General features: G+C 64.7%; 223 protein-coding genes, 3 tRNA genes, 4 pseudogenes and 2 riboswitches (2 of these 232 running past the window's edge). Of the genes and pseudogenes, 124 read left to right on the top strand and 106 right to left on the bottom strand.

The window, feature by feature from the left end:
- The 5 genes from E4P29_RS13735 to E4P29_RS13715 all read left to right on the top strand — a co-directional run.
- Positions 1-353, top strand: partial view of an FAD-binding oxidoreductase gene (locus E4P29_RS13735; RefSeq protein ID WP_135045415.1) — the 3' end only. 1,099 nt of this gene lie to the left of the window's left edge; only the last 353 of its 1,452 coding nucleotides appear in the window; the start codon falls outside the window, past its left edge; it ends in the stop codon at positions 351-353.
- Positions 350-1,114 (top strand): decaprenylphospho-beta-D-erythro-pentofuranosid-2-ulose 2-reductase, encoded by a 765-nt coding sequence (locus E4P29_RS13730; RefSeq protein ID WP_032381093.1) that lies wholly within the window; start codon positions 350-352, stop codon positions 1,112-1,114. Before E4P29_RS13735 ends, E4P29_RS13730 begins: the two co-directional genes overlap by 4 nt.
- Positions 1,115-1,119: 5 nt before the next feature.
- On the top strand, positions 1,120-3,117 hold the full coding sequence (locus E4P29_RS13725; protein WP_135045413.1) for a galactan 5-O-arabinofuranosyltransferase: 1,998 nt from the start codon (positions 1,120-1,122) through the stop codon (positions 3,115-3,117).
- A gap of 175 nt (positions 3,118-3,292) precedes the next feature.
- Positions 3,293-4,321, top strand: a complete 1,029-nt coding sequence (locus E4P29_RS13720; protein WP_135045411.1) for an Rv1355c family protein — start codon at positions 3,293-3,295, stop codon at positions 4,319-4,321.
- Positions 4,322-4,400: 79 nt separating this feature from the next.
- On the top strand, positions 4,401-5,606 hold the full coding sequence (locus tag E4P29_RS13715; protein ID WP_135045409.1) for a GGDEF domain-containing protein: 1,206 nt from the start codon (positions 4,401-4,403) through the stop codon (positions 5,604-5,606).
- Here the strand turns inward: E4P29_RS13715 and E4P29_RS13710 are convergent.
- Positions 5,582-6,361, bottom strand: a complete 780-nt coding sequence (locus tag E4P29_RS13710; RefSeq protein ID WP_245154312.1) for a hypothetical protein — start codon at positions 6,359-6,361, stop codon at positions 5,582-5,584. The two genes, E4P29_RS13715 and E4P29_RS13710, sit on opposite strands and share 25 nt — an antisense overlap.
- Before the next feature lie 406 nt (positions 6,362-6,767).
- On the opposite strand from E4P29_RS13710, the gene E4P29_RS13705 reads away from it, so the two are divergent.
- From E4P29_RS13705 to E4P29_RS13690, 4 genes are all read left to right on the top strand, one after another.
- Positions 6,768-8,537 (top strand): glycosyl transferase, encoded by a 1,770-nt coding sequence (locus tag E4P29_RS13705; RefSeq protein ID WP_135045407.1) that lies wholly within the window; start codon positions 6,768-6,770, stop codon positions 8,535-8,537.
- A gap of 10 nt (positions 8,538-8,547) precedes the next feature.
- The gene (locus E4P29_RS13700) at positions 8,548-11,724 is read left to right on the top strand and encodes an arabinosyltransferase domain-containing protein (protein WP_245154311.1); all 3,177 of its coding nucleotides are present in this window, start codon (positions 8,548-8,550) and stop codon (positions 11,722-11,724) included.
- A gap of 180 nt (positions 11,725-11,904) precedes the next feature.
- Positions 11,905-15,117, top strand: a complete 3,213-nt coding sequence (locus E4P29_RS13695; protein WP_245154317.1) for an arabinosyltransferase domain-containing protein — start codon at positions 11,905-11,907, stop codon at positions 15,115-15,117.
- A 314-nt stretch (positions 15,118-15,431) separates the two neighbouring features.
- Positions 15,432-16,403 carry a hypothetical protein gene (locus E4P29_RS13690; RefSeq protein ID WP_135045401.1) on the top strand — a complete coding sequence of 324 codons (972 nt, stop codon included), beginning with the start codon at positions 15,432-15,434 and terminating at the stop codon, positions 16,401-16,403.
- 164 nt (positions 16,404-16,567) lie between these two features.
- Here E4P29_RS13690 and E4P29_RS13685 read toward each other — a convergent pair whose 3' ends face one another.
- The 16 genes from E4P29_RS13685 to cobM form a co-directional block, all read right to left on the bottom strand.
- A complete protein-coding gene (locus E4P29_RS13685) occupies positions 16,568-18,112 on the bottom strand; it encodes an acyl-CoA carboxylase subunit beta (RefSeq protein WP_135045399.1) in 1,545 nt (514 codons plus the stop codon).
- 3 nt (positions 18,113-18,115) lie between these two features.
- Positions 18,116-23,155, bottom strand: a complete 5,040-nt coding sequence (gene pks13 / locus E4P29_RS13680) for a polyketide synthase Pks13 (protein ID WP_135045397.1) — start codon at positions 23,153-23,155, stop codon at positions 18,116-18,118.
- Between the two features lie 42 nt (positions 23,156-23,197).
- On the bottom strand, positions 23,198-25,096 hold the full coding sequence (fadD32, locus tag E4P29_RS13675; RefSeq protein ID WP_027494806.1) for a long-chain-fatty-acid--AMP ligase FadD32: 1,899 nt from the start codon (positions 25,094-25,096) through the stop codon (positions 23,198-23,200).
- 178 nt (positions 25,097-25,274) lie between these two features.
- Positions 25,275-26,273, bottom strand: a complete 999-nt coding sequence (locus tag E4P29_RS13670) for an LLM class F420-dependent oxidoreductase (RefSeq protein WP_135045395.1) — start codon at positions 26,271-26,273, stop codon at positions 25,275-25,277.
- Positions 26,274-26,555: 282 nt separating this feature from the next.
- A complete protein-coding gene (locus E4P29_RS13665; protein ID WP_135045393.1) occupies positions 26,556-27,509 on the bottom strand; it encodes a cutinase family protein in 954 nt (317 codons plus the stop codon).
- 9 nt (positions 27,510-27,518) lie between these two features.
- Positions 27,519-28,070 carry a DUF732 domain-containing protein gene (locus E4P29_RS13660; protein ID WP_135045390.1) on the bottom strand — a complete coding sequence of 184 codons (552 nt, stop codon included), beginning with the start codon at positions 28,068-28,070 and terminating at the stop codon, positions 27,519-27,521.
- Positions 28,071-28,153: 83 nt separating this feature from the next.
- Complete coding sequence (locus E4P29_RS13655; protein WP_135045389.1) at positions 28,154-30,055, bottom strand: alpha/beta hydrolase-fold protein; 1,902 nt, start codon at positions 30,053-30,055, stop codon at positions 28,154-28,156.
- Positions 30,056-30,274: 219 nt separating this feature from the next.
- The gene (locus E4P29_RS13650; RefSeq protein ID WP_057473080.1) at positions 30,275-31,288 is read right to left on the bottom strand and encodes an alpha/beta hydrolase family protein; all 1,014 of its coding nucleotides are present in this window, start codon (positions 31,286-31,288) and stop codon (positions 30,275-30,277) included.
- Between the two features lie 332 nt (positions 31,289-31,620).
- The gene (locus E4P29_RS13645; RefSeq protein WP_209205399.1) at positions 31,621-32,631 is read right to left on the bottom strand and encodes an alpha/beta hydrolase family protein; all 1,011 of its coding nucleotides are present in this window, start codon (positions 32,629-32,631) and stop codon (positions 31,621-31,623) included.
- Positions 32,632-32,844: 213 nt separating this feature from the next.
- On the bottom strand, positions 32,845-34,701 hold the full coding sequence (gene zomB, locus E4P29_RS13640) for a flagellar motor control protein ZomB (protein WP_167735479.1): 1,857 nt from the start codon (positions 34,699-34,701) through the stop codon (positions 32,845-32,847).
- Complete coding sequence (locus tag E4P29_RS13635) at positions 34,679-35,584, bottom strand: decaprenyl-phosphate phosphoribosyltransferase (RefSeq protein ID WP_135045385.1); 906 nt, start codon at positions 35,582-35,584, stop codon at positions 34,679-34,681. Before E4P29_RS13635 ends, zomB begins: the two co-directional genes overlap by 23 nt.
- The gene (locus E4P29_RS13630) at positions 35,581-36,117 is read right to left on the bottom strand and encodes a phosphatase PAP2 family protein (RefSeq protein WP_174557191.1); all 537 of its coding nucleotides are present in this window, start codon (positions 36,115-36,117) and stop codon (positions 35,581-35,583) included. The genes E4P29_RS13635 and E4P29_RS13630 overlap by 4 nt, the downstream gene beginning before the upstream one ends.
- A complete protein-coding gene (locus E4P29_RS13625) occupies positions 36,095-38,002 on the bottom strand; it encodes a glycosyltransferase (protein ID WP_135045383.1) in 1,908 nt (635 codons plus the stop codon). The genes E4P29_RS13630 and E4P29_RS13625 overlap by 23 nt, the downstream gene beginning before the upstream one ends.
- On the bottom strand, positions 37,999-39,228 hold the full coding sequence (glf, locus tag E4P29_RS13620) for a UDP-galactopyranose mutase (protein WP_135045381.1): 1,230 nt from the start codon (positions 39,226-39,228) through the stop codon (positions 37,999-38,001). The genes E4P29_RS13625 and glf overlap by 4 nt, the downstream gene beginning before the upstream one ends.
- Positions 39,229-39,295: 67 nt before the next feature.
- Entirely contained in the window at positions 39,296-40,045 is a 750-nt protein-coding gene (gene cobF / locus E4P29_RS13615; RefSeq protein WP_167735478.1) for a precorrin-6A synthase (deacetylating), read from the bottom strand.
- Entirely contained in the window at positions 40,042-40,785 is a 744-nt protein-coding gene (gene cobM, locus E4P29_RS13610) for a precorrin-4 C(11)-methyltransferase (RefSeq protein ID WP_135045377.1), read from the bottom strand. Before cobM ends, cobF begins: the two co-directional genes overlap by 4 nt.
- Before the next feature lie 182 nt (positions 40,786-40,967).
- Here cobM and E4P29_RS13605 point away from each other — a divergent pair, with 182 nt between their 5' ends.
- Entirely contained in the window at positions 40,968-43,145 is a 2,178-nt protein-coding gene (locus tag E4P29_RS13605) for an N-acetylmuramoyl-L-alanine amidase (protein ID WP_135045375.1), read from the top strand.
- 74 nt (positions 43,146-43,219) lie between these two features.
- Positions 43,220-44,113: a M23 family metallopeptidase gene (locus E4P29_RS13600; protein ID WP_135045373.1), complete on the top strand. Its 894-nt coding sequence runs from the start codon at positions 43,220-43,222 to the stop codon at positions 44,111-44,113.
- A gap of 15 nt (positions 44,114-44,128) precedes the next feature.
- Here E4P29_RS13600 and E4P29_RS13595 read toward each other — a convergent pair whose 3' ends face one another.
- Positions 44,129-44,965 carry a Cof-type HAD-IIB family hydrolase gene (locus E4P29_RS13595; protein WP_027494821.1) on the bottom strand — a complete coding sequence of 279 codons (837 nt, stop codon included), beginning with the start codon at positions 44,963-44,965 and terminating at the stop codon, positions 44,129-44,131.
- Between the two features lie 75 nt (positions 44,966-45,040).
- On the opposite strand from E4P29_RS13595, the gene E4P29_RS13590 reads away from it, so the two are divergent.
- The 6 genes and pseudogenes from E4P29_RS13590 to E4P29_RS26355 all read left to right on the top strand — a co-directional run bounded on the left by E4P29_RS13590 (position 45,041) and on the right by E4P29_RS26355 (position 50,480).
- Complete coding sequence (locus E4P29_RS13590; protein WP_135045371.1) at positions 45,041-46,072, top strand: NADP-dependent oxidoreductase; 1,032 nt, start codon at positions 45,041-45,043, stop codon at positions 46,070-46,072.
- A gap of 55 nt (positions 46,073-46,127) precedes the next feature.
- On the top strand, positions 46,128-46,640 hold the full coding sequence (gene msrA / locus E4P29_RS13585; protein WP_032392964.1) for a peptide-methionine (S)-S-oxide reductase MsrA: 513 nt from the start codon (positions 46,128-46,130) through the stop codon (positions 46,638-46,640).
- 475 nt (positions 46,641-47,115) lie between these two features.
- Complete coding sequence (locus E4P29_RS13570) at positions 47,116-48,387, top strand: DUF3533 domain-containing protein (RefSeq protein WP_135045490.1); 1,272 nt, start codon at positions 47,116-47,118, stop codon at positions 48,385-48,387.
- Positions 48,388-48,406: 19 nt separating this feature from the next.
- On the top strand, positions 48,407-49,150 hold the full coding sequence (locus E4P29_RS13565; protein ID WP_135045369.1) for a CPBP family intramembrane glutamic endopeptidase: 744 nt from the start codon (positions 48,407-48,409) through the stop codon (positions 49,148-49,150).
- Between the two features lie 5 nt (positions 49,151-49,155).
- Positions 49,156-49,759 (top strand): annotated as a pseudogene (locus E4P29_RS13560) (DinB family protein).
- A gap of 139 nt (positions 49,760-49,898) precedes the next feature.
- Positions 49,899-50,480, top strand: a complete 582-nt coding sequence (locus E4P29_RS26355) for a DUF222 domain-containing protein (protein ID WP_245154310.1) — start codon at positions 49,899-49,901, stop codon at positions 50,478-50,480.
- 29 nt (positions 50,481-50,509) lie between these two features.
- On the opposite strand, the gene E4P29_RS26350 is transcribed toward E4P29_RS26355, so the two are convergent.
- Positions 50,510-50,773, bottom strand: a complete 264-nt coding sequence (locus tag E4P29_RS26350) for a hypothetical protein (protein ID WP_245154319.1) — start codon at positions 50,771-50,773, stop codon at positions 50,510-50,512.
- An 87-nt stretch (positions 50,774-50,860) separates the two neighbouring features.
- On the opposite strand from E4P29_RS26350, the pseudogene E4P29_RS26345 reads away from it, so the two are divergent.
- A pseudogene (locus E4P29_RS26345) lies at positions 50,861-51,317 on the top strand (HNH endonuclease); the annotation flags it as partial.
- Positions 51,318-51,401: 84 nt separating this feature from the next.
- Here the strand turns inward: E4P29_RS26345 and E4P29_RS13550 are convergent.
- Positions 51,402-52,112, bottom strand: a complete 711-nt coding sequence (locus E4P29_RS13550; protein WP_135045367.1) for a collagen-like protein — start codon at positions 52,110-52,112, stop codon at positions 51,402-51,404.
- Positions 52,113-52,239: 127 nt separating this feature from the next.
- Between E4P29_RS13550 and E4P29_RS13545 the strand changes: the two genes are divergently transcribed.
- Together E4P29_RS13545 and E4P29_RS13540 are read left to right on the top strand one after the other, a co-directional pair.
- A complete protein-coding gene (locus tag E4P29_RS13545) occupies positions 52,240-52,923 on the top strand; it encodes a response regulator transcription factor (protein WP_135045365.1) in 684 nt (227 codons plus the stop codon).
- Positions 52,920-54,335 carry a HAMP domain-containing sensor histidine kinase gene (locus E4P29_RS13540; RefSeq protein WP_245154309.1) on the top strand — a complete coding sequence of 472 codons (1,416 nt, stop codon included), beginning with the start codon at positions 52,920-52,922 and terminating at the stop codon, positions 54,333-54,335. Before E4P29_RS13545 ends, E4P29_RS13540 begins: the two co-directional genes overlap by 4 nt.
- A gap of 9 nt (positions 54,336-54,344) precedes the next feature.
- Here the strand turns inward: E4P29_RS13540 and E4P29_RS26340 are convergent, their stop codons facing one another.
- From E4P29_RS26340 to E4P29_RS13530, 3 genes are read right to left on the bottom strand one after another with little or no spacing between them, the layout of a single operon-like run.
- Positions 54,345-54,611, bottom strand: a complete 267-nt coding sequence (locus E4P29_RS26340; protein ID WP_245154308.1) for a GNAT family protein — start codon at positions 54,609-54,611, stop codon at positions 54,345-54,347.
- Between the two features lie 26 nt (positions 54,612-54,637).
- The gene (locus tag E4P29_RS26335; RefSeq protein ID WP_245154307.1) at positions 54,638-54,829 is read right to left on the bottom strand and encodes a hypothetical protein; all 192 of its coding nucleotides are present in this window, start codon (positions 54,827-54,829) and stop codon (positions 54,638-54,640) included.
- A 9-nt stretch (positions 54,830-54,838) separates the two neighbouring features.
- On the bottom strand, positions 54,839-55,579 hold the full coding sequence (locus E4P29_RS13530; RefSeq protein WP_048319140.1) for a lysophospholipid acyltransferase family protein: 741 nt from the start codon (positions 55,577-55,579) through the stop codon (positions 54,839-54,841).
- A 100-nt stretch (positions 55,580-55,679) separates the two neighbouring features.
- Between E4P29_RS13530 and E4P29_RS13525 the strand changes: the two genes are divergently transcribed.
- Positions 55,680-56,567, top strand: coding sequence for a hypothetical protein (locus E4P29_RS13525; protein ID WP_135045363.1), 888 nt, complete (start codon positions 55,680-55,682; stop codon positions 56,565-56,567).
- A gap of 7 nt (positions 56,568-56,574) precedes the next feature.
- On the opposite strand, the gene serS is transcribed toward E4P29_RS13525, so the two are convergent.
- Positions 56,575-57,828 (bottom strand): serine--tRNA ligase, encoded by a 1,254-nt coding sequence (serS, locus tag E4P29_RS13520; protein ID WP_135045362.1) that lies wholly within the window; start codon positions 57,826-57,828, stop codon positions 56,575-56,577.
- 11 nt (positions 57,829-57,839) lie between these two features.
- The gene (locus tag E4P29_RS13515) at positions 57,840-58,232 is read right to left on the bottom strand and encodes an ankyrin repeat domain-containing protein (RefSeq protein ID WP_032366735.1); all 393 of its coding nucleotides are present in this window, start codon (positions 58,230-58,232) and stop codon (positions 57,840-57,842) included.
- A gap of 34 nt (positions 58,233-58,266) precedes the next feature.
- Between E4P29_RS13515 and E4P29_RS13510 the strand changes: the two genes are divergently transcribed.
- Together E4P29_RS13510 and E4P29_RS13505 are read left to right on the top strand one after the other, a co-directional pair.
- On the top strand, positions 58,267-59,349 hold the full coding sequence (locus E4P29_RS13510; RefSeq protein ID WP_135045360.1) for a septum formation family protein: 1,083 nt from the start codon (positions 58,267-58,269) through the stop codon (positions 59,347-59,349).
- Between the two features lie 13 nt (positions 59,350-59,362).
- Positions 59,363-59,695 (top strand): metallopeptidase family protein, encoded by a 333-nt coding sequence (locus E4P29_RS13505; RefSeq protein WP_027494838.1) that lies wholly within the window; start codon positions 59,363-59,365, stop codon positions 59,693-59,695.
- A 131-nt stretch (positions 59,696-59,826) separates the two neighbouring features.
- Here E4P29_RS13505 and E4P29_RS13500 read toward each other — a convergent pair whose 3' ends face one another.
- Together E4P29_RS13500 and E4P29_RS13495 are read right to left on the bottom strand one after the other, a co-directional pair.
- Positions 59,827-60,597 (bottom strand): CbtA family protein, encoded by a 771-nt coding sequence (locus E4P29_RS13500; RefSeq protein WP_135045358.1) that lies wholly within the window; start codon positions 60,595-60,597, stop codon positions 59,827-59,829.
- Complete coding sequence (locus tag E4P29_RS13495; RefSeq protein ID WP_027494840.1) at positions 60,588-60,782, bottom strand: CbtB domain-containing protein; 195 nt, start codon at positions 60,780-60,782, stop codon at positions 60,588-60,590. Before E4P29_RS13495 ends, E4P29_RS13500 begins: the two co-directional genes overlap by 10 nt.
- 50 nt (positions 60,783-60,832) lie before the next feature.
- A riboswitch (cobalamin riboswitch) is annotated at positions 60,833-60,967 on the bottom strand.
- 64 nt (positions 60,968-61,031) lie between these two features.
- Here E4P29_RS13495 and E4P29_RS13490 point away from each other — a divergent pair.
- The 4 genes from E4P29_RS13490 (at position 61,032) to E4P29_RS13475 (ending at position 64,187) form a co-directional block, all read left to right on the top strand.
- The gene (locus E4P29_RS13490) at positions 61,032-61,598 is read left to right on the top strand and encodes a histidine phosphatase family protein (protein ID WP_245154306.1); all 567 of its coding nucleotides are present in this window, start codon (positions 61,032-61,034) and stop codon (positions 61,596-61,598) included.
- A gap of 88 nt (positions 61,599-61,686) precedes the next feature.
- On the top strand, positions 61,687-61,998 hold the full coding sequence (locus E4P29_RS13485) for a PE family protein (protein ID WP_135045356.1): 312 nt from the start codon (positions 61,687-61,689) through the stop codon (positions 61,996-61,998).
- A gap of 66 nt (positions 61,999-62,064) precedes the next feature.
- Positions 62,065-63,327 (top strand): PPE domain-containing protein, encoded by a 1,263-nt coding sequence (locus tag E4P29_RS13480; RefSeq protein ID WP_135045354.1) that lies wholly within the window; start codon positions 62,065-62,067, stop codon positions 63,325-63,327.
- Positions 63,324-64,187 carry an ESX secretion-associated protein EspG gene (locus E4P29_RS13475; protein ID WP_135045352.1) on the top strand — a complete coding sequence of 288 codons (864 nt, stop codon included), beginning with the start codon at positions 63,324-63,326 and terminating at the stop codon, positions 64,185-64,187. Before E4P29_RS13480 ends, E4P29_RS13475 begins: the two co-directional genes overlap by 4 nt.
- Here E4P29_RS13475 and E4P29_RS13470 read toward each other — a convergent pair.
- Genes E4P29_RS13470 through E4P29_RS13460 form a run of 3 tightly spaced genes read right to left on the bottom strand, consistent with a single transcriptional unit; the run spans position 64,180 to position 66,506 of the window.
- Entirely contained in the window at positions 64,180-64,845 is a 666-nt protein-coding gene (locus E4P29_RS13470; RefSeq protein ID WP_135045350.1) for a histidine phosphatase family protein, read from the bottom strand. The genes E4P29_RS13475 and E4P29_RS13470 overlap by 8 nt on opposite strands.
- Positions 64,842-65,774: a prephenate dehydratase gene (gene pheA, locus E4P29_RS13465; RefSeq protein ID WP_135045348.1), complete on the bottom strand. Its 933-nt coding sequence runs from the start codon at positions 65,772-65,774 to the stop codon at positions 64,842-64,844. The genes E4P29_RS13470 and pheA overlap by 4 nt, the downstream gene beginning before the upstream one ends.
- 9 nt (positions 65,775-65,783) lie before the next feature.
- Positions 65,784-66,506, bottom strand: coding sequence for a hypothetical protein (locus tag E4P29_RS13460; RefSeq protein ID WP_135045346.1), 723 nt, complete (start codon positions 66,504-66,506; stop codon positions 65,784-65,786).
- Between the two features lie 124 nt (positions 66,507-66,630).
- Between E4P29_RS13460 and E4P29_RS13455 the strand changes: the two genes are divergently transcribed.
- The 5 genes from E4P29_RS13455 to E4P29_RS13435 all read left to right on the top strand — a co-directional run bounded on the left by E4P29_RS13455 (position 66,631) and on the right by E4P29_RS13435 (position 71,047).
- Positions 66,631-67,401 carry a DUF2470 domain-containing protein gene (locus E4P29_RS13455; protein WP_135045344.1) on the top strand — a complete coding sequence of 257 codons (771 nt, stop codon included), beginning with the start codon at positions 66,631-66,633 and terminating at the stop codon, positions 67,399-67,401.
- Positions 67,402-67,436: 35 nt separating this feature from the next.
- Complete coding sequence (locus E4P29_RS13450) at positions 67,437-68,246, top strand: CPBP family intramembrane glutamic endopeptidase (RefSeq protein WP_135045342.1); 810 nt, start codon at positions 67,437-67,439, stop codon at positions 68,244-68,246.
- Positions 68,247-68,535: 289 nt separating this feature from the next.
- Positions 68,536-69,801: an LCP family protein gene (locus E4P29_RS13445; RefSeq protein ID WP_245154316.1), complete on the top strand. Its 1,266-nt coding sequence runs from the start codon at positions 68,536-68,538 to the stop codon at positions 69,799-69,801.
- A gap of 30 nt (positions 69,802-69,831) precedes the next feature.
- The gene (locus E4P29_RS13440) at positions 69,832-70,380 is read left to right on the top strand and encodes a ferritin (protein ID WP_135045340.1); all 549 of its coding nucleotides are present in this window, start codon (positions 69,832-69,834) and stop codon (positions 70,378-70,380) included.
- A 112-nt stretch (positions 70,381-70,492) separates the two neighbouring features.
- Positions 70,493-71,047, top strand: coding sequence for a ferritin (locus E4P29_RS13435; protein ID WP_027494851.1), 555 nt, complete (start codon positions 70,493-70,495; stop codon positions 71,045-71,047).
- Between the two features lie 164 nt (positions 71,048-71,211).
- Here E4P29_RS13435 and E4P29_RS13430 read toward each other — a convergent pair whose 3' ends face one another.
- The 4 genes from E4P29_RS13430 to E4P29_RS13415 are packed head-to-tail and all read right to left on the bottom strand — an operon-like array spanning position 71,212 to position 74,430.
- A complete protein-coding gene (locus tag E4P29_RS13430) occupies positions 71,212-72,123 on the bottom strand; it encodes a DUF5926 family protein (RefSeq protein ID WP_167735477.1) in 912 nt (303 codons plus the stop codon).
- A 10-nt stretch (positions 72,124-72,133) separates the two neighbouring features.
- Positions 72,134-72,907, bottom strand: coding sequence for a glycerophosphodiester phosphodiesterase (locus E4P29_RS13425; RefSeq protein WP_135045338.1), 774 nt, complete (start codon positions 72,905-72,907; stop codon positions 72,134-72,136).
- On the bottom strand, positions 72,904-74,079 hold the full coding sequence (locus E4P29_RS13420) for a DUF4328 domain-containing protein (RefSeq protein ID WP_135045336.1): 1,176 nt from the start codon (positions 74,077-74,079) through the stop codon (positions 72,904-72,906). Before E4P29_RS13420 ends, E4P29_RS13425 begins: the two co-directional genes overlap by 4 nt.
- On the bottom strand, positions 74,080-74,430 hold the full coding sequence (locus tag E4P29_RS13415; protein ID WP_135045334.1) for a rhodanese-like domain-containing protein: 351 nt from the start codon (positions 74,428-74,430) through the stop codon (positions 74,080-74,082).
- A gap of 278 nt (positions 74,431-74,708) precedes the next feature.
- Between E4P29_RS13415 and E4P29_RS13410 the strand changes: the two genes are divergently transcribed.
- On the top strand, positions 74,709-75,653 hold the full coding sequence (locus E4P29_RS13410) for an LLM class F420-dependent oxidoreductase (RefSeq protein ID WP_135045332.1): 945 nt from the start codon (positions 74,709-74,711) through the stop codon (positions 75,651-75,653).
- A 333-nt stretch (positions 75,654-75,986) separates the two neighbouring features.
- Here the strand turns inward: E4P29_RS13410 and E4P29_RS13405 are convergent, their stop codons facing one another.
- Entirely contained in the window at positions 75,987-77,126 is a 1,140-nt protein-coding gene (locus E4P29_RS13405) for an acyltransferase (RefSeq protein WP_245154304.1), read from the bottom strand.
- Between the two features lie 259 nt (positions 77,127-77,385).
- Here E4P29_RS13405 and E4P29_RS13400 point away from each other — a divergent pair, with 259 nt between their 5' ends.
- The gene (locus E4P29_RS13400) at positions 77,386-78,009 is read left to right on the top strand and encodes a superoxide dismutase (protein ID WP_019667073.1); all 624 of its coding nucleotides are present in this window, start codon (positions 77,386-77,388) and stop codon (positions 78,007-78,009) included.
- A gap of 79 nt (positions 78,010-78,088) precedes the next feature.
- On the opposite strand, the gene E4P29_RS13395 is transcribed toward E4P29_RS13400, so the two are convergent.
- Together E4P29_RS13395 and E4P29_RS13390 are read right to left on the bottom strand one after the other, a co-directional pair.
- Positions 78,089-79,009 (bottom strand): sucrase ferredoxin, encoded by a 921-nt coding sequence (locus E4P29_RS13395; protein ID WP_135045331.1) that lies wholly within the window; start codon positions 79,007-79,009, stop codon positions 78,089-78,091.
- 1 nt (position 79,010) lies between these two features.
- Positions 79,011-79,958 carry an ABC transporter substrate-binding protein gene (locus tag E4P29_RS13390; RefSeq protein WP_167735476.1) on the bottom strand — a complete coding sequence of 316 codons (948 nt, stop codon included), beginning with the start codon at positions 79,956-79,958 and terminating at the stop codon, positions 79,011-79,013.
- A gap of 157 nt (positions 79,959-80,115) precedes the next feature.
- On the opposite strand from E4P29_RS13390, the gene E4P29_RS13385 reads away from it, so the two are divergent.
- The 5 genes from E4P29_RS13385 (at position 80,116) to E4P29_RS13365 (ending at position 84,664) form a co-directional block, all read left to right on the top strand.
- On the top strand, positions 80,116-80,643 hold the full coding sequence (locus tag E4P29_RS13385) for a peptidase (protein ID WP_135045327.1): 528 nt from the start codon (positions 80,116-80,118) through the stop codon (positions 80,641-80,643).
- Between the two features lie 205 nt (positions 80,644-80,848).
- Positions 80,849-81,556: a TMEM165/GDT1 family protein gene (locus E4P29_RS13380; RefSeq protein WP_135045325.1), complete on the top strand. Its 708-nt coding sequence runs from the start codon at positions 80,849-80,851 to the stop codon at positions 81,554-81,556.
- A gap of 30 nt (positions 81,557-81,586) precedes the next feature.
- On the top strand, positions 81,587-82,771 hold the full coding sequence (locus tag E4P29_RS13375; RefSeq protein WP_245154303.1) for an ATP-binding protein: 1,185 nt from the start codon (positions 81,587-81,589) through the stop codon (positions 82,769-82,771).
- Positions 82,768-83,784: a hypothetical protein gene (locus E4P29_RS13370; protein ID WP_135045323.1), complete on the top strand. Its 1,017-nt coding sequence runs from the start codon at positions 82,768-82,770 to the stop codon at positions 83,782-83,784. The genes E4P29_RS13375 and E4P29_RS13370 overlap by 4 nt, the downstream gene beginning before the upstream one ends.
- Positions 83,785-83,896: 112 nt before the next feature.
- The gene (locus E4P29_RS13365) at positions 83,897-84,664 is read left to right on the top strand and encodes an SDR family NAD(P)-dependent oxidoreductase (protein WP_027494862.1); all 768 of its coding nucleotides are present in this window, start codon (positions 83,897-83,899) and stop codon (positions 84,662-84,664) included.
- Positions 84,665-84,704: 40 nt separating this feature from the next.
- Here E4P29_RS13365 and E4P29_RS13360 read toward each other — a convergent pair whose 3' ends face one another.
- A complete protein-coding gene (locus tag E4P29_RS13360; protein WP_245154315.1) occupies positions 84,705-86,273 on the bottom strand; it encodes a TM0106 family RecB-like putative nuclease in 1,569 nt (522 codons plus the stop codon).
- A 183-nt stretch (positions 86,274-86,456) separates the two neighbouring features.
- On the opposite strand from E4P29_RS13360, the gene E4P29_RS13355 reads away from it, so the two are divergent.
- From E4P29_RS13355 to E4P29_RS13315, 9 genes are all read left to right on the top strand, one after another.
- Positions 86,457-87,107 carry a DUF6474 family protein gene (locus tag E4P29_RS13355; protein ID WP_027494864.1) on the top strand — a complete coding sequence of 217 codons (651 nt, stop codon included), beginning with the start codon at positions 86,457-86,459 and terminating at the stop codon, positions 87,105-87,107.
- Positions 87,108-87,123: 16 nt separating this feature from the next.
- Positions 87,124-87,657: a hypothetical protein gene (locus E4P29_RS13350; protein WP_135045319.1), complete on the top strand. Its 534-nt coding sequence runs from the start codon at positions 87,124-87,126 to the stop codon at positions 87,655-87,657.
- 51 nt (positions 87,658-87,708) lie between these two features.
- Positions 87,709-88,371 (top strand): YcnI family protein, encoded by a 663-nt coding sequence (locus tag E4P29_RS13345; protein WP_135045317.1) that lies wholly within the window; start codon positions 87,709-87,711, stop codon positions 88,369-88,371.
- Between the two features lie 74 nt (positions 88,372-88,445).
- Entirely contained in the window at positions 88,446-88,967 is a 522-nt protein-coding gene (locus E4P29_RS13340) for a copper resistance CopC family protein (RefSeq protein ID WP_135045479.1), read from the top strand.
- Between the two features lie 16 nt (positions 88,968-88,983).
- Positions 88,984-89,928 carry a CopD family protein gene (locus tag E4P29_RS13335; protein ID WP_135045315.1) on the top strand — a complete coding sequence of 315 codons (945 nt, stop codon included), beginning with the start codon at positions 88,984-88,986 and terminating at the stop codon, positions 89,926-89,928.
- Positions 89,929-90,028: 100 nt separating this feature from the next.
- A complete protein-coding gene (locus E4P29_RS13330) occupies positions 90,029-91,219 on the top strand; it encodes a DNA cytosine methyltransferase (RefSeq protein ID WP_245154302.1) in 1,191 nt (396 codons plus the stop codon).
- Entirely contained in the window at positions 91,203-92,063 is an 861-nt protein-coding gene (locus tag E4P29_RS13325; RefSeq protein ID WP_135045313.1) for a GIY-YIG nuclease family protein, read from the top strand. The genes E4P29_RS13330 and E4P29_RS13325 overlap by 17 nt, the downstream gene beginning before the upstream one ends.
- Positions 92,064-92,087: 24 nt before the next feature.
- The gene (locus E4P29_RS13320; protein WP_135045311.1) at positions 92,088-92,996 is read left to right on the top strand and encodes a LysR family transcriptional regulator; all 909 of its coding nucleotides are present in this window, start codon (positions 92,088-92,090) and stop codon (positions 92,994-92,996) included.
- Positions 92,997-93,064: 68 nt separating this feature from the next.
- Positions 93,065-94,180, top strand: coding sequence for a TDT family transporter (locus tag E4P29_RS13315; RefSeq protein ID WP_135045309.1), 1,116 nt, complete (start codon positions 93,065-93,067; stop codon positions 94,178-94,180).
- Between the two features lie 2 nt (positions 94,181-94,182).
- Here the strand turns inward: E4P29_RS13315 and E4P29_RS13310 are convergent, their stop codons facing one another.
- Positions 94,183-94,533, bottom strand: coding sequence for a VOC family protein (locus tag E4P29_RS13310; protein ID WP_135045307.1), 351 nt, complete (start codon positions 94,531-94,533; stop codon positions 94,183-94,185).
- Here E4P29_RS13310 and E4P29_RS26540 point away from each other — a divergent pair.
- Positions 94,451-95,893: pseudogene (locus E4P29_RS26540) on the top strand (plasmid pRiA4b ORF-3 family protein). The gene E4P29_RS13310 and the pseudogene E4P29_RS26540 overlap by 83 nt on opposite strands.
- A 30-nt stretch (positions 95,894-95,923) precedes the next feature.
- Here E4P29_RS26540 and E4P29_RS13295 read toward each other — a convergent pair.
- Entirely contained in the window at positions 95,924-96,928 is a 1,005-nt protein-coding gene (locus E4P29_RS13295; RefSeq protein ID WP_135045302.1) for a hypothetical protein, read from the bottom strand.
- A 158-nt stretch (positions 96,929-97,086) separates the two neighbouring features.
- On the opposite strand from E4P29_RS13295, the gene E4P29_RS13290 reads away from it, so the two are divergent.
- The 3 genes from E4P29_RS13290 to E4P29_RS13280 all read left to right on the top strand — a co-directional run bounded on the left by E4P29_RS13290 (position 97,087) and on the right by E4P29_RS13280 (position 100,168).
- Complete coding sequence (locus tag E4P29_RS13290) at positions 97,087-97,500, top strand: hypothetical protein (protein ID WP_135045300.1); 414 nt, start codon at positions 97,087-97,089, stop codon at positions 97,498-97,500.
- 142 nt (positions 97,501-97,642) lie between these two features.
- Positions 97,643-98,128 carry a MarR family transcriptional regulator gene (locus E4P29_RS13285; RefSeq protein WP_032385330.1) on the top strand — a complete coding sequence of 162 codons (486 nt, stop codon included), beginning with the start codon at positions 97,643-97,645 and terminating at the stop codon, positions 98,126-98,128.
- 3 nt (positions 98,129-98,131) lie between these two features.
- Positions 98,132-100,168 (top strand): MDR family MFS transporter, encoded by a 2,037-nt coding sequence (locus tag E4P29_RS13280; protein ID WP_135045298.1) that lies wholly within the window; start codon positions 98,132-98,134, stop codon positions 100,166-100,168.
- Positions 100,169-100,253: 85 nt separating this feature from the next.
- On the opposite strand, the gene E4P29_RS13275 is transcribed toward E4P29_RS13280, so the two are convergent.
- Positions 100,254-101,807 carry a succinic semialdehyde dehydrogenase gene (locus tag E4P29_RS13275; protein ID WP_135045296.1) on the bottom strand — a complete coding sequence of 518 codons (1,554 nt, stop codon included), beginning with the start codon at positions 101,805-101,807 and terminating at the stop codon, positions 100,254-100,256.
- Between the two features lie 156 nt (positions 101,808-101,963).
- Between E4P29_RS13275 and E4P29_RS13270 the strand changes: the two genes are divergently transcribed.
- Positions 101,964-103,169: a lipase family protein gene (locus tag E4P29_RS13270; RefSeq protein WP_245154301.1), complete on the top strand. Its 1,206-nt coding sequence runs from the start codon at positions 101,964-101,966 to the stop codon at positions 103,167-103,169.
- 110 nt (positions 103,170-103,279) lie between these two features.
- On the top strand, positions 103,280-104,032 hold the full coding sequence (locus E4P29_RS13265; RefSeq protein WP_135045477.1) for a MerR family transcriptional regulator: 753 nt from the start codon (positions 103,280-103,282) through the stop codon (positions 104,030-104,032).
- Here the strand turns inward: E4P29_RS13265 and E4P29_RS13260 are convergent.
- Positions 104,001-104,246: a WhiB family transcriptional regulator gene (locus tag E4P29_RS13260; RefSeq protein WP_280634542.1), complete on the bottom strand. Its 246-nt coding sequence runs from the start codon at positions 104,244-104,246 to the stop codon at positions 104,001-104,003. The two genes, E4P29_RS13265 and E4P29_RS13260, sit on opposite strands and share 32 nt — an antisense overlap.
- A 71-nt stretch (positions 104,247-104,317) precedes the next feature.
- Entirely contained in the window at positions 104,318-105,349 is a 1,032-nt protein-coding gene (locus E4P29_RS13255) for an amidohydrolase family protein (RefSeq protein ID WP_245154300.1), read from the bottom strand.
- A gap of 115 nt (positions 105,350-105,464) precedes the next feature.
- Between E4P29_RS13255 and E4P29_RS13250 the strand changes: the two genes are divergently transcribed.
- The gene (locus E4P29_RS13250) at positions 105,465-105,848 is read left to right on the top strand and encodes a DUF5313 family protein (protein ID WP_032366711.1); all 384 of its coding nucleotides are present in this window, start codon (positions 105,465-105,467) and stop codon (positions 105,846-105,848) included.
- Positions 105,849-105,872: 24 nt separating this feature from the next.
- Positions 105,873-106,352 carry a ribonuclease E activity regulator RraA gene (gene rraA, locus E4P29_RS13245; protein WP_135045290.1) on the top strand — a complete coding sequence of 160 codons (480 nt, stop codon included), beginning with the start codon at positions 105,873-105,875 and terminating at the stop codon, positions 106,350-106,352.
- Positions 106,353-106,397: 45 nt separating this feature from the next.
- Here rraA and E4P29_RS13240 read toward each other — a convergent pair whose 3' ends face one another.
- A complete protein-coding gene (locus E4P29_RS13240) occupies positions 106,398-107,237 on the bottom strand; it encodes an alpha/beta hydrolase (protein ID WP_135045475.1) in 840 nt (279 codons plus the stop codon).
- Between the two features lie 103 nt (positions 107,238-107,340).
- Here E4P29_RS13240 and E4P29_RS13235 point away from each other — a divergent pair, with 103 nt between their 5' ends.
- From E4P29_RS13235 to E4P29_RS13225, 3 genes are all read left to right on the top strand, one after another.
- Positions 107,341-107,901 carry a TetR/AcrR family transcriptional regulator gene (locus tag E4P29_RS13235; protein WP_135045288.1) on the top strand — a complete coding sequence of 187 codons (561 nt, stop codon included), beginning with the start codon at positions 107,341-107,343 and terminating at the stop codon, positions 107,899-107,901.
- A 45-nt stretch (positions 107,902-107,946) separates the two neighbouring features.
- The gene (locus tag E4P29_RS13230) at positions 107,947-108,315 is read left to right on the top strand and encodes a glyoxalase superfamily protein (RefSeq protein WP_135045286.1); all 369 of its coding nucleotides are present in this window, start codon (positions 107,947-107,949) and stop codon (positions 108,313-108,315) included.
- A 64-nt stretch (positions 108,316-108,379) separates the two neighbouring features.
- Positions 108,380-109,528 carry a serine hydrolase domain-containing protein gene (locus E4P29_RS13225; RefSeq protein ID WP_135045284.1) on the top strand — a complete coding sequence of 383 codons (1,149 nt, stop codon included), beginning with the start codon at positions 108,380-108,382 and terminating at the stop codon, positions 109,526-109,528.
- Positions 109,529-109,531: 3 nt separating this feature from the next.
- On the opposite strand, the gene E4P29_RS13220 is transcribed toward E4P29_RS13225, so the two are convergent.
- A complete protein-coding gene (locus tag E4P29_RS13220) occupies positions 109,532-110,443 on the bottom strand; it encodes an aminotransferase class IV (protein ID WP_167735474.1) in 912 nt (303 codons plus the stop codon).
- 64 nt (positions 110,444-110,507) lie between these two features.
- Between E4P29_RS13220 and E4P29_RS13215 the strand changes: the two genes are divergently transcribed.
- From E4P29_RS13215 to E4P29_RS13195, 5 genes are all read left to right on the top strand, one after another.
- On the top strand, positions 110,508-111,482 hold the full coding sequence (locus tag E4P29_RS13215) for an aldo/keto reductase (protein ID WP_135045282.1): 975 nt from the start codon (positions 110,508-110,510) through the stop codon (positions 111,480-111,482).
- Positions 111,469-111,921, top strand: coding sequence for a GNAT family N-acetyltransferase (locus E4P29_RS13210; RefSeq protein ID WP_167735473.1), 453 nt, complete (start codon positions 111,469-111,471; stop codon positions 111,919-111,921). Before E4P29_RS13215 ends, E4P29_RS13210 begins: the two co-directional genes overlap by 14 nt.
- Before the next feature lie 132 nt (positions 111,922-112,053).
- A complete protein-coding gene (locus tag E4P29_RS13205; protein WP_135045278.1) occupies positions 112,054-113,058 on the top strand; it encodes a hypothetical protein in 1,005 nt (334 codons plus the stop codon).
- A 75-nt stretch (positions 113,059-113,133) separates the two neighbouring features.
- Entirely contained in the window at positions 113,134-114,090 is a 957-nt protein-coding gene (locus E4P29_RS13200; protein ID WP_135045276.1) for an ABC transporter substrate-binding protein, read from the top strand.
- A 15-nt stretch (positions 114,091-114,105) separates the two neighbouring features.
- Positions 114,106-114,303 (top strand): PLD nuclease N-terminal domain-containing protein, encoded by a 198-nt coding sequence (locus E4P29_RS13195; protein WP_135045274.1) that lies wholly within the window; start codon positions 114,106-114,108, stop codon positions 114,301-114,303.
- 4 nt (positions 114,304-114,307) lie between these two features.
- Here the strand turns inward: E4P29_RS13195 and E4P29_RS13190 are convergent, their stop codons facing one another.
- A complete protein-coding gene (locus E4P29_RS13190; protein ID WP_135045272.1) occupies positions 114,308-114,664 on the bottom strand; it encodes a hypothetical protein in 357 nt (118 codons plus the stop codon).
- Positions 114,665-114,782: 118 nt separating this feature from the next.
- The gene (locus tag E4P29_RS13185) at positions 114,783-116,699 is read right to left on the bottom strand and encodes an HNH endonuclease signature motif containing protein (RefSeq protein ID WP_135045269.1); all 1,917 of its coding nucleotides are present in this window, start codon (positions 116,697-116,699) and stop codon (positions 114,783-114,785) included.
- 177 nt (positions 116,700-116,876) lie between these two features.
- On the opposite strand from E4P29_RS13185, the gene E4P29_RS13180 reads away from it, so the two are divergent.
- Both E4P29_RS13180 and E4P29_RS13175 read left to right on the top strand, forming a co-directional pair.
- Positions 116,877-117,461 carry a hypothetical protein gene (locus E4P29_RS13180; RefSeq protein WP_135045267.1) on the top strand — a complete coding sequence of 195 codons (585 nt, stop codon included), beginning with the start codon at positions 116,877-116,879 and terminating at the stop codon, positions 117,459-117,461.
- Between the two features lie 119 nt (positions 117,462-117,580).
- Complete coding sequence (locus E4P29_RS13175; RefSeq protein ID WP_135045265.1) at positions 117,581-118,045, top strand: hypothetical protein; 465 nt, start codon at positions 117,581-117,583, stop codon at positions 118,043-118,045.
- A 6-nt stretch (positions 118,046-118,051) separates the two neighbouring features.
- On the opposite strand, the gene E4P29_RS13170 is transcribed toward E4P29_RS13175, so the two are convergent.
- Positions 118,052-118,522, bottom strand: a complete 471-nt coding sequence (locus E4P29_RS13170) for a hypothetical protein (protein ID WP_245154299.1) — start codon at positions 118,520-118,522, stop codon at positions 118,052-118,054.
- 42 nt (positions 118,523-118,564) lie between these two features.
- Positions 118,565-119,818, bottom strand: a complete 1,254-nt coding sequence (gene fmdA / locus E4P29_RS13165) for a formamidase (RefSeq protein WP_135045262.1) — start codon at positions 119,816-119,818, stop codon at positions 118,565-118,567.
- A 68-nt stretch (positions 119,819-119,886) separates the two neighbouring features.
- Here fmdA and E4P29_RS26595 point away from each other — a divergent pair, with 68 nt between their 5' ends.
- Both E4P29_RS26595 and E4P29_RS13155 read left to right on the top strand, forming a co-directional pair.
- Positions 119,887-120,246, top strand: coding sequence for an FmdB family zinc ribbon protein (locus E4P29_RS26595; RefSeq protein WP_348539766.1), 360 nt, complete (start codon positions 119,887-119,889; stop codon positions 120,244-120,246).
- A 42-nt stretch (positions 120,247-120,288) separates the two neighbouring features.
- Entirely contained in the window at positions 120,289-121,509 is a 1,221-nt protein-coding gene (locus tag E4P29_RS13155) for an FAD-binding domain-containing protein (RefSeq protein ID WP_135045258.1), read from the top strand.
- Here E4P29_RS13155 and E4P29_RS13150 read toward each other — a convergent pair.
- From E4P29_RS13150 to E4P29_RS13140, 3 genes are read right to left on the bottom strand one after another with little or no spacing between them, the layout of a single operon-like run.
- Complete coding sequence (locus E4P29_RS13150) at positions 121,503-122,282, bottom strand: DUF4097 family beta strand repeat-containing protein (RefSeq protein WP_135045256.1); 780 nt, start codon at positions 122,280-122,282, stop codon at positions 121,503-121,505. The genes E4P29_RS13155 and E4P29_RS13150 overlap by 7 nt on opposite strands.
- On the bottom strand, positions 122,279-122,935 hold the full coding sequence (locus E4P29_RS13145; RefSeq protein ID WP_135045254.1) for a response regulator transcription factor: 657 nt from the start codon (positions 122,933-122,935) through the stop codon (positions 122,279-122,281). The genes E4P29_RS13150 and E4P29_RS13145 overlap by 4 nt, the downstream gene beginning before the upstream one ends.
- On the bottom strand, positions 122,926-124,200 hold the full coding sequence (locus E4P29_RS13140; protein WP_209205398.1) for a histidine kinase: 1,275 nt from the start codon (positions 124,198-124,200) through the stop codon (positions 122,926-122,928). The genes E4P29_RS13145 and E4P29_RS13140 overlap by 10 nt, the downstream gene beginning before the upstream one ends.
- 194 nt (positions 124,201-124,394) lie before the next feature.
- Here E4P29_RS13140 and E4P29_RS26330 point away from each other — a divergent pair, with 194 nt between their 5' ends.
- Entirely contained in the window at positions 124,395-124,577 is a 183-nt protein-coding gene (locus E4P29_RS26330) for a hypothetical protein (protein ID WP_135045252.1), read from the top strand.
- Here the strand turns inward: E4P29_RS26330 and E4P29_RS13130 are convergent.
- A complete protein-coding gene (locus tag E4P29_RS13130; protein WP_167735472.1) occupies positions 124,565-125,053 on the bottom strand; it encodes a GyrI-like domain-containing protein in 489 nt (162 codons plus the stop codon). The two genes, E4P29_RS26330 and E4P29_RS13130, sit on opposite strands and share 13 nt — an antisense overlap.
- A gap of 596 nt (positions 125,054-125,649) precedes the next feature.
- Between E4P29_RS13130 and E4P29_RS13125 the strand changes: the two genes are divergently transcribed.
- Positions 125,650-126,300 (top strand): cutinase family protein, encoded by a 651-nt coding sequence (locus E4P29_RS13125; protein ID WP_135045248.1) that lies wholly within the window; start codon positions 125,650-125,652, stop codon positions 126,298-126,300.
- 6 nt (positions 126,301-126,306) lie between these two features.
- On the opposite strand, the gene galK is transcribed toward E4P29_RS13125, so the two are convergent.
- Genes galK through E4P29_RS13100 form a run of 5 tightly spaced genes read right to left on the bottom strand, consistent with a single transcriptional unit; the run spans position 126,307 to position 131,097 of the window.
- Positions 126,307-127,473, bottom strand: coding sequence for a galactokinase (gene galK / locus E4P29_RS13120; protein WP_245154297.1), 1,167 nt, complete (start codon positions 127,471-127,473; stop codon positions 126,307-126,309).
- On the bottom strand, positions 127,470-128,585 hold the full coding sequence (gene galT, locus E4P29_RS13115) for a galactose-1-phosphate uridylyltransferase (protein WP_135045472.1): 1,116 nt from the start codon (positions 128,583-128,585) through the stop codon (positions 127,470-127,472). Before galT ends, galK begins: the two co-directional genes overlap by 4 nt.
- Before the next feature lie 23 nt (positions 128,586-128,608).
- A complete protein-coding gene (locus E4P29_RS13110) occupies positions 128,609-129,424 on the bottom strand; it encodes a DeoR/GlpR family DNA-binding transcription regulator (RefSeq protein WP_135045471.1) in 816 nt (271 codons plus the stop codon).
- Positions 129,425-129,481: 57 nt separating this feature from the next.
- A complete protein-coding gene (locus tag E4P29_RS13105; protein ID WP_135045245.1) occupies positions 129,482-129,790 on the bottom strand; it encodes a YrhK family protein in 309 nt (102 codons plus the stop codon).
- Positions 129,791-129,828: 38 nt separating this feature from the next.
- Positions 129,829-131,097, bottom strand: coding sequence for a reverse transcriptase family protein (locus tag E4P29_RS13100; protein WP_245154296.1), 1,269 nt, complete (start codon positions 131,095-131,097; stop codon positions 129,829-129,831).
- 391 nt (positions 131,098-131,488) lie between these two features.
- On the opposite strand from E4P29_RS13100, the gene E4P29_RS13095 reads away from it, so the two are divergent.
- The gene (locus E4P29_RS13095; RefSeq protein WP_135045243.1) at positions 131,489-132,043 is read left to right on the top strand and encodes a DUF3558 domain-containing protein; all 555 of its coding nucleotides are present in this window, start codon (positions 131,489-131,491) and stop codon (positions 132,041-132,043) included.
- A gap of 25 nt (positions 132,044-132,068) precedes the next feature.
- Positions 132,069-132,455, top strand: coding sequence for a hypothetical protein (locus E4P29_RS13090; protein WP_135045241.1), 387 nt, complete (start codon positions 132,069-132,071; stop codon positions 132,453-132,455).
- On the opposite strand, the gene E4P29_RS13085 is transcribed toward E4P29_RS13090, so the two are convergent.
- Positions 132,439-132,969, bottom strand: a complete 531-nt coding sequence (locus tag E4P29_RS13085) for a hypothetical protein (protein WP_032385308.1) — start codon at positions 132,967-132,969, stop codon at positions 132,439-132,441. The two genes, E4P29_RS13090 and E4P29_RS13085, sit on opposite strands and share 17 nt — an antisense overlap.
- 273 nt (positions 132,970-133,242) lie before the next feature.
- Here E4P29_RS13085 and E4P29_RS13080 point away from each other — a divergent pair, with 273 nt between their 5' ends.
- From E4P29_RS13080 to E4P29_RS13065, 4 genes are all read left to right on the top strand, one after another.
- Positions 133,243-134,190 (top strand): ABC transporter ATP-binding protein, encoded by a 948-nt coding sequence (locus tag E4P29_RS13080; RefSeq protein WP_135045239.1) that lies wholly within the window; start codon positions 133,243-133,245, stop codon positions 134,188-134,190.
- A 9-nt stretch (positions 134,191-134,199) separates the two neighbouring features.
- A complete protein-coding gene (locus tag E4P29_RS13075) occupies positions 134,200-134,982 on the top strand; it encodes an ABC transporter permease (protein ID WP_135045237.1) in 783 nt (260 codons plus the stop codon).
- Positions 134,983-135,057: 75 nt separating this feature from the next.
- Positions 135,058-136,203 carry a histidine kinase gene (locus E4P29_RS13070; RefSeq protein ID WP_135045235.1) on the top strand — a complete coding sequence of 382 codons (1,146 nt, stop codon included), beginning with the start codon at positions 135,058-135,060 and terminating at the stop codon, positions 136,201-136,203.
- On the top strand, positions 136,200-136,808 hold the full coding sequence (locus E4P29_RS13065) for a response regulator transcription factor (protein ID WP_032385305.1): 609 nt from the start codon (positions 136,200-136,202) through the stop codon (positions 136,806-136,808). Before E4P29_RS13070 ends, E4P29_RS13065 begins: the two co-directional genes overlap by 4 nt.
- 1 nt (position 136,809) lies before the next feature.
- On the opposite strand, the gene E4P29_RS13060 is transcribed toward E4P29_RS13065, so the two are convergent.
- Both E4P29_RS13060 and E4P29_RS13055 read right to left on the bottom strand, forming a co-directional pair.
- A complete protein-coding gene (locus tag E4P29_RS13060) occupies positions 136,810-137,637 on the bottom strand; it encodes an SDR family oxidoreductase (RefSeq protein WP_135045233.1) in 828 nt (275 codons plus the stop codon).
- 167 nt (positions 137,638-137,804) lie between these two features.
- Positions 137,805-138,362 carry an XRE family transcriptional regulator gene (locus E4P29_RS13055; RefSeq protein WP_094692969.1) on the bottom strand — a complete coding sequence of 186 codons (558 nt, stop codon included), beginning with the start codon at positions 138,360-138,362 and terminating at the stop codon, positions 137,805-137,807.
- A gap of 66 nt (positions 138,363-138,428) precedes the next feature.
- Here E4P29_RS13055 and E4P29_RS13050 point away from each other — a divergent pair, with 66 nt between their 5' ends.
- The 3 genes from E4P29_RS13050 (at position 138,429) to E4P29_RS13040 (ending at position 140,887) form a co-directional block, all read left to right on the top strand.
- The gene (locus tag E4P29_RS13050; RefSeq protein ID WP_135045231.1) at positions 138,429-139,127 is read left to right on the top strand and encodes an AzlC family ABC transporter permease; all 699 of its coding nucleotides are present in this window, start codon (positions 138,429-138,431) and stop codon (positions 139,125-139,127) included.
- Positions 139,124-139,435, top strand: coding sequence for an AzlD domain-containing protein (locus tag E4P29_RS13045; RefSeq protein WP_135045229.1), 312 nt, complete (start codon positions 139,124-139,126; stop codon positions 139,433-139,435). Before E4P29_RS13050 ends, E4P29_RS13045 begins: the two co-directional genes overlap by 4 nt.
- 432 nt (positions 139,436-139,867) lie before the next feature.
- Complete coding sequence (locus E4P29_RS13040) at positions 139,868-140,887, top strand: DUF5914 domain-containing protein (RefSeq protein WP_167735471.1); 1,020 nt, start codon at positions 139,868-139,870, stop codon at positions 140,885-140,887.
- 1 nt (position 140,888) lies between these two features.
- Here the strand turns inward: E4P29_RS13040 and E4P29_RS13035 are convergent, their stop codons facing one another.
- Positions 140,889-141,356 (bottom strand): SRPBCC family protein, encoded by a 468-nt coding sequence (locus E4P29_RS13035; protein WP_135045227.1) that lies wholly within the window; start codon positions 141,354-141,356, stop codon positions 140,889-140,891.
- Positions 141,353-141,697, bottom strand: coding sequence for a metalloregulator ArsR/SmtB family transcription factor (locus E4P29_RS13030; RefSeq protein WP_094714681.1), 345 nt, complete (start codon positions 141,695-141,697; stop codon positions 141,353-141,355). Before E4P29_RS13030 ends, E4P29_RS13035 begins: the two co-directional genes overlap by 4 nt.
- Before the next feature lie 206 nt (positions 141,698-141,903).
- Here E4P29_RS13030 and E4P29_RS13025 point away from each other — a divergent pair, with 206 nt between their 5' ends.
- On the top strand, positions 141,904-142,353 hold the full coding sequence (locus E4P29_RS13025) for an Hsp20/alpha crystallin family protein (RefSeq protein ID WP_027494920.1): 450 nt from the start codon (positions 141,904-141,906) through the stop codon (positions 142,351-142,353).
- A gap of 58 nt (positions 142,354-142,411) precedes the next feature.
- A complete protein-coding gene (locus E4P29_RS13020; protein WP_027494921.1) occupies positions 142,412-142,594 on the top strand; it encodes a hypothetical protein in 183 nt (60 codons plus the stop codon).
- A gap of 84 nt (positions 142,595-142,678) precedes the next feature.
- On the opposite strand, the gene E4P29_RS13015 is transcribed toward E4P29_RS13020, so the two are convergent.
- From E4P29_RS13015 to E4P29_RS12985, 7 genes are read right to left on the bottom strand one after another with little or no spacing between them, the layout of a single operon-like run.
- Positions 142,679-143,134 carry a GNAT family N-acetyltransferase gene (locus E4P29_RS13015; RefSeq protein ID WP_135045225.1) on the bottom strand — a complete coding sequence of 152 codons (456 nt, stop codon included), beginning with the start codon at positions 143,132-143,134 and terminating at the stop codon, positions 142,679-142,681.
- Positions 143,135-143,183: 49 nt separating this feature from the next.
- A complete protein-coding gene (locus E4P29_RS13010; protein WP_135045223.1) occupies positions 143,184-144,701 on the bottom strand; it encodes an NAD(P)/FAD-dependent oxidoreductase in 1,518 nt (505 codons plus the stop codon).
- Positions 144,698-145,435 (bottom strand): class I SAM-dependent methyltransferase, encoded by a 738-nt coding sequence (locus tag E4P29_RS13005; protein ID WP_135045221.1) that lies wholly within the window; start codon positions 145,433-145,435, stop codon positions 144,698-144,700. The genes E4P29_RS13010 and E4P29_RS13005 overlap by 4 nt, the downstream gene beginning before the upstream one ends.
- On the bottom strand, positions 145,432-145,665 hold the full coding sequence (locus tag E4P29_RS13000; protein WP_135045219.1) for an RNA-binding S4 domain-containing protein: 234 nt from the start codon (positions 145,663-145,665) through the stop codon (positions 145,432-145,434). Before E4P29_RS13000 ends, E4P29_RS13005 begins: the two co-directional genes overlap by 4 nt.
- Positions 145,666-145,708: 43 nt before the next feature.
- A complete protein-coding gene (locus E4P29_RS12995) occupies positions 145,709-147,898 on the bottom strand; it encodes a heavy metal translocating P-type ATPase (RefSeq protein WP_135045217.1) in 2,190 nt (729 codons plus the stop codon).
- On the bottom strand, positions 147,895-148,143 hold the full coding sequence (locus tag E4P29_RS12990) for a hypothetical protein (RefSeq protein ID WP_032385296.1): 249 nt from the start codon (positions 148,141-148,143) through the stop codon (positions 147,895-147,897). Before E4P29_RS12990 ends, E4P29_RS12995 begins: the two co-directional genes overlap by 4 nt.
- A gap of 26 nt (positions 148,144-148,169) precedes the next feature.
- The gene (locus tag E4P29_RS12985) at positions 148,170-148,682 is read right to left on the bottom strand and encodes a GNAT family N-acetyltransferase (protein WP_245154295.1); all 513 of its coding nucleotides are present in this window, start codon (positions 148,680-148,682) and stop codon (positions 148,170-148,172) included.
- Between the two features lie 118 nt (positions 148,683-148,800).
- Here E4P29_RS12985 and E4P29_RS12980 point away from each other — a divergent pair, with 118 nt between their 5' ends.
- Complete coding sequence (locus tag E4P29_RS12980) at positions 148,801-150,498, top strand: cutinase family protein (RefSeq protein ID WP_135045215.1); 1,698 nt, start codon at positions 148,801-148,803, stop codon at positions 150,496-150,498.
- A gap of 22 nt (positions 150,499-150,520) precedes the next feature.
- On the opposite strand, the gene E4P29_RS12975 is transcribed toward E4P29_RS12980, so the two are convergent.
- Positions 150,521-151,753, bottom strand: coding sequence for a hypothetical protein (locus E4P29_RS12975; RefSeq protein ID WP_135045213.1), 1,233 nt, complete (start codon positions 151,751-151,753; stop codon positions 150,521-150,523).
- A gap of 16 nt (positions 151,754-151,769) precedes the next feature.
- A complete protein-coding gene (locus E4P29_RS12970; RefSeq protein ID WP_135045211.1) occupies positions 151,770-153,305 on the bottom strand; it encodes an aldehyde dehydrogenase family protein in 1,536 nt (511 codons plus the stop codon).
- Positions 153,306-153,429: 124 nt separating this feature from the next.
- On the opposite strand from E4P29_RS12970, the gene lat reads away from it, so the two are divergent.
- Positions 153,430-154,758 carry an L-lysine 6-transaminase gene (lat, locus tag E4P29_RS12965; protein WP_135045209.1) on the top strand — a complete coding sequence of 443 codons (1,329 nt, stop codon included), beginning with the start codon at positions 153,430-153,432 and terminating at the stop codon, positions 154,756-154,758.
- A 73-nt stretch (positions 154,759-154,831) separates the two neighbouring features.
- Positions 154,832-155,236, top strand: a complete 405-nt coding sequence (locus E4P29_RS12960; RefSeq protein WP_135045207.1) for a hypothetical protein — start codon at positions 154,832-154,834, stop codon at positions 155,234-155,236.
- Position 155,237: 1 nt separating this feature from the next.
- Here the strand turns inward: E4P29_RS12960 and E4P29_RS12955 are convergent, their stop codons facing one another.
- On the bottom strand, positions 155,238-156,092 hold the full coding sequence (locus E4P29_RS12955; RefSeq protein WP_348539765.1) for a LysR family transcriptional regulator ArgP: 855 nt from the start codon (positions 156,090-156,092) through the stop codon (positions 155,238-155,240).
- A gap of 75 nt (positions 156,093-156,167) precedes the next feature.
- Here E4P29_RS12955 and E4P29_RS12950 point away from each other — a divergent pair, with 75 nt between their 5' ends.
- From E4P29_RS12950 to E4P29_RS12940, 3 genes are all read left to right on the top strand, one after another.
- Positions 156,168-156,785, top strand: a complete 618-nt coding sequence (locus E4P29_RS12950) for a LysE/ArgO family amino acid transporter (protein WP_135045203.1) — start codon at positions 156,168-156,170, stop codon at positions 156,783-156,785.
- Positions 156,786-156,871: 86 nt separating this feature from the next.
- Positions 156,872-157,429 (top strand): DUF664 domain-containing protein, encoded by a 558-nt coding sequence (locus tag E4P29_RS12945; protein ID WP_245154294.1) that lies wholly within the window; start codon positions 156,872-156,874, stop codon positions 157,427-157,429.
- Entirely contained in the window at positions 157,426-157,818 is a 393-nt protein-coding gene (locus E4P29_RS12940; RefSeq protein WP_135045201.1) for a VOC family protein, read from the top strand. The genes E4P29_RS12945 and E4P29_RS12940 overlap by 4 nt, the downstream gene beginning before the upstream one ends.
- Positions 157,819-157,822: 4 nt before the next feature.
- On the opposite strand, the gene E4P29_RS12935 is transcribed toward E4P29_RS12940, so the two are convergent.
- Together E4P29_RS12935 and E4P29_RS12930 are read right to left on the bottom strand one after the other, a co-directional pair.
- Positions 157,823-158,248: a VOC family protein gene (locus E4P29_RS12935; protein ID WP_135045199.1), complete on the bottom strand. Its 426-nt coding sequence runs from the start codon at positions 158,246-158,248 to the stop codon at positions 157,823-157,825.
- Positions 158,229-158,591 carry a VOC family protein gene (locus E4P29_RS12930; RefSeq protein WP_245154293.1) on the bottom strand — a complete coding sequence of 121 codons (363 nt, stop codon included), beginning with the start codon at positions 158,589-158,591 and terminating at the stop codon, positions 158,229-158,231. Before E4P29_RS12930 ends, E4P29_RS12935 begins: the two co-directional genes overlap by 20 nt.
- A gap of 80 nt (positions 158,592-158,671) precedes the next feature.
- Here E4P29_RS12930 and E4P29_RS12925 point away from each other — a divergent pair, with 80 nt between their 5' ends.
- The 3 genes from E4P29_RS12925 to E4P29_RS12915 all read left to right on the top strand — a co-directional run bounded on the left by E4P29_RS12925 (position 158,672) and on the right by E4P29_RS12915 (position 160,911).
- Positions 158,672-159,496, top strand: coding sequence for a helix-turn-helix transcriptional regulator (locus tag E4P29_RS12925; protein WP_245154292.1), 825 nt, complete (start codon positions 158,672-158,674; stop codon positions 159,494-159,496).
- A 115-nt stretch (positions 159,497-159,611) separates the two neighbouring features.
- Positions 159,612-160,682, top strand: coding sequence for a phospho-N-acetylmuramoyl-pentapeptide-transferase (mraY, locus tag E4P29_RS12920; protein WP_027494939.1), 1,071 nt, complete (start codon positions 159,612-159,614; stop codon positions 160,680-160,682).
- 16 nt (positions 160,683-160,698) lie between these two features.
- Complete coding sequence (locus E4P29_RS12915) at positions 160,699-160,911, top strand: oxidoreductase (protein ID WP_135045195.1); 213 nt, start codon at positions 160,699-160,701, stop codon at positions 160,909-160,911.
- A 10-nt stretch (positions 160,912-160,921) separates the two neighbouring features.
- On the opposite strand, the gene E4P29_RS12910 is transcribed toward E4P29_RS12915, so the two are convergent.
- Positions 160,922-161,614, bottom strand: coding sequence for a hypothetical protein (locus E4P29_RS12910; RefSeq protein ID WP_135045193.1), 693 nt, complete (start codon positions 161,612-161,614; stop codon positions 160,922-160,924).
- 67 nt (positions 161,615-161,681) lie between these two features.
- Here E4P29_RS12910 and E4P29_RS12905 point away from each other — a divergent pair, with 67 nt between their 5' ends.
- A complete protein-coding gene (locus E4P29_RS12905) occupies positions 161,682-162,131 on the top strand; it encodes a MarR family winged helix-turn-helix transcriptional regulator (RefSeq protein ID WP_135045191.1) in 450 nt (149 codons plus the stop codon).
- Between the two features lie 24 nt (positions 162,132-162,155).
- Here the strand turns inward: E4P29_RS12905 and E4P29_RS12900 are convergent, their stop codons facing one another.
- Both E4P29_RS12900 and E4P29_RS12895 read right to left on the bottom strand, forming a co-directional pair.
- Positions 162,156-162,392, bottom strand: coding sequence for a hypothetical protein (locus tag E4P29_RS12900; RefSeq protein WP_135045189.1), 237 nt, complete (start codon positions 162,390-162,392; stop codon positions 162,156-162,158).
- Positions 162,385-163,110 carry a haloacid dehalogenase type II gene (locus E4P29_RS12895; RefSeq protein WP_135045187.1) on the bottom strand — a complete coding sequence of 242 codons (726 nt, stop codon included), beginning with the start codon at positions 163,108-163,110 and terminating at the stop codon, positions 162,385-162,387. Before E4P29_RS12895 ends, E4P29_RS12900 begins: the two co-directional genes overlap by 8 nt.
- Positions 163,111-163,220: 110 nt before the next feature.
- Between E4P29_RS12895 and E4P29_RS12890 the strand changes: the two genes are divergently transcribed.
- Positions 163,221-163,682 carry a GNAT family N-acetyltransferase gene (locus E4P29_RS12890; RefSeq protein ID WP_167735470.1) on the top strand — a complete coding sequence of 154 codons (462 nt, stop codon included), beginning with the start codon at positions 163,221-163,223 and terminating at the stop codon, positions 163,680-163,682.
- A gap of 22 nt (positions 163,683-163,704) precedes the next feature.
- On the opposite strand, the gene E4P29_RS12885 is transcribed toward E4P29_RS12890, so the two are convergent.
- Positions 163,705-164,778, bottom strand: coding sequence for an aldo/keto reductase (locus tag E4P29_RS12885; protein ID WP_135045183.1), 1,074 nt, complete (start codon positions 164,776-164,778; stop codon positions 163,705-163,707).
- 129 nt (positions 164,779-164,907) lie between these two features.
- On the opposite strand from E4P29_RS12885, the gene E4P29_RS12880 reads away from it, so the two are divergent.
- The 3 genes from E4P29_RS12880 to E4P29_RS12870 all read left to right on the top strand — a co-directional run bounded on the left by E4P29_RS12880 (position 164,908) and on the right by E4P29_RS12870 (position 167,347).
- Positions 164,908-165,777, top strand: coding sequence for a helix-turn-helix transcriptional regulator (locus E4P29_RS12880; RefSeq protein ID WP_135045181.1), 870 nt, complete (start codon positions 164,908-164,910; stop codon positions 165,775-165,777).
- Positions 165,778-165,866: 89 nt separating this feature from the next.
- Positions 165,867-166,736 (top strand): AraC family transcriptional regulator, encoded by an 870-nt coding sequence (locus E4P29_RS12875; protein WP_135045179.1) that lies wholly within the window; start codon positions 165,867-165,869, stop codon positions 166,734-166,736.
- A 116-nt stretch (positions 166,737-166,852) separates the two neighbouring features.
- Positions 166,853-167,347, top strand: coding sequence for a hypothetical protein (locus tag E4P29_RS12870; RefSeq protein ID WP_135045177.1), 495 nt, complete (start codon positions 166,853-166,855; stop codon positions 167,345-167,347).
- A 110-nt stretch (positions 167,348-167,457) separates the two neighbouring features.
- On the opposite strand, the gene E4P29_RS12865 is transcribed toward E4P29_RS12870, so the two are convergent.
- Positions 167,458-167,901 (bottom strand): MarR family transcriptional regulator, encoded by a 444-nt coding sequence (locus E4P29_RS12865; protein WP_135045175.1) that lies wholly within the window; start codon positions 167,899-167,901, stop codon positions 167,458-167,460.
- Between the two features lie 60 nt (positions 167,902-167,961).
- On the opposite strand from E4P29_RS12865, the gene E4P29_RS12860 reads away from it, so the two are divergent.
- The 3 genes and pseudogenes from E4P29_RS12860 to E4P29_RS26320 all read left to right on the top strand — a co-directional run.
- On the top strand, positions 167,962-168,480 hold the full coding sequence (locus tag E4P29_RS12860; RefSeq protein ID WP_209205397.1) for a phenolic acid decarboxylase: 519 nt from the start codon (positions 167,962-167,964) through the stop codon (positions 168,478-168,480).
- A complete protein-coding gene (locus E4P29_RS26325) occupies positions 168,362-168,778 on the top strand; it encodes a DUF3237 family protein (protein ID WP_245154291.1) in 417 nt (138 codons plus the stop codon). The genes E4P29_RS12860 and E4P29_RS26325 overlap by 119 nt, the downstream gene beginning before the upstream one ends.
- Positions 168,700-168,939: pseudogene (locus tag E4P29_RS26320) on the top strand (DUF3237 family protein); the annotation flags it as partial. The gene E4P29_RS26325 and the pseudogene E4P29_RS26320, both read left to right, overlap by 79 nt.
- A gap of 94 nt (positions 168,940-169,033) precedes the next feature.
- On the opposite strand, the gene E4P29_RS12850 reads toward E4P29_RS26320, so the two are convergent.
- Positions 169,034-169,465 (bottom strand): PPOX class F420-dependent oxidoreductase, encoded by a 432-nt coding sequence (locus E4P29_RS12850; protein WP_135045170.1) that lies wholly within the window; start codon positions 169,463-169,465, stop codon positions 169,034-169,036.
- Positions 169,462-170,007 carry a tetratricopeptide repeat protein gene (locus E4P29_RS12845; protein ID WP_135045462.1) on the bottom strand — a complete coding sequence of 182 codons (546 nt, stop codon included), beginning with the start codon at positions 170,005-170,007 and terminating at the stop codon, positions 169,462-169,464. The genes E4P29_RS12850 and E4P29_RS12845 overlap by 4 nt, the downstream gene beginning before the upstream one ends.
- Before the next feature lie 89 nt (positions 170,008-170,096).
- Between E4P29_RS12845 and E4P29_RS12840 the strand changes: the two genes are divergently transcribed.
- The 3 genes from E4P29_RS12840 (at position 170,097) to E4P29_RS12830 (ending at position 172,903) form a co-directional block, all read left to right on the top strand.
- Positions 170,097-170,999: a LysR substrate-binding domain-containing protein gene (locus E4P29_RS12840; RefSeq protein WP_135045168.1), complete on the top strand. Its 903-nt coding sequence runs from the start codon at positions 170,097-170,099 to the stop codon at positions 170,997-170,999.
- Positions 171,000-171,113: 114 nt separating this feature from the next.
- On the top strand, positions 171,114-172,223 hold the full coding sequence (locus E4P29_RS12835) for an isocitrate/isopropylmalate dehydrogenase family protein (RefSeq protein ID WP_135045166.1): 1,110 nt from the start codon (positions 171,114-171,116) through the stop codon (positions 172,221-172,223).
- 209 nt (positions 172,224-172,432) lie between these two features.
- Entirely contained in the window at positions 172,433-172,903 is a 471-nt protein-coding gene (locus E4P29_RS12830; protein ID WP_135045164.1) for a nuclear transport factor 2 family protein, read from the top strand.
- A gap of 81 nt (positions 172,904-172,984) precedes the next feature.
- On the opposite strand, the gene E4P29_RS12825 is transcribed toward E4P29_RS12830, so the two are convergent.
- The 4 genes from E4P29_RS12825 to E4P29_RS12810 all read right to left on the bottom strand — a co-directional run bounded on the left by E4P29_RS12825 (position 172,985) and on the right by E4P29_RS12810 (position 177,191).
- On the bottom strand, positions 172,985-173,773 hold the full coding sequence (locus tag E4P29_RS12825; RefSeq protein WP_135045162.1) for an ABC transporter ATP-binding protein: 789 nt from the start codon (positions 173,771-173,773) through the stop codon (positions 172,985-172,987).
- A complete protein-coding gene (locus E4P29_RS12820; RefSeq protein WP_032389648.1) occupies positions 173,770-174,795 on the bottom strand; it encodes an iron chelate uptake ABC transporter family permease subunit in 1,026 nt (341 codons plus the stop codon). The genes E4P29_RS12825 and E4P29_RS12820 overlap by 4 nt, the downstream gene beginning before the upstream one ends.
- Positions 174,792-175,817 (bottom strand): ABC transporter substrate-binding protein, encoded by a 1,026-nt coding sequence (locus E4P29_RS12815; protein WP_135045161.1) that lies wholly within the window; start codon positions 175,815-175,817, stop codon positions 174,792-174,794. The genes E4P29_RS12820 and E4P29_RS12815 overlap by 4 nt, the downstream gene beginning before the upstream one ends.
- Before the next feature lie 64 nt (positions 175,818-175,881).
- Positions 175,882-175,946, bottom strand: a riboswitch (cobalamin riboswitch).
- A gap of 45 nt (positions 175,947-175,991) precedes the next feature.
- Entirely contained in the window at positions 175,992-177,191 is a 1,200-nt protein-coding gene (locus tag E4P29_RS12810; RefSeq protein WP_135045159.1) for an MFS transporter, read from the bottom strand.
- Between the two features lie 46 nt (positions 177,192-177,237).
- Here E4P29_RS12810 and E4P29_RS12805 point away from each other — a divergent pair, with 46 nt between their 5' ends.
- From E4P29_RS12805 to E4P29_RS12790, 4 genes are all read left to right on the top strand, one after another.
- The gene (locus tag E4P29_RS12805) at positions 177,238-178,284 is read left to right on the top strand and encodes a LacI family DNA-binding transcriptional regulator (RefSeq protein WP_245154290.1); all 1,047 of its coding nucleotides are present in this window, start codon (positions 177,238-177,240) and stop codon (positions 178,282-178,284) included.
- Between the two features lie 83 nt (positions 178,285-178,367).
- On the top strand, positions 178,368-179,723 hold the full coding sequence (locus tag E4P29_RS12800; RefSeq protein WP_245154289.1) for a bifunctional diguanylate cyclase/phosphodiesterase: 1,356 nt from the start codon (positions 178,368-178,370) through the stop codon (positions 179,721-179,723).
- 10 nt (positions 179,724-179,733) lie between these two features.
- A complete protein-coding gene (locus tag E4P29_RS12795) occupies positions 179,734-180,153 on the top strand; it encodes a TIGR03668 family PPOX class F420-dependent oxidoreductase (RefSeq protein ID WP_135045155.1) in 420 nt (139 codons plus the stop codon).
- Between the two features lie 182 nt (positions 180,154-180,335).
- On the top strand, positions 180,336-180,890 hold the full coding sequence (locus E4P29_RS12790; protein WP_135045153.1) for a GNAT family protein: 555 nt from the start codon (positions 180,336-180,338) through the stop codon (positions 180,888-180,890).
- Here E4P29_RS12790 and E4P29_RS12785 read toward each other — a convergent pair.
- Positions 180,872-181,843, bottom strand: coding sequence for a hypothetical protein (locus tag E4P29_RS12785; RefSeq protein WP_135045151.1), 972 nt, complete (start codon positions 181,841-181,843; stop codon positions 180,872-180,874). The genes E4P29_RS12790 and E4P29_RS12785 overlap by 19 nt on opposite strands.
- Before the next feature lie 382 nt (positions 181,844-182,225).
- Here E4P29_RS12785 and lysX point away from each other — a divergent pair, with 382 nt between their 5' ends.
- The 5 genes from lysX (at position 182,226) to E4P29_RS12760 (ending at position 188,693) form a co-directional block, all read left to right on the top strand.
- The gene (lysX, locus tag E4P29_RS12780; protein WP_348539767.1) at positions 182,226-185,459 is read left to right on the top strand and encodes a bifunctional lysylphosphatidylglycerol synthetase/lysine--tRNA ligase LysX; all 3,234 of its coding nucleotides are present in this window, start codon (positions 182,226-182,228) and stop codon (positions 185,457-185,459) included.
- A 109-nt stretch (positions 185,460-185,568) separates the two neighbouring features.
- Entirely contained in the window at positions 185,569-186,465 is an 897-nt protein-coding gene (locus E4P29_RS12775; protein ID WP_209205396.1) for an alpha/beta hydrolase, read from the top strand.
- A 100-nt stretch (positions 186,466-186,565) separates the two neighbouring features.
- Positions 186,566-187,570 (top strand): beta-ketoacyl-ACP synthase III, encoded by a 1,005-nt coding sequence (locus tag E4P29_RS12770; RefSeq protein WP_135045147.1) that lies wholly within the window; start codon positions 186,566-186,568, stop codon positions 187,568-187,570.
- A 200-nt stretch (positions 187,571-187,770) separates the two neighbouring features.
- Positions 187,771-188,172: a PPOX class F420-dependent oxidoreductase gene (locus E4P29_RS12765; protein ID WP_135045145.1), complete on the top strand. Its 402-nt coding sequence runs from the start codon at positions 187,771-187,773 to the stop codon at positions 188,170-188,172.
- A gap of 50 nt (positions 188,173-188,222) precedes the next feature.
- The gene (locus E4P29_RS12760; protein WP_135045143.1) at positions 188,223-188,693 is read left to right on the top strand and encodes a DUF4190 domain-containing protein; all 471 of its coding nucleotides are present in this window, start codon (positions 188,223-188,225) and stop codon (positions 188,691-188,693) included.
- On the opposite strand, the gene E4P29_RS12755 is transcribed toward E4P29_RS12760, so the two are convergent.
- Positions 188,679-189,911 (bottom strand): MFS transporter, encoded by a 1,233-nt coding sequence (locus E4P29_RS12755; protein ID WP_135045141.1) that lies wholly within the window; start codon positions 189,909-189,911, stop codon positions 188,679-188,681. The genes E4P29_RS12760 and E4P29_RS12755 overlap by 15 nt on opposite strands.
- 82 nt (positions 189,912-189,993) lie before the next feature.
- Between E4P29_RS12755 and E4P29_RS12750 the strand changes: the two genes are divergently transcribed.
- From E4P29_RS12750 to E4P29_RS12740, 3 genes are all read left to right on the top strand, one after another.
- Positions 189,994-190,905 (top strand): LysR family transcriptional regulator, encoded by a 912-nt coding sequence (locus E4P29_RS12750; RefSeq protein WP_135045139.1) that lies wholly within the window; start codon positions 189,994-189,996, stop codon positions 190,903-190,905.
- Positions 190,906-190,909: 4 nt separating this feature from the next.
- A complete protein-coding gene (locus E4P29_RS12745) occupies positions 190,910-191,524 on the top strand; it encodes a histidine phosphatase family protein (RefSeq protein WP_135045137.1) in 615 nt (204 codons plus the stop codon).
- A 96-nt stretch (positions 191,525-191,620) separates the two neighbouring features.
- Entirely contained in the window at positions 191,621-193,117 is a 1,497-nt protein-coding gene (locus tag E4P29_RS12740; protein WP_245154288.1) for a phage infection protein, read from the top strand.
- Here the strand turns inward: E4P29_RS12740 and E4P29_RS12735 are convergent.
- Positions 193,052-193,345 (bottom strand): putative quinol monooxygenase, encoded by a 294-nt coding sequence (locus E4P29_RS12735; RefSeq protein ID WP_032367959.1) that lies wholly within the window; start codon positions 193,343-193,345, stop codon positions 193,052-193,054. The two genes, E4P29_RS12740 and E4P29_RS12735, sit on opposite strands and share 66 nt — an antisense overlap.
- Before the next feature lie 102 nt (positions 193,346-193,447).
- Between E4P29_RS12735 and E4P29_RS12730 the strand changes: the two genes are divergently transcribed.
- Positions 193,448-194,974 carry an MFS transporter gene (locus E4P29_RS12730; protein ID WP_135045136.1) on the top strand — a complete coding sequence of 509 codons (1,527 nt, stop codon included), beginning with the start codon at positions 193,448-193,450 and terminating at the stop codon, positions 194,972-194,974.
- On the opposite strand, the gene E4P29_RS12725 is transcribed toward E4P29_RS12730, so the two are convergent.
- The 4 genes from E4P29_RS12725 to E4P29_RS12710 all read right to left on the bottom strand — a co-directional run bounded on the left by E4P29_RS12725 (position 194,975) and on the right by E4P29_RS12710 (position 202,647).
- Complete coding sequence (locus tag E4P29_RS12725; RefSeq protein WP_135045134.1) at positions 194,975-195,877, bottom strand: cutinase family protein; 903 nt, start codon at positions 195,875-195,877, stop codon at positions 194,975-194,977.
- Between the two features lie 227 nt (positions 195,878-196,104).
- A complete protein-coding gene (locus E4P29_RS12720) occupies positions 196,105-197,556 on the bottom strand; it encodes a glutamate synthase subunit beta (RefSeq protein ID WP_135045132.1) in 1,452 nt (483 codons plus the stop codon).
- Positions 197,549-202,138: a glutamate synthase large subunit gene (gene gltB / locus E4P29_RS12715; protein ID WP_135045130.1), complete on the bottom strand. Its 4,590-nt coding sequence runs from the start codon at positions 202,136-202,138 to the stop codon at positions 197,549-197,551. The genes E4P29_RS12720 and gltB overlap by 8 nt, the downstream gene beginning before the upstream one ends.
- Positions 202,139-202,561: 423 nt before the next feature.
- A tRNA-Leu gene (locus tag E4P29_RS12710) sits at positions 202,562-202,647 on the bottom strand.
- 207 nt (positions 202,648-202,854) lie between these two features.
- Between E4P29_RS12710 and E4P29_RS12705 the strand changes: the two genes are divergently transcribed.
- The 7 genes from E4P29_RS12705 (at position 202,855) to pknB (ending at position 212,660) form a co-directional block, all read left to right on the top strand.
- A complete protein-coding gene (locus E4P29_RS12705; RefSeq protein ID WP_135045128.1) occupies positions 202,855-204,327 on the top strand; it encodes a DUF3662 and FHA domain-containing protein in 1,473 nt (490 codons plus the stop codon).
- 180 nt (positions 204,328-204,507) lie between these two features.
- Positions 204,508-204,972, top strand: coding sequence for an FHA domain-containing protein (locus E4P29_RS12700; protein ID WP_027494977.1), 465 nt, complete (start codon positions 204,508-204,510; stop codon positions 204,970-204,972).
- Positions 204,969-206,411, top strand: a complete 1,443-nt coding sequence (locus E4P29_RS12695) for a PP2C family serine/threonine-protein phosphatase (RefSeq protein WP_135045126.1) — start codon at positions 204,969-204,971, stop codon at positions 206,409-206,411. The genes E4P29_RS12700 and E4P29_RS12695 overlap by 4 nt, the downstream gene beginning before the upstream one ends.
- Entirely contained in the window at positions 206,408-207,865 is a 1,458-nt protein-coding gene (locus E4P29_RS12690; protein WP_027494979.1) for an FtsW/RodA/SpoVE family cell cycle protein, read from the top strand. Before E4P29_RS12695 ends, E4P29_RS12690 begins: the two co-directional genes overlap by 4 nt.
- Positions 207,862-209,346 (top strand): penicillin-binding protein 2, encoded by a 1,485-nt coding sequence (locus tag E4P29_RS12685; RefSeq protein ID WP_135045125.1) that lies wholly within the window; start codon positions 207,862-207,864, stop codon positions 209,344-209,346. The genes E4P29_RS12690 and E4P29_RS12685 overlap by 4 nt, the downstream gene beginning before the upstream one ends.
- A gap of 6 nt (positions 209,347-209,352) precedes the next feature.
- Entirely contained in the window at positions 209,353-210,729 is a 1,377-nt protein-coding gene (locus tag E4P29_RS12680; RefSeq protein WP_135045123.1) for a serine/threonine-protein kinase, read from the top strand.
- Positions 210,726-212,660 (top strand): Stk1 family PASTA domain-containing Ser/Thr kinase, encoded by a 1,935-nt coding sequence (gene pknB / locus E4P29_RS12675; protein ID WP_135045121.1) that lies wholly within the window; start codon positions 210,726-210,728, stop codon positions 212,658-212,660. Before E4P29_RS12680 ends, pknB begins: the two co-directional genes overlap by 4 nt.
- A gap of 10 nt (positions 212,661-212,670) precedes the next feature.
- Here the strand turns inward: pknB and E4P29_RS12670 are convergent, their stop codons facing one another.
- Positions 212,671-213,312 carry an aminodeoxychorismate/anthranilate synthase component II gene (locus E4P29_RS12670; protein ID WP_135045119.1) on the bottom strand — a complete coding sequence of 214 codons (642 nt, stop codon included), beginning with the start codon at positions 213,310-213,312 and terminating at the stop codon, positions 212,671-212,673.
- A gap of 13 nt (positions 213,313-213,325) precedes the next feature.
- Positions 213,326-214,072, bottom strand: a complete 747-nt coding sequence (locus E4P29_RS12665) for a DUF881 domain-containing protein (protein ID WP_135045117.1) — start codon at positions 214,070-214,072, stop codon at positions 213,326-213,328.
- Between the two features lie 203 nt (positions 214,073-214,275).
- Here E4P29_RS12665 and crgA point away from each other — a divergent pair, with 203 nt between their 5' ends.
- Together crgA and E4P29_RS12655 are read left to right on the top strand one after the other, a co-directional pair.
- Positions 214,276-214,539, top strand: a complete 264-nt coding sequence (gene crgA, locus E4P29_RS12660) for a cell division protein CrgA (protein WP_048319273.1) — start codon at positions 214,276-214,278, stop codon at positions 214,537-214,539.
- Positions 214,540-214,575: 36 nt separating this feature from the next.
- A complete protein-coding gene (locus tag E4P29_RS12655) occupies positions 214,576-215,061 on the top strand; it encodes a PH domain-containing protein (RefSeq protein WP_135045115.1) in 486 nt (161 codons plus the stop codon).
- A gap of 83 nt (positions 215,062-215,144) precedes the next feature.
- On the opposite strand, the gene E4P29_RS12650 is transcribed toward E4P29_RS12655, so the two are convergent.
- Both E4P29_RS12650 and E4P29_RS12645 read right to left on the bottom strand, forming a co-directional pair.
- Positions 215,145-216,062, bottom strand: coding sequence for a rhomboid family intramembrane serine protease (locus tag E4P29_RS12650; RefSeq protein ID WP_135045113.1), 918 nt, complete (start codon positions 216,060-216,062; stop codon positions 215,145-215,147).
- A 24-nt stretch (positions 216,063-216,086) separates the two neighbouring features.
- Positions 216,087-216,623: a peptidylprolyl isomerase gene (locus tag E4P29_RS12645; RefSeq protein WP_094621787.1), complete on the bottom strand. Its 537-nt coding sequence runs from the start codon at positions 216,621-216,623 to the stop codon at positions 216,087-216,089.
- A gap of 82 nt (positions 216,624-216,705) precedes the next feature.
- Between E4P29_RS12645 and E4P29_RS12640 the strand changes: the two genes are divergently transcribed.
- Positions 216,706-217,095: a hypothetical protein gene (locus tag E4P29_RS12640; RefSeq protein WP_135045111.1), complete on the top strand. Its 390-nt coding sequence runs from the start codon at positions 216,706-216,708 to the stop codon at positions 217,093-217,095.
- Here E4P29_RS12640 and E4P29_RS12635 read toward each other — a convergent pair.
- The 9 genes from E4P29_RS12635 to E4P29_RS12595 form a co-directional block, all read right to left on the bottom strand.
- On the bottom strand, positions 217,084-218,715 hold the full coding sequence (locus E4P29_RS12635; protein WP_135045107.1) for an alpha/beta hydrolase: 1,632 nt from the start codon (positions 218,713-218,715) through the stop codon (positions 217,084-217,086). The genes E4P29_RS12640 and E4P29_RS12635 overlap by 12 nt on opposite strands.
- Positions 218,716-218,837: 122 nt before the next feature.
- Entirely contained in the window at positions 218,838-219,833 is a 996-nt protein-coding gene (locus tag E4P29_RS12630) for a GGDEF domain-containing protein (protein ID WP_245154287.1), read from the bottom strand.
- Positions 219,834-220,038: 205 nt separating this feature from the next.
- Entirely contained in the window at positions 220,039-220,989 is a 951-nt protein-coding gene (locus E4P29_RS12625; RefSeq protein ID WP_135045105.1) for an acyl-ACP desaturase, read from the bottom strand.
- Between the two features lie 395 nt (positions 220,990-221,384).
- A tRNA-Ala gene (locus E4P29_RS12620) sits at positions 221,385-221,457 on the bottom strand.
- 190 nt (positions 221,458-221,647) lie between these two features.
- Positions 221,648-221,721 (bottom strand) — tRNA-Ile (locus E4P29_RS12615).
- 109 nt (positions 221,722-221,830) lie between these two features.
- Positions 221,831-223,159 (bottom strand): DUF3566 domain-containing protein, encoded by a 1,329-nt coding sequence (locus E4P29_RS25940; RefSeq protein ID WP_167735469.1) that lies wholly within the window; start codon positions 223,157-223,159, stop codon positions 221,831-221,833.
- Positions 223,160-225,703: a DNA gyrase subunit A gene (gene gyrA / locus E4P29_RS12605; protein ID WP_135045103.1), complete on the bottom strand. Its 2,544-nt coding sequence runs from the start codon at positions 225,701-225,703 to the stop codon at positions 223,160-223,162. It abuts the gene before it with no gap.
- A gap of 65 nt (positions 225,704-225,768) precedes the next feature.
- Positions 225,769-227,811 carry a DNA topoisomerase (ATP-hydrolyzing) subunit B gene (gene gyrB / locus E4P29_RS12600; protein ID WP_027494993.1) on the bottom strand — a complete coding sequence of 681 codons (2,043 nt, stop codon included), beginning with the start codon at positions 227,809-227,811 and terminating at the stop codon, positions 225,769-225,771.
- Positions 227,812-228,066: 255 nt separating this feature from the next.
- On the bottom strand, positions 228,067-228,821 hold the 3' portion of the coding sequence (locus E4P29_RS12595; protein WP_135045101.1) for a PDR/VanB family oxidoreductase. It continues 379 nt past the right edge of the window; the window shows 755 of its 1,134 coding nt (coding positions 380-1,134); its start codon lies off the right edge, out of view; the stop codon is at positions 228,067-228,069.

Raw genomic sequence — 228,821 nt, 5'->3', positions numbered from 1 at the left:
ACGAGTTCAAGAAGATCATCGTCGACATCCAGAAGTCCGGCCACTACTCGTTCCTCAACGTGTTCAAGCTGTTCGGGCCCGGAAACAAAGCGCCACTCAGCTTTCCGATTCCAGGCTGGAACATCTGCGTCGACTTCCCGATCAAGCCAGGCCTCAACGAGTTCGTCCGCGAACTCGACAAGCGTGTGCTCGAGTTCGGCGGTCGTCTGTACACCGCGAAGGATTCGCGCACCGACGCCGAGACGTTCCACTCGATGTACCCGCGGATCGACGAATGGATCAAGGTTCGTCGATCTGTAGACCCCACAGGCGTTTTCGCCTCCGATATGGCTAGAAGGCTGGAACTGCTGTGACGATAGACGCCGTAGGTAACCCCCAGACGATTCTCGTTCTGGGTGGCACCAGCGAGATCGGTCTCGCGATCACCGAGGAGTACCTGTCGAAGTCTCCGGCACGTGTCATCCTCGCTGCGCTGCCGAACGACCCACTGCGCGAGAGCGCCGTCGCCCAGCTGACCGCCAAGGGCGCGAAGTCCGTCGACGTCATCGACTTCGACGCACTCGACACCGCGTCGCACCCGAAGGTCATCGACGCCGCTTGGGCCAAGGGTGACGTCGACGTCGCCATCGTCGCCTTCGCCGTCGATTTCGATGCCGAGCAGCTCTGGCAGGACCAGCGCAAGGCCGTCCTCGCCGCGAACATCAACTACACCGCCTCCGTTTCGGTCGGCGTGCTGCTGGGCGAGAAGATGAAGGCGCAGGCGTACGGCCGCATCATCGTCATGTCCTCGGTGGCAGGCGAGCGGGTTCGCCGCTCCAACTTCGTCTACGGCTCCACCAAGGCCGGCCTCGACGGTTTTTACCTCGGACTCGGAGAAGCGTTGCGCGAGTTCGGCCCTCGGGTCACCGTCGTTCGTCCGGGCATGGTGCGCACCAAGTTCAGCGCCCACGTCAAGGAAGCGCCGATGACCGTCGACAAGGAGGTCATCGCGAAGCTCGCGGTCAATGCATCGCGTAAGGGCACTCCGCTCATCTGGACTCCCGCACCGTGGCGTCTGGTGATGATGGTGCTGCGGCACGTACCGCGGCCGATCTTCCGCAAGCTGCCCATCTGATCTCGATGACTGACGGGGTTGCACCGGCTCGCAGAACCGCCTCTGCCGTCGGGGAGATCGTTCTCGGTGCGCTCGTCGCAGTCGTGGTGGCGACGGTCGGGCTGTACGCCTTCTCACTGGTTCAGTGGCCGGCGTTCAACTCGTCCAACGTCACTCGCGCTCTGACAACTCTGGGCCAGGTGGTAGCCGCGGCCCTGTTCGCGTCGTCGATCTACCTGTACCGAAACCGCGAGTGGCCGTGGATCGCCCGACTCACAGCGTGGGTCGGGCTCTCCGGCTTCGTCACCGTCACCCTCGGAATGCCCTTGGCGGCAACCAAGCTGTACCTGTTCGGTATCTCCGTCGACCAGGAGTTTCGCACCGAATACCTGACGCGTCTGACGGATTCGGCGTCGTTGCGCGACATGACGTACGCCGACATCCCACCGTTCTACCCCGCCGGTTGGTTCTGGCTCGGTGGACGCGTCGGCAACCTGCTGGGTATGGACGGCTGGGAAGTGTTCAAGCCGTACGCAATCGGACTGCTTGCCGTCACGTCGGTGGTCGCGTTCGTGTTGTGGAAGGCCTTGATCCGCAGCGACTGGGCGGTCGCCGTCAGTGCTGTCACGACCGCACTCGTCGTCGCCTACGCCTCCCCCGAGGCCTACAGCGCCGTCATCGTGCTGCTGTTCGCCCCGGCATTGCTCTTGGCCTGGGGCGCGTTGCATCGGCCCGTCACTTCTGTCACCGACGGGGCTGGAGCGGCCACCCCCGTCGGGATGAATGTGGCATCCAGTCGGTCAGACGGCAAGAATGGGACATTCATCCCCACGGGGGGACGCGCAGCAGGCGGCTGGGGAGCGGTAATCGGCACCGGGCTCTTCCTCGGCCTGGCCGCGACGTTCTACACGCTGTACCTGGGTCTGGCCGCGTTCACCGTCGTGCTGATGGCCCTGTTCGCCGCCGTTCTCGCCTATCGCGAGCGCAGGACCTGGCGGGCCCTGATTCCCATCGCAATCAAAGTGGCTGCGATCGCCGTCATCTCGGGCCTCATAGCGGCGACGGTGTGGCTGCCGTATCTCGTCGACTTCCTCCGCGGCGCACCGTCGACATCGGGCACGGCACTGCACTACCTGCCCGAGGCCGGTGCAACGCTTCCCTTCCCTATGTTCGAGTTCTCGATGATGGGCATTCTGTGCCTCATCGGCACGGTATGGGTCGCAGTACGGTTCTCCTCGTCGCGTCGAGCACAGGCACTCGGGGTCGGCGTCGTCGCGGTCTACCTGTGGACGCTGCTGTCCATGGCGGCTACGGCTGCGGGCACCACGTTGCTCTCGTTCCGACTCGAAGCGGTTCTCATCGTATTGCTCGGCAGCGCAGGCGTTTTCGGCTTCCTCGAAGGCAGCCACGCGATCTACCAGGCCATCAACGAGCCACCCAAGTTTCGGATCGCTGCCGTCGTCGTCGCGATCATCGGCGCAATGGCCTTCGCGCAGAACATCCCTCAGGTACTGCAGAGCGAGATCACCGTCGCGTACTCCGACACCGACGGTGACGGCAACCGCGCGGACATGCGACCGCCGAGCGCTGTGTCGTACTACCGCGAGGTCGACGACGCACTGACCCAACAGACCGGTCGACCGCGCGACGAGACGGTCCTGCTCACCGCGGACACCTCGTTCCTGAGCTACTACCCGTACTTCGGCTTCCAGGGACTGACGTCGCACTACGCCAATCCACTGGCGCAGTTCGATCAGCGAGCAGACGCCATCGAGCGGTGGACCGAGCTCGACAGTCCCGACCAGATGATCGAGGCGCTCGACACCAGCCAGTGGCGCGCCCCCGATGCCTTCCTCTTCCGCCGCGGTGCCGACGGCTACACCCTGCGACTGGCCGAGGACGTCTACCCCAACGACCCCAACGTGCGCCGCTACACCGTCACCTTCCCCGAGTCGCTGTTCGAGGATCCACGCTTCACTGTGACCGACATCGGGCCCTTCGCGCTGGTAGTGCGCACCGCTTGACGCTTGGGATTCACAACGCATCCGGCTCGGGTAGTCAAGAAAGGCGAGCGAGTGCGGCCCACCTGCCCAGCAAGTCTTTAGTAACGTGAAGCAGTCTGATATGCCTCCAGGCCCGTCGGACAAGATCGACGTCATTGTCGTCGACAGTCGTCCCACAAGATGCGGAGCCTCAGCAATGTCGGAGCACAGTGTGTTCGACCCATCCGAGCGTGACCAGGACTCGGTTGTCCGTGCTCTGCTCGATGATCCCACCGTCGGTGTCGTCGACACGACATTCGATCAGCTCGCCTCACTACGTGAGTTGCTTCCCGCCACGGCCGTCGACTCCGAGGAATTGCCGCGGTGGGTCCATTACCCGTGGCGGCGCACCCTGGTGCGGGTCCTCGGGCCGCGCGGCTTCGATCGGCTACGACTGGACCGCAACAGAAACAAGATCACTTCCGAAGAACAAGCTCGGTTCAGAGGCCTGCGAGTGGGGGTTGTCGGGTTGAGCGTCGGCCATTCGGTCGCCCACACCCTCGCGCTGGAAGGACTGTGCGGCGAGTTGCGTCTGGCCGACTTCGACGAACTCGATCTCTCGAATCTGAACCGTGTCCCGTCCTCGGTGTTCGACTTGGGCGTCAACAAGGCAATCGTCGCGGCCCGACGGATCGCCGAACTCGACCCCTACCTGAAGGTGCAGGTCTTCACGAACGGTGTGACGGTAGAAACGCTCGACGACTTTCTGGACGGGCTCGATCTCGTTGTGGAGGAATGCGACTCGATCGACACCAAACTGCTGGTCCGCCAACACGCCCGCGCCCGCGGTATTCCCGTGGTGATGGAGACCAGCGACGGTGGCGTACTCGATGTCGAACGTTTCGATCTCGAACCCGACCGCCCGGTGTTCCACGGACTGCTCGGAGACATCACGACCGTGGATGTGGCCGACATGACCATCGAGCAGAAGAGCACAATCGCAGCAACCCTGCTCGACCCGAGCAAACTGACCGCGAGAATGATTGCGTCGGTACCGGAAATCGGGAGCACGCTCTCGACCTGGCCACAGCTCGGCGGGGACGTCGCGCTCGGTGGTGCCGCGGTGACCGCTGCTGTGAGAACATTCGGCCGCGGTGAACCCCTCCCGTCCGGTCGGCGGCGAATCGACCTGGATGCGTTGGTGCGCACCGGGCTCGACCCGGCAGCCGACACTGCGAATGGATGAACGGGCAGACCAGCGGCCGGAGGCGTCGACAGATACTCTTCATGGCGTTCGCCCGACATTGATCCGAGGAACCCATCCGATGAACGTGATCGACAAGTCGTCTCGTCGGCGCGCGAACTCCTGGCGGACACGGCTCGATACCCGCACTACCGCAGTCATTGCCAGCGCCACCGGTGCGGTACCGCTGCTGGCTATTGCTCTGTTGTCTCCGACGTTCTTGCGGCCGAACGCGCTTCCGGTTCTCATCGGGGTGCTGACGTTCACCGCTGTCACCGTGCTCTTTGCTGCCAAAGTGGGACGGCTGAGTGAACGCCAATTTGCCGTCCTGGGTTTCGGCGGTATGGCCGGAGTCGCTATCAGCGCCTATCTGATCGCCGATCCGGCCGGAACGCGAGCGGTGACCTCGATGCTGGCCATCGTCCCGACCATCGCCGCATCGAGCTCACCGCCGCGCGTGACCGCCGGCCTGTCGGCGGTCTCGGTCAGCATGGCCACGGTGCTGTCGGTGGTCAGTGTGGGATCCTCCGGGTGGGCGGTAGCCGCCGTTGCGATCGGTGCTGCCGCGACCACGGTCCTCGTGCCGGTCGCGCTCATCGGCGGCCTGCGCCGAACCCTGTCCGCTGTCAACGAGAAACTGCAACGGCTGGCCGATACGGACCCGTTGACCGGTCTGGTCAATCGCCGTGGACTGCTCTCGAATGCCCAGTTCCTCGTGCACGAGGCCTGCGAGCGGGGTGAACCGCTGTCTGCTCTCGTCGTCGATGTCGACTACTTCAAGACCGTCAACGACACCGCCGGTCACACAGCCGGGGATCGGACGCTCGCAGCAGTCGCCGACACCCTGGCCCTCGCTGTACACACGGAGGTCGGCGACAACGCCTCGGTCGTCGCTCGGACCGGTGGCGAAGAGTTCCTGATCCTTGCCCCGCATCGAGACGGTCACGAACTCACACAGCAGATACTCGATCGAGTTCGGTCCGACTGCACGGTCACAGTCAGCATCGGAACAGTGACACTCGACGTACGGCCCGTCGCACCCGGTGACCCGGCGCTGCCCACCGCAGACATTGCGTCGAGCGAATCGGGTGGTCTCGATCAGGTGCTCGATGCCGTCGTCCGTGCCGCCGACGCCGCGCTCTACCGCGCCAAAGCCGACGGTCGAGATCGGGCATGCCACGCAGGCACACTCACGATCGCCTGGATGGGCGGCCCCAAGTCCGGCCACACGCGGACGAGCCGGCCCAGAGACTCCACCAGCGGTCAGGCCACCGACCGGACGCGCTGAACGTCTCCACACAACGAGCGAGCCTCGCGGACCATCGACTGCCACACCTCAGGCCTCGCGGTGTCGGCCAGAGTGTGCCTGTCCCACCACATCATGACGGTCCGGTAGTGCTCGCTCGGGTACGCCGCCGCCGGGATGGCGTGATCGATCCGCCCTCCGGAGCTCTCCCACAGACGCAGGACGTGATCGGCCGCGCTGGCGAACAGGTATCGGCTACCGGTCGATTCGAGCGTTGGCAATGCTGTTCGAGCCAGGACATTCGACACCGTCCGCCCAGCGGCCCCCGCATCGACCCACGCGCTTTTCATTTCCACGATCCCGCGGGAGAGCCGGGCGTGCAACAGTTCGGTAACCAGCGGCAATCCAGGCGAGTCCTCCCATTCGGTCAACACGTGGGATTGCTCGACCATCGTGTACGGGCCCTGGGCTCTGACGCCGCCGAGCATCCGGCCTGCTCTGTCGAGTACCACGTAGAACAAGGTCGTCGTTGCGCCGGAGGCGACTTCGTCCATATCGAGCGCGGCGGTGACACCATGGCGTGAGTACGACTCCCACGCTCCTTCGACATAGCGGGTCCACAGTTCCGGGGAGCCCGACGGCGTCGCGGCCGTCAATGTCATGGTTCCACCGGCGCAACGCGTCGACCGAGGACCGACATCGAGCCCTACTCGAACAGGGCGGAGCACGGTGGGTTCGTCTGCCTGTGAGCTCGGCGCGTTTGCCGAGCCGGGGGTCGGGAGTACGGGGGTCGTCATCGGTGAACTCCTGGGTGATACTCGACAACCCTTCTGGGGCACGTCGAGTGTCTTGTTTGATTTATGAACAATCGTCGGACTCATTGTGCAACAAACAAGCGACCAGCCCAGGGTTTGGTGTTGGAACATACTTGCAGTTCTTTTTGCGCACCATCGTTGTGCTTCGTCACTGAGTCTCTCTGCTAAATAGACAATGCAATTTATGACAAGTAACAAGCAGCAGCTGACCGACTGTCGAGAGCGCTGACGGTCGAACAGCTCTCACCGGCTCCGAGAACGATCCGGCCGGATCCGCGACCTGACGTACTGCGCTGTCGCGTGACCAGCGGCCAGGCCCTGTACCCAATCGTGTGACTCATGCAATTCGAGTTTTCGCCCACCGTGATCTTTCTGTAACCTCGACGCGATGACCACCCACGACCAGAGCGTTCTCGAACGGCAGCCGACCACGGCACCGGCTCGACACTCTGGCGTCGGGCGTGGCGACCTCGTGGCGGCCGTCGGATTTCTGATCGCCGCCGTGTACGTCCTGCAGGGCCAGTGGCGCAATCTGAACGGCGGCTACCTCTACAACAGCGGCCAGGACCAGACGATGTGGGAGTGGTTCTTCTCCGTCGCCGCCCATGCCGTCGCGCACCTGGACAATCCACTGTCCAGTGACCTGCAGAATTACCCGCTCGGGGTGAATCTGATGGCGAACACGGCGATGTTCGGTATCTCCATCCCGCTCGCTCCGATCACGCTGTTGTTCGGACCTACTGTCACCTGGGCGATCGCCCTCACCGCCGGCCTCGCCGGCACCTCGTTCGCCTGGTACTGGCTGTTCTCGCGTCAGCTGAACGCGTCCAAGGGTGCCGCCGCAATGGGCGGCGCGCTGTGCGGCTTCGCGCCGGGTGCCATCTCCCATGCCAACGGCCACCCCAACTTCGTGGTGCTGTTCCTGCTCCCCGTTATCGCGATGCTGGTCACCCGCATCGCACACGGCGGCGGAACCACCAAGAACACCGTCGGGCTCGGCCTGATCGTCGCGCTGCAAATCCTGCTCGGTGAAGAACCGCTACTGATCTTCGCGATGTCGTTCGGCATCTTCGCCGTCGTCTACTACCTGTCCCGGCCGCGATCGCTGTGGCCGGCCGTCCGCAATGCCGCACCCCGACTCGCGGTATCGGCAAGCATCGCGCTGGCCCTCGTCGCGTTGCCGCTGTGGTGGCAGTTCTTCGGACCGCAGTCGTATTCCTTCCTCGAACACGGCCCGATGGGCAACGACGCCAAAGCGCTGTTCCAGTTCCCGACGCAATCCATCGGCGGCGTCGCGACTCCGGGTCAGAACGTACGAATCAACGCCACCGAGGAGAACGCGTACTTCGGCTGGCCGTTGCTGGTGCTGTGCCTGGTCGCAGCGGTGTGGATGTGGCGGGTCGCCTGCGCCAGGGCCGCGGCCGCCACGGCCGTCGTCATGAGCGTGCTCTCGCTCGGCGCAACGCTGATGATCGGCAAGAACGACACCGGCATCACCCTGCCGTGGACGAAACTCGCCGAATACCCACTCGTCGAATCCGTCCTCGAGACCCGCTTCGCCCTCGGTGCGGTCCCCGCACTGGCATTGCTGCTCGTCCTGGCCACCGACCGGACGTTCCGCAACGGACTACGACCACTGCCTGCCTTCTGGATCGCCGGGCTCGCCCTCGCGCTCGTTCCGCTGATCCCGACGCCGCTGGTCACCGTAGACAAATCCCCCACACCCCGATTCTTCGCCGACGGCGACTGGCAGAACTACGTCGACGACGGTTCCGTCGTCACCGTCCCACTGCCACGACCCGAGGACGCCCGGCCGCTGCGTTGGCAGATGGACGCGGACATGGGCTTCACGCTGGCCGCCGGATACTTCGTCGGACCGAGCGATCAGGAAGAGAAGGTCGCCAAGTACGGTGCCGTGGATCGCCCGACGGCGCTGCTGCTCGGCTCGGTCTACGACTCCGGCACCGTCCCCGAGATCACCGCTGATCAGCGCAGCCAGGCGGCGCAGGACATGCGCTTCTGGGAAGCCGACGTCGTGGTACTTCCGCCGAGCAAGAACACCGTCGCCCTGCGCAGCACGGTCACCGAGCTGCTCGACGTCCAGCCGCAATACACCGGCGGCGTATGGGTGTGGGATGTGCGCTCGCTCGTCCAATAGCATCGCCGGTGTGCCTGCGACCGCTCCGAACCTGACGACCGCCCGGCTGATAGCGATCGTCACCGGCATCATCGGTGCCGTTCTGGCCATCGCCACTCCCCTGCTGCCGGTGCAGCAGGACGTCTCCACGCTGTCGTGGCCGCAGAGCTCGTTCGGCAGCGTCAACGCTCCGCTGGTGAGCTACTCCCCGCTCGAACTCGACGCGACGATCCCGTGCAGTACAGCCGCTCGGCTCGACGGCGGTGGCACGGTGATGTCGACCGCTCCGATCGCGGCGGCGAAAACCGCGCAGCGAGCACTGACCGTCCGGGTCGACGACGGTCGGCTGCAGGTACTGCTGCGCGATCGCGTTCTCGCCGAGGCTCCCGTGTCCGACTTGGCCTCGGACTGCGCGCTGACCATCTCTTCGAACGCCACTCGCACGGTGGTCGACCTCGGCGGCGCGGCGACCACTGTCGACGGCGACGTGCGGCCACAGGTCGTCGGAATCTTCACCGATCTCACCGCGCCGGTCGACGGTCTGAACGTGCGCGTGGACATCGACTCCCGCTACTCCTCGACCCCGACGACGTTCAAACTCCTGGCGATGATCGTCGGCGCGCTGGCCGTCGTCGCCTCCCTGTTCGCATTGCATCGCCTCGACAGCGTGGACGGTCGACGTCACCGCCGCTTCCTGCCGTCGCGCTGGAAGACGGTGACCGGCGTCGACGCCGTCGTCGTCGGAGTGCTGGTGTTGTGGCACTTCATCGGTGCCAACACCTCGGACGACGGCTACCTGCTCAACATGGCCCGCGTCTCCGAGCACGCCGGATACATGGCCAACTACTTCCGCTGGTTCGGCGTTCCCGAAGCACCGTTCGGCATGCCTTACTACGACATGCTGGCCGCTCTCGCCAAAGTCAGCACCGCCAGCATCTGGATGCGTCTGCCCGCCACCATCGCCGCACTGCTGTGCTGGCTCGTCATCAGCCGCGAGGTCATCCCCCGCCTCGGGCGGGCGGTACTGACCAACCGAGTAGCGCTGTGGACCGCAGGCCTGGTGTTCCTGGCCTTCTGGCTGCCCTACGACAACGGACTGCGCCCGGAACCCGTCATCGCCCTGGGCGCGCTGCTGACGTGGTGCTCGATAGAACGGGCCATCGCCACCGGACGACTGCTGCCTGCCGCGGTGGGCACGCTGATCGCCGCCTTCTCCCTCGCCGCCGGACCCACCGGACTGATCGCCGTCGCCGCGCTGCTCGCCGGACTGCGCCCGATCGTGATGATCGTCGTCAAAAGAGCTCGGCAGGTGGGCGCGCTCGCGGTGCTCGCGCCCCTGATCGCGTCGGGACTTGCCGTGGTGATCGCGATCTTCGCCGACCAGACTCTGAGCACCGTGCTCGAAGCGACCCGGGTGCGCTCGGCTCTCGGACCCAACGTGCCCTGGTTCGAAGAGCGAGTGCGCTGGGACGCGTTGATGACCATCTCCCCCGACGGCTCGCTCGCCCGACGATTCGGCATGTTCGCGATGCTGCTGTGCATCGTCGTCTGCATCGCGGTGATGCTCCGTAAGAACGGACGCATCCCCGGAACCGCCACCGGGCCATCGCGTCGGATACTCGGAATCGTTTTGGGCGCACTGGCTTTGATGATGTTCACCCCCACCAAGTGGACCCACCACTTCGGTGTGTACGCCGGTCTCGCCGCGTCTCTCGGCGCACTGGCAGCGGTGGCCGTCACCGCGGCTACCGTCCGATCCCCGCGTAACAGAACGCTGTTCACCGCCGCAGTGCTGTTCCTGACGGCTGTGGCGTTCACCAGCTCGAACGGTTGGTGGTACGTCTCGAGCTACGGCATTCCGTGGTTCGACAAGCCGCCGTCCATTGCCGGCAAGGGCTTCTCGACCATCCTGCTCGGCCTGACAGTGCTGACCCTGCTGTACGCGGCGTACCAACACGTCCGATTGCCTTATCGCACAGCAGAAACCACCACGCGTCGACGCTTCGCACCCTCCGCGTTGACCATCGTCGCCGGCGGCGTCGTCGCATTCGAAGTGCTCTCGTTCGCCAAAGGCGCTGTGGCGCAATACCCTGCGTACTCCATCGCACGTTCGAACTTCTCCGCACTCGCCGGCAATTCGTGCGGACTCGCCGGTGACGTGCAGGTGGAGACCGACGTCAACGGATCGGTCCTGCAGCCGATCGACCCCGCCGCGGACGCGCTGGGAGCAGGTGGCAGCACCGGATTCACCCCGGACGGCGTCGCCGAGGACCTCACAGCCGACTCCGAGGACACCGCCCAGGGCAGTGCCAACTCCATCCGCCCCGAGGACTCCGAAGAGAGCGCGTCGGCCACCTCGTCGAACTCCGCAGGCACCTCGGGCGGAACCAACGAGAACGTCGGAATCAACGGCAGCACAGTCGCTCTGCCGTTCGGACTGAACCCCGAAACGACCCCGGTCCTCGGCAGCTTCGGAGCCACCGAACCCGCGTCACTGACCTCCGGTTGGTACCAGCTCTTCGACACCGACCGCGGCGACCTGATCGCCATTGCCGCCGCAGGCCGAATTCGTTCGGTGGACAAGGACGGTATCGTCACCCCGGGCCAACGCGTCGAACTGGAATACGGACGTCGCGACGGCCGCGACATCCAGGCACTCGGCCGTGTCACGCCTCTCGACATCGGCCCGGCACCGTCGTGGCGCAACCTGCGGGTGCCGATGAGCGACCTACCCGCCGACGCGGACGTCGTTCGCATCGTCGCCGAGGACAACGACCTGGCCGCAGATCAGTGGCTCGCCGTCACACCCCCACGTGTCCCGAAAACTCAGACGCTGAATTCTCTGGTCGGGTCCACCGACCCCGTTCTGCTCGACTGGGCGGTCGGACTGGCGTTCCCGTGCCAGCGTCCGTTCGATCATCTCGACGGCGTCGCCGAGGTGCCGAAGTACCGAATCCTGCCCGACCGAACCGGAGCCGAATCCACCAACGCCTGGCAGGATTCTTTCGGTGGCGGCCCGCTGGGGTGGACCGAACTGCTTCTCGGTGCCCAGACGCTACCGTCGTATCTCGCCGACGACTACGCCCGCGATTGGGGGTCGATCGAGAGATACACGCCACTCGATCCGGCTGCCGCGACCGCCCGGATCACCGTCGAGCAACAGTCTCGGTCGGGACTGTCCAGCGACGGACCGATGAAGACCGGCTGATTCCCTGTTTCTCCATCGGATCCGGGGACGGCGCCTGTGTGACCTCGAAGTCACGCTCGCATAACATCGACAATCGTGCCCGACGTCGTGACAGATTCATCAGCTGGTCCCCCCGTCCCCGCTCCGCTCGGAGCCTCGGACGAACTTCGTGCTCAGGTACGAATTCCCCGGCTGATCGCGATGGTGGCCGGCATACTCGGCGTGCTGTTCGCACTGATCACTCCGTTCGCACCCGTCACGCAGACCACCGCGAGCATCGAATGGCCCCAGAACGGCCTCCTACAGGACGTGGACGCCCCACTGGTGTCCCAGGCACCCTTGCGACTGTCCGCAACCCTCCCGTGCTCTGCTGTGGCCGCACTACCCGCGTCGGGCGGGCTGTTGCTGGCGACCGCACCCCCGCAAGGTGAGGGTGCAGCCCTCAACAGCCTGTTCGTTCGCGTCGGTGAGTCGAATGTCGACGTGCTCGACCGCAACGTCGTCGTCGCGACGGCACCGCGCGCCGACGTCCAGAGCACACGCTGCGCCGCCATCGAGATCACCTCGAACGACCAGTACACCTCCGCAGCCTTCACCGGGCTGACCGACGAGAGCGGCCAACCCGTCCAGGGTCGGCTGGACGGCGACCTCCGTCCGCAGGTCGTCGGCATCTTCAGTGATCTCAGTGGCGCGGCCCCGGCCGACATGTCGGTCACCGTCGACGTCGACTCCCGCTTCTCGTCGACTCCGACCATCCTGAAGTCGTTGATCATGGTGCTGGCGATCGCCTGCACGTTGCTGGCCATGGGCGCACTCGCACGGCTCGACGGCACCGACCGCCGCGCACACCGCCGCTTCTTCCCGTCCCACTGGTGGAAGTTCACCGGCGTCGACGTCACGGTTCTCGGAGTCCTCGTCGGCTGGCACTTCGTCGGAGCCAACACCTCCGACGACGGCTATCTGCTCACCATGGCCCGCGCGGCCGAACATTCCGGCTACATGGCCAACTACTTCCGTTGGTTCGGCGTCCCCGAGGCTCCGTTCGGCTGGTACTACGACGTCCTGGCCGTGTTCGCCAAGATCTCCACTGCAAGCCCGTGGATGCGCCTGCCCGCCCTGATCGCCGGAGTCCTGTGCTGGATGGTGATCAGCCGTGAGGTGGTGCCGCGACTCGGGCGCGCGGTACGCAAGTCGAACGTGGCGCTGTGGACCGGCGGATTGGTGTTCCTCGCCTTCTGGCTCCCGTACAACAACGGACTGCGTCCCGAGCCCATCGTCGCCCTCGGTGCACTGTTGACCTGGTGCTCGATCGAACGCTCCATCGCCACCGGCAGACTGCTTCCCGCCGCAGCGGCCTGCCTCATCGGCGCCTTCACCCTGGCTGCCGCGCCCACCGGATTGATGTGTGTGGCAGCGCTTCTCGCCGGAGCCCGGCCCATCGCTCGCATCGTGGTCCGACGTCACCGTCAGGTCGGCACCCTCGCCATGCTGGCACCGTTGGCCGCTGCCGGAGTACTCGTCCTCGTCGTCGTGTTCGCCGACCAGACCTTCGCGACGGTCATCGAATCCACCCGAGTGCGCACCATCATCGGCCCCAACGAGGCCTGGTACCAAGACTTCCTGCGGTACTACTACCTCTTCGTCCAGACCGTCGACGGTTCCGTGGCCCGCCGCTTCGCGTTCCTCGCAATGCTCCTGTGCCTGTTCACCACACTGTTCGTGCTCCTGCGCCGCCGGCGCATTCCCGGCATCGCGAACGGGCCTGCGTGGCGACTGCTCGGTGTCGTTCTCGGAACCATCTTCTTCATGATGTTCAACCCCACCAAGTGGACTCACCACTTCGGTTCCTACGCCGGAATCGCCGGTGGCCTCGCCGCCCTGACCGCAGTGGCCGTCTCGGCCAGTGCACTGCGCTCACGCCGGAACCGTTCACTGTTCACAGCGGGCCTGATGTTCGTTCTGGCACTGTCGTTCTCGGGCATCAACGGATACTGGTACGTCTCGAGCTACGGCGTACCGTGGTTCGACAAGACGGTCTCGCTCGGTGGCAACGAATCCGGCTCGCTCTTCCTCGTCCTCTTCGGACTGGTCCTCGCCGTCGCAGCATTCCAGTACCTACGTGAGGGATACGCACCGCCACAACCGAAGCCGACGTCTGCGCGCGGTAAACGCATCCGCACGTTCGCCGCCGCGCCGCTGACCGTCATCGCCGGACTGATGGTGCTGTTCGAGGTCCTTTCCCTCGTCAAGGGTGCCGTCTCTCAATACCCCGCCTACTCTCTCGCACGCTCCAATGTACAATCGGTACTGGGTAATTCGTGCGGCCTCGCCAACGACGTGCTCGTCGAAGCCGACCCCAACGCTGATGTACTGAACCCACTGCCGGGTGAATTCGATCCCGTTGCCGGCCCCCTCGGCGGAGCCAGCGACACCCTGCGCAACTTCACCGCCAACGGCATCCCCAGCGACCTCAGCGCCGACGCCGTGGAAGTCAAACCAGGACAAGGCAACACCGACCAACAAGCCGTCGGACCCGCCTTCGAGGAAGGCCAGAGCTCGGGCACAGCAGGAGGCACCGGCGCACTGGGCGTCAACGGCTCCACCGCCGCCCTACCCTTCGGACTCGACCCCGCCACCACACCCGTCCTCGGCTCCTACCAAGAAGGAATCCAGGAACCGGCCAAGGCCACCTCGAGCTGGTACCAACTACCCGCCCGCAGCGACGACGCACCACTCGTCGTGTTCTCTGCAGCCGGACGTATCTGGTCCTACGACGACACCGGTGCCCTCACCTACGGCCAATCGCTCCTGCTCGAATACGGCAAGCGTCAGCCCGACGGAAGCGTCCAGGCACAGGGCACCTACCTGCCTCGCGACATCGGACCCGCACCGTCGTGGCGCAACCTGCGAGTTCCGTTGGCAGACATCGCACCCGACGCCGACGCCGTCCGTATCGTCGCCAACGACCCCAACCTCACCGGCGACCAGTGGCTCGCATTCACCCCGCCGCGAGTGCCGGTGATGGAAAATCTGAACACCATGATCGGCAGCGAACAACCCGTTCTGCTCGACTGGGCCGTCGGACTCCAATTTCCGTGCCAACGGCCGTTCGACCACCGCTACGGCGTCGCCGAGGTACCCGGCTACCGCATCCTCCCCGACCGCCCACTGGCCGTCAGCTCCACCGACACCTGGCAATCCGGCGAGAACGGCGGACCGCTCGGATGGTCCGAACTACTCGCCAAGCCGGTCGCCGTCCCCACCTACCTCAAAAACGACTGGGCCAGGGACTGGGGCTCACTCGAGCGCTACGAGCAGTACTACCCCAACGCCGTGCCCGCCGACCTGCAAACCGGGGAAACCACGCGATCGGGATTCTACGAAGACGGAAAGCTACGAGTGTTCGAGAAATAGCTGTCCACCCCCTCCGTAGATTGGCCCGCCCCCTCCGTGTGGTGTCGCCCGCTCCCTGTGGGATCAATGTCCCTTTGTTGCACTCAGACTGACTGAATCCCGCATTCATCCGGACGGGGGTTGGCGCAAGGCCGATGGAGCGGGGGTCGGCGCACGATCGATGGATCGGGGGCTTACCACCGACCCCCGACAAGTTTCCGGTGGACAAGACAGCCCTCGAGACATTTGCGCACAACCTCGTCGACCATCCACAGGGAACCCTGAACGGCCGTTTTCGGCGTCGAAGTGTCAGTGTCGCGTTCGACAGTCGAGGCATGAAACGGGGAGTTTGGGCCACAGACCTATCGATGCTCGAGGACGTCGCCGATCACGGCGTCGTGACAAGGGCACAGCTTCGCGCGGCCGGTGTCGCGGACGGGACGGTAGCCGGCCGATGCGCAGCCGGCGGACCCTGGCAGCACTTGCTGCCAGGGGTGGTGCTGCTACACAACGGCTTCCCATCTCACCGACAGCGAATGGCTGCTGCCCTGGCGTACGGCGGTCCACACAGCATCCTCACTGGGAACGCGGCATTGAGTGTGCACGGCCTGGGACCGAATCCACCGTCGAACGAAGTTCACATTCTCGTCCCGAACGAGATGCAGCGAGCATCCGTCAAATTCGTCCGATCCGAACGCACCTGGCGCATGCCCGAAGCCGTCTTCGACCACGGTCCGCGCTGTGCTCCGATATCCCGGAGTGTTGTCGACGCGACCCGCGCACTACGCGGACGATCTCAGTGCACGGCAGTGATTGCGGAGATCATCAGACGGGGTGCGGCATCACTCGAAGAGCTGGCAATCGAATTGGCGGAAGGACCGAGACGCTACAGCGCATCGACACGGTTGGCGATCAGGGATCTGGAAGGAAACGCCCACTCCGTCGCCGAGGCGGACGCTCAACGGCTCTACCGATCGAGCGGACTCCCACCAATGATTCACAATGCCCGGCTGTTCACCTCGGGCGGGACATTTCTCGGTAGCCCCGACGGCTTCCTCGACACAGTCTGCTTCGTATGGGAGATCGACTCCCTCGCTCATCACCTCTCGCCGATCGATCATGCGAAGACGATGGCGCGCCGAGCTCTCCTGCAACGCCACGGTGCGATCGTGGTGTCACATCTGCCGCAGGACATCCGGGACGACCCCCAGCGCGTGCTCGCGGATCTTCGGACCGGCTATCAACAGGCTCTGGCGCGGCCCCGTCCGAACCTCGTTCTTCGCCAGGGCGCGACGTCGACCGGATGAATGTCTCTTGCAAGCACTCCAACTGCAACAAAACCGCATTCATTCGCTACTGGCTCGAGGAGACAGACGAATGAATGCGGCTTTGTTGCAGTCAGAGCGACTGAAACCCACATTGATCCCAAAAGGGAGCGAAGCGACCCCGCCGTGGGGACGGGCGCGCTTGGCTAGATCGGGAGCAAAGAGTGCTTACGCGGACTCTTGTGTACTTCCTTGTCCTTGAGTATGTGCAGGGCCTTGCGAATTTCGAGGCGCGTTTGGGAAGGCTCGATGACCGCGTCGATGTAGCCACGCTCGGCGGCGATCCACGGCGTCGCGACATGCTCGTTGTAGAAGTTGATCAGTTGCTTGCGCAGCGCCGGAGCGTTCTCGCCTGCCTCGGCGAGTTGCTTGCGACTCATGATGTTGATGGCACCTTCGGCACCCATGACGGCGATGCGGGCGGTCGGCCAGGCGAGGTTGATGTCGGATCCCAGTTGCTTCGAGCCCATCACCGCGTATCCGCCGCCGTACGACTTACGAATGACGACAGTCAGTTTCGGCACCGTCGCCTCGACGAACGAGAAGATGAAGCGGCCACCGCGATGGATGACGCCGAGAGTTTCCTGGTCGACGCCGGGCAGGAAGCCGGGTGTGTCGACGAGGAAGATGATCGGAATGTTGTAGGCATCGCTGAGGCGGATGAACCGAGCACATTTGTCCGCGGCCTTGGCGTCGAGGGCCCCGGACAGGTGCATCGGCTGATTGGCGACGATGCCCACCGGACGACCGTCGACGCGGGCGAAGCCGGTGATGACGTTCGGTGCCGTCTGGCCCGAGAGTTCGTGAAATTCACCGTCGTCGAAGATGCGCAGGATGATGTCGTGCATGTCGTAGCCGGCGTTGTCGGCGTCGGGCATGAACGAGTCGAGCTTGCGGTCGGATTCGGTGATTTCCGGCTCGAGTCCCGGGTTGATCACCGGCGACTCCTCCTGGCAGCTCGACGGCATGTAGCTCAGGTAGTTCCGAATCCAGTCGAATGCGGCCTTCTCGTCGGCAGCGACGTGGTGCACGTTGCCGTTGATGGCCTGGACGCGGGCACTGCCGAGTTCGTCGAGGCTGACGTCCTCGCCGGTGACGGACTTGATGACGTCCGGTCCGGTGACGAACATGTACGCCTCTTCGGTGGCGACGACGATGTCGGTGTTGATCGGTGCGTACACCGCGCCACCGGCGCATTTGCCGAGGATCAGCGAGATCTGGGGGCACAGGCCGGAGAGCGCCTCGTGGCGTCGACCCAGTTCGGCGTACCACGCGAGGGAGGTGACGGCGTCCTGCACACGAGCTCCACCGGAGTCGTTGATGCCGACGACGGGGCAGCCCATCTTGATCGCGAAGTCCATGATGCCGGCGACCTTGCGGCCGAACATCTCGCCGACGGTTCCGCCGAACACCGTCTGATCGTGCGAGAACACTGCGATCGGACGGCCGTCGACGGTTCCGTGCCCGGTGACGACGCCGTCGCTGTAGAGGGCACCCGGATCGTTCGGGGCCTTCACCAGCGCGCCGATCTCGACGAAACTGCCGGGGTCGAGCAGCGAGTTCACGCGATCTCGGGCGCTGGGTATGCCCTTCTTGGCGCGCTTGGCGATACCGATCTCGCCGGCCGGTTCCTTGGCCAGTTCCAGCCTTGCCCGTAGCTCGGCCAGCTTCTCCGCAGTGGTGCCACTCAAAATCTACGCTCCGGTTCTTGCAGACTCGATGTTCTCGAGCGTCTTCGACAGATGGGCCGCAATTTTTCCAATGTACGGCTCGTCGACGACCGCGAGGTGGTCGCCTCCGACGTAGACGATCTCGAGGTCCTTCACCACCGGTCCCCAGCCACCGTGCTCTTCGCGGGTGGCGTATGCGGGCTCGAGAGCGATCGCGTCGTCGTGGTACTTGTCGGCGAGGTACAGCGTGACGTGCCCGCCGTACTCCTTGAGCTCGGCTGTCTGGATAGCCCGATTGTCGAGCCACGACGTCCGCTGATGCTCGATGATGCCGCCGGGAATCTTTGCCCCACTGAGCTTGACCAGATCGGTGATGATCCGAATCTGGCCCTCGTCGTCGGAATCGACCAACTTGTCGTACGGGATCGGGTAGTCGACGTTGTACGTCTTCTTCGCGAACGCCGCGTACCGCTCCCAGCGCTTGCGGACTTCGTCCTTGGTGTCGGGGATCTTGGTCCCGGGCATAACGGTATCGAGCAGCCCCACGTAGGCGACCTCGATGCCTTCCTCTTCCATCTGCCGCGCCACCTCGTAGGCGAGGATGCCGCCGAGCGACCATCCGACGAACACGTACGGTCCTTCGGGCTGGATCGCCTTGATCAACGGCACGTACTCCGCGGCGCGCTTCGCGATGGGTCCTTCGACGCGCTCGAGGCCGTACATGGGCGTGCCTGCCGGCAACTTCCGCAGCAACGGCTCGTAGGCGACGGTGGAGCTACCGGCCGAGTGGAACGCGAATACCGGTGTGGCCGTGGAGCCCTCGGGACGGGCCCGAAGATTGCGCACGACACCGTCGATCTCGCCGTCTTCGAGGTGCGGGCGCACCTTGTCGGCGAGCTGTTCGATGGTCTCCGAGTCCAGTACGTCGTCGAAGGTGATCTCGCCGCCGGCCCGCTCGGTCAGACGAGCCGCCAACTTCTCGGCCGTCTCGTCGTCGAGGATCGGGAGGGTGTTGAAGATGCCCTTGGCCGATTCCTTCGTCACCACTGCCCACGTCGCGAACGTCATCCGCTCGGCGTTGTCACGTGGGGGCACATCGGATCCGGCAGCCTCGGCGAACGCTTCCTTGCCGCCCAGGTCGGTCTGCGCTGCGGCCACCGGTGCGGGTTGGTATTCCGCACTCGGCACCGCGGTCTCCGGTGCGGCCACGGCCGTCTCCAGGGCTGCGTCGCGTGCAGTCGCGCCACTCTCGGCAGCCTGCTCGGCAGCCTTTTCAGCGGCCTGCTTGTCTGCCAGCGCCTGCACCTCGTCGCGGTTCTCGATCGCGTAGCGCAGGTACTTCTCCACCTCACGCAGGTTCGCATCACGCACGGCCTGCAATTGCACTGTGGGAATGTCGAATTCGTACTCGACGCGGTTCTTGATCCGAACGGCGCTCAGCGAATCCAGCCCCAGTTCGATCAGCGGAACCTCGGGAGGCAAGTCCTCGGGCGCGTAGCCCATCGACTCGGCGACGATGATCGCCAGTCGATCTTCGAGCTTCTGATTGCCGTTGGGATCCCAGCGGTCACCGAACGTCTCGACGACCTCGGGCAACTCTTCCATCGGAGACGAGGATCGCTCCTCCACTGCAACAACAGGTTCCGGACGAGCGTCGCCCGAGGTGACGACGGCCTCGTGCAGCAACGTGAAAGCCGAACCTTCGTGTGCATGGACCTGGACCGACGCCCCACCGAGGTGGGACGTCAACGTGGTGACCACCGTGCCCGCCTTGGGGACCGAAGCATGCGAGACCGAAGCACCCAGCGCCACGTCGGAGAACACCTGCGAGGCAGCGGCGGTGACCAACGCATCGAATCCCGAGACGGCCGAGGCCTGGACTTCCCAGACGTGGCGGCCGTCGGGCAGTGCCACCCGGGCACCGGGAACGCGGGAGTTACCGCTGGAGCTGACCTGCGAGTTGAGCCAGAACTCCTTGCGCAAGTACGCAGTTCGCGGAATTGCGGCGTACGGACCCGACTCGAACAGTGTCGCCAGTTCCAGCGCGTGACCGTGCACGTACAGCTGCGCCAGCGCGGCGAGGAACGTGTCCGCCTCGTCTTCCTTGCGCTTGAGCGTCGGAATCAACGTGGCGTCGGCCAGGCCTGCAGCCCAGGCGGTAGCGGCAACCGACATCAGCGCGACGGGGTTGGGGGCGAGCTCGACGAACGTCGTGTGCCCGTCTCCCACAGCAACATTGACAGCCTGGGTGAACCAAACCGGGTGACGCATTCCCTTGGTCCAGTAGTCGACGCCGTGGATCGCCGCATGTCCGACGCGGTAGTGCGCCTCACGATCGACCGAGGAGTAGACCCCGGCGGTGAGCTTGCTCGGTTCGATTCCGGCGAGCTCGGCGGCGAGCTCACCGAGCAGCACGTCGACCGCTGCGGTGTGGCCTGCTCCCTTGACGTCGAGTAGTCGGGCCATCTTGCCTGCGGCCTCGGCCATCTCGACGAGGGCTTCGACTTCGGCGCGGGGTCCGCCGACCGTGGTGTGCGTGGGCGCGGCGTAGACGCACGGCTCGACATTGGGGAACTGGTCGGTGAGGGTCTTGACCTCGTCCGGGGTGTACTCGACGAGTGCCATGGCACCCTGCGAGGCGGCACCCAGGCCGTCCTGGCCCTCGGCCAGCAGCCTCGAGCGGGCGTAGATGATGCGGACGGCGTCTTCGAGGTTGAGGCCACCGGCAACGTACGCCGCGGCAACCTCACCCATCGAGTGGCCGATGACGGCCGACGGCTCTGCACCGTGTGCGCGAAGCGTTGCGGCCAAGGCGATCTGAATGACGAAGATTGCGACCTGGGAGTTCTCGAACTCATAGGTCTGCGAGTCGTCGAGGATGATCTCGCGGATCGAGTAGCCGGCTTCGTCGACGAGCAGCTCGTCCACCTTGTCCACCTCGGCGGCGAACACGGCGTTGGTTCGGTACAGCCGCGATGCCATCTTGCGGTGCTGCGAGCCGAATCCGGAGAACACCCACACTGCGCCGTTGGATGCGGGCGAGTCCGCGGAGAACACGCCCGGTCCGGGCTTGCCCGCCGCGATGGCGCGCAATCCGGCGATGGCCTCGGCTGTGGTGGACGCGAGAACCACTGCGCGCGAACGCCCGTGGTTACGGCGGGCCAACGTGCGGCCGACATCGACGAGGGGCGTCGTGCTGCCCTCTTCGGTCTCGAGCCAATCGGCCAGTTCCGACGCCGCGCGCTTACGACGGGACGGCAACGCCGCAGACACTGCGAGAATCACTGTCTCCGGACCACTTTCGGACTCCGCCAGGATGGTCTCGGCCTCGGCGACCGGGCTGGTCGTCTCCGCATCGAGCTGCTCCTCGTAGACGCCCTCCACCACCGCAGCCTCGGGATCCACTGCAGCGGGATCGAATTCGGCCGAGGTCTCACCCGGTACGTACTCGCACACGACGACGTGCGCGTTGGTGCCGCCGAAGCCGAACCCGGAGATGCCGGCGACGGCCTTGCCGGTGTACCGCGGCCAGTCGGTGGCCTCCGGGATGACCTTCAGGTGTGCTTTGTCGAAGTCGATGTACGGGTTGGGGCCCACGTAGTTCAGCGACGCCGGGAGTTTGTTCTCCTGCATCGCCAGCACGACCTTGATCAAACCTGCTGCGCCTGCAGCAGATTCGAGGTGCCCGAAGTTGGTCTTCGCCGAGCCGAGCAATGCCGGCTTGTCCGCATCGCGACCACGGCCGACCACTCGGCCGAGCGCGTCGGCCTCGATGGGATCACCGAGGATGGTTCCGGTGCCGTGCGCTTCGATGTAGTCCACGCCCGACGGGTTGATGCCGGCGTCGCGGTACGCGAATCGCAGTGCGTCGGCCTGCGCGTCGGGGTTCGGCGCGAGCAATCCGTTGGAGCGGCCGTCCTGGTTGATCGCGGATCCGGCGATGACGGCGAGCACTTGATCGCCGTCGCGCTCGGCGTCCTCGAGGCGCTTGAGCACGACGAGTCCGCCACCCTCGGAACGGATCATGCCGTTGGCGTCGGACGAGAATGCCTTGATCTTGCCGTCGGGCGCGAGCACACCGGTCTGGCCGAAGCCGACGGTGATCGGCGGCGCGAGCAGCATGTTGACGCCGCCCGCCACGGCGAGATCGGATTCGCCGGTACGCAGGCTGCGCACCGCTTGGTGCACGGCAACGAGCGAGGAAGAGCAGGCGGTGTCGACGGCGATCGACGGCCCACGGAAGTCGTAGAAGTACGACACGCGATTGGCGACGATGGCGGTGGAGGTGCCGGTCAGCGCGTAGGGATGCACGGCCGGATCACTGACGGCGATGAGCTGGTAGTCGTTGGACGAGCTGCCGATGAAGACGCCGACCTGGCTGCCCTTGACCGAGCTGGCCGGGATGTGCGCGTGCTCGAGCGCCTCCCAGGTCAGTTCCAGCGCGAGACGCTGCTGAGGGTCGACGTTGACGACCTCGTTGGGCGACATCGCGAAGAACTCGGCATCGAAGGTCTTGACGTCGTCGAGGTAGCCACCCTTGGTGACCGTCGCGTCGACGGCTGCGGCGATGACCGGATCGGAAGTGAATTCCTTCCACCGGCCCTCGGGCAGGTCGGTGATGCCGTCGCGGCCCTCGATCAGCAGCGACCACATCTCCTCAGGGGTGTGACCGGTGCCGGGGAAGCGCGACGACAGTCCGACGATCGCGATGTCGTGGGCGTCTCCCGACTGCACGCCGCTGGTGTAGAACGCATCGTCGACGGTACCCACCGGCTCGTCGGGTTCGCCCTCGATGATGATCTTGGCCAGAGACGCAATGGTGGGGTGCTGGTAGACGACGGTCGCGGTCAGCGTGACCCCCACCAGCTCCTCGATCTCACCGCTCAGTGCGACGGCATCGCGAGAGGACAGGCCGAATTCCTCCATCGGACGGTCGTCGGAGATGGCCGACGCGGGTTGACCCGTCGCGTCCGCAACCCAGTTGCGTAGCCAATCCCTCAGTTGGGCGACCGTGAGGTCCGTCCCGTCGGCACTCTGAATCTTGTCTGTCTCTTGTTCAGCCATTACTCACCAAGCTATGTATCGAAGGAACGGGAGGCCCAGAGATCAGTCGGGTAGTTCGGCGTCCGGGAATGCCGTCTGCTGATAGCCGCCGCGCAGGGTGCCTTCGATGTAGGCGGCCTTGCAGGCGCGCCGGGCGATCTTGCCGCTCGACGTGCGCGGGATGGATCCGGCCGGGACGAGCAGGACGTCGCGGACCGTGACGCCGTGCCGAGCCGAGACTGCGGTGCGCACCTCGTCGGCGATCGGAGCCGGGTCTGCTTTGCCCGAGCCGGGAGCGCGCTCGGCAACGATGACGAGCTGCTCGGAGCTGTCGTCCGAATCCTTGGTCAACGCGGCACCGCTGAACTCGAACACGACGTCGGGCAGCTGGTTGAGCGGTACCGCGAACGCTGCCACGAAGCCCGGCCGCAGAGCCTTGCTTGCTTCCTGCGCCGAGAACTCGATGTCCTGGGGGTAGTGGTTGCGGCCGTCGACGATGACGAGGTCCTTCACGCGGCCGGTGATGTAGAGCTCGCCGTCGTGATAGACGCCGAAGTCTCCGGTGCGCATCCAGTTGGCACCCTCGGGGGCACCCGTGGCGTGCGAACCGTCGGCGACGCGGTGGACGAGCTTGTTGTGGAAGGTTTCGCTGGTCTCGGTCTCGCGACCCCAGTAGCCCTTGCCGATGTTCTCGCCGTGCAGCCAGATCTCGCCGACGTGTTCGTCGGGCACCTCGGTGGCGGTTTCGGAATCGACGATCGCGGCCCACTGACTCCGGGCGACGGTTCCGGTCGATACCTGCGGGATGGCTCCGGGAGCGTCGGGTGCGACGACGACGAAGTTGCCTGCGTTCAGCTCGACACGGTCGACGTAGACGACCTTGGCCTCGTCGGCGTGCTTGCTCGTCGAGACGAACAGTGTTGCCTCGGCCATGCCGTACGACGGCTTGATCGCGGACTTCGGCAGACCGTACGGGCCGAAGGCCTCGTTGAACTTCTTCATCGACGACGTGGTGACGGGCTCGCTGCCGTTGATCAGGCCGATGACGTTCGACAGGTCGAGACTTTCACCGTTCTTGGGCAGTCCGCGCTGGGCGGCGTGCTCGAACGCGAAGTTCGGTGCCGCGGCGAACGTGCCTGCTCCGTCGGAGACAGCGGCGAGTTCCTTGATCCAGCGCCACGGCCGCTGCACGAACGCGCGCGGGCTCATGATCGTGATGTATTTGCCACCGAGGGCCGGGAGGATGACGGTGAGCAGACCCATGTCGTGGAACATCGGCAGCCAGGTGACGCCGCGCGAGTCGTAGTTGATCTCCATGCTGTCGACCATCTGCAGCGCGTTGACGCCGACCGCGCGGTGCGTGATCTCGACACCGGCCGGGGTCCGCGTCGAACCCGACGTGTACTGCAGGTAGGCGATGTCGTCCAACCCTGCCTTGGGCTCGACCCACGTCTCGCCGACGCTGTCGGGAACGGCGTCGACGGCGATGATGCGGGGCCGCTCGGCAGCGGGGAGCGCGCGGAAGAACGCGCGGACGCCCGCCGCGGAGTTGCTGGCGGTGAGGATCGCGCTGGGCTTGCAGTCACCGAGGACGGCATGCAGGCGGTCGGTGTGGCCGGGCTCGTCGGGATCGAACAGCGGCACCGCGATGGTGCCCGCGTAGATCGCACCGAAGAACGCGATGACGTACTCGAGGCCCTGGGGGGCGAGGATCGCCACGCGGTCACCGGGCTCGGTGACCTGCTGCAGACGAGCGGCGACCGCGCGCAGCCGCTTGCCGAACTGTGACCAGGTCAACTCGTGCGCTTCACCGTCCCGTTCCCGGGAGTAGTCCATGAACCGGTACGCGAGCGTGTCGGCATTCTCTTCGACGTTCGCCTCGACGTGGCGGACGAGTGTCTGCCCTTCACCGATGGTGATGTGGCCGTTCTCATCGATGAAATCATCGAACGTGTGGCTCATTGCTTCAATCTCCTCCGACACGAATCGCTGCCACACATCGTGCGTGACCTGGCCTTGCATTGACGACGTTCATCGATGCAGACACCGAACAGCGTTTTATGTTACTAAGTGGTAACTCCAGCGGTGTCGGTTTCGGTCGACCTCGAGGCCGACTTCATGTTACCGACACGCGCCTGTGTCACTCGCCTTTCAGCAAGTCGACAACCGGAGCGAATGCTTCCATTTGTGTGGGGAAAACCCCGACATAGGACATCGTCGTCCGCGCGCGAACGTTACGGATCTGATCGGCTATTTCCTCGTACGTTCCGAATGCGAGGTACGGCGACGAGAGAATGTCCTCGACAGTGAGCTTGACGTCCACGTCGACGTTGGGTGGATAACCGTTGTCCAGCGCGGCCAGTGCCATCTCGGCCATCTGCTCGCGATCATCGGTGACCACGATGGTGGTGATCGCCCAGTTCAGCTCGATGTCGTCGAACCGATCCCCTGCGGCAGCCCGAATGAGCTCGACCCGCTCGAGAGTCTTCTCGATGGTCATGCCCGACAGCAGCAACTTGCCTTCCTTCGAGGTGCTCGGCACCACGGAGATGATGTCGGCGTGCTTGGCCGCCAGCGCGAGCATCTTGGGGCCGCCACCGCCGATGCAGATCGGCGGACGCGGTCCCTGACGCGGACGAGGGCTGCCTTTCAGACCGGTGATCGTGTAGTGCTTGCCCTCGTAGTTGCATTCCTGACCGCGCAGCAACACGTCGAGAATGTCGAGGGTCTCCGCGAGCTTCTCGATGCGGACGCCGGGACGGTCGTAGGTGATACCGGCCTTGTCGTACTCCTCGCGCATCCAGCCCGCGCCGAGTCCGAGTTCGAGCCGTCCGCCGGAAAGCACGTCGATGGTCGCCGCATCCTTGGCGAGAACCGCGGGATGGCGGAAGCCGTTGGCGAGCACCGCCGTGCCGAGCCGAATCTTGTCGGTGGCGACGGAGAGAGCTCCGAGTGCGGCAATCGGCCCGACCTGATTACCGAGATGATCGGGAATCATGAAGCTGTCGTAGCCCAGCTCCTCGGCCTGCTGAGCCAGCTTGATGAACTTCCGAGCCCCGCCCTCCTCCGCGTTTCCCTCTCCGCCTGCAGCGAAGCGGAATTTGCGCGGCCCGGGGGTCGCGGCCTCGGCGGAACTCATCTATTGCTCTCCTCTGGGGTCTGGAGCGGCCGGCACCTGGGTCTGAAGTGGTCGGCACCGGGGTCTGGGCACACCGTGCGGGGCAGTCGGCCGGGGCCGATCCGCGCAGGTCCAAGGCGTCACTCTAGCCGCTCGCAGGAGCGGATCCCACCGACTGGGGGTCGCAGACCACAGGTTTGTGCCCTGCACCAGTCGGCGACACGCCGCGTTGTGACCTGTCCGTTACCCATGACCCCGGTCACTGCGCTCCACGACACCGGTCACCGCGCTCCCCGACACCGATCACGAGTGAGCAGGCGTCGGCGCATTCTCGATCAGATCGGCAGCCCATGACGCCGTCCACTGGGTGGCGGTGGTACCGGAACCGTCGACGACGAAACTGTTGTACGACGCGTGCACCGGATTGCCTGCCGCCCCGATCAGAATCTGGATGCTCTGCGGAATGTTGCGCAGCGACAGTCCATCCGACGGGGACGCACAGATGAGGTCACCGGGCGCACAGATCTGATTGGTCCGGTCGTCGAGCGCGCCGAATCCGCCGTCCCGACGCCCCGTCATGGTGATGCCGGGGAGGTCAAGTCCCCCGAGGGCGACCTCGGCTCCGACGCCGTCGAGCGGTCCCGGCACGTCGGTACCCGACACTCCGTCGCGGCGGCCATCGGCGATGAGGGTGACACCGAGGACACGATCGGCGGAGATGGGTCCGTTACCCGCGCCGATGTCGGCCGCGATGTCGCCGGAGATGACTGCGCCCTGAGAGAAGCCCGCCATGACGAAGTTGGTCAGTGGGCATCGCGCCGCGACGTCCGACATCTTCTGTACCGCAACGTTTTTACCCTCGGTGCGGCTGTTGTTGTACGACTGTTGGCCGTCCGGCGGCAGCGCGATGGGGTTCGAGAACTGTGCGACGTACGGCACGGTGTAGACGTCCGCGCGAGATCCGGGGAACTGCTCCTGCAGTGGCCGAGTGACGTTGAGCATCAACGACACCGGATTGGCGGTCGGGTTGTACGGGTCATCGGTCGACGAGGACTCCCACGTACCCGGAATCGCGATGACCTGGACGTCCGGGCAATCCGCCGGTTGCGCCGTCGGCTGTTCGGGCCCCGGCGGCGGTACCGGCCCCGGTCCGGGCCCGAGACGCCCGGCGAGTAGGTACCACAGGGCCACGATGACGAGGCCGACGATCACCGCGAAGGCGATCACCGGAAGGACTCTGCGCTTACGTTTGGCCATCAGCGTGAACTACGGCTTGCAGTACGTCGCCTGCGCGGCGGCGATGTAGGTCTGGGCAGCCTGCTGGGCCTGGGTCTCGTCCATCTGCGTTCCGGCGGCACTTGCCTCGACGCCGACGTTAGCGGTGACGTAGGTCGTGATCTCGTCGGCTGCGACGCCCTGCGCCTGCGCGGCACAGATGTAGTTGGCCGTCGACACCGCGATGTCTCCGTTGCCCGCCGGAGTGACGCCCTTGCTCTTCAGCTCGGCGAGGAACCTCTGGCCACGGTCGTCGATCTGGCTCTCCGTCGGCCCCGGGAAGTCGTCCGGCACGGCCTGGGGTTGCTCCGGCGGTGCCGTCGCCGCCTCGCCCGGGCTGGTGGTCGGAGCGACGGTCGTGGTGGTGCTCTCGGCCGCCGACGTCGACGAACTCGCCTCGGTCGTCGTCGCAGCTGCCGTGGTGGTGCTGGTCGGGGCGCCGGTGGCCGTCGAGTCGTCACTTCCACACGCCACCAGCATCGAGCTCGCCGCCACGGCGAGCACGCCGAGTGACAGAGTTCTGGCCAGAGAGTTACGCGTCATCGATCGAAATCCTTCGGTCGTCGGGTCGCAGGCGAGCGTACAGCCACGCTCTGAGAGAACTCTGAAGCCGTGACCGGCTCCGGTCACGGAGCGATCGTGGCCACGCCGTCCTTGACGGTGATGATGCCGAACTGGAAGTTCTGCTGCTTCCCGCCACCGTCGATGTCGAACTGATCGCTGGTGGGGTAGCCGAGCCGGCCACCCTCGTAGCCCACCGATCCCCAGGCGTCGAAGATCGGACCATACGGCGTGGACCATGCTCCGCTGACAGGGCTCCAGTAGATGTTGCCGGTCTCGAACTGGTTGAACCGTCCGCCGTCCCTGATGGGGCCGATCTCGTTGGACTTGGGGAACCCGAGAGGTCCACTCTCCCAACCCAATTCACCGTATTTACCGAGAATCATGCCCTGCACCGAGTGCACACCCGCGTCGGGCGAGGTGTAGATCGCGCCGATCTCGAAGCCCTGCACCGAGCCGGGCTTGTTGGGCGTTGCCACCTCGTCGAGCACCGGGTATCCCAGTGGACCGCCCTCGTAGCCCTGGGCCGCCCATTCGTCGAGCACGGCACCCTTGACCACATGAGCTCCGGTCTGCGGCGTGAAGTAGACCATGCCGTTCTGGAAGGCGTTGAAGCGTCCGCGGCCGTCGGGAGTGCCGATCTCACCGGTCTTCGGGAAGCCGAGCGCTCCCTCGGGGCCCTTGTTGCCCTGGTAGATACCGCCGATAGCGCCGGCGACCACCTGTGCCCCGGTGTCGGGAGTGAAGAAGACCCGACCGAAGGTGAAGTCCTGAGCTCGTCCGCCGGCGACGTTGTACTCCGCGGTGAGGCACGGACCCAACCACGAGTTCGCGCCGCTCGCATTGCCGATCATGCCCGCGACACTGCAGGCGGGCTTGTCGACCTCGACGCCGAGTGCCGTAGCGAGCTGCGGCCACAGCTGGTGCAGCTCGAACTGCCAGTACGGCCACGAGTGCGTACCCGACGGGCGGTAGTTGACCTGAGCGGGGATTCCGAGCTGGTTGAGCTTGGTGGCGAAGGTCTGCGAGGTGAGTCGCGAGAGGATCTCGAGCCCCATACCCGCGTAGTTGGTGCTGACGCCCGGAATCGGCGACGGCTGGTCGTAGGGGCCGGTCGAGCCGTTACCGCTCGAGATGTAGAGGCTGACGCCCTTGAGCTTGTCGGCGAGCAGGTACGGATCGTGCTGAGCCCACAGCGAGTTGGACGGTGCGCCCCACATGGCCTTGGAGTTGTAGCCGCCGGCGTCGGTCATCGCGTACTGGATGGCCTGCGGCATGCCGAGCGAGGTGGTGGTCAGGATGCCGGACAGCGAACCGGCGAACTTGAAGAAGCCGGGGTTGCGTGCCGCGAGGAACATTGCCGACGTGCCACCCATCGACAACCCGACCACGCCGCGGTTGTCGGTGCTGCGCCAGTCCTTGGCCAGGATGGGCGGCAGCTCCTTGGTCAGGAACGTCTCCCACTGGTAGTTCTTGCCGTTGTCCTGATCGACCCAGTCGGAGTAGAAGCTGGACTGTCCGCCGATCGGCAGCACGACGTTGACGTTCTTGTCGGCGAAGTAGGCCTCGGCGTCGGTCTCGGCCGTCCAGCCGTTCTCCTGGTCGGTAGCCCGGAGCCCGTCCAGCATGTACACCTGCGGGAACGTGGCCTGCGGGTTGATGTTCCAGTCACGGGCGAGTAGCAGCTGCACCTGGATGGGCGTTCCCATCGAGGGCGACTGGATCCACAGCGCGACGCGGCGATCGGAGAGCCAGTCCACCGAGGTGACGGTTGCCCCACCGGTCTGGGTGTAAGCGGGACCGGTCTGCGCCGTCGGGGCAGCATGAGCGATCGGGGCTGCGGCGGCCACAGTTGTCGTCGCGAAGGGAATCATCAGCGCGGAGGCGACAGTCACTGCTGCTGCCGCTCGCCGAGCCCGTGTGCCGGCCGATGAGGTACGACCGAACCGAACAAGCCCAGTGCGCATGATGGTGACTCTCTTTCCTGTGACGATCGAAGGTCTCGTCTCGAGACATGCTTCGTATGTCTTTCTACACGTGCCCGATGGCGACGAACAGCAGACTCGCTGTGACTGGTGGTGCGAATGTGAAGTGGAGGGGCTCGGAGAACCTGCGCACGAACCGACGATGCCGCCCGACGCGAGAGCGTGGGGCGGCATCGAGGGAGAGCACGTTATGGAACTGACTCAGGCGTTCAGCGCGTCCAGGATCTGGGTGCGTGCCTTCCACAGCTCGGCACCCCAGTACGGCCAGGCGTGGATACCGTTGGCCGGGAAGCTGTAGGTCGCCGGGATGCCGAGGGTGCCCATGCGGATCTGGAATGCACGGGTGTTGGCCAGCGAAAGTGCCTCGAGGGCCATGCCGTTGGCGGTGTTGTAGAAATCGATCGGCGCGGCCGGGTGGTCGAACTGACCGGGCAGGCCGCTGGCTGCGGAGATGTACAGCGACAGACCCTGCAACCTGGGCGCGAAGACGAACGGGTCGTTGCGCAGCCACGCCGGGTTCCAGGGCGGTCCCCACATGGAGTCGACGTTGAAGCGGCCGGCATCGAGCATCGCGATGCGAATGGCCTCACGCATACCCGGGGCCGAGATGTTGAGGTAGCCCGAGAGCGAGCCGGCGAACTTGAACTGGTCGCGGTGGTACGCGGCGAGCGTCAGAGCAGCCGAACCACCCATCGACAGTCCGAGGACACCGTTGTTGTTGCGCGAGACGCCGTAGTTCTCCAGGAACGCCGGGAGCTCCTGCGTCAGGAACGTCTCCCACTTGTAGGTGACTTCCTGGCCGTTGAAGTTCGACGAGGTGTACCAGTCGCTGTAGAAGCTGGACTGTCCGCCGACGGGCATGACCAGCGTCACGTCGTCGTTGGCGAACTGATCCTGCGCGTTGGTCTCGAAGGTCCAAGCGTTGCGGTCGTCGCGAGCGCGCAGACCGTCGAGCAGGTAGAGAGCGGCATTTCCGCCGCGCGCTGCCCACTGGACCTGAACCTTGATCGGACCCATCTCGGACGGGACGATCAGATCCTCGCGGCCACCGGCCGGGGTCTGATGGACGACGGCGGTGGGGGCAGCGACTGCGACTGCGCCGCCGACGACACCGGCTGCGATCGGCAGAACGAGTGCGGCAGCTCCCACGCCGAGCAGGCGCTGACGCCAGCGTGAGGACGCCTTCGGGTTACTGCTGAGGCCGGCAAATCGCATGAATCGTGCTCTCTCTCATCTACGCGGTCTCCGCTGTCGTAGCGGCCCCCGGCAATCGAACAGGGCTGACTGACGGCCCATGAGGCCGGGGTGAAGCTGTGTGGTGTGTCGAAAGGCTGTGGTTCTGCTGCAGAACAGGCGAACCGCTCGATGGAGGTTATTCCATCGAGCGGTTCCAAGGCAAAACTGTGATCAGCGTCCCAGTTTCGCCTCGAAGAGTTTCCGAAACAGGAGACTATCCTGCGCAGTCCCCGCTGAACAGCCCTGCTAAGTCGTGAAATATCACTACAGGGCCGAAAGCGGGCACTGCGACCGGAACGCTGCCGGTGGGATCAGTCACCGATGTTGGCGCTCAGGTCCGGTGCCATGACGCGGATCTGCTCGCCCCAGTAACCCCACTGGTGGGTACCGGCGGCCGGGAACGCGTAGGTCACGTTGTTGGCACCGATGCTGGCCATGCGGATCTGGAAGGCGCGGCTGTTGGCCAGGGCGATGGCTTCGAGGCCCATGCCGTTGGCGGTGTTGTAGTAATCGATGAAGCTCTGCGGGCGATCCAGTCCGCCGGGCAGACCGCTGCCTGCGAAGACCCACACGCGGGTGCCGTTGTCACGCAGGCGAGGCGCGAAGACGAACGGGTCGTTGCGCAGCCATGCCGGATCCCACGGCGGGCCCCACATCGCGTCGATGTTGTAGCGGCCGGAGTCGAGCAGAGCCAGGCGCATCGCCTCGCGCATGCCGGGCGCAGAGATGTTCAGGTAGCCCGACAGCGAGCCGGCGTAGCTGAACTGATCCGGGTGGTAGGCAGCGAGCGTGAGCGCGGCCGAGCCACCCATCGAGATGCCGATGACACCGTTGCGGTTCGGGTTGAAGCCGTAGTTGGCGCGCAGGTTCTCGCGGAGGTTCTGCGTCAGGAAGGTTTCCCACTTGTAGGTGGTCTTCTGACCGTTGAAGTTCGACGGTGCGTACCAGTCGGAGTAGAAGCTCGACTGTCCACCGACCGGCTCGACGACGTTGATGTTCCAGGAGGCGAGAACTGCTCCGGCGTCGGTCTCGTGCTCCCAGCCCGAGATGTCCGTCGTAGCGCGCAGGCCGTCGAGCAGGTAGACGACGCGGTTGGTGTTACCGTCCGCTGCCCGCCACACCCGGCTCTTGATCGGGCCCATGCTCGAGTCCGTCCAGACGTCGATGGCATTGCCGTCGAATGCTGCGTTGGCAGTTGCGCCACCGCCCGCCACGGCCAGGCCAAGTGGTAGCACCACTGCCATCAGCATGGACGTCGCGGCGCGGCGTCCCCAGGAGCCCGCTCGCTTGTCCCCGGACCGGCTCTTCCATCTACCCAGCATGCACTCGACCTCTCAGCAGCTTCGTCACATCGGTTACGCAATCAACGATTGATCTCGCAAGTTCATCATGTATGCGCCCGACCCAGGGTCTGGCGCATACATATCCTCCGCACTTATCGCACGAAGTACGTCGTCCGTTACAGGATCGAGACAGCTCATCTTCGCGTCGAGACCGAATCGGCGCAACCCGGTGATCTTCTCGTGTTCTGTCGGCTAATTATCGGCCTTCAGCACAGGTGCCGGAAGATCACATCGCTGTATTTCGTATTTCGGCACCCGGTCGAATCGATAACCGGCATAGAACAGCGAACGTTTCACATTCCGGACGAACAGATCCTTCGTCAACGGCGCTCGGTAGGACGTCAGCATTTCCTGGGTGTCCGGGCAGGTCAAGGCCACCTGAGCTTCGGTGACCCAGTCCTCGTCCATGTACCAGGGCAGGTACGGGTGAATGCCGACCAGTCCCAGATCGGCGACGACCCAGTCCGGATACAGGTTCTTGTCGTGACCGATGCGGCCGTTCTCGAGGCGTTCGGTGTGTGATGCCAGCGGATACGCCAGCCCCATCTGATCGATGACCCGCACGTCGAGGCCGACGTTCATGCTCGTCATCCCCAAGTTGAGGAAGTAGACGGTGTGACCGAATCCACCCTCGGGGATCGGGAGGGGCGGCGGGACCACATCCCAGTAGGTGAACTGCGCGGACGGCAGCAGCAATCCGCCGTCCGGGGTGTCGTCGATCGCCTGAACCATCGCCCGCATCCGCGGATAATCGAGATAGTCCGACGCCAGGATCGGATGAGCGTGCCCGGTGTTGAGCGAATAGAACGCTCGTTCGTCGACGATCCCGCTTCGTCCGACGATCGAGCCCTGGGGCATTCCCGTCGTGTTCGCCGCAACCACGGCCCAGACGACGATTCCACCCCAGACGAAAACATCCGCGACGAAAACAGCAGTTGCACGATTGCCGGACCATCGTTGCGGGAGCGCGACGGGCAATATCGAAATAGGCAACAGCAGCGTGAACAGGGCGGGCAACAATGTTCGCCCGTGCATGAAATCGCCACCGACTCGAATTGCGTAGACCGCGAGCAAGAATCCACTGACGAGCACGAATACGACGACAGCGGTCGGCGTGCGCAACGCAGCGAGCGCGCCGCTCACTGTTCTGGGCAACGTCGGGCGCACTCGCGTCACCGACAGGGCGGCACCGAGCAGGAGCAGCACCAGCGGGAGCCACAGTAGGTACGGGCCCATCAAGTTGGTCAGATACGCCCACCCCTGCGACCACTTGGCACCGCCGGCGTCCTTGGACACTGCGGTGTTGGGGTACGGAAGGCCGTAGTAGCCCATGCGCCAAATTTGGTACAGCACGGGAACCGCACCCGCGAATGCGAACACGCGCAGCCTCGACAACCACGTCTGCGGGGCAAGGAAGATCATCGCCAATGCCAGAACCGACACGATGGACAGCTCCGGGCGCACGAGTGGTCCCAGGCCCGCGAAGAAGGCCAGTAGCAGCAGTTCGACGCCACCGCTGCGGCGTTGGCCCCAGCGGACCATCAGCAACCACAGCGTCGCCAACCAGAAGATGACCAGGCAGGTCTCGAGGCCGGACGTCGCAAAGTCGCGGGCAGGGGGAACAGCGATGTAGACCAGGACGCCTGCGGGGAGGAACAGAGTCCGCTTCGCGGTACGACCACGAAGGGCGAACGTGCCGATCATGGCGATGACGACGGATGCGGTGGACAGCACCAGAGCGATCGTCAGAACCACGTACTCGAGGCGCGCCTCGCTCAGCCAACTGCCCGCGTACACGAGGTAGGTCCAGATGGTGCTGGTGTTGGTCTCGACGCGCTCGCCCGCGTTGAACACCGGGCCGTTTCCGGCCAGCAGGTTGCGGACTGTGCGCAGCACGATCAAACCGTCGTCGGCGATCCAGCGACGTTCCCAGGCACCCCACAGAAACAGGGCACCGGTGACGACGGTCCCGACCCAGAAGACGGCCCTGGTCGAGACCGCCGGTACCGGGGTATCTTCTCGCTGGTCAGGCGAGGTAGACAGCGACACCAACCACTCCGATCCACGCTATGGCGAGTAGCTGCAGAACCCTGTCTCCCAACGCGATCTCTTCGGGTTCGCCTGCCTCGCCGCCGTCCACGTCCACTGCGTATCGCAGGATTGCGATGGTAAACGGAATCATCGAAATGGCGAACCAGTTGGCGTCCGTTTCGGCGTCCTGTTGGAACGCCCACAGGCCGTAGCAGATGACGACGGCCGTCGCGGACAGCGTCCACACGAAGCGCAGGTAAGTGGTGGTGTAGTTCTCGAGCGACTTGCGGATCTTGGCCCCGGTGCGTTCGGCCAGTTGCAGCTCGGCGTAGCGCTTTCCTGCTGCCATGAACAGCGATCCGAACGCCATGATCAGCAGGAACCACTGCGAGAGCGGGATCGAGGCAGCGACGCCGCCGGCGATCGCGCGCAGTAGGAAGCCGGAGGAGACGATGCAGATGTCGAGCACGGCCTGGTGCTTGAGGCCGAAGCAGTACGCCAGCTGGACCGCGATGTACACGCCGATGACCAGGGCGAGTTTCCAGTTGGCAATGAACGACAGTCCGATGGCCAGGCCGAGGGACACCACTGCCATCCCATAGGCGACGTTGACCGGCAGTACACCAGCAGCGATCGGCCGGAATCGCTTGGTGGGGTGTGCGCGGTCGGCCTCGACGTCGAGCGCATCGTTGACGAGGTAGATGCCCGAGGCGGCGAAGCAGAACACGATGAACGCGAGCGCGACGGACAGCAGCACGTCACGATCGGTGACCGAGCCTGCCGCCAGCGGCGCAGCCAGGACCAGCACGTTCTTGACCCACTGACGCGGGCGAAGCGCCTTGACGATGCCGTCCGCCAGATTCTTCGGCGGTGCGCCTACGGGTGCGGCATCCTCGCTCATTTGTCTCCTTCGAACTTCACGACGGCAGCAGCCGTCAACGCGCCGAGTGCAGATCCGGCCAGCACGTCGGTGGGGTAATGGACTCCGAGCACCAAGCGCGAGAGCAACATGGGTGGCACGAGGACCGCCGGTAACGGTAGCCCGGTCACGCGGCCGAGGAGAACCGCAGCCGCTGTGGTGGATGTCGCATGGGACGACGGGAAACTCAGCTTGCTGGGCGTCGAGACATTGATACGGACGGCCGGGTCGTGGGGACGCGGCCTGCGCACGATGCGTTTGATGACGATGGATGCGGCATGCGATCCGACGGCACCGACGGCCACCGACGCCCACTGCCGTCGCCGCGGCGCGTCCAGAGCAGCGCCGATGCCTGCGATCGCCACCCAGCCGAGGGCATGCTCGCCGAAGTGCGACATTCCGCGTGCGACGGTGATCGCACCGGGGGCGCTGCCGACCGTGGCCTGCACCTTCTCGAGAATGCGCACTTCTGTCGGCACCTCGGTCTGGCCTTTACGCCTGGTAACGAAAGACACGTTCCCACGTTTCCTTACTGGTCAGGTGCGGCACGGCATCACGGTATCGAGCCTTGAGGGCAGGGAATTCGGCTGCCAACTGCTTGCGCAACGACAGCGCTTCCTTGAGCAACGCCGCGGCCTGCGCGCGGTCGCGCTTGCGGTAGACGACGCCTCGACCGTCCGCCGTGGTGACGGTGACGCCGTCGACCTGGGAGAGCAGGAACCAGCGCGCGTCGAGAGTCGGCACGTTGAGCTGCGGACGCTCGTGGTGCTGCTCGTGCGCGGGCTTGACGTTGTGCAGCAAGCCCTTTGCCAGACGGCGCACCTTGGAGATCGGGTTGGTCGGCAGGCCGACCGCGCCCACTTCTTCGCCGGACGCGAGCGGGAGCTCGGTGGAACTCCCGACGACGACGGCGTCGGGGAATTCCTTGCGCAGGGCGTGCACCGTCGGCAATGCCGTGGGCAGGATCTCGAGGATGTGCTCGGGACCGGCCAGGAAGTCACGGATCGCGAGGTTCTGGATTGCGACCGTCGAGTACTCGAGGCACAGCAGGTGCTTGACGGTGGCCTTGATCGTGTCGAGCACCAGGCCCTTGCCGTCGCCGGGCATGTGCAGCGACGCGACAACGAGACGGTTACGCAGGTGGAAATACGCCTGCCAGTCGATGGCGTCGTCCTTGTCGCTCCACGCCATGTGCCAGATCGCGGCACCCGGCAGTGTCACCGTCGGGTAGCCGGCTTCGCGTGCACGCAAGCCGTATTCGGCGTCGTCCCACTTGATGAACAGTGGCAGTGGCTGCCCGAGTTCCTCCGCGACGACCCGCGGGATCATGCACATCCACCAGCCGTTGTAGTCCACGTCGATCCGCCGGTGCAGCAGCTTGCTGGTGCGCAGCGGGTCCTCGGAGAAGTCGTGGTCGTATTCGACGTTCTGTGCGCCGGTCCACATGAAGTTTCCGCGGTCGATCACTTCACCCATGACGTGCAGGTGACTGCGCGCCTGCAGGTTGAGCATCTGGCCGCCGACGAGCGTGGGTACCTTGGCGAAACGCGACATCGCCAGCGCCCGCAGAATCGAGTCGGGCTCGATCTCGATGTCGTCGTCCATGAACAGAATGTGTTGGCAGGCAGTGTTGTTAAGAGCCTCGTACATGATCCGGCTGTAGCCGCCGGAACCGCCGAGGTTGGCTTGGTCGTGGATCGCGAGACGCCCGCCGAGGGCCGCTGCGGCCTCGTCGAAGCCGGGCTCGTCCTTTGCCTTGCGGGTACCTTGATCCGGCATGATGACGGCCTGGATCACGTCGAGCACCAACGGGTCCGAGCCAAGGGCGACAAGCGCTTTGACGGCGTCGGTCGGTCGGTTGAACGTGGGGATACCCACGGCGACGGTCGCCTCACCGGGAGCGTCGATCGGCGCGTACCAACCGGCGCTCTCGAGGACCACCTCGGAGTCGGAGGTGATGTCGAACCAGATCCACCCGCCGTCCTCGAACGGGCCGAGGTCGATCAGAAACTCTTGCGCTGCATCGTCGTCCACGGCCTCGCGGCCCTCGACGTGGATGCGCGACGCATCGGCCTTGGACCGGTAGACGTCGATTCGGCAGTGGCCGGACACCTCGACGCGCAGCACCACGGACTTCAGGATGCTGTAGCGCCGCCAGTAGCTCGCCGGGAATGCGTTGAAGTAGGTGCAGAACGACACCTCGGACTCGCCGCCGATGGTGAGCGAGGTACGCGAGAGCGAGTGCGCGCGTTTGGCATTGGTGGTCGCCTCTTCGAGGTAGAGCGTGCGCACGTCGAGCGGCTCACCCGAACGGGGTAGCAGTACACGCTGCAACAGCGATTTTCCGAGGACCGGCGCGACGTCGGCCACACCGTCGGCGAGGAGGTGTTTGGCGGTCACTTGTCGCCTGCCAGGGGTTCGCCGGTCTCGAAGTGCGGGGCCAGAGTGTTGTCGTACATGTTCAGCGCACTCGCGATGGCCATGTGCATGTCCAGGTACTGGTACGTCCCGAGTCGCCCACCGAACAGCACACCGTTGGAGGCCGCTTCGGCCTTCGCCCGGTTGCGGTACGCCTCGAGCTTCTGCCGATCGTCGGGGGTGTTGATCGGGTAGTACGGCTCGTCGCCGCTCTCGGCGAAACGTGAGAACTCGCGCATGATGACCGTCTTGTCGGTCGGGTACTCGCGCTCGGGATGGAAGTGGCGGAACTCGTGGATCCGAATGAACGGCACGTCGCCGTCGTTGTAGTTCATCACCGGCGTTCCCTGGAAATCGCCGACCGGGAGCACCTCGGTCTCGAAATCGATGGTGCGCCAGCCCAATTCGCCCTCGGAGTAGTCGAAGTAGCGGTCCAGCGGTCCGGTGTAGACGATCGGGGCGTTCGGGCTCTCGGCGACCAACTCGTCGCGAACATCGAACCAGTCGGTGTTCAGGCGGACGTCGATCTTCTCGTCGCGTGTCATGTTCTCGAGCCACGCGGTGTAGCCGTCGACCGGCAGCCCCTCGTAGGTGTCGTTGAAGTAGCGGTTGTCGAAGGTGTAGCGCACCGGCAACCGGGTGATGTTGCCCGCGGGCAGTTCCTTCGGATCGGTCTGCCACTGCTTGGCCGTGTAGTCCCGGATGAACGCCTCGTAGAGCGGACGTCCGATCAGTGAGATCGCCTTCTCCTCGAAGTTCTGCGCGTCCTTGGAGTCGAACTCACTGGACTGATCCTCGATCAGGGCCCGCGCCTCGGCCGGGGAGAAGAACTTTCCGAAGAACTGAGAGATCAGCCCCAGGCCCATCGGGAACTGGTACGACTGACCGTTGTGCAGCGCGAAGACGCGGTGCTGGTAGCCGGTGAAGTCGGTGAACTGGTTGACGTAGTCCCACACCCGCTTGTTGGAGGTGTGAAACAGGTGCGCACCGTACTTGTGGATCTCGATACCCGTCTCGGGCTCGGCTTCCGAGTACGCGTTGCCGCCCAGGTGGTGCCGCCGGTCGAGAACGAGAACACGCTTGCCCAGCTGGGACGCCGCCCGTTCTGCCACGGTCAGACCGAAGAACCCGGATCCGACGACGATGAGGTCGTAGCGGCCGGTCGCGGTGGCGTCGGAAGAGGTGGTCTCGGGGCTTACAGCAGTCACGGGCAACCAGGGTATCCGACGATCGTGACGGCTCCACCCCGCCAGGCACCGCCCGGCCGGTCCCGTGTCAACCTGGCAGGCGTCGGAGCAGGTAGGTATCCATCACCCAGCCGTGCGCCTCTTTGACCTCGGCGCGGGCGCGGCGAATGTCGTCGAGTACGTCGTCGAGCGGCCCGGCCACGAGCTTCTCGTCGGTCGTACCCAGGTTGGCTCCCCAGTGGATGCCCCACCCCGCGCCGGTCAGCGCACTGCAGGCCAAGTTGCCGTCGAGCATGACGACGAGGTTGTCCAGCCCGGCTGCGACGTCGTCGGCCAGGTTCCTGCCGGTGGTGATGACGATCGGGCCCCCGATGCGATTGAGCACGAGTCGATGACTCGCCGCCAGCATGGACACGCTCGAAATGCCGGGTGTGACGTCGAACTCGATGTCGCCGCGCAGTGCAGCCAACCGCTCGACGACGCGGATAGTGCTGTCGTACAGCGCCGGGTCGCCCCAGACGAGGAACCCGACGACGGTGCCGTCGGCGAGCCCGTCGAACACGTCGGCGTACGCCCGGGCGCGGGCGTCGTGCCAGTCGAGGACCGCGGTCTCGTACTGCCGAGGTGACCGGTCGCGTTGCGGGTCGGGCACCTCGATGACCCGGTAGCTGCCACCGTGGTGGCGCTCGAGGATCTCCTGCCTGGCTGCTGCGAGATCCCCGACGGACGCGCCCTTGTCGGCCACGATGAACACGTCCACGGCCCGCAGTTTCTCGACGGCCTGGACGGTCACCTGATCCGGGTGCCCACCGCCGATGCCGATCAGATGGATCTTCACGAGCGGTCCCGGCACGCGTCGTACAGGTGGGATTCGGCGACGACGCGACGAGCCAGAGCGGGACCGACGAGGATCACCGCAGCTTGCCGCAGCCCGGCGGCCTCGACCTGGTCGGCGATGTCGGCCAGGGTGCCGCGGAGGACGATCTCGTCGGGCTTGCTGGCATGGAAGACGACAGCGGCGGGGCACTCCGGACCGTAGAACTCCGTCAGTTCGTCGGCGATGATGCGGGTGCGTGTGATCGCCAGGTGCAGCGCAAGAGTTGCCCTGGTAGCGGCGAAGTTCTTCAGCGCCTCGGTATCGGGCATCGCCGTCGAACGGGCCTGCGCGCGGGTGAGCACCACCGACTGCGTCACCTCGGGAACCGTCAGCTCGACACCCAGTGCGGCGGCTGCGGCCGCGTAGGCAGGAACGCCAGGGGTGACGTCCCAGGGCACGCCTGCGGCGTCGAGTCGAGCGGACATCTCCGCCAGAGCGGAGTAGAGGGACGGGTCCCCCGAACACAGGCGCGCGACGTCCTCCCCACGCTCGTGGGCGGCGACCAGCTCTTCCGTGATGGCATCCAGGTCGAGTTTCGCGGTGTCGACCAGCCGGGTGCCTGCGGAGCAATGTTCGAGGATGGCGTCGTCGATGTAGGTACCGGCGTAGACGCAGACCGGGCTCGACCGCAGAAACTCGACGGCCCGCAGCGTGAGCAGGTCTGCAGCCCCGGGTCCGGCTCCGATGAAGTGCACAGTCACAGGTTGAAAGCGTAGGTGACGTGTACGACGCGCCGCGCCACCGGAACTTCCCGTGGATGGCTAACTGTCAAGCTAAGGTTTAGCCTTGTGTCTGATGGGACTCATGTTGCTGATGTGAATGTTGTTGTTCAGCAGTGGGAGATTCTACGACGCGTACCTACCACCAACCAGGGAGTACCGCCTTGCCGAACCGTCGAACGAAGCCGTCGATCGTTCTCGGTGCTGTCGCACTACTCGCCGTCGCGACCCCGTTTGCGGTCGCAGGGCTGACAGACAGCACGACCACCGGAGTTCGACCGGCCAACGAGACAACCCCGGTCACCGTGCCGACGAAGATCGTCGAGACCGCGCTGAGCGCGGCCCCGGACATCGTGATTCCGCTGCAGGAGCTCACCGGCCTGCCGCTGCCCGATCTTCGGCTCTCCGATCTCAAATACCTGCCGTTGCCGGATTCCATCGTGATCCCGCCGATCCAGATCCCCGACATCCCCGGCCTCACGACGCCGGCGCCGGGTGGTGCCACCGCGCAGGCACCCATCCCACGGGTCGACGCCTCGGCACCGGTCAACCCTGAAGCTGCCGACCCCACCGGGCCGCCGCTCGGAGCGGCAGTCAAAGAGATCTCGCAGGACACCCCGTTCAGCATGGTGGCGTTGACCTCCGAGCAGCTGAACGGTGCGTCCGCACAGGTTCGCCGGCAGCTCGAGGACGGATCCTGGGGCCCGTGGCTGCAGACCGCACCGGTGGACAGCACAGCCGACGACTCCGCTCCCGCGCCCGGCAAGCAGGGCACCGAACCGATCTTCGTGGGACTCACCAAGGCCGTGCAGGTGCTGCTGACGCCGCTGACGAGCAGCGCTGCACCCGAAAGCTTTGCAACGCCGCCGGTTCCGGAGGTTCCGGTTGTTCCACTGCCTTCCGATGCACCTGCGCCTGCTCCCGCCGTTGCGGAACAACCATTGGGCTACACACCCGCGTCTTCGAGTAAGCCGCTGCGCCAACAGGATCCGGCCCCGATCGATCCCGCTCAGCCCGAAGCCGCTCCTGAGGTGTCGGCCGAGCAGTTGGCGTCGGCAGTCAGCGACATCAGCGCCGTGCTCATCACTCCCGGTACGTCCCCAGCCGATTCCGCACTCAGCGACCTCGCCACTCCGGTGGCGGGCGATGCAGGCCCCAACGTCATCACCCGGGCCCAGTGGGGTGCCGACGAGTCGATCCGTTGTGCCAACCCGACAATCGACGATTTCATCGGCGGTGCCACCGTGCACCACACCGCAGGAAGCAACGACTACTCGAAGTCCGAGTCGGCCGAGATCGTTCGCGCCATCTACGCGTACCACGCACAGACGCTCGGCTGGTGCGACATCGGCTACAACGCACTCGTCGACAAGTACGGCCAGATCTTCGAGGGTCGCGCCGGCGGCTTGGACAAGCCGGTCCAGGGTGCGCACGCGGGTGGGTTCAACGAGAACACCGTCGGCGTGGCCATGATGGGCGACTACTCCACTCAGGATCCGTCGCAGGAGACCATCGACTCGGTCGGCAAGTTCCTCGGCTGGCGACTCGGCAAGGCCGGTTTGGATCCCAAGGGAACCACGACGATGACCTCCGAGGGAACGGATTTCACGTTCATCGGCAAGGGCAAGAGCGTCGACCTGCCGGTGATCTTCGGTCACCGCGACGTCGGCAACACCGAATGCCCCGGTGACGCCGGATACGCCAGGCTCGGGGAGATCCGCGACATCGCGGCTGCAAACCTCGGCGGCGGCGACGTCACACCGGCAGCACCCGAGACCGCTCCCGATGCCACCGCACCGGACACCGCGGTGACCGATCCGGCACCGTCACGCCCGGGCACCGACGTCAGTTCGACTCTGGGCGAGAACATCCCGGCCCTGGTCGCAGAATTGCAGCGCTTGGCGTCGACGAGCCCCGTCGCGCAGAAGTGGTTGTCCTCGGGCGGCGAAACCGGCGCTCTCGGCGTACCGGTCAGCGGCCTGGTTCAGGTCAGCGGCGGCCGCGAGAAGGCGCAATTCCAGAACGGAGAGATCATCACCAACATGGCCGGCCAGGCCGTGGCCGTCATCGGCAAGATCTTTCAGCAGTACCTGCAGCAGGGCGGTGTCGACGGCGTCCTCGGTCTACCGCTCACCGACGAGTTCAAGGTGCCCGAGGGCTTCCGAACGGACTTCGAGAACGGTTCGCTCATCTTCAACGAGCTCACCGGCATCGTGACCACGGTGATCAAGACGTACAACGACACGTACAACGCAGAAATGCAGAAGCCGGTCGCTGCGCCGGTGGAGCCGGCTCCTGTTGTCGAGCCGGCACCCGCGCCGGAGCCAGCGCCCGTGGGCTGAGTTTCGCCAGTCGACAAGGGCCGAGTCACCGTGGTGACTCGGCCCTTTCGCGTTCCCATGGGTAGCGTGAAGTCATGTCTACGCGGACGCGTCTGCTGTTGTTGTCCTCGATTCCCGACGTGATGTGGCTCGTAGTCGCCGTCGTGGCCGTCGCCGGATGTTGGACAGCTCGGGCCGGTGGCGAGTGGGTCGGATCGCTACTTCTCATGTTCGCGACGTGGCTGTTCGTGTACGTCTTCGCGGTACCGTCCGCGACGACATTCGGCATTCCCTACGTCCCGATCAGCGCGGTGCTGGTGGCGGTGGATGCGGTGTCGGCAGTGCGAATCGACAACTGGACGGGCGGATTCGACTCCCGGGGTTTTTCGTACGGAGCGGTGCTGGCCGTCTGCGCAGTAGCGGCGGCGCTCGCGAGCCGCGCCCTCGCCGTGCGTGATTCGACGGCACTCCGGTTGCGCTTTCCGGTAGGCGGCGGGCGGTGGGAGGCGGCCGCAGGCGAGGGCAGGTTCTTCAACCATCATTGGGTGGCACCGCTGCAGCGCGCGGCACTGGATCTCGTCGTGGTCGATCGCCGTGGTTCGTCGCATCGCGGAGTTCTTGCTCGGCGCGACGAGGACTACTACGCATTCGGTTCCCCCGTGCACTCCCCCGTCGACGCCGAGGTCGTCCGATGCGGTGACGGCCTGAACGACGGCGCGCTGAACCCGGCGAAACCGGCGGGCAATCACGTGGTGCTGGGAGCCGGCTCGGAGGAGATCCTGATCGCGCACCTGAAGAAGGGCAGCGTCACTGTCACCGCAGGGCAGGCCGTGAAAGCCGGCCAACTGCTGGGAGTCGTCGGAAATTCCGGCAACTCCGCCGAACCGCACCTACACATTCACGCGCAACGCGACGGCCGTCCGCTACGCCTGGTGTTCAGCGACGTTCCCGGCCGGATGTGGCCGGGCCGACGCGTCGCCCGCCCCTGATCTGAGACCGGCGCGTCACCACCAGCGTTCGAGTACCTGTGCCACTCCGTCGTCTGCGTTGGTGACGGTCACTTCGTCGGCGGCGGCGACGGCGGCCGGATGCGCGTTGCCCATGGCGACACCGAGGCCGACCATCGACAGCATCGGGACGTCGTTCGGCATGTCTCCGAAGGCGACGATGTCGGCGACGTCCACGGAGAGGGTCTCGGCGACCTTGGCCAGGCCCGACGCCTTCGTGACGCCCGGGGCCGACAGTTCGATGAGCCCGTTGTCGGTGGAGAACGTCAGGTCGGCGCGGCCGGAGATCAACGGCGAGAGAATGTTTGCCATGTGACCGCTGGTCGATCCCGAGAGCCGGATCAGCAGCTTCACCGCGGGGACGTCGACGACGTCGTCCTCGGACATCTCGACGTTGTCGGGGTTGAGCCACGCGTGCTCGTATCCGGGCGAGCTGACGAACTGCGGGGTGGCCGCGTCGTGCGCCGATCGGCCGACGCGCTCGGCCGCGAGACCGCAGCCGGGTAGCGCGCGGTACGCGACGTCGGCCAGCCACTGCAACGTCTCGACATCGAGGGTCTCGGCGCTGAGGACGCGATCGGTGGCCGCGTCGTAGATGACCGCACCGTTGGCGCACACCGACATCGGCGCATATCCGAGACCGTCGACGACGGGGTGGATCCACCGCGGCGGCCTGCCGGTGGACAGCACGAACGGCACTCCGTCCGCTACGACGGCTGCGACAGCACGCTTGGTGCGTTCGCTGACACGTTCGTGCTGGTCGAGCAGGGTCCCGTCGACATCGCTGGCGACGAGGCGAGGGGCGAGGCGGGTGGTGTTCGGCGCGTTGGTCATCGTGACGTCATTCTGCCCTAGTGTCGAAGTGAACTGTTTTCGACATGCACGTCTTCGATGTGGAAGGAACGGTAGATGACATCTGTGAACCGTCAGATCCGGTTGGCTCAGCGCCCGGTGGGACGCCCCGACGACTCGACGTGGGATCTCACCGAGGAACCCATTCCCACCCCGGGCGACGGCGAATTCGTCGTCACCGTCGACTACGTCTCCCTCGATCCCGCAATGCGCGGCTGGCTCAACGATGCGCGCTCGTACGTGCCGCCCGTCGGCATCGGTGAGGTGATGCGTGCTCATGCCGTCGGCCGCGTCCTCGAGTCCCGACATCCGGATTACGCTGTCGGCGAGGTCGTTTCGGGCTCGTTCGGCGTCACCGAGCATGCGATCTCGGACGGGTCGGGGGTGCAGAAGGTGGACGAATCGATCGCGCCGGCACCCACGTGGCTCGGAGCTCTCGGCTTCCCCGGATTGACGGCGTACTTCGGGTTGATGGACGTCGGCAAGCTGACCGAGGGCGATACCGTCGTCATCTCGGGGGCCGCCGGAGCCGTCGGCAGCATTGCCGGTCAGATCGCGAAGGCCAAGGGGGCCACCGTGATCGGGATCGCCGGTGGACCCGAGAAGTGCGCTTGGCTCACCGAGGAGCTCGGCTTCGACGCGGCGATCGACTACAAGAACGAGTCGGTGTACAAGGGCCTCAAGGCCGCCGCACCGAAGGGCATCGACGTCTACTTCGACAATGTGGGCGGCGAAATTCTCGATGCGGCGCTTTCGCGACTACGCAAGGGTGCGCGAGTGGTGTTGTGCGGGGCCATCTCCGGCTACAACGCCACCGAGCCGCAGCCCGGACCCGCGCACTACCTGTCCCTGCTGATAAACCGTGCATCGATGACCGGGTTCATCATCTTCGACTATCTCGATCGCTACCAGGAGGGTGTCGACGCGCTGTCGGAACTGCTCACCAGCGGCAAGATGACCGCGCGCGAGCAGATCGAGATCGGCGGAATCACGGCGTTCGGATCCACGCTGAACCTGTTGTTCGACGGTGCCAACACCGGCAAGCTCGTCCTCGAGGTCGGCGAACGCACCCACGATTCGGAATTATGAGGACGCCTCGTTCGTTGAACCCCACGTATCGCTCGATAGAGAACTAGGAGAGCACATGTCTGCAGCCACCGAAACCGCCATTCTCGCCGGAGGATGCTTCTGGGGAGCCGAGGAGCTCGTCCGCAAGCTGCCCGGGGTGGTCTCCACTCGCGTCGGCTACACCGGCGGCGAGGTTCCCAACGCGACGTACCGCAACCACGGCAACCACGCCGAGGGCCTCGAGGTCGTCTACGACCCCACCCAGACCTCGTACCGGGATCTGCTGGAGTTCTTCTTCCAGATTCACGACCCGACCACGAAGAATCGCCAGGGCAACGACATCGGAGCCAGCTACCGCTCGGCCATCTTCTACCTGAACGACGAGCAGAAGCGCGTGGCCGAGGACACGATCGCCGACGTCGACGCGTCGGGCCTGTGGCCGGGCAAGGTCGTTACCGAGGTGACCCCGGCAGGAGATTTCTGGGAAGCAGAGCCGGAGCACCAGGACTACCTGCAGAAGTACCCCGAGGGCTACACCTGCCACTGGGTTCGCCCCGACTGGAAGTTGCCGCGTCGGGCAACCGCCTAGGAGCGGCTGCGCCGCATGTGCATGGAACTTCGTAGCCTGCTACGAGGTTCCACTCACATGGGTGGGGCACGGAGGTCCGACATATCGAGGACGAATCTGTACCGAACGTCGTTGGCGGCCAACCGATCGAAAGCGTCGTTCACTCGAGCGGACGGCATCGTCTCCACCTCGGCGACGATGCCGTGTTCGCCGCAGAAATCCAATAATTCCTGCGGCCACCATTCACACCGCCGACCGCAGTGAGCCCGAGACGGACCATGACCGACGACGGGCCGCCCTGGCCGCCACCGTCCGGCGTGCATTCTTCCGGTCCCTCGATGAGCGTGCATTCTTCCGGTCCCTCGATGAGAACGACGGGGCCAGCGGTCGTTCCGCAGGTTCCACTCCGAAGTCGTAGCAGGGGTCGAACTACCGCGCACATGGGAGCCGAACTTGCGACACTGATCCGGTGACCTCCGACAGAACCCCTCGGTCGATGGCCGACGTCCTTCGTTCGCCTCGTTTTTGGCTCGCTCCGATCCTTGTCGTCTCGGCGTTGATGTCGTTCCTCGCGGCCCTGTATCTGGGCGGCGTTCTCGATCCGCGGGGCAACTTGCACGATCTGCCCATCGCGATCGTCAACCAGGACGAGGGCGACACGCTCGCGGGTGAGCAACGCAATATCGGCAACGACATCGTCGACGGTTTGATTCAGAACGTCGACTCCGAGAAGGTCGCTTTCCGCCAGGTCGGCCCTGCGCAGGCCGAATCGTTGCTGTCGACGGCCGAGGTCTACGGATCCATCGTCATCCCCAGCGATTTCACCAAGAGAATGGGAATCCTGGCCGAGGGCAGCATCATTCCCGGCGATATAGAGAAGCCCATCATCACGGTCTACACCAATCCGCGGGCGGGCAGCTTCGGGATGTCGCTCGTGACCGGAGTGGCCACTCCTGCATTCGAGTCGGTGAATCAGACCGTAGGCGAACAGATCACCGATCAGGTTCGCCAGCAGCTCGGCGACACACCTCTGGCCGGTGCGAGCGCACTGACGTTGGCGCAGCCGATCAATGTGATTGTTGCCCAGCACGATCCACTGCCCGACGGTACCGGCGGTGGCCTGTCAGCGTTCTACTACGCGCTGCTGTTGGTCTTGGCGGGATTCACCGGTGCGACCATTGTCAGCACGCTCGTCGACGGACTGCTGGGGTTCACACCGACCGAAATCGGCCCGAAGTACATCCACCGCGGACCCACCCGGATCAGCCGGTTCCAGACGCTGTTGGTCAAGTGGCTGGTGATGTTCGTTCTCGCCATGCTCGTATCCGGCCTGTACCTACTGATCAGCCATCTGCTGAGCATGCCAATCACCCACGCGTGGACCCTGTGGATGTACGGCGCGTTCGCGATCACCGCCGTCGGATTCACAGCGCTCGCGGTGATGTCGGCGTTCGGCACAGCAGGGTTGCTGATCAATTTGGTCGTCTTCATCATCCTGGCGCTGCCGTCCTCGGGCGGCACGATTCCCCTCGAGGCGAGCGCGCCGATCTTCACGTGGCTGGCGCAGTTCGAGCCGATGCATCAGATCTTCCTCGGAACTCGCTCGATCCTGTATTTCAATGCCTCCCCTGACGCCGGCCTGCTGCACTCGGTGGGTATGACGTCTCTCGGGTTACTCATCGGGCTCGTGTTCGGCCTGGCGTTCACCCTGCTCTACGACCGCAAGGGCCTCGACAGAAGCCTCGATTCTCCGAGTGTTATCAGCTGACGCCGGTACACTCGATCCAATGCTTGCCGTCAATCCAGCCGGGAGCGTGGCACCCCGACGGGCCGTCCGCGCCTACCTCGACGTCGCCATTGTCGTTCTCGTGCTCGTGGGCACCAACCTCATCGCACACTTCACCACGGTGTGGGCGAGTATCGCGACGGTTCCGATCGCCGCGGTTCTCCTGGTGATCCTGTCGAACCGTCGCGGACTCGGATGGGCCGAGCTGGGACTGTCACCGAAGCAGTGGAAGACGGGTTCGCTCTACGCACTCGGTGCCGTCGGCATCGTCCTGACCGTCATCGCCATCGGTGCCTTGCTGCCGATGACGCGGCCCTTCTTCATGGCCGATCGCTACGCCACCATCTCCGCGGCGCTGGTCGCCTCGATGATCGTCATCCCGCTGCAGACGGTCATTCCGGAAGAACTCGCGTTCCGTGGGGTACTGCACGGCACGTTGGGCCGCGTCTACGGCGCACGCGGAGTCTTCGCGGCAGGGTCCCTGCTCTTCGGTCTGTGGCACATTGCATCCTCGCTCGGCCTGACCGCAGGAAACGTGGGGCTCAGCGGATTTCTCGGTGGCGGGTTGTTCGGACAGATCGTCGGGATCGCACTCGCTGTCGTCGCGACCGCCGCCGCCGGGGTCGTCTTCACGTGGCTACGCAGCCGCAGCGGAAGTCTCATCGCGCCCATTGCCCTGCACTGGTCGCTCAACGGACTCGGCGCACTGGCCGCAGCCCTCGTATGGCACGCATCGACAAGCTGAACGACATGAAAGACGAGCTGCACCAATACCTTCGGATCGCTCGCCAGAACATGCTGTGGAAACTCGACGGCCTCACCGAATACCAGAAGCGGCGACCGATGACGCCGACCGGAACCAACCTCCTCGGGCTGGTCAAGCACCTCGCCATCGTCGAATACGGCTACTTCGGCCTCACATTCGGTCGCGAATTCCCAGCTCCTTTCGCGAAATTGGAAGCAGAAGGCACGGCCCGGCCTAACTCCGACATGTGGGCCACCGCCGAAGAATCGTCGGAATCCATTGTCGCTCTGTACCGAAAGGCCTGGGAACACTCCGACAAGACCATCGACGCCCACGAACTCGACTCGTTCGGACGCGTCCTGCACTGGCCGGTGGAGAAGCAAGAAGTGACGCTGCACCGAGTCCTGGTCCAGATGATTGCAGAAACCAACCGGCACGCGGGGCACGCAAGACATCGTGCGCGAACTCATCGACCAGACCGTCGGAATGCGTCATGGCAACGAGAACATGGCCGACGGCAACGAAGCATGGTGGGCACAGTACCGAACCGAGCTGGAAACCGTTGCGCAAGAAGCTGATCCAAGCTCTTCCGACGATACGACGGATTGACCTACCAGTTCGTTCGACTGCGTGGCGGGCCGATATCACAGAGCACCGACAGGTTAGACTTCACGAATCCTTATGCATGGCAATAGTTTTCGATTCGATCATCATTGCGCATCGAACACCCGTTCGATACACTTGATCCATGACAACGGAGATCTGGCAACTGAGCGAGGCAGAACTCCTCGCCGACGCCGCCGCGGTCTCCCACCGGATCCAACTGCTCGAAGCACGACGGATTGCCCTTGTCGCCGACATCGACACCCGCGTCAGCCGAGAGAAACTCGGGTTCCCCGGACCCGCCGGCTGGCTCACCTCCACCACCCTGCTCTCACCGTCCAAAGCCAACAAGATCGTCGCCCTCGCCCGCGGCATGAAGAACTTCCCCGACATCGCCGACGCCGTGAACACCGGCGTCATGTCCGTCGACCACGCCGCCCTGATCCTCACCTTCGCCGAAACACCCCCGAAGAACCTCCCCCAAGAGGGTCGCGATGTCGCACGTAAAGCTCTGATCGCCGCCGCCACCGGACCCGAAGCCCGCACCAGCCGCATCCGCGCAGCCATCACCAGGTTGCAGGACAGCTTCGGCAACGACAAACCACCCGCCGAGGACACCGACCGCAACGAACTCTTCGCCTCCACAACCCTGAACGGGCGCCTGGTGCTCAAAGGCGACTTCGATGCCGTCACCGGCGAGAAGCTACTCACCGCACTCTCCCCCTGACCGAACCCCACCCCGCCGCCGACGGCACCTCAGACGATCGCAGTCCCGCCAAGCGCAGAGCCGACGCCTTCGGGCACATCCTCGACCGCTACCTCGCCTCCAGCAACAGGCCCACCGAAGGCGGCGAAAAGCCACACGTCAACCTGCACATCCGGTTGCAGGACCTCACCGACCTCCGCGGCAACCTGAACGCCGACAACGACATCACGGACGACGAGAAGACCCGCGCCACAACCGAACCCGATCCCGACTTCGCCGACCGACACGACCGACACGACCGACACGACCGACACGAACGAGATGACAGCAACGAGGGTGATAGCCGGAGTGACGGTGAGGGTGTAGATCGTGACCCTGGCGCGAATCGCGGTGCGTATCGTGACCTGTTCGGTGACGGCACGTCGGTCGGATGGCTACCGTGGATGGGACCCTCTCTCCCGCAACACCTCCCGCCAACTCGCCTGCGACTGCCTACTCACCGCCATCGTCATGGACGAGAACGGCAACCCACTCAACCTCGCCCGCACCGCACGCACCGTCACCGCGAAACAGAAACGCGCGTTGACTGCCCGCGATCACGGCTGCGCGTTCCCCGGCTGCGGAAAACCCGCCGCCTGGACCGAAGGCCACCACATCTGGCACTGGGCCGACGGCGGCCCCACCGACATGAACAACCTCGTCCTACTCTGCGGATTCCACCACCGACTCATCCACCACAGCGATTGGGAAGTGTTCATCGCCGCCGACCAGCACCCCTGGTTCGTGCCACCGGCCACCGTCGACCCCTACCGACAACCCCGACAATCCCACGCCCGAGCCGGCCCCCACATCGCCTGAACCCCACGCAAAACACACTCCAGCCCCACACAAACACACCAGCCCCGCACCGAGAACACGGTGCGGGGCTGGAAGAGATTGGGCTCAGGAACCCGAGGGAGCTACCGGCGGAGCGGGAGGGGTCGCACCATCAGCGGGAGCAGGCGGCGCGGGAGGCGTCGCACCGTCAGCGGGAGCAGGCGGCGCGGGCGGAGTCGCGCCATCGGCCGGAGCCGGCGGCGCAGGAGGCGTCGCACCGTCAGCGGGAGCAGGCGGCGCGGGCGGAGTCGCGCCATCGGCCGGAGCCGGCGGCGCAGGAGGCGTCGCACCATCGGCCGGAGCGCACACAGCACCACCGGGGCCACCTGCGCCCGGCCCACCCTTACCCGGACCACCATCGGCCGGTCCGCCCTTGCCCGGACCACCCGCGGGCGGGGCAGGCGGCGTTGCGCCGTCACCCGGTGCCGGTGGTGTTGCGCCATCACCCGGTGGGGTCGGAACCGCGGGAACCGTCGATCCGTCACCGGAATCGGGAGCCGCAGGCACCTCCGATGCATCCACAACGCCACCACCGTCGGTTCGCTGCCCGAGGGCAGATGAGGACGCCACGGTGGACACGCCTGGCGAGACGTCGGGTCCGGTTGCTGCGAACACCGCCGCGGTCACCAGGGCTCCTAGGGCAAGTCCGGCTGCTGCGGTCGCTGCGAGCGGCACCCGTCCCTTCCACCGCTTGGGCTTGTTCTCCCGAGTTGCCTGGGCGCTCGGGGTGGGCTCGGGGTTCGATGCGGCGGGAATCGGTTGGGTCTGATCGTTCACGTTCACTCCTTGTTCGGACTGCGTCGTTCGTTTCGGTCTGTCACCGACACTGCCGCCGTTAGCTGAAGTCACCCTGAAGCTGGGCGCATCTTCAGGATCACTTCAGCTGGTGGGTGACAATCGAGGGATGACATACAGTTCCGCTCCCCGGGTGATGGTGGTGGAGGATTCGCTGCCCATCAGGGAAGCGCTGCTCGCGGCGTTCGAGGACGCGGGATTCACCGCCGTGTCCCTGCCCGACGGCGACGACTTCGAGACCACGATGGCCGGCTTTCGTCCCGATGTGGTGATCCTCGACATCATGCTTCCCGGTGCGCGAGACGGTTTCGATCTCATCGGCGTCGTCCGGCAGAGCAGCGATGCGGGCATCATCATGGTCACTGCGAAAGACCAGCTGGCCGACCGGTTGCGCGGGCTCGGCGATGGTGCCGACGACTATGTGGTCAAGCCTTTCCAACTCGACGAGGTAGTTGCCCGCGCTAGATCCGTATTGCGCCGCCGCGGTCGTTCTTCCGACGCGGTCCAGGTCGGTGATCTCCTGGTCGACGAGCCCGCCGGAGTGGTCACTCGGGCGGGTCAGGTTCTCGATCTGACGGCGACCGAGCTCCGCTTGGCCACGTTTCTCGTCGCGCAGCGCGGCCGCACAGTCTCCAAAACCTCCATCCTCGAATCGGTCTGGGGCTACGGCGCGTACGACGGGAACCTGGTGGAAGTTCACATCAGTGCGTTGCGTCGCAAGATGGAAGCGCATGGGCCGCGGTTGATCCATACCGTCCGCGGCCTGGGTTATGCATTGCGGGCTCCGCAGTGAAGCGCACGCCCACCCCCTCGCTCCGGATGCGGGTGGTCGCCACCGTCGTCGTGTTGTTCGCGGCTCTACTGGTGATTGTCGGCTCGTCCGTGGATGTCGTTCTCGGTCAGCAGCTTCGGCGTGACCTGGAAGCGCGGTTGTCGGACCGGGCCACTCGGGCTGTCGAGCTCGTGCAGAGCGGCGTCGGATCCGAGGATCTGGTGCAGGCCCTGCAGGGTGACGCCATCAGAGTTCGCGTCACGGCCGCGGACGGCACGGTGTACGGCGCTCCCGGCAGTGGACCACCCGAGCCGGACATCCGGCCTGCCAACCCGGCTCCGCCTGCGGGCCAGTCGAGGGCTCCCAGCCCTCCCGGTCCGCCCGATCCTCCTGCGCTGCCGTCCGATTCGTTCGAGGTCACCGAACCGTTGCCCGACGGTTCGACGCTGTCTCTGCTCGGCGATACCACCGCCATCGCCGATGTTCGGCGACAACTTCGCATTCTGATGCTGGGGGCAGGTGCTGTCACGTTGTTGCTGGCCGCCGCTGCACTGACCTTTGCCGTGCGGCGAGCACTGTCCCCGCTGGACTCGATGACATCGGTCGCACGTCGAATCACGAATGGCGACAGGGGTAGACGACTTCTTCCCACCAAACCGAACACCGACCTCGGCCGCACGGCCTCTGCCGTGGACGAGATGCTCGACGCCCTCGAGGACGCCGAACGACGCGAGGCCTCGGCCGCACGCACGGCCAGGCTCGCCGAGGAGGACATGCGGCGCTTTCTGGCCGACGCCGCACACGAGCTGCGCACTCCGGTCGCGGGTATATCGGCACTGGCGCAGTCGCTGCAGCGCGATGCCGAGCATCGTCCTGATCGAGTCGCGCGCTGGAGCGAGTTGCTGGTCGGGGAATCGAGCAGGGCGTCACGATTGGTGGGCGACATGCTCGATTCCGTTCGTGCGGAGAGCACGTCGGATCTCGATGCAACCGATATCGATCTCGTCGAGATCACCCGCCGCACAGTGGAGCGAGCAGCTCTGCTGATGCCGGACATTCGGTTCGATGTCGATGCGGCGCAACCGGTTCCGGTTCGAGTGGACGTCGGACGCATCGAACAGATCCTGTCGAACGTGCTCGACAATGCCGGTCGCTTCACCCCGTCCGGCGGCACGATTCGGGTAGCGGTCGGCCGGGACACCCGCGCATTCATCATCGTGGACGACGAAGGACCGGGTGTCGCAGAGGCAGACCGTGAGCGCATCTTCGAGCGACTCGTCAGGCTGAACTCTGCCCGTGACCGAGCGTCCGGTGGCGTCGGACTGGGGCTGTCGATCGCTCGGACACTGGCGCGCGCCCACGGCGGCGAACTCGTCTGCCTCGCAGGGCCTTCGGGGGCACGTTTCCGCCTGACTCTCCCCCCGAACGCGTGAACATGTCAGCTATTCGACGATCAGGTCCATCAGCAGACTGTCGTGCCAGCCGTCCGGTCCCTTCTCGTACTTGCGCATGATCCCGACAGGCTCGAAACCGACTGCGCTGTAACAGGCTATCGCTACCGCGTTGTCGGCGGCCGGATCGATCACCAGGCGGTGATGACCGAGATCGACAGTGAGGTACCGCACCAGCGTGCCTACCGCGTCCTTCCCGATGCCGCGACCGTGCACCGCCGGATCGAGGAAGATGTCGATCGACGCGTGCCGGTACATCGGGTCGGTCTCTTCGCCGTATTGAATCAAACCACTGTTGCGGAGCCCAATTCGACAACCAGGCGAGTCTCTTCAGGGTTGTCGAACGGCCAGTTCTCGTCGGCGTCCTCGTCACCCCACCGCGCATGCACCTCGGGGGTGTGCAGTATTCGGCGTAGCTCCGGCACGTCCTCGGCGGTGATCGGCCGCAACACGACCCGTTCACCGCGGAGGTTCATGCCCGCCGACTACTCGACGCGCTTGGCTGCGCGTGCCGCCAGATCCTGGGCGTCGAGCTTGTCGGCTTCCTCCAGGGTCGGGGCGCTGCCGCCGAGTCGGGCCGGAACCCAGTACGCGCCGGGCTCGTGGTGGTAGCCCTCCTGAAGCTCGAGCAGCATCTTCTGCATGACCGACCGCAGCTTGTCGGTCAGTTCGTTCGGCGGCCCGACCGGCGCGATCGGTTCACCCACGGCAATGGAGATCGGAGTGTTGGTGCGGCCCAATCGCTTCGGGTAGCCCTTGGTCCACACGCGCTGTGCGCCCCAGATGACCGTCGGGATGATGGGGACGCCGGCCTCGATGGCCATCCGAGCAGCACCGGATTTGAATTCCTTGATCTCGAAGCTCCGGCTGATGGTGGCTTCGGGATACACGCCGACGAGTTCGCCCTTGCGCAGACTGTCGACGGCCGCCTTGTACGACTGCGCACCGGCACCGCGGTCGACGGGGATGTGCTTGAGCGCACGCATGATGGGGCCGGAGATCTTGTTGTCGAAGACTTCCTTCTTGGCCATGAAGCGGATGTATCGCTTCACTCGCCGCGGCGGCAGCCCGGCGTAGGTGAAGTCCATGTATCCGGTGTGGTTGACGGCGATGACCGCGCCACCGGTAGCCGGGATGTTGTCCTCGCCCTCTACCTCGAACTTCAGGCCCTCGAACGCGAACACTGTGCGTGCGATGCCGATGACTGATCGGTAGACGGGTTCCACAGTCGGTTAGCGTAGTCGGTGGACGGGGTCGGAGAAAGGTCCGGCCAGGAGCGCGGTCGGGTCGTGCGCAGTTCGAGAAGCTACGGGGGAGAGAATTCACGTGAAGAACAGAGCGGCTTCACCGCGGCGCAGCCGAGTCGGCCGAACCGCGCTGCCGCTGATCGCAATGATTGCGCTGGTCGGTGCCTGCGATTCCACGGTCGGGATCCCATCCGATCAGGCCGCAGCCCCGTCCAGCGGCAGTGCCGAGTCCACCGCCGAGTCGGCGAATGCCGCCGAGCCGAGCACCCCAGAGCCCACGGCCACCACCCCGGCACCGCCGCCCATCCCACCAGGTCCGCCCGTCGGCGAAGCCCCCGGAAATCCTGCGGCCGCGTCAGCGCTACGGCCGTTCGTCAACGATCTCACCGGCGGCGGAATAGGTGTCGTCACCGCGAGGTGCTGGACTGTGCCGCCGACCGACATTCCGACGATGTATTTCGACACCGGCGCCATCCTCGCTGCGGTCGCGGCTCCCGCGGTCGACGGTCAATACGCGGTGACGTGGACCGGACCCACCGCAACGGTCGCCATCAAGCGCAGCGAGATCGCGTCCGGCTACGCCTGCCCCAACGTCTATCCCACGGGCACGACACCGGTGTTCGACGCGACGGACGCGGTGTACACCGTCGATCGCTATCTGGGACGCATCGCCGGTATCCCCGTCAATCGGGGCGACGTCGAGGAGACCTACCCGTTGGTGTGCGACAGCCGCGGCACGTGGGATCCGAACGGCACCGGGTCTCCCACTGCCCCACCTCTGGCCGACAACCCGGCAATCCTGCCGAGCATCACCTCGTTCGATCCCGAAAGCGTGTTCGTGACGGCCCAGAACGGGGTCTACACACAGGTCAATGCGGACGTCATCGACTCCTCGGGGGCGTACCAGAACCGCACGTTCCTGCTGGCGATAGGCGGCGAGGGCTACTGCATCGGCGACATCGCCTGATCGAGAATTACTTCAGGACATCGGTTCCGACGAAAGGCACGAGGGCCTCGGGGACCCGGACGGTGCCGTCGGCCTGCTGGTGGTTTTCGAGGATCGCCACGATCCACCGCGTGGTGGCGAGGGTGCCGTTGAGGGTTGCGGCGGTCTGAGGCTTGCCGTTCTCGTCGCGGTATCGCACACCGAGGCGTCGGGCCTGGAATGTCGTGCAGTTCGAGGTCGAGGTGAGCTCGCGGTAGGCCTTCTGCGTGGGGACCCATGCTTCGCAGTCGAATTTGCGCGCGGCCGAGGACCCGAGGTCTCCGCCTGCGGTGTCGATGACACGGTAGGGCAGTTCGACTGCGGCGAGCATTTCCTTCTCGTACTGCAGCAGCTTCCGATGCTCGGCCGCCGCGTCCTCGGGCTTGATGTACGAGAACATCTCGATCTTGTCGAACTGATGGACGCGCATGATGCCGCGGGTGTCCTTGCCGTAACTGCCTGCTTCACGACGGAAGCACGACGACCAGCCGGCGTAGCGCTTCGGGCCGTCGGCGAGGTCGATGATCTCGCCCGAGTGGTAGCCCGCGAGAGCAACTTCGGAGGTTCCGACGAGGTACAGGTCGTCGGCTTCGAGGCGGTAGATCTCGTCTGCGTGTGCGCCGAGGAAGCCGGTTCCCGACATGATCTCCGGCCGCACGAGCACCGGCGGGATCATCATCGTGAAGCCGTTCTTGACGGCCTTCTGCGCGGCGAGCTGAAGCAGCCCCTGCTGCAGCAACGCGCCGTAGCCGGTCATGAAGTAGAAGCGTGAGCCCGACACCTTGGCTCCGCGTTCCATGTCGATCAGGTTCAGCGATTCGCCGAGTTCGAGGTGGTCCTTCGGCTCGAAGTCGAATTCGGGGATCTCGCCGACGGTCTCGAGCAGCACGAAGTCGTCCTCGCCACCCGCGGGCGTTCCCTCCTCGACGATGTTGGAGATCGCCCGGTGAGCCGTGTCGAGAGCTGCGTCGGCCTCGGCCTCGGCTGCCTGCGCTGCCTTGACCTTGGCGGCCAGTTCCGATGCCCCGGCGAGCAGCGCGGGACGGTCCTCGGCCGAAGCCTTGCCGACCTTCTTGCCCAGCGTCTTCTGCTCGGCACGCAGCTGATCCCCGGCCAGCACAGCGGCGCGGCGAGAGGCGTCGGCGTCCAGAAGAGCGTCGACGAGAGCGGGGTCCTCGCCTCGGGTGCGCTGCGAGGCGCGCACTGCGTCGGGGTTCTCGCGAAGCAATTTCAGGTCGATCACGAGTGCAAACCTTACTTGCCGAGCAAGCCCAGGTAATCCTCGCGTCCGAACATCGTGGCTGCGTCGATCGCCGACGGGTGGCCACCGTGTGGGTCGGCTCCGCCGTCGACGAGCAGCCGCACCACCTCGTCCTCGCCCTTGAACACGGCACCCGCGAGTGGGCTCTGACCCTTGTCGTTGGCCTTGTTCACATCGGCACCGCGTTCGACCAGCACCCGTACCGCATCGGCGTGGCCGTGATACGCGGCCAACATCAGCAGGGTGTCCCCCGACTCGTTGTGCAGATTCACCGGAACTCCGGCGTCGACGTAACTCGCCAGACCGACGGCGTCACCGGTACGTGCCATTGCGAACAGTCGACCGGCCAGCTCACTGAGGTCGTCGTCACCCGTTGGGTCGCTCATGTCGACCGAACATACTCGGGCATGATGGAGGGCGATGTCCGCTACAGAACCAGACCCCACGACGAGCGAGAGTCGGAGAACTCTCTCGGCCACCACTGCTCGACGCGGCCTCGCCATGGTGGCCGTCGGTGCAGTCCTGGCTGCGGGGGCAACGGTGTTCCTGTCCGGCGGATTCTCGACTCCCGAGAAGATCACCACGCATTCGACGGCCAGTGGCCCCGCCACCGCAGGCCCGGTGTCCGCGAAGTCCTTCGGTGCCGCCGACCCGGGCGTGTGCCTGCAGTGGACGCCCACCGACGATCCCGAGACCGATCGTCAGGACCTCACCGAAGTGCCGTGTGCCGACGCCCACCGCTTCGAGGTGGCCCGCGACATCGACATGAGTGTCTACCCCGGCATGGAATTCGGCCCCGGAGCGCCGTATCCGGGAGCAATTCGTTTCGGTGAACTGCGCGACGAGCACTGCAACGCCGCCGTCGACGGCTACGTCGGTGCCAAGTTCGACCCGAACGGCCGCTACGGCGTCGGCCTGATGTTTCCCAGCCAGGCCGGATGGGCCAAGGGCGAGCGCACGCTGCGGTGCGGGGTGCAGATGCCGTCGAACACCGGTGCGCTGCTCGAGATGACCGGCTCGATCCTCGAGCAGGACCAGTCCAAGGTGTGGCCGACGGGCACGTGCATCGGAATCAACCAGAACGTGCCTGCCGACCCGGTGGAATGCTCGACTCCTCACGCGTTCGAGGTGGCCTCGGTGATCAACCTCACGCAACAGTTCCCCGGCGATCACCCGTCGGAAGGCGACCAGGACGCATATCTGGAGCAGACCTGCACCGACGCCGTCAACGGGTACCTCGGCTCGGAGAACGCCTTGCGGGACAAGACGCTGACGCTGTTCTGGGACACCATCGACGTCTCGAGCTGGCTCGCCGGTAGCCGTCAGGTGACTTGCTCGGTGGGCAAGGAACTCGACTCCGGTGGATTCGCGACCATCGTCGGCAGTGCGAAGGGCGACATCCTCATCAACGGTGCAGCGCCCGTGCCGCCTCCCGCAGCCCCCGACGGCCGCGCGCTCCCGACTCCTCTGCCCGGTGCCGCTCCGATCACCACCGGAGGCTGACATCCCCACCCACATGACCCGCGTCGACTTCGAGGAAGCAGTGTCGGACGCTCTCGACACCCTGCCGCGAGAACTCACCGACTTCATGAACAACGTGGTCGTCCTCGTCGAGGAGGAACACCCCACCGAGGACATCCTCGGGTTGTACGAGGGCATCGCGTTGACCGAACGCTACGAATACAGCGGCCACTTGCCCGACGTCATCACGATCTACCGCAAACCGATCCTCGACATGGTCGACGACGAACACGAGGCTCGACGCGAAATCGCCATCACCGTCGCGCACGAAATCGGCCATCACTTCGGCATCGACGACGAACGCCTGCATCAACTGGGATTCGGCTGATCGCACTCGCCCCCCGGAACGCCACCCCCCACCCCCGTAATGCCACCCCCGGTTGGGATCAATGTGGGTTTCAGTCGGTCAGACTGCAACAAAGGCGCATTGATCCCAACCTGGAGGCGGGCAAAACAGGGTTAAGCCGCAACTGCCTCTCGGCGAACCGGACGCATTGCGCGATCGGTGAGGAACGAGAAGCCCAGTCCCAGAGCCAGCCACAAGGTTGCCTGCGTGGCCAGTGACGAGAGTCGGAATTCCCACAGCAGTGTTGCCGGGAAATCCGAACCCACTTCGTTGACGCCCGGCAGCAGTGCGTAGCCGATGCCGACGATCACCAGGAACGCCACCGTCGGAGCACCGACACGGACTGCTGGCGACGACTGGGACGCCACCGCCTTCGCCACGTAGATTGCGACGCCGACAGCCAGCAGACCGAGAATGACCGACGCCAACCACAGCCACGTGCGCTGGGTGATCGTCTCCGGGTCCCCGACGGCCGGTGGGTTGGCCGGGTACTTGAAGAACGGCACTGCTTCTATTGCCAGCCATCCGACCCCGGCTCCGAGGAGTGCGAGGATCGAGCCCGGAAGCGAGCTGAACCGTCGGGCATAGTGCAGTACCGACGCGAAGATCGCGCCGAGTGCGAGTCCGGCGAGTCCGGTGGCGAGGAACAGTCCGACGCGTTGGCCGTCGCGACTGACGAGGGCGTCCTCGTCTCCGTGCGAGTGCGCAGCAGGCGCATCGGAGTCGGCGTGGTGTGCCTCGCCCGCTGCTTCTTCGATGGAGATGGCCGAATCGACGTGCGGTTCACCGAGGACGAAGGCAACTCCGCCGGCGAGCAGTCCCGCAACGAGACCGGCGAGCAGACCTCGCACCAGCAGTTGAACGAATGTCCCGGTCAGTGGCATGGCAGGCCCAGCAGGTGGCGGCCGTCGTGCATGAGTTCGTGCATGTACATGCCACTGCGAGAGATCGCGCCTTGGTCGAATCCGACGAGGTAGAGCACGACGAACGCGAGCAGTATCGTCGCGGCGACGATGACGGCCAGTGCCGCCGATTCCGTCGTGTTACTGGGTGCATGAAGTATTGCCATAGGGGTGTCCTCCTGGGATTGTGCGTCCCGTAGTCCCTTCGAAGATGAAGGGACGGCCATGCGATGTACGAGTTTTCTGGCTCTCGAATTCGGACATCTGCCCGACGTCGATCACAGTGGCGCAACCGTTCCGGATTTTCACCGGATTACCTGCGTACATCGCGTCTTACCTGCGCACTGTGGCACCGCGTTCGACTCTGTGTCAATCACTGTCCTCGAAAGAACACCGTCCGATGCCACAATGGCGCGGTGACAGAGCCTGCGACCCGCCTGATGTTGGTGAGCCACGCCAGGACCGATGCAATGCGCTCGGGCCGCTTTCCTGCCGACGAGCCACTCGACGAAGCGGGTGTGCGCGCACTGACCGAGGTGACCGACTTTCCGCGTGCGGACCGAGTGGTGTCCGGCCCGGAGCTGCGGTCCCGATCCACTGCCGAGATCTTCGGCACCGATGTCGCCGTCGAACCCGCGTTGGCCGACGTCGCGTACGGCCGGTGGGCCGGTCTCGAGATGACCGATCTGCCCGACGCCGACGCGATGGCCTGGCTCGGCGACCCGGCATTCACACCACCGGGCGGTGAATCTCTGGAGGCGTTGTTTGCTCGCGTCCGGACGTGGCTCGATGAGGTCGGTTCGACGCCGGGCCGCACGCTGGCCGTGACCGCGCCCTCGGTGATCAGGGCGGCGGTCGTGCTGGTGCTGGCGGCACCGGTCGGCTCGTTCTGGCGGGTCGACGTCGCGCCGTTGACGCGCACCTCGATCCATCGCCGAGGCTCGCTGTGGACGATCGATTCGGTGGCACAGAAGTCTTTCTGAATTCTTTCCGGCATCGATGGAACCGATCCGGGCACGGCGGCGTCCTACCTACCGACAGCCCAGTTCGTCGATCGCAGGGAGCGTGCTCATGACCGTCATCAAAGTCGATCCGGTGGCTCTGCAGCTCGCTGCCTCGGAACTCGATGCGGTCGCTGCCCGATTGCAGGCCGCCGTCACCGCAACGGCACTTCCTGTTCGGCCGTTACCGCCCGGCACCGACGAGGTGTCGCTCTTGACCGACAGCTTCTTCGCCACCGCGGCCGATACCTTCGGTCCTGCTGCAGCTCAGGGCATTTCGGAGCTACACCGGGCCGCCGAGGAACTACGCAAGCAGGCCGCGGACTACCTGACCACCGACGACGACACCGCCGGGGGCCTGCCGGGGCTCGCCGGTATCTGACGCACACATCGACCGGCAGCGGTTTCGAATACGACACGGGGGCTCGAACATCATGGGGGCTGGACAATGACGCTCGGTGTGACAGGTGTGGTGTGGCTACCACGAACTGCGACAGGGAATTCGACGCGACTGTTGGGGCCCGGACCGGTGCCTCTACATGTCGCAGGCGGGGCCTGGGGTTCGGTGGCCGCGGCCTTCACCGAGGCCTCGGTGAGCATCGCCGCGATCACGACAGCTCTGACCGCGGGCTGGGAGGGTGAGTCGGCTCTCCTCGCCCAAGCCGCCCTCGCCCGGTTCGCCACGTGGACCGGAGCCACCGCACTGAAGGCGGCGGCATTGTCGATCGAAGCGCCCGCCGCGGGGACCTCGTACGGCGTCGCGCTGGCCACCATGCCGTCGCTCGTCGAGATCGGTGCGGTGCAAGCTGCCAAGGTCACGGCTGCGTCGACCGGCGGTGCGCTGAACGGAAGTTACGAGGCATCCGAGGTCGCAGATCGATTGCTCGACATCCGCGCGGCCATGGTCATGGAGGGTTTCGAGCTGGTCTCCTCGCACCTGATTGCCAAGACGACGTTCGATCATGCGCCCGCCATCGTGTCCGAATCCGGCAGTGGTCTCGGCAAATTCGCCAACGGTGCGCTGATGACGTCGCCGGTCCAGGCTGCGCTCGGTGGCCTGATGGCCGCGACGCAGAACCCCGGCGTCGCAGCCGCCGCCGGGCAGCTCGGCAGTGCCGCCACCTCGATCGCCGGAACGGGCGTGTCCACGGTGGCCTCCGCGGCATCGAATCTGGTCTCGACGACGCAGCCGAGTGGACCCGGGGCCGGCATCGGCCACACCTTCGCACCGGGCGGTTCAGGATCTCCCGCCGTCGGGCCGGCATCCACCCGTCCGGTGGCGTACGGCGGACCGAGCGGAAGCAGCGTGGGCGGAGGACTGGCAATGGCCGGTTCGGCGTCGAGTCCCCTCGGCGGTGGATCGGCGCTCACGGGTGCAGTACAGAGCAGCCCTGCCACCACAATCGGCGCACCGACCGCAGCCGAGGGTGGTCTCGCTCAGCGCGGAACCGGAGCCGGTGCTGCGCCTGCGTCAGGAACACGAGCGCAGGACGACGACGAACACGACACCCCGGAATACCTGAAACAGTTCGAGCACTTCGCCGACGGCCGCACGGTGGCACCGTCGGTCATCGGAGCCGACCCGGACTTGCCCGACCCAGCCCTCAACAACAACCCAGCACACCACCGCCCAGCCCTCCACGACCCAGCCCTCCACGACCCAGCCCTCCACAACCGAGCCCTCGACAACATCAGTGAGAACGGCCGGTGATCGACTTGGGAACTGTGCCGGTGGGCCACACACTGCCGAGTGCCGCACTCGGTGTCGACGAGATGGATCTCCTGGTCGACGAGCTCTCGATTGCCGAACTGCCCGTCGTGCTCGACGTCTTCCCACGTTTCGACGACGCGAAAGCCCGCGACCGTGCTGTCGACCGCGGCCGTCATGCCCTCGCGGCGGCAGGACTGTGGGACGGCTCCGCGGTCCACCCGGACGTTCGCCAGTGGCTGCGGGTGCTGGAACAACCCCGCTGGTACGTCTCGGCGCGACAGTTCGAGGGCGACACCGTCCCCGTGGCTCGGATCTGCATCGCATCCGACGACACCATCGCGGTGTCGGCGGTACGGCGAGAGAACATCGTCACCCTGCGGGTCATCGCCGGGGATCCGGCCCGCGACCTCGTCTCGTCGCTGGGATCGGCACCGCCGTTCGATCCCGGCAGCATCAACGCGCCCACCGACCTACTGGCCGAAGCACTCGACGCGGCACCGTCCGACGTGGGCGGCACCGCTTCCCGTCTACGCAGCATCGGAATTGCCGACGACCGGGCCCGCACTCTGGCCTCGGCCATGGCCACGTGCGCGGGCAGGACCGAGATCACGGCCGTGACCCGCAGGCATGGGACTCGGCGCGGGGCCGGGCGGCCGGTGGCCCTGTTCGATACCCGCGCCGGACGGATCGTCGCCACCTCCGCTGTCGCTGCAGACGGTCATTCGTGGAGCTCGTTGACCGGGGCGTCGGATCACCGGGTGACAGCGGCTCTGACCGAGCTGATCTCGTCGGCCAAGGACCCGTCGAGCGCCAACTCAGCAACCGGCAACCCAGCGATCGGCCATCCAGCGATCAGCTGATCGGGTTGTCTGCCTTGTCGCTGCCCTTGCCCTCGAAGGGAGGCAGGAACGTGCCCCACTTGGCGCATGCCCAGCCACCGTCGGGCTGCGGCAACAGCTCGACGGTCTGGGTGTTGTCGAGATGGTTGTCAGCGGCGAAGGTGCCGTCGACACCGGTGAGGGCCGCCGCGACCAATCGAATTGCGGCCCCGTGGCTCACGACGACGACGTCTCCGGCGGTGTCGTCACCCAGGTACTGTCCACGCAGTTCGTCGAGCACCGGAACGTAGCGCGCCAATACTGCCCGCCCGCTTTCTCCGCCCGGCGCGGCCGCATCCAGATCTCCGGTATGCCACCGGTAGAAGATCTCGGTGAACAGTCGGTGCGCCTCGGGATCGTCTCGATCTTCCAGGTCTCCGGCGGACGTCTCCTGGATGCCGTCGGTCACGACGAGGGGAACTCCGGTCCCGCGCTCGACGTAGCCCGCAGTCTGCTTGGCGCGCAACGCAACCGATGAGACCAACACGGCGGGAGGATTACCCAGCCGCGTCTGCGCATACGCCTCGGCTTGCCGGTGCCCGAGCTCGGTGAGTTCGGCTCCCGGCGGCGCTGTGTCCAACTTCTTCGCGACGTTGGAGACGGTCTGACCGTGCCGAACGAGAATGAGCTTGCCCATCACAGATCACCCCGACCGGAGCGGATTTCGGAGAGCCACTGCACGTGCTCGTCGATCGGTTGCGGCACCGAGCCGCCCGATGTCGTTGCCGTGGGCCATGATCCGAGGAACCGCAGCGGCATCTTTCGATGGAACGCGGTGAGCGCCTCCGCGACGAGGGGATCGTCCACATGCCCGGCGCAGTCGACGAAGAACATGTAGGTGCCCAATTGCGAACGGGTAGGACGTGATTCGATGAACGTCAGATCGATGTTGCGAATCCCGAACTCCGCCAACGCTGCCGGCAGCGTACCCGGGTCATTCGGCGGCTTGAGCACCACCGAGGTGCGGTCGGCACCCGTGCGGGCGGGCACCGGCTGCGGCAGGGTGACCAGCACGAAGCGGGTGCGAGCGCCCTCGACGTCGATGATGCCGTCGGCCAACGTCGGCAAAGACAGCCGCTCCCCGGCCAACCGTGTCGAGACAGCGGCGTCGACCACACCGGCGGCAACATCTTCTGCCGCACCGGCATTCGAGGTGGCAGACTGCACGACAGCGTCGGGCATCGTGGCCTGCAGCCACTGCCGGACCTGACTGAGGGCGATGGGGTACGCACTGATCGTGCGGGCCGACTCGAGAGTGACACCGGGTCCGCCGACGATGGTGAAGGCGACCTCGATCTCGGTCTCGGCGACGATCTGCAATCGCCGTCCTTCGGACAATGCGTCGAGCGTCGGCGGCACGGCCCCCTCGATGGAGCTCTCGATGGGAACCACTGCGGCGTCGGCGGCACCGGATCGGACGGCCTCGAGCGCCGCGGGCGGGCTCGCAGCAGACACCCTCTCGACCTCCCCGCTCAGACCGACCCCACCGAATGCGCCGAGCGTTTCGAACTGCGCCAGCGCCATCTCCGTGAACGTTCCCGATGGGCCGAAGTAAGCGATGCGAGGCACGTCTCGAGGTTACGTTGTCGACGTCCCCGAAGCGATCAAACCGGCGTCGACGAGCCGTGCGCGGGCGGCGACGGCGTCGGCGATCTCGACGCCCAGCAGTACCTCCCGGACGGCCTCGGCTGCCTCGGGAATGAGCTTGCGCAGAGCGTCGACATTCGGCGCGGCCAGGGCCGACGCGATGTCGTCTCCTCGCAGCGACGCCACCGTCGCCGCGAGGATCGCGATGACCTCGTCTCCGGTGTCGGCACGGGCGACCAGACCGACATCGGCATGCGAGACGACGGCGAGCACGTCGGCGATACGCCTCGCTGTGTCGCCGACACCGATGCCGGGGGTCCGATGGGCGGCAACGATGGTCTCCGCGGTCTCGGCCACGTCGATCGCGTCGAACACCGGGAAGACGACGAGGGGCGAGGGCAATCGCAACCCGAGCGCATCGGCGAGATGGTCGGGGACCGCGTCGACGTCGAATCGAACGGCTTCGTAGTTGCCTGCACTCGAGGCGCGGAGCTCGTCCGGGTCGATGTCGAGTCGCACGACGATGCGTCCGAGATTCTCGGTGGGTGGCAACGTCAGCAGAGTCGAGGCCAGCACGACGGGCGGGCCGTACTCGGCGGCACGGGGAGCGGCCTGCGGGGCAGGGGCATCGACACAGAACGGCTGGAGCAGTCCTGCTACGAGCGCGTTCGGATCTGGTCGGTGCGGCACACCGAGGGTCAACGGAATCGGCACGTCTTCACGGTAGTCCCAGCTTGCTCTTGCGATACCCGCCACATCCGGCTAACTTAGGGGCACGTTACTTAGGTATGCCTCACCTACTGGCCACTGAACTGTACCGATCGCATCGGAGGAGCCCATGCTCGGCGCAACCACCACCACCGGACCGTCCACCGCCGAACGCGTGCGCAGCGCCTGCATGCGCGCCGAGGGGGCAGCTCTCGTGATCGACGGCAGCGACCCCGTCGTGACGTCCCTGCACCACCTGCGACCCAACGGCGAGATGATTCTGGCCGTCCCCACCGATTCCATCGACGACGCCATCACGTGGCAGTCCTCCCGCGCCGGCGTTCCCGCCGTCGTCGAACTCACCGATCACGCACCTCTCGCACTACGCGAACCCGTGCGGTCACTGGTGTGGCTGCGCGGAGAATTGCGCCCGGTGCCGGAGTCGCTGATGCGCCCGATGGCCGGCGCGGTGGCCGCCGAGCATCCGCACGCGGCCCTGCTCGACGTCGGCCACACCACCTCCCTGGTGCGTCTGATCGTCGGCTCCGCAGTGGTGGCGGACAGCACCGGAGCCGAGCCGGTCGACGTCGAATCACTGCTGGCAGCCGAGCCCGATCCGTTCTGGGAGATGGAAACCAGCTGGCTCGAGCACCTCGACTCCGATCATCCCGACCTCCTCGCGCAACTGTCCCGACGCCTCCCGCCGTCGCTGCGGCAGGGACGCGTCCGCCCGCTGGGCATCGACCGCTACGGCATTCGCCTGCGTATCGAGGGCGAGTGCGGAGACAACGACGTCCGGTTGGGCTTTGCCGAGCCCGTCGACGACACGATCTCGCTGAGCCGGGCCCTCCGGGTTCTCGCCGGCTGCCCGTTCCTCAACGGCCTGCGTGCGCGGGGCTGACGTCGCCTCGAGGCACAACAGGGCACACTCGTGCCGTGATCGACTTCAGGAATTGGTTGACGCCACCGCCGCCGGACAGCACTGCGCCACCGCCCGATGCTCGCGAACGTACGACAATCAAGGTCGAGATCGCCATCGTGCTGCTGGTGACGTTCGGCCTCAGCGGCATGAGCAGCATCCTCTCGCTGGTCGAGGATGCCCTGCAGACCGCATCCCTGTCCGATCAGACGGTGGCGCTGAACTCGTCACGATCGAGCTTCAGCGTCATCGACCTGCTGTTCCAGCTGCTGAGCATCCTGCGCCTGTGCGCGTGGGGATCCTTGGGGCTGTACCTGCTGTGGCGAGCAGATCTGGCACCGCGTGTGATCGGACTGGCGAAACCGCGCCTGAAGATCGACCTCGGCCACGGCGTCGGGCTGGCGGCACTCATCGGGCTGCCGGGTCTCGCGCTCTACCTGGTCGGCAACGCCCTGGGGTTCAATCTGAACGTCGTCCCCAGCGCGCTCGACGACCACTGGTGGCGAGTGCCCGCCCTGATTCTGTATGCGCTGGCCAACTCCGGTGCCGAGGAGATCATCGTCGTCGCCTACCTGATCTCTCGACTGCGCCGACTCGGCCTGAGCGAGAACAAGTCCTTGCTGTGCTCCTCGCTGCTGCGCGGGAGTTACCACTTCTATCAGGGGGTGGGCGGAGGCGGCGGCAACTTCCTGATGGGCCTGGTGTTCGGCCGATACTGGCAGCGCACCGGGAGGCTGTGGCCACTGCTGATCGCGCACGCACTCATCGACATCGTCGCCTTCGTCGGTTACGCCCTGCTGCGTGAACACCTGACGTGGTTGCCGTGATGGGTACAGTCGATTCGTGAACGACGACGATCGCTACGGACGGCACGGCGCGCCGAATCGGCGTACCCCGCCGCCGAGCCAGCCGCCGCCACCGCGTCGACCACCCGGCCAGCAGCCCCCTCCCCCGCCTCGGCGCGCCGGTGGGGCCCCTGGGCAGCCACCGCCACCACCACGTCAGTACCGACCCGGTCCGCCGCCGGTTCCGAACCCCCGTCGGTACAACCCGGAACCTCCCGCGGAGCGAGGGACCCCTCGCCGTCCGGGGCCCGCACCCGAGGGCACCGAATTCATCAGGCGCGACGGCCGCCCGGCCGCTCCCCGTCACGGTGCCCCGGTGCCACCGCAACAGGCGTGGTCGCAGGCACCCGAACCCGGCCCTGCCGGTTCCGTTCCGCCGAACTCGACGCGCCAGTACTCGACGCACCGAAACTCCCACACAGACGAGGACCAGGCAGGGCATCCCGGGTACGCCCCGCGTCAGCAGCCGGAACCATACGTCGACGAGCGCAGGCAGCCGGCGGCTTCTCCGCAACGCGCCTTGCGCCGCCCGGAACCAGCTCGGCCACAGCGCGATTCACGTCCCCCCAAGGTTGCGAAGCCGCGCAAGCGTAGGCACTGGGGCCGCCGTTTCCTGATCGTTCTGCTCGTGCTCGTTCTGGGCATCGGCGGCATCGTCTACTACGTCGACAGTTCGCTCACGCGAGTCGACGCTCTGACCTCGTACCCCGGCAGGATCGGCGACACCCCGGGCACCAATTGGCTTCTCGTCGGATCGGATTCACGAGCAGGCCTGACGCCGGAGCAGGAAGCATCTCTCGCGACCGGCGGCGAGGTGGGCCCCAGCCGAACCGACACGATCATCATGATCCACATCCCCGAGGGCGGCGGGGCGACGACGATGGTCAGCCTGCCCCGCGATTCGTACGTGCCGATTCCGGGTAACGGCGAGGACAAGCTGAACGCGGCGTTCGCATTCGGCGGGCCATCCCTGCTGGTGCAAACGGTCGAAGGCGCGACGGGAGTGCACATCGATCACTACGCCGAGATCGGCTTCGGTGGGTTCGCCGGAATCGTCGACGCCGTCGGCGGAGTCGACGTGTGTGTGCAGAACGCGATCGACGATCCGTTGGCGGGCATCAACATTCCCGCCGGCTGTCAGGATCTCGACGGTTCCGAGGCACTCGGCTTCGTGCGATCTCGCGCGACCGCGTTGGCCGACCTCGACCGGATGAACAACCAGCGGGCCTTCATGTCCGCTCTACTCGACAAGGCAACCAGCGCTTCCACATTCCTCAATCCGTTGAAACTGTGGCCGTTGGTGTCCGACACCGCGTCGTCGTTGAGCGTCGACGACGGAGACCACATCTGGAACCTGGCCGCGTTGGCTTGGGCGATGCGCGGTGGGCCGGTGACGACGACCGTGCCGGTCGGCGGGTTCCAGGACTCCGATGTCGGCAACGTCCTGATATGGGACGACACGAGGGCACCGGCGTTCTTCGACGCCATCGCTCAGGATCGGGAAATTCCGGCAGATCTGCTGACCGGAGGCCCCTGACGCGGGCGTACTGCCGGTACGTTGTGGATCATGACATTGCCGTCGCATGAGCCCGCCACCTCGTTTCACGATCTACTGCGCGCCCAGGTTCGGTACGAATTCACCGCCTCCCAGCAGTACGTCGCCATCGCGATCTGGTTCGACCGCAACGATCTCCCGCAGGTGGCCCACCGCTTCTACGCCCAGTCGGCCGAAGAGCGTCGGCACGCCATGATGATGATTCGGTTCCTTATCGACAACCGACTCGAGGTGGACGCGTCGGGCATCGACGACGTGGTGACCGCGTTCGATTCGGTTGTCGAGCCGGTGGAGTTGGCGTTGGCACAGGAGGTGGCGGTCACCGATCGGATCACCGCGCTCGCACAGGCGGCCCGAGCCGAGGGCGATTACATCGGGGAGCAATTCATGCACTGGTTCCTCACCGAACAGGTCGAGGAAGTGGCCGCGATGCAGAGCCTGCTCAACATCGTGCGCCGGGCCGGTTCGGACCTGTTCGACATCGAGCAGTACGTGGCACGCGAGCTGGGCAAGTCGGTGATCCGCGCCACCAATGCTCCCAAAGAGGCCGGAAGCGCGTAACTTACGCCCTGCTCAGAGCGGACATTTAGGATTCACTGTATTAGGCTACGTTCGCCTCAATAAGGCTGGACTTGGATGACAATGCCCTCTGACCAGGCATATTGTCCTCACCATGAGCGCAGACATCAAGGAAACGAACCACACCAAGTTCCACGCACTTCTTCGCGACCAGATTCGCAACGAGTTCAACGCCTCGCAGCAGTACATCGCCACCGCCGTCTACTTCGCGAATGTCGACCTTCCGCAGCTGGCCAAGCACTTCTACGCGCAGTCCGTCGAAGAGCGCAACCACGCCATGATGATCGTCCAGTACTTCCTCGATCGCGACATCACCGTCGAACTGACCGGTGTCGACGCGTCGAAGTCCGTCTTCACGGACCCGCGTGAGGCCATCGCCCTCGCACTGGCGCAGGAAGAGACGGTCACCGAGCAGATCATCGCTCTGGCGAGCACCGCACGCGAAGAGGGCGACTACCTCGGCGAGCAGTTCATGCAGTGGTTCCTCAAGGAGCAGGTCGAGGAAGTTGCCAGCATGAAGACCTTGCTCAACATCGCAGACCGCGCCGGCCACAACCTGTTCGACCTCGAGCAGTTCGTGGCCCGCGAGATGAACACCAGCGTCGTCGCCGATGCAGGCGCACCCACCGTCGCCGGCGGATCGCTGTAATTTCGCTCCACGCGACACGCATCGACGAGTAACGCGAGAGCTCTCGCGCTCATACGGGTGGTCGTCGGACAAGCAGCCCCTTGTCCGACGGCCACCCGACGTGCGTTTCGGTGCACAAACTTTCGGGCCGGCCACGGCCCGAGAACGCGGTCGGGTCGAACCTCTCAGCGCAAGGTGACCTGACGGCCACGAAGGCCGTCGCGCGAACGCAGCTGCGCTCCCGTGAGTGGGGCGTCGACGGCAAGAGCCTCGTTCAGCTTCTCCCCGAATTCCTTTGTCGGAGCAGCCCATTCGGTGGGATGCATCTCCGGATCGAGATCGAACACCGGCACCAGCAACCCGTGCGTACGGAACGAGCCTGCGTACCGCGAGCCCTCACCGAGATTCAGATCTCCGGCAGCGTGCAACCGTGCGAGGGCGAGCATGACGTCGTCTTCGCTCTCCGGGCGAACCCACCGGATGTGCGCCTTGTCGCCGGCATCGACCCACCATGCTGCGACGACACCGTCCGCCTCGATCCGCGCCGAGGGCATGATCGCCTGATTCGCGCGCTCCACGGTAGCGGCCACATCGGCTGCGGGAGTCGCACTTTCCGGGATCCACCAATTGAAGTCCTGATGCACGGTGATCTCGAGGAGTGCGGACGGGTCGAGGACATCGGTCAAGGCGGGGGTGTTCTCGTCCACGTTCGCGGCTTCGAGCGACTCACCGGCGGGGGCGGCGGCGACCCAGCCCAAGGCGCTACTGACATCTGCGGCAACGTCTTTCGACTGCAACTGCACCTGCAGGCCGACGAATCCTTCTACGGTGCCTGCCTCTTCACGTACCAGAGCGGCGACGGCTCCCGGCAATACCGTGGCCAGAGTGACGGTGCGGCCGCCGGAGGTGATCGGCGCGGTGGCGGTGGCCGACGGCACGAATTCGCGTAGCGCTACCAGATCGCATTCTGCGGCCAGACCCTCGAACGGCCGCGTCGTCGCCGACTCGAGGCTTGCGCGCTCGGCCTCGCGCTGCGCGAGCTTGGCCGCCCGGTTGCTGTCCTGCTTCGGTCCGCTGTTTCTTTTGCTCTTACCCACGCCAGAAAACCTACACGTTCTTCGATTCCAGCCAGGCGCGCGTTCGTCCGGGATGGTTGGTGGCGATCCACCCGACACCGAGTTCGCGGCACAGGTCCACGTCCTCTTTCTCGTCGACCGTCCACACGTAACTGGCACGGCCCGACGCGGCTGCTCGATCGACGAGCGTCGGGTGCTCACGCAACGCCCGGATCGACGGACCGACCGCGGTGGCACCGACGGTCGTCGCTGCTCCGCCGCCCAGATAATGCGAGCTGTCGCCGAGGAGGACCGTCGGAAGCATCGGTGCCGAGCGGCGCACTCGCCACACGGCCGAGGGCGCGAAAGACATGATCACCGCCCGCGAATGATCCGCCGAGGCAGGCGCACCGATGCCGAAGTGGTGCAGCTCGGCCAGCACCGAGGCCTCGATCAGCGATCCATAGCGCACCGGATGCTTGGTTTCGATGAAGAGCTTGACCGGCTTGCTGGTCCAGTCCAGAACCAACGCGATCAGGTCGTGCAACGTCAGAAGCTCGGCGGGTTCGTCGGTATCGCCATAGTTCAACCGGGCGAGCTCGTCGAAGGTCATCTCGCTGACGATTCCGGTGCCGTTCGAGGTTCGGTCGACACGGCGGTCGTGCACACACACGATGCGGCCGTCCTTCGTGAGCCGGACGTCGCATTCGACCCCGTCCGCTCCCTCCCGCAACGCGAGATCGTAGGCGGCGAGCGTGTGTTCCTTCTTCGCCGCAGATGCTCCTCGGTGCGCGACGACCAAAGGGCCACGTCGGTCGGGACTCACGAGACAGTCACCGCCCGGTCGTCCTTCTCGCTCCCGGAGTCCGGCCGAGCCGCATCGGCCTGCTCGTTCTCGGTCTGCACAGTCTCGGTCTGCGCAGTCTCGGTCCGCGCAGGTTCGGTCTGCGCAGTCTCGGTCCGCGCAGGTTCGGTCTGCGCAGTCTCGGTCCGCGCAGGTTCGGTCTGCGCAGGTTCGGTCTGCTCGGTCTTTCGCTCGACGCTGGGTGCGATGACCCAGCGGGTAGGACGGGACACTGCCGAACCGCGGAGGGTGCGGCCCTCGAGTCGACGCATGACGGCCAGGGTCAGCACCGCAGAGACTGCGGCCACGAGCGCGACGAGGGCGGCGAGCAGAACGCCGTCGGCGCGGGCTTGCAGGGTGTTGCGAAAACTCCACAGCACCTGCACGACGACCAGCGCGTTGCTCGTCGCCCAGACGGCCCACCAGATGCGGATCAAGGTGAGCTCGCGGTACACGTCGCCGTCCGATTCGCTTCGGAGGCGAACGACCTCCGTCAGGTACACCCCGGGCATGACGATCCGAACCAGAGGAAGCATCGAGAGCAGGAGCATCCATCGCACCGACCGCGGCTCGGTAGCCCCGACCGATGCGTAGGCCAGCCGTCGTTGCCGAATCAGCCAGCAGGACGACGTGATCAGCGCGAGCAGACCGACGATGAGAGCACCGACCTGTGCGAAATAGACCAGCGCATCGGAGATTGCCAACGTGATCGGCGACAGCAGACGGGTGCGGTTGTACAGCAGGATTCCGTAGCGAAACAGTTCGGCGAAGGCGGCCAGCCCCAGCAGCAGCGCAGTGATCCAGACGAACGTCTGCGCGTTGGCCGCGTATTGCTCGACGCGGCCTGTGGGCGCGTGCGCGGCGGGGTCGCGTGGGGTGTCGCGCAGCCCCCACGTGGGCGTCGAGTCGTACCGCGGAGTGGGTGTCGGTGCCGCGACGCGGGTGGGACCGACGGCCGTGCGATTCGACGACGCAGGCCGCGCAACCCAACGAAAATTGCGGCGGCCCTGCGCTGGTGCCCGAGCGGACACCGGCGAGAGAAGCACGCCGTGGCAGCGGGGGCACCACGTGCCCGGCCGTGCGCCGACCGCCCAGCGAGTGCTGCAGCGGGCGCAGACCTGGAACGCCTGTGCGCGCCCCTGCGGTGCCGACATCTAGATGATTCTCGCTTCGTCAGAATCGTCGTCGCGCTGGATCGGCCTACCGGCGGCGTGCCAGGCGAGCATCCCGCCGTCGACGTTGATCGCCTCGTAGCCCACGCGATTGAGGTACTCGACGACCCGAGCCGAGCGCCCGCCGGCTTTGCAGACGACGTAGATCTCGGATTGGTTGTCGATTTCGCCTGCTCTGGACGGAATGTCGCCCATCGGTATGTGCAGAGCACCGGGTGCGTGTCCGGCCTGCCACTCGTCGTCTTCTCGGACGTCGAGCAGCACTGCCGCTTCCGGGAACGGTGCCGGAAGGCGGTCTACGGTGACGGCGGGCGACTGCTCGGGGTGAGACACCTCTCGATCTTGTCACGGGTGCGAGTGCGACGGCCACTCGTGTCCACTCGACGATGAACACCCCCAGCTATGACCTACGTCACTTTGGTTCACAGAAGTTATCCACAGTATCCACAGGTTGATGCACAGAATCGGGGCCTGTGCCGGTTTCTATCCACAGGTCACGGCCTTACAACTGTGTGGTGGTGTATCGAGTACCAACGGAGGCTGTGGATCGATCGTGATTTGACACAGCAGTTGTCTGCGGTCGTTTATCCAAGCTGATTACCCTGGCAAACATGACTTCTCACTCCTCGGTCGAGCTACGCGTCTTCACCGAACCGCAACAGGGCGCCACCTACGACGACCTCCTCCGGGTCGCCACAGCCGCGGAGGAATTCGGCTACGGCGCCTTCTTCCGATCCGACCACTACCTGGCAATGAGCGGCGACGGGTTGCCCGGCCCCACCGACGCGTGGATAACCCTGGCCGGCCTGGCCCGTGAGACGTCGACCATCCGGCTCGGAACGCTCGTCACCTCCGCTACATTCCGCTACCCCGGCCCACTCGCCATCAGCGTCGCGCAGGTGGACGCCATGAGCGGCGGCCGCGTCGACCTGGGGCTGGGTGCCGGCTGGTTCGAGGACGAGCACAAGGCGTACGGCCTGCCGTTCCCGGCGCTCGGTGAGCGCTTCGACCGACTGGAAGAGTCCCTTGCCGTCATCACCGGGCTGTGGGAAACACCGGTCGGTGAGACGTTCTCGCACGCTGGAACCCACTACCCCGTCACCGATTCACCCGCCCTCCCCAAGCCGGTCCAATCGCCGCGTCCTCCCATCCTCATCGGCGGTGGAGGCAAGAAGCGCACCCCGGCCCTGGCCGCGAAATATGCGGACGAATTCAACATCCCCTTCGCCTCGCTGGCCGACACCGAAACACAGTTCGGACGTGTCCGCGCCGCCTGCACCGCCGCCGACCGCGACCCCGACTCCCTCGTCTACTCCAACGCACTCGTCCTGTGCTGCGGCCGCACCGAAGAGGACATCGCCCGACGCGCAGCCGCCATCGGCCGCGACGTGTCCGAACTCCGCGAGAACGGGGCCGCGGGAAGCCCCGCCGAACTGGTCGACAAAATCGGCCGCTTCGGGGCCATAGGCGCAACTCGCGTGTACCTGCAGACCCTCGACCTCACCGATCTCGATCACCTCGAACTGGTCGCCTCCGACGTCATCCCGCAGCTCTGATCTCTCCCGCCTCCCCGGCCGCCCCTGTCCACTCAACGTGACATTGACCCCCGAAAAGGCCACCAAATGTCACATTGACTACCCAGCGAAGCCCTCGACCCGCGACGCAGACGCCCGGGTGATGTCGGTCGACGGCAGAAGTCGGGTCGGCGGGAGACCGAGCGCAGTCGCGCCACCCCAGTCCACTCGACGTGACATTGACCCCCGAAAAGGCCACCAAATGTCACATTGACTACCCAACGGGGGGGACTACCCAACGGGGGGACTACCCAACGGGGGGGACTACCCAACGGGGGGGACTACCCAGCAGGGCGCGTACCCAGCGGGCTGGGGTCAGGCGGCAGATCGGGTGCGTAGTTGTCGGTATCGCGTGCTGATGTGTCGTGCGGCGGGCAGTTCGATCCAGCGGTAGATGATTTCGGCGAGTGCGGCGGTGCCGGTCAGGAAGGCCAGGACGGCGGCGGTCGGTCCGAAGTGCGGTTCCACGGCTGCGTAGATGCGGTAGAGCACGAGTGTGTGGATCAGGTAGATCGCGTAGCTGCGGGTGCCGATCCAGCCGATGATGGGCCAGCGGGTGATGGGTCCGTCGTATCGGGCCAGGATCAGAACCGTGCCGGTGACGACGAGCAGTGACCACAGGTAGGTCTCGCCCATCCAGAAGGTGTGAACGTCGATGGCGAGGCGGATCACTTCGATTTGTGCGACGACGCCGATGACGATCCAGCGCCAGGTGTCGAGTTTCGCCCAGCCGAGGTAGAAGATCTGGCCGAGGAACAGGGTCGGAAGTACTCCGGCGACTTTGGTGAGGAACGGGATGGTGTACGGCTGGGGCAGGTAGAGGTTCCAGAGGATCACCAGTGTGCAGAGTGCGGCTCCGATGAGGGGCACGGTGATCGGGCTTGCGCGTAGTGCCGAGCGCATTGCGACGCAGTAGAGGTAGAACACGATCTGTACGACGAGTGTCCAGGTGACGCCCAGTACGGCGACCTCGGGTCGGAGGAAGAAGCCGCCGAGGAAAAAGCTGAGTACGGCCTCGCCGGTGCTGATTCCGGGTTGTCCGCTGAACATGCCGTTGACGCCGAGTTTGACGAGTACGACGGCCAGGGCGACGGCGAACCAGAGGGCGGGCACGAGTCGGGCGAGGCGCGCGACCATGAAGTCGCGACGCGATTGCCGCATGGCGGATCGGGTGATGAGCAGTCCGGTGAGCAGCATGAACATGCTCACGCCCACGAAGGAGAGGTGGAGGTTGAGGCCTATGTCGTCGATGAGGACGAGGTTGACGATGTCGAGCATCCACCAGTCGCCGCCGACGTCGTCGAGTAGGTAGAACGAGATGTGCGAGTAGAGGACGGCGCAGACGGCGATGACGCGGAGGAGATCGGCACCGTTCATCTGGACGCGGGGCGCGGTCACGGCCGGTGCGGCAACGGACTGGTCGACCGAATTCTGGCTCGGACGGTCCCCTTTCACACCCTCGAGTTTAGGTTCCGTTCATGGTGTGGACCAATTCGGCGCTGTTACGCAACTATTTCGTGACAATCGCAGGTTTTCGCAGTCCAGGAATCCGACTGCTTTGTTCACGTGGATTTATTCCGAGAAAAGCATCTCGGTTACAACGGTTGCACAAGGGGTAGGAATGAGATTGGGTTGAACCCTACGAAAGATCCGCAGTAGGACGAACGTGCCCGCATCACGCGATGGGTACGGCGTCGTTAGAGAAGGGAACCACGTGTCCGAGTACACCTTGCCCGACCTTGATTTCGATTACTCCGCCCTCGAGCCGCACATCTCGGGCGAGATCAACGAGCTCCACCACTCCAAGCATCACGCCACCTACGTCGCTGGTGCCAACACCGCGCTCGAAAAGCTGGCTGCAGCCCGCGAGGCCGAGGATCACGGCAGCATCTTCTTGCTAGAGAAGAACCTTGCGTTCCACCTCGGTGGCCACGTCAACCACTCCATCTGGTGGAAGAACCTTTCGCCCAACGGTGGCGACAAGCCCGAGGGCGAACTCGGTGCCGCGATCGACGACCAGTTCGGTTCGTTCGACAAGTTCCGCGCACAGTTCACCGCTGCTGCCAACGGTCTGCAGGGCTCCGGCTGGGCAGTGCTCGGCTACGACTCGCTGGGCAAGAAGCTCCTCACCTTCCAGCTCTACGATCAGCAGGCCAACGTGCCACTGGGCATCATTCCGCTGCTGCAGGTCGACATGTGGGAGCACGCCTTCTACCTGCAGTACAAGAACGTCAAGGCCGATTACGTGAAGGCGTTCTGGAATGTCGTCAACTGGGCCGACGTCCAGGCTCGTTTCGAGGCTGCCACGTCGAAGACCCCGGGCCTGATCTTCCCGTAGGTTTCGAGATTGCCGCACGACGCGCAATCGCAGACAGGGCCACCGCGTTCGACGCGGTGGCCCTGTCGCATTTCGAGGGTCACGCCCTCCCGGCAGTGGGCACCGACCCGATGGTTGTGATGCCGTGGTCCGGTCTCGCGACGTCGTCGGAACGGCAGGTCGTTCGGCGCGGGGGCTCGGGATCGGGTGTCACGTGTACCTGCACGGTTCCCGACGTCGTCACCACCACCACATCCGACGCGTTGCCGGCCGAAGTGACATCGGACGGGTGGACGTCGTCGATTCCCGTGAGCCCGTATTCGGTTCGTACCGCGTGTTCGGCGATCTGGGCGACGGTGTCGTCGGTGCAGCGGCCTCGGTAGTGGCGCAGCGTGAGATGTCCGCGGTCGTGGTCGTCCACGACGGCCTGCGCGTTGGTCGGTTCGAGGTTGCCGTAGTAGCTGCCGTCGGGCAGGGCCACCATGCCCGCTGCGTATCGGTCCCCGCCCAGGTGCGTCGATTCCCATACCCGCCCGCTGGGTCGGTCGAGGGCCGCCGCCACCGGCCGACCGAGCACCGCGCAGCACGGATCCTTCTTTCCGTGCGTGCAGACGAGGTAGAGCCGCTGGTCGACGCGAGTCCCGATCCCAGGTGGGGTGCCCGCCGCAGCGGCTTCGAGCGGTAGTTCGAGAATCTGCTCGACGGTCTCGACCGTGTATTTCTCCAGCCACGGGCCACGGCGACCCGAGTGAGCGAGAAACACCTGTCGCGTCTCGGTGAGTTCCCGCCTGCCGTGCGTTTCTCGCACCAGTTGCGGGCGCACCCCGACGGCCGTGCAGCGCCGCGCGAGTTCGGTGCCGATTCGGCCCAGCGGCCCGTCCGGCCCCCACGGCTCGCGCCCCCACGGGCCTCGGTGCTCGATCAACACCCAGCCCTTTGCGCGCGCAGCTGTCCCGCGAAGCGATTCGTTGTACTCGCGCGCTACTGCAGCGCAGCCGACCCAGCGTTCGGATGCCGGCACGTCAGCCTCCGATTTCGGTCGCGGTCTCGACCAAGGCCTGGGCGGTCAGCACGTTGCCGAAGAGAAAATCCTTGGACGGCAGCTCGGTCACCCGAGCTCCGAGACCGGTGAAGAGCGGGTTCTGCCGCAGTTGCGCCACGGCGTCCTCCGTCCCGGCGTCGGTGAGCAGAAGGATGTCGTCGGCCGCCAGCACGTCGATCAGTTCCGGGCTGACGTCGACGGTCTGCACCGCGTCGGATCCGCGATCCTGCTGTGCGGGCGCTCGGTAGCCCAGATCGGCCAGGACGGCGTAAGGAAACGATCCGTCCTGCGTCATGTACCGCAACGAGTCGGTGCGCACTCGCGCGACGGTCAACGTGCTGTTTTCCCGAGGTGAGCGTGACTCGGATTCGTCGACCGCCTGTCGATAGTCCGCCAGCAAATCGTCTGCGGTCTCCTGCCGATCGAAGATGCCCGCCACCTGCTGCAGAGTGTTCTGCCACGAGGCCGGGGTGTATTCCACGACGACGGTCGGCGCGATCGGCGCGACCCGGTCGTACAGCGCTCGGTTGTCCTCGCCCGTCGTCCGCATGACGATCAGGTCCGGTGTGGCGGCCGTCAGAGCCTCGATGTCGACGTCGGCATCGGCGGACCCGATGTCGATCGGTTCGGTGGTGAGCCGATCCCGAACGACGGGTGCGTAGTCACCGGTGAGCGGCGGCTTCACCGCCGCGACGGGCTGAATTCCCAACGCGACGACGGCTTCCAACGTGCGGTCACCGTCGAGCACGGCCACGCGCTGTGGATCGACGGGAACACTCGCCTCACCGAATGCATGCTGCACCGTGCGAACCTCGCCGTCGGTCTCGTCGGGGGTCGATGCCTCCCGACTGCATGCGGCGACACTCAGCAGTAGCGCAACGGACAGCAAGGAGACGACGGTTCGCCGGGCGGATCCTCTGTTTTTCACCGCAGCAGCGTATCGGCTGCCGAGCGGCCCTGGGCCGGCTACGTTTTCGGCTGGCACTCTCCCCATCTTGTGTGCCAGCCGTTTTCGGGTCATCCTTCTCCTTACCCAACGTCGTGTACCCGGCTTCTGCCTCGTACCTGTCTGGGAGGGATGCGCAATGAACGATCGAGATCTCATCGGTGTCTCACCTTTTCACGCCGCCGGTCTACTGCGCGGGTTCGTGATCTCCGGTCGTTGGCCGGACACCACCAAGGAGTGGGCTCAGTTACTCGCGCTGGCCGTTCGGGTCGCGTCGATGCCGGGTCTTTTGGCGACCTCGACGGTCTTCGGCGTGCGGGAGGAACTACCCGAGGATCCGGAGCCGGGAACGGTCGGTCTGGTGTTGGCCGAGGGACCGGTGATCGGCGATTTCGCGTTGGCTCCCGGACGGTTCTCGGACCATCAGCCGGCCGCGTTGCTGATGCTGCATCCACCGTCGGAGACGACGCCCTCTCTGCCGGAATGTGCGGGCGCGGCCTCGGGTTGTGTTCTGCTGCCCGGTCTTCCGCATCTGGGCCTCGATCACCGGGCCGCGTGGGTGGAGGCAGAATCCGACGGCACCGTGACGTCGATGATCAGTCGGGTCGGCCTCGATCCGATCAGCGATCCCGACACCGCGGTTTTGGCGATGCTCCTCGCATCCTGACGCTCCCCGTACACGATTTTTCGGGTTCCCAAACTTATTGTCGCATTGGACAATTGGCGAAAGGGCACTTAAAGTCGTCTGCAGCGAAGGGGAGTAGCCCCCAATCAACGTGTCGACATACTGGTCGTTTTTCACGACCCGGCACCTGAACCGGTACTGCCGGTGGGCGAGACCTTCGGTCCGTTCGACGACCGAGGAGTCTGCTGTGCTGTCCGCATTGTTGTTGAGTTTTGCTGTCATTTTCGTGGCCGAGCTGGGTGACAAATCCCAGCTGATGGCCATGACGTTCGCCTTGCGCTACAAGTGGTACGTCGTGATCGGCGGCATCACGGTGGCCACGACCGTCGTGCATCTGGTCTCGGTCGCCGTCGGCCATTTCCTCGGTGTGTCCATCCCCACCGAAGCCATCTCGATCGTCGGCGGTCTCGCGTTCGTCGTGTTCGGTCTGTGGACACTGCGCGGAGATTCGTTGTCCGACGACGAGGGTGCCAAGGCGTCGCGAGTCACCAAGTCGGCCTTCCTGGCCATCGCGTCCGCGTTCTTCCTCGCCGAGCTGGGCGACAAGACGATGCTGGCCACCGTCACTCTGGCCGCCGACAACGACTGGGTCGGAGTGTGGATCGGCTCGACGGTGGGCATGGTCGCCGCCGACGCCCTCGCGATCGTGCTGGGTGCCGTTCTCGGAAAGCACTTGCCGGAACCCATGATTCAGTACGGCGCGGCCATTCTGTTCTTCGTCTTCGGCGCGGTCCTGTTCTTCGAGGGACTGATGCCGGGTACGTCGGCACCGTACGTGGCGGCCGCAGTCGTGGTGGCGATCTCGGCCCTCGTCGTCGCCGCTGCGTTCGTCCGACGCTCCCGCAGCGACGCACCGCAGGAAGTGGAGAAGCGCAGCACCACCGAAGACGTCTGACCTTGGTTTACACTCCTCGCGGAGGGGTGAATGAACGACAACCTGCAGGCGACGGGTAGCGACGCGGCACACCGTTCGACCGATCGGCTCATCAGGATCTTCGGCCGGTTCGTCGGTACCGGCTACGCGGCATATCTACTGCTGCTCGTTCCCGACATCGCGCGCAGCAGCGTCACCGTCCCCGGGTGGTGGACCCCGGCCGCAGTGATCGTCGTGTTCGGTACCGGTCTCGCGTTCGGAGCCTTCACTTTTCACCCGAGCATCAGGGTCAGCCAGGTTACGGGTTCGGTCGCAGCGTTGGCATTCCCGGCGATGGCGCTGCTGTGGTGGGTGGCCTGGGACGGGGCCACCTTCGATCGCGGCGGAATGTTCCTGTCCGCATTCCCCGGCCTGGCCTCGCTCGCGGCCGCCACCGTGTGGCGACCCATCCCGGCATTCGTGCACACGGCAGTCTCGGTGGTGATCGTGCAACTGATCAATCAAGCTGTGCGAGAGCCGTTTCCTCGCAGCAACATCATCGCCGAAATATTCTTCGGGCTGATGTTCTGCACTGTGTTCGTCGCGGCGACTCTGGCCGCACTGCGTACCGGTCGCATTCTCGACGCCACCATCAGCGCCACCCACGGTGACGCCGCCCGCGCGGCTGCGGCGAACGCACGCGAAGTCGAACGGGAACGGTTCGACGCCCTCATCCACGACGAGGTCATGTCGTCGCTGCTGGCGGTCGCGCGCCAGGGCCGCACTGCCAGCCTCGCCCGTCAGGCACGTTCGGCACTGACCCATCTGGACGGATTGCACACGGACACTGCGACACACGATTTCACCGTCGACGACACGATCGCTCTGATGCGGGCCTCCGCATCGACGGTCGACGAGTCGATCGATTTCAGGGTCCGCGAGGACCCCGCCAATTCCTCGGCGAACTACCCTGCCGATGCGGTCCGGTCGATCGCGGGCGCACTAGCAGAAGCACTGCGCAACAGCGTCGTTCACGCTCAGGCGTCGACCAGATCGGTGACGGTCGAGCTGTCCCCGTCGGCACTGCGAGCCATCGTGCGAGACAACGGTATCGGCTTCGATCGACGCTCGGTGCCTCCGCACCGACTCGGCGTCGCCGTCAGCATCGAGGGGCGGATGCGTCAGCTCGACGGTGGTTCGGCCGAGATCGACACCTCCCGCCGCGGAACCACTGTGCGATTGAGCTGGGCGCGATGAACGGCGAGGATGTTCGCGACCTGCTGTCGATGAAGTCGGGGGCCGCGTACGCCGTCGCCGGCTTCTACATCCTCGCGTGCGCCGTGTGTGCGTCGGCGACGCTGAAGGGTATGTCCGCGGTGTGGCCGCCGTTCGTCTCGGTGCTGGTGTTCTCGGCCGCGGTCATCCTGCTGCTCAGAGCGCCGGGGGATCCACTGAGCCCACGGTCCACGGCGTTGCTCACGGTGTCCGGGCCGGTGGCCGCGTCGTTAGTCTTCGCCGTGGTGCCGGTGCCGCTGACCGGCAGTCTGCAGTCCTGGCCTCTGGGTATGTCCGTCGTGATCTACACGTTCATGTGTGTCCGTGGCCGCACGCCGGCCGCGTGGTTCGGACTCGCGCTCACCATGTCTGTCGTCGTCGGTTGGGCAGCCTGGACGGGTCAAGGCGCACTGTTCGGATTGTCGTTCAGCGCCATCAATATTGCTCCGTTGTTGATGGCGACGTTCTTCGCCTTCACCATCCGACCCCTCGGTGCAGCGATCTTCGAGCTCCGTGAACAATCCACCATCCGCATCGCCTCCCAGGCCGCCGCTGCGGCGGTACTCGAAGAACGCGACGCGCGCCTGGCCAGCCTCGATACGCTCGCCCGCCCACTGCTGCAGCGCATCGCGGACGGTCCCGACCTCACCGACGAGGAAGTCCTGGCGTGCCGACTCCTCGAAGCCGAGCTCCGCGACACCCTGCGGGCCCGCGGGCTCGTACTGCCCGAGTTGGCCAGAGCGGCACGCTCGGCTCGCGCCCGTGGCGTCGAGGTCACGATGCTCGACGACCGAAGCCCCACGGCACTGAGCGAGAAGGTCCGCAACGACATCGCGGCGGGGGCGTCGAGCAGTCTGGACGGTGCCGTGACGGGATCGGTGACGGTTCGCTTGCTGCCTCCGGGCAGACCGGCCGCGGCGACGATCCTGCTCGACGAACTCGGTGACGGCGCTCAGCGAGTCGAATACGACGACTCGGGCCGCATTCTGCCCTGACCGTCGGGTGCCTGAGAGCAGGGTGAGGTCCCCCGCCGGTTATGGTGCAGAACACAGCGTGGTCGCTGCCTGTGCCGCGACCCGACACCGCTAACGAAGGGGATCGTACGACGTGGAGATTTCAGGAACAGCAGCACTCGTCACCGGTGGCGCGTCGGGCCTCGGAGCGGCAACCGCAGCACGTCTGGCAGGCGCGGGCGTCACGGTGTTCGGTCTCGATCTGCCGCAGTCCATCGAGCGCGCCGGAGACAGCGTCCCGGACGGCGTGACCCTCATTCCCGCCGACGTCACCAGTGAAGCCGAGGTCGAGGCGGCACTGGACACCATCGTCGAGTCCGGTGTGCCGCTGCGCATCGTCGTCAACTGCGCAGGCGTGGGCTGGGCAGGCCGCATCCTGTCCAAGAAGGGACCGCACGATCTCGAGCTGTTCCGCACCGTCATCACCATCAACCTGCTCGGCACGTTCAACGTGATGCGGCTGGCCGCCAACCGCATTCAGTCGCAGTCCACCGTCGACGACGCCGGCCAGCGCGGCGTTGTCATCAACACTGCATCGGTCGCCGCATTCGAGGGTCAGATCGGCCAGATCGCATACACCGCCTCCAAGGGCGGCGTGCACGCGATGACCATCACCGCGGCCCGCGACCTGGCCCAGGTCGGCATTCGCGTGAACACCATCGCCCCCGGCATCGTCGACACCCCGATGCTCGCCGGTGTCACCGAGGAATACCGTCAGGGCCTCGAGGCGTCGGTGCCTTTCCCGTCGCGTCTCGCGCAGCCCAGCGAGTACGCCCAGCTGGTGCAGATGATCGCCGAGCACGACTACCTGAACGGCGAAACGATCCGCATGGACGGCGCAATCCGGATGGCGCCGCGCTAGAAACCCTTTCGCGTGTGACCCCGACTTCTCGGGCGCGGGGTCACACGCGATCGCGCAGGTCCGCCACGGTCGGGATCTCGTGCTCGGCGCGATCGGACATCCACTCACGCAACACTTTGGTGGCGAGCACATCGTCCTCGTTGTAGACGAGTAGTCGCTCTCGCTGGGTGTGATCGGGATCGGAGTCGTATCCGACGGCCTCCCGGTACCAGCCCATCGACGCCTCGCCGCCGGCTTCCTCGTCGCGCCAGGAGAATCCGGCCACCGGGGCAATCTTCTTCAGGCCCTTGCCGTTCGGGCAGATGAACTGGTCACTGACGGCCTGATAGATGTCCACCCACTGCTCGCTGTCGATGAATTCGCGTATCTGCGCCTCGGTGGGCACTCCGGGGACGTCGGCGAAGCGTCGGGCCGAGTCGAGTAACCATTTGTCCTCGGCTTGTCTCGAATAGCAATACGCTGCAAACGTTTTGCCACGAGCCGCGGCATCGGCTCGCGTGTCCATCAACCAGTTCCAGAACACCGCGAACGAGCGACCCTCGTCTACGGTGGGCAGCGGATCCCACGTGACGAAGCCGCGATACTCCGGCGGCGGTCCGCCTGCCTCCGTGAGGAGCGTGCCCCACAGGTATGCGCCGTGCTCCTGATAGCTCTCCATGTCGACGTCCACCTCCACGTCGGCGCGATGGACCGTCACGGTCTCCGATCGACGCAGCAGCGGCACGTCGGCACGCCAGGCCAGCGCCGCGGACACCGCGTCGTCGAAGTTGCCGAAGGGCCACTCCTCCGGGGCCGGACCGGTCCATTGCGCAAGCTCGTCGATCGTCCGCACTCCAGCGCTGCGCAGCACGTCCGCTCGGGATCCCGATGCGACGAGCGAAACGTCGCGAGCCGCCACCAACTGTGGCTTGCAGTCGAACCACCAAGCACACGAACGGCATTCACTGATCTGCGAGGGAACGGTCACCGCGTCACCGCTCGCGACCGCAAGCCGGTCCGCAAATCGAATGTCGTACTCGTCGAGCGCGGCCGTCAGGTCGTGTACCAACACACACTCTCCGCGATAACCCACTGCGCCCCCGACCGGGGTAGCCGTGGCCAAGCCCTCGTGGGCGAGCATGCGGTACAGGTGCGCGAGGCGGAGCTGATCGCGCAACTGGCTGCGCACCTTGCGGGTCTCGTCGACGGCCGGAGCCCAGTGCGTGAGCGGGGTGGTGCGCGCACCGCGCCCGGGGTCGGTCACCTTGTGATTGACGACGATCACCGGAATGTAGCCGCCCGACGCGTCACGCACGAGGAGCTCGCTCCGCCCGCGGCGGCCGGTATCGCGTTCGAGTGGCAGAACTGCATTCCAGATACGTTCGACGCCTGTGCGGCAGGCCGCGACGGTCGCATCGGCCGCAGCACGGGCCGTGGGCTCGTCGATCTCGGTCCACAACATGGGGTCGGCCGCTGCCAACTGCGCGCGAATGTTCTCGCGATGCGCCTGGGCCGCCTCTCGGCGTTGCCGCACCCCGGGGTTCTCGGGTTCACCGCGCAGGAGCGCCCCGTAGGCGGTGTCGAGATAGAGCCGGTGCCGGCATCGCGTCAAGGATCCGGCGTCGAGCAGCACAGGTGCGTGCGATGCTGCCGCATCTCGTTGACCGTTCACACTGCTAGACATTAGGTGAGCCCTCCGACAGCCGAAGAAGAACAGCTGCCTATCAGGCGGGAGTGGAGCCTGCGGAATGACCCATTAGGCTGTGTGGAACGCACCGTTACCGCCTAGCAGCACATGTCAGGAGCCTTGTCGATGGGTCTGTTCCGTAAGCGCAAAGGTCGTGCCACTCGCAAGGCGGAGGCGAAGGCCCTCAAGCACAAGGCCACTCTCGAGGCGAAGCTCGGCGCGAAGAACGAGCGCAAGCAGCTGAAGTCGATCGCCAAGGCGCAGCGCAAGCTCAGCGCGGTGGAGGCGAAGTCGCAGAAGAACGTCGAGAAGGCCCAGGTCTCGGCGTTGCGGGCGCAGCAGAAGGCGGCTGCGGCCGGCACGCTGAACGTGGCTCAGATTCGTAAGTATCTCGGTATTGCTCGGCTTCTGCTGCCGGTGCTGGCTCCGATCGCCTACCGCGCTGCCACCGTCGTTCGCGGGCAGCTCGACAACCGCAAGGCGCAGCAGCTGGGTGTCGCACCCGATCAGCTGAGCGAGTACTCGGGCCACGGCGGCAAGCTCAGTGCCCGGATCGCCGGTGCCGAGAAGTCGCTGAGCACCATCGGATCGCGTCATTCGGATCCGGAGACCAAGAGTTTCGGTGCCGCGATCAGCGAGCGTCTCGACGATCTGACCACCGCTGTGCGCGCAGCCGAGCAGATGCCGCCGGCGCGCCGCAAGACTGCCCACGCCGCCATTTCCGCTGAGCTCGACGGCATCGAAGCGGACGTGCTCGCTCGCCTCGGCGTGCGCTGAGCTCACCGACCATCCGATGACCGACGGCTCTGCTGCACCGCTTCGCGGCGGAGCTGTCGGTACGGTCACCGCCGCCCTCGCGGTGGCTGCGCACGGAATGGCGGGCGGCGGCTATCTCAGCGGATCGGGCTTGGCCCTGCTGATCGTCGTCAGCCTCGGCGTCGGTGCCATGACTGCCGTTCCGCGTCGATCGACGGTCCTCTTGCCCGCCCTGCTGGGTGGCCAACTCCTCGCTCACATCGCACTCAGCCTGAGCGACATGGCCGGCATGTCCGGCTCACCACACAGTCACTCGCTGCTGCCCAGTGCCGCGATGATCGGCTTTCACGCGGCCGCGTCGCTGTTCGCCGCTCTGTTGATCGCCGCAGCCGAACGTCTCTACGGCCCGATCACATCGATCGTTCGTGCCGTTCTCGCACTCCTGACTCCCCTGCCCGACGGTTCCGCTGTCGGTCGCGTCCGGTTCTCCGTCGCGATGCCGTCAGTGCACGGTATTGCCCTGGACTGGGCCATTTCTCGTCGTGGGCCCCCGATGTCGATCAGCTCGTAGCTCTGATCCGACATCCTCTTTCCACCTCCGTACAGAAATGACCCAACACTCATGAAGAGTTCCATTCCGCGTGCTTTGTTCGTATCCGGTGCCACCGTCGGCGCACTGCTGATCGGCGCAGGCGCAGCCTCCGCCCATGTGGTCGTCTCCGCGCCCGACGCCGCGCAGGGCGGCTACTCGGTCCTGACGTTCCGCGTCCCCACCGAGTCCGATACCGCATCGACCAACTCGGTCAAGGTCACCTTGCCGGGCCTCAATTCTGCTCGCACCCAGCCCATTCCGGGGTGGACGTCCACCGTCGAGAAGGACTCTGCCGATCTCGCCGTGTCGGTGACGTGGACGGCGAATCCCGGCGCCGAGGTCGGTCCGGGCCAGTTCCAGCAGTTCCTGCTCTCCGCGGGGCCACTGCCCGAGCAGGAAACCGTGTCGTTCCCGGCCACGCAGACCTACACCGACGGTGAGGTCGTGCAGTGGAACGAGCCGATGGCCGAGGACGGCAGCGAGCCCGAATTGCCTGCTCCCACACTGACCCTCGCAGCATCGAGCGGTGACGCGCACGGCGGAGCCCACGCCGAGACAACGGACGCAGCCGAGCAGACGTCCACGTCCTCCTCGGACACCACTGCCCGGTGGATCGCCGGTGTCGGGCTCGTTCTCGGTGCCGTCGGTGCCGGCCTCGGAATCGGTGCAACCGTACGGAGCCGACGCTCGTGAGGGCGCTGACCGTGTCCGCCAAAGCGGTGGTCGTATCGGCGGTGGCCTTGCTGGCACTGCTGATCGCGGCTCCGATGGCTTCGGCTCATTCGCAGGTCACCGGGTACAGCCCGGCCGACGGCTCCTCGCTCGACGTATCTCCGGCGACGGCATCGGTGACGTTCAACGAGGTGCCGCAGGCGCAGTTCGCCACGCTCAACGTCGTCGGCCCCGACGGCAACATCTGGTCGAAGGGCGATGCACGCATCGAGGGCCAGAGCGTGGTCGTCGATGTCGGTGAGCTGGGCCCTGCCGGCGAGTACACCCTCGCCTACCGCATCACCTCGGCAGACGGTCATCCGGTGAGCGGCACGGCAACGTTCACGCTGACGCAGGACGGGTCCGGAACACCCGGGGCACCGGCCGATGCGTCGGGCACCTCGGAAGAGTCCGAGGACGGGTTCCTCGGCGGTTACGGTCCCATCGCGCTGGTCGTGGTTGCAGTCCTCGCATTCGCTGGCGCGTTGGCATTCGCACTGCGTAAGCCGAAAGACCAGCGTAAGCCGAAAGACGTGCGTAAGCCGAAAGACGTGCGTAAGCCGAAGAGCGAGAAGTAGATCCGACGTGGCTGCGGTGAGCGAGAGGAGCGTTCGGCTCGTGCTCGTCGCCGCAGCCTCGGCGGTGGTGGGGGTCGCGGCAGCGTTCGCGCTGGCGTATCCCACCTTTCCCAGCGGGTCGTCGTGGCTCCGCGTCATCGCTGTAGCGTCGGGTTCGGTGGTGTTGGGGTTCGGGATTCTCGCTGTCCTGGACGGTAACTCCGCATCTCGACGGCCCGCCCTCGACTCGCTGGTGATGTGGCGGTCGATCGGATTCCTGTCGGGTCTGTGGGCGGTCGCCGAGTTCGTCCTGTTGGCAGCCGCCGCAGCCGACGCCGAGGGCAGAGCAGTGACGGCGCTGTCGCCGAGTGCATTTGCGGCCTTCGTCGCGTCGATCTCCGTCGGTCGACTCGGCGCGGCGACGGTTCTTCTCGCACTCGTTCTGTGCGCCGTGGGCGTACTCGGATATCGACGAGACGCATCCTGGTCCCCGGTTCCCGTGGTCACGCTGGCCGCGCTGGCCCTGGTCGCGCGACCGATCACCGGGCACATGTCGCAATTCGCATTCGGGTCCATTGCCGTTGCCGTGCATGTCGTGTGCGCCTCGGTGTGGCTCGGTGTGCTCGGCGCGATGGCGCTGAGTCTGCGGACCAAGACAGCATGGGCGACGCTTCTACCGGCCTATTCCCGGATCGCGCTGTGGTGCGTCGTCGGGGTGACCGTGACCGGTGTACTCGACGCGGTTCTGAAGTTGGAGAGCCCGGCCGCTGCGATCGAGACCGGTTACGGCCGAATCGTTCTCGCCAAGATCGTGATGACCGTACTCCTGGTGGCCGTGGCATCTCGGATCCGCCGCACGTGGTTGCCGACCGCCACTGCGCACCGCTCCACGGCGGACTACTCGGTGGGACGAGCTGCCGCTCATGTCTGTCTGCTGACGGTGGCGTTCGGACTGGCGGCGGCGTTGGCGACCACGGCCTGAGGCCGGAGTGCAGCCAGCGGAATGACCAGACAAGCAGCAGTGCAGCCAGCGGAATGACCAGACGAGCGAGTCTGTCGGGGCTCTGTACTAGCCTGAGTGCATGCCGAAGTTGACTGTGGTGCCGGGTGGTTCCTCGGTGTCCGCGCGCGATCGTATTCCCACGGTCGCCGAGTTCTTCGCCGGTATCGGTTTGGTTCGAATGGGGTTGGAGCAGGCCGGTTTCGAGGTGTGCTGGGCCAACGACATCGAACGCGACAAGCACCACATGTATCGCCAACACTTCGGTGACGACGCGGCCCATTTTCAGCTCGGGGATGTTGCCGGCACGCGCGGCGGCGATCTGCCGGAGGGTCTGTCGTTGGCATGGGCGTCGTTTCCGTGCACGGATCTGTCGTTGGCCGGGGGCCGGGCCGGTCTCGCGGGCAAGAACTCCTCGACATTTCGGCACTTCACTCGGGTGCTGGACGAAATGGGTGACGGCCGTCCCGAGGTGGTCGCGCTGGAGAACGTCGTCGGTCTGGCCACCAGTCATGGGGGCGACGATCTGGCGGCTGCGGTCCGTGAGCTCAACGAACTCGGCTATTCGGTGGATGTCCTCACCATCGATGCTCGACGGTTCGTCCCACAGTCCCGTCCCCGTTTGTTCCTGATCGGTGCGCAACATCCGCCGGAGGATGCCCGCGATCCCAACAGTGAACTGCGTCCGGATTGGCTGCAGGCGGTCTACGGAGATTCGACGCTGTCGACGCATCGCGCTCCACTACCCAGCCCGCCGATTCCGTTGACCAGTGGTCTCGGCGATCTGGTCGAGCGGATGGACTACCGCGACGAGCGTTGGTGGGATGCAGACCGCACCGAGGCGTTCGTACGTTCGTTGTCTTCGATTCAGTTGCAGCGCATCGAGATTCTGAAGAAGGCACGCAAGGTCAGTTACCGCACCGCCTACCGTCGTACTCGCAACGGCGTCGCGGTGTGGGAGGCGCGCCCCGACGACATCTCCGGCTGCCTGCGTACTGCGCGCGGCGGGTCGTCGAAGCAGGCGGTGGTCAAGATCGGCCACGGCCGGTTGCAGGTGCGCTGGATGACGCCTCTCGAGTACGCCCGCTTGATGGGAGCCGGCGACTACACGCTCGGTGGTCTGCGGAACAACCAGGCGCTCTTCGGTTTCGGTGATGCGGTGTGCGTTCCGGTGGTCGCGTGGCTGGCGGAGCACTACCTGATGCCCCTGGTGAACGGGACACTCGGTTCCATCGCGCCGAATGCGACTGCTGCGCATGTCCAGTCACGGTAAGTCCTCGCTGCGGGCGTCGGCGGTCGCGCCGCGCAAGAGCAGCCTGCCTGCGGACGATGTGCAGTCCTTCCGAGCTGCACTGCGAGATGTGCTGAGCGAGAAGGACGATCGAGGGCGCGTCTGGTCGGCGGCCAAGTGGGGCGTGTATGCGTTCTACGATTACGACGGCGAGCCGATCTACGTGGGGCAGACCAAGGAGAAGCTCAGCGTTCGGGTGCAGCGGCATCTGACCAACCAGCGGACCGACGCCGTCGCAATGCGAGTACTGGACGTGTTCGAGGTCGCGGAGATCGAGATCTGGCCACTCTGGCAGTACGAGGACCTCAAGAAGTCCGACGGCGCAGAACAATTCCGCGCAGCCGAACGAGATTTGAACGCCCACGAGTACACGGCGTACCTCGAGGCCATCGACAGGTCGCGCCACAAAGCGATCCTGAACGAGAAGATCCCACCGGTCTCCGAGCCCATCACTCTGCCTGCGTCACTACGGCGGTCGCTGATCTCCGAGCAGACCCGAATCGAGCGCGGGCACCCCGACATTCGGATCGCGCGACGGGCCGAGACCATCTCCAGATTGGCTGCGGTCACTCGCGAGCGCGGTGAGGTGTCCGAGGGTCTGCGACGCGTCCTGGTGGTGCAGGCAGTGCGTCTGGCGTACCTGTCCGCGGAGCGACTCGCCTACGTCGAGGGTCACCCCATTCCGGATCCCGCGGCCATCGACGTCACCGCCCTGGTGGGTTCGGTGCTGCACGAACGTAGCGATCCCGAGGATCCAGACGACCCCGGTGACCCCGAAGACCTACCCGAGCCCGACGCCGAGCTGGACCTGTTCAGCGACTACTGACTCCCGTCGCCGTAGGCTCGACCTGTGCCGCTTCCCCCTCACGTTGCCGATCTCACCAGCATCGATCTGTTGCTGTCGGTGGCCGAGCTCGGCAGCATCGGCCGTGCCGGACACGCCCACGGCATGTCGCAGCCGGCAGCAAGTTCTCGCATCCGCGCGCTCGAGCGTCGCGTCGGAGCTCCGTTGTTGAAGCGGGGCGCACGCGGAACGGTGCTGACCGAGTTCGGCGAGCTGGTCGCGAGTTGGGCAGCGCCGGTCGTCCGGTCGGCCGAGGACTTGGCGACGGCGATCGCCACGCTGCACGCCGAGCGCATCGGCCACCTGCAGATCGCGGCCAGTCAGACTGTCGCCGAATATCTTCTGCCGAGATGGCTGGTCACACTGCACACGACGCTGCCCCAGATCGTACCCACGCTGAGCTCGGGCAATTCGGCGGTGGTAGCCGCGACGGTGCTCGCCGGAGACGCAGACCTGGGGTTCATCGAAAACCCCAGTGTCCAGGCCGAACTCACGTACCGCACCGTCGCAACCGACGAACTGGTTCTCGTCGTGGCACCCGGACATCCGTGGGCACACACTGCACCGTCGACCGCGCAGGTAGTCGAGACGGCGCTGGTCACCCGCGAGGCCGGGTCGGGAACCAGGTCCGTGTACGAGAGTGCGGTTGCTGCAGCAGGTTTCGGCCCGCCCACGACTCCTCTGCTGGAAGTGTCGTCGACAACGGCTATCAAGTCCGCTGTGGCGGCGGGGATCGGCGGTGCCGTCCTCAGTTCACTGGCCGTCGCGACGGAGCTGGCGGCGGGCAGTCTGATCGGAGTGCCGCTCCCCGATCTGACCCTGCACAGAGACTTGCGCGCCATCTGGCGATCGGGCCGTGAGCCCAGCGGCCCGGCCGCGGAACTTCTGACGGTCGCTGGGTCCATCCAGCCATAATCTCCAGTTATGGCTGGATGGCGAATTGCGACCTACCGGACGTGGGCCGCGTCGCGCACAGTGAAGTCATGACCGTCCTCGAGTCCGTCTCGTATGCACCCCGTCCGGCACGCAGGCGGACCGTCGAGCACATCACCCCTAACTGGTTCGCCGCGGTCATGGGAACCGGCATCGTCGCCACTGCGGCCGCCACACTGCCGGCCGACCTTCCTGCGTTGCACGTGTTCGCCGTCGTCGTATGGGTGCTCGCTGCGGGTGCGCTCGTGGTGATCGGAGCAGCCTTCGTGCGGCACTGGATCGGTTATCGCGCACGCGCAGTCGACTACGCGCAGCACCCGGTGATGATGCAGTTCTACGGCGCACCGCCCATGGCCATGCTCACCGTCGGTGCCGGAGCCGGCCTGCTCGGCGGAGACCTGATCGGTCACACGGCGGCAACCACAGTGTTCGCAGCCCTGTGGGTCGCCGGCACGATCACCGGCCTGCTCACCAGCGTCGCGGTGCCGTTTCGCATGATGACGTCCGGTGCCCGGGAGCAGGTCACGGCATTGCCGGCATGGCTGATGCCCATCGTCCCGCCGATGGTGTCGGCATCGACCGGAGCGTTGCTGCTCCCCCACCTGCCCGACGGCCAATGGCGGTTGGCGCTGCTGTGCGGGTGCTACGCGATGTTCGGGCTGTCGCTGATCGTCGGAATGCTCACCATGACGTTGATCTACGGACGCCTGCTGCACGGCGGTAAGCCATCCGTCGACGCGGCCCCGACGGTCTGGATCACGCTGGGGTTGATCGGCCAGTCGGTCACGGCTGCCAATCTGCTGGGCAACGATGCAACGACGGTCTTCACCGGGGCGCAATCCTCGATTGCCGTCGGGCTGCACGTCGCCGGAATCGGCTACGGGCTGATCATGGGCGGATTCGGCGCGCTGATGTTCGCACTGGCCACTGCCCTGACCGTGCACGCGGCGCGGAGGAAGATGAGCTTCTCGTTGACATGGTGGTCGTTCACGTTCCCGATCGGCACCTGCGTCACCGGAGCGACCGCACTGGGCAATGCTCTCGATTTCGGCGCGGTCCGTGCCCTTGCCGTAGTGCTGTACGTCGTGCTCGTGACGGCCTGGATCACCGTCGCCACTCGAACGGCCCGAGGCGTGATACAGGGAAACGTGCTGCAGCCCAGCTGATCTCACATGTGCGCGAGCACGTTCACCACATTGCCGCCTGCGTCTCGGAAGAAGAATCTGCGCACGCCCCACTCCTCGTTGGTGATCTCGTACACGATCTCGAAATTCGCATCCACCGCCGCTCGGTAGGCCGCGTCGACGTCGTCCACTTCGAGAGACGCCGACGGATTCACCGGCCCGGTGGGGTCGGTGGTGATCAGACTCAACTGCGCGTTGCTGTCTCCCGATGACGCAAGCGTGGCGATCCAACCATGGTTCATCACCACCTCCATGCCGGTGACCTGGACATACGCGTCCAGCGTCGCATCGAGATCGGCGACCGTCAGCAGGGGCATCGCGCGCACAACGTCCATGTTCGGACTGTATCGCGCCGAAAGCGTCCCCGCGGGGACGTTCTCGACGGGCATCTCGCACATGGGGGACGATGTTTCGATGCTGACGATCAAGGTGACTCTGGCCGACATCGAACCAGCGGTGTGGCGGCGGTTCACCATCAATTCCGACGCCACACTGCCCGAGCTACACGACGTCATCCAAGATGTCATGGGCTGGGAAGACCGACACCTGCACATGTTCTTCGTCGGCGACGATCCCTATCGAACCAGTCGACGCTACGAGATGAAGTCCGCGCTCGAAGAGTGGGACGACGGCGCCGGGACGCTCGAGGACGGCGTTCGAGTGGACGAAGTCCTCGGTGCCGTCGGGGATCGTCTCGGGTAAGAGTACGACTTCGGTGACGGATGGACACACCACCTGGTCGTCGAAGAAATATCGACCGTTGCCGGTACTGCAACCTGCCTCGACGGCAACCGCGCCTGCCCACCTGAGGACTGCGGTGGCACGTCGGGCTACGACGAACTGCTGAAGGTTCTGGCTGATACCGATCATCCTGAGCACAACCATATGAAGCAGTGGGCGGGAAGCTTCGAGGAACGCTTCGCGGTGGCCGACGCGAACAACAGAATCGCGTTGCGGCGCGCGGTGACGGAGTTGGCCGGCCGCGTGCGGGAGCGGCTACCCAAACTCGGCTCGCTTCTCGAACGCGGGCCCCTCGAGTATCACCCCGATCTGCCCGATATCCTCGCACGCGTCGATTTCGATGTGGCACAGCTGGACCCCATAGCGGCGGCATCGGCAATGGAAAAGCTGACATGGATGCTGGCGCGGGTGGGCGCAGACGGAATCACGCTGACTGCTGCGGGCTATCTCCCACCCAAAGACGTTGCTGCGATGCGTGCAGAGCTCGAGTGGGGTGCCGAATGGTTCGGAAGCTCCAACCGCGAGGTGGACCATCAGCAGGTGCACTGGCTTCGGGCTGCAGTGACGCAACTCGGGCTGGTTCGCGTGCTGAAGGGACGGCTACTTCGCACCCGGTTGGGCAACACCCTGGCCACCGACCCGCTCCGACTGTGGTCGCACGCCGCGGCTCGGATGCCCTTCGGCCGCGAGCAGTACGAGAAGGATGCAGGCCTGCTGCTGCTGGTTTCGGTTGCAGGGGGTTGCTTTGCGACCGAACGCAATTCGCTGATCCTTCGAAGCCTCGAGACCATCGGGTGGCGAATCCCCGAAAGCGAAAGACGCTACGCCCAGTACCTCGCTCGACCGACCTTGGACTTCCTCACTCTGATCGGCGCTGTGCCGTCGACTTTGGGTCGCGACGGGGCCGTACCGGATTGGGGACGCACTTTTGCCGTACATGCACTCGGCTCGTGAACCAGAAGGTGCTACCGGCCGCTCGTCAGGTCATGCTGCGCGCCCTGCGCGCCGCAGACGATCTCGATCGAGCGCCTCGAGCAGCAGGGGCGCCAGAAGGTCAGGTACGCAGAACTTGTCGTTCACCTTGACGAGCAATCCGAGGTCGAACATCGACATGAACCGGAGTGTCGCGACGGTCTGAATCACCTTGCTGTCGGACATCGTTCCCAGGACGACACCGTCGGATTCCCCTACCGGATCACCGACGAGGCTGCGCACGAGCACGGTGGTCGCCAACGTCGAGCCTGCCACGAGCTCGGACTGCACGGAATCATCGCCGGAGTCGTACACAGGCGTCAAGCAGGATGCGTACGCCTCGACCACGGCGGCGCGAGTTCGGTCCGCACTTGGAGACACCACCCAAGCTCCGGCTTCGGGTCCGCGGGTGTAAGTCTGGCCCGCGTGCTCGAGAACCCCGACCCTACGGGCGGTATCCAACACCGATCGATAGTTCACCATTGCCATGAAGTCAGGTTGTTCAGGGATGCTGTCGAAACCCGGAATCCCGAGCGCGGCAACGATCTCGGCCGAGTCGTCCCAGTAGTCGATTCGGGCCGATGGCGCGCGGCGCTCGGTCGCAGCCCACGATGCCAACCGTTGCAGGAGTGAGACCATTATCGGTGTACTCAGTGGGCTCGAGCGCCCCGGCGATATCGGAGAACTGGGCACCGACGCGAATGCAGACGGGAACCCGATCTCTCTCGAGATCTCTTCGTTCTGAGATGGCGACAACCGTTCGGCGACGACGAACGTGCCGAACAGATCGATAGCGCGACGAATCTCGTCGCGCTCCCATGGCGACCGCTCATAGTCATCGAGGTCCAAGTACTCGTGATCATCGAGACAGAACATGTCGATCGGAAAATCTGCGCCGTACACGCTCACGTTCCGCTCGCGGACCGACCGATCGACTGTCATTGCTGTCGCATAAGCCGTCAACTGATCTGCGACCCAGGCATTCTCGATCAGCCAATCGGAGAAGTGAAGAAGCACGCTCGGCCAAAATAGAGGTTCCCTTTCACGCTGAACCTGACTGTGGGCCTCGCGACTGGTCTTTCTGCTACGCGATCTGCGGTTGCTCATGATGTCCCCCCGGATGTGTGTGGTCGAGAGAGTAGGCGAGGGGTACGACAAGCGAGCGAAGGCGGCTGATGACCCGCAATGCCGAGGATCTTCGAGGCATCGAGCAGATCGGCTCACCCGAGGACGTGGTGCGTGCTCCGACATCGGCGTTAGTCGCGCGTTTCCTGTCCGACGCCACCCTCGTCGACGGCGTTGTCGCAGACGGCACCTTCACTTCGGGCTCCCTCACACTCGAGGCGGAGGGCTCCGGACCCGGGACGCTCGCAATCCTGCCGACCGACATCGACATCGTGCCCGGATCTGCGGGCCACACCGGTGAGGTCAGTGGCACCGTCACGTCGTCGTTGTTCGGCCGCGATGCGAGCGACGTCCTGGTGCACTGCGACGACGTCGACTTCCGCTGCTCGACGCGTGGGCCGCGGCCCGAGGTGGGCGAGACGGTCGGCCTGTCCGTGCGCCGATCCTTCTTCTATCCGCACTAGCGTCACCGGTCCGAAGGATCTGGCCATCCCCACCTCGCTACCACGCTGTGACCCACCAGACAGGAATATTATTTGCTTAGCGCATGTATGTATATATATGGTTGCAGACAGCAAGTAAATCGGACTCAGCGTTGGAGTACTCATGGCAGTTCAATCCACGACGGCGGAATCGCTCGTCGAAGAGGTTTTCCTCTTCGGGCGCACGCTGAAGCGGGCCGTGACCACCGGAGTGGAGGATTCACCGTTGCCGCAGGCGCTGACCGGAGTTCTGGCCATCCTCGCGACCGAGGGTGAATGCAGACAGACCGACCTCGCCAGCAGGCTCTGCGTCAGCCAGTCCGCCCTCAGCCGGCAGATCGCGGATCTCGTCGAACTCGGCTACATCGATCGGCATCCCGATCCGGACGACAGAAGAGCGTCCCGGGTCTGCGTGTCGGACGACGGCCAGGCTCGGCTGAAACAAATTTGGGACAGGCGCGCTCGTCGCCTGGCAGAGATGTTGAGCGAATGGAGCGAAACCGAGGCTCTCGATGCCCTCGATTCCATCCGCAAGCTCAATGACACGTTCACCGAAGACGCCCACGCCCAGCACCAGGACGTGGCCCGCATTGAATTGATTGCGAGATAAGAAATGACCGAAACTCCGCCGAATCAGGCAGTCGCCGATCCCGATGCGATGACGCATCGCCAGATCCTCGAAGCCCTCACCGGTCTGCTGGCAGCGCTGTTCACCGCGCTGCTGAGCACCACCATCGTTTCCACCGCACTCCCGACCATCATCGGTGACCTGAAGGGCTCGCAGACCGCGTACGCCTGGGTCATCACCACCGCATTGCTGGCCAACGCCGCGTCGACGCCCATCTGGGGCAAGCTCGCCGACCTGTTCAACAAGAAGGTCCTCGTTCAGAGCGCGATCGTCATCTTCGTGGCCGGCTCGCTGATCGCCGGCTTCGCGCACAACGTTCCGCTGTTGCTCGCCGCACGCGTGGTGCAGGGCATCGGCATGGGCGGTTTGACGGCACTCGTCATCGCCATCATCGGCACCATCGTCTCCCCGCGTGATCGCGGTCGCTACTCGGGTTACACCGGTGCTGTCATGGCCGTGTCGATGTCCGGTGGCCCTATCCTGGGCGGCGTCATCGTGGACAGCCCCCTGGGCTGGCGCTGGTGCTTCTTCGTCTGCGTGCCGCTCGCTGTCATCGCCCTCGGCCTGTTGCAGAAGACGCTGCACATCAAGACCGTCCGCAAGGACAACGTCTCCATCGACTGGCTCGGCGCACTGCTGCTGACCGCGGGCGTTTCCGTTCTCCTCGTGTGGGTTTCGTTCGCAGGCAAGGCCGACTACTACGACTGGATCTCTCGTGAGACCGCGTACCTGGTCGGCGGCGGAGTTGCGCTGCTCGTCCTGACGATCATCGTCGAGGCTCGGCACAAGTCGCCGATCATCCCGCTCAAGATCGTCACCGAGCGCACCACCGGCCTGGCCATCGTCGCGTCCATCGCCGTCGGCGTCGGCCTCTTCGGAGCCACCACCTTCCTCGGCCAGTACTTCCAGACCGCTCGCGGCTACACCCCCACCGAAGCCGGATTGCTCTCCATCCCATTGGTGTTCGGCATGCTCGTCGCCTCCGTGGGCTCCGGTCAGCTCATCACCAAGTTCGGTAAGTGGAAGCCGTTCATCGTCACCGGTTCCGTTCTGCTGGTCGTCGGATTCCTGCTCCTGGGCACGATCGATCACGCCACCAGCCTGGTGACGGTCGGCATCTTCATCACCATCGTCGGCCTCGGTACCGGCATGCTGATGCAGAATCTCGTTCTCGCAGTGCAGAACACGGTCAGTGTGCAGAACGTCGGTGCGGCATCGTCGACGGTCGCGTTCTTCCGCACCTTCGGCGGCGCGATCGGCGTCTCGGTTCTCGGCTCGCTTCTCGCAACCCGGGTCGCCGAGAAGTCGGCCAGCGGCTTGGCGCAGCTCGGCGTGGACAGCTCGGCCAGCGGCGGTGGATCGCTCGATCTGACGTCACTGCCCGAACCGATCGTCAACGTCATCCGCACCGCCTACGGTGACGCCACCGGACGCATCTTCATGATCGCCGGCTTCGTTGCGATCGTCACGCTCATCGCCGTGATCTTCATCCCGAATCGCCCACTGCGCCAGACGATCGACATCGCGTCGGCACCGGCGCAGGGACCCGTCGCCGATCTGGACGAGACCGATTTCGACAGTGACGCACAGGGACAGCCGGAGCGCCGCGAACAGCTCGCCGAGATCCCGTCCTTCGGGGCCACTCAGGACTACGTCGGAGCGCAGTACGGCAACGAACGCCGCTTCGAGCGTCGCAACGAAGGTCGCCACGAGGCGCAGCCGGGTCAGCGTCCCTTCGAGGGACTGAGCTCGGATGCCCGTGATCGACTGCTCACGCTGCTGCTGCCTCAGCCCGAGGACACGTTGACCGCACTCGACGAGGCCGAGGCCATTCGCGCCGAGGTGATCGAGCTGCAGCAGGAACTCGATGCCAAGATGCTCGACTTCGATGCAGTGTGCGAGCGGCTTCGTCGACTCGGACTCAGCGAGCAGCAGGTGGCTCGGGTGTTGGGAGACAACCACATTCCCGACAGCCACAATCACTACGCCAACGCCGGACTGAACGGCCACAGCGTCAACTGATCTGCCACAGAACAGCGAAAGGCCCCGCACACCCGAGAGGGAGTGCGGGGCCTTTTGTCGTCCGTCTACCGACTACTACTGGTTACTACCGGCCGGGTATGTACTTCAGCGCTTTGACGAAAGGGGGCATGATCTTTGCCCACAACTTCGGCGGAAGTCCGCGTGGTCCACCGAGATTGAGCAGGCGGGTCGTCGCGATGGTTTGCGGCTCGGTGTACTTGAGCAGTCCCTCGTTTCCATGCCTACGGCCCATGCCGGAGACGCCCATTCCGCCCATCGGCGCACCGGTGGTGCCCCACGTCGGCGCGTAACCCTCGTCGACGTTGACCGTGCCCGCATGCAGACGTGCCGCGATGGCCTCGCCCTGCGCCTTCGTCTTGGCCCAGACACTCGCGTTCAATCCGTAGTCGGTGTCGTTGGCTTTTGCGATGGCCTCGTCGACGTCGGCGACGGGGTAGATCGACACCAGCGGCCCGAAGGTCTCGGTCGCCGCACACTCCATGTCCTCGGTGACGTTCGTCAGCAACGTCGGCTCGTAGAACAGCGGGCCGATGTCGGGACGCGCCTTACCGCCTGCCACGACGGTCGCGCCCTTGACCTTGGCGTCGTCGACGTGCGCCGATACCGTCTTGATCTGGTCCTCGGAGATGAGGCTGCCCATTTCGATGCCGAACTCGTAATCGGCACCCACGGTCATGTTGCGTACCCGCTGGCCGAACTTCTCGGTGAACTCGGCGGCGATGGACTTCTCGACGTAGATGCGCTCGATGGAGATGCAGAGCTGACCGGAGTTGGAGAAGCAGGCGCGCACTGCCGCGTCGGATACTTCCCGCAGGTTTGCGCCCTTGGCGACGATCATGGCGTTCTTGCCACCGAGCTCGGCGGAGAAACCGATGAGTCGACGCCCCGCCTGCTCGGCCAGGAGCTGGCCGGTGGCCGTGGAGCCGGTGAACATGACGTATTCGGTGTTCTCGACGATCGCGGTGCCCACCACCGAGCCGGGGCCCGGGACCACGGCGAACAGGTCGCGGGGCAGACCTGCCTTGTAGAGCAGCTCGACACAGGCCAATGCGCAGTACGGCGTCTGACTGTCGGGCTTGAGCACGACGCCGTTGCCGGCCAGCAGTGCCGGGATGGCGTCGGACACCGCGAGAGTCATCGGGTAGTTCCACGGCGAGATGATCCCGACGACGCCCTTGGGCTGGTACCGAACGCGAGTCTTGGTCAGCACGGGAAGCATGCCGGTGACCTTCTTCGGGGCGAGCAGCTTGGCGGCCGTGCGTGCGTAGTGCCGCGACGTCATCGAGATGTCGAGGACTTCTTCGAGGGCGGCAGCGCGGGACTTACCCGTCTCGGCCTGCGCCATGTCCATCAGCTCGTCGCGGTGCGCGAGCACCAGGTCGCGGTAGCGGTGGAAGATCTCTGCCCGCTCGGAGACCGGACGCTTGGCCCAGGCCGCCTGAGCGGTGCGGACGCGAGCGATCGCAGCCAGAGCATCTGCAGCCGTACCGACCGGAATGGTCGCCAGCTCCTTACCGGTGAACACCTCGGTGATCGTCTTGGTGGGACGCGAATCCGCGTCGGGAATGGCGATGAGATCAGCGAGCCGGGAAAAGGTCGCAGAGGACGGAGCAGGCATTTTTGCATCCCTACTGATGAGTAGTGTTCGGAGTAACAGACAACCTACCTGGTCTTGGGCTCAGTTCACAGGGCCGATGTTCCGCGGCCCTGTGGCACGATGGGCGGTGGTCTACTCCGACGTCGGGGCGTTCGGAAGCAACAGGGTGGGGAATCCATGCGCAAGGCACTAGTTCTGGCCGGAGCAGCAGCATTGATGGTGGCATTCGCGGGGTCTGCGCAGGCAGATCCGCTCCAGGATTTCATTGCTCCACCCTCCGATCCCGATGCCTATCTCCCCACGTCACTCGGCGATCCGTGGTTCGATCCGCCGGCGGGATACGAGAATGTCGTGCCCGGCACTGTCCTCGCTCGACGCGATGTCGCGGTGACACCCGAGGCCGTCTCCGTCCAGTTGCTCTTTCGCTCCACCGACTCGAAGAACCGCCCCATCGCAGCGGCGACGACGGTGCTCACGCCCATTACGCCGTGGACCGGTGGCGGAGATCGCCCCGTCATCGCATACAACGAGGCGACGGATTCGCTCGGTAACAAGTGCGCGCCGTCGTACACCCTCCCGCGGGGCAACAACAAAGAGATCGATCAGGTCCGGATCCTGCTCGGCCGCGGCTACACCGTGGTGATGACGGATTATCAGGGTCCGCGTCAGGCATATTCGGCCGGTCTCGTGTCGGGCCACACCGTGCTCGACGGTCTGCGCGCCTCCCGGACTGCAGGCGTGAGCCCGGATGCGCCCATCGGCATCACGGGATATTCCGGCGGTGCGATCGCTTCGGGCTGGGCGGCCCAGTTGGCCCCCGACTACGCACCCGAGCTGAACATCGCCGGCGTTGCGTTCGGTGGCCCGCCGACCGATTACAAGATTTTGCAGACGTCGTTGAACGGTCAGATCGGGTCGGGCCTGTTCACTGCGGCAACGATCGGACTGTCTCGGGAATACCCGGAGATGCGGCAGCTCGCCAACGACAACGGCAAGCGACTGGCGCTGGCGCAGAAAGATCAATGCGTAGATGTGTTGTCCTACAGCGGACTACTGCTGTTGGACCAGCGAAATCTTTCCAACGTCCCTGACGTGTTCCAGCATCCGATCACCACGGCCGTCGTCGAGGAGAATCGCATGGGCCAGACGAAGCCGGACGCGCCGGTGTACATCTACCAGGGCCTGCAGGACTTCCTCATTCCCAAAGAAGGTGCCGAGGCCGTGCAGGATCAGTGGTGTGCAGCGGGGGCGTCGGTACACCTCGAAGAGATCCCCGGAGATCACTCGCTCGCTCAGACCAACGGCCGCCCCGGTGCCTACGATTGGTTGGCACAACGACTGGCCGGAGAAGGTACCTCGGGTTGCGAACGTGTGATTCGCTAGAGGTCGGTAACCAATCGTTTTTTCGTCTTGACCCTCACGCCACGGGAGGCAGCACAGTGTCCTTCGTGAGTGATTCGTCCGCGAACAGTTCGGTTGACGTCCAGGTCGGCATGCAGGTCGGCGCGGTCTCGAAGTTGGTGGGTGTCAGCGTCAGAACGCTGCATCACTACGACGAGATCGCGTTGGTGGTGCCGTCGGGGAGAACTCCCAAGGGTTATCGGACGTATTCGTCGGCCGATGTCGAACGGCTGCATCAGGTATTGACCTACCGCGAGCTCGGGTTCCCGCTCGAGGTCATTGCAGCGTTGCTCGACGACCCGGCCGTCGACGCGATGGCGCATCTACGTCGGCAGCGCGACCTGCTCGGCGAGCGGATCGATCACTTGCACGCAATGGCTGCGGCCGTGGACAAGATGATGGAGGCGAAAAAGATGGGTATGCAATTGACTCCCGAGGAGCAGCGAGAGATCTTCGGCGACAACTGGCCCGGCGAGGAATACGCCGAGGAGGCCGAGCAGCGCTGGGGCGAGACAGACGAGTGGAAGCAGTCGCAGCAGCGTACGGCGTCGTTCACCAAGGACGATTGGAAGGCCGTCAAGGAAGAGACGGACCTCCTGGAAGCCGATCTCGCTGCCGCCATGCAGCGGGGTGTGTCGCCGGATTCCACCGAAGCCGGGGTACTGGCCGAGCGTCATCGCGCGTCGGTCGAGCGGTACTACGACTGCGGCTACGAGATGCAGGTGAATCTGGCGGAGATGTACATCGCGGACGAGCGATTTGCCAAGCACTACAACGATATCGCCGACGGTTTGGCGCAGTATCTCCGTGACGTCATCGTCGCGAACGCTGCTCGGCAGGGTTGACGCGAGCCATCGCGGACCGCTCGTGTGCGGTCGATCCGCCCCAGACGCCATGCTTTTCGTCCGTGTCGAGTGCGTGTTGCAGGCAGCGCACGACCACAGGGCATCGGCTGCACACGAGCTTGGCCTGTCGCTCCAGGTTTCTCAGCGAGTATCCCCTCAGGCCCAGGGGCGGGTAGAACATCGAGACCGGCATCGAGCGGCAGGCGGCATTCATCTGCCAATCCCAATGCTCCGAGAACGGTTGAAGTGCTTGCGCTTTCATCGTCGGTGCCTGCTTTCTTCCGATCAGAGATTCAGCAGACGGCGGGCATTGTCGGATGTGACAGCGCGCCAGTTCTCGAGCCCACCGTCCGCGGCTCCCGCGTCGAGCGAGCGCAGCTGCTCCTGCACCGCAACGATCGGGGTGAAGCAGAAGTCACTGCCGTAGACCAGACGATCGGGCCCGACCGCCGACAGCAACGCCGGCAGCTGCCGCGGAACCGGCGTACCGGCGAGGTCGAACCACAAGCGCTGCAGTACATCCGGCGTAGTCGGTGTTCCCAGACCCACCTGCGTCCGGAAGAAGTCGACCCGATCCGCCAACAGCGGGAGCACCCCGCCGCCGTGGGTGAACACCCAGCGGATGTGAGGGAACCGGTCGACCACGCCCAGCAGAATCAAGTCGATGACGGTTCGCGCTGTGTCGAAAAGGAATTCGATCATCGGAGCCGGCCGGCCCAGTGATACCGCAGCTACATTCGGCGGCGAGGTCGGATGCACGAAGACCACCGCCGACCGCGCATCGAGCGCCGCGAGCAGCGGTGCCAGCACCGCGTTGCCCAGATACATACCGCCGGCGTTCGACATGACGGCGACCCCGTCGGCACCGAGCACATCGAGAGCCCGAACGGCCTCGACCGTCGAGTCGACGACGTTCGGAAGCGGCAGCGAGGCGAAAAAGCCCAGGCGCGGCTGCCCGGCGACCGTGGCCGCCCCGAAATCGTTGACGCGGCGCGCCAAGTCGGCGGCTTCGGCGTCGTCCCCGAAGTGCACCCCGGGGCTCGACACGGACACGATCGCACTGTCGATCCCGCACCGGTCCATCATCTGCAGATGCTCGGTCACCGACCAGGACGGCCACTTCGGCATGCCGTCGGGAAAGACGATGCCGGACGCGAGCGCTTCGCGCAGATAGAAGTCGGGGACCATGTGCGAGTGCACGTCCACGACTCCCCCGGCGGCAGGCGTCGGTGACGCCGACGCGGTCGCAGCGGACAGGGCGACTCCCGAGAGCGTGGCTGCACCGAGCGCGCCGAGCAGAGTTCTGCGATCGATCACGGTCTACGTCCTTGTCGTCGACACCACCCGGTCCGAACTGACGTTATCGTCACATATGAGATTATCCGCAGTCAACGGTGACTTGTACCAACTGATGTGGGACTAGCATGGCGCGATGACGACCGAACGTACGAAGCCCAGTCCTGCGCAATTTTTGGGGTACTCGTTCGGTCGAGTCCTGCCCCCGTCGATGCAGGATTGGGTCCGAAACGACCTTGTCGGCAATGGTGCCCAGGTGCGCTACCTGGCCCGATTCACGGTTCCGGTCATCCCATTGCTGCTGCTGTTCCTACTGATTCCCGGCCCGCTGTGGATGTCGCTGGCCATGATGGCGTTGCTGTTCATTCCGCTGGTGTACTTCGCGATAGCGCTGATGAACGTCTATCGGCGACACCGGTTGCTCATTCACGGCCTCGACCCCCAGTTGATCAACGCCAAAGCGCAGAGCCGCGTCGACCGCACCCGGGACGACTACGAGCGCCGTCACGGCCGCGGCTGACGATCGGACGTTAGTCTTCTGCGCATGACTTCACCTGTGGAATTCAAGGCAACCGCTGATCTGGCCGACGAGATCGGTCCCGACATCCGCAGCTGCGACACCCAGTTCATCCAGTTCGGCAAGCACACAGAGTTCGCCGGACCGATCACGACGATCCGGTGCTTCCAAGACAATCTGCTGGTCAAGCAGACGCTCAGCGAGCCCGGCAACGGCGGCGTTCTCGTGGTCGACGGCGACGCCAGCATCCACACCGCGCTCGTCGGCGACATCATCGCCGGACGGGGTGTCGACAACGGCTGGGCAGGCGTCATCGTCAACGGTGCGGTGCGCGACTCGGCGATTCTGCGCACGCTCGACATCGGCGTCAAGGCGCTGGGGACCAACCCGCGCAAGAGCACGCAGACCGGCTCGGGTGAGAAGAACGTGCCGGTCAGCTTCGGCGGCGTCACGTTCAACCCGGGCGAGATCGTCTACAGCGATCACGACGGCGTCGTCGCGGTCTAGCAGCCCACTCGGCGGCAGGCCTGAATGCCTGCCGCCGTAGTGCTGTTACTTCACGAACGCGAGCAGCGCGTCGTTCACTTCCTGGAAGTGCGTCCACAGCAGTCCGTGGGGTGCGCCCTCGACCTCGACGTACGTGGCCTCGGGGAACGCCTGGTGGAACGGACGGCCCGTCGAATCGATCGGCAGGATGTTGTCCGCGGTTCCGTGCAGAATCAGCGTGGGCTTGCCGGACTCACGAACCTTCGCAACATCCGCGCGGAAGTCCTCGAGCCAGGTGGGTACGACGGCGTAGGCCGCGACCGGTGCGCTGGCTGCGGCGGTGGCGAAGTTCGCCCGCACCGTGGCCTCGCTGATGCGGCTGCCGAGGTTCTCGTCGAGGTTGTAGAAATCCTTGTAGAAGTTCTCGAACCAGGCGAACCTGTCTTCGCGGGCTGCGGTCTCGATGCCGTCGAACACCGACTGCGGAACGCCGGTGGGGTTGTCGTCGGTCTGGAGCAGGAACGGCTCGAGAGAGGCCAGGAACGCGAACTTGGCGACACGGTCGGTGCCGTACTTCGCGGCGTACCGAGCCAATTCGCCTGTGCCCATGGAGAACCCGACGAGGATGACATCGTTGAGATCCAGCTCGGTCAGCACCTTGTCCAGGTCCGCAGCGAAGGTGTCGTAGTCGTAGCCGACGGTGGGCTTGCTCGACTGCCCGAACCCACGACGGTCGTAGGTGATGACGCGATATCCGGCGTCCAGCAAGGCGCGTGACTGACGTTCCCAGGAGTTGCCGTCGAGCGGGTAGCCGTGGATGAGCACGACGGGTTGGCCGGTGCCGTGATCCTCGTAGTAGACCTCGACGGGGGTGGAGTTCTCGGTTCCGACGTTGATGTACGCCATGATCCTGCCTTCCTGTGTCCTGAACATCGAGCGGGAGAACGGTCGTTCTCTCCACATGTGGACTACTGTAGAGAACGTTGGTTCTCTCGGCAAGGGGTAAGCGATGACCAGTACGGAAATCGGACGGGCACAGGTGATGAACGCCGCGGACGAATTGTTCTATGCGCGCGGCATCCAGGCTGTGGGTATGGACGAGTTGCGCGCCAAGGCCGGCATTTCCCTCAAGCGTCTGTACACGCTGTTTCCGTCCAAGACGGCCATCGTGGCCGAGGTCCTCCGTGGCCGCACTGCCCAGTGGAACGACGGGATCCTCGCCGAGGCGGACCGACACGACACGCCGCGCGGAAAGCTGTTGTCCATCTTCGACTTCCTGGATCGATGGTTCCGAGAGGACGACTTTCGCGGCTGCGCCTTCATCAACTCGTTCGGTGAGCTGGGTGCCACGATGCCCGAGGTCGCCGACGCCGCGCAGCAGCACAAGAAGAGCTTCATCGAGTACGTCACTCGATTGGCCGTCGAAGCCGGATGCGAGCCGACAGTCGGGCTGCAGATCGCCTTGCTCGCCGAAGGCGCTCAAACCACCGCGGCCATCACCGAACTGGCCGAATCTGCTTCTGCAGCAAAGGCTGCGGCCGAGATCCTGCTGAATTCGAGCGCCGAGTAGCCCGACTCTGGTACAGACTGCCCTGCACGTGTCACACTCGATGCCATGAAGGAATTCGGCCCAGCTGTTCCGATTCTGCGCATCTTCGACGACGTCGAAGCGCGCGCGTTCTATCTGGACTATCTGGGTTTTTCGGTCGAATGGGAACATCGATTCGAGACGGATCTGCCTCTCTACATTCGCATTTCACGCGGAGACTGCATCCTGGATCTGTCCCAGCACTACGGCGACGGCACCCCGGGAACGTCCGTCTGGATACCGATCGCGGATGTCGCGACCTTCAATGCCGAACTCCTGCACAAGAAGAACCCCCGCAGCCGACCCGGAATCGATCGCGGTGCGCCGGGTGGGCCGACCATGACAGTGATAGACCCCTTCTCCAACAACCTCCGCTTCTGCCAGGTCGATCGCTGACTCATCGAAAACGACTGACATTTGACACTGAAATCCTTCGGGGGGTGGCGATAGCGTCGAAGACATGAGCAAGCTACGAGTCCTCGCCGCCCTCACCGTCTCGACCTCCCTGCTGATCAGCGGATGCACATCATCTGACGAGCCGTCAGCCGTCGAGCCGACCACCACGACGCCCTCGAGCGGAACCATCAAGACCGACGACGTCCAGGCAGCCCTGGACGCCCTGGTCGACGCCGGATCCGTGGCCGCTGTCGCGCAGGTACGCGACGGCGAGGCTTCATGGTCGGGGGCGGCCGGTCTGGTCGAGCGCGATGGCACCGAGCCTGCGTCCGCCGACGATCCGGTCCGCATCGCCAGCGTCACCAAACCGATGGTCGCGGCGGTAATCCTGCAATTGGTCGACGAGGGGAAGCTCGCGCTCGATCAGCAGGTCGACGAGCTGTTGCCCGGGCTACTCCCCAAGCCGGTGACCGTTCGACAGCTGCTCGATCACACCAGCGGGCTGCCGGACTACCTCAGCGGATTCGACAGTGTCGCCGCCATAGCGTCCAGATCAGGTGACGTCGTCACCGATGACGAGTTGATCGCGGGTGCGTTGGCGTTGCCGTGGACCACCGAGCCGGGGTCCGAATTCATATACTCCAATACCAATTACGTCGTACTCGGTCGCATCGTCGCCGATCTCGACGGCAAGAGCATCGGACAGTCGTTGCAGGACAGGATCTTCGATCCCCTGGAGATGACCGACACCACTTACCCAACCGATGCGGCCATCGCCGACAATGCCCTGCACGGCTACGTCCTGGAGGACGGGACGTACACCGATGTCACCGCCTTCGACGCGAGCATCTGGTCCTCGGGTGCTGCTGTGGTGTCCACGGTCGGCGATTTGAACACCTTCTTCAGAGCACTGTTCGACGGCACGCTGATTCCGCAGAATCTGATCGACGAGATGCAGGTCCTCACGCCGTCCGCGTATGGACTCGGACTGTTGCTCGGCGGCGATGCCTGCAATCCCGGGTCCGGCGAGCTCGTGTTCGGCCAGCGCGGCAACGGGTTCGGGTACGGCACACTCAGCTTCTCCAGCCCGGACGGGGATCGTCAGGTGTCCGTGGCCTGGACGTCTGCGGCACCGGACCCGGCCAACGATCCGATGTTCCAGTTCGCAAGTGACGCACTGATCAGCGGCCTGACGGCGACCTGCCCCGCGTAGCGGTTACAGCACGCTCACCCAGCCGTGTACTTCGTCGCTGGTGAGCGCGGCCTGGTGACGCTTTCGTAGAGTGAGTGTCACCGGGCCCGAATCCTTGGTTCCTATTGCGCGACCGTCGATTTCGTACACCGGGGCAACTCCCGCCGAGGTGCCGCAGACGAAGACTTCGTCGGCGATGTACAGCTCGGTGAGGTCGACGGTTCGCTCCTGAACCGTCAGTCCTTCTTCGCGCGCCAACGTCAGGATGGTTCGACGATTGATGCCGTCGAGAATGTCGCTGGTGACGTCGGGGGTGACGAGCACTCCGTTCCGCACGAGGAAGATGTTCGCGGCACTCAGCTCGCAGACGTGGCCGTTGATGTCGAGGAAGATGCAGTCGTCGAAGCCACTGTCGATGGCATCCTGTTTTGCCAGAACAGAATTGACGTAGGCTCCGTTGACCTTGGCGCGCGACGGAATCGCATAGTCGGGGATGCGACGCCACACACTGGTCTTCAATCGCATACCGTGCTGCGGCACAATGGGATTGGCGTCGTAAAGGAAGATCGACACTGTCGTGTGCAGACCACGCACCCGTGTTCCGGGAATGGACTCGTCGACGTGAACCGTCGCGCGCACGTACACCTCGTCGGTCGGGGCATTGGCTGCGACGACCTGCTGCGTCACCTGCACGAATCGCTCGAACGTCCACTGCGAGGCAAATGTGTCGATGCCGATGATCTTGCAGGATTCGACGAGTCGCTGATAGTGATCGAGCAACCGAAAGGCGGTACGCCGATCACCGTCCACCTGCACCGGAAACACGGTGTAGACACTCAGGCCGTAGAGGACGGCCGAGGTCGCGACCCCGAGTGTCGCGTCCTGCGCATCGACCAGCCTGTCGCCGAAATACACCTTCGAGTGCGGGAGTGCCATGCGGCGATGCTAGCCGTACGACGAGTTCGAGCGACAACGCATTTACTTCTCTATGGTCGAGTACATGAGCGAACGCACAGTACTGACCCGCACCCTGTGGAGCGACGGCCCCGCGGTGGGTGCCATCGGCTTGGGATGCATGGGAATGACCTGGGCCTACAAGGCAGACGACCGGACTGAGTCCCCCGATCGCGTCATCGGGCATGCCTTGGACCTGGGTGTGAATTTCATCGACACGGCCGATGTGTACGGACCGTTCACCAACGAGGAAGTCGTCGGCGCAGCCATCGGTAGCCGACGTGACGAGGTGATCCTCGCGACCAAAGGCGGTCTCGTCTCCCACGTCGGCGACGCCGGAGAACCGGTCATTTCGGGCCCCAACGGCAAGCCCGAACACCTACGTTCGGCAATCGACGATTCGCTGCGCCGCCTGGGCGTCGACCACATAGATCTGTACTACCTGCACCGTCCCGATCCCGAGGTAGATGTCGAAGACAGCATCGGCGCGATGGCCGAGGCCGTACAGGCCGGAAAGGTTCGCGCACTGGGTGTCTCGGAGTTCAGCGTCGAGCAGCTCGATCGGGCCCAGCAGGTACATCCGATTTCTGCGGTGCAGTCGGAATTGTCCCTGTGGACGCGCGATCACCTCGCCACCTCGCTGCAGTGGACGCAAGACAACGGTGCGGCATTCGTGCCGTTCTCACCACTGGGCCGCGGCTTCCTGACCGGCAACTTTCGCGGAACAGCGCCCGCCGCAGATGATTTCCGAGCTCGGCTGCCACGCTTCAGTCAGGACAATCTCGATGCGAATCTCGTGATCGTCGACGCCATCGCGGCCGTCGCCGACGAGCTCGGTGCAACACCGGCGCAGGTGGCCCTGGCTTGGGTCCTGGCGCAGGGCGAGCACGTCGTGCCGATTCCCGGTACTCGACGCACCTCGCGTCTGGACGAGAACGCGGGCGCAGCCTCGCTCTCCGTGAGCCCGGACCACCTCGCTGCCCTCGACGCTCTACCGGCTCCCGCCGGTGGTCGCTATTGAGATACTTCGCGTCGACCCCGTTACAGACCGGCCCCTCGCCGAGCAGATTCTCGCAGTGCAGAAGAGTTCGTATGCGGTCGAAGCGAGACTGATCGGCGACGACCGAATCCCTTTGCTGCACGAGTCGGTGGACGATCTGTGTGCCGCACAGGTCCACTGGCTCGTCGCGCGTGATCTCGGCGAGATCCTCGGTGCCGCAGCGTGGTCCGGTTCGGAGATCGACCGTCTGGTGGTGTCTCCACACGTTCACCGCCAGGGCATCGGACGAGCGTTGGTCGAGGTGATGATCGATTCGATTGTGGGACAACGCATACAGGTGGCTACCGGCCGGGACAATGCGCCGGCGCGCAGACTCTACGAGTCGCTCGGCTTCGTGCACACCGAGAATCAGCAGGTTCTACCGGGACTGTGGCTGGCCCGCTACGAACTCGTCCGCTGATCGGTATCCGAGTTACGTGGGCGGGCGACGAACCAGATCAGCGCCCCGGTGGGATTGCTGCCGTCCTTGATTCCCCGTCCCGTCACCTCGAATACCCAGCCTATGCACCTTGCTCGGCACTAGGCTGCGGCCATGACCGCCTGGATCGAAGTTCTCACGGCCATGACCACTGACTCGAACACACCGATGCGGGGCACTATCAAGGAGATCCACGAAGCAGGAAGTCCCGAATCCTTTCGTCAAGGATTCGCCTACAGCGGCACGCCTCCCGTTCTGATCGCCCCCGAAGACAGTTGTCGGGTATGGCGATACGGGAGAAAGACCCGCGTCGAACGTCTCGACGGTAGTCCGATCTTCATCAGCGATGGTGTTCGCGCCTGGGACTTCACAGGCTCGGTCGACCGGCCCCGCGTCGGCCCACCCGGTCGCGTGATCTACCTGGGTCCCAGCCAATTCTTGTTGCAGCAACGCAGTACCGCCGAGTGGACCGGACACGAATTCGCGCAACCGATCGGCACGGTGGAGACGGTCGAGTTCGCCGGACGCGATTGTTGGACTGTGCAATTGGCTCCTCCCGAAGAGAAACCGTATCCGCTGCGCATCTGGGTCGACGTCGAATCCGGTTTCATCTTGGGTGACCGCATCGACGAGGCCGGGATCGGTTCGCAGTTCGTCGACGTGACGATCGGCGAGCCGATCGACGATGCAGTATTCGTCTGGGATGGTCCCGCATACACAACAGAGGAGTACCAAGAACGTCTCGAAGAGGAGTACCGAGAGCGGCAACGAGAGCAGGCCAGGTGGTTCACCGAGAATGTCGCGTCGGCACCGGTGATCGTGCGTGCACCTCTCGATTTCACTCCGGGAGACGTGCACATCAACAAGGTCGGCGACGGAAGTTTCGAGTCGAACAATCGCCGGACGCTCCTAGGTCGGCGGCGCCGTAGCGAGGACGGTTGGCTTCCGAAATGGGGTGTGTCTCATTTTGTCTGGTCGACGGCCGAATGGGATTGGGCGGCAGGGGCAATGGACGTCGAACTCGACGATGCCGCCATTGTCGAACTGCAGCACTCCCTGCATCCCGACGAGACCGTGGAGCGCGTCCGCAGGATCGGCCGCCCTGACAGGCGTTCGTGAGCAATGGAGGGTAGTTGCTGGGCCGCCGATCGGGGACCGTCGCAGGGGCATCGCAACGAAGGGTAGCCTATCCCAATGCCATCTCGAATTATGTCGTCCACAACGCTCGATCGCCGAGGGTTCTTCCTGGCTGCCGGGGCAATTGCACTCACTACGGCCTGCTCGCCTCGGGGCCAGGACGCGGCGGCCGCTACCTCGCAGACAGTGCGGATGACGGGCGACGGATTCGATGTCACCGTTCCCACACGCCCCACCCGGGTCATTGTGATGGAGGGACGGGGAGATCTCGAATTCGCTTTGCTTGCCGGATATCCCATCATTGCCACCGGCAACACCTTCCAGCCCGGCGCGCGTCCCGCAGGACAGTTCGAGGGACTGCTCGACGCGCAGACCCAGGTCATCGGTGGACCCGACGGTCCGACGGCAGAGGAGATCGCGGCGCTGTCACCTGATCTCATCGTGATGCGTGCCAACGGGTGGCGACTCGACTGGTACGGAAACGACCAGCTCACCAAGATTGCGCCGGTCCTTCCCGTCGAGGTGAACGAACCGGATTTCGAGCGGTACACCGTCGACCAGTTCTCGGCCATCGGTCTACTCGACACTGTGCAGCCGCGTCTGGACGAGTACCAGCGGACCATCGACGACGCGGCCGCAGTCACGAACGGTCGCAGAATCGCCCTCATCACCAGCGAGCCGGTTGCCAAGGGATACGTCATCGTGTGGACCAACTACCTCGGTAATGCGGTGGCCACGGACATGGGATTCACTGTCCTGCACAACAACCCCGAGGACGAGGAAGGAAACTATCGCCTGTCGGTCGAGAATCTGAACCAGATCGCGGATGCGGAGTTCATCTTCCACCAGACGACCGATTCAACCCAGATCGACGGAATCGCCGCGTGGCAGAACCTCCCCGCTGTCGCCGCGGGTTGCAGCGCGGTACTGGATCCACAGCTGAACAACGGATTGGTCATCACCGCAACCAGTTTCGCGAACAGGCTGATCGAGGTTGTCCGCAACACGGATTGAGCTACCTTAGGAGCCATGGTGTCTGCCGGTGTCGCGATTGCAATCGCTTTGTACGCCATGGCGCTTGCCTCGATCCTCCGTGACCCCAGTACAGGGTTGGTGGCCAAGTTGGCATGGGCATTCGTCGCGTTCATCTTGCCGATCATCGGGCCGATCCTGTGGTTCGCCGTCGGCAAGCGCTATCCCTACGGACCGAGCGGCGGCAACAGATGACAGTTCAGTATCCAGTCGCGTTGCGTAGGTCGATGTTCACCAGATGACTTACCTGTCCGCGGAGCCACGCGACGGTGTGCGGATTGGGTGCGGGCGCGTGGGCCAACAGAGTCCAGCGCAGCCGGGTTGCTCCGGTCAGATCGAACTGCAACAGGACGTCGGGGACACTCGGCCACGGCGAACTCCATATGACGCGGTCGAACTCGCTGCTCTCCACAATTCGAGGCAGAGTGGCACCGTCGAACATCACCGGCCAGGCGAACCCCTGATTCTTGGGATGCACATCTGGACGCATGAGTGCCTTCCAGACGAAGAAGACCGGCGGCGACAACACCGCAGTCCTGGTCGCGAGAACCATCATCCGGTTACCGTACGCAGTTACCGACTCGGGAGCCTTCTATTTTTCGCGCACTACCGGTCGGGCGGCCGCCATGTACCGACGGATAGGCAGAGCTGTGCCCTGACGCTTATGTAGGTCGTCACGCGGGTTGTCGTGGTTCCTCGTCGCCGGTGTCGTCGTGCTGTTCGGGTGGATACAGGACTTCCTCGGGGTGGTGTGCGTGGTTGATCAGCCCACGTCTGCGTGGGTCCATTCCGGTGGGTGGGTGCCAGAGGGTGCGGCCCGGGTAGCGGTGTCGTGCTGTGGTTTTGGTGGTGGCCCATGTGCCGGGTCCGGTGCCGACGAGTGCGTGGTGCATGTCGCAGCCGAAGGTGAGGGAGTCGATGTCGGTGTAGCCGCCGTCGACCCAGTCGTCGAGGTGATGGGACTGGCACCAGGTCGCCGGTCGGGTGCAGGAGGGGAAGCTGCAGCCGCGGTCGCGGGCGATGAGGACGATGCGTTGGTCGGCGGAGGCGATGCGTTTGGATCGGCCCAAGTACAGGGCTCTGCCGTTGTCGTCGAAGATGGTCAGGTAATGGTGGGCGTGCGAAGCCATGCGGATGGCATCGCGGATCGAGACGCGGGATCCGGTGGCGGTCATGGCGTATCCGCAGCCTGATTCGAGGTCTTTGAGGGTCATGGTGACGATGGCGGTGACGGGCAGCCCGCGGTGGGTGCCGAGGGTGCCGGAGGCGAGGGTGTGTCGGAGCGCCATTTTCAGCGCGTCGTGGCGGCGTTCATTCTGGGTGCGCAGATCCCGTACGGCGGCAGCGTCCCGCGCGGCGGCATCGGGTGGGGTGGTGTCCGGTGGCGCGTCGTCGTCGCCGTAGTCGCCGTAGTCGCCGTAGTCGCCGTAGTCGCCGTAGTCGCCGTTGCCGCCGGTAGCCGATTCGGAGTGGCCGCCGGGTTCAGCAGCGTCCTCGCAATTAGCATCGTCCTGCTTTGTGCCGCAACCACTATCGGCACTGTCGCCGCCGTTGGTCTCACCGTCGTTGGTCTCGCCGCCGTTGGTCTCGCCGCCGTTGTCCTCACAGCCCTCGCCGCAGGCGTGAGCGTCCGGACATTCGTCGTTCCCGTTGCAGTCCGTTCCATCCCATAGACCTGGATCGCTGGACCCGGCATCATTCGATCCGCCATCGCGGGCGGTGGGCTCGGGCGTCGGCGCAGTGGCACTCCCGTCGCCGTTGCTGTCGCCGTCGTGGACGACCGATGTCGGGTCCGCAGGATTGTTCACCCCCGGCTTCGCGGCTTTCGAGAACAGGGCTTCGAGGTAGGCCCGTAGTTCGGAGTCGACGCAGAACTTTCCTTCCGACATACCGTCGGACCCCTGTTCACCGAGGTAGAAGAACGCATCCCGTTTCCGCGGCCTCGGCTTTCCGTTCTTGTCTTCGTCTTCGTTCTCGTCGAAGTCGCCGTCGGGGTCGAGGATCGAATCCAGATGCGCCACCAACGGCGCGAAGTCGTCGGGCCGCCTGGTCGAGGCGAGGCCGACCAACTGCTGTTCGGCGCGATCGCGTGTCTGCGGATCCACACTCGACGACAGGTGCCGGAAGAATTCACGAATCATCTGCACATGCCTGGCATCGAGCAACCCTGCCCGCACCGCAGCAGCGGTGTGCGGCAACAAGGGAGGCAGCACTTCGCCGGACAATGCGGTGCGATCACCCAACTCCGCGGCCAGACGCACCCGCGCACCGGCCGCGTGTGGGGTGATCCGCAGCATCCATGCCACCGAGCACGGCACCGACCCGGGATACACATCGAGGCCGTGTTGTGCGATCAGTTGGTTGAGCCAGGTGTGCGAGTACGCCGTCACAGACCGCGACAGAGCTTCCATGCGTTGGATCACCGCACGCCGGTCGGCATTCGACCATGCCACCGACGCCTGCCCCGCCAACTCGGCGACCGCCGACTCCACCGCGTCGACCAGCACCGACAGTGCGGGGTCGGACACGTCAGGGGCAGGCGGCACCGTTTCGATGCCGTCCACCCCTGATCCGCCGTCCCCCGAAAGCATGAACAGAAGGTACCGCGACCCACCGACAAACGTTCGAACACACGTTCCAACTTTGTCGCCTCAGACCGCTCTGACGACTGGCACCACTTCATAGGCCAGCTCGGTAGTCCGGTCCACCTCATGGATCGGTAACGTCGCACTAGCGCAAGCCCGGTATCGACCCAGAAAGGGCGCAGCATGACCGTGCGACCATCCAGCGATCCCACTGCCGCCGACTGGCTCGTCCACGCTGATCGAGATTGGTGGGACCTCGCCACCAGAGGTCCACTGGGGTACGAGAGCTACGCGCGTCTCCGCTTCATCCCGGATCCGACGCACGCTGATCAGCGTGAGGGCGAGGCCGACGTTCCGTACGACGAACGCTCGGAGACAGACCAATTGGCGATGGTCGTTGCGACGCTGGCCAAACACACGACGACACCAGCGGACTGCTACTTTTGCGTGTGGGAGGGGTGGGGTGGTCTCGAGGTTCACCGTGCCGCGCGAATCAACCTCCCGGAACGGGGAGCATTCTTGTTCCGGGGACCTGCCCTGGACCTACTGCGCTGGGAACAGGCACTCGATCCCCCTGGTCCCAAGGGTCTGCCGATTCCTTCGTTCGTCTGGCCCGCCGACCGCGCCTGGTGCATCGCCAACGACGTCGACCCCCACTTCGCCACCGTCGGTGCCAGCTCATCAGCGATAGAGGACGTTCTCGCCGACCGTCGAGTCGACACGGTCATCGACGACCCTGCGAGCCCACAACCCTGGTACAGCCATTGAATAGCGGCGACACAGAATGGTCGAACACTGATCTGCAACAAGAGGTCTCAGAAGCAAGCTGGGTAAACGACAGCCTGACGGTCGTCGCCGAAACCACGGTTGGCTCGCTGGTCCCCACTGTGTTCGACGCCTATGCTCGCATCCTGTATACCCTCTCGGTAGCGCCTCATCCGACATCGGAGAATCCCGTTGCACCCTCGCGTGATCAGCTGGCATCCGTCCTCGAGGTACTCACTCGAAATACGACAACACCGAATGACTGCTGGTACGCAGTCTGGGAAGGCAACACCGCGCTCGACGACATTCGCGACGCGGCACCGACCGCAAACATCGCCGGCTACCAATACTTCCTGCTGAGGGGGCCGGTCGCACGCGCAACGGACACCCTCGGTGGGTTGTCACCGAATTTGTGGTGGCCTGCCGACCACTCGTGGTGCATGGCTCAGCACTTCGATTTCCCCTCTGCGTATTTCGGAGGCACTGCGGATACCGTCGCGGACCTTGTCGCGCTCACCGACATCGAGTCGAGACCAGTCCGCATCGAACAAATCGTCACCGCGAGCCACAACGAGCACAACGACTGAGATGCCTCAACTATCCGACGTAATGGTCTCGACAATCGATGCCTTCCATCGAACTCCGAATCCCGCAGGTATTGAATCCCTTTCGTGGTACTCCAGCGCACCGCTGTACGTCACACTGAACGCGCCGGGATGTCGCGTCGGGATCAATTCCCGTCGTTGCACGAGTAAACCGGCCCGATCATGGATGCGGAGAGTGCCTCGCGGCCGCGTCCGAAAGTCCAACCACAGATACCTGTCCCACACCAGACAGCCGCGCAACGTGACGTCACCGACCAGGTCGCCGTCGCCCATCATCGCGGTGAAGCCGTTCCCGAGATGCGCCACCCACTCCGTCAGACCGTCCACAGTGACACTCTCGACCCACGCCGGCATCTCGGTACACACTTGGGCCGGCAGGTCCATCCGGTCGGGTGACGCCCAGTACGTTGTGGGCGTACACACCGCGCCTACGGCAGGCTCGTCGGGCCACGGTTCCATGTCCTCGAGCATCCACAGTTGCGACATATCAAGCGAAGTCGATCAGAACTGCGCCCGAGGAGCTCCCATTCCCGGGTCGATTTGGAACGGCCCGCTTGCAGAAGGCGCTATCGGGAAATCGAAGATTGCAGTGGGGATGTACACGGTGGCACAAGAGTTGGGGATGTCCACCACGCCCGACAGGCGTCCTTCGATCGGTGCCGAACCCAGTAGCAGGTACGCCTGCTCGGGGCTGTACCCGAATTTGGTGAGGTAGTCGATGGCATGCATGCAGGCGTTCTGGTAGGACAGGTCGGAGTCCAGATACTTCTGCTCGCCGTCGACGGTCACCGAAATACCCGAGAAGGCAATCCATTCCGAGTACTGCGGCGCGGTGTTTCCGGGCATGAAAATGGCGTTTTCGCTGACCCCGTACGTTTCCATGCCGCCCTTGATCAGATCGACGTGCAGGTCCATGAAACCGCCCATTTCGATGGCACCACAGAAAGTGATCTCTCCATCACCCTGCGAGAAGTGCAAGTCGCCGAACGACAACTTCGCCCCCGGTACGAACACCGGATAGAAGACGCGGGTGCCCTTGGTGAGGTTCTTGATGTCCTGATTTCCGCCGTTCTCTCGTGGCGGTGCAGTGCGTGCGGCTTCGCCTGCGACACGCGAGAACTCGTCGCCGCTCAAGGATCCCAAAATTGCCCCGTCGAGTTCGGGTGCCAAAGCCAGTGGTGGTACACGGTTCGGATCCGTCGCAATCAGAGCACCCTCACGGGCGTTCCACTTGGCCAGCAAAGCGGCCGACGGCGCGGTTCCCATCAGGCCGGGATGAGTGATGCCGGTGTACTTCACGTGCGGGACGTGGCGAGATGTGGTGGTCTGCCCGGAAAAGTCCCAGATCGCCTTGTACGCGTCGGGGAATCGATCGGTGAGGAATCCGCCGCCGTTCTGCTTGGCGAAGATTCCCGTGTATCCCCAGCCCTGACCGGCGAGTGGGCCCGAATCTTCCTGTGGAATCGGACCTACGTCGAGAATATCGACGATCAGCAGGTCCCCGGGCTCGGCTCCCTCGATGTGGAACGGCCCGGACAACGTGTGCACGTTGTTGAGCGGCGCATTCAGAATGTCCTCGGCGGAGTCGTCGTTGTGAATGGCCCCGTCGAACCATTCGCGGCAATGCGCCCGAAAGGACGTGCCGGGTTTTACTGTGACCGCCGCCGGGATATCAGGATGCCATCGGTTGTGGCCGACGATCTCCTGTTCGGTAAAACTCTTCGTCGAGTCGAGCGGAAACAGCAGTTCGGGCACGAGGCACCTCCGGTTGCGCGGATTCTCCTGCCTCGATCATTGCACCGTCGTGGTGTATTCGGCCCGGTATGACGTGTAAATGTTGTATGACGTTGCGCCGGAACACCACTGACACGACACCTCGCGCTACCCTCGTATGCGTGCCCACCTACAGCTTTCGCTGCACACGGCGTTGCGAACCCGTCGAGCAGAGATTCTCCATGGCCGATGTCCCCTCCCAGGTGACGTGCCCGGAGTGTGGAGAGACAGCTGCACGCCAGATTTCGTCTCCCGCCCTCGGCAGGGGAAACAGCGCTGCGATGAAGGCGCACGACGCCTCGCGCGCCACCGCCGACACACCGACAGTGGTCACTTCCATCCCACAGCAGGGGCGGGCGGCTAGCCCGACGACGTCGAACCCGCTCCACCGTCGCATGCCGCGTCCCTGATTTCGGCGTTTCTCTTTCGTGCCGACGGGGAAGTCCGGGTGCATGTCCCAGCTCCCCGCTCCCCCGTCGATTGCCGACGGTTTCACCACCGAGGACGTCGTTGCCTGGGTTGCCGAGCATCTGGGCGACCTGACGCTCGAGCGGCCGGACGACATAGCTCCGGGTGCTATTCGCGGGGGCCAATCGGCGGCCGATGCCGCATTGGCGAGCTTGGACATCACCGGTTACGCCCGCGACCGCAGCACGGTTCTCCCAGTGAATCGCCGCGGCGCAAGCCGGATGTCGCCGTACATCCGGCACGGTCTGCTCACTCTCCGTGAGGTGTGGGACGCGGTAGCGGACGCCCCAGCGCGCGACCGCACGCGGTACCGAGACGAACTCATGTGGCAGGAATACGCCCGCCACCTCTATGCCCGCGTCGGTACCGATCTGGGGCGATCCCTTCGTCGTGAACAACCGCGACCGCACAACTGGACTTCCGAACCCTGGCCCGAAGAGATGAACTGCATGTCCACGGTGGTGGACGAATTGCACAGCGACGGTTGGCTCGTCAATCAAACACGCATGTGGCTGGCGTCCCAGTGGGCCGTGCGTGCCGGCGCTACGTGGCGCGACGGCGAGGACGAGATGTTCACCCACTTGCTCGACGGCTCACGTGCGGCCAATCGACTCGGGTGGCAATGGACGGTCGGTACCGGAAGCGGCAAGGTGTACGGCTTCAGTCGCTGGCAGGTGAACAAGCGCGCCCCGTCGCTGTGCCGCAACTGCACGCTGAAAGATGCTTGCCCCATCGAGAACTGGCCCGACGACGATCTCGGACCCGCGGTCGACGGCCCCGATCTCAACAAGGCACCGGTACCCGCGGGCCCCGCGCACATGGAAGGCGATGGTGCAGAACAGGTCTGGTTGACTGCCGAATCGCTCGGCACCACAGACCCCGCCATGGCTGCGAACCCCGAGCGACCTGCCGTGTTCGTGTTCGACGAACCACTCCTGCACAAGCTTCGGCTCTCCGGAAAGCGACTGGTGTTTCTCGCGGAGACTCTCGGCGAGATCGCGTCGACCCGGCCGTTGGAAGTACGTCGCGGCCGAGTATCCGATGAGCTTTCCGGACGGTCTCTGGCCGCCACCTGGGCACCCGTTCCCGGCTTCTCGCGCATCGCCGACGCCATCGCCCCGGTCGAATTGCATCCATGGCCCTGGCTGACGCGTCCCACCACATCCTCCGTCCGGTCGTTCAGTGCATGGCGGCGCAGTCACTGACGTGCCCGCACCGTGATCTGCCCTTCCTCGCTGGTGGCGGAGACCGTCTTCGGCGATCTGGGGTCGTTGATCACGTCGACGACGACGTCGCCTTTGTCGGACGCCGCGTCGACGGCATAGAAGTCGGCGGGCGGAAGCCCGATCGTCGTGTCACCGATAACGTTGCGCGCCTTCACGGAGTCCGGTGCAGTACGCGATTCGACGGTAATCTCACCGAACGTCGTGCTCACGTCCACGATGGACACAGTGGCATCGCTGATCTTCACATCGCCGAACCGTGTGTCGACCCGAATGGCTCCTGCCGATCCACGAGCGAACACCGACCCCGACGCTGTCGACACGGAGACGTCTGCACCGACATCCGACAGCACGACATCACCGCCCGCCCCGTTCACCGCGAGGGTCAGACCCGCGGGTATCTGCAATTCGACATCGGCGTCGCACGTCTTGTACCTGCCGAAGGAACATTCCACAGCCACGGTGGACCCATCCGCGCCGACGTCGACCCTGGGAGCGTCCCCTCGGTAGATCCCGTGCGCTCGAACATGCAGCGAATCATCGGGACTGGGCACGAACTTCAGGTGCGCGAACCCGGTCGTCACGGTCAGCTGCGAGCCGTCGATCGCGTGATCGACCGAGTAGTCGTAGTTCTGAGTCTTCGGAACGGAGAAGCCCAGCGCAATCGCCGCAGTGGTGCCGGCTCCGGCCGCACCGACCACGACGGCCGCGGTGGTGATCGCCAACGAGTAGCGCAACAATGGAATTCGATTCATCGAATAGCTCCCAGGTATCGTAGGACTGCCATGACTCGGCGGTGATCCGCACTGTCACCCAGCAATCCGAGTTTTGCGAAGATGTTTCCGATGTGCTTCTCCACGGCCGCTTGACCGACGACCAGAGCGGCAGCGATGCCGGCATTGGACTTACCTTCAGCCATGGCCGTCAACACATCTCGCTCTCGCGGTGTCAGCGAGTCGAGTGGATCCGATCGTGGTGCACGCGCCAGAATCTGTTGCACCACTTCGGGATCGATGACGGTTCCGCCGGCGGCGACCGTCTTCACCGCGTCGGAGAATTCATCCACATCGGCGACGCGATCCTTCAGCAGATATCCGACGCCGTCCGTGCTCTGCCGAATCAGCTCGGCCGCATACCTTTCCTCCACGTATTGTGAGAGCACCAGCACTCCGACATCGGGCCAGCGCTCACGAATGACCAACGCTGCTCGCAGACCTTCGTCGAGAAATGTCGGGGGCATCCGCACGTCGATGACGCAGACGTCGGGCACGGGTTCGGTAGCCGACATCAGCGTCAACAACTGCGCCGCGTCACCTACTTTTCCGATCACATCGGCACCCGAGTCGACCAACAGACGTGCAACACCCTCACGGAGCAATACCGAGTCGTCAGCGATGATCACTCGCACGGGATGGTCACCTCCACTCGTGTCGGACCGCCGGACGGCGATGTCACCGTCAGGGTCCCGTCGATTCCGCTGAGCCTGTCGGCCAGTCCGGACAATCCGCCGCCGGGCTCGAGATGCGCACCGCCGCAACCGTCGTCGACCACGGTGACGGCCACGGAGGACTCGCCGCGAGCGACGTCCACCTGCACGTTGCCGGCGTGGGCGTGCTTGCCGACATTGGTCAAGGCCTCGGATACCACGAAGTACACCGTCGACTCGGCGGTGGCGTTCAGACGTCGCTCGCCGGTGAGGGCCGGGTCGATGTCGATCGTGACCGGAACCGTCGACAACGCCGCGACCGACGACAGTGCTGCGTCGAGTCCGCGATCGGTCAGGATCGGGGGATGCAATCCGCGCGTCAACGTTCGGATCTCCCCGATCGCGTTCTTCGCCTCCCGATGTGCATCGTCGAGCAGACCCTTCAACACCACGTCGTCGGTAGCCGATGCGCGGGACTTCGCTTGTCCCAGCGACATTGCCACCGAGACCAGCCGCTGTTGGGCACCGTCGTGCAGGTCTCGTTCGATGCGTCGCCGCTCGGCATCGGCGGCGTCGACGACGCGAGCACGACTCACGGTCAGCTCGTTGACCCGCTTGCTCGACTCGGACTGCCCGAGAAGTGCTGCAGCGCTCCACCAATCGAGCTTGGCGATCAGGGTCGTCAGTGGCGGAACGCCGGCAACGAGGACCACGAGAGCTGCCACTCCGATCACCGCAACCAGCGGGAAGTCCACTCGTTCGGCTATCTCCAGACCGGTGCCCTCGGGATCGGTGACCAACCACGCGATCGGCGCGACCGCCAGAACAGGAAGCACCAGGAAGAGTGCAGGCAGCAAGAACAGCAGCGCAGCCGAGATCGGAATGCGAATGATCCAGTAGACGAGCGACTTCCACAGCCCGACGTCACGAACACACCACACCAACTTCCGCCAGCTGGTCGGGTAGACGATGGTGTCCGGTTTCGTGATCTCGATGCCACTGGTCAGGTCGATGCCCGCTCGCGCCGCGATGTCCAGCCAACGAAGGACCACGATCGTGAACACGAAGACGAGCACACCGCTGAGGGCGAACGGCAATGCGAACACCGCGAGTAGGAGCAGCCCTACGATCAGCCAGCCGCCCAGTCCGGCGAACGTCGTCGCCAACAGCGACGCCATTGCCAGCCACCACGGCTGCGAAATCCACGCTCTGAGCGGATTGAGGGGAATCGGTATTGCCTGGTTCATGCGGATGAGCCGAAGTGGGCAATTGCCGGGGCGTCCTCACTGCGAACCCACGAGGTGAGGTAGGGCCAGCCCTACCCTCGGCGCGTGGGTCCACGTGAGTTCGCCCAGCTCAGGCGCCGAACACGCCCTTTACTTCCCGAACTTGTCGGTAGCCGGTGATATCAAGGAAGTACACGACTACAGAAAGGGTTCTAATGTCCGCCAGTGTCGATACCTGCCACGGAACACTCGTGATCCATGCAGTCGGTAGTGCGGAATGCACGGAACCCGATTGCGTGGATCTCGAGTACGTTCGCCACTTCCTGGTGCTCGAGTGCGAGGAGCTCACTGGCGGCTGCCAGTGCACAGCACTGGTGGAGCTCGCTCAGGCGTCCTGACGCCGGATCGCCGGCTGCTGCAGCTCGGTCACCCAGTTCTCCTGCGGCGCAGGCTCGGAAACCAGGTAGTACTCGCGGCAGATGCCGGAGAGCTCGTAACCGTTGGCATCGATCCAGGCCATGAACTGCTCCCAGGTTTCCCCGATCGTCGCCATCGAGCCGCGGTGTACGGTCGTCAGCGCGAGGTCGATCCGAGGTAGCTCGGTGACGTCGTAGTCCTCGCCTGAATCGACGTCGGGGGCGATCTCGAACGCGGCATGCACCGTGATGCCGGTGCCGTCCCCGTCGTCGACGGCCTCGTACAGGGCGATCGACGACGGTCCGAACTCGACTCCGTCCCGTGCCAGAGACGCCGCAAGACGGGCGTACATCGGTCCGATCACCGGGCCGATGTTCTGTGGCCCGTAACCGGCGGCATTCTCGGTGACGACGGCGACGCGGGTGGCGGGCAGCGACTTGGTGTCCACGGTGATCATCGAATCTTCTCCCTCTAAGGCTCGGAGGCGCGCATCGTAGCGACGCAGTCTGGCGGCGCCGAGATCGAGTCGAACTCTTCGACACTGAACATGCCCCTCCATGACGTCCGTCTCACACTGCGTGAGGGTCAAGTGTCGTCGTGAACTGCGTCGTCGGTCCAGTCCCTTCGAGTAGTTCAATGGCAGCCCCATTACTCCGAAACCGAGTTCGAGGATCGAGCCACCACCTGTACCGAATTGTCGACGGGATCCGAGATCGGCAGGTAGATGCGGCCACTCGTTCCGATGGCCAGGCCGTCACCCTGACCGACAACCGCCTGTTGGTATCCAACGACTTGTCACTCGATGTCCCCCCGGAAAATTCGGACCAGGCCATTCGCCAGGTCTACGGCACCCCAGCGGTCAGCATAGCGCAACAGGCGTTGAGAAACCAGGCTCGGCGTTGCATTCCCGGCACATCGCGAGACGGCCTCACGGACCCGCCGCAATAACCGACTGGGTGCCGCTAATCAAATGTTGAACGACCCTGTGAATGCGACGCCTCAGCGGCTATGGTTCGTTTCGATACTTCTCCCCCGAACCCACAAGGACTCGCCATGAAGAGACGCCTCATCGCCTATTCCATTGCAGCACTAGCTATCTCCGCCACAGCGGTAGCGCTCCCCACTGGAGTGGCCTCGGCTGCACCGTGTTCGGATGTGGACGTCTCGTTCGCTCGGGGCACCGGGGAAATCCCCGGCCTCGGCATCACGGGCACTCCTTTTGTGAACAGCATCAAATCGCAACTCACGGATCGCTCGGTCAGTACGTACGCCGTGAACTACGCCGCCGACTTCACCCAGGCCAGCGCGGGACCCGGATCTCGCGACCTCGTGTCGCATCTCAATTCCGTTGCGGCGTCCTGCCCGTCGACAAAGTTCGTGATCGGCGGCTACTCCCAGGGCGCGACAGTGGTGACCAACTCGGTCGGTCTACCCACCCCCAGCAGCTTCACCGGTGCCGTCATCCCGGCGGCGATCGCCGATCGCGTAGAGGCCGTTGTGGTATTCGGCAACCCATTCGGACTTACCGGCAGGAAGATCGAAACTGCTAGCAGCACATACGGTTCGCGCGCAAAAAGCTTCTGCAACTTCGGCGACCCGGTGTGCCAGATCGGCGGATTCAACACCTTCGCGCACCTGACATACGGCACCAACGGCTCTACGACGCAGGGTGCCTCGTTCGCGGCCACTCAGGTACGCAGCTGAGTCGACTCACCGAAATCGGTGCGCGGAACCCGACGGTTCTGCAGTGAGGAAAGTCGGTTCCGGTAGCCCGGATTGCACTGCGCTCGTGGAGATTTCCTCCGTGACTGCATCGACCCGAGCTATCGGAACCAACGCAATGGCCGAGCCGCCGAATCCCCCACCCGTCATACGTGCTCCGTACGCCCCGGCTCGCAGCGCAGCCTCGACAGCACTGTCCAGTTCAGGGGCACTCACCTCGTAGTCGTCTCGCAGCGAGACGTGTGACTGCGTCATCAGGTCGCCGAGTTCGGTCCCGATGTCACGGGCGTCCAGCAACGCTACTGCCTGCTCGACTCGTCGTATCTCGCTGGTGACGTGACGAACTCGGGGAACGAGAGCCTGATCGGTGAGCCCCGACACCGCCCGCTCGGGCTCGAGTCCGCGCAGCGTCGACACACCCAGCTCCAGATAGGCGCTGTCGAGTGCTGCTCGGCGGGCACCGTACTGGCCGTCGACCAGACGGTGCGGTGCGTTGGTGTCGATCACCATGATCCGAGCTCCCGACGCCGCGACGTCCAGAGGGATCTGCCGAGTCGAGCCGTCGAGGCAGTCCAGAAGCAGGGCATGACCTGGTTCTGCAAGCATCGCAATGGCTTGATCCATGCCCCCTGTCGACGCGCCGGCCACATCGTTCTCGGCCCGAATGCTGGCGTCGATCAGTACCTTTCGATCGACGTTCAGCTCGAACAGATCGCTCAGGGCCAAGGCGAACGAGCACTCGAGGGCAGCCGAACTCGACAGGCCCGAGCCCACCGGTACCGAGGAGTGCACGGCAACATCGACTCCGCCTATCCCGTGCTCCTGCAGTGCCCAGGCAACCCCGGCCACGTACGCGGCCCAGCCCGACGGGCTCCCCGGACCGATGTCACCGAGTTGCCCCGTCCACGTCTGGTCCGTGTGCGTCGAGACTGCCCGCATCGTCGCATCCTCGCGCCGCCGAACAGCGACTGCTGTGGCGAAGGGCAGCGCGAACGGCAGCACCAATCCTCCTGCGTAGTCGATATGTTCGCCGATGAGGTTGACCCGACCCGGTGCCACCCAGACGCCGTCCGGCTCCCCGCCGAATGCGGTGTCGAACAGCTCCGAAGCACCGTCGGCGAGGCTCTGCTCGGACACGACGCCCAACCAGTTCACACCAATACCTCGCGCAATCTGTCTGCGATTCTCTCCGGAGTCGTGTCGTTGATCCATGCGCCCATCGCCGACTCGGATCCGGCCAGAAACTTCATCCGACCCGGTGACCGCATCATCGAGAACAGCTGCAGGTGAAGACGTCCAAGCTCTCGATCGGATCCGACGGGAGCCTGATGCCACGCCGAAATGTACGGCACCTCGTCCACGCCCTCGAAGAATGCGTCGACGCCCCGCAGCAATGCGCGGTAGACGCCGGCCAGCTCGTCGCGCTCCGCATCGTTCAGTTCGGCAAGATCTGCGACGTCGCGGCGCGGAGCAAGATGCACCTCGAGCGGCCAGCGTGACGCCGCAGGGACGTACGCCACCCAATGCTCGACATCCACGACTATTCGTCGACCCGAGCGCAATTCGGCGGCGAGTACATCGGCCAGCAGAACTCGGCCAGTGCTCTCGAAGTGCCTGCGCGACTGCCTGATCAAAGCATCGGTACGAGGAGGAAGGTAGGGGTAGGCGTAAATTTGGCCGTGCGGGTGCGTCAAGGTGACACCGATCTCCTTGCCACGATTCTCGAAGCAGAACACCTGTTTCACTCCATCGATCGCCGAGAGCTCTGTGGTCCGGTCTGCCCACACGTCGATGATCGTTCGGACCCTCGACAGTTCCAGCGAGACGAAAGACGCCTCGGGATCGCTGGCGAAACAGACGACCTCGCACCGACCGGTACCTGCCGCCAGTGGCCACAGCGGCTCAGCGTCGACCGCTGCCGGAAGAGTCTGTTGTGCAGCACTTCCCGCCAACGACGGGAAACGGTTCTCGAACACCACGACGTCGTAATCCGAGGCCGGAATCTCGGTCGGCGGCCGGCCCGGACGGCTGGGGGCCAACGGGGACAGGTCGGCGGGAGGCAAGAACGTGCGGTCCATCCGCTGGGCAGCCATGACGATCCACTCGCCGGTGAGAACGTCGAATCTCATCTGCGAGAGCGACATCGACGCCGGCAGCGGCCGTGAGTCCACGAGCTCCCGGGTGGCACCACCGGAAAGGTAGGGCTCTGTGTCGTCGTAATAGATCAATTCTCGACCGTCGGCCAGCGTGGTCGAGGTCTTGCGCATGGGATGGGTGGTGTCCTGCGTGGTCATCGACTGCTCGCTTCCTGGGTGGTCCGCCGGGGCTCGGCGGGACCGGTTGCGACGACCACGTCATCGACGATGTCGGTCAGCGCGTCGCGAATACGTTCGGGCACATCGACATCGGTGACGATCACATCCACCTCCGACAACGCCGCGGTGGTTGCGAGGGCGCGAACACCCCACTTGGTGTGATCAGCGAGGACCGCGACGCGTCGGGCCGAGGCGACGAAGGCCTGATTGGTCTGTGCCTCCAGCAGATTGGGGCAGGTGAGGCCCGCATCGATGTCCACTCCATGCGTGCCGAGAAACAGAATGTCGACGTGCAGCGTCTGCAACGCGCCGACCGCCAACGGACCGACGAGCGCGTACGACGGAGTGCGTTGGCCTCCGGTGAGCAACACGGTGTGGTCTGCTCTGCCGCCGGCATGAAGGACGTCGGCGACGGGCAAGGAGTTGGTCACCACGGTGATGTCGGGTACCCGAAGCAGTTCCCGCGCCAACGCGTGCGTCGTCGTACCTCCGGATATGCCGATGGTCGTTCCTGGCCGGATGAACTGCGCGGCGGCGCGAGCGATGGCGGCCTTGGCTTCACGACTCTGCTCGGACTTCACCGGAAAACCGGGCTCGAACGCGCTCGCGGAACTCGGCGCGGTGATTCCGCCATGAACTCGCTCGACCAGGCCCTGGGCGACCAGTTCGTTGACGTCACGTCGAATAGTCATGTCGGACACCGACAGAGCACTGCCCAGCGCGGCCACGGTGACGGCACCCTCCGACAACACCCGGTCCAGGATCTTCTGCTGACGTTGATGAGCGAGCATCACACCGCCACCAGACTCGATTCCATGCACACAACATTCACCAGATAACAACAAATGTCAACAAAAGCGAACAGAAATGCGTCGAAGCGGTCCGAAGTCGTCGTCGCTCTCGGACGCGGTCTGTGCACGACCGATCCGTGTCAGATGTACCCGTCGCGCCAGTCGAATCACGGGACGGATGAGCAGTTCGATACTTCCCAGCAGGAAGAACCATGTGCCGATCACCGTCGTACTCTCCTGAAAGAAGAGGATGCTGCCGGCGATGAACCAGACCGCAACAAGAATGTCGTTGATGATGCTGACAACTTCCCACCGCTGGCGAATTACCAGTTCCTCGTGCCCGATGGTGAAGGTCAGGTCGTTCATAGCGGCTCCTTCGTAAAACGTCGGTGTACCCAGTCCGACTACCCGGATCCCTCCCAATCGACCCGGGCTGCCATCTCGAGCAGTTTCCGACGACGTGTCTCGCTGGTCTCGCCGATCCGAGCGATCCGTCCGTACACATGGGCGCGGAAGTCGGTATGGCCGTTGCGATTCTGATGGGCTGCAACGCTACCGAGGCAGTTGTGCAGTAACGCGCGGAGGTTGTCGTACTCCTCTCGCGGAACTGCGGGCCACGCATTGACCACCAGCCCCGTGAGCTGTTGCCGTTGATGCGCGCGCCGTACTCGGGTTTTGTCGGGATGAATCGTGAAGCCCTCGTCGTGCACAATCTGGGACAGCACCCACAGCAACTTGTCGACGTCGAGGTCAGCCGGACCGGAGAACGCCAGGTCGTCAGCGTAGCGGGTATACCGGGCACCCATGGTGCGGGCGAGCCCGGCAGCTCGAATATCGAGTTGGCGGGCAGCCAGGTTGGCCAGGGCGGGCGACGTCGGTGCGCCCTGCGGCAAGTGGGTGGTGCGAAGCCTCGCCGCCGTTGCGCGGTCCATGCCCGTCAATTCCCCGGCCGGAGTTACCGTTGTGCACAGCGCGGCAAGATTGGCGGCGACCCTTCTGCGGTAGCCGACGGCCTCGAAGATCGCCACCACTCGATCGAACCCGATGGACGGAAAGAAGCGACGTAGGTCGACCGAGACCACCAACTCACGCTCGGCGTGGGGCGTCGCGAACGTGCGGGGGCTGCGCCCTTTACGAAAACCGTGCGCGGCGGGATGTGGCGGAATTCGATCCAGTATGCGGCGCAGTATCTTTCGTTGAATCTCACGCAGGCGCGGTTTCGGGACCTCCAGAAGTCGAATGCCCTGACGTTTGTCCAGTCGCGCAGATCGATAGTGCTGCAACGGGAACGGCGCGGTACGCAGCCTCCCCTGCAGGTCGGCAAACCATTCGATTTCGGAGATCGTCAGGTCGAGAGACCGTGCAAGCTGACCGGTCGATTCGTACCGTGGTACCTCGAATCGCCAGGGCTTGAAGCGGGAGCTCGTATTCGGCCGCTGCGAGGACGCGGAGGGCTCCGAGATGAACGGAAGATCGTGCAACAAACCGAAAATCGATGCCTCGTCGAACGGCGGGCTGGGATAAAGGTTGATGATTCGATCTGCGAGCCACGAGGCTCTCTCTGGCATGAAACGTGCGAACGCAACCTCGAGCCCCGACCGCGTCCACTCGGCGTCTGCAGCCAGACCTGCGAGAGTTGCGGCGGCGCGCGGCGTCAGTTCGCGGTCGTTCACGTGTGTCGCTCCGCCGGGTCTGGGGCGACGGAATGCAGCGACGCGGGGCGACCGAAATCTTTCGTCCTCGGAGCAGTCGGGCACGCGTAGCGTGCGGAGCTGCTTCGGACGCAGTGCTCGATTCTCTTCATATATACCCAGGGGTTACCCCTGAGACCGGTCCCGCGGACCAACTCTCGCCCACGCGCCGCTGCATCCCACCACAATGCCAAACCGACGCGGATCTGTCAGCGGGATGGCTCGCTGGTTCGACCGACCGGTCGGGTTTTGAAGTTCTAGTGAGTTGCTCAATTGCGAGCCGGAGCTCTCGAGTCCGGAGGAGGTGAACGGAACCAGCGCCGACTCCGTTGCGTCCAACCCATAGATGGGGTCTTGGGAAAGGACAGTGCACATGCATCGAAGCAGTCGATGGGCGGCAATCGCAGTAGGTCTGCTCCTGCTCACCGCATGTTCGACGGGCCAAGACGGTACTGCAGTCCCCGAAGTCATCGCGACGACCAGCACCGCCGTCGCCGCACCGACGCCGTGGGATCCATGCACCATCCCCGACGACTTCATCGAGCAGGCGGGATTGAACACGGCCACCAAGGAGTCGGGGGTGTTCGGACGCGATCAAAACGGATTCAAGATCTGCGGCTGGGAGAGTCAGCCGCCCAGCAGCAAATACTTCTTCTCGCTCTTCGTGGGGATAGCGAGTATCGACTACATCGACGATCCGAGCTACTTCGACCGACTTCAATCCGTCCGAGTGGGCGCACGTGACGCCACCCAGTACCAGCAACTGTCTGCTGACTCGTCCCGAAACTGCGGTGTTGCCTTTGCTGCGGGAGCACAACTGGTCAGGGCGACTCTGGTCACTGCCGGACGTGTCGACGACCCGCCGTACGAACCATGTATCGAGCTCAATTCCGTAGTCACACTCCTCGAGTCCCAACTTCCTGCCTGACCCTCAGAACCGAAGGGTGCAAACTATGTCCGAGTCGCCGCCTGATTTGATCACCCATTGGCAAGGACTCAACGCTTTAGCTGAAGCTGGGACACTGATCATTCCTGCAGACGTCGCCGCCAAGTGCGACGCTGCCTGCGATGTCTATCTTGCGCACCTCGAGAAAATGCAAGCTGATGCCCGCAAACTGTCGGAGACCAAGAGCTGGGGCGACATGAAATCTGCTCAGGACCTACAACGTCGGTTCGCTCGCCTGGCGACCGGCAAAGACACGTCACTCGACGTCATTCTTCAGCAGCACATCGACGTCATCGAATCGATGCGCATGCTCTTCCGTCGCTACTTCGACGAGACGACCGATACCGATGATCTGACGTCGTCGAACATCACCGCGCTCACCCCGGAGAACTGAGAGACGCCAACACTTTTCGGTGGACCTCGACTTCGCGTTTGTCGTTGTCCAGACGCCGTTCGATGGGTGCGTAACCGCGGGAACGCCACCATCCGATGCTCTCGACCATGCTCACCATCGGACCCACGAACACATGGGTCCACCCCTGTGTTTCGAGAATGCGCTCAAGCTCCGCCAGCACCGGATTCGCCACCCGGTCATGCTCCAGTTCCCCGTCGACGATCAGACTCCCCACCCACGGTTGACCTTCGCGGGGATGCGGAGCCAGCAGTGTCATCACGCCCACGATTCGGTCCGCTGCCCCGATCACCACGCAGTGAGAGTTCTCCATGACCGTGTTGTGCCAGAGGAACTTCTCGACATCCTCGACGGTGAAGGCGGTGACTCCGGTGTGCAACGTACTCGCGTCGAGGAACTGAGGATTGCTGTTGAACACGGCGAGGAAGTCCTCGGGACTATCCCTGCCGTCGACCTCACGCACCGCATACGCTCCCGCGTCGAATCCGAATTCCATTCAGCCACGGTAGAGCCGATCCACGACCTCCGTCGTCGAGCACACCCCGTAGACGAGGTGTGGATTCCCACGAGGGGCGTGAATCCCAGCATCGGGGCACTTACGTGACACCTGGTCCGTAGTTGCACGTGACAGTTGTCAGCAGTTCGCCATGACGGCCGAAACGACCTCTCATTTCGCGTTGACCTGCGCTTTCTCCGAGGTGGAGAGTCTGATGTGTCGCCGAGGAATACGGCTGAAGATCCACTGACGACAGAGCGAAGGGAATTGCAGATGATTACGCAGAATTCGACTCGCACCGAGGCGGTGGGTACCGAGACAGCATTCGCGGTACACGCCACCGGTGTCCACAAGTCGTTCAGCGACTCCACGGGCTCGAAGTTCCGCGCCGTTCGCGAGTTGAAACTCTCGATTCCCCGCGGGCAGGTTGTGGCGTTTCTCGGGCCGAACGGCGCAGGCAAGAGCACGACGATCGACATGATCCTCGGACTCACCGAACCGGACGGCGGCACCATCGAGGTGCTCGGCACCGATCCGCTGACCGCCGCGTCGACAGGACGCAGCGCAGCGGTACTGCAGTCCGGTGGACTGTTGCCGGACGTCACTGTCGGCGCACTGGTCGCGATGATGGGCTCGCTGTACATCGGGGCCGATCCTGCCGCCGCGATCACCCGCGCCGGGCTCGGTGAACTGGTGAATCGACGCGTATCGAAATGCTCTGGTGGCGAACAGCAGAAGGTGCGGTTCGCCCTCGCATTGCTCTCCAACCCCGAGCTACTGCTGCTCGACGAGCCGACCGCCGGCATGGATGTCACTGCGCGCAAGCACTTCTGGCAGGCGATGCGCGCGCAGGCAGCCAACGGCACGACCGTCATGTTCGCAACCCACTACCTCGAAGAGGCACCGGACTTCGCCGATCGAATCGTCGTCATCGTCGATGGTGCCCTTGTCGCCGACGGCACGGTGGCCCAGATCAAGGCCACCGTCTCCAATCGGACCGTCGACGCCAACCTGCCACGCTCCGAGGCCGAATTCGTTGCAGGACAAACTGGCTCGCGACTGCAGGAACTCGCCAACGGCCGGTTCCGCTTCGTGTGCACCGATACCGACCCCGTGGTGCGCGCACTGAGCACGTCCACCTCCGCGACCGATATCGCGATCGTGTCGGCCTCACTCGACGAAGCATTCTCGGCGCTGACCGAGCGCACTCACCAGAACTGAGGACATCCGATGACCACTACGACCTCACTACGCCCCCGCCGCGGACTACACCCCACGTTCGTACTACACGACATCCGTAGGCAGATCACCCCACAGAATCTGATCTTCACCGTCGCGCTGCCCGCCGTGCTCTACCTCGCCCTGTTCCGCGTCGTGGAACCCAGCGCCGGAGTAGACCTGCCGCACGGCAACTTTCAGGCCTGGATGATGATCGGAATCGCCGTCTACGGTTCGTCGATCGGCACCATCTCGCGGGCCGCAGGCATCTCGAACGAGAAGGCCAACGGCTGGCTACGGACAATTCGCCTGTCGCCCTTGGGTGCCGGCGGCTACGTCGCATCACGCATCATCGCCTGCCAGGTGTACGCGGCCATCCCGGTCCTCGTGGTCGGCATCCTCGGAGCACTCACCGGAGCCCGCGCCGACGCGATCGTCTGGATCACCGGCCTCGTCGTGGCCTGGATCGGATCTGCCATCTTCTCCGCCCTCGGCCTCGTGCTGGGCATGCTGCTGCCACCCGAGGTGGTCACCCACGTTCCCGGCGTCGTCATGACCGGCCTCGCCTTCATGGGCAACATCTTCATTCCGCTCTCGGGTGGCATGCTCGCCGTCGCACAGGTGACACCGCTCTACGGTGTGGCGACGTTGGCCCGCTACGCGCTGACCGACGGCTACAACCTCGACGGATCTCACGCCTCTCTGGCAGGTGCGCTCATCAACGTCGCAGCCTGGTTCTTCGGATTCTCCTTCGCCGCCGTCCGACGATTCGCTGGGGCGACCGGCCGCCAGTGACATACAGGTCACGGTTGCCCTGCGCGGAGGCGTCGTCGATAGTGTGTGGGTTCCTCACCGGAGAAAGTGACAGCAGTGACCACGCAGAAAACCGATGCCCGACGCGACGAGCGGTTCCCCAGCGCGTTGGTCGCGTTCGTTGCGAGTTGGTTCGTAGTCGCGCTGTTCACGTTCTTCGCTCTCACCACGGTGTTCGATCATCGGGAAAGCATCGGATACGGGCTTGCCGCACTGTCGGCGTCGATCGTCGTCTTCGTCGCTGGCGTCATGGTCCTGGCGCAGCGCATGTTCGTTCACGGACGCGTCGATCCGCGGCTGACTGTCGCGGCCTGGATCGCGATTCCGTTGGGCATGGTCGTGGTCCCGCTTTCCGAGGTGTGGGAAATGTGCGGCATGTCGGTGGCGATTTCGTCGACGCTGGTGCGTGGGCGCTGGGCACCAGCGGTCGTCGGCGGAGTATTCGTTATCGCGACGGTCGTCACCGTCAACGTGGACCGGGCTGATCCTCTAGAAGCATTCATCATCACGCTGTTCACCCTCGGTGTGACCATTGTGCTGATCGCACTCACCGAACTTGCTCGCGCACTCGACGCGCTGCGTGCATCACGTGAACAGGTTGCCCGGCTGCTCGTCGATGCTGAGCGACATAGGATTTCGCGGGATTTGCATGACGTCATCGGCCGCACTCTGGTGACCGCGCAGCTACGCAATCAGGCTGCACTGCAGATGTTCGAGAACCAACCGGAGAAGGCCCGCGAGCAGCTCGGGCATGTGCACGACGTTCTCAACAGTGGTCAGGCCGATCTCAGGAGGATTACCAGCGGACCCATCCTCGACGACTTCATCTCGGAGCTGGCAGCCGTCGAAGCGATGTGTGCCCGGCTGGGCATCGACTGCCTTACCTCGGTGGAAGCCCCGCCGGTCAGCGACGTGGACCGCATCTTCGCCGCCGTCGTACGCGAATCGTCCACCAACATGCTCAAGCATGCTCACCCACGCAGGTGCACCGTTCGAGTCACCGCTGAGAAGGACTGCGACGTCTTCGAGTTCACCAACGACGGCGTCACCCGTGAGGAGACCGACGCAGGTACGGGAACCGGGATCGCTGCACTGACCCGTCAGGTGGAAGACGTCGGAGGCACATTTTCAGCCGGTAAGACGTTAGCGGGTACCGAGTTTCGAGTCGTGGCCACCATCCCGAGGGCAAAGGCAGACGTATGACGATCACCGTGTTGCTTGCCGAGGACGTCGCTCTACTGGCCGAAGCCTTCGAGGTGTTGTTGTCCACCGACCCGGACATCGAGGTGGTCGGACGAGTGTCCCGAGGAGACGAAGTATGCGATGCCGTAGATCGCTTGCGGCCGGACCTCGTCCTGATGGACATCGACATGCCCGGTATGACGGGCATCGCGGCCACGGCTGCCCTTCGAGCAATGAACGACCGCACCCCCGTCCTGCTGCTGACTGCCCTACCCGGCAGCGGGCATGTGCACGACGCTTTGGCCGCGGGAGCGAACGGGTATCTCCTCAAGAGCACGGACGCGGTGCACCTCTTCGCCGGTATCAAGGCGGTGTTCTCGAAACACACCGTTATCGATCCGGCCTTGGCTGCCGAAGCGTTGCGGGCGGGGCCGAATCCCTTGCGTGACCGCGAGCTCGACGTGTTGAGGCTCGTCGATCAAGGGTTGTCCACCAAGCAGATCGGCGAACGCTTGTTTCTCAGCCCCGGAACGGTGCGCAATTATCTCTCGAGCATCATCACCAAGTTGGACGCAAGCAGCCGACTCGAAGCGATCAAGTCCGCCCGTGAGAACGGGTGGCTGTAGGTCAGCCTCCGTGTGCTTCGACGGCCACGGGCTGCCATTTGCGCCAGTTCGCCAGGCGTGATTCGTAGTCCTTTGTCGCGATCTGCAGCGGTGCGTCGCCGAAAAAGACTCGCAGTGGCGGCTTTTCGGCGTCGATCACCTTGAGTAGTGCCGACCGTGTTACGCTCGGATCACCAGGAGTTGCCTGCCGCGCACTCCGCAGCTTCGCTGCCTTGTCCCGAATCGGGTCGTACGCGGCGATATCGGTGGACTTCTTCGCAGACGGGCCGGACCAGTCGGTGGAGAACCCACCCGGCTCGATCAGCGTCACGTGGATACCGAAGTCCTCGACCTCCTGCGCCAATGCCTGGCTGAATCCTTCGAGCGCCCACTTCGAGGCGTGGTACGCGCCGACATTCGGGAATGCTGAGATTCCGCCGATGGACGACACCTGCAAGATGTGGCCACTCCCCTGCTCACGCATGAACGGCAGCGCCGCCTGCGTAACCCATAGCGCTCCGAAGACGTTCGTCTCGATCTGCGCCCGAGCATCTTCCTCGGAGAGTTCCTCGATCATGCCGAACTGGCCGTAGCCGGCGTTGTTGATGACGATGTCGAGTGAACCGAACTTGTCGTAGGCCTGTTGGACTGCCGCGAAGTCGGCGGCGCGATCGTTCACGTCGAGTTCGATCGGCAGAATCGCATCGCCGTACTGTTCGACGAGATCTTTCAAGGTGTCTGTGTTGCGAGCAGTCGCTGCGACCCGATCGCCACGGTCGAGTGCCGCGATCGCCCACTCCCGCCCGAATCCCTTGGAGGTGCCGGTGATGAACCACGTCTTGGCTGTCATGAATCTCGCCCCTTCGCTACACGGACAAAAGTAAGGACGACGTCCGCTGCAAACGCCTCTCGGCGAGTGGTCGCTCGAAGCGACAAATGGGGTGAGGCCCGGGGCTTGCCAAGCGAACGCCGTCGAAAGAGTCCAACGAAGCGCCGTCGCCGACTATTCCCCTCACGTCAGCTGTGTTCGGTGATCATCACCGCCATGGTGTTCGGCTCCAGCGCCTCGAAGATGTGCAGCGCGTCGCCGGGGTAGGCGACATAGTCGCCGGGTGCCAGCTCGACTGCCTCGCCCACTGGCCCCACCAGGGCTCGTCCGGCGCTGAGCACAACGTGCTCGACCACACCGGGCGAATGAGGGTCCGAGCGCCTCGGCTCGCCGACGTCCGCGCTGACCAGATAGATGTCTCGTCGCGCGTTCGGTGGAGACGACGCCAGCAGCGTCGCGGAGTAGTCCGCCCGGTCCGACGCGAATCTCGGCCCCTCCCCTGCACGGATCAGTCGGACCGACTGCTTCGCCGGCTCGACCAATCTGGAGAACGGCACCTCCAGGGTGACGCTGAGGGCCCACAGAGTTTCCAGACTCGGATTCCCCGTACCCGATTCCAGTTGCGACAGAGTCGATTTCGCAATTCCAGCGCGGCGCGCCACCTCAGCCAGCGAGAGGCCCACGCGTCGCCGCTCCTGCTGCAGAGCGGCAGCGATGGCTGCGATCGGTGGTCCGGCGTCCGCCATTCGTTCACTCCATCGGTACGTTCGTTTGATTTGACGAACAGCTTAACATCGTCCACTATAACGACCATGCGTTCGACATGGCGAACCCTGCAGGGGGTCAATATCCGCGACATCGCGTTGGTTTGTCTGGCCGACGCCTTGGTCGGGGCCTCGTTCGGTGCGATCTCCGTGGCCGCTGACCTGCCGTTGTGGCTACCGGTGGTGATGTCGCTGGTGGTCTTTGCGGGCTCATCACAATTCATCTTCGTCGGCATCCTGGCCGTCGGCGGCAACCCCGTCGCCGCCGTGGCAAGCGCGTTGCTGGCCAACACACGGCTGGTACCGCTCGGATTCTCCATTGGATCCGTCTTCGAGAACGTCTCGCCACTGAAGCGACTGCTCGGCACCCACCTGATCACCGACGAAGCGGTCGCATTCAGCGTCGCCGAGCAGGACGAGGCGAGCCGTCGAACTGCGTTCTGGCTGTGCGGAATCGGACTGTTCGTCACCTGGAACATCGGCGTTGCGATCGGCACGGTGGGCGGAGGAGCGATCACCGACACTGCGGCGCTCGGACTCGACGCCGCATTCCCCGCAATCCTGCTCGGACTGATCATGCCTGCGCTCCGAGATCGGGGCACGCGCAATGCCGCACTCGTCGGAGCAGGGATCGCCCTGGCAGCGTCGATGTTCCTACCGAGCGGACTGCCGGTGCTCCTCTCGCTGATCGCCGTGGTCCCCACACTGCTGTCGACCACGCCCGCCGCACGCAAGGAATCCGCATGAGCCTCACGATTCCGCTGATCGCCATGGTCGTCGGCACCTTCGCTCTCCGCCTCATCGGCCCGGCCCTACGCTCGCGCATGACCATCTCGCCCCGCATCGACCGCGTCATGTCCACCTCGGTCGCCGTCGTGTTCGTTGCCCTCATCGCCACCTCCACCCTGCTCGTGGGCAAGGACTTCGCGGGCTTCGCGGCCCCCATCGGCGTGACCGTGGCCGGAGTCCTCGCTTGGCGAAAGGCACCCTTCGTCGTCATCGTGGTCGCGGCTGCCGCAACCACCGCTTCCCTCCGATGGATCGGTGTCGCCTGACCGAACCGCGGCACCCCGAGTCCACTAGATGTGACATTGACCCCCGAAAAGTCCACCAAATGTCACATCGAGTGCATCGGATCGGGGACACCGGTGACAGCCATCGCCCCTTCGCGGACTACCTACACGACAACGAGCCCATTGCCACCTGGGCGACCTCGCTTACTGACCTGAGCGTCCACTATTTCCCTGCAGCCCCGGGATTCCGTCTTTCGAGCCGAATTGTGGGCGCTGACATCAGTTGACCGGCGCAGCTCGAACCGCCGACCCCCACTGGACCCATCTGACCTCGCGCACCTCTCCCAGTTCGCCGGCACTTCGAGTCCACTAGATGTGACATTGACCCCCGGAAAGTCCACTCGACGTCACATTGAGTACCCCCCGGCGGGGACAATGGAGAATGAACACAATGTCTCGATGTGGGGAGCAGCAATGACCGCGCTGGATGCAGTACGACGACGCTGGCCGAAGACGATGCCACTTCAGCCGCTTCCGTCGGAGTCGTGGGCCAAGCAGGAGCCGACGTGGAAGGGTGCGAATCCCCAGGTCATCGAGTCGGCGTTGAAGCGTGCGAAGACTCGGACGTCGGGCAATTGGTTCGTTTTCGCTGCCAGTCGCGACGTGAAGGCCGACAAGCCGTTCGGTCGCTACGTCGGCACCACCGAGTTGGTTGCGTGGCGGGATTCGGCGGGCACGGTGCACATCGGTCCGGGTGCGTGTCCGCATCTCGGGGCGGCGCTCGATACCGCGAAGATCGAGTGCGACGCGTTGGTGTGCCGGTGGCATGGGCTGGCGTTGGGTCCGAAGGGTAAGGCGGGCTGGCGGCCGGTTCCTGCGTTCGACGACGGTGTTCTGGTGTGGGTCCGGCTCGACGAGCTGGGCGGCGAGGAGCCGACGCCGGTGCCGGTCGTTCCGATCAGGCCCCCTGTGTCGACGTCCATTCCCGGTGTCGTCACGTTGATCGGGAAGTGCGAACCGGACGACATCATCGCCAATCGGCTCGATCCGTGGCACGGTGCATGGTTCCATCCGTACTCGTTCGCGAGGTTGAAAGTGGTCAGTGCGCCCACCGACATCGATGTGCCCGAGCAGGACGATCGCTTCCTGGTCGATGTCACGTTCCGCGTCAGTCGCGGCATCGGCGTTCCGGTTCGAGCCGAGTTCGTCTGCCCCGGCCCACGGACCATCGTCATGCGCATCCTCGACGGTGAGGGGGCGGGAAGCGTCGTCGAGACTCACGCGACTCCCCTGGCTCCTGCGCCCGACGGCACCCCGCGGACGGCGGTCATCGAGGCGACGATCGCCAGCTCGGATCGACCCGGCTTCCAGATGGCGCGCAAGGTGTCGAGATTGCTGCGTCCGGCGATGAACTTCACCGCCGCACGTCTGTGGAAGGACGACCTCGACTACGCCGAACGCCGTTACGAACTGCGCTCGACGGGTCGCGCGTGATCTAACTTTCGACGAGTGCGGCGAGTTGGCCGATGACGGTTCCCCATCCGCCCTCGAAGCCCAACTCCTCGTGCGTCTTTCGGTCTTCTACGTTGCGGTGCATCACGTGCGCCCGGTACTCGGTCCCGTCCGGGTGGTCGGTGAACGTGATCACCGCGGTCATGAACAGTTGCGGGGCAGGTCGCCAACCTTCGACGAGGGAGTTGGTGAACACGATGCGTTCCTGAGGGTCGACGGCGAGGAAGCATCCGTCGATGTGCGGTTCGAAGTCGCCTCCGGGTTCGCTCATCAGCGTTCGGAATGCGCCTCCAGGCTGCAGATCCCACGCGTCGACTCGGCACAGAGTCGGTGCGGGAATCCACCATTTCTCGAACTTCGACGGGTCGGCCCACGCATCCCACACCGTCTCGCGTGGAGCCGCGATGATGCGGGAGATACTCAGGTCGAGTTCGGGATCGAAGGAAGTCATTGCTGCTCACTCTCTTTCGGGGATCGGGTGACGAACTGTTCGAGGCGGTCGGTTCTGGATTCCCACACGGACCGTTGCTGTTCCAGCCACGCGGAGGCCGCGTCCAGGTTGGTTCGCTCGATCGTGCATGCGCGTACACGTCCGGTCTTGTGGGTGCGAATCCATCCGCTGCGCTCGAGTACATGGATGTGCTTCATGAACGACGGCAGAGTCATGTCGAATGGTTCGGCCAGTTCCCCCACGGTGGCAGGCCCGGACCCCAGTCGGCCCAGTACTGCACGCCGCGTGGGATCGGCCAACGCCTGGAACACGTCGTCGAGGACCTCGGAATACTGAGCCATATGGCACAGTATCTCGACTGATCGATATCCACAAGAGCTCGGCACCACTCCTGCTGCGCCGCAGCACTATTGGTGTCGAAAAAAATCCGAAAAAGTCCCGAACAGGTCTTGGCACTCGCCGCAATCGAGTGCTAATTTTTGTGTTGCACAGTTGAGGAGCGCCTCGCCACAGGGGCGAGCGCATCTGGGTACAGGAGGTGGTTGCTGTGCTTCGTTTCGATCCGTTCCGTGACGTCGATTCGCTCACCTCGGCATTGTTGGGTGCGTCTACCGGTTCGGACCGCGCACCGCGATTCATGCCCATGGATCTGTACAAGGTCGACGATCACTACGTACTCAGCGCCGACCTACCCGGCGTCGACCCGGGGTCCATCGACGTCGACGTCGATCGCGGCACCTTGACGCTCACCGCGCAACGAACCGTGCCGGAAAGCTCTGGTGTGCAGTGGATTTCCTCGGAACGCTTCGCCGGAACGTTCCGTCGACAGATCTCGCTGGGTGACGGCGTCGACACCGAGGGAATCTCGGCGTCGTACGACAACGGCGTCCTGTCGATCACCATTCCGCTTGCCGAGCGAGCGAAGCCGCGCAAGGTCGACATCGCTCGTGCAGAGCTGACCGGCGAGCAGAGATCCATCGAACACCAATCGACCTGATCCGTGACGCGCACAAGCACATCGAGCACTGTCGAACTATTCAGGGAGGGTGATGCATATGGAAACGGATACCGTGGTCTGGCCGGAATCTCCCGATCGTGACCAATGGTGGCGCACGGTTCTCGGGGTCGGGACCGGGATCCGGGAATGCGCCACGGCCGATCTACTGGATCAGCAGCGTGCAGAGCCGGTCGACGACGACCTCTACCCGCACGTGCCGCGAGAACCCGTCGCTGCGTGATCCGAACGATCGCAAGGCCGGCACCGACATTCGGTGCCGGCCTGCGTCATTGCGGCACCCAGCAACCAGTCAGAAGGTCAGAAGTCACAGGACCAACGAGTAGAACGTGCTCGACGGGTCCACGACGTAATCGCCGAACGGGGGCACTGCGACGAATCCGTGTCGCTCGTAGAGGCGTCGAGCCGCGGCGAAGTAGTCCTGGGTGCCCGTCTCGAGGCTGACGCGCTCGAATCCAAGCCGCCGCGCCTCCGTCAGAACGTGCTCGAGCAGTCCGGACGCCACCCCGCGGCCCCGCGCGAAACCCGAAGTGCGCATCGACTTCAGTTCACCGTGTTCAGGAGTGAGTGTCTTCAGCGCGGCAATGCCGAGCAGTGCCCCGGCCTCCCACGCCGTCCACACCCGCATATCCGCGCCGCGCAAACCCGACAGGTCCAGGGCGTGAACACTCTCTGCCGGGGACGTCGCGTGCATGTCCGCAAGGTGCTCGACGAGCAACGCACCGACTTCCGGCCGCGACAGATCATCGACCTCGAGACGCATGCAACCTCCTGTCGTGAGTGGAAGTTCGACCCCTGCTACGAAATACCACTCACCTGCGGCGAAGCCGATCCAAAGCGTCGAACATCTTGAATCGTCCACTCGTGGGGACGGTTTCGATATCGTGGCCGGTGACGCCCCAACCCGCCAGCAGGGTGTTCGCTGCCTGCAGTCCGGTGGTGGCGGCACGTTCCATGAGAGCAACGGGCAGATCGATTCGAATGCCGTCACCTGCGAGTACCAGCGAGGGCTCGGGGGTACGCACGGTGGGCCGCTCGGCGAATGCTCCGAGGCCGAACATCGGGCAATCGTCTCGCCATTCGGATCGTTCCGCGATTACTTCTGCCGCAGCGGTTTCCGGGTAGATCTCGTGCATGCGAGCCATCAGCTGCGCGCGGGTGACCTCCTCGGATTCCTCGGCGGCGTAGGCATGCAGTTCGACGACCGAACCTCCGGTCCTCGCTGCCCACTCCGCGGCCTCGTCCTCGAATCGCTCGAGCACACTGATGTTGTCGATGGGAGGCATACCGCCGGTGCCGATGAACGCGGGACGATCGGCGTTGACCGCCTTGCTCAGCCACACGCGGTGGACCATGAAAGGCGGGGTGTTCTGCAGCGCGCCGATCTGCTTGCGCCACGCCGGCGTCCCGAGCTCGGGGGATTGCTCGAGCACCCGCTGCAATCCGGCGATGTCGGTAGCGAGGACCACCGCGTCGGCGTCGATGATTCCGCCGGCGTCGACGCGGAACTTGCGCAGGCCGCCGCGGGTGATCTCACCGCACGGAGTGGACGTTCTGATCTCGACACCGAGACCACTGAGGTATTCCCCCAACGGGTTCCACAGTGCTTGTGGGTACGGATCGCGGGGGACGTCGAAGATCAGACCCTCGGAGGAGCCGAGGAAGTAGATGTGGAACATCATCGCGAGTTCGGCAGCCGACATCTCTTCGGGGTCGGCGAAGAAGCTGCGTGAGAACACCCCGAACGCCAGATGGCGTGCCGCTTCGGGAAAGTTGATGTTACGCAGGAATTGCGCGGCAGGAGTGGTGTCGAGCTCGTCGAAGGTCTTCGGCACGCTCACCGTCATGAGCGGCAGGGCGGCGATTCCGTTGAGGTCGGTGAGGTCTTTCCACCGGAACGTCGGACTGCGCTTGACGAACGCGAACGCGTTGAGCGGTGGCGTCTCCGGCAATCCCTTGAATCCGTCGATACGTCCGTCGCCGTCGATCAACGGGTAGTCGTCGACCGGGCGTAGGCGCGCCAAGTGGGGGTCTGTGCGGCGCAGTAGGTTTCGCAGGTTGTAGTACTGCCGGAAGAACGCGTGGAAGCCGCGGCTCATCGTCGCGGGCGAGCCGTCCTCCAGCGTCGTGTCCCATCCACCGACGCGGCCGCCGAGGTAGCTTTCGCGTTCGACCAGATGAACCTTGACGCCGCGTTCGGCCAGCGCGGTCGCGGCGCTCAGCCCCGCGATACCTCCGCCCACCACCACCACATGCGGGACGTCGGCCAGCTGACCTGCGTCCGAATATCCCTGCACCGCAGCATGGGTGACCTTCTTGGAATCGGTCAACGCTCTTCCTTCGCGGGTCGAGAGCCCAGGAACGTGTGCACCACACCGTTCTGCCATCCGGTCATCGTTTCTCGGGCGACACCGCTGTAGCCCGCACGCTGCATCCGTCGCATGAACGCCGATGCGCCGTCGAACGTCACGACGCTTCGCCACAGATGTCGATACAACGTGGCGTCTCGCGTCGCGAGCCAGCCGAGCGGGATGATGATGCCCCAGCTCACGACGTTCCAGGAGATGCGGGCACGCACTGAATCGTGCACCGAGTACTCGTGGAACGCGATCGTAGAACCCGGACGCAGCAGGGCCAGTAGGGATTTGAGTTCTGCGTCGGGGTCGTCGACGTTCCTGATCAGATAAGCGGCCAGGATGGCGTCGAACGGTCCGTCGACTCCGTTCACGGCCAGATCCTCCACCCGCGAGTGCACGAATGTGACGTTCGACGGCCAGTCCTTGCTCCGGGCGACCTCGAGCATCTCGGCGGACGCGTCGGCGGCGACGATCTCGGCATGCGGTGCAGCTTCGAGCAGCGCTGCGGTGGACGCACCCGTACCGCAACCGATATCGAGCAGGCGCAATCCGCTTCCGAGATCGGGGATGCGGAGGCGCTGCGCGGATTTGACGAGGTGCTCGTGGTAGCCGGGGTTGGCTCCGACGAGTCGGTCGTACGCCTTGGCACCGACGTCGAATGCGCCGGGAACTTCGTTTCGCGGCAGACCGCGCTTACCGACCTTCACAGTGCCTCTTCCTTGCTCACGCGGGCAGCCGGCCCACCCTGGACCGACACGACGTCTCCGTGCTGCAACTGCCGTCCGCGGCGGATGTCCACGTCCCCGTTGACGCTGACCAGGCCGTCGGCGATGACGCCCTTGGCTTCGGCACCGGATTCGATCAGGTTGGCGAGCTTGAGGAATTGGCCCAGCCGGATCGATTCGTCGCGGATGGGGACATCGTGTGCATCGGACATGTCTCCATCCTGTACTAGCGGGCCGCTCGCTGCTACCAACGAGTCACATCGCGGCGCGGAAGCGGCGCAACCGCAGGCTGTTGCTCACCACGAACACCGAGGACAGCGCCATTGCAGCCCCGGCGAGCATCGGGTTGAGCAGGCCCGCGGCCGCGAGGGGGATCGCTGCGACGTTGTAGGCGAACGCCCAGAACAGGTTGCCCTTGATGGTGCTCAGCGTGCGACGCGAGAGCCGGATCGCATCGCCGACGGCCCGTAGGTCGCCGCGTACCAACGTCAGGTCGCTCGCCTCGATCGCCACATCGGTGCCGGTCCCCATCGCGAGGCCCAGGTCTGCGGTGGCCAGCGCTGCCGCGTCGTTGATGCCGTCGCCGACCATCGCCACGACCTTGCCTGCGGCCTGCAGTTCACGAACGGCATCGACCTTGCCCGACGGCAGCACACCGGCAACGACCTGATCGATGCCTACCTCCGCGGCGATCGTTCGGGCGGCGGCCTCGTTGTCGCCGGTGAGCATGACCGGCGTCAGGCCCAGCTCCCGCAGTTCTGCGACGGCCTGCTTCGACGTCGGCTTGACCGAATCGGAGACCACCAGAACCCCGCGGGCTTTCCCGTCCCACCCGATCGCGACGGCGGTGCGTCCCTGGCGTTCGGCGTCGTCGAAGGCGTCGGTCAGTTCCGGTTGCAGAGGCATCGACCAGTCGGCCAGCAGGCTGCGACGGCCGATCACCGCGGCGCGACCCTCGACGATGCCCTGGACACCGAGGCCCTCGAGGCTGGCGAACTCCTCGACCGACTGGGACAGTGCCCCGCCTGCGATAGCGCGCGCGATGGGGTGCTCCGAGCTCGATTCGAGGGCAGCCGCCACCTTGCGGACGGTGTTCTCGTCCTCGCCGTCCGCCACGTGCACCGAATGCAGTGTCATCTCACCGGTGGTCACGGTGCCGGTCTTGTCCAGCACCACGGTATCGATGCGGCGGGTCGATTCGAGCATCTCGGGGCCCTTGATCAGAATCCCCAGCTGCGCCGCCCGCCCGGTTCCGACCATCAGTGCTGTGGGGGTGGCCAGCCCGAGTGCGCAGGGGCACGCGATGATCAGGACGGCTACCGCCGCCGTGAAGGCAGCGGCCACCGAATTGCCGGTGCCGAGCCAGAATCCGAGCGTTGCCACCGAGATGGCGATGACGATCGGCACGAAGATTCCCGAGATGCGATCGGCCAGACGCTGGGCCTGAGCCTTGCCGGTCTGCGCATCTTCCACCGCCTTCGCCATCTGCGCGAGCTGGGTGTATGCACCGACTCTGCTGGCGCGCACGGTGATTCGACCACCGACGTTCACCGTGGCTCCGGTCACCGCGTCGCCGGCCCCGACCTCTACCGGCACCGACTCGCCCGTCAGCATCGACCGATCGACGGCCGAGGATCCACTCTCTACGGTTCCGTCCGTGGCGATCTTCTCACCCGGACGAACGACGAACAGATCGCCGACGGCGAGCTGATCGATCGGAATCTGCTGTTCCTCATCGTCTTTCAGCACAGCGACGGTCTTGGCACCGAGGTCCATCAGTGCGCGCAACGCCGCACCGGCCTGCCTCTTGGACCTGCTCTCGAACCACCGGCCGGCCAGGATGAAGGTGGTGACACCCGCAGCCGCCTCGAGATAGATATTGCTCGCCCCGTCCATCCGCGCGATAGTGAACTCGAACGGATGCGTCATACCGGGCTCGCCGGCTGTACCGAAGAACAGCGCATACAGCGACCAGCCCAGTGCAGCAAGGGTTCCCATGCTCACGAGGGTGTCCATCGTCGACGTCCCGTGCTTCAGGTTGGTCCACGCGGCGCGGTGGAACGGCAGCGCTCCCCAGACGACGACCGGCGCGGCGAGAGTCAACGACAGCCACTGCCAGTTGGTGAACTGGAGAGCTGGAATCATGGCCATCGCGATGACGGGCACGCTGAGCACCGCCGAAACGATCAGACGCTGCTTCAACGGATCGACCGGTGTGTCGGCGTCGACCGGCTCGGCCACCGGAAGGCTCGCGGTGTAACCGGCGGCTTCGACAGCGGCGATCAGATCCTCGGTGGCGACGCCGTCGCTGGTGACGCGCGCCTTCTCGGTGGCGTAGTTGACCGTCGCCGATACCCCGTCGAGCTTGTTGAGCTTGCGCTCGATGCGGTTGGCGCACGACGCACAGGTCATGCCGCCCAGAATCAGTTCTGTTTCCGTACTCATCCCCGATTCCCTTCTGCCTCGATGACGAATGTGGCCGTGCGGACGACGCCCTGATGCTGGAAGTCCGGATAGAGCGCAGATGTTCCGTCGTGCGACTCGTGGTCGGAATGCGTCGGTTCGCTGGGCGACGCGTCGGGTCCGATCGCATGGCCGACGAACAGGGCGAGAAAGAAGACAAGGGCTATGCCGACGACGAATCCGACGAGCTTGGTCGGGGTGCCGAGTTCCTGTCGTGTGGAGTTCACATCCCTACCCTACCCCCCCAGGGTATCTAGTGGGTAGTGCCGATCGCCTTCTTGAAGCCGACGTGTGAGGCAGTGAAGCCCAGACGGGTGCAGAACCGGTGGGCATCCACTCGACGCGAGTCGGACGTCAGCTGCACCAGAGCGCACCCTCGCCGCGTGGCCTCCTCGATCGCCCACTCGATCAACGCGCCACCGAGCCCGCGGCTGCGCCAGGTAGCGGCCACCCGTACGGCTTCGATCTGAGCTCGCAACGCGCCACCTCGCGCCAGTCCCGGAATGACGGTCGACTGCAGAGTCCCCACCATCTCGTCACCGTGCACGACGACGACCACCACGTTCCGTGGATCAGAGGAAATGTCCTCGAAGGCGGTGCGATATCCGGCCATGTCGTCGACGGATTCGCGCGTCGCGCCCAACTGGTCGTCCACCAACAGCGCCACGATCGACTCCAGGTCCGACGCCACCGCCTCACGCACGACGCAGGTCGACCCATCGGTCAGAGTTAATTCCATCGGTGTCATTCGGGCGTGAAAAGTCATGTCCACGACGGTAAACGAAGCGTTTTGTAACGCGAACCATCCGAGCGACGAAATGCCGGGTAACCCACTGGCAATTGCAGTCGGGATCGGTTCGGGCGTGGATGATGGGGATCGAAACATGAATGGTGGCAAGTCGAAGCGTGTGCGCATCGCGCTCAGCGCGTTTGCGATCGGCGCACTCGGTGCCGGAGTGCTGGTAGCAGCACCCTGGTCTGCGTCGGAAACAAGTGTCGAGGCCTCCGTCGAGCTGGTGTCGACATCGACCTGCTACGACATGGTGAGCATCGCCATCGGCGGACGCGGTGACACCCCACGCGAGGGCGTCAAGTGGCTGACCAAGCCCGACGGCACCCGCCTTCCCGCGGCGATGTCCGGTGACTACTCGAGCGACTGGATCGACCAGGCCGTGCGAGCTCCCAACAACGGCAACGTGGTTCCCGACTCCTACGCTGCGGTCTACGTCGAATACCCGGCGAACCTCGCGAGCTACGAGGACGCCGTGCAGACGGGCGTCACCAACTCGCAGACCATCATGAAGGAAATCTCCGCGTCCTGCCCCAAGACTCGCTTCGCCATCGTCGGCTACAGCGAAGGCGCAGACGTTGCTCGCCGCACCGCCATGGAAATCGGCAATCAGGCCGTTCCCGAGGACGGCAAGTACGGCATCATCGACCCCTCGCAGGTCGTCGGCGTCGTCATCTTCGCCGACGCGGGACGCGTCGCAGGAGAGGGACCGTTCCCCGGTGCCGAGAACCCGTTCAGTAACCCGGACGGTTTCGACACCAAGTACCAGAACGGCAACAACGCCATCCCCGGACAGGGTGCATTGCCGGGAACGTCGGGCGGCTTCGGCGCACTCGACGGACGCGTCGCGTCCTTCTGCTCCGACGGTGACCTGACCTGCGCACTGCCCGCCAACACGTCGCTGATTCACCTGGCCGCCAACGTCGGTCGACAGGTCAACGCCGATGCGCTGCAGAACGAGAACCTCACCCCCGCCACCGGAGCCGACCTGGCTCTGGCACTGGGACGCATTGCAGTCAACGCCTTCAACGACATTGCCTCGCAGCCCAATTGGATGCAGAGCGACGAGACCTTCCTCGACGTGCTGATCAAGGTGTCCGAGCCCAACTACAAGCCCGGCACCGCAACGACCCCCGTCTCGGCCAAGGTCGACGGTGAAGAGCCGATCGAGACCGGCCAGATGGTCGACATGGTGTACCTGCCGCAGAAGATCTTCAAGGAGATCACCGGGTTCATCTCGTCCAACCAGAACACGATCCCGGTCATCATGAACGATCCCTACGGCCTGACCCTCGGTCCCGGCTCGGGACACCACTTCGACTACTGGCGAGACTCCGACGCCGCCAACGGCAAGCCACTGACCTCGGTCCAGTACGCCGCGGCCTGGCTGACCCAGCTGGCCGAGCAGGCCAACCGGGGCGAGCCGGTGAAGACCAAGGAAGTACAGGAGAAGGCAGGCCGCGCAGCAATCCAGGCCATCGCCGCCACACCCGAGACCACCACCTCGGCCACGGCAACTCCGACAGCAACGACAACGGCACCGGTCACCACCAGCCCCGCTGCCCCGGCTGCCCCCGCTGCGCCTGCTCCCGCCCCCGCAGCCGAGGTGCCGGCACCCGCACCGGCACCGGCTCCCGCTGCCGAGCCTGTAGAACAGGCCTGCACGACTCCGGTCGAGGGTGAAACACCCGTCGAGGGCGCACCGCCGGTATGCGTCACCGCGCCCGCCACGGACACCCCGGCCACCCCCGAGGCCGCAGCTCCGACGACGACTGTCGCACCCACCCCGTAGGTGTGTGGAACCTCGTAGCCCGCTACGAGTTTCCACGCACGACGGGTGAGCGACGCGCCAGCAGAACAGCGGCACCCGTCAACACAGCAAGAACAGCGAGCCCGGCCACCGACAGCACCAGGTGGTCGGGCTCGCTTGTGCGTGAGATGACCGATTCATCCATGGACAACGATGGTGTGTAGCCGGCGGACACCACGGTCACGGGCAGGGCCATGACGAACAGCGCCGGCAATGAGATCGCCAGAGATCCGGGCGATGTCTCCAGCGCGGAGACCAGAACATAGGCCGCAACGAGCGGCAGAGCGAACTGCGAGACGGTCGGAATGTCGACGTAGTTCTCCATCAGACTCGTAGCAGCGACGATGAACAGGCCGCCCAGCCCGACGTACAGCTGCGGCCACCGGTAACCGATCCCAGCTCCCACGATCAACAACGCTGCGCTAGCGCACAACCGAACGGCATCTCCCGCGGCGAGGCCGGAGGTGCCAAGAGCCGTCGCCGACACTGCGAACAGCACCAGCAGCAGACGCCCGTCCCGCCCCGGAACCAGGAACGACGCCAGCAGCGCGGCAGCCGTCATACCGACGAGTGCGCCGAGCCACTCGACACTCCGCGTATCGGCATCTGCCGCAATCCAGCTCAGGACGCTTGCCACAACGGGCAGCGACAGTCCGACGAGCAGAATTCGCGGGGTCTCGGGTGGCTGATCCACCTCGTGGCGGCGTGCCAGGAACAACGTGACTGCCGCGGCCACTGCAGCGATCACCATGACGATCGCTCGCTCGGGAGCCACCTCGTCCTCGGCACCGACCACATCCCAGACGAAGACGGGACCGTCGTTCGCCTGCAACAGCGCATCGAGCCAGTAACCCAGCAGCCCGGTGCCCACAACCGAGACACCCAGGGCGGCCTGTGCACCACGGTGGTGTCCCGACAGGACGGCAGCCGCACCCATCAGCACACCGGCGCCCACTGCAGCGGCCCAGTGCCCGAGCATCCCGGGCACCATTCCGACGGTCTGGAACACCACGACGAGCAGCGCTGCCATCGCCACAATGGTCGCAGTTGGTGCACTGGCCCGGGCCGCGGCGACCGCCGTCCCACAGGCAGCGACGGCAACTACTGTGAGCCCGTTGACAATCGACCAGAACGACCCGAATTCCGCAGTGCCGTTCAGCAGCGACTCGACGGGGCCGATGTCACTGATGGCATAGCCGAGAACGAAACCGGCCAAGAGCATCGACAGTACTTTCATACTGCCGATCATGCCGTCAGCCGAATTTCACTCCCTGCGCCAGGGGCAGTTCGTTGGAATAGTTGACCGTGTTCGTCGCCCGGCGCATGTAGGCCTTCCATGCGTCCGAACCTGATTCGCGTCCGCCACCGGTTTCCTTCTCGCCGCCGAAAGCACCGCCGATCTCGGCACCGGAGGGACCGATGTTGACGTTCGCGATGCCGCAGTCCGATCCCGCAGCCGACAGAAAGCGTTCCGCTTCACGCAGGTCGGTAGTGAAGATCGATGACGAAAGTCCCTGCGGCACATCGTTGTGCAGGGCGATGGCCTCGTCGAGGATGTCGTAGGTGAGCACGTACAGGATGGGCGCGAACGTCTCGTGCTTGACGATGTCGGTCTGGGCGGGCATCGTCACGATCGCGGGCTGGACGTAGTACGAATACTCGTCGACGACATTCACGCGCTCACCGCCGACCACCACCGTTCCGCCGTCGGACTTGGCGGCCTCGAGCGCCTTCTGATAGCCGGCGAACGCGCCCGCGTCGATGAGCGGTCCCACCAAAGTGTCGCTCTCCAAGGGAGATCCGATGGACAGCGTCTCGTACGCCGAGACCAACTTGGCCACCAGTTCGTCCGCAACCGAGGAATGCGCGATGACGCGTCGGAGCGAGGTGCATCGCTGACCGGCCGTACCCGCAGCCGAGAACACCAGCCCGCGCGTCGTGAGATCGAGGTCTGCCGACGGCGTCACGATCGCCGCGTTGTTGCCGCCGAGTTCGAGCAGCACGCGCCCGAATCGCTGCGCAACCCGCGGCGCGACAGCCTTGCCCATCCTGGTCGAACCGGTTGCCGACACCAGAGCAACACGCGAATCATCCACCAGCGCTTCACCGGACGCTCGGTCTCCGATCACCAACTGAGCGATCTTGGGATCGACACCTGCAGCGGCAGCAGCGCGCTCGAACAGAGCCTGCACACCCACGGCAGTCAGCGGGGTCTTCTCCGACGGCTTCCAGATGACGGTGTCTCCGGCCACCAACGCCAACGCCGTGTTCCAACTCCACACCGCAACAGGGAAATTGAACGCCGTGATGACGCCGACGACACCGAGCGGATGCCACTGCTCCATCATGCGATGCCCGGGCCGTTCGGTGGCAATGGTGTTGCCGTACAGCTGTCGTGAGAGGCCGACGGCGAAGTCGCAGATATCGATCATCTCCTGCACTTCCCCGAGCCCCTCGGAGACGATCTTTCCGGCCTCGATGGAGACCAACGCGCCGAGGTCTTCCTTGTGTGTACGCAGCAGTTCCCCGAGTTCCCGGATCACCTGACCGCGCGCCGGTGCCGGCACCTGCGACCACGAGACGAACGCCGCTGCCGCGTCCGCGATCACGCCCTCGACGTCGGCGGCAGAGGCCGACGTCAGTGAGGCCAAGTTTCCGCCGGTGATCGGCGATCTCGCGATGATCGCGTCGGGACCGGCAGGCACGTCGAGCGCGATCGTCGCACCCAGCCGTTCGAGAATGGCGCGCGTACGCACACTCAGCTCGTCGTGGGTGATGGATGCAGACATGCGCGTACACCTTCCGTGGAGAGAATCGAACCGTCGGACATAAGCCTACCGACGGGGGTTACAACCGCATTATTTCCTGTCTAATGGCCTTGCTTACGGAATATTAACGCGTATGTTCGTCATCATGACGCAAGTATTACAGCGCACCGGAGTGCCCATCGACGCCTCGACCGCCCGCGGCGTGATCGGCGAACACCTACTGGCCGACGGTTTCGAGCTGGTCCTGGACCTCGACGCCTCCACCGGGTCCACCCTGGTCGATGCCCGAGACGGCACCCGCTACCTGGATCTGTTCACCTTCTTCGCGTCCAATGCCCTGGGCATGAACCACCCCGCCTTGATCGGCGGCCCCGAATTTCGGGCCGATCTGATCCAGGCAGCCATGAACAAACCCAGCAACTCCGACATCTACACCGTGCCGATGGCACGTTTCGTCGACACCTTCGCCCGGGTGTTGGGCGATGCTCGGCTACCGCACCTGTTCTTCGTCGAGGGCGGTGCGTTGGCGGTGGAGAACGCATTGAAGGTGGCATTCGACTGGAAGTCCCGGTGGAACGAGCGCAAGGGAATCGATCCATCCCTCGGCTCGCAGGTGATGCACTTCGAGCATGCGTTCCACGGGCGCACCGGCTACACGATGTCCCTCACCAACACCGACCCGAACAAGGTCGCGCGCTTCCCGAAATTCGACTGGCCCCGAATTCCGTCCCCGTTCATCAGATCCGATGCGAACATGGACGAGCTCGAAGACGCGTCGTTGACGGCCGCGCGGCTGGCCTTCGAAGCCAATCCGCACGACATCGCCTGCGCCATCATCGAACCCATCCAGGGCGAGGGCGGGGATCACCACTTCCGGCCCCGCTTCCTGCAGAAGCTGCGCGCACTCTGCCACGAGTTCGATGCACTGTTCGTCATGGACGAGGTGCAGACCGGAGCCGGAATGACCGGTACCGCATGGGCTTTCCAGCAGCTCGACGTCGTCCCGGATGTGGTCGCCTTCGGTAAGAAGGTCCAGGTCTGCGGCGTGATGGCGGGCGGTCGCGTCGACGACATCGACGACCACGTCTTCGCGGTCAGCTCCAGAATCAACTCGACGTGGGGTGGCAGCCTCACCGACATGGTGCGATCGCGTCGAATATTGGAGGTCGTCGAAGCCGAGAACCTCATCGAACGCGCCGGCCGACTCGGAACAGTGCTGCTGAAGCAGTTGCAGGAGTTGGCGACTCGACATGCGATGGTCTCCGAAGTTCGTGGACGCGGACTCATGTGCGCCTTCTCCCTGCCCGACGCTACGACCCGCGACCGAGTGATCGAACTGTTGCGCACCGAGGAGCACGTACTCGCGTTGGGCTGCGGCGACGCGGCAGTGCGATTTCGGCCGGCACTGACGGTCACCGAAGCCGAACTGACACAGGCAATCGAGTCGATCGATCGGGTACTGAGTCGGCTCTGACCCATCGCGTCAGGCAATCCTTGACAACAGCCGCAGCCTTCTGTCAGGATCTACCTGACATTGGAGGTGGATCATGGATCCGATCGAGCTGGCCGCCGAGGCCGATATCTCTGCGGCAACACGGGCGGTCGTGACGGCCGCAGCCGCCGAGGCCGGTCGCATTGCCGACGAGATCATCGGGACCGGCCCACTGCCGGGCACACCGGAATGGGAGGCAGAGCAGTCGACCGACCTGCCTGCACGACGGAGCCTCGCGTGGCATCTGTTGAGTCTTCGTGTGCAACTGGCGGCGGGGCTCGACGGCATCGAAACCGTTGTGGTGCTGCGCGTTCAAGGTGCGACGTGGGCGATCATCGGCCAGGCGGTCGGCATGTCTCGTCAATCGGCGCACGAGCGGTGGGGTGCACGCGCGGCGGCGATTCTCGATCCCGTCGGCGAAGGGCAGCCCGAGATCGTCCCGAACGACAGTCCGGCGTGACCTACAGCAGTACGGTCGCTGCGGCGACGGCCACGGCGTCGGCCGCTCGCTGCAGTGCAGGCGAGGACAGCGACCACTGCTGCCAGTATAGCTGAACGTCTTCGATGCCGTCGGCGTCGAAGCACGTCAGCGAGTCACAGTTCTGGAGGTCAGGGATCATTCCCCAGCCGAAGCCGAGTTCCACCGCCCGTGCGTAGTCCGAGGACGCCGGAACGAGGTGCCGGGGCGGAGTATGCGAATCGACGCCTCGGTGCCGTAAGTAGTTGTCCTGCAATCGGTCGTCGGCGTCGAACACCACCACCGGCGCGGTGCTCAATGCCTCGGTCGTCGCACCGGAGCCGAACCATCGTTCGATGAACCTTTCGGTGGCCGACGGCCGGTAGCGCATGGCACCGAGGGGTCGGACGGTACATCCACGGACCGGTTCGGACACCGATGTGATTGCGGCAGAGACGATTCCGTCGTGCAACAGCTGGGCCGTGCGGTCCTGGTCCTGGCGGTGCAGATCGAAGGTCGTCGTACCGGCGAGTGGTGCGAGCGCAGGCAGCACCCACGTCGCCATCGAATCGGCATTGACGGCAATCGAAATGGGTGCCGAGACGCCGTCGTCGTTGAGCTCGGCCCTCGTCTGATCCGTGAGCGTATCGATCTGACGAGCCAGGCGCAGGACCGCCGCACCCGATTGGGTGGCCACCACCGGTTTCGTCCGCTGCACGAGAGTGCGCCCCAACGACGCTTCGAGCGACTTGATTCTCTGACTCACTGCAGAGGGGGTCACATGCAATGCACGTGCGGCAGCCTCGAATGTTCCACCATCGACGACTGCTTTCAGCGCTCTGAGCTGCTCGATCTCCACAATATGAAGCTACACTTACCGTTGGTGAAAAACATTCGCTGGCTCTAATGCTGGCCGACTCCTAGCGTGAACAGCATGACCTCGCTTGCCGCAGCACAGTCGACTTTGACCGGACTGGGAGTCGGCCTGTCCCTCATCGTCGCCATCGGCGCGCAGAACGCGTTCGTTCTGCGCAAGGGCCTGCTACGCACGCATGTGTTCCCGGTGGTTGCGGTGTGCGCGCTGTCCGACGCCGTGCTCATCGTCGCCGGGGTTGCCGGCATCGGCGTGCTCGTGGACCGGTTTCCGCTCGCGCTACGCGTCGTCACTGTGCTCGGAGCGCTGTTCCTCTTCGTCTACGGGTTGATGGCGCTGAACCGCGCCCGCACCCCAGCGGCGATGACCACCGACGTCGGCGGCGGGGGCTCGCTGATCGCCGCTGTCGCAACGTGTCTCGCGTTGACGTGGCTCAACCCCCACGTCTATCTCGATACCGTCGTGTTTCTCGGGTCCATCGGTAACCGGCAACCGGGCGAGCTGCGGTGGTGGTTCGCCCTCGGTGCAGTGCTCGGCAGCGTGCTCTGGTTCACCGCTCTCGGGTACGGATCGCGGGTGCTCAGCCCCTTGTTCGCGCGGCCGATGGCGTGGCGGGTCCTCGACGTCGGTATCGGAATCATGATGCTCACCCTGGCCGCGCTGCTGTTGTTCGGCTGAGTCTGCCGCGCCGACGGAGCGCTAGCGGTGAGCTGAGTGTCCACAATTCTCGATCACGGCCCGTATCCCGATTTCGGATCCACAGAATGGACACTCAGACCACCACCCGATACGAAGGACCCATGGCACAGCTGACGACGTTCCCGGAGCCCGATTCTTCCTTGTCCGACCCCGCCGACCTGTTCGTCGAGTACCTGCGCTTCTATCGAGGCGAGCTCGCCCGGCGGATCACCGCGTTGAGCGACGACACGCTGGCCACATCGGCTGTGCCGTCGGAGTGGACTCCCCTCGAGATGCTCATCCATCTGGTGCACATGGAGCAGCGCTGGTTCGTCTGGGGATTTCTCGGACGCGCCGTCGATGATCCGTGGGGAGACAAGAAGGACGGCTCCTGGCATGTACCGAACGACGTGTCGGCGGCGGCATTGCTCGCTCGCCTCGACGACGGCGCTCGACTGACCGAGCAGGTGCTGCGATCTCACCGCATGAACGATGTGGCCACCCTGGGTGGACGATTCACCGAAGAACAGCCCACCCTGATCTGGATCTGCTTTCATGTACTCCAGGAATACGCCCGCCATCTCGGCCACCTCGACGTCGCCGTCGAACTGACCGGCGGGCCCACAGGCGAGGGGCCGCAATGAGAATCAACATCACCAGTGTGTTCGTCGACGATCAAGACAAGGCACTGACGTTCTACACCGACGTACTGGGCTTCATGGTCAAGCACGACATTCCCATGGGCGGAACCGATCGCTGGCTCACCGTCGTATCTCCTCAGGAGCCGGAGGGCACCGAGCTACTGCTCGAGCCCAGCGGCCATCCGGCAACCGGCCCGTTCAAGACAGCACTGTTCACCGACGGCATTCCGTTCACGCAGTTCGCGGTCGAAGACGTTGCCGCCGAACATGATCGGCTCGCCGGACTGGGCGTCAGGTTCACCCAGGAGCCGACCGAAATGGGCCCGGTGATCACCGCCGTCTTCGACGACACCTGCGGCAACCTGATTCAGATCATCGCGCCGGCGAGCTGAGGCCTCAGAGATTCGCGTACAGATCGACGGTGGTGCCGTCGGGATCGTGCACGACGGCATAACGCTGCCCCCAGAACGCATCCCACGGCTGCAGGTGCCCTGTGTACCCCGCGTCGGTCACTGCGGTCCACGCCGCATCGACCCCGGCGGCCGTGCCGCAGTCGAACGCCAACGCAACGCGGTGGCCTCCGCTGGGCTCGGTCCACGTCGGGTCGAACGAGGTGATCGTCGAGGGTAGGTCGAACAACAGCCGAACCCCACCGAGGTCGACCTCCACGTGTTGCTCGGCGTCGGCGTCGGCCGGAATGTCCAGTCCCAGAACGCGGTAGAACGCCAACGCAACGGCCATATCGGCGACGACGATTTCGATTCCTGCCAGACGTGGTTTCACCCGGACGAGGCTAGCCACGTCAGCCCCAGTTCGCGGCATTTGTCAGGCAGAACGGATGCCCGGCCGGGTCCAGCAGCACACGCCAGGTCTCGCCCGGTTGCTCGTCGGGCACAGTTGCACCCAATTGCACTGCGGCTGTCGCGGCCGCGTCCAGATCGTCGACCGCGAGATCGAAGTGAAACTGCTTGCTGCCATGGGTGTTCGGCCACTCCGGCCGCTGATAGTTCTCCACGCGACCGAATCCGAGCGCGCTGGAGGGCCCCTGCAGCATCGCGTAATCCTTCTCCGCGTGGACGACGGTCCAGCCGAGCAGCGCAGACCAGAACGTCGCGCTGGCCTCAGGATCTCCGCAGTCCAGCGTGACCATCTTCAGTGTTGCCACGGGTGCATCGTGCATGGTGTTCCTCTCGACAGCGTCGATCGTTTCTCGGGTTGTCGGACCAGACTCCTACACTGACCGCCGTGCCGGATAGGAAAAATGCGACAGCCACCCACGCCGGCGTCCTGCGACCGGATCAGCTGGCGCAGTACGTCGACCTGGTCCGGCTGCCGTGTGCGGCGTCGTTGCAACCGTGGGTCGAGAACTACTGGCAACTTCGGTGGGATCTGCCGTCGGGCACCTCGTATCGCAGCTCGACCCTGCCCCACCCGGCGTGCACGCTCAGCGTCGAGCACGGCTGGACCCGCGCCGGCGTCACCGAGCCGGTGGTCGTGACCGGCGTGCTGACCCACCGGTTCGACGTCGAACTCGCCGAATCCGGGTGGGTGTTCGGCGTCAAGTTCCGACCCGGCGGCTACGCGAGCTTCACCGGCACCGTGGCCCGGACTCTGCGCGACGTCCCGGTGGCTCCGCCCACCCCGTTCCGACCGGAGACCGTCGCCGCGTTGACGCAACTGGACGCACAGCACGACGCCGACCACTGTCGAACCGTCGTCGACGCGGTTCTCGCGCCCTACGCCCACGATGTCGAGCCGGGGTACGAGATCGTCTTGGATGTCATCGGCACGATGCTCGGTGATCGGACGCTGATACGCGTCGGCCAGGTGGAGGACAGATGTGGCATCGGGACTCGTCGGCTACAGCGGTTGTTCGAGCGTTATGTCGGTGCGACGCCCAAGTGGGTTCTGGGCCGATATCGGATTCACGACGCCCTCAGTGATCTCGACAACGGATACAGCGGGTCGCTGGCGGAACTGGCTGCGCAATACGGCTGGTTCGACCAGGCGCATTTCACCCGCGAGTTCACCGAACTGGTCGGTGTGTCCCCCGGTACGTATCAACTGTGAGTAACACCTTCGTCACGCAATGCGACTTTTGCCGATTCGTTTGGCACAGTATCCCGCGGTGCTCGGTAGCACCCGGTGGGCAACCGCAGCACAGAGGAAGAGTGGGCTTCAACGCATGATCAACATTCTCGTCGCCGGTGGAATCGCATTGGCGGTCTCGATTCTGTTGACGCCATTTCTCATCGCGCTGTTCACCCGACAGGGCTTCGGCCAGGAGATTCGCGTCGAAGGCCCGGCAAGCCACCAAGCCAAACGAGGAACGCCGACCATGGGCGGCGTCGCCATCATCGTGGGTCTGTGGGCCGGTTACCTCGGTTCCCACCTCGTCGCGATGGGAGGTGACGGGCCGTCAGCGTCGGCGCTGTTGATCCTCGGTCTCGCGACCGCCCTCGGCATCGTCGGTTTCCTCGACGACTACATCAAGCTCCGGATGAAGCGAAGCCTCGGCCTCAAAGCCACCGGAAAGTACGTCGGGCAGATCAGTGCCGCGGTGATCTTCGCGGTTCTGGCACTGCAGTTTCGCAACGGCAACGGACTGACGCCGGGCAACGTCGAACTGTCACTGGTGCGTCAGTCGACGTTCTTCACGATGGCTCCGATCGTCTTCGTGCTGTTCTGTGTGTTTCTCGTCGTTGCCTGGTCCAATGCCGTCAACCTCACCGACGGGCTCGACGGGTTGGCGGCCGGCTCGATGACCCTCGTCCTCGGTGCCTACACCGTGATGACGTTCTGGCAGTACCGGCAATCGTGCGCCACCAATTCGGTGGCCGGGTGCTACCAGGTGCGTGATCCCCTCGACCTCGCTGTCGTGTGCGCGGCGGCCGCGGGAGCATGCATCGGATTCCTGTGGTGGAACGCGGCACCGGCCAAGATCTTCATGGGTGACACCGGCTCGTTGGCTCTCGGTGGTCTGCTCGCCGGCCTGTCGGTCGTCAGCAAGACCGAGCTGATCGCGGTCGTCTTCGGAGCCCTCTTCGTCGCCGAGAGCGCCTCGGTGGTCATCCAGGTCGCGTCCTTCAAATCCACCGGTAAGCGGCCGTTCCGAATGGCACCGATCCACCATCACTTCGAGTTGGGCGGCTGGGCGGAAACAACGGTCATCATCCGACTGTGGCTGTTCGCGGCCATCGCGTCGGCGCTGGGGCTCGGATTGTTCTACAGCGAATTCCTCGCGGCCGTCGGCTGACCTCTACGATTTCGATATGACCGACGAACTGTCTCCGGTGGCCAAGGTCGATGCTCTCGCCGCCGAACTCGAGACCCTCGATGCTCGACGCGTCGCCATCGGAGTCGAACTCGTCAACCTTCAATTCGGACTCGACGGAAACGCAAAGATCCGCGCCACCGAGGTCTTTCACAGCGACTACCTGGGCAGGCTGTTCACCTTGGTCGACGAACTACGCACCGACGAATAGACCCGAACGGTCAGACAGCGCCGTCGCCGGAGTCCAGCGCAGTCAATCGAAAGTCCCTCAGCGACAGCGTCCATGCCGCCACCGCCGCAAGGACAGCACCGCCGCCCGGAAACACCGTCCACGGACTGCCGATGATCGGGGTGAACGACGACTCCGGTTCATTGCGAGAGATGTACGACGTATCGGTGCTGGACAGGTCCGAGGCATACGTGTCCGAGACATAACCCTCGTCGTCCTGAATCCCGTAGCCGTACAGACCCCCGGTTGCGATACCGAACGGCGACTGCGCTGGCTCGGCGGTGCCACCGAGGATAAGGATGGATCGTGCCCACATCGCTGCCGGATCAGGAGCACTTTCCGATTGATGTGGCGGCCAGTGGGTCCACGCGAATGCGCTGCCCGCTCCCAGCGCCGCTCCGACGACGATCAGCAACGTGAACAGGTGGGCGGAACTGTACTGACGGTCTCTGACGACGCGCATGCCGGAATCGACGAGAAACCACGCCACCACCAGACCCAGAGCCACCCCGGCGGCAACGAGATACAGCGACACGGGGAACCAGCTCGGTCGCAGATGTGCCGTCCCAGGATCGTCCGGCGGTTCGGTGATCGCAACGTGCCACACCACCGAGGACGCAGCACCGACGGACGCACCGACTGCGGCGAGCACCGCGACGAGCGCTCTGCCGGATGGTCTGTCCACTCGCGAGACTCTACCGGTCAGTCGGTCTCTTGACCTGAAGCAATGTTGAGGTTCTACGGTTCGATGTATGACTACACAGCGCCCCATGCAACCACCCGAGAAGCAACCCATCGGCTTCTGGACCGTCCGCGCCGGAGAGACCGTCCGCGCTCGAACACGCGGCGCGCTCCGCGACATCGGGATCACCCAGGCCGAATGGTGGCTCCTGCATCAGATTTCACTGCATCCCGCTGGTGCCGATCGAGCGGAGACGATCGACACAATCGTGCACAACGACACCCCTGCCGCGATCGTCGAGGCAATCGGCTCCGCTACCGAGAAGGGTTTGATCATCGAATCCGATTCACGCCTGAAGTTCACACCAGAAGGTCAGCAACGATTTGCCCGCGGCGTGGACATTCAACGGATGCTGCAGGACGAACGCATGCAGGGAATCAGTCAGGACGACTTCGCGACCACCATCCGCGTCCTGCAACGAACCATCGAGAACGTCGGCGGCGACGCCTGGCATTGGTAGGGAAGTCGCTCGACGCCGAGAGCGTCACGGTCGGCTTCTCGTCAACAGAACGCCGACCACGAGGCCGAGAACAGCGCCGAGGACGGGCAGGCCGAAGATGACGAACGCCGTTGTGTGGGTGATTCCCAACGAGCGGATGTAGCTCGAACTGTCCACGACGAACGCGTAATTGATTCGTCGCGGCCTGTTCTCCCACAGCAGGTATCCGAGCGAGCCGATCAATCCGAGACACAGCCCACCCAGGGCGCAGACTTTACGCATTGCCGTGCGCCCCACGGGCCGCGTCGGCAAACTCCGCCATGCTGGGGAACTGCATCGCAAAACCGTAGTCGCCGTTCGGCTCCGGTGTTGCGCCCCACCCGGGCCGATCGTGTCTGCGATCGATCCACACCGAAGCAAGGCCGTGCCGCCGCGCCGGTACATGGTCGTGGAACAGGCTCTGCGCCACGTGCAGCAGACGTGACTTGGCCACACCGAAGTCGTCGAGGATAGCGTCGAGCGCATCGAAATGGTTGTCCGCCGGCTTGTATGCGTGCACATCCTCGGCTGTGACGATCGCGTCGAATTCAACGCCGAGCCAACGGTTGCTACCGGCAAAACCCGTGCGGTGCACGTTGGACAGAATCACCAGCTTGTAGCGCTCGGCGAGTGATGCCAACGCGTCTGCCGAGTCGGGAAAGGCCGGCCAGTCCGGAACGGAGCCGGCGAGTCGGCCTGCCCAGTCCTCGGTGACCGGTATGCCCAGCGAGTCGCCTGTTCGTCCGAATGCATCGGCCAGAATGTCGGGATAGAGCATAGAGGGTGAATCCCGCTGCGCCTGTGCCTCGTTGGGGGCATAGGCGGCGAGTAATTCGTCTTTGGACACCGGCGATCCTGCTTCCGCAGCCCATGCGCCGAGCACGTCACCGATCCCCGACTCCCAATCGATCAACGTGCCGTAGCAATCGAAGCTCAGGACGTCGTAGTCGGCCAGGTTCATCGGGCTCCCTTGGGTATTCGGTGGCGGTCGGATCCGGATGCCTCTCGTCTGCTGTTCATGAGCATCGTACTGCGGTTCGCCGACCCTCGACCGATCGATGGTCGGCGGTTGTGACGTCGACCCGGCTACGGCCGGCAGCCGCCACGGACGCCGAATTCCTGTACTCGATGGCCGCCGACGCCGCCGTCATGCGGTGGGTGGGTGACGGAAAACCCTGGACAAGAACTTATTTCGACCGTCGATTCAGCCGCGCACTGGCGACGACGGACCTCGACGCACCCGACCGACCCATGTGGTCGATCGGAGTCGAAGACGCGGTACCGGTCGGACTACTGAGCCTGATCCGGCGATCCGATCATGTCGAGATGGGCTATTGGGTTCATCCGGAGCAGTGGGGACGCGGCTGTGCGGGACGAATGCTGGGCCAGGCCCGCGAGACCGTGTGCAACCTCGCGTCGGTTGCGACAGTCGCACGCGGCAATGCCGCGTCGCGAAGAGTGCTCGAGAAGGCAGGTTTCACAGTCGTGCACGACGCCGATCCGTTGACCTATCGTCGATCACCGTCGTCCTGATCCGACTGCTCACCGGGACCGCTCACCAGGACCGCGGCGGACGTGGGCGCACCGACGTCCGCCCGCTCGTGACCCCACGCACCATCGGACGCGCCAGGAATTCGTGCGGAAATCCCATGTCGATGGCGCTGACCGACTGCAGTCGAGCCAAGTGCGTCTCGTCGAAGGCGACATCGAGGGCACCGATGTTGTGCCGCAACTGTTCTGCCGTTCGCACACCGATCAGCGAACTGACGACGGCGGGATGCTGCAGCGTCCATGCCAACGCCACCTGGGCCGGAGTCGCACCCAGCTCTCCTGCCACCTCGACGACGACGTCGGCTGTGCGCAGCCCACGTTCGGTCAGTGTTCGGTTCGACCTGGCGTGATCGCGCCGACTGCCGGCCGGTGAATCCGAGCTCGACCCTTCCAGGTCGGCTGCGGTGTACTTACCCGTCAACACACCCCCGCCGAGGGGGGACCATGGAACCACACCGAGACCCAGATCTGCTGCCATCGGTAACAACTCCCGTTCGGTGGTGCGCTCGATCAGGCTGTACTCGACCTGAAGTGCGGACAGCGGTGGCCATCCGCGCACATGCGCAAGGGTCTGCATTCGCGCGACCTCCCAGGCCGGGGTGTCCGAAATACCGAGGTACAGAACCTTTCCCGATTGCACCAAGTCACCGAGGGCGGCCATGATCTCGTCGCTCGGCGTCACACCGTCCCACGCGTGCAGGTACATCAGATCGATGTAGTCGGTGCCCAGATTCCGCAAGCTGGCCTCGACCGAACCACGCAGGCTCTTCCTCCCGCCGCCGCCCGCATTCGGATCCGCCGGATCACGCGTCGCCGCATATTTTGTCGATACGACAACCGAGTCTCGACGACGTCCGAGAAATTCCCCCAGATACCGCTCCGACTGTCCGTCCGTGTAGATGTTCGCGGTATCGATCATGTTGCCTCCGAGGTCCAGGTAGGCGTCGAAGATGCGTTTCGACTCCTGCTGGTCGGCTCCCCACCCCCACGCGTCCCCGAATGTCATGGCCCCCAACGACAGCGGTGCCACGCGCAGTCCCGAGCGTCCCAACAGTCGATAGTCGTCCATCCGTGTCATCGGGTGTCTCCCTCTCGTTCGATCCGTCCGGCCCACAGTGCCGGTCTTGTCGAGAAGCGGGAAGGTCATGATCGTCCTGGGACGCGCGGTACCAGGCTGAGTGGTCCGAAATGACCTACCCTGTGTGGAATGACCACGACGCCACCGGAGATGGCCCGCCGAGAACTGGCGGCCTTCCTGCGGTCTCGACGTGAAGCGCTCGTTCCGTCCGACGTCGGTCTGCCGCCACGGATCGGGGCCTCCCGGACCCCCGGACTCAGGCGCGAGGAAGTCGCCGCGCTCGCCGGTGTCAGCGTCGACTACCTCGTGCGGCTCGAGCAGGCCCGTGATATCCGACCGTCCGCCCAGGTGGTGGGGTCGCTGTCGAGGGCCCTGAAGTTGTCCGGCGACCAGACGGGCTACCTGTTCACGTTGGCAGGGCATCGTGCGCCCGAACGGCCCACCGACCGAAAGATTCCCGAGGGAATAGCACAGTTGGTACATGACGTCGAGCCCCTCCCTGCCATGGTCCTCGATTACAGGCTCGACATCCTGACCATCAACGAGACCATGGCCGCCCTGTTGCTCGACATAGACGAACGGCCCGCCGAGAGTCGCAACGTTCTACGAATGTGCTTCTTGGACAAATCATTCGACGGATTCTACGAGGCACGCGACGACGTTGTTCGCGGTGCCGTCGCCGATCTGCGTGCCGCGTGGGTCGACCATTCACATGACGCTCACCTTGCCCTGCTGATCGACGAACTCCAACACGGCAGTGCCGAATTCGCGCGATACTGGCAATCCCGAGAAGTGTCGATACGAAGCCGGGGAGACAAGCCGATGCGGCATCCACTCGTCGGCCCGGTGACCGTGACGTTCGACGTCCTCACTCCACTCGGCGACCCGGATCTTCGATTGATCGTCTATCGCCCGGCCGACGCACAATCGCGTGCCGCGTTGACCGAACTCGGTCCCCTCCGTGCTCGGCGACGCGGACGGCATCTGCGCACCATCTGAACCCGACGCGGCCGGGCCCGAAGAGTCGAGCCCGCCGTGCCTGCGCCTCCCTATCGTTGTCACCAGAACGAAGGAAAGGCCACCGGCACATGCTCGAACGATGGAATGCAGCACTCGATTACATCGAGGACAACCTCGACCACGACATCGACCCGGCACAGCTCGCTCGCATCACCCTCACGTCCGACTATCACTTTCGACGCGTGTTCTCCGCACTGGCCGGCATCCCACTGTCGGCGTACATCCGACAACGACGAATGTCGTTGGCAGCAGCAGACATTCTCGCCGGTGTCGGGGTGCTCGACGTAGCGACCAAATACGGCTACAGCGGCGACGCATTCACTCGCGCATTCCGAGACATGCACGGAGTCACACCATCCCACGCCCGCAAGCCAGGGACCACCCTCCGCTCCAGACCACCACTGGCATTTCACCTGACCATCGAGGGAAAGAGCACCATGGACTACCGCATCACCGAACTGCCCGCATTCCACATCATCGGCAAATCGACGCGAATCCCCCTCACATTCCACGGCGAGAACACCGCCATGACCCAGTTCCACCAGACCTTGCCCACCGGATTCGGCGAACAACTTCGCCAACACGCCGACCTGCCCGAACTCCCCCACATCCTCTTCGTCAGCGACGGCTTCGAGCCCGACCGAACCGACGGCAGTCTCGTCGACTACTACTTCGCCGTCGCCACCACAGCCCCCGTACCGGCCGACCTTGACTCCCTCAGCGTCCCCGCATCGACATGGGCGGTCTTCGAAACACGCAGCGACACCGCACTCGCCCCAGCACTACAACAACTGTGGGCCGACGCATTCAGCGAATGGTTCCCCTCCCACCCCTTCCACATCACCCCCGGCCCGGAAATTCTGACCGTCACCGAAAACACACCCGACTGGTCATCGGGAGCCGGAGAACTCTGGATCCCGGTTGCCCGCAATCAGTGACTCCCCGCCCGCCCTGGTCACTCAATGTGACATTTGGTGGCCTTTTCGGGGGTCAATGGCACATCCAGTGGACTGGGGGCCGGCTGTCGGCGCCAGCTCATGACTAATCTGACGTCATGTCCAGTGGTCGCCGGAACGAGTTGCGGCGACGGTATCTGTCGCTCGGCCTGGGTGAGCTGTTCGCCGCAGCGGTGTTTGCCGCGATTGCACTCACCATGGCAGAACCGTGGCTCGACGGCCGAGAGGAATCACTCGCCATGTGGTCTGCTCTCACCCCGTTGCTCGCCGTCCTCGTGCAGGCGGGAATTTATTGGTTGATGGCGCGATCCTGGGTCGAACTCAACCCGATGCCACCGGTCATTCGCGCGTTCTATCGCGTATGTCGAGTCGCAAACGTCCCACTGTTGGCGGCTGGGCTCATCGGTGTCGTCGTATGGTTCCCAGCAAGCGCAGGAACTGGCATCGCACTACTCGTCGTGTGGCTGTTCGCCGTTGTCGAATTCGTCAACTACTTCGTAGTTCGACTGGCGTATCCATTTAATCGCTGGTGGTCGACGGTCGGTCAGATGCGCACGCCTCGACTTGTCCTCGACATCAACACGCGTCGCTGATCGAAACGGGGAGCACGACATCACGGGTACTCAATGTGACGTTCAGTGGCCTTTTCGGGGGTCAATGGCACATCGAGTGGACTGCGTGGGTGCGGGCTCACTGCCGAGGATCAGGACGTGCGGCGGGCGAGAATGCTCGTGATTTCCGCCAAGGCCGGCAGCGCTGCGGCGATAGCTTGGCGGTTGTGCTGACTCAGTTCGTCCAGTGCATCCGCGAGTACTCGGGAGCTCGCCGCGTCGTATTCGGCGAGTAGGTTCCTAGCCTTCGGCGATGCGGTCAGCGTCGCGCCTCGCAGGTCACCCGCGGTGATCGACCTCTCCACCAGGCCGGCGTCGACCATCGCTTTGATCAGGTTGCTCACGGTGGACCGGGCCAGGTTGAGGCGGGTGGCGAGACGTCCCGGACTTATGGACGGTTCGGTGGCGAGGGCTCGCATCACCTCGATGTGCGAGTCGGCGATGTCGGGCAGCTGCGCTACGTCCCGCGTCGCTCGGAGCAGTGATCGCCGCAGGGGCCCCAGCTGGCGGCCCAGTTCGGTTGCAGTGGAGTCCATGTGTCGATGATTGCACAGATAGTTTTGCCGCAAACATAGTTTTGTGACAAAATGAAGAACATGACCACAGTCGAGAACCCCATTCCCAGCCAAGACCTGAGCGGCATCGTCGGACACCGCTTCATCTACACCTACGCCAACAGCTGGCAGTACGAGATGTACGTCAAGAATGCGACCACGATCGACTACCGAATTCACACCGGCATGGTCGGCGGACGCTGGGTCAAGGACCAGGAAGTCGATCTCGTCCAGCTCGACGACGACGTCTACAAGATCTCATGGACCGAGCCCACCGGAACCTCCGTCGTCGTCAACGTCATCCCAGGCAAGCGTCGTCTGCACGGAACCATCTTCTTCCCGCAGTGGATCGAATTGGACGGAACCAAAACGGTCCTCTATCAGAACGATCACCTCGACGAAATGCGTGCCTACCGCGACGCCGGGCCGACCTACCCGATCTATGTCGTCCCCGAATTCGCCACGATCACGCTCTTCGAGAACGTCGGAGCCGACGACGAGACCATCGTGTCCGTCGCACCGGGCGATCTTCCCGACGGCTTCGCGGACCGAACGAACTGACGTGCGCCCCGATCTGACATTCGTCGCGCACCTGTCCGTGACGGTCGGGGAGCCCATCGATCTCGGCCAGGTCAGCGACGGACATCGACGACTCGTGCCGATTCTCGGTGGGACCGTCGACGGGCCGGTGATGCGTGGTCGCGTCCTGGCCGGCGGCGCGCCGACCACCAGGTTCTCAGGTCAGCCACTGTCACCGAACTCGATGCCCGATACGCACTCGAGACCGACGCAGGCGAACGGATCTCGGTCCACAACGTGGGGATGCGCACCGGCAGCGAACAAGACATCGACGCCCTGACTCGCGGCGAGCAGGTGCCCGCCGACCGAATCTACTTCCGCACCTGTCCCCGACTGTCGACGTCTGCCGACTCCCTCAGCTGGATGAACGGAACACTCTTCGTGGCCACCGGTGAACGTTTGCCGAATTCCGTCGAACTGGACGTCTACCAACTCACCTGACCGAGCCGAATGTGCACCGATCCCGGTGCACTCAATGGCACATTCAGTGGCCTTTTCGGGGGTCAATGGCACATCGAGTGGACTGCCGGAGCGATCAGGCGAGGCTTTCCCCATAGACGCGGTCGACGGCGATGGTCACCAGCACTCGGCGATCCGCGGCCATTGCGGCGCGGTATTCGTTCCAGTCGGGGTGCTCTCCGGCGGCGGCGCGGTAGTACTCGACCAGCGCATCGATTTCGGGGCTGTTCGGGTTCGCGCCCGGTCCGGTGAGGGTGACGGTTCCTTCTGCTGTTGCCCAGGCCTTGCCGTCGGCGCTGGTCACTTCGAGTGCAGCGCGCGGGTCTCGGCGTAGGTTGGCCGTTTTCGCTCGTCCCTCGGTGACCGAGATCTTTATCGTTCGCTCGGTGCGATCGTAGAACGGCGTCACCGGTGACAGTTGCGGCAGGCCGCTCGATTTTATCGTGGCGAGGACGCCGATTCGGCTGCGCTCGAGTAGGTCGTGCGGATCGAATGCTCCGCTGGTCATGGCTTCACCTCGGGGTCGTCGAGCGAATTGGCACGATCATGGTCGGCAACATTGTCGTCAGAGTCGTTGTTCCTCGGCCTGTCGGTGCAGAGTTTGTCGGCATACGTTCCGATTGCGCGACGGTATGTGCCGAGCGCAGGCTTCGCTGCCTGCAGCGCCGCCCTCAGCGCGCCAACACCATCGCCCAGATCCCACAGGATCAGGGCCATGAATGCATCTCGCGCAGAGGCGAATTCGTTGAAGAACTCGAAATCTCGCAACACACGCGACGCGTCCTCGAGTCGGCCGACATTACGCAGCGAACTGGCGAGCTGAATTCTGGCCTTGCTCTCGTGCACGGAATCGAGTCCACTCGACAGCGACGCCTCGTACAACGGAATTGCCGCCGATTCTTCGCCGAGAAAGTCCTCCAGCGACGCCCGTTCGAACAGTGCGCGCGCCCGGGAAAGCTCTGACGCCGAGAGTAACTCGCCCATCTGCGACCGCATTCGAGCGGGCTCGTCGTCATCTGCATGGTGCCAGAATCCGCTCAGCGGGTCCATCGAGGCTCCCCGAGCTGCGGCAACCGACACGTACTCATGTTCCTTCTCGTCACCGGCCCATAGTTTCAGACCACGCTTACTCTCGACGGATGGATGTGGAGTTGTCCCTGCTCAAGCTGTTGGTGGAAATCGACCGTTTCGGTTCCATGACGGCAGCTGCCGAGCATCTGATGTACACGCCGTCTGCAGTGTCACAGCAGGTCAAGCGACTGGAGTCCGTTATCGGCGCTCGAGTTGTAGAACGGCATGCCCGCGGTGTCCGCCTCACCGAAGCCGGCCGCCTGGTTGCCGGCCGGGCGGCAGCCATCGACATCCAGTTGTCCGCGCTGCGTGCCGACATCGACGATCTACTCGACGCCAGAACAGGCCACGTGACGCTCGGTGTCTTTCCGTCCTTCGCCGCTTCTCTGTTGCCCGACGTGATGGCCGCGTTCAGGTCCGAGCACCCGGACATCGAACTCGAGATTCGATCCTCTCGCCTGCGCGATCTCCACTCGATGCTGCAGAGCCGGGAGGTGGATCTTTCGTTGGCGTGGGACTACCCTGACCTTTTGATGACGGTCGACGACGTCGTCACCGAGGTTATCGCGGAAGAACCTACCGTGTTGCTCGTTCCGAAAGGCTGGCGAACGAACGGGCCGGTACGGCTCGACTCGCTGGCTCGCGAGAAGTGGATAGTGCGCAGCGCCCAGCACCCCATCACCACGATATTCCGAACCTCGTGCCGCACAGCTGGATTCGAACCAGATGTCTTGATCGAGTCGAACGACTACATGGAATCGCAGGCGATGGTCGCAGCCGGGCTGGGATTGACCGTCGCACCCGCCATGACGACGCGCTACCTCCGCGAGGGAGTCGATGCGATTCCCTCGAGCGAGCTCCCGAATCGACGAATACTGCTCTGCCGGCTCGCGCAACGAACCCCGTCTCCCGCGTCCGATGCAATGGCATCGGTTCTCGTCTCGGTGTTCGACACTGTGAAATTCACTTAAGTCAGGTTTAAGAAACAGTCTCTGGTCTTCATGCTCGTCGGGCGGCAGGCTGTTCACCAGGTCGCAACGATGACCTAGTCCGCAACCATGCGGACGTGAGCACCTGGAGACTTCGTGACATCCCGCTACTCCTCACCCGACCGTCGCACCACCGTCGACCTGATCGTTCTCGCCGGAGACGGCATCGGCCCCGAAATCAGCGCAGCGACAGTGTCGGTCATCGAATCCGCCCTGAACCGCAGCGGTATGTCGGCGACCTTCACACACGGCACCATCGGCTTCGCTGCACTCGAGGCGTCGGGAACAACGATGCCCGACGCCATCGTCGATCTCGCGCGCGCAGCCGACGGCGTCATTCTGGGGCCCGTCTCGCACCTCGACTATCCGCCGGCCACCGAAGGCGGCGTCAACCCGTCTGGAGTTCTACGACGAAAGTTGGATCTGTACGCCAACATACGGCCCGCCAGGACCGTCGATGCACTGCCCAATCCCTTGGGTAAGAAGTTCGACCTGGTGATCGCTCGCGAGAACACCGAGGGCTTTTACGCCGACCGCACGATGTACGCCGGGGGCGGGGAATTCATGCCCACCGAAGATCTCGCCCTGGCCGTACGCAAGGTGACCCGGCACGGGTCCGAGCGAATCGTCCGGCGCGCCTTCGACCTTGCCTCGAACCGCAGCTCGAAGGTCACCGTCGTGCACAAGGCCAACGTCCTCAGGCTCAGCGACGGGCTGTTTCTCGAGGCAGCCCGGGCAGTACGGCAGGATTTCCCTGCTGTCGAGTACGAGGAACTTCTCGTCGACGCTGTTGCGGCACTGCTCATTCGACGACCGGAGTCGTTCGACGTCATCGCCACGACCAACATGTTCGGCGACATCCTTTCCGACGAGGCCACCGAGCTGTCGGGCAGTCTGGGACTGGCAGCGTCCCTCAACCTCGGTGACGATCATGCCGTCGCGCAGGCGCAGCACGGCTCGGCACCCGACATCGCCGGTAGAGGGATTGCCAATCCCGCGTCGCTCATCGGATCGGCGGCAATGCTGCTGTCCTGGTTGGGAGATCGACGCGAGGACGACCGGCTACGCGCAGCAGCCCACTCCATCCATCGAGCCATCGATCGCGCAGTGAGTGTGCCCGAGACCCGTACCGCCGATCTCCACGGATCCGCGACCACCGAGCGCTTCACCCTCGCCGTGATCGATCAGCTCGCATTGGAGGGCTGAGTCGTATCGGCGGTACTTGGATTCGTCTCGCTGACGTCGTTCGTGCTCGTCGTCATCCCAGACATGGGCGACGGCGTCGGTGGCTGTTCATCCCTATCGCGGTTCTATCACCGGGGCAATTTCGGGCGAACTGTGAACCGCCATCGGGCTGGACCTCGAAACATCCCACTCGATTGACACGTCGGTGAACGGTAGGCAAACGTATAGCCATGCAACTGAGATTTCTGGCCGGCATCTCGACGGCCTTCGCATGCAGGCTTCTGCTGATGCGAGTGCTGACCCTCAAGTTGCAGCGAGACATCGAGGCGCTCAACAACGGAAACTATCGCCCTCTGCTCTCGTCGTTCCACCGAGACGCGGTGCTCAAATTCGCCGACGGTGACAGCCGCTGGTCCGGCACCCACCGCGGACGACCGGCAATCGAAAAGTTCTTCCAGGACTTCGTCGCTGCCGGGATCCGCGGGCAGGTCACGGAAATCTACAGCGGCGGAGCCCCCTGGCGCATGACCCTCCTCGTCCGCTTCGACGACCAAGCACACGCAGTCGACGGCACCGAGTTGTACAGCAACCGAACGGTGCTCCTGGTCCGCACCAGCTGGGGCAAAATCATCTCCCAAGAGGACTTCTTCGAGGACACCACACGCATCGACGCATTCGAGCGAAAATTGCGCCAACTCTAGATTCCGTCTCCCCCTCCCCCGGTTTTGGCCCTTCCCCCGGGTACTCAATGTGACATCTAGTGACCTTTTCGGGGGTCAATGTCACATCGAGTGGACTCCGGGGGCGGTAGGTCGGGGGCGGCGATAGGTCACCTGGGGGTAGTCGTCGGTATGCGAGACGCTGGCGTGCACGTTGTACACCTCGCGCACCAGGTGTTCGGTGATCACTTCGTGTGGGGTTCCCGATGCCACGATGCTGCCGTTGTTCAGGACGATGATGCGGTTGCAGAACATGGCGGCGAGGTTGAGGTCGTGGAGGGCGATGTAACTGCTCAGGGGTAGGTCTGCGACGAGGGTGAGGATGTCGAGTTGGTGTTGGATGTCGAGGTGGTTGGTCGGTTCGTCGAGCAGTAGTTCGGTGGGTTGTTGGGCGAGGGCTCGGGCGATCTGGGCGCGTTGGCGCTCTCCGCCGGAGAGGGTGTGCCAGCGTCGGGTGGCTTTCGACGCCATGGCGGTGTCGGTGAGTGCCTGTTCGATCGCGGTGTCGTCGTCGGCTGTGTCTCCGCCGAGGATGCCGTGGTGGGGGATGCGGCCCAGGCGTACGACGTCGCGGACGGTGATGTCGACGTCGGTGTCGGAATGTTGGTCGACCATCGCTACGCGGCGGGCGATGCTGCGACGACGTTGGGTGCGCAGGTTCTTTCCGTCGAGCAGCACGTCGCCGCTGTCGGGTGCCACGATGCCGGCGAGGATGCGCAGTAGCGACGATTTGCCGGAGCCATTGGGGCCGATGAGCCCGATGGTCTCGCCCGGTTCCGGCGCGAAGCTGATGCCGTCGAGAATCGGGTTCCCGCCACGGGTCCACCGGATGTTGTTGACGTGCAACGTCATCGGGATCTCCTGAGTCGAAACAGAATGAGCGCGAATGCCGGCACGCCGATGAGCGCGGTCACCACTCCGACGGGTATCTCCTGCGGGGCGAACAGCGTTCGGGCGATGGTGTCGACCCACACCATGAAGATCGCGCCGATGACCACCGTCGTCGGCAGCAGCCGTCGATGCCGTGCGCCGACGAGAAAACGTGCGGCGTGCGGCAGAACGAGACCCACGAACCCGATGGCTCCGGCGGCGCTGACGAGCGAGGCCGTGATCAGTGCGGTGATGACCAACAACAGGATTCGCACCCACTTGACCGGAACACCGAGGGACGCGGCCGCGTCGTGCCCGAATGTGAAGGCGTCGAGGGCCGAGGTGTTGAACAGACACACCACCATTCCGAGCAGCGCAACCGATCCGCACAGCACCACGTCCGTCCAGTCGGCACCGCTCAGCGATCCGAGAAGCCAGAACAGCACGCCGCGTGTCTGTTCGGCGTCGGCCGAGGAAATGACGATGAACGACGTCAAGGCCGAGAACAGCTGCGTCCCCGCGACCCCGGCCAGCACCACGCGGTCATTTCCTCCGCCTGCCCCTGCGGCCAGCAGCATCACCAGGACGAACGAGAGCAGCGCACCGGCGAATGCCCCTGTGGACAAGGACAATGCGCCACCGCCGACGCCGAGAACCGCGACGAGGACCGCTCCGGTGGATGCACCGGACGAAATGCCCAGGACGAAGGGATCGGCGAGAGGGTTGCGCAGCAGTGATTGCATGATCGCACCGCACAGCGCAAGACCCGCACCGCACACGGCGGCCAGCAAGGTCCGGGGCAGGCGCAGCTCCCAGACGATTCCGTCCTGGATGCGACTGACTCCCGAACTCCCGATACCCATGTGCGTCAATATCACTCGATATACGTCGGGCACCGAGACGTTCGCGGGTCCGATGGTGACGGCGACGCCGATCGAGAGCACCAACAACGCCGATCCTGCGAGCAGCAGTGGGACGAGCACCCCGCGATCGGTGCGGCTCATCGCGACGCCATTCCCCAATCCTGCAGCGCGGCCGCAACTTTCTCGACGCCGTCGATCGTCCGAATGGACGGGTTCAGATCGGCACCGTTGACGACGATGTACCGCTTGTTCTCGACGGCGGGCATTCGGTTCGTGACCGAGTTCGACTCCAGGAAACCGATCTTGCTGTCCAGGGCGTCCCCGGCGATACTGCGTCGACTCAGATCTGCGAGCACCAGTGCAGTCGGGTTGCGATCGAGCACACTCTCCCAATTGACCTGTGGCCATTCGTCGGTGGTGTCGGCATAGATGTTCTCGGCACCGACGGAGTCGGTGATGATGCCCGACGATCCGCAGCAACCTGCCATGTACGGCGTGTCGGTGTCGGCGAACCAGTAGGCCAACGACACACCTGACGCGTCGACCGAGCCGGAGGCTTTCTCGAACCGATCCTGCAGTTCGGCGACCAGACGCTCACCGCGGTCTCGTACGTCGAAGACCGCCGCGAGATCACGAATCTCCCGATAGACGGTGTCGATCACCAGCGGCTCCGTGCGGGCACCGTCGGAATTGACGCTCTCGTCCGTCTTGCCCTGACAGTCGGTGGGCGAGAGGTAGTTCGGCACGCCGAGCTGCTCGAATCTGCTCCGATCTGCGACTCCCCCGGGTCCGAGGGTGCCGCCGAAGGACGCGGACACAAAATCGGGCTCGGCATCCAACACGACCTCGAGCGATGGCTTGTTGTCCGCGAGCCTCGGCACCTTGGCGTTCTCGGATTCGAGGTTCGAGCGGACCGGGTCGGTCCAGGTGGCGGTGCCCACCATCCGGTCTGCGAGGCCGAGCGAGAGCAGTATTTCCGTCGAGCTCTGGTTCAACGACACCGCGCGTTGCGGTGGTGCGTCGACGACGACGTCGCGTCCGCAGTTCTCGATGGTCAGGGGATAGTTTCCGGAGGTGTCGGTGGACGCGTCGGGGGTCGACGTGGTCGAACAACCGACCAGAAGGATGGAGACAGCGCCTAGTGCGGCGAGAGAGGTACGCATCGAAGAGCTTCCTGCTTGGGGCTCGTGTCGCGGAGCCGCGGGTGGGTTCGACCACGACGTCCGAGCATTCGGACTTCGAGCTCTCACCCGTCACCGTTGCGCGCCAGCTCCGGAATTGCACCGGATTCCCTCGTTCGTCGCGTGCTGACCCTATCGTGCTGGAGGGCCGAGAGGTCAGTGCGCCGGTGTCGAGACCGGTACCGACGGATACGAGCTCGGAAAGGCTCTGCGCGCACCCACTACGACGGTGAGTGCAACAGCCACCAGGATCGTCGCCGCAGCGGTCACCGCCCCGATGCCCCTGGCGTCGACGACGACGCCTCCCACCAGGGCCCCGGTGGCAATGGCCAGTTGGAAGGCGACGACATAGATAGCGGACGCCTTGTCGGCGTCGGCGGGGGCGGCCCGAACCACGGCGGACTGGATGCAAACCGGCAGTGTGGTGAATGCCAGACCCCACAACGCGATCGCACCGACAGCGAGGACGGCCAGGCTGCCCGGTGCTGCGCTGAGGGTGCACCACAGGATCGCTGCGGCGGCTGCGACGGCACCGAGAGCAGCGATGGTGGAGGGCCGCGGCCAACGGTCGTACGTTCTGCCGATCACCCAGATACCGACGACCCCGAACAACCCGTAGAGCATCAACATCAGCGTCAGAGTGGTTCCGGCCGAGCCGATTGCGCGATCGACGATGAGCGAGAAATACGTGTACGCGGCGAAATGGCCGAGGACGGCCAGGAACGTCACTCCACACAGGATCGCCAGGGTGCCGTCGAGCACCCGCGGTGTCTTCTTGTTGCCCGCAGGTGCTCGGGTGACCGGTAGTGCAGGGAGGACGAAGTAGAGCGCCACCGCGATAGCGGCGGCGACCACACCGAGAATGGTTGCAGCAGTGCGCCACCCGAACCACTGACCCATGGCCGCGGTGATCGGATTACCGGCGACCAACGCCAACGAGGTGCCGGCGTACACCGTGGCGATCGCTTTGCCATGCTTACCGGGAAGTGCGAGTGACGCCGCGACCGGTGCGACAACGGCCCAGAAGACTCCGTGCGTCGCCGCGCACAGCATCCTCGACAGCACCAGCATCGGGTACCCGACGGACACCGCGGAGAGCAGTTGCGAAAAGGCCAGTGCTGCAACGGTGATGACGACGACGCGTCGCCGCGGCCAGTCGCGTACGAACCTGATCAACGGCATGGTCATGACGGCGACGCCGTACGCGTAGAAGGTCAGCAGCAGACCGACAGCGGATTCGCCGACGCCGAGATCGCCCGAGATCTCCGGGAGCAGACCCACGGGCAACGTTTCGGCCGTGACATAGATGAAGGCGGCTGCACCGAGGACCAGCAGCTTGGGGAGGGGCGACGACATGATGTGTATCGTTACACAGATGGTCGACACACGCTAAGGTGGCCCCGTGAACACTCGGGTGACGATGGCTGACGTGGCGGCGTCTGCGGGAGTCTCCACGATGAGCGTCTCGTACACCTACAACCAACCCACTCGCGTCTCGCCTGCCACCCGGGACCGCGTCCACGCGGCGGCGGCGGCCCTCGGATACGCAGGCCCCAACCGCGCGGCACGCTCGCTCCGGAGCGGAAAACACAACAGCATCGGCGTCGTACTCGGTGAAAAACTCACCTATGCCTTCGAAGATCCCCAGGCCCGACGGTTCCTCTCGGGCATCGCCGACACATGTCTCGACGCCGACACCGCCCTGATGATGCTGCCGAACCTGCATCGCGACAGCGACATTGCGAGAATTCGCGACGCGCAGGTCGACGGCTACGTCGTCTGGACCACCGGCGTCGACGACCCCGTCCTCGACGTCCTCGCCGGCACCGGTCGACCCACCTGCGTCCAGGGCGGACCCGAGCATCCGGGATTGAACTCCATCGGAATCGACGACCGCGCTGCTGCCGACGCGGTCGCCACCATTGCTCTGCGCAATCGCCGTCGGCCCGCGATCGTTGCGCTGCGACCCGATTCGCGACGTGAGTCGACGGTCGTGCACGGCGCCGACGCGTCGGACATCTCGATGCCGGTGACTCGCGCACGACTCGAGGGCTACCGCGATGCGTGCATACGTCGAGGAATCGAGTGGTCGACGGTACCGACGCTGTTCACCACTCACAATTCACGCGCAGAGGGTGCACGGGGAGCGCGACTGTTGTTGCGCGACAACGTCATCGACGTGATACTCGCGATGAGCGACGAACTTGCCTTCGGCGCACTCGACGCGGCGACGGGTGCCGGTTTCGACATTCCCGGCCACCTCGCACTGACCGGGTGGGACGACTCCCCTGCAGCGGCAGCGGCCCACTTGACCACCGTCGCGCAATCGTTGTTCGACCAGGGCCGATCGGCAGCCCGGTGGGTACTCGGTCTCAGCGACACGGTCGACGCGGCGGTGTGGAACATCGAGACGCGAGGGTCGACGGGCACGCCGCGTGAGGTCCAGTAAAAAGGGCGTGCTCCCCGTTTATAGGCGTTAAGCAAACTCCTCGGCTAGTATCGCCGGTGGCCGTCCGGCTACGAGGGGGCACTGTGAGTCGAGAACACGACACGCCGCTCCGCCGTGCCGACCCCAACCCGACGCTCGACGCCCTCACCGGGCTTGCGAACCGGGACGAAATCCTGGCCACCATCACCGCCGCGCTGGTCGACCTAGGCCCTGACCAGCACTTCAGCGTCCTCCTCGTCGACATCGACGGCTTCCGTGAATTCAACGACGCGCTCGGACCGGCCCAGGGCGACGAGCTGCTGTGCATGGTCGCCGACCGACTCACCGCATCGACCCGACCCGGCGACACCATCGGCCGACTCACCGGCGACGAATTCGTCATCGTCGCCTACGGCTGCCATTCCCTGGCAGCCCGAGCGATGGCCGCGGGATTCGCCAGCATCTTCGAGCCCCCCTTCGAGCTCGGCGGCCGGCACCTCACCCTCACCGCCAGCGTCGGTGTCGCTTCCACCACCGGCAGCACCGATCGCGCCACCCAGCTCGTACACAACGCCACCGCCGCGATGCATGCCGCCAAAGCCACCGGCCGCAACCGGCATCACATCTTCACCGACGAGCTGCACCACACCAACCGCACTCGGCTCGAGCTCCTCGAACGACTGCGCGGAGTCGCCATGACCGCGCGCGAGCTCACCATGGTCTACCAACCCATCGTCGAACTCGCGACCGGAGCCGTGGTCGGAGCCGAAGCCCTCGTTCGCTGGAACCACCCCGAACTCGGACTCCTGATGCCCGACGCCTTCATCCCCCTCGCCGAAGACAACGACCTGATAGTCCCCCTGAGCATGTGGATTCTCACCGACGTCGCGACAACCATCGCCGACTGGCAATCCCGCGCGATCATGCTCCAAGTCGGTGTCAACGTCAGCCCCGCGCACTTCGCCGCAGGAACCCTGGCCACCGACGTCATCGACATCGTCGACACCCACGGCATCGAACGCGGTCGACTCGCACTCGAACTTGCCGAATCGCAGACGCTGCACGACCTCGACGCCGTGCACTACCAACTCCGCGACGTCCAACGCCACGGCGTCCTCATCGCCATCGACGACTTCGGCTCCGGTTTCTCCTCCCTCGAACGACTCGCCACCCTCCCCGTCGACATCCTCAAAATCGACAGATCCCTCACCCAACACCTCGACAGCACCAACCTGCACCGACGCCGCGCCATGACCACCCTCTGCACCGCCCTCGTCGACGTCACCACCACCCTCGGCAAAGACACCGTCATCGAAGGCATCGAGACCACCGAACAACTCCGAATCTGCACCGACATGGGCGTAACCTTCGGCCAAGGACACCTCCTCGGACGACCCATGCCCGTCGCCGAACTGGAGCAATACATCACCCGACACAGCAGCCACAGCGAATCCGCATGAGGAACCGAACGTGAAGATAGACAACGAAATTCAACGCTTCACCGACGCACCCCGCGCCCAACTCTCCACCATCAACCCCAACGGCACCCCACACCTGGTCCCCATCGTCTTCGCCGTCGCACCCACCGGCGACCGCATCTACACAGCCATCGACTGGAAACCCAAAAGCACCCAGAAACTGCAGCGACTCGAGAACATCCGCGCCGACCCCGCCGTCAGCCTCATCGTCGACCACTACTTCGACGACTGGTCCCAACTCTGGTGGATCCGCGCCGACGGCAACGCCCGCATCGTCGACGCAGGCAGCGCCGAAGGCACAGTCGGTACCGACACCCTCGTCGCGAAATACAGCCAATACAAGAACAACCGACCCGAGGGGCCGGTCATCGTCATCGACAAACTGTCCTGGAGATCGTGGTCCGCTTCCTGATCGTTTCCTTCCCTCCCCCGGCACCGCCCACCCCACTCCCGCCTGACCAATCCCGGCTGACCACTCAATGTGACATCCGGTGGCCTTTTCGACCGTCAATGGCACATCGAGTGGACTGCATACCGGCGAGCGGGCACCGAAAACCAGTGGAATAGGCAGTCACGGCGAGTCAGACTGTCGCAATGGTCAGCGCACCCCCCGTTCGGATTGTCACCGACCGTCTCGTGGTTCGACGCGAGACGGCAGACGATGCTGTTGTCATTGCCGAGGCGATCGGTCGAAATCGGGTCCGCCTGCTGCCGTGGCTCGGGTGGGCCACCGAGGACGCTGCCGACAGGTCGGCGCAGATCGTTCGCATCGAGGAAAGCCGGAAGCTGTGGGAATCCGGCGAAATGTACGACTACGGGATTTTCGGTCGCTCCACCAGCGCATTCCTGGGGAAGATTGCACTGCATCGCCGCGTCGGACCGGGTGGAATCGAAATCGGATACTGGCTCGACAGCGCAGCAGAGGGTGATGGCGTCATCTCCGAGGCCACCGCGGCCCTCACACGGGAGGCGTTCAAACTCGGCGACGTCGACCGCGTCGAAATTCATTGTGATGCAGCCAATTCGAGGAGTCGAGCCGTCCCGCAGCGGCTGGGTTTCGTCCTCGACAGGACCGAGCCGCGAGCCCTGGCTGCTGCAGCCGAAACTGGAGACCACATGATCTGGGTGTATCAGCCCGATCGACGATAGGAAGGGTCGACGGTGACGTCGGGGCGCGGACGCGCGAGCGCCTGTCGGTACCGGGACCGCAGGTCGGACAGGACGCGTTCCGGATCCTCGCGAATATCGCTCGGCAGATGGGTCACGACAATGATGCCCGCGTTCTGAGCTCGCTCTCGTCGTTCTACGGTGGCGCGGTGCGCCGCGGGCGACAGGTGATATGCGAGCGAGTCGATCTCCCAGTCGAGGGCGACGTCGTCGAGCCAATTGTCGGCCACCAGCAGCAACCTGCCCGACCTGTCGCGTACCGCGACATTGTGCGTCATCGGGGGAAGACCGCTGCGCGCGTACAACTTCTGCGCGTGGGCTTCGGCAACGGAATGCGCGCCGGCGGCCAGTTCGCGAAGTACTCGGCGAGGCATCGCGGTTCCGCGCGTCGTGCCGGCGTCCAGTTCCTTCATGATCGCCTCGATCGTTGCCGCACCACGCTGAACAACACTGGCAACGAGCGCCATGCACTGCTCGGCGTTCTTCATGCGACGAATCGCGTCGCACAAACACCGAACGACCGGCGCGACGCGAAGACCCGACTTGGTTTCCGCCGTCGGCATCCGCCAGGTGCGCTCCACCGCAGCGAAACCGACCGACCTGCGGTGCTGCGCCTCGGGAATGAGCACGAACGTCTCCTCGAACGAGCCGGATGTACCGAGACCATGCAACGCCAACCCGGCCCGACCACTGATGACGCCATCACGACCGCAGTAGATGGACGCGGCAATCGCCCGCTCCAAGGGCGTCAGCGAACGGTTCTTCAAGAACACCAGGCCAGGTAGCGCCCGTGACCAGATACCGTCCGGCAGCGTGCGCCGAACAATCGTCTTCGACGCGACGCCGAGCTCCAGGAGATGAGCCGTCCGCACCAGCCCGCGATCCGATGCGGCCGCAATCACCCTCGCATCGACCCGTGCGCCGCCCCGCTTCATACAGACGATCGTGCACGCTCGGCCGGACACCGATCGCGCCCGACGTCGCACTATCAACGGCCCTGTGGATAACCGACTGCCTGTGGACAAACGCAACCCGAAGGCGACGCACACTTCGACTCGTAACCGGCTGGCGCACACACGTCGGTCGGGGCCACCGGTCCACTCGATGTGCCATTGACTGCCGGAAAGGCCACTGAATGTCACATTGAGTGGACGGCGGGGCGGCAACAGGCATCCCACCCACCTCGGCGGGGATACCGTCTATCTTGCAACTCGTGCGTTTTTATTTCGGGAGTGAGACATGACGGCGACAGCAGTTCCCTCGGATCGGTCGGGTACTACGGCACCACGGTCGTTTTCGCCGCCGCAGCGCGGTCGGTTGAGTGAGGTTCCGCATATCGCGGGGCTGGTGCTCGGTGTGTTCGCGGCGGCGTTGTTTCTGTGGAGTCTGTCGCCCACTTTGCGGTATCTGGTTCATGCGCCGCGGGAGTATGTCGACACGTATTACTTCGATGCTCCGGATACGAGTTTGTCGTGGGCTCTCGTTGTCGGGTTGTTGGCGGCGGCGTTGGCGAGTCGGAAGCGTATTGCGTGGTGGTTGCTGACGATTTATCTGGTGTTGTTGGCGATCACGAATGTCGCGGAGGGCATCGAGGACAAGAACGTCAGTTCGTGGATTGCGTTGGCTGTTCATGTCGTCGTGACGGGTCTGTTGATCGCGTCGCGCAAGGAGTTCTACACGCGGGTTCGGCGCGGTGCGGTGTGGAAGGCGCTCGGGGTGCTCGTGCTGGGAGCTGCCGTCGGGACGATTGTCGGGTGGGCGTTGGTGGCGTTGTTCCCGGGTTCGTTGCCGGAGAATCAGACGTTCTTGTGGGCGTTCAACCGGGTGACGGCGTTGGCGACGGTGGACAACGAGCAGTTCGACGGTAGGCCGAACGGTTTCGTCAATACGGCGTTGGGACTGTTCGGAGCGCTGGCGTTGCTCGGTGCCGTGGTCACGTTGTTCCGGTCGCAGCGGTCGGGCAATGCGTTGACCGGGCGCGACGAGTCGGCTCTGCGCGGCCTGCTCGACAAGTGGGGTGCCGACGACTCCCTCGGTTACTTCGCGACTCGCCGCGACAAGGGCGTCATCTTCGCTACCAGCGGCAAGGCGGCGGTGACGTATCGCGTCGAGGTCGGGGTGTGTCTGGCCAGTGGGGATCCGATCGGTAATCCGGAGGCCTGGCCGCACGCGATTTCGGAGTGGCTCGATCTCGCCGAGAAGTACGGGTGGACCCCAGCTGTCATGGGGGCCAGCGAGATCGGGGCCACGGCTTACAAGCGGGCCGGCCTGAGCGTTCTCGAACTGGGCGACGAAGCGATCCTGAAAACCAAAGATTTCAACCTCAATGGACGCGAGATGCGTCCCGTGCGTCAGGCCGTCAACCGGGCTCGCAAAGCGGGTGTCGTGGTCACCGTGCGTCGTCATCGCGATATTTCGGCCGAGGAGATGGACGAGATCATTGCGTGCGCGGATGCGTGGCGCGATACCGAGACCGAGCGTGGTTTCTCGATGGCGCTGGGCCGGTTGGGCGATCCGCTCGACGGCAATTGTCTTCTGGTGCAGGCGGTTCAGGGCGAGAAGATCGTGGGTGTTCTGTCGCTGGTGCCGTGGGGTCGTACCGGCGCGTCGTTGGACTTGATGCGTCGCGATCCGGCGTCGCCGAACGGCGTCATCGAGTTGATGGTGACCGAACTTGCAACCGGCGCAGATCATTTCGGTGTCAGCAAGATTTCGTTGAACTTCGCGGTGTTCCGCGCTGCGTTCGAGGAGGGCAGTCGGATCGGGGCCGGTCCGGTTCTGCGGATCTGGCGCAGCGTATTGGTGTTCTTCTCGCGCTGGTGGCAGCTCGAGGCGCTGTATCGCTCGAATGTGAAGTACTTGCCGGAATGGGAGCCGCGCTACCTGTGCTTCGCCGACAATCGGGTGCTGCCGAAGGTCGGTGTCGCGTCGGCCATCGCCGAAGGCTTCTTGACTCTGCCCACTTTTCGGCGCGCCTCGAAGCACACCGGGTCCCACGTCGCGGTGCCCGCAGCCTTGGTCGACGCCGAGGACATTCATTCCGACGGCAGCGGACCCGAGACTCCCGTGGACGAATCCGTGCCCGGCCGCAAACGTCCCGACCAGGTACGCGTGCGCATGGCCAAACTCGATCGTCTCGAAGGTGACGGCATCGAGGGCTATCCCGTCGCCTATCCCCCGACGCATACCGTCGGTGAAGCGGCGGCATCGCCCCAGGGCACGACGGTGCGAATAGCGGGTCGAATACTGCGCATTCGCGACTACGGCGGCGTGTCGTTCGCCGTCATCCGGGACTGGTCGGCCGATATTCAGGTGCTGTTCGACCGCGAACGCGTCGGCGACAGAATCGAGGAGTTCGATGCCGACTTCGACCTGGGTGACCTCATCGAAGTCAGTGGCACCATCGGATACAGCAGGCGTGGTGAGCTGTCGCTGTTGGCCACCGAGTGGCGAATGAACGCCAAATGCCTGCACCCCCTGCCAGACAAGTACCGCGGTCTGACCGATCCGGAAGCGCGAGTACGGCAGCGGTACGTGGACCTGGCGATCAACCGCGATGCGCGCGCGCTGATGATCGCACGCTCGAATGTGGTCAAGTCGCTTCGTGATTCACTGAGCGATCGCGGCTACATGGAGGTCGAGACACCGATCCTCCAGCAGGTCCACGGCGGTGCGAACGCTGCCCCGTTCGTCACCCACATCAATGCCTACAACCTGGATCTGTACCTGCGCATCGCGCCGGAGCTCTATCTCAAGCGGCTGTGCGTCGGCGGCATGGAGAAGGTCTTCGAGATCGGCCGGGTGTTCCGCAACGAGGGAGCGGACTTCAAGCACAATCCGGAGTTCACGATCCTCGAAGCGTACGAGGCACACAGTGACTACGAGCGCGCAATGGTGTTGTGCCGCGAACTGATTCAGCGTGCCGCCGTCGCAGCCCACGGCCGCGAAATCATCCTGCGGCCCGACGGCCCGGACGGCGAGATGATCGAGATCGACATCTCCGGGGAATGGCCCGTCAAGACACTGCACGGTGCCGTCGCCGAAAAATTGTGTGTCCCCGTCGAGCCGTCGACGCCCCTGGACGAGCTGCAGCGGCTGTGCGACGAGAACGACATCCCCTACGAGAAGTCGTGGGATGCGGGTGCCGTCGCCCAGGGCATGTACGAGCACCTGGTGGAGGATTACACCGAATTTCCCACCTTCTACAAGGACTTCCCGACGTCGATGTCGCCGTTGACGAGACCGCATCGGAGCATCCCCGGCGTCGCGGAAAAATGGGACCTGGTGGCGTGGGGGGTCGAACTGGGCACGGCTTACAGCGAGCTGACCGATCCCGTCGATCAACGTCGACGCCTCACCGAGCAGTCGTTGCTGGCTGCGGGTGGCGACGAGGAGGCAATGAGCTTGGACGAGGACTTCCTGCAGGCGCTCGAGCACGGGATGCCCCCAACCGGCGGCCTCGGCATGGGCGTCGACCGCGTCGTCATGCTCATCACCGGTGGCAGCATCCGCGAGACACTCGCATTTCCTCTGGCCAAACCGCGTCAATGACGGTTCTTGCGAGGCGATCCTCCGCGGGAAAGTTGCAAAACGGGGCGAATGATGGAAACTGGAGGCTCAAACAGACCACGAGTCGGCAATGCATGGTGGGGACGAAAACATGGATCACGGGAATCGAACCGAGCGCGAGGCATTGTTTCCCGTGAAACATCCTCCCGGGCACTACGTCGAAGTGGACGGCCAACGTCTGCATTTGTTCGTCCGGGGAGCCGGCCCCACGATCGTTCTCTGCGGAGGTCTGGGCAGTAACTGGTTCGACTGGAACGACACCGTCGAAATCCTGAGCGCCCACCATCACGTCGTGGTTCTCGACCGCCCCGGCTTCGGACTCAGCGACCCCTTGCCCGACGGCGCAACCCCCACCGTCCGCGGCGAGGCCGACAGGATCGTCGGCGTCCTCGACGCACTCGGTGTCACCGAACCTGCCGTCGTCGCGGGTCACTCGATTGCCGGCTTCTACGCAGAAGCGGTGGCTCGGCTGTTCCCGTCGCGCATACGCGGTGTTCTTCTCCTGGACTCGAGCGCCGAGTCCGACCCGCGCCGCATCCTTCCGGCCGCTCTGCGAGTGCGCGCAGCGCATTCCCTGTCGACGCTACTGAGCCGCACGGGCCTGCAGCGGCTCGTCGGCCCGCGCGTCCGGCCGATACTCAACCAGGCGACGCCACCCGACGGGACACCGAAGGACGTCGTCGACTGGGTCGACGACATCTACCGCAGGCCCACCTATCTCACAGCTGCACTCGTCGAAGATGTCGTCTACCCCGACCTCGCCGCCGAATTGAACCGGCTTCGCAAGCGATTGCCACTCGTCGTTCCCGTTATCGTCGCGGCCGCCCACACCGGACGACCGTCCCCGTGGGGACGCAGATGGATCAAGACCCAACGCAAGCTGGCTACATACCTGCGGGCCGAATTCACCGTCGTCATTCCCGCCCATCACCACGCCATGATCGACAAACCCGCCGAGGTCGCGGCCCTCATCACCGAACTGGTGTGAACCTCTCCCGTCGACGCACGTAACGTGTGTCGACGAGCCCGTAGCCCAAGACCCGAGCCGAAGCTCGGCGATGGCGCGGTAGCACGAGAGGAAATTGAAGATGGGTGCGATCAGCACAACGCAAGGTCGACAGTCGAAGATGCTCGGTCTGGGCGTTCACCGCCCCGAACGAATAGTCACCAACGATGAGATCTGCGAGTTCATCGACTCCAGTGACGAGTGGATTCAGACGCGATCCGGCATCAAGAACCGCCGATTCGCCGACCCCGAAGAAAACGTCGTCCAGATGTCGATCTCGGCAGGCCGAAAAGCACTCGAAGCCAGCGGCATCTCCGCCGAGCAGGTCGACACCGTCATCGTCGCGACCTCCACACACCTCGAACTGACGCCCCAAGCAGCCGCCAAGGTTGCCCACGGACTCGGCACCAAAGGACCGGCCGCGTTCGACATCTGCGCCGGATGCGCAGGCTTCTGCTACGCACTCGCCGTCGCATCGGACCTCGTCAAGGCCGGGACCTCGCAGTACGTCCTCGTCATCGGAGCCGAGCAGCTCAGCGTCACCACCGACCCGTACGACCGCACCACCCGCTTCATCTTCGCCGACGGCGCCGGAGCCGTCGTCGTCGGACAGAGCGACGAAACCGAAATCGGACCCGCCGTGTGGGGATCCGACGGCTCCCAGTCCGACGCCATCGTGCAGACCATCGACTGGTACGACTACATCACCAAAGCCGACGTGGAACGCCCTTGGATCCGCATGAACGGCATCTCCGTCTTCCGCTGGGCTGCATTCGAAATGGGCAAAGCCGCGCAAAAAGTCCTCGAGGTCGCCGGCATCAAAGCCGACGAGCTGCACGCCTTCATCCCCCACCAGGCCAACAGCCGCATCACCGAACTGCTGGCCAAAAGCCTCGACCTGTCCGACGGCACCCCGGTCGCCAACGACATCGCCGAAACCGGCAACACCTCGGCTGCATCCATCCCCCTGGCAATGGAAGAACTGCTGCGCACCGGAAAAGCCAAAGCAGGCGACACAGCGCTGCTCCTCGCCTTCGGTGCGGGACTGTCCTATGCCGGACAGGTCGTCAAACTCCCGAAGCTGTAATCGCTCCACCCGTCTGCGGCCCACACCCACCCGCAGTCCACCTATCCGCAGTCCACTCGATGTGACATTCAGTGCCCTTTTCGGCAGTCAATGTCACGTTGAGTGGACTCAGGCCCGTGGACCCGGGGCGGGTGGCTCGGGCCGGGTGGGTGTTGGGCAAGGGTCTGGCCGAGTCAACTCTTGGGTCGTAGTGTTGGTTCATGCCCAAGCCTCCGTTGCCCGCTGATGCCGTCGAGTTGCTGAAGAAGGCGAATCCCGCCGTCATGGCGGTGGTTCGTGCCGATGGAACTCCGATCACCGCGCCCACCTGGTATTTGTGGGAGGACGGGAAAGTCGTGCTCAATTTCGATGCCTCGCGGAAGCGGCTGGAGCACATTCGGGCCAATCCCAAGGTCTCGATTTCGGTGATGGACGAGGCCAGTTGGTATACGCATGTGACGGTGCACGGTTCGATCGAACTGCAGGACGACCCGGATCTGGTGGATATCGACCGCATAGCGACTCATTACACCGGCGAGCGGTATCCGGTTCGGGATCAGCCGCGGGTGACGGGTTACGTGACCGTCGACGCGTATGTGGGCTGGGGCAAGGTCGGTTCGTAGACACTGCGTTGCCGCTTGCGACGGCCCAACTCAGGTGTAAGACTCCCGCAATGGTCAATCCGCAGGGTGAAGGTAGCGACGCATTCGAGAAGGACGAGCCGTACGGGGGTCAGCAGTACCCGCCATATCAGGACCCCAATACGAGCTACCAGAACCCGCAGTACGGACAACCCCAATACCCGGGCCCCCAGTACGGGCAACCGCAGTACGGACAGCCGCAGTACGGACGGGCCCCGTATGTCGGTGCAGGTTTTCGGCCGGCACCCGCGACGAATACGTTGGCGATCGTATCGCTCGTGTTGGCGGTGTTGGGTCTGACGTTCGTTCCGTTGATCGCGTCGGTGTGTGCGGTGGTGTGTGGCCACGTCGCGAAGGGTCAGATCAAGCGCAATGGCGAGGGCGGGTCGGGTTTTGCGACGGCAGGTCTGATCGTCGGCTACGTGTCGATTGCACTGTTCGTCCTCGTCGTGGGTGCGATCTTCATCTTCGCGATAGCAGCCTCGAATTCATCCACGTACTGAGTTCGGCTGCTGTGCCAGTCGGCCGTTCATCGCTGCGGCCCACAAGCCGGCGGTGACTGCCAATGCAATGACGAACAGCGCCAGGGCATTCCATCCGAGCGACTGGAAAACCACTCCGCCGAGCCAGCCCACGACGGACGATCCTCCGTAGTAGAACAGGTTGTACAGCGATGTCGCCTGCGCGCGCCCGTGGACGGCTCGCTGGCCGGTCCATCCCGACGCGATGGCGTGGGCGGCGAAGAATCCCATCGTGAAGATCACCAGCCCGGTGAGGATCACCGCCAGGTTCGACGCCATCGTCAGTGCGACTCCGGCGATCATGGTGGCGGTCGATCCGGCGAGGACGATCGACCGGCCGTGCTTCGTCGCCAACTTCCCCGCCACTCGCGAGGACACCGTGCCACTGAGGTAGGCCACGAAGATCAAGCTGATCAGAGACTGTGGAAGACCGAAAGGCGCTGCCTCGAGCCGGAATCCGAGGAAGTTGTAGATCGCGACGAACCCTCCCATCAGCAGGAACCCCTGGCCGTACAGCGCCAGCATCCCCGGCTCTCGGAGATTCACCCACAACCGACCGGGTAGGTCGCGAATTCGGCTGTGTACGAGGGTGGTTCGCGGCCGCGGTGCCAACCACACGAACAGTCCTGCTGCCAGCGCCGCGATCACCGACACCGTGAGGGTTCCGATTTGCCAATTGGTTTGTTCTGCAACGGGTCCCGAAACTATTCGCCCCAGCAGCCCACCGAGCGTCGTACCGGACACGTAGGTCGCCGCTGCCAGCGCGGTGTGATTGCGGTGCACCTCCTCGCTGAGATAGGCGATCGCGATGGCCGGAAGTCCACCCAGCGCAGCACCTTCGAAGAATCGCAGGACCAGCAGCACCTCGAGAGAAGGCGACAGAGGCACCAGCAAACCCAGTGTCGTCGCGACGAGTATCGAGGCGGTCATCGCTCGAACGCGTCCGATCTTGTCGGCCGCTGCCGACCACGGAATGACCGACACTGCGACGCCGACGGTCGCCAGCCCGACGGCGAGCGAGGACTGCGACGGTGTGATGTCGAGACTGGACGCGATGAGCGGCAGAATCCCCTGCACGGAGTACAGCTGAGCGAACGTCGCCACTCCGGCGAACAGCAGCGCCAGCACGAGGCGTCGGTACTCGGTCGACCCCTTGGGGTGCCCCTCCCACTCCAGAACCTCGGGCTGCGTCGTAGTCATACCAAATACGTTAGAAGCGCTCACGGTATACGTCCAATGCATGAGACGACACTGATCGATACTTCAGCGATATGATTGGCTCATGCGCCGCGAGACCACCGAGCTGCTACCGCTATTGCCGACCCTGGTCGCGGTGGCGGACACCGAGCACATCACCGACGCCGCCCACATCCTGGGAGTCCCACAACCCACCGTCAGCCGCCAGGTCGCCCGCGCGTCGGCGATCCTCGGCGTCGACATCGTGGAACGACGGGGCCGCGGCATCGTGCTCACCAGTACCGGCCGCGTCCTCATCCCGTATCTGCAGCGAGCCCTGAGCGACATCGATGCCGGTATCGACGCCATGACCGAGCACGACGCCAGGGCACGTGGCCGAATAGCTGTCGCGTTCCAGAACACGCTCGGCGAGGACGTCGTGCCGGCACTGATCCGGCATTTTCGCGTCGACCATCCCGCCGTGACGTTCGATCTCGACCAAGGCGCACGTGCACGCTGCCTGGATCGCCTCGCGGACCGCACGTCCGACCTGGCGTTCGTGTCTTTGAGCGCCGAACACACCGAGTCGAATTCCTTCCAGCTGTACGGCGAGCGGCTGATGCTCGTGGTCCCCGAACATCATCGCCTCGCGTCGAGGAAGTCGGTCGATCTCGCAGACACCGCCGACGAGAACTACATCGCCATGGGTCACGGCTTCGGAATGCGATCCATCTGCGACGAGCTGTGGGCCGAAGCCGGGTTCAGCCCGCACATCGCGTTCGAGGGACAGGACACCCATACCGTGCGCGGACTCGTCGGCGCCGGCCTCGGCATCGCCATCCTGCCGCGGATCCGTGCACACGGCGCCGAGGGTGGAACGGTCGACGTGAAACTCACCCAACCCGCCGCGCGCAGGCGAATCGGCATGGTGTGGGAGCCGGGGACGGACATGCCGCGTCAGGTGGCGGCCTTCCACTCGATGGTGCAACGCAGCGGCCGCACACTCGTGATTAGGTGAGTCGATGCAACTGGTTCTGGTACGGCACGCCCTTCCTCGGCGATCGGAGTCCTCGGCCGATCCTGATCTCGACGAACTCGGCGTCGAACAATCCCGCAGAGTGCCGGATGCGCTGGCACGGTTCACGGTGTCTCGGATCGTGTCGAGTTCGCAGCAACGCGCAATCCGGACTGCGCAGCCACTCGCCGACCGGCTCGGTCTCGAGATCGCGACCGACGATCGCCTCACCGAATACGACCGCGACTTCGGTGGTTACGTCCCGATCGAAGCCGCGAAGACCGAGTTTCGCGACGCCTACGACCGCATCAAGTCCGGTCACCTACCCGAGCAGGTCGACGAACAGGCCTTCCGCCAGCGGGTTCTCGCCGGGGTGGCCGATATCGTCTCGACCGCCGCGCACTCCGATACCGTCGTCCTCTTCGCCCACGGCGGCGTCGTCAACATGCTGTTGCAGGACATTCTGCAGACTCCGAAGGTGCTCGGATTCCCCATCGACTACTGCTCGGTGACGCGTGTGCTGTTCTCCCGCAGCGGTGCCCGATCGGTCTCGTCGGTCAACGAGACCGCCCACGTGTGGGACCTGTTGCCGCGCAACCGACAATCCACAGAGACCTCTTAAAGTCCCAGGTGGAGGGCCAGATCGACCGCTGTGGGCAGCTCCGAGTGGTCGGTGCGGCCTGCGGTGGCAGTTAGCCTCGAAGTCATCATGGGTGAAATGCGTATCTTCCGACGTCCTGCCGTTGCTCTCGTCGCACTGGCGTTCCCTCTGGTGGCTGTGGGTGCGTTCGCACTCGGCACCGGTTACGACCTGGGCGGAGAATCGACTCCGACGACGGCAGCGGCCGCCGACACGCAGCAGGCCCCAGCAGAGGTACAGCAGACGGCCGATCCCTTGTCCAAGGCCAGGAGCAGCCTCAGCAGCGCGTCGCTCCCGATCACCTTTCTCTCCAGCGGCATCGGTCAGCTGACCGAAGGCGGAACGCAGCTCAACGACGGCGTCGGCCAGCTCGCCGACGGCATCACCCAGGCTCACGACGGAACCATTCAGCTCGCCGACGGGTTCGGGCAGTACCGCGACGGCATCGGCCAGCTCGGTGACGGCGCATCGCAGATCAGCGGGGGCGTCGACCAGGTCGTCGACCAGCTCGCCGGATTCGGAGCTCTGCAGGCCGACTTCACCGCAAAGCTTGCCGCCACGGCAGACACGGTCGACCGCTTCCCACATCCGGGATCCGACGCCATCTCCGGTGAAATCAGGGGCGTCATCGACACCTTGAACACGCAGGCCTTCGGTCCAGATACGCTCGCTCAGCTGCAGACCCTCAAGGGTGGTGCTCAGCAGCTGTCGACCGAACTCAACGACCCGAACAGTCAGTTCCTCGGTGCTACCGCGCAGCTCGGCGACGCGACGGTGCAGTTGCGTGACGGACTCGGCCAACTCGACGACGGCGGCCAGCAGCTCAAGGCAGGCACCGATCAGCTCGTGACGTCGGTCAAGCCGGTCGAGGGAATCGTCAACGGCATCGCCACCAACGTGCGCGACGCCTCTGCGGCACTGCCGCAGGGGACCGCAGCCGCCACCGACGACGCCACCTCCGACCAGAACGTTGCAGCCACGTCGACGAGCACCGGCACGGGTGCCACCCCGTACCTGATCGCCGCCCTCGTGGCACTCGGAGCTCTCGGCTGCGTCAGCCTCGTGCGGGTCCTGGGCAGGGACACCAAGCCGCGGTGGCTCGCCGTCGGAGCGGCCGTCGCCGCAGTGGGTGTCAGCGCGGCCGTCGCATTCGCCTTCGCCACCGACGCCGCCCTCGGACCGGTGATCGGAGCCGGCGCGTTCCTCATCGTGTCGGCCGCGGCTTATCTCGCCACCGCAGGCGCAATTCAACGAGTCCTCGGTGCCGTCGTCGGGCAGATCGTCAACGTCGTCGCCCTCGTGGTGCAGGTCGTCGTCTGCGGATTCGCGTACGCATCGACGGCACCGATCTGGGGCGACGTCGCAGCCTTCATGCCGATGAGCTACACCGCCGCCGGTGCCCGCATCATCGCGTCGGGAGAGATGAGCGGAACCGGGTGGCTGGCGATCGGTGCCACGGTGGCGCTGCTTGCCGTCTCGGCACTCGTGTACGTCAGCGCGCGGGCAGGCTCAACCGACGGGCCGGAGCGGATGGATGGCGGGCGGGGCCGCGAGATGGGCACCGAATTCGCTTAGCGCCTGCTGCAGGTGCGGGGTCTGCATGTGGCCGTCGAGGTCCTCCTGCGACTTCCATACCTCGATGGTGATGAAGGTGCCCGGCTCGACCGCCGACTCGAACAACTTGTAGGAGACGTTGCCGCTCTCCTTGCGTGACTCGGCGACCAGAGCCACGAGCCCGTCGCGCACGGTGTCGATTGCGTCCGGCTTGGCGGTGATCGTCGCGACTACCTCGAGATCGTTGATCATGCGGAATCGGTTCCTTCGTTCGGCGAGACACACTCTTCCTCACCGAACGTACTCCCGACCCACCTAAGGTGAGGTGTCCACGCGGGAAGGGAAGAAGCAGTGAATCAGACGGCAACCGAGGATCGCGCCACGAAGAAGGAATGGCTCGGCCTCGCGGTACTGGTGGTGCCGATCCTCGTGGTCTCCATGGATATGTCGGTGCTGTATCTCGCGCTGCCCTTCATGACCGCCGATCTCGAACCCACCAGCAACCAGACCCTGTGGATCCTCGACATCTACGGATTTCTGCTGGCCGGTCTGCTGATCACCATGGGCTCGCTCGGCGACCGCATCGGACGGCGGACCCTGCTGATGGTCGGCGCGGTGGTCTTCGGCGCGGCATCGCTCGCCGCGACGTTCTCCACCTCCCCCGAGATGCTGCTCGTCGCACGTGCTCTGCTCGGAGTGGGCGGAGCCACCATCGCGCCGAGCACACTGTCGTTGATCCGCAACATGTTTCACGACCCTGCACAGCGCAAGGAAGCGATCGGCCTGTGGACCGCCGGTTTCGCAGGCGGCGCAGCCGTGGGCCCAGTTGTCGGAGGCGTTCTGCTGGAACACTTCTGGTGGGGTTCAGTCTTCCTGATCAACATCCCCATCATGGTCGTGCTCTTCGTTGCGGCCCCGCTACTGGTCCCCGAGTTCAAGGACAGCGACCCCGGAAAGTTCGACCCGATCAGCGTGATCCTCGCGATCTCGTCGATGCTCTCGATCGTGTTCGCCATCAAGCACGGTGCCCAGGACGGTATCGACGCCACGACGATCACCACCGCGATCCTCGGCCTGGCACTCGGCTTCGTGTTCGTCATCCGGCAAAGCAAGGCATCGAACCCGCTCATCGACGTGACGCTCTTCGCCGAACGTGCTTTCAGCGCTGCAGTCGTCGTGCAATTTCTGGTCATCTTCTCCATGACCGGATTCAGCCTGTTCGCCTCTCAGTACCTGCAGCTGGTTCTCGGACTCGGACCACTCCGCGCCGGACTGTGGTTGCTGATTCCCGCTGCCGCAGCGGCGGCCGGTGCCGTCACCGCACCGACGATGAGCAAGGTGATCCCCACCGGCACCATCATTTCGGCGGGCCTGCTGTCCATCGTCTTCGGCTGCGTCGCACTGATATTCGTGCAATCCGACTCCGGCCTTCCACTGCTGCTGACCGGAATGGCCCTGGTCACGTTCGGGATCGGAGCAGCATCGACTCTGAACTCCGACATCGTGCTGACCGCTGCAGCCCCCGAGAAGGCCGGGGCTGCATCGGCATTGTCGGAAACCGGGGCCGAGCTCGGCGGTGCCGTCGGCATCGCGATCCTCGGCACCATCGGCAGCACCGTCTATCGACACCGCATGGAGGACGCCATCCCGGCGGGCACGCCGGCCGAGATCGCCGATCCAGCCCGCGAAACCATCGGCGGCGCGATAGCGGTGGCCGACTACCTGCCGGAGCCGTTCGCAACGCAGTTGACCGACGTCGCGCACTCGTCCTTCATCGACGGCTTCAACCTCGCCGCCGGTACGAGCGCCGTGCTGATGTTCGTCAGTGCCGTCGTCGTGTTCCTGTTGCTCCGTCGGGTTCCTGCTAGTACGTCGTAGTCAGACCGCGTCGGCGAGGTAACGCGCCAACCACCGCGTCGCCGACACTCCGTCTCCGACGTCGTAGGTCTGATATTCCTGGTGGATGCCCGAGCGGTAGAAGGCCTCGATCTCCCGCTGACGTTGGGCGTTGGCCTGGTCCGACAGCTGCCCCTGCAGTACGGGTAATCCACCGGACGCAGCGAGGTCGGCGATCAACGATTGTGCTTCCTGGGTGTACTGATCTGCGACGTCGGGCGCAGGGTTGGACGACACGGCGAGGAAGCCCGCGAGTCGCGCCACGTAGTCGTCCTTGGGCGTCGAGCAATACAGATCGCCGACGGCGCAGAACGTGCGCACCACCGGGCTGACGTAGCCGAATCCACCGACCCTGGGTCCACCGACGCCGGTACCCACCACAGGGGGACCGACCAGGGCGTCGGTGTCCGACCGTTTCGGGTCGGAGACCAGCCCGACCGCCACCACCTTGTCGGCGGGGACCACACCGAGACCGGTTCCGATTGACGCGGCGAGATCACCGGCCGCGTCGGCTCCCTGGCTGTAGCCGATGATGCCCAGTTTCGTTGCGCCGCAGCGATCCGCCATCGCCTTCAGCATCCCACCGGCATTGGTCACCGCGGCTGCGCGCGACTGCCCGTAGACCTCGCCCTCCCATGGAAAGGCGGTGGCGGGATACGAAACGTAGTCGGTGCGAATGCCGTCGCCGAGACGATCGGTGACATCGGTGAGCATCCCCGGCTTCGGTGCTGCACCGGAACTGGTCTCCCACGTTCCCGGAATCGCGACGACGTACATCGAGGGACAGCCGCCGGGATCGGCGACGGCGGGCGACGCCCCGACGACCAGGCCGGACGCAACAGCTGCAGCGACGCCGACACCGGCGCAGAACTTCTTGACACTCATGGGGAGGGGGCCTCACTGGGTGATCGAACGCTTCTTGTGTTCGATCACCACAATGACAGTGGCCTGTGACCATCCGATGCCCACATGGTTAACGGACGTAACCGTGCGTCACACGGTTCGCCGCCACCCCGTCGGGATAGGTCGCCGCCGTCGGGATCAATGCGGCTTTCAGTCGCTCTGAGTGCAACAAAGGGACATTGATCCCGAGGGGTGCGCCGGGAAAATACCTACCGCTGCGGCGCCTGGGTGGGCACGATCGGCGACGGCAGTGCGGTCGCTCCCTGCAGGAAGGTGTCGACGGCCGCTGCGCAAGAGCGGCCCTCGGCGATGGCCCACACGATGAGCGACTGACCACGGCCCATGTCTCCGGCGACGAAGACGCCGGGCACGTTGGTGACCCACTCGTTGGTGCGCTCCACGTTTCCGCGCTGGTTGAAGTCGACGCCCAGGTCGTTCAACAGTCCGCCCTTGTCGGGTCCGACGAATCCCATGGCGAGGAGCACCAGATCGGCTTCGAGGGTGAACTCGCTGCCCTCGATCTTCTCGAACTTACCGGCCTTGAATTCGACCTCGCAGGCTTCGAGTGCGGTGACCTTGCCGTCTTCTCCGACGAAACGCTCGGTGTTGACGGAGAAGACGCGTTCGCCACCTTCCTCGTGTGCCGACGCGACGCGGTACATCAGCGGGTACGTCGGCCACGGGGTGGAGGTGGCACGCTCCTCGGGCGGCCGCGCCATGATCTCGAACTGGTGGACGCTTTCGGCACCCTGACGGTGCGAGGTGCCCAAGCAGTCGGCTCCGGTGTCGCCGCCGCCGATGATGACGACCTTCTTGCCCTCGGCGCTGACCGGCGGCTGCTCGAAGTCGCCCTGCTGGACACGGTTGGCGTGCGGCAGGAACTCCATGGCCTGGTAGATGCCGTCGAGTTCGCGGCCCTCGATGGGCAGGTCACGCCAGGCGGTGGCACCGCCGGACAGGACTACGGCGTCGAACTGCTCGCGCAGTTCGTCGGCCGAGATGTCCACGCCCACATCGACGTTGGTGCGGAAGACGGTGCCCTCGGCCTCCATCTGCGCGAGCCGACGATCGATGTGGCGCTTCTCCATCTTGAACTCGGGAATGCCGTAGCGCAGCAATCCGCCGATGCGATCGGCACGCTCGAACACCGTGACGGTGTGGCCGGCGCGGGTGAGCTGCTGCGCTGCAGCAAGTCCCGCGGGTCCGGAGCCGACGACGGCGACGGTCTTACCGGTCAGGTGCGTCGGGTAGACCGGCGTGACCCAGCCCTCCTCGAAGGCCTTGTCGATGATCTCGACCTCGACCTGCTTGATGGTGACCGGGTCCTGGTTGATGCCCAGAACACACGCCGCCTCGCACGGAGCGGGGCACAACCGCCCGGTGAATTCCGGAAAGTTGTTGGTGGCATGCAGGCGATCGATGCTGTCGCGCCAGCGGTCCTTGAACACCAGGTCGTTCCATTCGGGAATCAGGTTCCCGAGGGGACAACCGTTGTGGCAGAACGGAATGCCACAGTCCATGCATCGGCTGGCCTGGGTGCGCAGAGTGTCCTTCGAGAAATCCTCGTAGACCTCTTTCCAGTCCATCAGGCGCAGATCGACGGGCCGCCGCTTGGGTACTTCGCGAACCGTGTTCTTCAAAAATCCCTGTGGGTCACCCACGAGCTGCCTCCATGATCGCTTCGTCCACGTCCGCGCCGTTCTTCTCGGCTTCGGAGATGGCCAGCAGTACCTTCTTGTAGTCGCGAGGCATGACCTTCACGAAATGGTTCACCTGCTGTGACCAATCCGCGAGGATCCGCTCGGCCACCTCGGAGCCGGTCTGCTCCTGGTGACGGGTGACGATGTCCTTCAACCAGGTGAATTCGTCGCCCTCCAGCTCGTCGATGTCGACCAGCTCGGTGTTGAGGTTGGCCTCGAACGTCTTGTTCGGATCGAAGATGAACGCGACGCCGCCGGACATGCCGGCACCGAAGTTTCGTCCCGTCGCGCCGAGGATGACGACCTTGCCGCCGGTCATGTACTCGCAGCCGTGATCGCCGACGCCTTCGACGACGGCAACGGCACCGGAGTTACGAACCGCGAACCGCTCGCCGACGACACCGCGGATGAGGGCTTCACCGCTGGTGGCACCGAACAGGAACACGTTGCCGCCGATGATGTTGTCCTCGGCCACGAATCCCTTCGGAGCGTTCAGCGACGGCCGCAGCACGAGATGTCCACCGGACAGGCCCTTGCCGACGAAGTCGTTGGCATCTCCGTTGAGGCGCAACGTCATACCGGAGGGCACGAACGCACCGAAACTGTTGCCGGCCGAACCTGTGAACGTGATCTCGATGGTGTCGTCCGGGAGGCCGACACCGCCGTAGGCCTTGGTGACCTCGTGTCCGAGCATCGTGCCGACGGTGCGGTTGACGTTGGTGATCTTGGACTCGAACGCGACCTTTTCGCCCTTGTCCAACGCGTTGCGGCTGGCCGAGATGAGCTGCTGATCGAGGGCCTTGTCGAGACCGTGATCCTGAACGCCTGTGTTGTACAGGTTCTGGTTCATGAACGCCGACTCGACCTCTTCGAGGATCGGCGACAGATCGAGCTTCGACGCCTTCCAGTGCTCCTTGGCCGCGGTCGTGTCGAGCAGACCGACCTGGCCGACGGCCTCGTCGAGGGTGCGGAAGCCGAGCTCGGCCATGAGCTCACGCACCTCTTCGGCGATGAACATGAAGAAGTTCTCGACGAACTCGGGCTTGCCCGCGAAACGCTTGCGCAGCAACGGGTTCTGTGTCGCAACGCCGACGGGGCAGGTATCGAGGTGGCAGACGCGCATCATGATGCAGCCCGACACGACGAGCGGAGCGGTGGCGAAACCGAACTCCTCACCACCGAGCAGAGCAGCGACCATGACGTCGCGGCCGGTCTTGAGCTGGCCGTCGACCTGCACGACGATGCGATCGCGAAGACCGTTGAGCAGCAACGTCTGCTGGGTCTCGGCCAAGCCGAGCTCCCACGGTCCACCTGCGTGCTTGACCGACGTCAACGGCGTCGCGCCGGTGCCACCGTCGTGGCCCGAGATGAGCACCACGTCGGCGTGCGCCTTGGACACACCCGCCGCAACGGTGCCGACTCCGACCTCGGAGACCAGCTTGACGTGGATGCGAGCCGACGGGTTCGCGTTCTTCAGGTCGTGGATCAGCTGCGCCAGATCCTCGATCGAGTAGATGTCGTGGTGCGGCGGCGGCGAGATCAGACCGACACCCGGCGTGGAATGCCGAACCTCGGCGACCCACGGGTACACCTTGTGAGCCGGAAGCTGGCCGCCCTCACCGGGCTTGGCTCCCTGCGCCATCTTGATCTGGATGTCGGTGCAGTTGGTCAGGTAGTGCGAGGTGACGCCGAAACGTCCCGACGCGACCTGCTTGATGGCACTGCGTCGCCAGTCACCGTTCTCGTCCGGCTCGAAGCGCGAGACGTCCTCGCCGCCCTCACCGGAGTTCGAGCGTCCACCGAGTCGGTTCATCGCGATGGCGAGGGTCTCGTGTGCCTCGGCCGAGATGGAGCCGTAGCTCATCGCGCCCGTGGAGAATCGCTTGACGATCTCGCTGGCCGGCTCGACTTCGTCGATCGAAATAGCTTGCCGCTCTTCGGTCTTGAACCGGAACAGACCGCGCAGCGATGCGAGCCGCTCGGACTGGTCGTCGACCATCTTCGTGTATTCCTTGAAGATGTCGTACTGACCGGTGCGGGTGGAGTGCTGCAGCTTGAAGACGGTGTCGGGGTTGAAGAGGTGGTACTCCCCTTCCCGACGCCACTGGTATTCGCCGCCCGTCTCGAGCTCACGGTGTGCGCGTTCCTGACGGTTGTCGAGGTACGCGACGCCATGTCGCGCTGCGACGTCGTCGGCGACCTGGTCGAGATCGATACCGCCGAGATGGCTGTTGAGCCCGGTGAAGTACTCGTCGACCAGTTCCTGCGACAGGCCGATGACCTGGAACAGCTGGGCTCCCGTGTACGACGCGAGGGTCGAGATGCCCATCTTGGACATCACCTTCAGCACGCCCTTGCCTGCGGCCTTGATGTAGTTGCCGACGGCCTTGTCGAACTCGATGCCGGTGAGGGCGCCGCGCTCGATCATGTCCTCGATCGACTCGAAGGCCATGTACGGATTGACCGCTGCCGCACCGAATCCGATGAGCAGAGCCATGTGGTGCACCTCGCGGGCGTCACCGGCTTCGATGATCAGACCGACCTTGGTGCGGGTCTTCTCACGCACGAGATGGTGGTGCACCGCCGAGGTGAGGAGCAAGGACGGGATAGGAGCGAGCTTCTCACTGGACTCCCGGTCGGAGAGCACGATGATGCGCGCTCCACCCGAAATGGCAGCGGAAACCTGTGCGCGGATGGCCTCCAACGCCTTTCGGAGACCTTCACCACCCTCGGCAACCGGGTACAGGCCACGAACGACCACCGAGCGCAGCTCTTCCTGCGTGCCCTCGTCGTTGATGTGGACGAGCTTGGCGAGATCGTCGTTGTGCAGGATCGGCTGGGGCAGCACGATCTGCTTGCAGCCGTCGGCACCCGGGTTGAGCAGATCGCCCTCGGGACCGATGGTGCCGCCGAGGCTGGTGACGATCTCTTCACGGATTGCGTCGAGCGGCGGGTTGGTGACCTGGGCGAACAGCTGCGAGAAGTAGTCGAACAGCATCCGCGGACGTGCCGACAGCACGGCGATCGGGGTGTCGGTACCCATCGAACCGATGGCCTCGGCACCGGACTTCGCCATCGGCGAGACCAGCACGTTCAGTTCTTCGGTGGTGTATCCGAAGATCTGCTGGCGGATCAGCACGCGATCGTGCGGCATGTGCACGTGCGGCCGCTCGGGTAGATCGTCGATCGACGTCAGGCCCTCGTCGAGCCACTGCTGGTACGGATGTTCGGCGGCGAGTTCGTCCTTGATCTCGTCGTCGGAAACGATGCGGCCCTGCGCGGTGTCCACCAGGAACATCCGGCCCGGCTGCAGACGCACCTTGCGGACGACCTTGGACGGGTCGATGTCCAGCACGCCGACCTCGGAAGCCATGACGACCAAGCCGTCGTCGGTGACCCACAGGCGGCTGGGGCGAAGACCGTTTCGGTCCAGAACTGCGCCGATGACGGTGCCGTCGGTGAAGCAGACCGAAGCCGGTCCGTCCCAGGGCTCCATCAGCGAGGAGTGGTACTTGTAGAACGCCCGACGTGCGGGGTCCATCGATTCGTGCCGCTCCCAGGCCTCGGGAATCATCATCAGCACGGCATGCGGCAGGCTACGGCCGCCGAGGTGCAGCAGTTCGAGGACCTCGTCGAAACGTGCCGTGTCACTGGCTCCGTGGGTGACGACGGGGAAGATCTTCTCGAGCGCTTCCGAGCCACCGAACACGTCGGAGGTGATGAGGGCCTCGCGGGCGCGCATCCAGTTCTCGTTGCCGGTTGCGGTGTTGATCTCACCGTTGTGCGCGACCCGACGGAACGGGTGGGCCAGCGGCCACGACGGGAACGTGTTGGTCGAGAAACGCGAATGCACAAGTCCCAAGGCACTTTCGACGCGCTCATCCTGCAGGTCGACGTAGAAGCCCTTGAGCTGGGGCGTGGTCAGCATGCCCTTGTAGACGAACGTCTGCGAGGACAGCGACGGGAAGTACACGGTCTCGCGACCGGGTCCGTCCTTGCCGGCGCCCTCTTCGCCCAACTCGTGTTCGACGCGCTTGCGAATGACGAAGGCACGACGCTCGAGTTCGAGGTCGGTGATCGCCGCGTCGGGAGCGGAGAAGAACAACTGACGGAACGTCGGCATCGCGTCGCGAGCCAACGCGCCCAAGGAGGAATCGTCGGTGGGGACTTCACGCCATCCGAGGACGGTCATGCCTTCGCTCTCGACGATGCGCTCGACACCCTCGCACGCGCGCGCTGCGTCGCTGCGTCCCTGCGGCAGGAATGCGACACCGGTTGCGTAGGCACCGGGCGCGGGCAGCTCGAAATCTACGACGGCGCGGAAGAACGCGTCCGGTACCTGGATCAGAATGCCCGCACCGTCACCGGTGTTCGGTTCGGAGCCCGCGGCACCGCGGTGCTCGAGGTTGACCAGCGCGGTGATCGCCTTCTCGACGATGTCGCGACTGCGGCGACCGTGCATGTCCACCACGAACGCGACACCACAGGAGTCGTGTTCGTTGACGGGATCGTAGAGGCCTTGCGGGCCCGGAGTGTGCTTCATACCTAGCCTTCGGATAAGTCCAGCCTTGAAACTCGTCGGCGACGGTGTGGTGTAACCGGCTGCACGAACGGCCTGCGGTGCGTCCTCGCCGTTGAAGCAGCACCTGTCGATCGTCCACGCTTTCCTCTGCACGGGCGGGTGGGCTCGTGGTAGAAAAGTGAAGGTCTCGACGGATCAGGCCGTGGTGAGGCCGATCCAATTACGAACGATAAGTCAGTACCAGGGTGCTCTCGCAAATAAGGTAAGCCTACTTCGGGCTCTCACCTGCGATTTTCCACCGAATCGACGGGGCCGAAATCCGGCCGGGGATCGATGTGTCGACATCGTTGTCGAACAACAAGAATGTAAGGCATCGCCCGCGCTCGCACGCCGGGGTTCGAAGAAACTACTGGCCGCAGCGATCCAGATCAGCTGCGGCCAGTGTGGTGGGCGGAGGGGGACTTGAACCCCCACGTCCCGAAGGACACTGGCACCTGAAGCCAGCGCGTCTGCCATTCCGCCACCCGCCCGGGTGACGGCGAGAACACTAACACGCACCCCGCCGCGCTAGAAAATCGCCGTCTCGGGCTGCCCGGAGCAACCAGCGGCACACCGTTGCTGTCGGCCGCACCGTATATCATGCTTGCAGCGCGACTTCGTGATGACACGCGGCCGTCGCACCGTTGTAGGCAACAGGCACCACAGGGTGGAAGAACACAGTGAGAGGAGGGGTCACGATGGGCATCGTTCAGCGTTTCGAACGCAAGCTGCAGAGCGCTGTCGGCGACGTCTTCGCCCGCGTGTTCGGCGGCGGCGTCGTACCGGCCGAAGTCGAGGCGGCGCTGCAACAGGAGGCGTCCGATCTCGTTCGCCCCTTGGACGGCGGTCACTACCTCGCACCCAACAACTACGTGATCACGATCAACAGCTCGGATCACGAGGAACTCGCCGGTGATCGCGAGCTCACGGTCAAGGCTTTCTCGCGTCACCTGGACGATTACATCCGTGATCAGGGGTGGCAGACCTACGGTGACGTGGTGGTTCGCTTCGAGCCGTCGCCCACCCTTCACACCGGACAGTTCCGGGCCAGTGGCTCGGTCGATCCCGATGTGGGACGATCGGCGATTGCTGCGCAGAACAGCTCTGTTCAGCAGAACGCGTCGGCACAGCCAGCCCGTCCCGTCCCTTCAGCCACGCAGCGACCGACTGCCCCACCGATGTCGATACCAGGAGCCGGCCACATGACGCAGAACCCAGGCTACGACCCGCAGCGCGACCCCGCGGACGGACATCGTCCGGATCCGCGAGCGCGCAACGGATACGCCGGTGGCCAGGATCCTCGCTACGCGGCGCGTGAGCAGAACGGATACGACGCGCAGAATTACGCGCCCGCCGATCACGATCAGCGCTACGACCAGCAGCCGTACAACGCCCAGGGTTACGACGCCCAGCAGCCCTACGCCGAGCAGCCCTACGCCGAGCAGCCCTACGCCGAGCACGGCCAGGCATACAGTGCCGCCGGCGGCCAGGATCAGGGATTCGACCAGGCGTACGGAGCACCCAACAGCCAGGAGCAGGGTTACGACGCCCAGGGCTACGACCGAGCGGGCTACAACGCCCAGGGATACAACGCCCAGGGTTACGACGCCCAGGGCTACAACGGTGCCGGCTACGACTACAACGGTGGCGAGCAGGGCGGTGCCTACAGCGAGGCCCCGTACCAGGAGCAGGCGTACGGCGAGCCCGCCGGCCGGTATGCCGAGCCCCAGGGTGCCGGTTACCCCCAGCAGGGCTACCAGCAGCCCGCCTACGACTACCCGTCCGCCCAAGCGCCCTACGGCCGCGGCTACCCCCAGGGTGCCGGTGATCGCGGTGACGGCTACGGCTACGACCAGCCGGCGTCCTACGCCGGGCAGTCCCAGGCACTCGCCGCGACCCTGCAGCTCGAGGACGGCAGCGGCCGCTACTTCCAGCTCCGGGACGGACAGAACATCATCGGGCGCGGCCAGGACGCCCAGTTCCGCCTCCCCGACACCGGAGTGTCACGCCGACACATCGAAATTCGCTGGGACGGCCGAGTGGCCATGCTGTCCGATCTGGGATCCACCAACGGAACCACCGTCAACGGTGCTCCCGTCCAGGATTGGCAACTGGCCGACGGCGACGTGATCCGCGCCGGTCACTCCGAGATTCTGGTCCGGATCGTCTGATCACGGGAGTGGCCCGGCCGACCGAGATGTTCGTCTCCTCGACTCGCAGGTTCGCCCACCCGTATGTCGTCCACACGAGCGACTGCACCCTATGATGCTGCGAGACAACCATGTCTGTCGCGCCGCCGCGTCGGATTGTGGGGGATGCAGGTCCGATCGCGAAGGAGGAGGTGAATCGTCGTGCAGGGATTGATTCTGCAATTGACCAGGGCGGGTTTCCTGCTCCTGTTGTGGTTCTTCGTCTGGGCCGTACTTCGGACGCTGCGCAGTGACATCTATGCCGCAGCCGGGATGCGCGTGCCTGCCCGCTACTCCGGTGGCTCGAAGGTGCTCCCGTCGTTCAACAAGCAGAAGGTGGCGAAGTACCTCGTGGTGACCCAGGGCGGCCTTGCCGGTACGCGCATTTCGCTCGGCACTCAGCCGGTTCTGATCGGACGCGCAGACGATTCGACTCTCGTTCTGACAGACGATTATTCGTCCACCAGGCACGCTCGCCTCTCGCCTCGAGGCGGAGATTGGTACGTCGAAGACCTGGGCTCGACCAACGGCACCTACCTCGACCGTGCGAAGGTCACCACCGCTGTACGCGTTCCGCTGGGAACACCGGTTCGTGTCGGCAAGACCGTGATCGAGTTGCGCCCGTGACCCTTGTTCTCCGCTACGCCGCCCGCAGCGATCGCGGTCTGGTCCGCTCCAACAACGAGGACTCCGTCTACGCGGGTGCGCGGCTGTTGGCGCTGGCCGACGGCATGGGCGGTCATGCCGCAGGCGAAGTGGCCTCGCAGTTGATGATTGCCGCGCTGGCGCACCTCGACGACGACGAACCGGGCGAGGACCTGCTGGGCAAGCTCGAAGCCGCCACCCGCGAGGGCAACGCCTCCATCGCCGATCAGGTGGAAGACGAGCCCGAACTCGACGGCATGGGAACCACGCTGACCGCAATCCTGTTCGCGGGCAAGCGAATGGGTCTGGTGCACATCGGTGACTCGCGGGCCTACATGCTCCGCGACGGCTCGCTCACTCAGATCACCCGCGACGATACGTTCGTCCAGTCACTGGTCGACGAAGGCCGCATCACCGCCGAACAGGCGCACACTCACCCGCAACGCTCGCTGATCATGCGAGCACTGACCGGCAACGAGATCGAGCCGACGCTCACCGTTCGCGAGGTCCGTGCCGGCGACCGCTACCTGTTGTGCTCGGACGGTTTGTCGGACGTCGTGAGCGACGAAACCATCGAGAACACTCTCGCCGAGGGCGAGACCGGGCCGTGCGCCGACCGCCTCATCGAACTCGCCCTGCGCAGCGGTGGTCCCGACAACGTCACGGTCGTCGTCGCCGACGTCATCGACCTCGACTACGGCCAGAGCCACCCGATTCTCGGCGGCGCAGCCAGCACCGAGGACGAGGAGGACGCTCCTCCACCGAACACCGCAGCGGGCCGCGCCGCGGCGATGCGTCCCCCGCGCACGACGCCCAAACGCGTGACCGCTCCCGTGGTGACACCGGAGAAGAAGTCGCACAAACTGCGGTGGTCGCTGATCGCGCTGACCCTGGTCGTGTTGGCCGGAATCGGTGTGGCCGTTGCCAATTCGGTGATCAAGGGCAATTACTACGTCGGTGCCGACAACAGCAAGGTCACCGTGCTGCGTGGTCTCCCCGGTTCGGTTCTCGGGTACTCGCTGCAAAGCGTGGAATTGATCGGCTGCCTCGACGACAACGGTGGCGTCACACTGACCGCACCCGACGCCGCGCCGGCCGATTGCGTGCCGTTCGAGATCGACGACCTGTTGCCGGCCGCCCGTGAGCAGGTCAGTGCCGGACTTCCGTCGGGATCTCTGAACGACGCGCGCGGTCAGGTGGAACGCCTGGCCTCGGGAGACCTACTGGAGGTCTGCGAGACCGAGCCGGCAGTGACCACCACGGCTGCACCGACCCCGACAACGATCATCCCGCCCCCCGGAGTTCCGTTGCCTCCGACCGCTCCGGAGCCCGTTCCGGAAGCTGCCCCGACCACCACCGCCGTGCCGACACCGACCGTCGCGCAGATCCCGGGCCAGAACTGCAGGACCGGTACTCGATGAGTTCCAATCCGTCCGCAGGAGGCTCCTTTCCGAGTCCTCCCGGTGGGTTCGCTCCCGCACCGATCCAGTCGAATCGTCGCAATGTCGAACTGCTGCTGCTCGGTGCCGCGGTCCTGATCACCACCATCTCGTTGATCCTCGTCGAAGCCAGCCAGGAACAGACGATCACCTGGGACCTGGCGAAGTACGCGCTGGCCTACCTCGCACTGGTGACGGTGGCGCACTTGGCCGTCCGACGCTTCGCCCCCTATGCGGATCCGCTGCTGCTGCCGATCGTCGCGCTGCTCAACGGTCTCGGCCTGGTGCTGATCCATCGACTGGACCTGGCCGATCAGCAACAGGCGCAGTACCTCGGCAACCCCATTCCGTCGCCCGACGCCAACCAGCAGGTGCTGTGGACGACGCTGGCCATCGCCGGCTTCGTGGCACTGCTGGTGTTGCTGCGCGACTACCGCACCCTGGCTCGCTACGGATACACCCTCGGACTGGCCGGGCTCATCCTTCTCGCCATTCCCGCGCTGCTGCCGTCGGCGTTCTCAGAGGTCAACGGCTCGAAGATCTGGATTCGGTTGCCCGGCTTCAGCTTGCAGCCCGGTGAGTTCGCCAAGATTCTGCTGCTGATCTTCTTCGCGTCGCTGCTGGTCTCCAAGCGCGAACTGTTCACCACTGCAGGCAAACACTGGCTCGGCATGGACTTCCCGCGCGCTCGCGATCTCGGGCCCATCATCGTCGTGTGGATCGTCTCGGTGGCGGTGCTCGTGTTCGAGAAGGACCTGGGCACGTCGCTGCTGATATTCAGCACCGTTCTGGTGATGATCTACATCGCCACCGAGCGTGTCGGCTGGATCATCATCGGCAGCGGTCTGCTGATGGTCGGATTCTTCTTCGCCTACCAGGCGTTCAGCCACGTGCGTGTGCGGACACTGACCTGGTTGGACCCGTTCGCGGACTACAACGACACCGGCTACCAGATTTCCCAGTCGCTGTTCGGCCTGGCCACCGGTGGGCTCGCCGGCACCGGCCTGGGCAGCGGTCGCCCGTCGCAGGTTCCGTTTCCCAAGACCGACTTCATCATCGCCACCGTCGGCGAGGAACTCGGCCTCATCGGTTTGGCCGCAGTGCTGATCCTGTATCTGCTGTTCGTCATTCGCGGAATGCGTACTGCGCTCGCCGTCCGAGACAGCTTCGGCAAGTTGCTCGCCGCCGGGCTCTCGTTCACCGTCGCCGTCCAGCTGTTCGTCGTCGTCGGCGGCGTCACCAAACTCATCCCGCTGACCGGTCTGACCACCCCGTACATGTCGTACGGAGGATCCTCGTTGCTGGCGAACTACCTGTTGGTGGCTCTGCTGATCAAGATCTCCGACGCAGCGCGTGAGCCTGCGACCCCCAAGAAGAAGCCCGCTGTGGCCGCCCCGATCGCCGAGGCGCCGACCGAAATGGTGAAGCGCGCATGAACACTCCCCTACGCCGCGTCTCCATCGCCATCATGGTGATGGTGGTCGCCCTGCTCGCCAACGCGACCTACGTTCAGGTCATCAAGGCCGACGACCTGCGCACCGACCCACGGAACTCCCGCGTTCTGCTCGACGAGTACTCACGTCAACGCGGTCAGATCTCGGCAGGTGGACAGGTTCTCGCATCGTCCGTTGCCACCGACGATCGCTACAAATACCTGCGCACGTATCCCCAGAACTCGATCTCCCCCGTGAGCCCGCAGGCCAACGCCCCGATCACCGGCTTCTATTCGATGCTGTACTCGAGCACCGGTCTCGAACGCGCCGAGGACCCTGTTCTCAACGGATCCGACGACCGGTTGTTCGGCGGACGCCTGTTCGACCTCATCTCGGGCCGTGATCCCCGCGGCGGCAACGTCGTCACCACCATCGACCCGGTCGTCCAACAGGTCGCGTACGACCAGCTGACCGCCAAGGGATACACCGGCTCGGTCGTCGCCCTCGACCCCGCCACCGGCAACATTCTCGCCATGGCCAGCACGCCGAGCTACGACCCCAACCTGCTGGCCAGCCACGACGGCAGCACCACGTCGACCGCCTGGGAAAACCTGAGCGACGATCCGGGCAAGCCGCTGGTGAACCGCGCGATCTCGCAGACCTACCCACCGGGATCGACGTTCAAGGTGATCACGACCGCCGCTGCGCTCCAGGCGGGCGCCACTCCGGACGATCAACTCACGGCCGCGTCGAACATCACCCTTCCGGGAACGTCGACGACGCTCGAGAACTACAACGGTTCGACGTGCGGAGGCGGTCAGACCGCTTCGCTACGTGAGGCTTTCGCACGGTCGTGCAACACCGCCTTCGTCGAACTCGGCATCGACACCGGTGCCGACAAAATGCGCGAGACCGCCGCCAAGTTCGGCATCGGAGAGGACACCAGCATCCCGCTCACCGTCGCCGACAGCACCATCGGATCCATCGACGACGACGCCGCACTCGGCCAGTCCAGCATCGGTCAGCGCGACGTGGCGCTGACCCCGCTGCAGGACGCCGTCATCGCCGCGACCGTCGCCAACGGCGGTGTACGGATGGCCCCGAACCTGGTGCAGCAGTTGCAGTCTCCCGACCTGTCGGACCTGTCCAGCTACCAACCCAAATCGATGGGTGAGGCGATCAGCTCCGATACTGCGGCGACCCTGACCGATCTGATGATCGGTTCCGAGAACAACACCAGCGGGGAAGGCAAGATCCCCGGTGTGCAGATCGCGTCGAAAACCGGTACTGCAGAACACGGTTCGGATCCCCGCAACACTCCACCCCACGCGTGGTACATCGGATTCGCACCGGCCAAAGATCCCAAGGTCGCCATCGCCGTCATCGTCGAGGACGGCGGAGATCGAGCCCTCGCCGCCACCGGCGGTTCGGTGGCAGCACCTATCGGCCGCGCCGTCATCGCCGCCGCATTGCAGGGGAGGTGAGCATCGGTGCCATTGAGTAACGGAGCCGTCATCGCGCAGCGCTACAGACTGCTGCGCCTCATCGCCACGGGCGGCATGGGACAGGTCTGGGAGGCGATGGACAATCGCCTCGACCGCCGTGTCGCCGTGAAGGTACTCAAAGCCGAGTTCTCCGAGGACCCGGAGTTCTTGCAGCGCTTCAGGTTCGAGGCCCGTACCACCGCTCAACTGAACTACCCCGGAATCGCCGGCGTGTACGACTACGGCGAGACCCGCGACGGTGCAGGCGAATCGCTCGCCTACCTGGTGATGGAACTGGTCAACGGCGAACCCCTCAACGCAGTGCTGGGTCGCATGTCGCGGCTCCCGCTCGGTCACGCCCTGGACATGCTCGAGCAGACCGGGCGCGCGCTGCAGATCGCGCACACGGCAGGGGTCGTCCACCGCGACGTCAAGCCCGGCAACATCCTGATCACCCCCACCGGGCAGGTCAAGATCACCGACTTCGGCATCGCCAAGGCCGTCGACGCCTCCCCCGTCACCAAGACCGGAATGGTCATGGGCACCGCCCAGTACATCGCTCCCGAGCAAGCCCTCGGAGAAGAGGCGACCTCTGCATCCGACGTCTACTCACTCGGCGTCGTCGGATACGAAGTACTCGCGGGCACACGGCCTTTCGTGGGCGACGGCGCCCTGACCGTCGCCATGAAGCACGTCCGCGAAGCACCGGCACCCATGCCGGTCGACCTGCCACCGGCCGTCCGTGAGCTCATCGAGATCACGATGGTCAAGGATCCGGCCGCCCGTTACGCCAACGGCGGCGAATTCGCCGATGCCGTCGCCGCAGTTCGGGCCGGCCGCCGGCCGCCGGCACCCGGCAACTCGCGTGGTACCGGAACCGGGAGAGTCATGATGCCCGGCGTCGTGCCCAGCCCGCAGCCGTCTCCACCGTCGAGCACCCAGATGATGCCGACCTCGCAACGGGATTACCGGGGCCCGGCTACCGGCACTGCAGCTGCAGCGGTTCCCGAGCAGACCGGCATGTCCTCGGCGCAGAAGGCGTTGGCCTGGGGCGGCGGCGCGCTCCTGCTGTTGGCCATCCTGATCGGCGGTTACGTGCTGCTGACCGGCGGTAGAGACGACTCGCCGACACCGTTCGTACAGCCGACGACCACCACGCAGCCGACGACCACGACCACAACGACCACCGAGCCGTCGACAACGACCGAAGAAACCACGACCACCGAAGAAACCACGACGACCACCACGACGACCACGACCACCTCGGAGGAGCCGACGACCACCGAAGAAACCACGACGACCTCGGCGCAGCCCACCCAGACGACGACTCGCAGGCCGCTGATCGAGATTCCGTTCCCGCAAGCACCACAAGGACAACGATGACGACTCCCCGTACGCTCTCCTCTCGCTACGAGCTGGGCGAGATACTCGGTTTCGGCGGTATGTCCGAGGTTCACCTCGCTCGGGACACACGGCTCGATCGGGACGTCGCCATCAAGGTTCTGCGCGCCGACCTCGCTCGCGATCCCACGTTCTACCTCAGGTTCCGACGTGAGGCACAGAACGCTGCTGCGCTCAATCACCCCGCCATCGTCGCCGTCTACGACACCGGTGAAGCCGAGACCGAAGCCGGTCCGCTCCCGTTCATCGTCATGGAATACGTCGACGGCGACACCCTGCGCGACATCGTGCGCGCCGAAGGCCCCATGGCGCCGCGTCGAGCCATGGAGGTCATCGCCGACGTCTGTGCCGCCCTCGATTTCAGCCACCGCAACGGCATCGTGCACCGCGACGTCAAACCCGCCAACATCATGATCAACAATGCAGGCGCGGTGAAGGTGATGGACTTCGGCATCGCCCGTGCCATCGCCGATTCGTCCTCGCCGATGACTCAGACCGCCGCCGTGATCGGAACCGCGCAGTACCTCTCGCCCGAGCAGGCCCGCGGGGAACAGGTCGACGCGCGTTCGGACGTCTACTCGCTCGGGTGCGTACTGTTCGAGATCCTGACCGGCGAGCCGCCGTTCAAGGGGGATTCGCCGGTCGCCGTCGCCTACCAGCACGTCCGTGAAGACCCCCAGCTGCCGTCGCTGGTCAACGAGACCGTCCCGCGCGAACTCGACTCGATCATCCTCAAGGCAATGGCCAAGAACCCGGCCAATCGCTACCAGAGCGCTGCCGAGATGCGCACCGACCTTGTCCGCGTTCTGGGCGGCCAGCGACCGAGTGCGCCCATGGTGATGAACGACGAGGATCGAACCACCATCCTCGGCTCCGTCGATTCCCGTCAGGCCGATTTCTCCGGCAAGGACAAGCCCGCCGCTACCGCGGCACCTCGGTCGTCACGCCATACGGAGGACTACGACGAACCGAAGAACCGCCGCGGCCTCAAGATCGCGTTGATCTCGGCGGCCGCGATCATCGTCGTCGCTATCGTCGGCGCATTCCTGTGGTCGCTCGGTCCCGGTGCCGACCCCAAGACCGTCGCCGTGCCTACCGTCGTCGGAATGTCCGCAGACGAGGCGCAGCGGCAACTCGAAGACGCCGGCCTGCGAGTGAGCATCCAGGAGAAGCCCGACGCGGCGATTCCAGAAGGATCGGCCATCGGCACCAATCCGGCGGCCGGATCACAGACCGAGTCGCCGGGGAACATCCAGCTCGACGTGTCCTCGGGGCCGCAGCAGGTGCAGGTTCCGCGACTGACCGGCCTCACGCAGCAGCAGGCGTCGGATGCACTGAACGAGGTGGGCCTCCAGCTCGATGCCACCGTCGCCCGTGCTCCGTCGTCACCCGAGAACCTCGACAAGGTCGTCGAGCAGAATCCGTCCTCGGGCGTGAGCATGAACGCGAACTCGCAGGTTCGCATCACCCTGGGCACCGGGCCGGCGCAGGTGCGGATGCCCGACGTCGTGGGGCAACTCGTGAACGTGGCGCAGCCGAACGTCGAGGGAGCCGGACTGCGCGTCCAGGTGCAGAACATCGACTCGGGACAGCCGACGGGTCAGGTCGTCTCCACAGACCCCGTGGGCGGCACCAATGTCACCGAGAACACCGTGGTCACGCTGCGCGTGTCGAACGGCGACAAGATCCCCATGCCCGACCTCGCCGGTCTGACCGAGGCACAGGCGTTGGCCGCGCTGCAGTCGGCCGGCTGGACGGGCACGGCAGCGGAACTGACGGCGACAAGGGAAGCGACGCTGGATCCGTTGATGGTCGGGCGAGTGGTGAATCAGACGCAGCCGGCAGGGTCCGAGATCAGCAAGTCCGACACCGTCACGATCAGCATCGGCGCCCTGGGCATCCCCGGGCGTTAGCGATCGACGATCAGGCGAAGGCCTCGGCGACCTGCGCCTCCAGGGTTCCCACCAAACCGGAATCGGTGGGCATACCGCATACAGCGAGCCAGTTGGCCAGCATCCGGTGCCCGCCCTCGGTGAGGATGGACTCCGGATGGAACTGCACGCCGTGAATGGGTAGCTCGGTGTGCCTCATGGCCATCACCAGACCCGATTCGGTACGGCCGATGATCTCGAGCTCCGCGGGGATGGTGTCCTCGCGGACGGTCAGCGAGTGATAACGGGTGGCAGTGAACGGCTCGCTCATCCCTTCCAGGACGCCGACGCCGGTGTGGTGGACGAGGCTGGTCTTACCGTGCAGCAACTCCGGGGCCTTCTCGACCGTGGCACCGAACGCGGCTCCGATCGCCTGATGTCCCAGACACACACCGAGCAGCGGGGTTTTGGCCCGCGCACTCGCCGAGACCAGGTCCATCGTGGCCCCGGCGCGCTGCGGAGTTCCCGGGCCAGGGCTGAGCAGAATGCCGTCGAACTCCGCGGCAACAGCGTCGCGATCGGCGAGTCGCTCGTCGTCGTTGCGCCACACCTCGACCTCGGCGTTCAACTGGCCCAGGTACTGGACGAGGTTGAAGACGAAGCTGTCGTAGTTGTCGACGACGAGAATGCGCATGTCGACAGCGTACTCAGCGCGGCTCCGCGAACCGCATGCGCACCGATTCGGTGTACGCCGGAACCGATACGTTCTGATACGCCGCGACCTCGTAGCGCAGGCCGTACCGCAGCGCATACTGCTGGTACAGCCGCACCCCGGGCTCGTTGTCCAACGCCGCCCGCAGTCGATCCGGGTCGCCGAGAGCCGTCATCACGTACGGCGGACTGTACGTCCGGCCGCCCAGTAGCAGCGTGTTCCCGATGCACCGCGGTGCCGACGACGCCACCAGACGCTGATCCTGCATCGCCATCGCCGACGCGCCGCCGGCCCAGAGGGCGTTGAGGACACTCTGCACGTCGACCTGATGAACTACCAGGTCGTCCGGGGACGCGTCGGACGCATACGACCCGTCGGGACCGCGTGGAGCGTCGGCCATCGTCACCGTCAACCCCGTGCCGGACGCCTCCTCCCGGCCCGCCGCGTCCGAGAGGGCGTCGACCCGGGCCAACGCGTCGGCCACCTCGGAGTCGCCCGCCGCCGTGCGTTGCTGCAGGAGATCGACCTGCTGCTCGAGCGCATCTCTACTGCGCAGCGCATCGTCGCTGCTCCGCTGGGCCGCGTCGACCAGATCGGCGAGCCGCGTCGTGTCACCGCCCCGCAACTCGTTGCCGTCGGAGGCATGCCTCGTGGTTCCGAGCAGCAGACCGACCACAGCGCACACCGCCACAGCGAGCACCCACCATCGGGTCTCGGAAGAATCGGTCGATCGTCGTCTCACAGAGTGCTCGCCACTGTTCGGTAGGTCGGTGCTGCGCTGATCTGAGTTAGCGTGTACTACAAACCGGGTGGATGACCGCCACGGCTCTCCGGGAGACAATAACCTGGGGATGCACGCAACTCGATCGATCCACAGGTTGCCACCGTCAGTTGTCCACAGGCACGGCGCACGCCGATGACCGTCAAGAACACGAAGAGGACGCAATGCCGAAGTCGAAGGTACGGAAGAAGAACGACTACTCGATCAACCCGGCCAACCGGACGCCGGTGAAGGTCAACGCCGGACCGTCGCCGGTCTGGTACGTGGTCCTGATGCTCGGATTCATGCTGGTAGGGCTGCTGTGGCTCATCGTGTACTACCTGGCCCAGGAAGACATCTCGTTCATCGGCAACCTCGGTGCGTACAACTTCCTCATCGGATTCGGATTCATGGTCGTCGGCCTCGTCATGACCATGCGATGGCGCTGAGAGCCGGCCGAGTTACACCGATGTCATTCATCCCCAATGTGGATAAACCCTGTGGATAACTTTCCCAACCATCCACAGGGTGTTTACGAACACCGATGGGCGACGCCGGCGATAGCCGTCGGCGCGCTGGTCGCAGGCGGTATCGCACTCGCCATCGGTGCCGTCCTCGCCTCCTCGGACGCCGCCGGAACCTTCCTCGTCGGACTCGCCGCCGTCGGAACCTGGGTAATGGCAGCCCTCGCGGCCGCACAACGCCCCCGACTCGCCATCACACCCGACGGCTCACTGGTGATGAAACGACTCACCGGCACGCGCACGTACTCGCGCGCCGACATCGTCCAAATCAAAGTGGTCCGCTACCCGAGACTGGGACGACGAGTCCCGATGCTCGAACTGGACGTCCGCTCACCCGACGACGACGACGATCGACTGATCATCTTCGGCCGATGGGACCTGGGAGCCGACCCACGCGACGTGTTCGAGGTACTCGACACCTACGGACTGGTTCCGCCGAACAACTGACCGCCCACCTTCTGAACCCCCGGAGGGCACTCAATGTGACGTTCGGTGGACTTTTCGGGGGTCAATGGCACATTCAGTGGACTTCAGAGGCCCATCTGCGCGCGGAGGTCGAGGACTCGGACTGCGATGGTACCCAGGGATATCAGGGCCACGGCTGCCACGGAGAGCCAGGCGAGGGATACGCCTGCAGGTCGTTGCGCACCGTTGCGGTTGGGTAGGAACACCAATCCGGCGGTGGCTGCCGCTCCGGCGACCAGTCCGCCCATATGGCCCCACAGCGAGATGCTGGGGATCGAGATGCTGATGAAGATGTTCAGCGCGATCACGATCAGGACCGGGGTCGGGGAGCGCTTGAGTCGCAGCAGAATGACGGCCTGCGCACCGAGCAATCCGAACACGGCACCCGACGCGCCGGCGGTGGCGGCCAGAGGATTCTCGAACAACATGACCGATGCGCTGCCACCGAGCAGCGACAGGAAGTAGACGGCGAGATAGCGGCTGCGGCCCAGCACCAATTCGACGTCACGCCCGATGACGTACAGGGCGAACATGTTCACGAGAAGGTGAATGGGTCCGATGTGGATGAACCCGCTGCTGAGCAGGCGCCACACATCGCCGTTCGCGACCAGCAGGCTGTTCAGTGCCCAGGCGTCGGCCAGCGACGATCCGCGGAAATTGCTCATGAGGTCGCCGGATTGAGCGGCGGTGATGCCGAAGATCACGACGTTGATCGCGATCAATGCGAAGGTCAGCGGTGTCTTGGCGGAGCGTGTCATCGGCGCGCCGGCGACCGTACGCGCGGTCCGCACGTTCTTGTTGCCCTCGCGAACACAGTCGACACAGTGCTGCCCGACGGCCGCGGGCTGCAGACACTGTGGGCACGCGGGCCGGCCGCATCGAGAGCAGGCCAGGCCGGTCGGGCGATCGGGATGTCTGACGCACACCGACTGGGGTGGGTTGGGCTGGTCGCCGTACGCGCCACCCCAGCCGGGGTTTGTCATCGTGTAATTCCTTCTACAACCGAATCAGGCGATGGTGATGCTGTTGATGACGACCTCTTCCACCGGGCGATCGCCGCGGCCGACCTGCGTGCTCGAGATCGCGTCGACGACCTTCTTGGACGCTTCGTCCGTGACCTCACCGAAGATGCTGTGCTTGCGGTTGAGGTGCGGGGTCTTGCCGGTGGTGATGAAGAACTGCGAGCCGTTGGTGCCGGGGCCTGCGTTGGCCATGGCCAGCAGGTACGGGCGGTCGAAGGAGAGCTCCGGGTGGAACTCGTCCTCGAACTTGTAGCCCGGTCCGCCGGTGCCGGTTCCGGTCGGGTCGCCGCCCTGGATCATGAAACCGTCGATGACGCGGTGGAACACTGCGCCGTCGTAGAACGGTCCGGTCTTGGCACCCGATGCGTTCTGCGTCGTGTATTCCTTCGACCCGTCCGCAAGGCCGACGAAGTTCGCGACGGTCTTGGGGGCGTGATTGCCGAACAGTTCGATGACGATGTCGCCGCGGTTGGTGTGCAGCGTTGCCGTTTGGGTCTTGTTTGGTGAAGTCACGCTCACCATCGTGCCATCTCGAGCGACCGGGTAGTTCACAGGTGGTGTATCGAGAGGGTCGATCGGGGCGCTGTTGTGGAACAGTGAGGGCATGACGAGCACTACGAAAACCGAGCGGGTTCACTCCTCTACCGGTACGGCGGCGTCGACGCTGCTCGGTGCCGCTTCCGTTGTGAGCAAGGGCCCTGCCGGAGTGGGCCTCTTGCTCGCCAAGCGCGGCTACGGGTTGGCACGTAAGCAGGCTGCTCAGCGACGCGCGGCTACTGCCGAGCGGATTGCCCGGGCCGATCTGACCAAGGCAGCTCTGACTGCTGATCGGACGCCGGGAAACAGGCGCCGTGTCCTGGCGTTCGGAGCGGCTGCTGTCGTCGTCGGAGGTGTCGTGTTCTACCTCAGCCGACGCCGCCACGAGGTGCCGCCGCCCGCAGATGCGCCGCCCAGCCTGGTCGATTACGAAGACGAGTCGACGTCACAGGTATAGGAGCTTCTGCAGTAGATCGAACAGGCCGGGCCGGGACCTTTTTTCTGCGTCCTCGCCCCGGCCGGCGACGACCAGACCGACGGTGTGTTCGGTGCTCGAACCTTCTGTGAGGTAGTCACTGTGACCTGTCGCGCCCGGACGGCCGTCGGCCTCGTCGGTGGCCAGTTGGGTCACTCCGTCGAGCGTGCCGGGATCTCGTCCGAAGGCACCGATGTCTGCGACGATGTCCCCGCGCGCCTCCGCCGCGAAAACGTGACCGTCGGGAACCTGTAGTTCGGTCACACTGCCGGTGCCGAGGCCAGGTGATCCGAGGGACACGAACTCGTCGACGCCGGTGCTTTGGTGCAGAGCGGCGGCTGCGGTCAGTGATCCGTAGGAGTGTGCCAGCACCGACAGATGTGGATCGTTCGACCGGGCCACATCGAGGCCTTCCAGAAAGGGCACCAATCGCGTCGCCCCTGCTTGCGCGGCGGCATCGGATGCGACTGTCCGATCGGGATCGAGCAGACCCCATCCCAGCTGTGGAGCCTGGTAGTTCATCCACGTCACGGCTGCGACGGTGGGCGGTGGATCCTCCGAAAGCATCTGTTCCACAGTAGTTTTGAGATTCTCCAGGTCGCCGTCGTACCGTACCGCGTCTCCGTGGACGGTCGAGCCGAGGCCGGGTACGAACACCGCCACGTGTGTTGCTGTGTCGACGTCACCCACCGCGATAGCGGCAGTGGTCTCCGTGTACGTCGAATTGTCCAGCGCCAACAGTTGCCTGTCACCTTGTGCCAGAGTCGTTTCGATCGCGTCGAGCGAGCTCAGGCGCGTTTGCGTCTGTTCCAAACCGGCGTCCGCATCACTGAACAATCCTCCGAAAGTGTTGTCCTTCAACTGGTTTCCGAGTTCCTCTGCCACAGCCTGCAGTCGAAGGCGCTCACTGGCAAGTACCCGACGGTTCGCGCAGTCTCGAATTCGACCCGGCAAGCCGTCGAGATTACCGATGAGAGACGGTTGCTCGACGAGCAGTCGAGTGCGCTCGGCGGGCGAGAGTGCGCTCCAGAACGCCGCATTCGTGGCCGGACTCCCCTCGAGCGGCACTACCGATACCCCTGCTCTGACCACGGTGCCCGGGGAGATGTCGCCGGCGAGGCGTCGGGCAAGGTCCTCGTCGAACGCGGTCGCGGCTCGCATCAGTTGGGTGATGCGTTCGGCCAACTCGGTGCAACGGTGACGCCGATCGCGAATGGTCGACGACAGGTCCTGCTGCGCAACCGAATACGACGTCAGTACGTCGGTCACCGAACCGTCGCGTCGGATATCGAAGTGCTCGCGCGCGGCGTTCGATTCCAGAGCGGTCAGCGTCGAGACGAGTCCGGCCATGTCGATGGCCGCCGGAGCGGTGCACAGCGCTACCCGCAGTAGCTCCGTCGCACAGTCCCCCACCTGCGCACGCAGAGCTCCGATGGCATCTCGGTATGCCGTTGCCGCGGGGCCCTGCCATCCGTCGTCGACGACGGTTTCCAGCAGGGCGCTGTGCACAGCGGCCAAACCGCGCCAACAGTGCATCAGCTCGTTCGACACGGTGGTCAACGCCTGGCTGTCCCACGATCTGACGTCATCGAGCGTGACCATCGCAATCCCCTCGCCGAGTTGTCGTCGTATTCGACGAGTCAACGTCAGCGAGTCGGTGCGGCGAGAAATCTATCCCCAGCCTGTGGATGAAATCTGGGGATGACGGGAACGTCGTTGTATCGCTACACGATTCTGCGTATCGGCCCGCGATGCCCGTCACCGGGCTCGGCGGGGCGAGACGCCTTCGGGGGGCGACTCCGCTTGGCGCGATACAGGTCTGCATCCGCGGCGCGATAGATTTCACCCCACCGGCGGCCGGCCGGCATACACGCCAGACCGACGCTCCACTCGGCGCGATGGGATCGGCGCAAGCCGTCGATGATCTGCCAGGCTTCGGCCTCGAGAACTCCTGGCATGAACAGGACGAATTCGTCTCCGCCGAGCCGGCCCAGAACATCCCGTTTGGTCAGTTGCCCCTTCCAGGCCTTCGAGACACGAGTGAGCAATACGTCGCCGGCAATGTGGCCGTACTCGTCGTTGATCTCCTTGAAGTTGTCGAGATCGAGCACCGCCAGGCTGACCGTCAGACCACGAGCGGCGCACGCGGGCAACATCTTCTCGATTTTCGACTCGAAGCCGAATCGATTGAGCAGGCCCGTCAACGCGTCATGAGTGGCCGAATACCGCATTCGACGCGCGAACACACCGAACACTTCCGTTGCGCCGACGATGCCGAGGGCGACCAGAATGTAGCTGATGAAGGGCGTTCCATAGGGGGCAACAGCGGCACCCACGACCGCAGACACAGCCAGTACCGCAACCCATATGCCGGCGTCGCGCTCGGACCAGAAGGCACCGATGTGCATGCCGAGGAACATCGCCGCTTGCACACAGATCAGGAACGCGGGCATCGTGTTGCTACTGCCCAATGCGCAGGCAAGCGCGCCCACCGACAGCGCGGTGGCGGTGCCGACCGCATGCTTGGGACTCGGCGCTCCTGCTCGTGCGAGAACAACGATCGCCGCCGGCCCCAGAACCACTGCGAGCGCGGCAAAAATTTGCTGCGGGCCGGACAGGTCCGACCACGATGCGATGCCGTTCGCGATGTAGAGAACCGTGGTCACCGCGGCGAATACCGCAAGCATCCGCCCGGACTCGTCGAACCTGAATCTGCTCACCAGCAGACACCGTCCATACCGACCATTACGCGTGACGCCTCACCCAAGCACACAACGAACCGGACACCACCGCTCACGCGATTCCCCCCAGGCACCATCGGCCCTCCCCACGCACTACGACCGTTGCCTCATCGGGCCCACCCGTGACCGGACTCTAACACCTCCGAGCTTCGATCACGACCCGCAGCAGCGATTGCGTAGCAGGTCAGGACGCTTTCGCGGCCCGCGCTGCCTCCCGCGCCAACAGTCGATCGCGGGATTCCTCGAACTTCGTCGCCTTCGACTCCAAATCCTGTACGAACGCAGCCAGACGATCGCGGTCCCGCTCGCCCTCACCGCTGAAGTCGTTGCGCTCGAATATGTTCCATTTGCGCAGCACCGGCATCAACACCTCGTCCAGATGCTGGCGAAGATCGTAAATCCCGTGCTTTGCCAGAATCATGGCGTTCTTCCGAAAGTTCGGCATGTTCAGTCCCGGCATCTGAAAATCCGTCGCGACATCGGCGATGGCACGCACCATCTGGTCCGGCACCAGGTCGAGCGACGCCTCGCCGAGGTTCCGGTAGAAGATCATGTGCAAATTCTCGTCCGCGGCCACCCGGGCCAGCATTCGATCGGCGATCGGATCGCCACAGGCCAGACCCGTGTTGCGGTGCGACACGCGCGTCGCGAGCTCCTGGAACGTCACGTACGCCACCGAGTGCAAGAAATTGGAGCCGTCCATCGGGGCGTCGACACCGACCGTCATGTGGTGCATACGAGCCCGCTCCAGCTCGACCGGGTCCACGGCCCGTGTCACCACCAGATAGTCGCGCATGACGATCCCGTGGCGGTTCTCCTCCGCAGTCCAGCGGCCCACCCAGGTGCCCCATGCGCCGTCCAACGAGAAGTTGTCGGCCAGACCGCGGTGGTACGACGGCAGATTGTCTTCGGTCAACAGATTGGTGATCATCGCCGTGCGCGCCAATTCCGACAACGACGACTGTTCCAGCGACCAGTCCTCCCCACCCATCGCCGCAAAATTGCGACCCAGATCCCACGGGACGTAATCATGCGGATGCCATTCCTTCGCCATCGACAGATGGCGATTCAGGTTGGCTTCCAACGTGCCGTCGAGCTCGGTCAACAACTCTTCATGATCGAGAACACGCGTCATCTGTGGGGCTCCTCCGAGAAATATGAGACGCCCGAACCGAAGACCGATCCGAGACGCCGAGATCGAACGACGGCACACCCCCCTGCGGTGCGCCGTCGCGACCTGTCCCGTCGATCCGAGAACCGACGCTGCTGTACCCGAAGAACGCTAAAGACCACGGACGCGATGCGAAACGAATCGAACGATGATCTGGATATCTGGGCACCGATCTCGACAGCGGTTGGTCCGAGTCACAACGGCGGTGGATGAAGCAGCCCTCCGCCCGTCCGGGACTCGATGTCACGTTCGGTGGACTTTTCGGGGGTCAATGTCACATCTAGTGGACTTGGGGGCGAGCGGCAGCGGGGTGGAAACACAAAAAAGGACGTCCATCGGAATGGACGTCCTTTTGATTGTGGAGCCTAGGAGATTCGAACTCCTGACATCTGCCTTGCAAAGGCAGCGCTCTACCAACTGAGCTAAGGCCCCGGGTGTTGCTGTCGAACGTGCACGAACTTTACACGTTCTCTCCGAGCGATTGTCACCCGGTGGAGATGCTGTGCCAGACGCCTTCCGAGCTGCGCGTGGAGCGCACCTTCGATACAGTCAGCACTGCTATCACCACCGATGCAACAAGAAGAAGGATTTTCACGTCCTGCCTCTTTTCGTTCGTTCGGTGTGGGCCTAGGAGGACTTGAACCTCCGACCTCTTCCTTATCAGGGAAGCGCTCTAACCGCCTGAGCTATAGGCCCTCGATACTGCTTCGGGCCGAAGAATTGCTCTCCTCGAACCGAGGGATGAGATTACCGTATCGGGCCGCTGTCTTCCAAAACGGCCCGATACGGCAGTCGTTCGTGCTGGTCAGTCGCGATCTGCCAGCGTCACTTCGACGCCGCCGACCAGGTCCGACGACAGGTTGTAGATGAAGGCCCCGATCGTGGTGAGTGCGGTGAACAGTACGACATTGATCACACCGATCACTGCTGCGTAGCCGAACACCTGACCGGCGCTGACGAGTCCACCGTCGCCGGATTCGTTGACGATCTCGGTGAAGGCACTGTTGAGGCGGTCCCACACACCCATGCCGTCGAGAACGGCGTAGAGCAGGCCGACGGCCACCATCCACACGAAGAACAGCGACACAGCGATGACAAGAGCGATCTTGAGCGTCGACCAGGGATCGATCTTGCGAATCTGGATCGTCGCCCGCAGAGGATCGCCGTCCGCGCTGGGTACCGCCGTGATAGCGGTGGGGGCTGCGCGATCGGCTGCTGCCGACTCGGGATGCCGGGTGGCAGACAGATCCGGCATGTCCTTCGCCAGATCCTTGCGCTCGATGTGTCGGGTCGGTCCGTCGATCACGGCCGCCTTCGACCGCGCTGCCTCGCGTCGTTCGGTCTTGTCCTCACCCGATTCACGCTGGCCCGGCTCTGCCGAGGTGGATGCAGCAGCCACTGTCGAACGATCGAACTCGCCTGTCGCCGGCAACGCGGTGCCGCGCCCGGACAGGTTCGTCTGAGGTTGGTTCTGGGGCTGACGGTCGTCGGGCCCCTGCTGTGCAGGACGCTGGCCGGGACCGCGCTGCCACGGCGGAGTGCCGGAACCACCCTGCGGGCCGTCTCCGCGCTGAGTCGGTATCGCCTGGGTCGGTGCCGGAGCCTTCGACTCGGTCGATCCGTCGGCAGGAGCAGCATCGTTGGCGGGACGCGGCGGAGCAGGCCGAGATGCGGGACCGGACGGCCCCTGACCCTGCGACGGCTGACCGTTGGCGGGACGAGCGCCGTCGGCGTTTGCCGCACCCGGCTCACCGGGCCGACCATTGGCCGGCTGAGGCGGACGAGACTGGTCCGGTCCCTGCTGAGGTGCTCGAGGCGGCGGACTCTGCGGTGCCGGCTGCCCCTGATGCCCCTGATGCCCCTGATGACCCGGCTGCCCCTGCGGTGCTGGTGGACGCTGCGGCGGAGGTCCCTGAGTCGGACGGGGCGGACCGGCCGGACCACCTTGTGCCGGGCGTGCCGGCGGACGAGCACCCTGTTGCGGTGCCGGACGCGTCGCCGGCTGGGGGCGGCTTCCCGGCCGGGCACCTTCGGGAGGTGCCGAACGCGGTGGCTGCTCGGTCTGGGCAGCGTCCCTGTTGTCCGGTCCACCCGTGGGGCCTGGCCTGCTGCCAGGCCGGTTGGGAGTGCTCACTTACGACTCCTTCGGTGCATCGTCTTCGGGACCTGCTGCGTCCGGTTCGATCTCGTCGGCGTTGCGCGCTATCGCGAGCAGTGTGTCGCCTTCACCGAGATTCATCAACCGCACGCCCTTGGTCTGTCGGCCGGCTTTCCGAACCTGCTTGGCAGCGGTTCGGATTACGCCACCACTGGACGTGATGGCGTACAGCTCGTCCTCGTCGTCGACGATGAGAGCTCCCACCAGCGTGCCACGCTTGGGGTCGTACTGGATTGTCAGTACTCCCTTTCCGCCGCGGCCCTGCTGCGGGTAGTCCTCCATCGCTGTGCGCTTGGAGTAACCGCCCGATGTCGCCACCAGCAGGAACTTGTTCTCGCTGACCACGTTGAGCGACAGCAGCTCGTCCTCACCGTTGAAGCGCATGCCCTGCACACCGGACGTCGCGCGGCCCATGGGTCGCAGTACCTCGTCGGTGGCCGAGAATCGGATCGACTGACCCTGTGCCGAGACGAGCAGCAGATCGTCTTCGGAGGATGCGAGCACTGCGCCGACCAATTCGTCGTCGCCGCGCAGGTTGACCGCGACTATGCCGCCGCTGCGGTTGGAGTCGAAGTCGGTCAGGCGTGACTTCTTGACCAGACCGCCCTTGGTGGCGAGCACAAGGTAGGGAGCATCCTCGTAGGTCTTGATCTGGATGACCTGCGCGATGCGCTCGTCGGGCTGGAAAGCGAGCAGGTTCGCGACGTGCTGTCCGCGTGCCGTGCGGTTGGCCTCGGGCAGTTCGTACGCCTTGGCCCGGTAGACGCGACCCTTGGTGGTGAAGAACAGGATCCAGTCGTGCGTCGAGCAGACGAAGAACTTGCTGACGATGTCGTCCTGCTTCAGGCCCGCTCCCTGCACGCCCTTGCCGCCGCGCTTCTGCGAGCGGTACAGATCGGTTCTGGTGCGCTTGGCGTATCCGGTCTCGGTGATCGTGACCACCACGTTCTCCCGGGCGATCAGATCCTCGTCGTTGACGTCACCGTCGGCGGCAATGATCCGCGTTCGACGGTCGTCGCCGAACTTCTCGACGATCTCGGCCAGCTCGTCTCGCACGATCTGACGCTGACGCTCCGGCTTGGCCAGGATGTCCTGCAGGTCGGCGATGGTGCGTTCGAGTTCGGCCAACTCGTCGATGATCTTCTGGCGCTCGAGGGCGGCGAGGCGCCGCAGCTGCATGTCGAGGATCGCCTGCGCCTGGATCTCGTCGATGTCGAGCAGATCGATCAAGCCCTGCTTGGCGAGATCGACCGTCTGCGACGCACGGATGAGGGCGATGACCTCGTCCAACGCGTCGAGCGCCTTCACGAGGCCGCGCAAAATGTGGGCGCGCTCCTCGGCTCTGCGCAAGCGGTACCGCGTACGACGAACGATCACGTCGAGTTGGTGAGTGACGTAGTACCGGATCATCTGATCGAGCCGCAGGGTGCGCGGCACGCCGTCGACGATCGAAAGCATGTTGGCGCCGAAGCTGGTCTGCAACTGCGAATGCTTGTAGAGGTTGTTCAGGACGACCTTGGCGACGGCATCGCGCTTGATCGTCACGACGATGCGCATACCGACGCGGTCCGAGGACTCGTCGTCGATCTTCGAGATACCGGACAGCTTGCCGTCACGAACCTGCTCGGCGATCGAGGTGATCAGGTTGTCGGGGTTGACCTGGAAGGGCAATTCGGTGATGACGATCGTCGTGCGACCGTTGGAGTCTTCCTCGATCTCGACGACGCCGCGCATCCGGATCGAACCGCGGCCGGTCGAGTACGCATCCTGAATTCCCTGGCCGCCGACGATGAGTCCGTGGGTGGGGAAGTCGGGACCCTTGACGCGTTCCATGCAGGCCGCGAGAGTCGCTTCCTCGTCGGCCTCGAAGTTGTCGAGGGCCCAGAACACCGCGTCGCCGAGTTCACGCAGGTTGTGCGGCGGAATATTGGTGGCCATGCCGACGGCGATACCGTTGGAGCCGTTCATCAACAGGTTGGGCACGCGCGACGGAAGTACCGTCGGCTCTTGGGTTTTGCCGTCGTAGTTGGGGATGAAGTCGACGGTTTCCTCGTCGATGTCGCGCAGCATCTCCATGGCGAGCGGGGTCAGGCGCGCTTCGGTGTATCGCATGGCGGCGGCGCCGTCGTTGCCGCGCGAACCGAAGTTGCCCTGGCCGTCGACCAGTGGGTACCGCATCGACCACGGCTGAGCCAGACGCACGAGCGCGTCGTAGATCGAGGTATCGCCGTGGGGGTGGTAGTTACCCATCGTTTCCGCAACGGGGCGTGCGGATTTGACGTAACTGCGGTCGGGACGGAAGCCCGAGTCGTACATCGCGTACAGCACACGTCGGTGCACCGGCTTGAGACCGTCGCGGACCTCGGGTAGCGCGCGGCCGACGATGACGCTCATCGCGTAATCGATGTAGCTGCGCTGCATCTCCTGCTGGATGTCGACCGGATCGATCCGGTCGCCGCCCTCGGCGTTGGTGGTCGAGCCCGGCGGGGGCCCGACCGGCGGTTCGGTGATGTCAGACATAGAAGATCTCCTCGAAAACGGTCGTCGGACGCACCGACACTGAGTGCGGTGCGTCCGAGAAACGACTAAACGTCAAGAAAGCGAACATCTTTCGCGTTACGCGCGATGAAGCTTCGGCGGGCGGACACGTCTTCACCCATCAGGACGCTGAACAGTTCGTCCGCGGCCGCGGCATCGTCGAGAGTGACCAGACGAAGAACTCGCACTGCCGGGTCCATCGTGGTTTCCCACAGTTCCTTGGCGTTCATCTCGCCGAGGCCTTTGTAGCGCTGGACGCCGTCCTCGACGTTGATCTTGCGCTTGTTGGCGATACCGGCCTCGAGCAGACCGTCGCGCTCGCGGTCGGAGTACGCGAAATCCGGTTCGCCGCGGCTCCACTTGAGCTTGTACAGCGGCGGCATGGCCAGGTAGACGTGGCCGTTCTCGATCAGCGGCCGCATGAACCGGAACAACAGGGTCATCAGCAGCGTGGAGATGTGCTGGCCGTCGACGTCGGCATCGGCCATCAGCACGATCTTGTGATAGCGCAGTTTGGCGATGTCGAACTCGTCGTGAATGCCGGTGCCGAACGCGGTGATGATCGACTGGACCTCGTTGTTCTTGAGGACGCGGTCGATGCGAGCCTTCTCGACGTTGATGATCTTTCCGCGCAGCGGCAGGATCGCCTGGAACATCGAGTCGCGGCCGGATTTGGCCGAGCCGCCGGCGGAGTCGCCCTCCACGATGTAGATCTCGGACTTGCTCGGATCGTTCGAGCGGCAGTCGGCGAGCTTGCCGGGCAGGCCACCGATATCGGTTGCGCTCTTGCGGCGCACCAACTCTCGTGCCTTGCGCGCGGCCATGCGGGCCTGCGCGGACGACACGGCCTTGTTGATGATGGTCTTGGCATCGGCCGGGTTGGACTCGAACCAGTGCGACAGGTGCTCGTTGCACGCCTTCTGCACGAACGACCGAATCTCGGTGTTGCCGAGCTTGGTCTTGGTCTGTCCCTCGAACTGGGGCTCCCCGACTCGCACCGAGATGACGGCGGCCAGGCCCTCGCGGATGTCATCGCCGGTGAGCTTGACGTCCTTTTCCTTGACCAGTTTCTTCTCGATGGCGTACTTGTTCACCGTCGACGTCAGAGCGGTACGGAAACCCTCTTCGTGGGTTCCGCCCTCGTGCGTGTTGATGGTGTTCGCGAAGGTGTGCACCGACTCGGAGTAGCCGGCGTTCCACTGCATGGCGATCTCGACCTCGTGGCCCTCGCCCTTGCCGGTGAAGCCGACGACCGAGTTGTGAATCGCGGTCTTGGTGCGGTTGATGTGCTTGACGAAGTCCACCAGACCGTCGGGGTAGTGGTACGTCCGCTTACGAACCTTGGCCGGCTTCGCGTTGGCCGCGTCGGCCTGCTCTTCCTCGGCGGTCTTGGGTGCCTCGGCGGTCTCGCCGAGTTCTTCCTCGGTGGCGTCGGTGGCCGCGACTCGCTCGTCGGTGAAGTTGATGGTCAGTCCCTTGTTGAGGAACGCCATCTCCTGCAGGCGACGATGCACGGTCTCGAAGCTGTAGTCGAGGGTCTCGAAGATCTTGCCGTCGGCCCAGAAACGCACTGTGGTGCCGGTCTCCGTGGTGTCGCCGACGGTCTCGAGCGGGCCGGGCTTGGCGTAGTCGTAGGTCTGCTTGTAGCGGTGACCGTCACGCGCGATCTGCAGTTCGACCTTGGTCGAGAGTGCGTTCACGACGGAGATACCGACACCGTGGAGACCACCGGACACCGCGTAGGAGTCGGAGTCGAACTTGCCACCGGCGTGCAGCTGGGTCATGACGACCTCGACGGTGGGAACACCGGAGGAGTGCATGGCGACGGGGATACCGCGGCCGTCGTCCTTGACCTCGACGCTGCCGTCCTCGTGGATGGTGACGTCGACGGTGGAGGCGTAGCCGGCCATGGCCTCGTCGACGGAGTTGTCGACGACCTCCCAGATCAGGTGGTGCAGGCCTCGTTCACCGGTGGAACCGATGTACATACCGGGCCTCTTACGGACTGCTTCCAGGCCCTCGAGGACCGTGATGGAAGATGCGCCGTAATCCTTGCTGTTCTCACTGTTACCTGACTTCTGGGCAGCCACGGTTAGCTGGTTCTCCTTCTACGCGTCCACTACCCCGCTCACACCTGACGTAGGTGCTACCGCAGGGTCGGCACGGTCGTTTCGGCCGTGCTCGGTCCATGCGTTTGTTCCGGGCTTGATGTCGTACCGGTCCATAGTACTGGGTGGCTGCGACAGCATGGGGACGATGACACCCCTAAAAGGCCCCTGATTGCTTCACAGGCGCATTTTCTCGACATCGGACGACAAAGATGAAGGGTAAAACCGGCGATTCGACTACAGATCGAGGACGATCCGTTCTCCGTCCGAACGCGAGACACAGATCAACATCTCGTGCCGCTGCTCCTCGGTCGTCAGCCGATTCTCTCGATGCTGCGGTGTTCCGCTGAGCACTCGCACCCGGCACGTGCCACAGAAACCCTGCTGGCACGAATACGCGACATCCGGCCTGATACGTCGAATGGCTTGCAGTGCAGTCTCTTCCGCACCGACCGACAGGATTTCGCCGGAATCGACGAGCTGCACCTCGAATTCCGTCCCGTTCTTCACCGGCGGCGGCGAGAAGCGCTCGAAGTGCAGATGCGTTGCCGGGAGGGCGTCGAACGAGGCGCGAACGAGGTCGATCATCGGCGGCGGGCCACACACGTACACCGAACCGCCGGGGGCCGTCGAGCCCAACAGATCCATGCTCGACGGCATGCCGTCCACGTCGTCGGTACGCACGGTGACCCGGGCGGAATCCCAGGCCTTTATCTCGTCGAGAAACGGCATCGACTCGCGTGAGCGGCCGCAGTACACGAGGTGCCAGTCCATGCCCAGATCGCGAGCTCGGCGCACCATCGAGATGATCGCGGTGATACCGATTCCACCGGCGACGAAGACTGCGTGTTCGGACGGTACGAACGGAAACCCGTTGCGCGGCCCCCTGATCGACACCCGAGTGCCGACCGTCAGGGCATGCATCTCCGGAGATCCGCCGCCGCCGTCGGGCACGAGTCGTACCGCGATCGAGTACGTGTCGTCGCTGGGCG

The sequence above is a fragment of the Rhodococcus sp. 1R11 genome (genome assembly GCF_004563845.1).
Classification (GTDB): domain Bacteria; phylum Actinomycetota; class Actinomycetes; order Mycobacteriales; family Mycobacteriaceae; genus Rhodococcoides.
This window is presented reverse-complemented; position numbering and strand designations above follow the sequence as displayed.

Coding starts and splice junctions, on each gene's coding strand:
- E4P29_RS12875 (WP_135045179.1), top strand. CDS start 165,867: ATGCTCGAACGATGGAATGCAGCACTCGATTACATCGAGGACAACCTC.
- E4P29_RS13350 (WP_135045319.1), top strand. CDS start 87,124: ATGACCGACGGCTCTGCTGCACCGCTTCGCGGCGGAGCTGTCGGTACG.
- E4P29_RS12880 (WP_135045181.1), top strand. CDS start 164,908: ATGACCACGACGCCACCGGAGATGGCCCGCCGAGAACTGGCGGCCTTC.
- E4P29_RS13330 (WP_245154302.1), top strand. CDS start 90,029: ATGCCGAAGTTGACTGTGGTGCCGGGTGGTTCCTCGGTGTCCGCGCGC.
- E4P29_RS13720 (WP_135045411.1), top strand. CDS start 3,293: ATGTCGGAGCACAGTGTGTTCGACCCATCCGAGCGTGACCAGGACTCG.
- E4P29_RS12775 (WP_209205396.1), top strand. CDS start 185,569: ATGGATCACGGGAATCGAACCGAGCGCGAGGCATTGTTTCCCGTGAAA.
- E4P29_RS12625 (WP_135045105.1), bottom strand. CDS start 220,989: ATGACGCGTGTTCTCGATCATGAAGAGTTGTTGACCGAGCTCGACGGC.
- E4P29_RS12970 (WP_135045211.1), bottom strand. CDS start 153,305: ATGTCTGCATCCATCACCCACGACGAGCTGAGTGTGCGTACGCGCGCC.
- E4P29_RS12995 (WP_135045217.1), bottom strand. CDS start 147,898: ATGAGTACGGAAACAGAACTGATTCTGGGCGGCATGACCTGTGCGTCG.
- E4P29_RS13080 (WP_135045239.1), top strand. CDS start 133,243: ATGATTACGCAGAATTCGACTCGCACCGAGGCGGTGGGTACCGAGACA.
- E4P29_RS12870 (WP_135045177.1), top strand. CDS start 166,853: ATGTCCAGTGGTCGCCGGAACGAGTTGCGGCGACGGTATCTGTCGCTC.
- E4P29_RS12900 (WP_135045189.1), bottom strand. CDS start 162,392: ATGCGTAAAGTCTGCGCCCTGGGTGGGCTGTGTCTCGGATTGATCGGC.
- E4P29_RS13595 (WP_027494821.1), bottom strand. CDS start 44,965: ATGACCAACGCGCCGAACACCACCCGCCTCGCCCCTCGCCTCGTCGCC.
- E4P29_RS12785 (WP_135045151.1), bottom strand. CDS start 181,843: ATGAAGCGGGGCGGCGCACGGGTCGATGCGAGGGTGATTGCGGCCGCA.
- E4P29_RS13085 (WP_032385308.1), bottom strand. CDS start 132,969: ATGGAATTCGGATTCGACGCGGGAGCGTATGCGGTGCGTGAGGTCGAC.
- E4P29_RS12755 (WP_135045141.1), bottom strand. CDS start 189,911: ATGACTACGACGCAGCCCGAGGTTCTGGAGTGGGAGGGGCACCCCAAG.
- E4P29_RS13600 (WP_135045373.1), top strand. CDS start 43,220: ATGTCTACGCGGACGCGTCTGCTGTTGTTGTCCTCGATTCCCGACGTG.
- E4P29_RS12705 (WP_135045128.1), top strand. CDS start 202,855: ATGGGCATCGTTCAGCGTTTCGAACGCAAGCTGCAGAGCGCTGTCGGC.
- E4P29_RS13055 (WP_094692969.1), bottom strand. CDS start 138,362: ATGGCGGACGCCGGACCACCGATCGCAGCCATCGCTGCCGCTCTGCAG.
- E4P29_RS13325 (WP_135045313.1), top strand. CDS start 91,203: ATGTCCAGTCACGGTAAGTCCTCGCTGCGGGCGTCGGCGGTCGCGCCG.
- E4P29_RS13170 (WP_245154299.1), bottom strand. CDS start 118,522: ATGGAACCGTGGCCCGACGAGCCTGCCGTAGGCGCGGTGTGTACGCCC.
- E4P29_RS12815 (WP_135045161.1), bottom strand. CDS start 175,817: ATGCGTACCTCTCTCGCCGCACTAGGCGCTGTCTCCATCCTTCTGGTC.
- E4P29_RS13250 (WP_032366711.1), top strand. CDS start 105,465: ATGACGACCGAACGTACGAAGCCCAGTCCTGCGCAATTTTTGGGGTAC.
- E4P29_RS12885 (WP_135045183.1), bottom strand. CDS start 164,778: ATGACACGGATGGACGACTATCGACTGTTGGGACGCTCGGGACTGCGC.
- E4P29_RS13105 (WP_135045245.1), bottom strand. CDS start 129,790: ATGAACGACCTGACCTTCACCATCGGGCACGAGGAACTGGTAATTCGC.
- crgA (WP_048319273.1), top strand. CDS start 214,276: ATGCCGAAGTCGAAGGTACGGAAGAAGAACGACTACTCGATCAACCCG.
- E4P29_RS26355 (WP_245154310.1), top strand. CDS start 49,899: ATGACAACGGAGATCTGGCAACTGAGCGAGGCAGAACTCCTCGCCGAC.
- E4P29_RS13030 (WP_094714681.1), bottom strand. CDS start 141,697: ATGGCTCAGTATTCCGAGGTCCTCGACGACGTGTTCCAGGCGTTGGCC.
- E4P29_RS13355 (WP_027494864.1), top strand. CDS start 86,457: ATGGGTCTGTTCCGTAAGCGCAAAGGTCGTGCCACTCGCAAGGCGGAG.
- E4P29_RS12640 (WP_135045111.1), top strand. CDS start 216,706: ATGACGAGCACTACGAAAACCGAGCGGGTTCACTCCTCTACCGGTACG.
- E4P29_RS13130 (WP_167735472.1), bottom strand. CDS start 125,053: ATGATCACCGTGGACACCAAGTCGCTGCCCGCCACCCGCGTCGCCGTC.
- E4P29_RS12670 (WP_135045119.1), bottom strand. CDS start 213,312: ATGCGCATTCTCGTCGTCGACAACTACGACAGCTTCGTCTTCAACCTC.
- lat (WP_135045209.1), top strand. CDS start 153,430: ATGACGCAAGTATTACAGCGCACCGGAGTGCCCATCGACGCCTCGACC.
- E4P29_RS12945 (WP_245154294.1), top strand. CDS start 156,872: ATGGACACTCAGACCACCACCCGATACGAAGGACCCATGGCACAGCTG.
- E4P29_RS12645 (WP_094621787.1), bottom strand. CDS start 216,623: ATGGTGAGCGTGACTTCACCAAACAAGACCCAAACGGCAACGCTGCAC.
- E4P29_RS12725 (WP_135045134.1), bottom strand. CDS start 195,877: ATGAGTGTCAAGAAGTTCTGCGCCGGTGTCGGCGTCGCTGCAGCTGTT.
- E4P29_RS13225 (WP_135045284.1), top strand. CDS start 108,380: ATGAGCAAGCTACGAGTCCTCGCCGCCCTCACCGTCTCGACCTCCCTG.
- E4P29_RS13075 (WP_135045237.1), top strand. CDS start 134,200: ATGACCACTACGACCTCACTACGCCCCCGCCGCGGACTACACCCCACG.
- E4P29_RS12690 (WP_027494979.1), top strand. CDS start 206,408: ATGAGTTCCAATCCGTCCGCAGGAGGCTCCTTTCCGAGTCCTCCCGGT.
- E4P29_RS13040 (WP_167735471.1), top strand. CDS start 139,868: ATGACCGCGCTGGATGCAGTACGACGACGCTGGCCGAAGACGATGCCA.
- E4P29_RS13635 (WP_135045385.1), bottom strand. CDS start 35,584: ATGAGCGAGGATGCCGCACCCGTAGGCGCACCGCCGAAGAATCTGGCG.
- E4P29_RS13140 (WP_209205398.1), bottom strand. CDS start 124,200: ATGAACCAGGCAATACCGATTCCCCTCAATCCGCTCAGAGCGTGGATT.
- E4P29_RS13455 (WP_135045344.1), top strand. CDS start 66,631: ATGCTCGGCGCAACCACCACCACCGGACCGTCCACCGCCGAACGCGTG.
- E4P29_RS12865 (WP_135045175.1), bottom strand. CDS start 167,901: ATGGACTCCACTGCAACCGAACTGGGCCGCCAGCTGGGGCCCCTGCGG.
- E4P29_RS12765 (WP_135045145.1), top strand. CDS start 187,771: ATGCCCAAGCCTCCGTTGCCCGCTGATGCCGTCGAGTTGCTGAAGAAG.
- E4P29_RS13035 (WP_135045227.1), bottom strand. CDS start 141,356: ATGACTTCCTTCGATCCCGAACTCGACCTGAGTATCTCCCGCATCATC.
- E4P29_RS13545 (WP_135045365.1), top strand. CDS start 52,240: ATGACATACAGTTCCGCTCCCCGGGTGATGGTGGTGGAGGATTCGCTG.
- E4P29_RS12980 (WP_135045215.1), top strand. CDS start 148,801: ATGAATGGTGGCAAGTCGAAGCGTGTGCGCATCGCGCTCAGCGCGTTT.
- E4P29_RS13655 (WP_135045389.1), bottom strand. CDS start 30,055: ATGCGCACTGGGCTTGTTCGGTTCGGTCGTACCTCATCGGCCGGCACA.
- E4P29_RS13065 (WP_032385305.1), top strand. CDS start 136,200: ATGACGATCACCGTGTTGCTTGCCGAGGACGTCGCTCTACTGGCCGAA.
- E4P29_RS13715 (WP_135045409.1), top strand. CDS start 4,401: ATGAACGTGATCGACAAGTCGTCTCGTCGGCGCGCGAACTCCTGGCGG.
- E4P29_RS13050 (WP_135045231.1), top strand. CDS start 138,429: ATGCGTTCGACATGGCGAACCCTGCAGGGGGTCAATATCCGCGACATC.
- gyrA (WP_135045103.1), bottom strand. CDS start 225,703: ATGTCTGACATCACCGAACCGCCGGTCGGGCCCCCGCCGGGCTCGACC.
- E4P29_RS26325 (WP_245154291.1), top strand. CDS start 168,362: ATGTCGTCCCCGAATTCGCCACGATCACGCTCTTCGAGAACGTCGGAG.
- E4P29_RS13290 (WP_135045300.1), top strand. CDS start 97,087: ATGACCCGCAATGCCGAGGATCTTCGAGGCATCGAGCAGATCGGCTCA.
- E4P29_RS13265 (WP_135045477.1), top strand. CDS start 103,280: ATGCAGGTCGGCGCGGTCTCGAAGTTGGTGGGTGTCAGCGTCAGAACG.
- E4P29_RS13205 (WP_135045278.1), top strand. CDS start 112,054: ATGACCGCCTGGATCGAAGTTCTCACGGCCATGACCACTGACTCGAAC.
- E4P29_RS13665 (WP_135045393.1), bottom strand. CDS start 27,509: ATGGCCAAACGTAAGCGCAGAGTCCTTCCGGTGATCGCCTTCGCGGTG.
- E4P29_RS13385 (WP_135045327.1), top strand. CDS start 80,116: ATGAACGATCGAGATCTCATCGGTGTCTCACCTTTTCACGCCGCCGGT.
- E4P29_RS12770 (WP_135045147.1), top strand. CDS start 186,566: ATGGGTGCGATCAGCACAACGCAAGGTCGACAGTCGAAGATGCTCGGT.
- E4P29_RS12950 (WP_135045203.1), top strand. CDS start 156,168: ATGACCTCGCTTGCCGCAGCACAGTCGACTTTGACCGGACTGGGAGTC.
- E4P29_RS13220 (WP_167735474.1), bottom strand. CDS start 110,443: ATGGCACTCCCGCACTCGAAGGTGTATTTCGGCGACAGGCTGGTCGAT.
- E4P29_RS13440 (WP_135045340.1), top strand. CDS start 69,832: ATGACATTGCCGTCGCATGAGCCCGCCACCTCGTTTCACGATCTACTG.
- E4P29_RS12940 (WP_135045201.1), top strand. CDS start 157,426: ATGAGAATCAACATCACCAGTGTGTTCGTCGACGATCAAGACAAGGCA.
- E4P29_RS12685 (WP_135045125.1), top strand. CDS start 207,862: ATGAACACTCCCCTACGCCGCGTCTCCATCGCCATCATGGTGATGGTG.
- E4P29_RS13435 (WP_027494851.1), top strand. CDS start 70,493: ATGAGCGCAGACATCAAGGAAACGAACCACACCAAGTTCCACGCACTT.
- E4P29_RS13015 (WP_135045225.1), bottom strand. CDS start 143,134: ATGCGTCTCGAGGTCGATGATCTGTCGCGGCCGGAAGTCGGTGCGTTG.
- E4P29_RS13670 (WP_135045395.1), bottom strand. CDS start 26,273: ATGAGTTCCGCCGAGGCCGCGACCCCCGGGCCGCGCAAATTCCGCTTC.
- E4P29_RS13215 (WP_135045282.1), top strand. CDS start 110,508: ATGAGCGAACGCACAGTACTGACCCGCACCCTGTGGAGCGACGGCCCC.
- E4P29_RS13060 (WP_135045233.1), bottom strand. CDS start 137,637: ATGACAGCCAAGACGTGGTTCATCACCGGCACCTCCAAGGGATTCGGG.
- E4P29_RS13695 (WP_245154317.1), top strand. CDS start 11,905: ATGGTGGCCGGCATACTCGGCGTGCTGTTCGCACTGATCACTCCGTTC.
- E4P29_RS13340 (WP_135045479.1), top strand. CDS start 88,446: ATGGCTTCGGCTCATTCGCAGGTCACCGGGTACAGCCCGGCCGACGGC.
- E4P29_RS12760 (WP_135045143.1), top strand. CDS start 188,223: ATGGTCAATCCGCAGGGTGAAGGTAGCGACGCATTCGAGAAGGACGAG.
- E4P29_RS13660 (WP_135045390.1), bottom strand. CDS start 28,070: ATGACGCGTAACTCTCTGGCCAGAACTCTGTCACTCGGCGTGCTCGCC.
- E4P29_RS13710 (WP_245154312.1), bottom strand. CDS start 6,361: ATGACGACCCCCGTACTCCCGACCCCCGGCTCGGCAAACGCGCCGAGC.
- E4P29_RS13570 (WP_135045490.1), top strand. CDS start 47,116: ATGGCCGACGTCCTTCGTTCGCCTCGTTTTTGGCTCGCTCCGATCCTT.
- E4P29_RS12745 (WP_135045137.1), top strand. CDS start 190,910: ATGCAACTGGTTCTGGTACGGCACGCCCTTCCTCGGCGATCGGAGTCC.
- E4P29_RS12635 (WP_135045107.1), bottom strand. CDS start 218,715: ATGGTCACGCTCGATGACGTCAGATCGTGGGACAGCCAGGCGTTGACC.
- E4P29_RS13410 (WP_135045332.1), top strand. CDS start 74,709: ATGACTTCTCACTCCTCGGTCGAGCTACGCGTCTTCACCGAACCGCAA.
- E4P29_RS13045 (WP_135045229.1), top strand. CDS start 139,124: ATGAGCCTCACGATTCCGCTGATCGCCATGGTCGTCGGCACCTTCGCT.
- E4P29_RS13370 (WP_135045323.1), top strand. CDS start 82,768: ATGAACGGCGAGGATGTTCGCGACCTGCTGTCGATGAAGTCGGGGGCC.
- E4P29_RS13240 (WP_135045475.1), bottom strand. CDS start 107,237: ATGGCGTACATCAACGTCGGAACCGAGAACTCCACCCCCGTCGAGGTC.
- E4P29_RS12845 (WP_135045462.1), bottom strand. CDS start 170,007: ATGGACCCGCTGAGCGGATTCTGGCACCATGCAGATGACGACGAGCCC.
- E4P29_RS13090 (WP_135045241.1), top strand. CDS start 132,069: ATGTCCGAGTCGCCGCCTGATTTGATCACCCATTGGCAAGGACTCAAC.
- E4P29_RS12750 (WP_135045139.1), top strand. CDS start 189,994: ATGCGCCGCGAGACCACCGAGCTGCTACCGCTATTGCCGACCCTGGTC.
- E4P29_RS13155 (WP_135045258.1), top strand. CDS start 120,289: ATGTCCCAGCTCCCCGCTCCCCCGTCGATTGCCGACGGTTTCACCACC.
- E4P29_RS13505 (WP_027494838.1), top strand. CDS start 59,363: ATGACCCGCGTCGACTTCGAGGAAGCAGTGTCGGACGCTCTCGACACC.
- E4P29_RS13510 (WP_135045360.1), top strand. CDS start 58,267: ATGTCCGCTACAGAACCAGACCCCACGACGAGCGAGAGTCGGAGAACT.
- E4P29_RS12790 (WP_135045153.1), top strand. CDS start 180,336: ATGGTCAGCGCACCCCCCGTTCGGATTGTCACCGACCGTCTCGTGGTT.
- E4P29_RS13270 (WP_245154301.1), top strand. CDS start 101,964: ATGCGCAAGGCACTAGTTCTGGCCGGAGCAGCAGCATTGATGGTGGCA.
- E4P29_RS12650 (WP_135045113.1), bottom strand. CDS start 216,062: ATGACAAACCCCGGCTGGGGTGGCGCGTACGGCGACCAGCCCAACCCA.
- fadD32 (WP_027494806.1), bottom strand. CDS start 25,096: ATGAGCCACACGTTCGATGATTTCATCGATGAGAACGGCCACATCACC.
- E4P29_RS13110 (WP_135045471.1), bottom strand. CDS start 129,424: ATGCTCGCTCATCAACGTCAGCAGAAGATCCTGGACCGGGTGTTGTCG.
- E4P29_RS12825 (WP_135045162.1), bottom strand. CDS start 173,773: ATGACGTTGCACGTCAACAACATCCGGTGGACCCGTGGCGGGAACCCG.
- E4P29_RS13705 (WP_135045407.1), top strand. CDS start 6,768: ATGACCACCCACGACCAGAGCGTTCTCGAACGGCAGCCGACCACGGCA.
- E4P29_RS12895 (WP_135045187.1), bottom strand. CDS start 163,110: ATGAACCTGGCCGACTACGACGTCCTGAGCTTCGATTGCTACGGCACG.
- E4P29_RS13180 (WP_135045267.1), top strand. CDS start 116,877: ATGACCGTGCGACCATCCAGCGATCCCACTGCCGCCGACTGGCTCGTC.
- E4P29_RS12740 (WP_245154288.1), top strand. CDS start 191,621: ATGCGTATCTTCCGACGTCCTGCCGTTGCTCTCGTCGCACTGGCGTTC.
- E4P29_RS13590 (WP_135045371.1), top strand. CDS start 45,041: ATGACATCTGTGAACCGTCAGATCCGGTTGGCTCAGCGCCCGGTGGGA.
- pknB (WP_135045121.1), top strand. CDS start 210,726: ATGACGACTCCCCGTACGCTCTCCTCTCGCTACGAGCTGGGCGAGATA.
- E4P29_RS13495 (WP_027494840.1), bottom strand. CDS start 60,782: ATGGCAATACTTCATGCACCCAGTAACACGACGGAATCGGCGGCACTG.
- E4P29_RS13020 (WP_027494921.1), top strand. CDS start 142,412: ATGGAAACGGATACCGTGGTCTGGCCGGAATCTCCCGATCGTGACCAA.
- E4P29_RS13315 (WP_135045309.1), top strand. CDS start 93,065: ATGACCGTCCTCGAGTCCGTCTCGTATGCACCCCGTCCGGCACGCAGG.
- E4P29_RS13275 (WP_135045296.1), bottom strand. CDS start 101,807: ATGCCTGCTCCGTCCTCTGCGACCTTTTCCCGGCTCGCTGATCTCATC.
- E4P29_RS12915 (WP_135045195.1), top strand. CDS start 160,699: ATGACCGACGAACTGTCTCCGGTGGCCAAGGTCGATGCTCTCGCCGCC.
- E4P29_RS26335 (WP_245154307.1), bottom strand. CDS start 54,829: ATGAACCTCCGCGGTGAACGGGTCGTGTTGCGGCCGATCACCGCCGAG.
- E4P29_RS13690 (WP_135045401.1), top strand. CDS start 15,432: ATGAAACGGGGAGTTTGGGCCACAGACCTATCGATGCTCGAGGACGTC.
- E4P29_RS12830 (WP_135045164.1), top strand. CDS start 172,433: ATGCAACTGAGATTTCTGGCCGGCATCTCGACGGCCTTCGCATGCAGG.
- E4P29_RS13645 (WP_209205399.1), bottom strand. CDS start 32,631: ATGCTGGGTAGATGGAAGAGCCGGTCCGGGGACAAGCGAGCGGGCTCC.
- E4P29_RS13285 (WP_032385330.1), top strand. CDS start 97,643: ATGGCAGTTCAATCCACGACGGCGGAATCGCTCGTCGAAGAGGTTTTC.
- E4P29_RS13260 (WP_280634542.1), bottom strand. CDS start 104,246: ATGAATGCCGCCTGCCGCTCGATGCCGGTCTCGATGTTCTACCCGCCC.
- E4P29_RS13565 (WP_135045369.1), top strand. CDS start 48,407: ATGCTTGCCGTCAATCCAGCCGGGAGCGTGGCACCCCGACGGGCCGTC.
- E4P29_RS13500 (WP_135045358.1), bottom strand. CDS start 60,597: ATGCCACTGACCGGGACATTCGTTCAACTGCTGGTGCGAGGTCTGCTC.
- E4P29_RS13095 (WP_135045243.1), top strand. CDS start 131,489: ATGCATCGAAGCAGTCGATGGGCGGCAATCGCAGTAGGTCTGCTCCTG.
- E4P29_RS12960 (WP_135045207.1), top strand. CDS start 154,832: ATGGATCCGATCGAGCTGGCCGCCGAGGCCGATATCTCTGCGGCAACA.
- E4P29_RS13195 (WP_135045274.1), top strand. CDS start 114,106: ATGGTGTCTGCCGGTGTCGCGATTGCAATCGCTTTGTACGCCATGGCG.
- E4P29_RS12655 (WP_135045115.1), top strand. CDS start 214,576: ATGTGGATAAACCCTGTGGATAACTTTCCCAACCATCCACAGGGTGTT.
- E4P29_RS13200 (WP_135045276.1), top strand. CDS start 113,134: ATGCCATCTCGAATTATGTCGTCCACAACGCTCGATCGCCGAGGGTTC.
- E4P29_RS13515 (WP_032366735.1), bottom strand. CDS start 58,232: ATGAGCGACCCAACGGGTGACGACGACCTCAGTGAGCTGGCCGGTCGA.
- rraA (WP_135045290.1), top strand. CDS start 105,873: ATGACTTCACCTGTGGAATTCAAGGCAACCGCTGATCTGGCCGACGAG.
- E4P29_RS13310 (WP_135045307.1), bottom strand. CDS start 94,533: ATGGACGTTGTGCGCGCGATGCCCCTGCTGACGGTCGCCGATCTCGAT.
- E4P29_RS13235 (WP_135045288.1), top strand. CDS start 107,341: ATGACCAGTACGGAAATCGGACGGGCACAGGTGATGAACGCCGCGGAC.
- E4P29_RS26595 (WP_348539766.1), top strand. CDS start 119,887: ATGACGTGTAAATGTTGTATGACGTTGCGCCGGAACACCACTGACACG.
- E4P29_RS12975 (WP_135045213.1), bottom strand. CDS start 151,753: ATGAAAGTACTGTCGATGCTCTTGGCCGGTTTCGTTCTCGGCTATGCC.
- mraY (WP_027494939.1), top strand. CDS start 159,612: ATGATCAACATTCTCGTCGCCGGTGGAATCGCATTGGCGGTCTCGATT.
- E4P29_RS13125 (WP_135045248.1), top strand. CDS start 125,650: ATGAAGAGACGCCTCATCGCCTATTCCATTGCAGCACTAGCTATCTCC.
- E4P29_RS12985 (WP_245154295.1), bottom strand. CDS start 148,682: ATGACTTTTCACGCCCGAATGACACCGATGGAATTAACTCTGACCGAT.
- E4P29_RS12810 (WP_135045159.1), bottom strand. CDS start 177,191: ATGTCGTCGCCCCTCCCCAAGCTGCTGGTCCTCGGTGCAGCCGCCTTC.
- E4P29_RS12935 (WP_135045199.1), bottom strand. CDS start 158,248: ATGCCGCGAACTGGGGCTGACGTGGCTAGCCTCGTCCGGGTGAAACCA.
- E4P29_RS13190 (WP_135045272.1), bottom strand. CDS start 114,664: ATGATGGTTCTCGCGACCAGGACTGCGGTGTTGTCGCCGCCGGTCTTC.
- E4P29_RS13000 (WP_135045219.1), bottom strand. CDS start 145,665: ATGTCCGATGCACACGATGTCCCCATCCGCGACGAATCGATCCGGCTG.
- E4P29_RS13375 (WP_245154303.1), top strand. CDS start 81,587: ATGAACGACAACCTGCAGGCGACGGGTAGCGACGCGGCACACCGTTCG.
- E4P29_RS13230 (WP_135045286.1), top strand. CDS start 107,947: ATGAAGGAATTCGGCCCAGCTGTTCCGATTCTGCGCATCTTCGACGAC.
- E4P29_RS12820 (WP_032389648.1), bottom strand. CDS start 174,795: ATGAGCCGCACCGATCGCGGGGTGCTCGTCCCACTGCTGCTCGCAGGA.
- E4P29_RS13725 (WP_135045413.1), top strand. CDS start 1,120: ATGACTGACGGGGTTGCACCGGCTCGCAGAACCGCCTCTGCCGTCGGG.
- E4P29_RS13420 (WP_135045336.1), bottom strand. CDS start 74,079: ATGTCGGCACCGCAGGGGCGCGCACAGGCGTTCCAGGTCTGCGCCCGC.
- E4P29_RS13150 (WP_135045256.1), bottom strand. CDS start 122,282: ATGAATCGAATTCCATTGTTGCGCTACTCGTTGGCGATCACCACCGCG.
- E4P29_RS26330 (WP_135045252.1), top strand. CDS start 124,395: ATGTCCGCCAGTGTCGATACCTGCCACGGAACACTCGTGATCCATGCA.
- msrA (WP_032392964.1), top strand. CDS start 46,128: ATGTCTGCAGCCACCGAAACCGCCATTCTCGCCGGAGGATGCTTCTGG.
- E4P29_RS12850 (WP_135045170.1), bottom strand. CDS start 169,465: ATGACCAGCGGAGCATTCGATCCGCACGACCTACTCGAGCGCAGCCGA.
- E4P29_RS13185 (WP_135045269.1), bottom strand. CDS start 116,699: ATGCTTTCGGGGGACGGCGGATCAGGGGTGGACGGCATCGAAACGGTG.
- E4P29_RS13480 (WP_135045354.1), top strand. CDS start 62,065: ATGACGCTCGGTGTGACAGGTGTGGTGTGGCTACCACGAACTGCGACA.
- E4P29_RS12860 (WP_209205397.1), top strand. CDS start 167,962: ATGACCACAGTCGAGAACCCCATTCCCAGCCAAGACCTGAGCGGCATC.
- E4P29_RS26340 (WP_245154308.1), bottom strand. CDS start 54,611: ATGTACCGGCACGCGTCGATCGACATCTTCCTCGATCCGGCGGTGCAC.
- E4P29_RS12840 (WP_135045168.1), top strand. CDS start 170,097: ATGGATGTGGAGTTGTCCCTGCTCAAGCTGTTGGTGGAAATCGACCGT.
- E4P29_RS13280 (WP_135045298.1), top strand. CDS start 98,132: ATGACCGAAACTCCGCCGAATCAGGCAGTCGCCGATCCCGATGCGATG.
- galT (WP_135045472.1), bottom strand. CDS start 128,585: ATGCGCAAGACCTCGACCACGCTGGCCGACGGTCGAGAATTGATCTAT.
- E4P29_RS13485 (WP_135045356.1), top strand. CDS start 61,687: ATGACCGTCATCAAAGTCGATCCGGTGGCTCTGCAGCTCGCTGCCTCG.
- gltB (WP_135045130.1), bottom strand. CDS start 202,138: ATGAAGCACACTCCGGGCCCGCAAGGCCTCTACGATCCCGTCAACGAA.
- E4P29_RS12905 (WP_135045191.1), top strand. CDS start 161,682: ATGACTACACAGCGCCCCATGCAACCACCCGAGAAGCAACCCATCGGC.
- E4P29_RS13345 (WP_135045317.1), top strand. CDS start 87,709: ATGAAGAGTTCCATTCCGCGTGCTTTGTTCGTATCCGGTGCCACCGTC.
- pks13 (WP_135045397.1), bottom strand. CDS start 23,155: ATGGCTGAACAAGAGACAGACAAGATTCAGAGTGCCGACGGGACGGAC.
- E4P29_RS13650 (WP_057473080.1), bottom strand. CDS start 31,288: ATGCGATTTGCCGGCCTCAGCAGTAACCCGAAGGCGTCCTCACGCTGG.